Here is a 177,522-nt window from a genome sequence, read left to right as displayed (position 1 = left end):
CCGCCGGAGCGGGCGTCCCCGTCCCGGGGCCGGGGCCCGTCGGGGCTTGGGTGCCAGGTGCGCACCATCGCCATCGACAGCAGCGGCAGCGCCCCCACCACCGAACCGCCGCCCGGCGCCTCGTCCGCGGTGGCCCGGGTGTGCGCGATGAGGTCGCGTGCCACCTGCTCGGCCAGGCCATCCTGGACCCGCAGCCCGGCCACGGCGGCCGGGCCGGTGATCGCCCGGCGCAGTTCCGGCTCGCTCATCGGGCCCAGCACGAACGCCCGCTGCTCCAGCGCCCGCGCCAACGCCGGGTGGGCGGCGCACCGGTCGATGAAGTCACCACGCACCACCAGCACCACGACCCCGGCCGGCTCCCGATCGTGCCACCCCTCACACGGCTGGCCGGCCGCCTCCCGGCCGTGATCCGGCGGTCCTGCTGGGGTGGCGATCGCATCCAGCGCGGCCACGAACGCGGCTGCCTCCTCGGCGTGCCCGCGCACCGACGAGGTGAACAGCTCCTCGAACTGGTCCACCACCATGATCAGCCGCCGCGGGGTCTGGCCGGACCCGCCCTGCTGGCGGCGGCGGATCGCCTCGGCGGCCAGCACCTGCCGGGCCCGCGCCCTGGCCCGGGCCGGGTCGGCACACAGTTCGCCCAGCACGACATCGGGGTCGGCGCCGCACCGCACCGCCAGTTGCACGGCCAGCTCTTGCAGCGGCCGCTCGGAGGGGGTCAAGCACACCTGCGGCCACGACGAGCAACCGTAGGGATCGTCGGTGGTGGCGGTCAGGGCGGGCAGCAGCCCGGCGTGCAGCAGCGACGACTTGCCCGCCCCGGAGGCGCCGGTCACCATGATCAGACCGCCGTCCGGGCGCTCGGTGGTGACCATCGCCTGCAGCCGGGCGGTGGCCTGGCCCCGCCCGTGAAACAGGACCGCCTGGTCCGTGCCGAACGGCGCCAGCCCCTGATAGGGACAGCCGTCGGCCCACACCAGGGCGCTGCTCGCTGCGGGCAGCGTGCGCAGCTGGCCAGGGCCGGTGCCGAGCAGCTCCCACCAGGCGCCACGGTCGGGGAGGGTGTCGGTCAGGGCGATCGGCACGATGGTCAGGTCTGAGGCGCCCTGTCGCGGCGCGTGTTCCGACACCACCCCAACGACAAGGTCGCCGGCCAGCACCGCTGCCCCGGACATGCCCGACCAGGCCGACCCGGCCAGCGCTGTGCCGGCCGAGGGCAGCGGCGGCCCCTCGGGGCGATGGCCGGTCTGCAGGGTGAGCAGGCCCGGCCCCGGCCGCTGCGAGATGGGGATCCGGCCGCTGACCTGGGCGGCCTGGCGGACCGCCGTCGCGTCGTGGCCGCGCTCCAGGAACCGCGGGAACCCCACCGCGCCGCAGTCCTCGACCACTTCCAGCCGCTCCGTACGATCGGCGACGCGCGCGAACCCGATCATTGGCAGCAGCCCGATCTCCGCCTGCGCGTCCTCGGTGAGCTCCAGCACGGCCAGATCCGCGTGCCCGACATCGCCGCGCAGCAGCACCCGCGCCCGCCAGCTCGTCTTCGGGCCGTCGGGCCAGGGGATGGCCCGCCGGACTTCGATGTCGCCGTCGGCGACGGCGTGCAACGAGGTCAGAACGTGGCGGCCGTCGATCAGGAAACCCGAGGCGACCTGCCACTCCGTCCGGGTCCCCGAGCCGCGGCCGACAGTGAGCTGGGCGATGACCTCGACGAACCGGTCCTGGATCGCCACCAGCACGGCTGCCCCCCTTGGCTAACCCGGCTTGGCGGACGAGTGACGGGATACCTTGACCTGGTCACCCTGCGCATCGACGGGCGGCTGCAGGACGACGGTCACCTTCTGTACCCGGTCGTGCTCGACCTTGCCGCCGGCACCGGCCTCCAGCACCCACACCTTGACCTTGCCGCTGCCCTCGCCGGTCTTCTTCACCCCGACCTGGAACTCCAGCGTCACCTCCCCGACGGGGAACTGGATCTCCGCGTCAGCGCCCGCGGCGATCGCCTCCCGCAGCTCCTGACGGATCTGCTCGATCGCCTCCGGCAACCCAAGCTCCGCCACACGCCCTCCCACCGCACCAGGGACCCGGCCAGCAACCCGATCGTAGGCCGCCGAACGCCTGCGGCGCCGCACTTCCAGCCGATCCCCCCAAACCGACACCAAATGACGATGGCCGCCGGTACGGCGGCGCCGCTGGCAAGCCTGCACCACCACAACCGGCCGGCCCGATAACCCGATGGCGATTGGCCACGCGTGCCGGCGACCACCGCGCACGGCCTCGTCCTGGAAATGCTCGCCGGACCCCTCGCCGGCGTCTACCACCGGATCGCCGCCCACATCGGCGTCCTTCTCCCGTAGGTGGCCCCAACCGCCAACTAGCGACACAGCCCTGTTCACAGAGGTGCCGAGCTGGGGTTTTGCCTCTCAGCTGTGCGTGTTCTCAAAGTCGTGACCGTCTCCGCTCCCGAGAACACGATCTTCTCGGAAACCGGTTGACCTGCGCAGATCAGCGCAGTTTGGGGTTAGGGACACGTTCGGGAGGAGGAGGCCTACTCGCAGGCCGAGCCCAAAACGGCGTTGATCTTGCTGTGACTTGCCCCCTCGCTCTCCTGAGCGGGAACCTTCGCCGCGGTTCCCGGGACACGGTCCGCATCCGCATCACCGCTGTGTGAGCTCGTTCTCCAGCAGACGGGCGATCGGCCATGCTCCGGGGGAGGAGTTGGAGATCACGGTGTGCGTTAGCTGCGCCTGGGGCCGGTGAACGCTGCGGAACGAGACGCCGGTGTCGTATCCCGCCAGCATCACCGCGTCTTTCGATCCTGGCAATTCGGGGAGCCAGAAGCCGAGGCCGTAGCGCCTGGACTGCGACGGCACTTGGCTGCGCGGCCGCAGCATTTCCCCCACCCAGCTCGATGACACGATCTTCCCGCCGAACAGGGCACGCCAGAAGGAACCGACGTCCCGCACGGTGGAGTAGATCCCGCCGTCGCCGCTGCCGCGCACTGGCAGGTGGAGCACGTTGGTCCTCGATGCGCCCTCGATGGGCAGGTAGCCGACAGCGGTGCGGCCCGGTAGTTCGTCCGAGCGCAGGAACTCGGTGTCGTGCATGCCGGCGGGCTCGCAGACCCGGTGGCGTACCAGGTCGTGGAAGGATCGACCGTCGACGCGTTCTGCGATCAGCGCGAGTACCACGTAGCCGGAGTTGTTGTACGAGAAGCGCTCGCCGGGGGCGAACTTGCTGGGATGCCCGTCAAGCACCGCCAGGTACTGTTCGGTGGTGGCCAGCGCGTGCACGGGATCGGCAGCACATAGTCGGTGATCTCGTGCCCGGCGTTCTCGTCGAAGTAGTCGCCGATGCCAGACCGGTGGGCCAACAGGTGCTCGACGGTGACGCCGTCGTCGATGAGCGGGAGATCCTCCCCGAGTACCGAACGGGCGGTCGTGGACAGCTCGAGCACGCCCTGCTCGATCAGGCTGACGACCGCGAGCGCGGTCAGCCCCTTGGTGCCGCTGGCGATCGCGAACCGGGTGTCGACCGTGTTGGCGATCTCGTGACCGCGGTGGGCCAGGCCGTACGCCTTGGCGAACTCGTTCTCGCCACCGCGATCCACCGACACCACACCGGCGAATCCGGTCGCGTGGGCTATCGCGTCGACCACGCCTTCCAGAGGGGACATATGAACCCTTTCAGAGTGGCAGCTTGATCAGATATCGTTCGTCGACTTCGCCCTCGTCCTCGCCAGCCTGCATAAGTAGGGGCGTACTCTAGCCGTCGGCAATCTTCGGTTTTACCGTCTTGCCCATGACGATCAGGCTGATCCTCCTTCTTCTGGCGTTAGTCCTGGGCGTGAGCGCATGCGACAGCGGCAGCGTGTTCGAGCGCCCAGGGCCCCGCGACGCGGGTGCGGCCGACGGAGCCGACCCACCGCGCAAGAAGAAGTACGACTTCTCCCTGCCCGTGGGCGAGACCTCGGCCGACGTCAACGAGGGCAACGTCTACGCAGCCCTGGCCGAGGGCGACTGCGCGGAGGCACAGCAGGCCCTGAACGACACTCAGCAGAATTTCCGCGTCCCCAACTACATCCACTTGTTCCAGGCCGGGGTCCACCTGTGCGAGAAGGACCGGGACGCGGCCAAGGCCGAGTACGCCCAGGTCGTCTGGCGGGGCTCCAACGGCGTCTGGTTCATCTGCGAGATGTACCGGGCAGTGGGCAGCGTGATCAAGGGCAGGTCGAAGGCGTCACTCGGCAAGTGCCCGCCGATCATCCCGCTCGGTTCTACCTCGGTGCCTCCCGAGTCTCCCGACCCTCTGCAGTCTCCCGACCCTCTGCAGTCTCCCGACCCTCTGCAGTCGCCCGAGCCCGAGGTCAGCCCGACCCCTGAGCCCACCTCGTGAGCGAGCAGGACGAGTCCGGCGCCGAGCCGCCCACTGGCAACCCGGTGCTGCGCTGGGCCGCCGGCATCCTGGCAAACGTCACCGTCATCACCGCGCTGCTGGTCTACTTCGGCTGGCAGCGCGCCGACGTGATGGCGAGCGAGCTGGGCATCGACGAGAGCGTCCTCGGCATGTCCACGACCGATTATGTGCTGCGCAGCGTCGGCCCGGTGCTGGCTCTGCTGGTGGTCGTGGGCGTCGCCGGGCTGCTCTGGCTCCGCCTCGACCACGCCCTGGCCCGCCGGGTGCGCGACGATGGCCGTAGCAGCCGCCTGGTCAGGCACGCGTTGCGCGCACTGAGCGTCGCCTGGCTGGTCCTTCCCATGATCGTGTGGCTGCTGTGGTGGCCGTTCGAGGAGCAGGCGTATGTGGCGATGCCGTTCGGCATCGGCGCCGGCATCCTGCTCACCATGTACGGCACGTACCTGCGCACTACGTTGCCAGGAGCGCCAGAGGGCAAGAGCCTGACCCTGATGTGGACCTTCACCGCCGTCATCGCGGGCGTCTGCCTGTTCTGGGGTGCCTCCAACTACGCCAGTGTCCTCGGCGTCGCCCTGGCCCAGCAGACCGTGGTCACCGACCTGATGAAGGTCACCGTCTACAGCACCAAACGGCTGAACCTGGCCGCTGGGGTCGAGGCCGTGCTGCCTGCCGCCACGGACACGAAGGACGCGTTCCAGTACCGCTACAGCGGCCTGCGCCTGCTGAACCGCACCGGCGGCCACTGGTTCCTCATCGCCGAATCCTGGCGCATCCGCCAGGGCGTGGTGGTCATGCTGCCCGACTCGTCGTCGCTGCGGATGGAGCTGGGCGGTTGACGAGATAATGCGGCCGCGGGACGGCGTAGCCGCTGTTCAGCCTTGAGCCAGTGCCTCGTACGCGGTGGGGCGGCCAGCTCGGCCGGGCCGACGGCGCGGGGGCGGTCTTCTTCTTGCCGGGCAGCATCACCAGCCGGCAACGCTCCACCGCGAGCAAGAAGATGAAAGGGAAGACAGTGATCAACACAGCCGGCTGCTGCGAGTGCTGCGGCGGCCCGTCAAGGCCCGGGGACGGCTGAACGCGGGAGCTATGCCAGGCGGATCGCCTCGGCAGAACGACAGCAAACCTGATAGACCGGGTTCCCGCCAGCATCCAGCCCCACCACCAGGCCCGGTACTCCCGAAGCTGCCACCAAGTGCCAAGTAGTTCTGTCCATGCACTGAAATTTTCGAGGTCGAGCCGATGAACCAGGGCACCCATCCCGAAGAACTGCCAGCCGAGGTCCTGGACGACGTGGCCAGCGTGGTCGGGGCAAAGGTCACTCTTCTCAGTCGCCTACCCGGAGGCGTCAATGGGGGTGCCATGCGCGTCCAGTTGGCCGGAGGGGCAAATGCAGTGCTCAAAGCAGTGCCCCGGGCACACCCCAACCACCTGGACGAGACGTTGCGGGCCCAGAGAGTGGTCGAGCACATGCGTAGGCGCGGCTATCCCACCCCGGCCTGGCTCGGAGTGGGGGCCACAGCCACTCATGTATGGCATCTGATGGACTTCGTTGACGCGGCTCCCGCGCCAGATCTGACCCCATCCCTCGTCGAGCAGCTGATGGAGATCATCGAACTCCAGGCCGGCCAAGCCTCCGAGCCCTACGACCACTGGTCGTACGCCTGGCGGGTCGCCACCGGTCAGGAATCGGCTGTCGCCGGGCTGGATTTCAACGAGACACCGGAGCAGTCGCGTCTCCGCCAGTCCGTGGCCAGGCTCTCGGGGTATTCCTCCGTGGTGTCGGCCTTGGTCGAGCGCCTGCGACTCGTGTGTGTCGACGTCCCACCACCACGAGAGGCACCGGACATGATCCATGCCGATCTCTCAACCCCCAGCAACATCCTGGTCCGTGACGGAGCGGTTGTGGCGGTCGTGGATATCGGGAACGCAGGTAGCGGCACGCGGGCGATTGATCTCACCACCCTCGTGTGGTCCACCTTCCAGGATCCGCTGCTGGACCGTGTCCGAAGGCGGCTGTGGACGAGAATCCTCGACCTGGTCGGCTGGGAGGGGGCGGCGGTGCTCGCAGCGGCACAGATCCTCCTCATGCTCGAGGTCCCCTTCCGTCACGGGCGCCACGATGTCGTTCCAGGGGTGGTCAAGCGCGGCCATCGCGCCCTCGACGAGCTGAACGCGCTTCGCTGACCCTACGGAGGGCGTTCGCGGAACCTGGCCCTACCGTTCCGCCCTTTCACATCCTGGTGCAAGCCCCGGACGGGACCATGGCCGGGTCCGCGATCATCTGGCTCGACGAGCACAACCGGACCGCCGAGAGCAGGCCTGCGGAGCTACCGTGGAAGGCAGAGAGGGGCGACGCGGCTGGGCTTCAGCGTGATCTTGAAGTTCTATGAGATCGAGGGCCGGTTCCCCGCGTATGCCGAAGAGGTGCCGCAGGCGGCGGTGGAGTACATCGCGTCGCTGGTGAAGGTGGACACGGCGTTGTTCACCAAGTACTCCTGGCAGGGCCGGACGATCGAGTACCACCGGGCACAGATCCGCAAGGCACGTGGGACACGGCCGGCGAGCGAGGCCGATGAGGAGCGGTGGGCTCAGTGGCTGGCCGACAAGGTGTGCCTGCTGGAGACCGACCGCGGTCGGCTGGCTGACGCGGTCCGGCAACGGTGCCGCAGCGAGAGCGTCGAGCCGCCGACCGAGGGCCAGTTGGAACGCGTGGTGGCCTCGGCGGTGCGCCGGTTTGAGGAGGCGTTCGCCGACGGTGTGGTGGGCCGGCTCGGCCCGGTGGCGTGTGACCGCCTGGAGGATTTGCTCGGCAAGCCGAGACTGCTGGCGGAGCTGAAGTCTGATCCGGGGCCGCTGGGGCTGGACACCTTGCTGGTTGAGATCGGCAAGTTGAACACCGCCCGCTCGCTCGGGCTCGGGGAGGAGGTGTTCGCGGAGACCTCCGACCGGCTTGTGGCGGCCTGGCGGGCGCGGGCCTCGCGGATGTTCCCCTCCGATTACGCGGAATGCGCGCCGCCGGTGCGCTACACGTTGCTGGCCGCGTTGTGCTGGACCCGGCAGGCCGAGCTGGTCGACGGCTTGGTGGAGTTGTTGATCGGGTTGATTCAGCGGATCAACGCCCGCGCGGAGCGGCGGGTGGAGAAGGAGCTGATCGGCGAGCTGGCGCATGTGCCGGGCAAGCGGGGGATCTTGGGGCGGATGGTGAACGCGGCCTTGGAGCGGCCGGAGGGCACTGTCAGGCAGGTGGTGTATCCGGCGGTAGGGCAGCCTGAAGTGTCCTGGTCAGGGCGCCGGGGCGCGGGCCTGTCACCGGTGCTGTGCAGTGCCCAACTCGTCGCTGTACCGGGCGAGGGCCTCTTCGGCCGTGGGGACGGGGCCGAACAGCTGCTCTTGGCGGCGGGGGTCGGCGACGTAGCGGCCGGTGTCGAACCAGCTGAACATCGCGGCCATGTCCTTGATCAGGGGCATGAAGCGGCCGGCGACGGCTCCCGGGGCGCGGGCGACGGCGGAAGGGACGGCCCACACCTTGATCTTCTTTCCGGCCCTGCTGCCCATCAGGTCGGCTACCTCGCGCATGCTGACCGGGCGGTCCCAGCCGATGTCGATGCGCTCACCGTCGTCGGCCTCGGCGTCGACTGCGGCTGCCAGGTACGCCGCGAGATCGGAGGTGTGGACGAAGGTCAGCGGGACGGTGGCCTTGCCGATCCACAACATGCGGCCCTTGTCGATCGGGTCGCCCGCCATGCTCGCGATCTGGTCGAGGAACGCCCCCGGGCGCAGTGCGAGGAACGGGACGCCGAGCTGTTCGAGTTTGTCCTCGGCGAGCTTCTTGTGCCAGAAGTGTGGGACATCGGGCGTCTGGTCGCTGGTGAGGATGCTGGTCAGGACGAACCGTCGGATGCCGGCGCGATGGGCGGCCTCGGCGAGGTTGGCGTTGCCGACGGTGTCGATGTCATGCGCGTTCTTGCCGCCGCGGGTGTAGCCGGCGGCGGTGGTGATGACGGCATCGGCGCCGTTCATGGCGGCGACGAGCGAGTCAAGGTCGAGCATGTCGCCGCGGGCGATCTCCACGCCCTGGCTTTCGAGCCTGCTCGCGTCGCTGACCGGCCTCACCAGGGCGCGGACGTTCTTGCCACGCTTGAGTAGTTCGTCGACAACCTTGCCCCCGAGAGAGCCGGTCGCCCCGACGACGAGGACCGGGAGGGTGGTGGAGTCGGTGGCAGTCATGGGTTTTCACTTTCCATCAGGTCAGGAGCGAGGGCTTGGTTGCCGAGGCCGAAGGCGGATGGGACGGGGTGATGCGGCCGTTCTCGATGTGCAGACGGCCAGCCGCACCGGCGAGTTACTCGCATTCTTCTTGCGGAAGCGCGCGGCTGTTGAGCGCCTCGGCGATGGCGTAGGCGGTGTCGACGAAGGACTCCGCCTGCTGCTCCGACAGGTTCCGCGCGGAGGTCTCCTCCAGGGTCTGCCACAGGGCTGCGATGGGTTCGCGCATGGAACGGCCTTTGGCGGTGAGGTGGACCACCATGACGCGCCGGTCATGTGCGGCCGGCTCGCGGACGAGCAGGCCGGCGTCCTGCATCCGGCGCAGGGACTTGGAGACGGTGGAGTGGTCCAGGCCGACGCTTTCGAGCAGCTCGGACTGGGTCTGGCCGTCCCGGTCGAAGAGCTGCATCAGCAGCAGTTCCTGTCCGGGATGCAGGTCCATCGCGCGAAGCAGGGCGGCGGCGTGGGCGCGGTGGGCGCGGGCGAGCTGGAAGATCGCGTAGCTCATCGGCCCTTTGCCGGCCGTCGTGGGGATGTGGGGCATGGTTCGGTGCCTCAATTGGTGTAGGTGGGGTAGTCGGTGTAGCCGGCCGCTCCGCCGCCGTAGTAGGTGGCCGGGTCGGGGGCGTTCAGCTCCGCGCCGGCGCGGAGCTGCTCGACCAGGTCCGGGTTGGCCAGCGCGAGGGCGCCGACGGAGACCAGGTCGGCCGTACCGTTGTCGATGTCCTTGGCGCGGGTGGGCAGGTCGGTGCCGCCCCGGTTGAGGATCAGCGTGGCCGGCCACTGCGCGCGCAGGGTGTGTAGCAGAGCCTCGTCGCCCGTGTGCATCACGTGGAGGTAGGCCAGGTTCAGCGGACGCAGCGCGTCCAGGAGCGCCGGATACAGCTCGGCGGTGTCGGACTCGGCGATGTCGTTGTAGGGGTTGCCGGGGGAGATGCGCAGACCGGTGCGTTCCGCGCCGATTTCGTCGGCCACGGCGGCGGCGACCTCGACGGCGAAGCGGATGCGGTTGTCGAGGGAGCCGCCGTAGCGGTCGGTGCGCTGGTTGGTGTTGTCGGACAGGAACTGGTGCACCAGGTAGCCGTTGGCGCCGTGGATCTCCACGCCGTCCGCGCCCGCCGCGACGGCGGCCGCCGCGGCGCGCCGGAAGTCGTCGACCGTCGCCGCGACCTCCTGCGTCGACAGCGCACGGGGCGTGGGCATCTCCTGGGGCCCGGACGCGGTGAACATCACGCCCTCGGGGCGGATCGCCGATGGGGCGACCGGCCGGCGCCCGTGGGGGGTGTTGTCGGGGTGGGAGATGCGTCCGACGTGCATCAGCTGGATGACGATCCGGCCGCCGGCCGCGTGTACGGCGTCGATGACCTTGCGCCACCCGGCGATCTGCTCGTCGTTGTGGATGCCGGGAGTGAGGAGGTAGCCCTGGCCGTCGGCGCAGGGCTGGGTTCCCTCGGTGATGATCAGTGCGTGCGAGGCCCGCTGGGCGTAGTACTCGGCGTTCAGCTCGGTCGGGACGCCTTCCGGCGTGGAGCGGTCACGAGTCATGGGGGCCATGACCAGGCGGTGCGGCAGGGATATGCCGCCGACGGTGGTCGGCGTCCACAGAGAATCCAGCATGCGTGCTCCTTCGGTGCGGCGGGCCCGGGTGGGCATCGGGAAAAACGGCGGGCGGGGTGGACGAAGAGGCGAGCGTGTTCAGCCGAGGGTGAGAACGAGCTTGCCCCGGACATGCCCGGCGTCGCTGACCCGCTGGGCCGTGGCGGCCTGGTCGAGCGGATAGGCGGTGACGGTGGTGACGACCTTGCCGGTCGCGGCGTCCTGAGCCAGGGCGGCCAGCCGGTCGGACGAGGCCTCCGCGGGACCGCGGGAGAAGGTGACGCCGAGCTGCTGCGCGCGGAAGTCGGCGATGGTGACGATGCGATCGGTGCCGCCCCGCAGGGTGATGGAGTCCTCAAGGGCGCCCTTCCCGGCCAGGTCGAACACCGCGTCCACGCCGTCAGGGGCAAGCGCCCGGACCCGCTCGACCAGGCCCTTGCCGTACACGGTCGCGGTAGCGCCGAGCGAGGCGAGATAGTCCTGGTTGCCGGGGCCGGCGGTGCCGATGACACGTGCTCCGCGGGCCGTGGCGAGCTGAACCGCCAGGGTTCCGACCGCTCCCGCCGCGCCGTGCATCAGCACGGTCTCCCCGGCGGCGACACCCAGCAGGTTCAGGACCCGCTCGGCGGTCTCACCCGCCACCGGCAGCGCCGCCGCGTGCTGCCAGTCCAGGGCGGCGGGCTTGAGGGCCACGATGGTGGCCAGCGCGTACTCGGCGTACGAGCCGGTGTCCGACCAGCCCAGCACCTCGTCGCCGACCTGCACGTCGGTCACGCCCTCACCCAGGGCGTCCACCACGCCGGCGAGCTCGCCCCCGGGAACGGCGGGGAAGGTCGTTGGGAACACGGTCTCCAGCATCCCGGAGCGGATCTTGCCGTCCAGCGCGTTCAGCCCGGCAGCCTTCACACGGACACGGACCTGCCCGGGTCCGGGCTGCGGGACCTCGATGTCCGCCTCGTGCAGTACTTCCGGGCCGCCGAAACGGTCGAACACGATGGCTTTCATGACCACTCCTCACGTTGCGCCACACATTAGGTGGCTAGACACATAATCACCGTAGCAGTGAATATGTGGCTAGCCAAATATTTGCTGCCGCCCGGACCGCGAGATCGACTGCGGCCGGTGGCGAGGCCGCCTGATCACCGCGACTGCACGGGCGTCATGGGAGCTACCTGGAGCTGCCGGCTTCTACGGTGAGGGCGGACCAGACGCCCTCACCCTCCGTCGCCCGGTGCCGCACCCGGGAGTGTCCCGGCCGCCGCAGCAACCACGGACGGTCGGAGCCCGGCGAGGCGCTGATCGAGCAGGGCCGTCAGCCGGCGTCCAGCGCCCTCCGGCTGGCAGCCCCGGCCGTCTCGGGGCAGGCGGCGATCAGGCGCGACCCGCGGTCCCGGGCAGGTGAACGTGGCCTCGCGGATGACGACGCGGGCCGCCGCCGAGGACCGACGGGACACTGCGCAACGCCAGCATGACTCTTCGACGGGACGCTGGAGGCCGGCCCACGCCCGGATGGCGGCTTCCGCGTCCACGCCACACTGCCGGCCGCAACGGAACGGGTGAGCTCATGACAACGCCCCTGCGCGTCGTGGTCGTCGACGACCAGGAGCTGGTCAGGGCCGGATTCGTGGCCCTGCTGTCAGCCACCGGCGACCTCGAGGTCGCCGGCGAGGCAGGGCAGGGCGAGGAGGCCGTGCGGCTGGTCCGCGCCACCCGCCCGGACGTGGTGCTGATGGACGTCCGCATGCCGGTGCTCGACGGCATCGAGGCCACCCGCCGCATCACCGCCGACCCGGCGTGCGCCCAGACGAAGATCGTCGTACTGACCACGTTCGGCCTGGACGAGTACGTCTTCGGGGCCCTGCGCGCCGGCGCCGTGGGATTCCTGCTCAAGGACACCCCGCCGGCCGAACTGCTGCGCGCGGTGCGGGTGGCCGCCGACGGCGACGCGCTGTTGTCCCCGTCGATCGCGCGCCGCCTCATCGAGGCGTTCGCCGTCACCCCACCGCTCGCCGTGGACACCAGTGAGCTGCCCGAGCTGACCGAGCGAGAGGCCGACGTGCTGTGTCTGGTCGCCCAGGGCCTGTCCAACGCTGAGATCGCCGAACGGCTGTACATCGGCGCGGCGACGGTCAAGACGTACGTCAGCAGGCTCCTCACCAAGCTGGACGCCGCCACACGGATCCATCTGGTGATCCACGCCTACGAGAGCGGGCTGGTCACGCCGGGCCACGAACACCGGTCATGATCTTAAGGGAGTCGGCCGATGACCACCTCTGCTCCGCCCTGTCGTCTCTACGTACTCGTCGCCACCACAGCACCAGCGGCGCTGATCATGCGCCGCGGTCTCTCCGGCTGGTGGCACCTGCTGGAATGGGACCTGCGGGTCCGTGAGGTGAGACCCGGCGCGTGGCTTCGGGGAACGCTCTACCCGCGCCGATGCGACCTATCGCCCGACGGGAAGCTGCTCGGTGGGCTTGCCGCTCTTGCCCCGGGCCCCGAGATCGGACAGATCCAGCGTCGGACGGCTCGCCGGATCCACGCCCCGGAACCGGCCGAACGCCCCCGCCACCACCCGGAACGTCTCGCGCAGCAGCGCATCGACGTTCGCCGTGGCCCGCCGCGGCAGCACCCCCAGATCGAACGCGGCGATCGAGGCGACCTGATGCCTGGCCAGCATCGCAACCGACTGGCGGACTGCGGTCGGGTCCAGCCGCTGCCCCCGCGCATCCCGCGCGGCCAGCGCGAACTGTCAGGCAAGTAGACCCCAGCATGCCGGCCAGGGCCCGGCCCAGCGCGAAGGTATTCGGGGTGTCGGTAAGGCTGTCGCCACCGGCCGCCACTTGCGAGCCGGAAGTGCCCAGTTGCCGGATGGCGACGGCATTTCGCCTTGTTCCCCGGTGTTCAGCGGGGTGTTTGCGTGCGTCTCCGGCCTCAAATTGCCGCTTCTGTACAGACTCGGCATTTCCCGCCACCCCCTTCGGATCAAGGGGTTCAGCAGCGGCAACGTCACAGATGGCGGCCGGTGGCGCCAGCCTTACCAACAGGCCCGATTGCGGGGCCCAGTGCCAACAGGGCCTCGCTGAGCGCGGGCTTAGACCCCGCTGCGTGGCCTGCAACCACATCGCCCGCCTCATCGCCAAGCAAATCGGACTTCGCGAGGGCCGTACGGCGCTGGCCGACTGGGCACGCGCCCTGCTCGACGACGGCACCACGGCGGTGGTCTGGGTCGACCTGCACGAGGCGCCGCGCACTGCGGCCGGGCGCTCGCTGCCGCCATTGGCCGCCCAGGTACAGGCGGTTGACGGCACCGGCCGCCGGTTGCTCGACGTCCTGATACGGCTGGCCGGGCCGCGAACCTCCGGGGCTCCAGCCGACGCAGTCACAGCGGCCGAGGGAGCGGCCGCACTGCGGGCCGCGCTCGACGGCCGTCGCCTGGTCGGCTGGGATGATCGGCCGCTCGCCCCGGTGACTGACCGTCTTGCCGCCCTCGGCGAGCCCGTCCAGCTCACCCCACCGGACAGACCGCGCCAGTTCGACCGGTTGCCCTCACCCGTGCGGGATGGGGCCGCAGGTGGCCAAGCTGCTCACCCGCAAGACGAATTTGAACTCCTACCTGCTGGGACACAGCCACGCTCTTGTCGCCTGCCTGCTGGAGGCTGCGCTACGACCGGATGCCGACACGCTCGCCGCGACCGACCCCGACTTCGCGGCCGTACGCCTGGGCGCCCTGTTCCATCTGGCCTTCGACGGAGGGCTGCTGCAACTGCCCGCACAAGACGGGCCTGGCTCGCTAAGATCGACACAGCATGGTCCAGGCCACCGGGTCCACGGTCGGCCTGCCAGGGCCTGCGGGCCGCAAGGTGCGGATCGACGGTGCCGGGAGCCAGTTCGACGGCACCCACTTCGTCACGGTCACCCAGCACTCGCTGCGTGACTCCGGCTACCGCCCCTCTTTCGACTGCCGCCGAGAAGATTTAGGAGACACCCGATGCCATCTCCCGCCGAGCGCGGCCTGCTGGTCGGTCTCGTGATCGACCTGAACGATCCGGAACACCTCGGCCGGGTGAAGGTCAGCTATCCGGAACTGGGCGACGCCCGCAGCGACTGGGCCAGGCTGGTCACCCCGATGGCGGGGAACCACCGGGGAATGGTGTTTCGGCCTGAGAAGGGCGACGAGGTGCTGGTCGGCTTTCTCCAGGGCGACAGCCGGGCGCCTTACGTCCTCGGTGCCGTATGGAATGAGCAGGACCCGCCCCCGCCCGGCGACGGTAAGCCGGCCGAGAACAACTGGCGGTCCATCACCTCCCGTAGCGGCCACGTGATCCGGTTCGACGACACCCCGGGCAAGGAAAAGATCGAGGTAATTGACAAGGGCAAGAACTGCTCGGTGACCATCGACAGCACCAGCGACCAGATCACCATCAAGGCAGGCTCCGGTGGGATCAAGCTGTCGGCGCCGGACGGCGCAATCACGCTGTCGGGCAAGACCATCGAGCTGGACCCTCCACCTCGCTGAAGGCGAAGGCCGGGCAGGCATCGGCCTGACCGCGGGCACGTCTGGGTTGGATGCTCGCGGCCGGCCGCGGGTGGTCGCGAGCAAACCCAGCCGCTGCTTGTCGGCTGATCTCGTCCTGTGCGTCCACCCCAAGTCGTCGCAAGTCCTGGCCAGCCAACCGCCGATGGTGTGCGTTTCCTGGGCCGGGTGCCGCATACCGCCATCGGTCGCGTTGGCGTTGGCTGCGCACGAACGGGCTTGACGCACTGATGATCGACTTCCGTTTCACCACGAAGAACCTCGACTGGCGGGTTGTCGCCGTCGAATGAGTACGCCGTACGGTCGATCATGTTTCGGCGCCAGGGGTTTCGTTGCGGCGGCCGCCGAAGGTCTTGACGCGACAGAACGCGGGGAACGCGAGGGGCGGTCATCGGCTCTCCTGAGTTCGGGCGGCCATCATCTGGATCAGCCAGGCGCGTTCGGCGTCGACGTCGCCTGTGCTCTGGCCGTCGAGCGGGTGCGCGCTTTCCGGTTCGGTGGCCCACCGGGCCGGCGCGGGGGCCGCGTGGCGCTGAAGGACCTCGCGCTGGAAGATCTCCTCCGGTTCCGTCGCGGTCTGTGCGGGCCGTACAGCGCCGATCCCTGCGGCGGCGGGGAGTGGCTATGGGTTCTGTACAGAATTGCCAGTTGTGACTGTGGAGTTGCCCGAGGGCGTTGAGCTGGTGGCGTTGCAGGACGGCCCAGGAATCCCGAAGCTCCGGCGAGCCGCAAGGTAGCGGTGAGGTACAGTGCGCACTTTCGGGACAGCTGCGGAGATCCCTAGATGGCTAGGCCAGGAGGGGGCGGGTTGGACTGCTTGAACTGTTTGATATTCATGGTGCGCCATGCCCCGACCGTTCGGCGAGCTGAGCGGCGGACACCCCGTTCCACCACTGCTGTACGGCGGCTTGCTCCTGGCGATCGCGTTCAAGGCGTGCCAGCTCTTCCTGCCGGGCTTGCTCCTGTTGCTGACGCTGCTGTTCGCGGCGTTCTGCCTCCCAGGCCACCCGCTGACGCTCCATCTTGATCATGAACAGGCGGTCCCGTTCCTCGGCCGCGGTGCGACGACGTTCCTTTTCCTGGCGTTGGCGCTCGCGTTCCACCTGCTTGCGATGTTCCTCGGTCTTGCGTGCGAGCTCCTCCCGTGCGCGCTTGGCGGCTTCCTGCTGCTGGCGCATGGCTTCATGCTTGGCTTCCGCGTCGATGGAACGCTGTGTGGTCCACGACGCCGAACGGCGCGTGGTGGCGTTGCTGCCCGGGAGCTCCCAGTTACGCAGCGTCGCTTTGGGCCGTGTGGCTCGATTCTTACCGGCACGCCAAGTCCTGTTCAAGCAACTCACCATCCGCGGCTACGACATGGCCGCGATCACCACGGACGACACCCGGCGCCGCGCGGCCGTCGACTTCGTCCGCGAGGGCCTCGCCAAGGGGACCCTCACCCCTGTCATCGACACGACCTTCCCCCTCGACGACATCGTGGACGCCTACCGCCACCTCGAAGCCGGCGGGCAGGTGGGCAAGATCGTCGTCACCGTTCCCCACTGACCGGGGCCCGGGAGGCCGGTCTTCACCATCAGCCGCTCCGCTTCATCGCGCAGGGGCCTCGATGAGGAGGAACTCGAGCAACAAGTCCTCCTCCAGGCCGTTCAGAACCTCCACAAGGGCCTCCTCATGAACAGACGCCCCAATGGCTCAGCCCGTGACCACCAGCGCACCACCGCCGACTACGATCACGCCGCCGCCCTCGCCAGTCTTCCCCCCGCGCGATCGGCGTTCCGTCGCGGGGGATACCTTAGGGCCCAGTAGGAGCGGAACGGCGAACCGGATCTACCGTCACATCATGTGACGCATTTAGTCTTCTACCAGGTCAGATAGGGTGCGGCGTAGTGCGACAGGGTTCCGCTGACTCCCGTGCGCTCCTGACTGCGAGCCTCCCTATACGAACCTAGGCGATGCGTTGCGGCCGATCTCCGGCATGGGGATCGATCGGTTCGTCCTTGATCAGCATGACGGTGGGGCTGGACCCCCCTCAGAGAGCAGGCGACGTGAACGGCGGCAACGAAGTGAACAGCGGCTACGAACTCCAGCGAACCGACTCCAAGGGTGAAGGCGTGTTCGCCACCCGGTCCTTCCAGATCGGCGAGACGGTGATGATCGGTGTCATCGACCGCGAACTCGGCCACAACCACGCCCATGCCTCCCAGGTCAGCCAGAACCGGTTCGTGCAGCACGGCGGGCTCATCGCCAAGGTGAACCACTCCTGCGACCCGAACTGCGGAATTCGCCTCAACGCCGGCGGCGCTCACGACTACATCGCCCGCCAGCCGATCACCACCGACCAGGAGATCACCTTCGACTACGCCATGCGGAACTACTCGGTCGAGCACTTCGCCGCCCACTGCCAGTGCGGCTCACCCCACTGCCGTGACCGCATCACCGGCTGGAAGGATCTACCCGCCGAACGCAAAGCCGACTACCACGGCTTCGTCGCCCCCTACCTCACCGACATCGACAACCGGCGCGCCACCGAACAGGACGTGTTTTTGCCTGCGCGTTAGTGGGGTCCCGGTAGTACTGAAGAAATTTTGGTCGGATATCGCTGACCTGCACTGATTCAGGTTTGGCCATATCCGCCGGGTCAGCGTGAAAAAACCGGAGCAGCTCCTCCCTGCCGATCTCCAGGAACCCCGCAGCGCCCCCAGCCCGAAGATCTCCAGGTCAGAAGCGGGGAGTTATCGATATCGGAACGGTGGATGGCGGCAACTCCGACCGATCCGGCTCGCTAACGCCACTGACCGTTCCGTTGTCGATCACGCCCCGGCACCGCGCCGCTACCCGCCGGCGCCGCGCGGGAAGCGGTCCACGTCGGTGAGGTCCGCGCGGGTGAGGTTTGTGGCGAGGAGGTCCGCGCCGGTGAGGTTTGCGCCGGTGAGGTGCGCGCTGATGAGGGTTGCGCGGGTGAGGTCCGCGTTGGTGAGGGTCGCGTCGGTGAGGTACGCGCCGGTGAGGTGCACGCGGGTGAGGTTCGCGTAAGTGAGGTCCGTGTCGGTGAGATCCGAGCCGATAAGGTACCCGTCGGTGAGGTCCAGGCGGGTGAGGTTCGTGTGGGTGAGATCCGAGCCGATGATGTGCGCGCGGGTGAGGTGCGCGCCGGCGAGCGTTGCGCCGGCGAGGTCCGCGCCGGAGAGATCGATCCTCACGCCGGGTGAATCCTGACCGACGACGCGTCGGCCGATCACGGTGAGGGCGGCCTGAAGGTCGGTCCGGAGCACGCGAGGGTTCGCTTTCCCCGCTTCGTCGCGCTCGGCTTCTCGGGAGTGCTCGCGGACGAAGGCCGTCAGCACCTCCATGACTGTGGGGTGGTCGCGGGCCGAGTCGCGGGCGATCCGCTCCAGCGCATAGATGCCGCCCAGCCGGATGTCGAGCTTGTCCGAGCCGAGTTGCTCGATCGCCTTGGTGTAGCGGTCAGTGATGTGTCCCTGCCGCGCGGTGCCAGCGTTGTGCGCGGTGTAGCACACGGCCACCAGGGCGATCAACCCGGTGGCGATCGTCAGCGCCCGCCCGCGCACCGCGTCTGCTGCCGCTGCCAGATCCTTACCGGTCAGGCCGCGCACCCCGTCGAAGCGCTCCAGCACCCACGCCGCGCCCGGCCCCAGCACCCACGCTAGTCCCGCGGCCAGGACCACTCCCAGCAGGACTAAAGCAACCGGGGCGAACCCTCGTGGCAACCTCATATTTACAGCCTGGCGGCCCCTGCGGCGTACACGATGGTGTGGCCGTCAGCGATGGTCAATCGTGACCGAGCACGCGGTACCGGCAGAGAACGAAAACGAGCGTTTTTGATGCTTCAACTTCGACGCTTCAACCTGAACTAAGCGTGATTCGACAATTACACAAAGTCATGGCATGGTGGCTCCCCCAATCGATCTAGGCCCTCCGCTCAGGTCGGTGTCATAGGCCGCAGAGTAGAGGCGTATCCCCAGGTCAGAGCAAAGGACACGGGCGGGCAGTTTCACGCAGGTGATCAGGAGCTGCCCGGATCGTCCGGCCGCTCCACCGGCACAGGACCGATTCCGGACTCGGGAGCGGAGGCTGCCACTTGTCCGTGCGGCCGGCGAACGACCACGCCCCTCTGTGGCTGCGGCATCTTCTTTGCTGATGCCGGCCAACTCTTTCGTCAGCTTCTCCAGCATCTTCACGCCGTCATGGATGTTCTTCACGCCGAGCTGTTCGATGTCCCCGAAGACCCTCAGATCGATCTTGTACGTCATGGTCTCGACCGGCCGCCCCCCAGGTCCTTCGGCGTCTACCGTCACCGTGTACTCGGGGTCCTCGTAGCAATCGCGGAAAATTCAACGAACCCATCTCTGACCTGCGCTGATGACGCAAGAGGGTGCGATGGCCCTGAGCGGTTTGTCGTCAGTGGATCGTTTGGTCGCGGCGTCGGCGGGCGGCGCGGATCTCGGCGTCGGCGACCTTGTCGTCCAGCAGTGCGTAAAGCTGGGTGGTCTCGGTGGAGGCGTGGCCGAGGGTTGTTGAGCATTCAGGCTGGTCAGCGGGTTGATGCTCAGTCAGGCATGTTAGGCACGTAGGTCATCCAGCGGTCGGCTCGGTGAGCAGACTGGTGGTGTGCTGCCTGGCTGCTTGCGGGCCGATCTTGTCTATGTCGGAGATTTCGTGATGCACCCGTTGGCGGCCCGAGGACATTCCCGTCGAAGAGGTCATCGACGAGTGGCTATGCGGGGCGCAGAAGCTCCTTACGGCTTCGACGGGCACACGCAGGGCGCTCGCCTGATGCGGAGTCAACTTGTGGCGGTGCACTACTGACAAATTTCTCTGCATGAATGACAAAGTCCGAAGCCCACGACGATCTTAAGGTCTGTGGGCGAGGCCAGAGAAAGAAGAGTCACATGTTCCGCACCACCGGCGTGTTGGTCGCCGCGGCGCTTGGCGCGTCGATCCTCATCACCCCGTCGTCCGCATCCGCAGCAAGCGATTGGAAGTGCTACGGCACCCAGGTCAAACGCTGCGCCACCGTCTGGTGGGACCAGGCCGCCGACACCTACCGAGCGCGGGCGAAGATCACCGACGTCGCCGGTGGCGGCAGCTACCAGGTCAAGGTCACCAACGTGAAGCTTCTGCGCATCAACAAGAGTGACTATGTGACGGTGCGCTCCGCGAAGGACTACGACGGCTGGCATGACACCGAGGACTCGGCCGCCACCGTCACCGTCGACCCGTGCTCTCCAGAACAGAGTTACGCAGTGGAGGCGACTTTCAGTTGGAAGGGTCCGTCCTCCGGCGAGAAGACCTGGCGTCCCAACCAGGCGTGGGGCCATCTCTGCGCCTGACCCGCCGAACGCGTCCGTCCCACACTGACCGGTGCGAGGCGGACGTGTTTCCTCGGCGCATGCGCGAAGCGCCCCGCGGCCACCCGATCAGGGCTCCCGTTCGACGCGCATCCCTCAAGATCGGAAACACAACAGCTACGTGAGCATCCGGTGACAGGAGTGCCAACATGGCCGATGACTGGGACCAGTGGGATGGAGGGCTGGAGCTGGCCCTCGCCGAGCCGCGGCATCGACGTGGACCGTGGCGAGCTCCGACGGATCGCGAGGGACATGAGGATGAAGGTGGACACCGATATCCCCTTCAGCGTCGGTTCCCTCTCCATCTACGCGAGGAAGGGCCTTCAGTGGCAGGACGAGCACGAGGCTGTGACGATTCCCCTGAGTCACGCCTTCGGCGACACCGCCGGGGAGTTTCCAGAGCACTGTCTACTGAGCCATCTAGTAGGGCTTGACCTGCGGAGATTCCTCTTGCACGGCTTGCCGACCTGTCGTGGCGACGCGCAATACGACGCACGAGACGTCTCGGCTCACCTTTTGAGCAGTGCGATCGCACTGCAGGTGCCCCACCCGTTGACGCAATCTGACGATCAGCCCAGAGGGATTCGGGCATGACGAAGCCTCGTTGGAGGCCGTATTCCACCCCTGACACCAGGCGCTCCGGAGGGCTGATCTCCGTGAGAGAAAAGGAAGAACGATGAACCCGATCAAAACGGTCACCGTCGGCGTCGCTGTCGCGGTGGCGAGCGTCATTCTCGCGCAACCGGCCTTGGCGGCGAGTTTTCACCGGGATGTCGGAGACGGGATCGTCCGCTACGCCGACCCTGCCAACGAGCTGTGCGTCCGGGCGGATGACACCACAGGGACAGCCTGGGTGAAGGTGACCCTGACCCGCCCGGGTGTGATCGGAAAGCCCATCGTCATCAGAGACGACAACATCCGCCACCCCGGCGCCACCTGTGCAGTGCTCACCGCCTTCGAAGACGTCACCTACCGGGCCGTCCACGAGAGCTACTGGAGCGGGCGAGACACCGTCCTGCGCGGGACGTTCACTTTCGAGACCTGACGCTCAGACAGGGCCCCCACACCATCGATCGCCGTTCTCATCGCGATCCACCACGAGGCGATACCTCGCACATCTCCCCCCGCCGGCCACGCGGAAGCGCTGAAGCGCACGCCCCTAGGCCAACCGAACCAACCGAGACATCTCTTGCTGGAGGACTGTTGAAGACACGCATTCTGGCCGCCGCGCTGGCAATCGCAGCATTGAGCGGGCTGCTGGTGGCAAGCCCGGCGCAGGCGAGAGTCGATGTGGTCTCCGCCCACGTGAACCCCCAACGCGGCCACGGTGGCGGGTCCGTCCGGGCGGCCTTCGACTTCGTCAACCGGACGAAGGTCGTCTTTCGGAACTTCACGGTGCGTGACATCTGTCCCGGCGACCACGCTCCGGTGAAGGCCCAGATTATCTGGGTGTACATGGACGGAACCAAGGGGAGTAGCGCCTGGAGGTCGGACACCAACGGCTGCGGCGCCCACGGCACCAACTTCGGAACCATCACCCACATCGACCGCAAGCACATAAGGAAGATCTACCTATCGCTGCGTGTCTACGACCGATCAGGCGAGATCTTCGCTATCGCCATCAGCGACAGCGAAGACAACGAGTACACCTGAGCCGCTGACGCTCAGGCTTTCAGCTGGTCGGCGTACCAGGGCTTGATGACGTTGCCGATGATGGGCAGGCGTTCGTCGAAGGGGATGAAGGCGGACAGGAGCCACGTCAATGCAGGTCAGCAGCCCCTTCCATGCTGTGCTCGAAGGTCCTTACAGAGGCTCTGACCTGCATATCCGCTGAAACTTCGCCGATGCTACCGGGACCCCTACGAGAAGTACTGAATGATCGCGATGATGCTCGCGGCGAACGCGAGGACATCGAAGATCCGCCCGAAGATCTTCTGTACTCGGGGCCAATGAAGACGGCGCCAGCACACAGCAAAACTCGTTCGGCGGGGTGCGGGAAGTCGGTGGCGGGCCTGGTACAGGGACCTCGTCATTCTGGGTCACCAATCCCGAGCCGTCCGTCGCCGCAGCGCGAGACCGCTCGATCTTGGTGCTCCGTCCCTGGTAAACGAGGGGGGCTAAGGTCTGCCAAGACCACAGCTCCGGGGGCTCCAGCACACTGTCGAAATTTTGGGGAAGGTGACACCTCGTCCTAAGACCATTTTGCCACCGCCGAGACGTCTGTGCGCGATTCCGGCTGTACCCCTCATTGACACTGCCTGTATTTAGTTCTGCGGCCGGATCCGCAGGGCCGGGGGGCCGTCTAGGGGATCACACCCGAGGGGTGACCGGCTCGTACCACCAGCCCACTGCTGGCCGTAGCGGCTCCCTCGCTGGAACTCCTCCCACCCCTGCGGGAAGAAACGTCAATGGCACCACCTCGTTTGGAGCACTCACCGAGGGCTGGCCATTGTCAGTGGGCGTTCTCGCGCTGCAGGTACTCGAAGGCGTCCAGGTGCCGGGTGGGCGCGCGCCGGCGCTGCGGGATTGGAGCCCCGGGCTGAAACGCTCGGGGAGCCCCGACCGGCCGCCCTCAAATAGAACCGAAAGGCGCGCCCAAGGCAGCCCCATGCAGGGCGCCGGTTTCGGATGCGGGTCATACCAAGTGCCAGCGTCGATCGTTATCTTGGGTAGTCGAGCGAAATAGCTGGTCAGCTGCTTGAAGGTCTGTCAGCCACGTCAGGCAAGTAGGTCGGCCATGGCTGGCGCGCGTGGGCCGCAGGAACCGTGACGCGGTTCCTCCCCGTGGGGCTCGATCCCCGGACGGTGCTGATGGCTTCGGGCTTGATATTCGCTGTGCCTGGGTGAGGCGTGTTCGTAGGATCCGTGCATGACGGACGAGGATGAGCGTGCCGTGCAAGCGGCCATCGATGGTGAGTTGCGGCTTCTCGATCCGGAGGTGCGCGCTTCTCCGGCCCTTGTCCGGGAGCTTCTGGATCCGGAGTTCACCGAGATCGGAGCCTCAGGACGCTGGTGGGACGCGGAGTCGATCCTCACTGTGATGGAGGGATCGGTGGCTCCAGAGTCGCCGGTCACGGTCAGCAAGATGTCAGGGGTGAGGGCTTGATCGACAACGGAGCGGCCAGTGGCGTTAGCGAGCCGACACGGGCGGAGTTGCCGTGCCATCCACCGTTCCATCCGATCGGACACCGAGCACGGCGACGATAACGTGCTCGCCGCGCGTTTTTTTGAGAGAGAAGTCGGGGTCGCTGCCAGGGCCGCAGCGGCGGCACATGGCAAGTCGCGGAGTTCGCGCGGACAGGGCAATCGCGGACACCTCTCCCGCACAGCCCCCAGGAGGACCTGCCGGTGCTGCAGATCATGGAGGTGATGACACACTGGTGGACCCAACTGGCCTTCCGCGCACGAGAGATGATCTGATGAACGACCCTGAGGTCCGCACCGGCGGCTGCCTGTGCGGGAAGATCCGGTTCACCCTCACCGGCGAGCCCGACTACCCCCACACGTGCTTCCCTGATGATTGAGTGAGTTCAAGGGACTCACAGGGGTGGAAGTTGGACGAGTGGTGGTTGGTGTTCGTGCCGGATCCGGAGCGGTGGGGGCCGCTGCCGGAGGAGGGGGTGCTGGGGGTCTGCGACCTGCCGGCCGCCTTGGACGCGGTGGGGCTTCGGCCGGGTGATCCGGTATTTGTACGGCCTGATTTCGTCGTGGACGCGGAATTGTTGCACTTCGCCCTCTCGCCGGATTTCCGCGACTTGGAACGGGAGTCGCGTCGGAATTACGCGACAGACATCCGTTTACTGCTGTCGTGGCTTTGGCGGCGGGGTATTCCCTGGCGGGCTGCGACAATTGCGGATTTGCGGGCGTACAAGGAATTCCGCGTCGACTCTCCGTTGAATCCGCAGCGGATCGGCGGAACGAAGTGGAACCGGGAGGCAGCTGCGCTGACCCAGCTCTACAATGGGCGAAGGTCAGCCCTCTCCCGGTGGATGTGGGTCGTCGCGCGGACCGGGCGGCAAGTGCGCAAAGCTCTCGGGTGTTGTGGCTGACTCCGCGTACTTGGGGTCTGTGGCAAGACCTGGGCCTGCGAGGACTTGGCCGAGATGGGGCGCCGTTGCCCGGCTGGGACGGGCGAACCGAACTGCGGAACACCGCGTTCGTGGGACTGACGCTGAGCTCGGGCCTGCGACGGCAGGAGGCCGGCGCGATGCTGACGTTCGAAGTGCCGACCCGGCGTCTTCGATCTGGACGCTACTGCCATGGCCTGGTGGCCAGCGCCCTTTCGCGGTCGAAGCGTGACCGGACCTACTCCACGTCGATCGAGTCTGTACGCCAGCTCGGTGCCTACAGCGAGTCCGAGCGGACGTGGGCTATCCAGCGCGCCCAGGTGGAGGGCCGCTACGAGAAGCTGTCGCTGATGCGGCTGGTCACGGACGTGACGCTTGGCCCGGTTCCGGTCGTGCACTGGGTGGAGCGGGATGGGACGGCAGGCAGGCGGGAACTGAGCCTGCTGGACTGGCGCGAGAGGCAGTGGCTGTTCGTCGAGGGACCACACGGCCCGGAACCGGCTTGGTTGTGGTTGTCCGAGCAGGGCATGCCGATGCTGCCAGACCGGTGGAACACCGTGTTCTGGCAGGCCAACCAGCGGTGCGAGGAAGCTCTGTTGACGCCGGAGGAGCGAGAGGTCCTGCGGCCGTTGAGGTCGGCTGCGGTACGGGGGAAGGTCCCGTATGCGACGCCGCATTCCGCGCGTCACTCCATGGCGCTCTACATGCTGGTCGTGCTGAACGAGCTCATGGACAAGAAGTACGGGCTGACCGCCGCGGACCGGCGCGACTTCGCTCAGCTCTACGGCGACCCGTGGTGGCTGGTGAAGACCCTGTTGGGACACCGGGACGTTGAGACGACGAAGGAGCACTACCTCAACCCGGTCATGCACCTGCAGCTGGAGTCGATCCTGGCCTTCGACACCGAGGACGAGCACGGCGAGACGGACCAGACGAAGGACCTGAATGGCCTATTCACCCGGCTGGCCCGGGAAACTTCCGGGATCCAGGACATCGAGGTGCTGTTCGATGCCCTCCCCGTCGCGGAGGCATCGTGAGCGGGCGGGGCCGCAGGGCCGTCCTGCCGCCGGCGGACTTCCAGGCGACCCAGCGCATCGCCGCCGACGGACTACAGGTCACCGTGGTGAACAAGGAAGGCTTCGAGCGCGTCTTCGACTTCGCCGCCATTGCCGTGCCCCAGCCGATGTGCTGCTCTCTTGCGCGAGCGTTCGCCGAGCAGTCCATGGGGTGGAACAGCCACTCGAGCGGTGAGTCGTATTGGCGGTCCGTGGAGGTCTTCGCCCGGTTCCTCAAGGATCAGGGGCACCCGGCCGAGGACCTCGGCGACCTCACCTCGGCCACGCTCCGGCTCTGGCGCAACAACCACAAGGACAGCCCCGGTGGGCGCGAGGCCCTGGCCAAGATACGTACGCTGCTGAAGCGCGAGCCGCGGCTGGCGCAGGGCCTGGCCGCCGAGGAACTGGCCCGCCCCGTTCCGAAGAAGGGCAAGCCGTCCAAGCAGTCCTACCGGCCGTCGGAGCGCGACCAGGTGCTGCTGGCCGCCGAACGGCAGTTCCGTGCCGCGCTGCTGCGGATCCGGGAGAACACCGCGCTGCTGGCCCGCTACCGGTCGGGCGCACTGGACCCAGACAGCCGTGACTGGAGGATCGGGACGGCCCTCGAGCACATCGCCGCCACGGGCGAACTGCCCGGGTACCCGGACAAAGACGGGAAGGTCTACACCCGAGCCGAAGGGCTGCTGCGCGGAAAGAACCGCGAGAAGACGACGGGCCGGCTGTTCTTGGCCCGGTCGGAACTGACGGCCCTGGCCGTGATGATGACGGACCGCTACGGCTGGAATCTGTCGGTCTACGACCGTCTGCACGTGCCCGTTATCACCCCGTCCGCGGGAGAGACGGCCACGGTCACCTACGAGGTCCTGGTGGAGAAGCGCCGCTCGGGTGAGGGGCGCTGGTTCGACACGGAGAACTACACCGACTCCGGCGCGGCCTCGCCGGGCCGGCTCATCACCCAGGCCCTGGAAGCCGCGCAACACGGGCGAGCCTTGGCCGCCGCCCTGTCACCCGGCCACGACCTGCTGATGGTCGCCCGCAACCGGCGCCGTACTGACGTGGACTCCAATCTGGACCGGCCCCGGAACGTCGGCCCGCTGTGCTTCGGGGTGTCCAAGGCCGATGCACGAGTATGGGCGAGAACTCACAAGATCGGCTCGCCCTTCCAACGCGCCCGCAGGACCACCGTCACCACCACGGGCAAGCCACTGCAGCACAAACGTGGCACCCACGAGAGCATCTACGTCCTGCCCGACGAGAACGTCCAGGAGGCCGCCGTGGGCGTGATCGCGGCCGGCGCCGAGGAGGCCCTCGAACAGGCCCGCGACTACACCTTCAAGGGGCGGCTCACGGACGCGGCCGACGCGGCCCACCAGGAGACCGCAACCGCGGACTGCGCGGACGAGGAGACCAGCCCCTGGCCGGACCCGAGCGGGGGCTGCGGCGCCGACTTCCTGCTCTGCCTGTCCTGCGAGAACTCCCGGGTCCACACCGGCCACCACCCGCGCCTCGCGCTCCTGCGCCGCCAGTTGATATCGCTCCGCTCCGGCTGGCCGGAGAAACTCTGGCGCAAGCGATGGGACGAACACCTCCAGCGACTCGATGACCTGCGGACAAAGGTCAACGAGAGCACCTGGGACGCCTCTCTGGCCCGGATCACCGACCGCGACCAAATGATCGTCGACCATCTGCTCAAGGGAGACCTCGCCCCGTGACGACAGCTCTGACCCTCGAGGCCGATCCCTACATCCTTCCCCTGCCGGGGCCGGAGAGCCCGGTGGTCCTGGACCGGTGGATCAGCGCCGGCAACACCCACCCCAACTCCCGGTACAGCGACGATGTCTGGTCGATGGGACCACTGATCGATAGCCCCGGGGACGGCATCCACAAGATCAATTTGAGGAGGTGCCCCGCCACCCTACGGAGCGAGTTCCGGCGCCTCATCTGGGTCCTGATCAACGGCGAACTGCGACCCACCTACGTGCAGGAACGGGGCTTCCAGAACCGGTCACGCGACGGCGTGATCAGCATGCGCGACAACGTCCTGCAGTGGATGAAGTTCGCGCGCTGGCTCGACCGGCAAGGCGTGTCCCAGGTCAGTGACTGCACCATGGAGCACTGGAAGGCGTACGCCGTCAAGATCGCCAGCAGCGGCTGCACGCGCGTTCATGCCCAGACGGTTCTTAACTGGCTCTCGGACCTGTGTGCCTTCGACCAGCTGTCGGCCAGCCCCTGCGGCGTTACGCAGCCGCCCTGGGAGAGCGAGGGCATCGACGACTACCTGCCAGCCGAGACGGGAGAGGCGGGCGGGGAGAACAAAACCGAGCCACTGGACCCGAGCGTGATCGGCCCCTTGCTGACCTGGTCGATCCGCCTGGTCGAGGACTTCTCCGACGACATCCTGGCCGCCTGGGCCGAGCGCCGCCGCATGCACGTCCGCGTGACGGCCACCCCGAGCACCCGAGGGGGTCTGGCGGCCGTCAAGAACTATCTGCAGCCGCTGGTCGATTCCAGGGCTCTCCTGCCCGCCACAGTGAGCCGGAAGCACGGCATCACCCTGGCCCATCACTACGTCGCGGCGGTCACGGGAGCCAGCTGGAACCAGGTCCACGACTTCGCTACTCGGCGCGGGCTCCGTGCGCTCGCCGCCCGGCGGCCCGGCCCCAGCCCGATGCAGGTGCCGGTGACGGGCCAGGTCGAGGGGCGCCTCTGGCGCGAGTTCATGGACTACGAGGAGACGCCGATTCTGGTGCGTCACCTGGCCACGGCCGCCGCCATCGTGATCTTGTATTTGACCGGGATGCGCCCCCAGGAGGCGCGGTCGCTGCGGTCCGGCTGCTGCCCGGACCCGCAACCGAATCCCGACGGCTCCATGCCGCGGCATCTGATCCGGGCCCACCACTACAAGAACGTGCGCGACTCGGACGGCCACCACATCTCCGCTGGTGGGGAGCGCGCCGTCCCCTGGGTCGCTATCACCCCCGTCGTGAACGCCATCCGGGTTCTGGAGCGCATCGTCCCCAAGGGTGAGCTGTTGTTCAGCTCCACCCACCACGATGTCGTCGGCCAGCGCAAGCACCACGGTGCGCTGAAGCGGGGCACCCTGGACCGCCGCGTCGAGAATCTCGTGTCGTGGATCAACCAGGAGGCCACCGCACAGGGCCTGGACGCCCAGATGGTGCCGGAGGACCCGCACGGCAACCTTGGACTGAGTCGCCTGCGCAGAACTCTGGCTTGGCACATCGCCCGCCGCCCCGGCGGTCTGGTCGCCCTCGCCATCCAGTACGGACACATGCGCACCGCCCTGGATGCCCGTACCTCCACCGGCTACGGCAGCCGCGCCCGTCGGGGGTTCCACGGGGAGCTCGACGTCGAGACCGTTCTCGCCGCCGCGCAGACCTCAGCGCGGCTGCGCGACGCTGCTGCGGCCGGCGAGAAGATCTCCGGCCCGGCCGCTCGGCGGGCTCTCATCGGAGCCACCTCGATCCCCGGCTTCGAAGGCGCCCTGACCACCCCGAAGGCCGCCGCCAAGTTCCTGGCGCGCGATGGCCTCGTCCTCTTCGACAACCCAGACGCGTTCCTCATCTGCGCCTTCAAGCGCGACACGGCCCTTTGCGATCCGGATCCCGGGGCGACGGCACCCAACCCGTTCGCCTGCCAGCTCGGCTGCGGCAACGCAGTCCGCACCGACAGCCACGCGCAGGCGGCACGAGAGCACGCTGATCGGCTCGATGCGAAGGCAGCCCTCGTGCCCCAGCCCCTGGGCGACCGGCTTCGCCTGACCGCCAACCGCTTCCGTGCTCTCGCCGACGCCCACGACTCCGCCGCCCAGTACGCCGAGGAGGCCATCGCATGAACCAGCAGCACGAGGACGAACGCTCCCGCATCCGCACGGCCATGGACCGCCTCCTGGCTGGCCAGCCCACCTGCTCCAACGGCAGCCTCACGGTCGTCGCGCTCGCCGCAGAGGCCGGTGTTCACCGCATGGCTCTGCAAAAGCGCCACGCCGACTTCAAGGAGGAATTCTACGCGCGGGTGCGTACGGAAACGCACCAGACGCCGGAAGTCGAAAGGCGACTCCGCAAAGAGGTCGTCCGCCTGAAGGAAGCTCTCAAGGAATCCCGGGCTGCCGAGACCGAATCCCGGCACCGAGCGGAGCAGGTTGTCCTTGCAGCCGTCGTCCTCGTCCTCCGGAACTCCGCCGGCCGAGACCAACCCGTCCCCGGAAACGTGATCCCTTTTCACCCGGACGGCGCCTGACCAGTCCGCCCTCGCCCGCGAAGGCCGACAGGGCGAAGAAGGTGGGGGGGGAGCCAAGCGGACAACCAGAGGACCCTATCAGCCGGGTGTTTCCCTAAGCAGTTCGAATAGATAGACGCCCCGGCCGCCCACCACCCCGAGGCTGCGGCTGTCCGGCGTCCAAGCGCACCCGCTCAGGCCCCCTTCGGTACGCATGAAAATCTCTGTGCTCCCGCGAACGGCATCCCAGATCCGCACCGTCTTGTTGACGCTGCTGGTGGCGGCGAGCCAGGCGCCGTTGGGAGAGATCGCCACCGAGCTTAGTTGGCCAGTGTGGCCGGTGAGGATGGCGGTGCATGTCCTGGTGCCGACGTCCCAGATTCGCACCTGATCCCAGCTGCAGCTACTAGCGAGCCAGGTGCCGTCGGGGGAGATCACCACCGAGCTTATTTGGCCGGCAAAGCCGGTGTGGCCGGTGAGGATGGCGGTGCATGCCCTGGTGCCGACGTCCCAGATCCGCACGGTCCTGTCGTCGCTGCTAGCGAGCCAGGTGCCCTCGGGGGAGATCGCCACCGAGCTGACCCGGCCCCCGTGGCCGGTGAGGGTGGCGGTGCACCTTCCTGTGACCCGGTCCCAGATCCGCACCTTCTTGTCTTTGCCGCCGGTGGCGAGCCAGGTGCCGTCGGGGGAGATCGCCACCGAGCTGACCCAGCCCCCGTGGCCGGAGAGGGTGGCGGTACATCTTCCTGTGACCCGGTCCCAGATCCGCACCTTCTTGTCGTCGCCGCTGGTGGCGAGCCAGGTGCCGTCGGGGGAGATCACCGTGCTGACCAAGCCGGTGTGGCCGGTGAGGGTGGCGGTGCACCTTCCTGTGACCCGGTCCCAGATCCGCACCTCCTCCCAGCTGCTGGTGGCGAGCCAGGTGCCGTCGGGGGAGATCGCCACCGAGCTGACCCAGCCCCCGTGGCCGGAGAGGGTGGCGGTACATCTTCCAGTGACCCGGTCCCAGATCCGCACCTTGCCGTCGCCGCCGCCAGTGGCGAGCCATGTGCCATCAGCTGAAATCGCAATCGAGGACACGCTGCCGGCTCGCCTAGCGTCTGAAGACACAACACCATCAGGGATCCAGATCCGCACCGTCCCGTCGTCGCCGGTACTGGCGAGCCACGTGCCGTCGGGGGAGATCGCCACCGACAGCACGGAGTGGGTGTGGCCGGTGAGGGTGGCGGTGCACCTTCCTGTGACCCGGTCCCAGATCCGCACCGTTTTGTCGTTGCCGCCGGTGGCGAGCCAGGTGCCGTCGGGGGAGATCGCGACCGACTGCACGGAGTGGGTGTGGCCGGTGAGGGTGGCGGTGCACCTTCCTGTGACCCGGTCCCAGATCCGCACCGTTTTGTCGTTGCCGCCGGTGGCGAGCCAGGTGCCGTCGGGGGAGATCGCGACCGACTGCACGGAGTGGGTGTGGCCGGTGAGGGTGGCGGTGCACCTTCCTGTGACCCGGTCCCAGATCCGCACCGTTTTGTCGTTGCCGCCGGTGGCGAGCCAGGTGCCGTCGGGGGAGATCGCGACCGACTGCACGGAGTCGGTGTGGCCGGTGAGGGTGGCGGTACATCTTCTCGCGACCCGGTCCCAGATCCGCCCCGTCCTTCCTGTGACCCGGTCCCAGATCCGCACCGTCCTGTCGTCGCCGGTGCTGGCGAGCCAGGTGCCGTCGGGGGAGATCGCCACCGAGCGCACGGAGTCGGTGTGGCCGGTGAGGGTGGCGGTACATCTTCTCCCGACCCGGTCCCAGATCCGCCCCGTCCTTCCTGTGACCCGGTCCCAGATCCGCACCTTCTTGTCGTGACAGATAGTGGCGAGCCAGGTGCCGTCGGGGGAGATCGCCACCTGGGGCACCACGCTGTCGTGGCCGGTGAGGGTGGCGGTGCGGGTACCAGTGACCCGGTCCCAGATCTGCACCCTCCTCAGGTCGCTGGTGGCGAGCCAGGTGCCGTCGGGGGAGATCGCCACCGAATCCACAAAGTGTCTGTGGCCTGTGAGGGTGGTGGTGCACCTTCCCGTGACCCGGTCCCAGATCCGCACCTCCTTGTAGCTGCTGGCGGCGAGCCAGGTGCCGTCGGGGGAGATCGCCACCGACTGTACTGACCACTGGTCGTGGCCGGTGAGGATTTGTTGGAGGGCTGGGTCGATATCGGGTAGTGGCCATTGGTTGCTGAGGACAGGCTGCTGGGCGGGATCGGTTTGGCGGGCGATTACCTGTTCGCGCCACTCCGGTTGGTCCTGTAGGCGGCTGTACAAGATGCCGACGAGAGCGCGCTCGGGCTTCGTCGGCGTCAGGAGGTGAGCGGCTCGTGCGAGGGCTCGGGCCTGGGCGCGAGCTTGCGGGGTGTCGATATGTGCGAGGTCGCTCAACGGGGCGGTGGGACCCCGTTGGGTGAGGCGGGCCTCCACCCAGCGGATGTCGCCGGCTGCGGCTTCAGCTTCCGTGGTCCGGCCAGCTGCCTGGAGGTGCTCGATGAGGTGATCCACGAGGTATCCGTCGGGCAGTTGCCACCAGGCACGGCTGGGGGCCGGAGTGATTGCCGCGAGGGGTTCCCCGGCGGGCAAGGTTGCGGCGGTATTGTCGATGAGCACGCTGTGGAGAGCGCTCAGGTTGGCGTCGCCGAGGTTCGCGCATAGGTAATCGCGGATGACGTCGTGGAGGCTGATCCGGCCGCCCTGGGTGGGGGAGAGGGCGATCAGGGAGAGTCGTTCCAAAGTCGCGCAGAGGGTGCGAGTCTGTGTTTCGGTGAGCCCGGCTGTGGCCTGCCACAGCATGGTGACCAGCGCAACAGGGATGGCCTCGTCCTCGGCGAAGATCGCCAGTTCGGTGAACCGGTCAGCGGCGCCCGGGGGCAGCAGCTGGGTGGCTGCCTCAATCGTGGCTTTGACGGCTCGATTGCGTTCTCGGGGATCGTCGAGACCCCAGGATGCAGCTTGATCATCCACCATGGCGGGACCGCGGGTGCGCAGTTGCTGCAGTGCGTTGCGGGCCGCATCACTAGGGTCGGCACCGGTTGCGGTCTGCTCCGCGATCAGCCGGTTGGTGAGCCGTAGCAATAGCGCCCACCGGCCGGTGGCCTGGAGGAGGCCGTCGAGCAAGTCCCCCGGGATGGAGGGCAGACGCCAGGTCAGTAGTGCCCGGGCTTGTTGTGGTGCCATCTGGTCGACGTGGATTCGGCGACTGCCAGATGGGAGAAGGGACGGGTTTCGCGTCGTGATCAGCCTCACGCAGCGGCGGCCGATGTGGCGGAACGGGGCCAGTTGCTCGTCTTCCCAGACGTCATCCAGAACGAGCAACGTGCGAGGGCGCTGATTGAGGAGACCACCCAAGTGCTGGCCGGCCAGGTCAGGATCGTCGAACTCCACGGTGTCGCCGGTGATGAACCGGGTGACTTCGGCAACTTTGGCTGCGACGGCAGCTCGACCCCTGACGTCACGGCCGATGGTGACCATGTAGATCCGGCGGCGGTAGAGCCATCGCACTCGCCAGTGGGCGCACACCGCGGTGGCGAGAGTGGTCTTGCCGAACCCGCCAGCCCCGGACAGGCCCGTGGTGATGCCCACGGGCCGGACACGCCAGCGTCCCACCGCATTGACGGCTTGCCGGGTTTCTGACCGCGCAACGAACCACTCCGGCACGGCCGCGGGTGGTGGCGGCGGTGGATCGTCCTGGCCAGCTTGCGGGCGCACCTGCAGCCAGGTCACGAGGATGATGGCGACCACGGAGATGCCGAGCAGAGTTCCAACCCAGGGCCAGGGGTACCGGCGCAGTTGGTCCAGGATTCCGGGCCAGCGGTCCTGGCTCGTTGCCGCGTTCGCTGCAATCGCCACGGCGGCTGCCAGCAACAGGTTGATGACGGAGAAAAGGACCGTCACCACCGCGAATGTCCGTCCCCGCATCCGGCGCCCCCGAAAGCCGCACTGGTTCCCGTCGAGAACGGGACACTATCGGCATTCCCCTACCGGGTCAGCGTGATGCTGCAACCCGGCGCAGCGGAGGAGAAGCCAGCCTTCCGCTGCTGTTCCAGCGCGGCCCGGGCTGGCCCAGCCAGCCCTCAGCCAGCCCACCGAGCTGAACACAAGAACTTGACAGGGAAACGTGCAGCTGCCCGCACTGCCAGAAGCTCGGCGGCGGCCCGATGATGTCGTGGGTGTCTTTCCTCCTGACCGGTCTCGTCTGGACTGGCGAGGGCGGCGAGCCATCCTGGTACTACACATTCGTGGGCGAGACCAAGCGCGGGTTCTGCCAGTTCTGCGGCAGCCAGCTGTGCGCCCTGGACGACGGCGAGACCAGCATCGCGATCACTCTCAGCGCGCTGGACGACGCGGTCGACCTCATCCCCGTCAACCAATCCTTCCGGGATGACGCGGTCTCCTGACTGCCCCAGGTGCCCGACACCCGGCACAGCACCGTCGGTTGACGTCGGCGGGTCGCTGGGTAGTGAGCAGCCCTGAGACCTGCTCACTACCCGGGGCACGGCTTGGGGGACAGCGACGACGCCGCCGCAGCCGCGTCGTCCACCGTGACGGGCTCTGCGTCAGCCAAGTCTTCCAGCCCAGGCATTCCTATGGAGGCCGACCGTGCTCACCCCACACGCCACCAGCGAATACGGCACCCTACGGCGCGTCGCCATGCGCCACGCCGGCGACTTCACCCGCGACCTCGAAGGCCCCGGTGTTCACGCGGTCCTCGCCCGGCAGATGACCACCAGCACGTGGGCGCCGTACTCCACGGCCAAGGTACGCGCGCAGCAGGACACTCTGATCAACCTGCTGCGCAGCCGGGGTGCTGAGGTCATCCTCCTCGACCAGGCCGCCGGGTGCCCAAGCCAGCACTACCCCCGCGATCTCGGGTTCGTCATCGACGACGTCCTCTTACGCTGGCGGTCTCTGACCGCTGGCCAGCTCTTTGGCGTGGCCGCTTCCGCGGAGCTGGCGAAGGTCGGGGATGTGGTTGTACAGCGTCCCCGCACTCACCCCGAGCAGTTTGGCGATGCTCGTGATCGAGTGCTCGGGGTTGGGCAGCATGTCGCGGGCCGCGCGCAGCAGGTCGGCGTTGATGACCGTGGGCCGGCCGCCGGTACAGCCGCGGGCCTTGGCCGCGGCCAGGCCCTCGCGAGTGCCGGCGACGATCAGTTCCCGGATGAACTCCGCCAGGGCCGTGAAGACGTGGAAGACGAGTCGTCCGCCGGGGGTGGTGGTGTCGAGGTTCTCGTGCAGTGAGGTGAAGCCGATCTCGCGGCGGCGCAGGTCGCCGACCATGGTGATGAGGTCGGCGAGGGAACGGCCGTAGCGGTCCAGGGAGGGGACAACGAGGGTGTCGCCTTCGGCGAGGAACGCGTGGCACGCCTTCAATTCGGGCCGTTCGGCGGTCTTGCCGGATCGCTTGTCGTGGAAGATGCGCCGGCACCCGGCCGCGGTGAGGGCGTCGAGTTGCCGTTCGAGGGTTTGGCCGCCGGTGGAGACGCGGGCGTAGCCGATGCGGATCTCGCTGCGGTGGGCGGGGAAGGCGGCCAGCGGGTCGGCGGGCGGCCCCAGGGCGTCGATCATGGCCGTCATTCTGTCAACAAACGGTGTTCCGGGGTTGTTGAACCACCGGGGTTGTTGAAGGAGTTTTGAAGGCTTTCCGGGCCTCCAGCGCCACTTTCGTGATCTTGTCAATAAACGATGGTTATCTTCAGTTCTTCGCGAAGACGATCCGCTGACCAGCAGCGTCGCGTTGTGGCCAGTGACCAGAAGGTCTGTGTCGGGGCGGTCTGGTTGCGCGATCAACACGGGTCGATCGTTACGGAACCGCGCCCACCGCGATGGTGAGCGGGCGTTGGAGGGGCGAGGCGAGCGGCGCGCAGATCGCCGAGCGCTCGCGCGAGTTGCTCGCGGAGCCGACGGTTCTCTTCGGTGAGCTGCCGGTTCCGCGCGTTGGCGGTTTCGAGTCGCTGGAGCAGCGAGGCTTCGGACGCTCGTTGCCGAGGTGGTACTGCTGTCGTCGGTGAGGCGTGGGTCTGCTCGCGGAGTCGTTCGATCTCGGCTCGCAGGTCAGGCTGGGTGTATAGCCATGATCGAGAGACTGCGGCCTTGTGAGCGATGGCCTCGAAGGTCACCGGGGCTCCGGCCGATTCCAGCTCACGCAACGCCTGGATCGCCTTGGACCGGGTGTACTCGTGGCGCGTGCGGGCCGCGGTGATCAGGTGCCGGGAGTTGTCAGTCCGCATCGGTCACCGCCTCGGTGTCCTTGCTGGTCGTGTCGGTCTCCAGAGCCACGATGATGCTCTCGAGGCTGCCGAGGACCTGCTTGTTCATCTCCACGATGCGGAGCTGGCCGCGGGCCTCGGCAGCAGAGACGATCTGCAACAGTTGCTCGCGCTGCTGACGGTGCTGCGCGAGGAACTCCGGCGTTGTCACGAACATCGGGCAGGTCAAGCAGGCGTTGGCATGCGGGCACGTCTTGATCACGGGGAGGCTGCAGTAGCCGTTGGCAAAGCCTGGGTCGCGCGGCCGACTCGCTGCTTGGCCCAGGCCGCTTCGGCGAGCGGCCCGTCCGGGTCGAGGGTGACGGCCTCGCCGTTGATGTCGACCTTGCGGGCGGCCTCCCAGTGGCGGCGGATCGTGGTGTCGCTGAGCTGGGCGTATCGTACCGTCATCTCGTGGGAGTCGTGATCCAGGATTCGGCGGACGACCTCCTGGGGAACGTCACGGTTGATCAGCCGGGTGCCGAGCGTGTGCCGCCATTGGTGCGCGGTCAGATGCACGGGTTGGCCGTACTCGTCACGGATGTCGCAGCGTTTCACCCACTCGAGCATCTCGGTCCGGTAGAGGAAGTAGGTAAGAGCCAGGCCGGCGCCAGGTTCGCTGCCCGGCCTGGGGAACAGCAAGTCACCCGCGGCAGCTTCTTGGGAACCTTCAACGAGATCGCCCGCCGGCGCTGCGGCTGGCCCTTGCTGATGTGGTGCAGGAACGGCTTCCACGCCGTCCCCCGCGGGCCGGCCGGCTGCCAGGTTGTCAGCAACTCTCCCAGATCAAGGCCATGCCGGGCAGCGTGCTGATAAAACGCCGATACCGCCGACAGCTTCCGGTTCACCGTACTCTCGCCGCAGTGATGCTCAACCGACGGCAGCACTGCGACCGCGCCGCCGCGGGCCTGCGGCGGCCGCCGCAGCCAGGCCACGAACTCGCCGACGTCCTCCAGGCGGACTTCCCGCCAGTCCAGGCCGAGTTGGCCGAGGAAGGTGAACCAGTCCTTGAGATCGTGGGCGTATGCCTTGATCGTGTTCGGGGACCGCTCGATGTCGGTCAGGTACGTCAGGTACCGCTCGATCGGCGCGACCGGAACGGCGTCGTCACCGAGCACCGTCCAGGACTCCACCCGCGAGGCAGGCATCATCACCCGCTGAACAAGCATCCGCACTCCAGGGTTCTTCGTGATGGACGGCAGGTAGATAACCACATCCACCACGCAGGTCCCGGACGCGATCACCCTCCTGCTGGACGTCCAAGACAATCCCGAAGCGCCTGTAGATAACGATGATGGTCTCAGGGGGTCAATGCATCAACCTCTGCGCAAAGCTCAGCGTAAACCTCGCCAAGTCACGCTCACCGAGACGATCGACGCCTGGTGGCCCGAGACCCTGGCCTTCATCACCACCAGGTCACCAACGCCCGCACCATGTGCACGAACCAGCCCATCAAAAGACGTTGCGGTGGACGGCATCGAGAGGCGATCAAAAGCGAATCGAAAGCGCCAGCGCATATATTCCCCGATAGATGCTTCAACAGGGGAAGGCTTATGTCACGGATTCGCATTCTACTAGGCCAACTAGCTGGCTCTCTCGTCCTGGTTCTTGCATTGAGTTCCCTCACGCCAGTGGCGCCAGCACACGCTGCCTCGAATTTCAAGATCCTTCAGCTAAATCTCTGCAACAGTGGACGCGCACAGCACTGCTATGTAGGTGACGGACACGTTCTCCGGGAAGCCGCAGGAAAGATGGTGGTCAACAACATTAACGTCGTCACTCTCAACGAAATATGTGAGGGTGACCTGAATCGCCTCTTTAACCTGACCAACCATCAGTTCTCTGCCGTGGCCTTCGCGGCGGTATACGTCGCGGACAACAGCGCACCGGAGACATGCACCAATGGGGAGAGATACGGCGTCGGCATCATGGTGACGCAGGGGTTCTCCAATCCATCAAATTCGACAGGTGTATACGACTACAACAAGGGGTGGCAGCCCCTTCAGCAACCCGGCGAGGAGCGCAGAGCGTTCGCATGTGCGCGACTTGATCAATTTCCACAATCCGGTTCAGGTAAATTCAACGTGTGTACCACACATCTGGCAACAGATGAATCCTGGGCAATCAAGCAATGCAATCATCTCTTGCGCGAAAGAATTCCCGACTTCAAAGCATCCTTTCCAGGGAATGACCTTCCGACCATTGTTGGGGGTGACCTCAACATGGAGTACGACCCTGCGGATGCGGAGAACGTTCAGCTCTGCGTCCCCAACGGTTACTATCGCAAGGGGGACGGAAACGTTCAGCATATTATTGCGCCAACAGAATTTGCGCATATCAGCACTCAGGAATACTATATGGCCCACACCGATCATAATGCGCTCGCAGTGACAGTATCGGTCCCGTGGTAGCCATACTGCCGGCCCCACGAACCGCCCGTGCGCAGCCGCCTCATCATCGGTCAAGAACTCCACAGGCATACGCCGCAAAGTAGGACCGACCTGCCGGTAACCAAACCAGAGCCACCGAAAACATTACAGAAACATGTTCCGCCCGCATCGGAACGGCCAGTCACGCTAGGAGGCGCCCACCGGGCTCCTTATCGTGACTGGCCGTTCGACTGCCGCTCAAGCCCGGTCACCCGCCGGGACTGGGGATGCGTCCGGCCAGGTCGGCGCGAAAGCCCTTCCGCCAGCGACCGGACCGGGGCACAGCCGAGTAGAGCCAATATCGGTGACTACTAACAGTCCTCAATTGACTACAGATATGGCATGGTCGTGGTGTCCCCGGACGTCGCCCCGAGTCGACCTCACCCACGGCCCGGAAGTTCTTCAGGCGATTGATCGCCCGTTCGACGACGTTGCGTTTCTTGTAGCGTTCGGGATCGAAGCCGGGTGGACGGCCTCCGGCCGAGCCGCGCCGGCGGCGGTTGGCCCGCTGGTCCCGTTTCTCCGGGATGGTGTGCCGGATGCCACGGCGGCGCAGGTAGCGCCGGTTGGCATGAGAGCTGTATGCCTTATCGGCGGCCAGGCTGTCGGGCCTGGTCCGGGGGCGGCCAGGCCCGGGACGCGGCACCCGGATGCCTTCCAGCACCGTGCGCAGTTGCGGGCTGTCGCCGCGCTGTCCAGGCGTCAGCACCAGCGACAGCGGACGGCACCGGCCATCGGCGGACAGGTGGATCTTGGTGGTGAAGCCGCCGCGGGAGCGGCCTAGGCATTCCCCGGCCTGACCACCTCCGCCAACCGGCCCGCCAGACTCCTCGGCGCCGGATCGTCCTGCTTTGTCCCCGCTGGTTCCCCCTTTTCCGGCTGGGCCGGCGGTGGGGCGTTGCGAGGTGCACCCGCCGCGTGCTGATGTGCCCGGGTGGTGGTGGAGTCCACCGAGATGTCCCAGTCCACGCGGCCCTCGGCATCGGTGGCGGCCTGGACGGCAGTCAGTAGGCGGTGCCACGTGCCATCGGCTGACCAGCGGCGATGCCGCTTGTAGACGGTCACCCAGGAACCGAACCGCTCAGGCAGATCACGCCAAGGCCAACCGGTACGCGCCCGATACAGCACTCCGTTGATCACCATCCGGTGATCGTTCCACCGGCCACCTCGCATCCCACCCGTAGGTAGCAGGGGCGCCAGCCGTTCCCATTCGGCGTTCGTTAAGTCACCACGACCCATACGCCAAGCGTGACAAGTCAGACACCTACTGTCAGGAGATCTAAGAAACAGTTCCTAGGCGCATCGCTTCCTGGGTCTCTGCTGCTTGCCTGGCAGTGACCCGGATCGTGATCACGGCCAGGAGGACCGCCGCGAGGCTGGCCACGGCCGCGACAACCTCGACCCAAACCGTCCATCCCACATCGGCCAGCGGGCTGTTGTTGAGCGCGGCCTGGACTTCGCCCAAGGGATTTCCAGCTACGCAGTTCAACCGGTGTCACCTGCCATTCTGGTTACGTTCCGGTGACGAGCGCAGCTCCGGCCGCGCCGGGGATTTTCTACCAGTGGTACTGAGTGAGCAGCGGTCTAGTACTCCAGTGACACTTCGCGATCTTCTCGGTTGAGGTGGCATAGAGACGGCAGTCGTCCGCATGGTGCGGGAGGGCGAGCGGGCGGTCGCGTCGGTGGCTCGCGAGTTCGGCTCCAGTCAGCACACTGGCTTTTGATATCGGGAAAGGCGAAGTTCGAACCCCGTGTCTCGGCCGGAGGCCGATAGTGCATTGCCACCGCTGGTCGTGGCGCTCCAGAGCCAGGGCAGTACGTGGCGTAGAGGGGACTGTTCCGGACCGGTGCAGATGGTCTGACGTAGGGCCAGGCGGAGACGCTGCAGTTGGTTCAGGTCCGCCGCCGGATGGTCCACCGCTCGCTGTCGTCCGTCACGAGCGGTGGCCTCAACCATGGTCATCGCCGCGTCTTCGACCGCCAGATGTTGATCTCTTGATACGCCGACCCGCTGCGTCCGCCAGTCGAACCAGTTGGATCCGATGCTCTCCAATGCCGTCAGCAACATCGTGAGGGCGCGCAGTTCCGCATCTGTGCCCGCGCCCCAGGCCTCTTCCAGCAGCGGGAAGATCTGCGTCCAGTTGACGTGTGCGAACCGGGTGCCGTTCCGGCTGGTCGGCGGCGTGAAGGTGAGTGGTGGTGTGAGGTACGTGAGATCCACAGTGAGGCCCGAATAATGATGGCCGGCAAGCGTGTAGTATCCGGCGAGTTGGTCTCGCCGGTGGCTCGAACTCTCTGTCTTCAGCTCGATCATCCATAGCCGTTCGTTCCACAGCACGGCGTAGTCGGGTGCCCCACCCTGCTCGTCGTCGTGCCGCGGGGGCAACTCGAACTCGTCCACGAACAGCGGCTGCCCGCTCCACTCGCTCCGGCCGAACGACAGCTCATCCAGCGACCGCAGGAATCGAGCACCCTGGGGCGATGGCCGGGTACGGCTATTCCAACGGGGATAGGGCCCGCCCAGGATCAGCATGGTCAGGAGGCGCTGGCAGTATTCCTCCCGGCCCAGCCGCAGGCGTCCTAACAAATGGAGCGGGTCTTCGATCGTCACGCCCTGCACGTTTCCAGGCAGATGTCCGCTCTGCATGTGTTCGTCGGCAAGTGATGACGGTTCGTGATGGCCGACTTGTATCGGGCTGTGATCGGCGCCGAGCAGGGCGGCCACGGCTTCGGCGTCGCCCGATTCGACCCAGGTGCCGGTGAATCCGCGTCCCAGGCCGGCGCCGAGCAGGAACTCTCACTGGTCACTCATGGGGCCACGTCCCGTCCGGGATGCGGCAGAGCAGCCCTGGTGTGCTGAACCAGGTGTCGTCGATGAACCTGCCGGTCGTGTACCCCATCACGGCGAGGAACAGGTTCATCCGCTTGGCGATCCTCGAGGAACCGACGAGGTGGGCGCCCTCCTCCATGGAGGGATTCCAGTAATCCTCGGGGATGTCCTGCCAACTGCCCTCGCTGACATAGACCGGATCGCTCACGCGTCCGATTTCCTTGTCGTATGAGAGGTAGAAGGCCCGGCCGCCCGGTTGCGGGAGCGAGTTGAGAGCCCACCACATGGACGATCCGGACAAGGTGAAGATCTTCACCCAGCCAGGGCTCTGACCGGCGACCCAGATGACGTCCTCCTGGGAAAGGGGGTGGCGCCATCGTCGTGCCTGGTTCAGGTCGCAGGAGAGCATCTCCTCCTCCGCCTGCAGCCTGGTCACCACCGCGCGGTAGTCGGGCGCCTCGACCCACGAGCACGTGAACGTGCCCGCCAGGCCTCGCTCCTCCAAATACGACCACTGGTCGAATTTGTCATGGTCTGTCATGAGGCTCCCATTTCGATGTACCGGATGGCCGAAATGGGAGCCAGTCGAAGCTGGCGGCCACCAATCATGCCAAATCTACGGAACGATCTCGTACCAGTCCTAGATCTTCGAAGAGAACGTACCGGTCATTCTTCCGATCTGCTTGTGTGTGGTCGCCAGCGCGTCGGTCACGCGCGCAGCAGGGCGTCGTCCAGCCGGGCATCGTGAGCCGCCGGGCCTGGCCTCACCCGCAGGGCTGGTCCAACGATTGCGCACAGGCCGCGAAGGGCGGCCGGGTTCTTGACACTCACATGCTCTTTGTATCGAACATGTGATCTAAAACTGGCAGGTCTTTGAGTTATGATCTTGCTGTTCGCCCGACAGGGGGCGCGGACGGCGTCCCATGACTGGACAGGAGATCGACTTGAGACGTGCGCTGATCGCGTTAGGTATCGGCCTGAGCGTGCTGGCATCCACCGCCGTCACCGCGCCGGCCCAGGCCGCGAACGTGGTGAAGGTGCGGCTGGCGTACACGATGGCCGACGCCCAGGAGGTCGCCAGGTTCTGGTTGGCCGACGGGGCCGCCAACCTGAGGAACGCCACGCCGTACGACGTGTGGACCGGGCTCGCGGGGGAGCGCCTGGCCACGGACGTCGTCCCCAGCGGGCCCACGTACTCCGTCCCGCCGGTGGAGGGGACGGCCCAGCCCGTGGGGGACGCGCCCACGACCCTGGGCAAGGTGTTCTTCATCGGCAGCGACGGCGCGCCCCACTGGTGCACCGGCACGTCCGTGCAGACCGCGTACCGCAACCTCGTCGCGACGGCAGGCCGCTGCATGCTGGACGTCGAGGCCCCGATGGGCGCGCTCGGCAAGTGGGTCTTCGTCCCCGGCTACTCCGAAGGCGCGGCCCCGCACGGCCTGTACGTCGGCAAGGAGGCCATCGGCCACTACGACTTCGACGACCTCCGCGACCGGGACCGCGACTACGGCTTCGTCGCCGTGTACGACGGCGCCGTCCTGCCCGCGGCGGGTGTGCTGACCAGCGTCGGGAGGCTGGGCGACAACGTCGGCTGCCAGGGGATGACCTTCAACCAGCCGCTCGCGCCCGCGATCGACCTGTTCGGCTACCCCGGCGGCGAGAGCCTCGAACGGGTGGCGGGATCCCCGTTCGCGATGCTGCTGACGGGCCCTCGCGAGGACCGGCCCGTCGGCGTGGACTCCTCGTTCGCCAGAGCGGGCTGGCTCGGGTCCTCGTGGCTGACGCAGTACGCGGGCAACAGCCGTACCGGGTATCTCAACGGTGTCACGATGGGCGTGTCCGACACCGACGGCGACGGCCTGTACGACGCGAGCGTCTCGGCGTACTTCGACGGGGAGGCGGCCGAGGTCTACCGGTACGCCGCCCACCGCTGGAGCGGCCCCATCGTGTAGACGGCGCCGCGCCCGCCCCTTCCAAGCGGGCGCGGGGCTGCCGTCCCGCGCCGATCACTGGGTGTTCAGCTCCTCCAGTCACGCCCGCCACCAGCGGTCCCTCGTCCTTCCTGGCGTCGCCGAACAGCAGATGCGAGGTGATCACGGTTCCGCCGAAGCCTCGCTGGAAGCGGTAGCCGGCGTCGCCGGGGCGCAGTCAGACGTTCTGGGAGTTGCGTTAGAACACCACACCCTCGACCCCTCCGTTGACGCCGTTGACGCGGACCCGGTCGCCGGGCCGGGGTGGCCCGCCGAGGGCGGTGCGTACAGCGCTCCTATGGATGCAGCTACCGTGTCTGACCTTACGGTTCGTTCGACAGGCAGGTATCCTGGCGGCAAGTTGGTTCAAGTTATCGCTCAGGCGGTGGCGCTAATGGTGCGCATATCGGCCACGGGTTGCGGGTTGTCACGCACAAGTCGAGCATTCGAGTCCTACAAGCTGGCCCGGTTAGATGCACTGTAGCCGTGCTCGGTGCGTGCTCGTACGCCCCGTCACACGCCGTCAGGACCCGGAACCGCCTGACACACAAAACGCGCTGAGGTATCACGAACCATCACCCAGCGGCACAGCGCGGCACTTAAGGATCTTGCTTCTAATCCGACGGTCGCAGGTTCGAATCCTGCAGGGCGCGCTACGTCTGACCAGCAAGAATGAGTCCCTGACCAGCAGCGATGCGGTCCGGGGCTCTTGTCGTATGTCCGGTTGTGTACGGCTAGCGCTGGCGGACTCCGGGTGATCGTGCCAAATACGTGCGCAAGATTCCGGGCATGTTCCGGATCACTCCTCGGCGAGCGCGTCCGAGATGCGTCGCTTGGCCGCTTCGTCTTGGCCGACGATGCATTTGGCATAGATCCGCAAGAGGACTTCCACGCTGTGGCCGGCCCACTCGGCGACCTGGGTGGCGGGCACTCCCGCGTTGAGCCACGTGGAGACGCACGCGTGGCGAAGGTCGTAGACCCGCTTGACCAGCAGCGAGGCATACTCCTGATCGGTGAAGACGTTCCTGCGTGCCTGCTTCCAGGCTCGCCGGTAGGTGATGCTCGGTAGTTCTCCGCCCTGCTCGCCCCAGAACAGTTGCCCGTCTGGACCCTTGCCGTACGTAGCGGCCAGATGGGCGCGGAGAATCCTTGTCAGCGCGGGCGGACAGGGCACGGTGCGGGGGTGCCCATCCGGGCGATGCTTGAGCGCGCGTACCTCGCGAAGTGCGCCGTCGTCGGTCCACTCACGGCCGGCGAACGGGGCGGCGGTGGTGAAGTGCAGTTCCCCCCAGGCGTCCTCGGGCTCCTCCCACTCGCTGGTCTCCTCGTTCTGCACGAGGTCCGGGAGAGTGACGTTGTGGCCTCGCAGGTTGACCACCTCCTCCGGGCGTAGTCCGGCGTAGTACATGACCGCGAAGAACGCCACGAGCCTGGGGCCGCTACGTGGCTGCTCTCCCACAGCTTTCAGCAATGCTCGCGCTTGGGTGTGGTTCACGACGCTACGTCGGTCCACCTCGTATGCGGTTTTGGGTGCCTTCCACTTGAGATTCTTGACGGGATTCACCGTCAAAAGCTTCAGCTCAATGGCGTAGTCCAGGGCGCTTTGCAGGATCGTTTTGTTACGCAGGACTGTGCTCGTGGCTGCCCGCTTGCCGTTAAGCAGAGAAGTAGCTACGTCCAGGAATTCCCGTACGGTCGCGGCCTCTTCGAGCGCGGAAACAGGTTTGGTGTTCGCTGCCAGCCAGCGGAGCGCTACGGCCATGTCGTCGGGCGCTTCGGCCCGTTGCTTCGTGTTGAAGGCCCATCGACGCATAGCCGTACGAAGCGTGAGGTCATCCGGCTTGCCTCGCTCGTTGCCCAGCATGGCCGGCGTGGCAGCGGTCAGCGCTCGTGCAATGTCCTGACGGTATTTCGCGGACACGCCTTTCCATTTCATGTCAGCGAACTTGCAGGCGAATTCGTACCAACTCATGGAAAGTTGCTCGGCGCGGCCCCACGAGACGGGCTCGCCCGTGACAAGGCTGAAGGCATCCCCTCTGCGGGCGGCGGACTGAATTTCTCCCCTGTAGGTGTCGGCCTGAGCGGCGTTCCGGAACGGCTTACGCCACAACTTCCCACCGACCTTCCACCGGACGTAGTACGTCGTCGCCTTCTGCCCTCGGTAGATCTCCGTCTTGTAGACACGTACGTCGTATGTGAGATCCCTCATCAGGCGGCTTCCTCCAGGGCTGTAAGCCAACGGTTGTAGTCAGCGCGGCGGATACGAAGGTCGCCGTTGGGCAACTTGAGGCAGCGAGGCGCGCGCCCCTTGCTGCACCGTCCATGCCCCGGTCGGGTGCGCGGTCACGCCGGCCAGGTGCGGTCGCCGGGTGCCGTGCTCGATGAGGACCAGCACATACAGCCGTTTGAGTAGCGGCGTCTGGACCACGAGGAAGTCGCAGGCGATGATCGCGTGGGCTTGTGCGGTCAGGAGCTGCCGCCAGGTCGGGCCGGCCTGGCGGGGCGCCGGATCGATACCGGCCGCGTGGCGGATTTCCCATACCGTAGGGCCGCGATCGGGTAGCCCAGGCGCGCCAACTCGCCTTGGATTCTCCTGTGGCCCCAGGTTGGGTTGTCTTGACCAGCTCGCCAACCTGGCGTTGTGGGAAGCGGAGCTGTCGGCCGCGCTTCAGCTCAATGGCTTTCCTGAAAAGGCTGTTCAGCGGAAAGGCGGCGGGAGCCGGCAGCAGTAGCGCGAACCCTCCCGCGATGACTCGGCCGACGCGCAGCAGCATGAAAGAACGTACGCGGTGACAGCTGATTGGCGAGTGCGGCCGGTCGGGTCGTCCCGAACCTCGGCTCACCCACGACAACGACATTTACCTTGGTCATCCGCCAGATAGAGATGGGAACCGCCATCTATAGCTGGGGGTCGCATCTGTGCGCAGACCGAATTTGGAGGTTCGATGGGATAGCCGCGTGGCCCCGCAAGGTCATTACCCCGGACGGACGAGATCATCGGCAGGACCTACGATCGGCGCATGACAAGCCATGTGATCGCTGTGGACGTGGGCGGGACGGCGATGAAGGGGGCACTCGTCACCCGTGACGGCGATGTGGAGGCCTTCGAGCAACGCCCGACCGGACGCGAGCGAGGGCCGGAGCACGTGCTGAACAGGCTCGGCGACTTCGCGGCGGATCTGGCGGCGCAGGCGCCCGTGCCGCCGTCGGCGGCCGGTGTGGCCGTTCCCGGCCTGGTGGACGAGAAGGCGGGCGTCGCCTCCCGGGCGGCGAACCTCGGCTGGCGGGACGCGCCCATCTCCGCGATGCTCGGCGAGAGGCTGGGCATTCCGGTGGCCCTCGGGCACGACGTGCGGGCGGGCGGCCTCGCCGAGAACGTCTACGGCGCCGGGGCGCACGCGCGGAACTTCCTGTTCCTGGCGATCGGTACGGGCATCGCGGGCGCGATGATTCTGGAGGGCCGGCCGTACGCCGGCGCCGGCGGCCATGCGGGAGAGGCGGGCCACATCCCGGTCCGTCCAAATGGGGAGCCCTGCTCGTGCGGGCAACACGGATGCCTGGAGACCTACGCCTCGGCCGCCTCGATCGTCCGCCGCTACGGCAAGGGCCGCCTGCGGACGGAAGACGTCCTCGCCCGCGCCGATCAGGGCGACGACCATGCGAAGCGGGTGGTGAACGAGGCGATCGAGGCGCTGGCGACAGGTCTGGCCACGTGCACGCTCCTGCTCGACCCCGAGCTCATCGTGATCGGCGGCGGCCTGGCCGGCGCGGGGGAACGGCTCCTGGATCCGCTGGCGAAGGGGCTGGCGGCCCGGCTGTCGCTCCGGGAGCCGCCGCCCATCTCGCGGGGGGCGCTGGGAATCCGCGCGTCTATGCGCGGTGCCGGAATCCTGGCCTGGAGTGTGGTGCGATGACCGATCAGATTCTCGCCGGCGCCCGCGTGGTGACCCCCTCGGACGTACTCGAACCAGGCTGGGTCCAGATCAGGGGCGGGCGCATCGCCGGCGTCGGGGCCGGGGCGCCGCCGCGCGATGGCACCCCGATCCGTGATCTCGGCGGTGGCTGGCTCCTGCCCGGGTTCGTGGACATCCACGCTCACGGAGGAGGCGGTGTGTCGGCGATCGACTCACCGGCCGACCTGGCGGCCACCGTGGCCTTCCACCGCTTACACGGAACCACCCGGACCCTGATCAGCCTGGTGTCCTCTCCCGTGGAACAGATGGCCCGGGCCGCCGGTTGGGTGGCCGACCTGATGGCGCGCGAGCCCGGTGTGGCCGGGGCCCATCTCGAAGGGCCGTTCCTGTCCCACCTGCGTTGCGGGGCCCATGATCCTGATCATCTGCGCGCGCCGGCGACGGCGGAGCTGCGCAAACTCCTGGAGGCCGGACGGGGCGGCATCCGCATGGTCACGGTCGCCCCCGAGCTTCCCGGTGGCCTGGATCTGGTCAGAGAGCTGGTGGCGTGCGACGTCGTCGCCGCCGTGGGCCACACCGACGGCGACTACGCCACGTGCCGCGCGGCCTTCGAGGCCGGCGCGCGGGTGCTCACCCACACCTTCAACGGCATGCGCGGGCTGCATCACCGCGAGCCCGGGCCGTTCCTCGCGGCCTGCGAGTCGCCGGATGTCGTCCTCGAGGTCATCAACGACGGCATCCATCTGGCCGATCCCATCGTCAGGCTCATCGTGCGCCAGGCGCCCGATCGCGTCGCCCTCATCACCGACGCGTCGGCCGGGGCCGGCATGGGCGACGGCCGGTACGCGCGCGGCGCCCGGCAGGTGCAGGTGAGCGCGGGGCGCGCGGAGCTGGTCGGCAGCGGATCGCTGGCCGGCAGCACGCTCACCATGGCGCAGGCGGTACGGCGGGCCGTACGCGAGGTCGGGCTGCCGGTGACCGTCGTCTCGGCCGCGGCCTCAGCCGTGCCCGCCCGGCTGCTCGGCCTGGACTGCGGCCGCATCGAAGCGGGCCGCGCCGCGGAGTTCGTGGTCATGACCGACGACTTCGAGGTACGCGAGGTGCTGGCCCATTGACTCGGCCATGACCTTTAGTATACCAATGGTCTACTTAAGCTGAGGGAAAGGGATTCTGTGGCGCGTACGGCGAACAAGGCTCAGATGGTCAGAACCCTGATCGAGGCGAGGTTCATCGCCGTTCCCGGGCCCGCCACCGTGCTTCCCTCGGAGCGCCGGCTCGCCGAAGAGTTCGGCGTCGCCCGCATGACCGTTCGCGCCGCGTTGAAGCTGCTGGAGGCCGACGGGCTGACCCGCTCGGCGCCCGGGGCCAGCTACATGGTGATTCCTCCGCAGGTGTCCAAGGGCCCGACCCTGTCGTCATTCACCCAAGACGCGCAGAAGCGCGGATGGCAGCCGGGATCCCGGGTGATCGAGCGGACCGCCTTCGACGCCGACGCGCGGCTCGCCGCCACCCTCGGGATCAAGCCCGGCGACGCCGTTTACCAGATCGGCAGGGTGCGGACCGCGGACGACACCCCGCTCAGCTACGAGCGGGTGTGTCTGCCCGCCGCCTTCGTCCCCGGACTGATCGACGAGGACCTCACCGGCTCGCTCCACCAGTTGCTCGCCGATCGCTACGACATCCGGATAACCCGGCACGAGCGCACGATCACCGCTGTCAACGTGGATACGGAACAGGCCGAGCTCCTCGGCGTCAAGGAGGGCACCGCGGCCCTCTACGTACCCCACATCGGCTACGACCAGACCGGTCGCCGGGTCGAGCAGGTGTACGCGCTGTACCGCGGTGACCGGTACGAGTTTTCCAGCGTGACCTATCTGCGGGAGACGAACCTATGAGGAAAGTCACCTTAGGCGTGGCGACGACGGCTCTACTGCTAACGGGAGCCTGTGGCGGCACGGAACCTCAGGATTCGTCCGCCCCGGCGACCCTCACCTTCTGGACGCCGCACACCACACCGGACCGGCTGGCCGTCCAGCAGTCCGTCGCGGCGAAGTTCACCAGTAAGACCGGCATCAAAGTCGAGGTCGTGCCGCTCGAGTCCAAACAGGCCAGCCAGAGCCTGGTGACCGGCGCCGCCTCCGGCAAATTGCCCGACGTGATCCTTTACAGCCCCAACCTGATCGCGACCTGGAACGCTCAGGGCCTCATGGACACCGAGGCGCCGCAGCAGATCGTCGATGAGTTGGGAGCCGACACCTTCACCGAGAGCGCCATCCGGATGGCCACGGTCGGCGGAAAGCTCGGCGCTGTGCCCAGCGACGGCTGGGGGCATTTGATCTCCTACCGCAAGGACCTGTTCAAGAGCGCTGGCCTGGAAGCCCCCGAGTCGGTCGAGGACATCGTCACCGCGGCGCAGAAACTGGCGAAGGACGGTGTGCGGGGCATCGCGATGGGCACCCAGCCAGGCGACGGCTACACCGGCGAGGGCCTGGAGTCGCTGCTGCAGGCCACCGGCTGCCAGCTCGTGACGAACGGCACCCTCGCCATCGACTCGCCGGAATGCGTCACCGGCCTGGACGCCGTCCAGAAGCTCGGCGCCGCAGCGGGCGCCGGGGAGCTCGACGTCGCCGCCGCACGAGCCACCTACCTCGCCGGAGACGCGGCGATGCTCCTGTTCTCCTCGCACATCGTGGACGAGGTCGCCGGCCTGGACAAGGACAACCCGGTCACGTGCGAGGAATGCAAGAAGGACCCGACATACCTGGCGGAGAATACCGGTTTCGTGACGGCTCTCGGCACGGCTCCGCAGTACGGCCAGACGTCCAACTACGCCATCCCCCGAGGCGCGTCGGTGGAGAACGCCAAGAAGTTCGTCTCATTCGTCATGTCCGAGGGATACGTGGAGATGTTGTCGACGGCCGCCGAAGGCCGGATCCCGATGCGGCCGGGGTCGGCGAAGGGGTCCACCGAGTACCTCGACGCGTGGGCCGACCTCCCGGTCGGCAACGACCCGGCCACGAAGAAATCGATCAAGGCGGTCTACGGCGGGGACGTCGTGGACCAACTCGCGAAGGGCGCCGCGTCGTTCGGCCGCTGGGGATGGGGCACCGACGACGCCACCCTGGCCGGCGTGGTGTTCTCCCAGGGCACCCTGTCGAAGGAGCTCGGGCCCCTGTTCAGCGGGACGTCGCCGGCCGACGTCGCGAAGAAGATGGCGGCAGAGGTGGCCTCCGTCAAGCAGGACCTGGGTGAATGACCTCGAAACGGCTTGTGTTCACCCGCTGGGGCCGCAGGCTCAGCCGGTCTCAGCGGGATGACCTGCACGGCAGGTTGCTGGTCAGCCCGACCATGCTCGTCGTGCTGGTCTTCGTCGTGCTGCCCTTCCTGGCCGTCCTGGTGCTGGCGTTCGCCGATGTCCGGCTCGTGGACATCCCCCGGCTGTCGCTCGACCGGCTCACGCTGACCCTGGCCAACTTCCAGTCGGCCTTGGGGAGCAACAGGTTCTGGTCCGCGCTGGGCACCACGCTCGCGTACGCGGCCTGCACCACCGCGGGGGCGATCACGGCCGGTCTGGTGGTGGCGATGGCGCTGCGTCGGCCGTTCCGTGGTCGTGGGCTGGTCAGGGCCCTGGTCCTGATCCCGTACGTGCTGCCGGTGGTGGCGGCCACCACCATCTGGAAGACCCTGCTCAACACCGAGTACGGCCTGGTCAACGCCGTCGGCAGGCAGCTGATCGGCTGGGAGGACCCGATCGCCTTCCTCACCACCCGCAGCCAGGAGCTCGGCGGGATCCCGATCCCGGTCGCGCTGGTGACCGTGATCGCCTTCGAGGTGTGGAAGACGTTCCCGCTGGCCTTCCTCTTCATCACCGCGCGACTGCAGGTCACGCCGATGGAGCTGGAGGAGGCGGCGGCGATCGACGGCGCGGGCAAGGTCAAGGCGTTCTTCCACATCGTCCTGCCGCAACTGCGCGGCGTGATCGCCCTGCTGATCGTGCTGCGGTTCATTTGGTCCTTCCAGAACTTCAACGACATCTACCTGCTCACCGGAGGAGCGGGCGGCACCGAAGTGCTGGCCGTACGGGTGTACGAGGAGCTGGTCACCCGGGCCAACATCGGCACGGCCTCGGCCACCGGGCTCCTGATGACCGCCATGCTTCTGGTGTTGCTGTTCGTGTACGCCTGGATGATCAGGAGGGAGCGGACATGAGCGAGCGCAGCGAGCGACCGGGCAAACACAGCCGGCTGCCGTTCATGCTGCCGACGAAGGAGGCGGCATGAACGGCGGAGATCGCATCCTCGGGGTGCTCAAATGGCTGGTCATCACCTTGACGGTCATCGTGTGCGCGGGCCCGCCGGTCTACGGCTTCCTGCTGTCGCTGCGGCCGTTCGCGTCGGTCGCCGCGGCGCCGCTGTCGCTGATCCCCTCGGCCGAGGAGGTGACGCTGGAGGCCTACCCCATCGCGATGGGCGAGTACGGACTGGGCGGCTTCATGCTCAACTCGCTGCAGGTCGCTCTGGCGACCGTGGTCCTGGCCGTCCTGTTCAGCGTGCTCGGCGGGTACGCGGCCGTCCGGCTGGACTTCTTCGGGCGCCGCTCCGTCAACGTCCTCTTCCTGGGCGTCTACATGCTCCCCGGCATCGTCCTGGCCGTTCCGTTGTTCGTGCTGCTCAGCCGGGTGGGGCTGACCGGCACCCTGATCGGGCTGGTGCTGGTCTACATCGCCCAGACAGTGCCGGTCGCGCTCTACATGCTCCGCAACTACTTCATCGCCGTGCCCGCGAGCGTGGAGGAGGCGGCGATGATCGACGGTTGCGGGCGGCTGGCTCTCATCCGCAGGGTCGTGCTGCCGATGGCGTTGCCGGGCATCGCCGCCACGTCCCTGTACGTCTTCATGATCGCCTGGAACGAGTACCTGTTCGCGCTGCTGTTCCTCGTGCACGACCGGCCGCGCTGGACGGTGGCGCTGGGCATCTCGCAGCTCACCGAGTTCTCGGTGCCGGCCACCGTGCTGATGGCCGGGTCCATCGCGGTCACCATCCCGGTGGTCGCGGGGTTCTTCCTGGCGCAGCGGTTGTTGATCTCCGGGCTCACTGCCGGAGCGGAGAAAGGATGAAAGACATGCCGGTTCGGCTGGGCGTCCTCGGCGCCGGGAGCCGCGGGAGGGATTCCTACGGGCAATGGATCGTCCAGCATCCCGAGCGGGCGCAGATCGCGGCCGTGGCCGACCCGATCCCGGATCGCCGGGACGGCCTCGCGGCCACGGCGGGGGTTCCGGACGAGCGCCGCTACCACGACTGGAAGCCGTTGCTGGCCGACGCTGAGCACCTGGACCTGGACGGGGTGATCGTCGCTCTGCCCGACCGTGACCATGTCGCGCCGACGCTGGAGGCGGCCCGCCGCGGCCTGGCCGTGCTCGTGGAGAAGCCCGTCTCGTCGACGCCGGCGGAGCTGGAGCAACTCGCCGACGGCGGCAGCCGCCTGAACGCGCGCATCTCCGTCGGCCACGTCATGCGCTACCAGCCGTTCTGGCAGACCCTGCACCAGCTGGTGGCGGGCGGCGCGATCGGACGCCTGGTCACCATGCGCATCGAGGAGAACATCGGTTTCTGGCACTTCGCGCACTCCTACGTGCGCGGCAACTGGCGAAACTCCTCGACGTCAAGCCCGATGGTGCTCGCCAAGACCTGTCACGACCTCGATGTGATCCGCTGGTTCGCCGGTTCTCCTCCGGTGAGCGTGTCCAGCGTGGGCGAGCTGACCTACTTCCGTCCGGAGAACGCGCCGCCCGGCGCTCCTGAGCGATGCCTGGACGGCTGCCCGCACGCGGACGACTGCCCGTTCTACGCCCCCCGCTACTACGTGGACGCGCTGCGCGACGTGCACGGCTCCCCGGTGGCGCTGCTGGGCGCCGACACCTCGCCGGAGGGACGGCTGCGAGCCCTCGAACACGGGCCGTACGGCCGATGCGTGTTCGCGGGCGGCAACAACGTCGTCGACCACCAGCAGACCGTGATGTCCTTTCCCGGCGGTCTCACCGCGACGCTGTCGACCTCGGCCTTCACCGGGCAGAACACCCGGACGGTGCGGCTGACGGGGACCGGCGGGGAGATCGCGGGGCATGTTCGGTCGGGGTCGGTGAAGATCGACCTCTTCTCCCTCACCGCGGTCCTGCCCGAACTGCCCCACGCCAGAGACGTCGTACGAGGCAGGCGAGGCCCCCTGCGGCACCAGGCGATCGAGCTGCTCGCCGGTCCGGCCGAGGGCGAGACGAAGGATCATCGCGGCCATTCGGGCGGCGACGACGGGCTCATGGACGCCTTCGTCTCCTCGCTGACCGGCGGCGGCGCTCCGGCGACCTCTCTTGAGGCGTCCCTCGACAGCCACCGGATGGCTTTCGCGGCCGAGAGATCGCGGTTGGAAGGCCGCACGGTGCTGTGGGGGGAGGCTTGAGCTGGTGGCGGGGCGCCGCGATCTACCAGGTGTACCTGCGCAGTTTCGCGGACGGGAGCGGCGACGGCGTGGGCGACCTCGCGGGGCTGCGCGCTCGCCTGCCCTACCTGCGCGAGCTCGGGGTGGACGCGCTCTGGCTCACCCCCTGGTATGTGTCGCCGATGGCCGACGCCGGCTACGACGTCGCGGACTACCGCGATATCGACCCGCTCTTCGGGACGCTGGCGGAGGCTGACGCCCTCATATCCGAGGCCCACGACCACAGGCTGCGGGTGATCGTCGACATCGTCCCGAACCACACCTCCGACCGGCATCCGTGGTTTCGAGCAGCGTTGGCCGGCGGACCCGGGTCGCCGGAACGCGAGCGCTACCACTTCCGGGACGCTCCCAACGACTGGCCGTCGCGCTTCGGCGGACCCGCCTGGACTGAGGTGCCCGACGGCGAGTGGTACCTCCACCTGTTCGACTCGTCCCAGCCCGACCTCAACTGGGAGCACCCCGACGTGCGGGCGGAGTTCGAGTCGATCCTCCGGTTCTGGCTCGACCGCGGCGTGGACGGCTTCCGCATCGACGTGGCCGACCGGCTGGTGAAGGCGGACGGCCTGCCCGACCTCGGTCCCGACCCCGATCCGATGGACCAGCCGCACGCCGACCGCCCGGAGGTCCATGAGATCTACCGCTCGTGGCGCAAGCTGCTCGACTCCTACCCGGGCGAACGGATGTTCGTCGGCGAGATCTGGGTGAGCGACCCCGCCCACTTCGCCCGGTACCTGCGCCCCGACGAACTCCACACGGCGTTCAACTTCCCCTTCCTGCGCAGCCCGTGGGAGGCCGGCCGGCTGCGCGCCGTCATCGACTCCACGCTCGCCTCGCACGCGCCCACAGGGGCGCCTCCGACCTGGGTGCTGTCCAACCACGACGTCACGCGGCACGTGACCCGCTACGGCCGGAGCGACACCGGATACACCCAGCGGACCCGCGACGAGCCCGCCGATCTCGCGCTGGGCACCCGGCGGGGCAGGGCCGCCGCGCTGCTCACCATGGCGCTGCCCGGCGGCGTCTACCTCTATCAGGGGGACGAGCTCGGCCTGTGGGAGGTCCTCGACATCCCGGCGGAGCTGCGACAGGATCCCGTGACCCGCCGTACGAACGGGGCGGAGCTCGGCCGCGACGGGTGCAGAGTGCCGATTCCCTGGGAGGGGGCGGACCGGCCGTTCGGGTTCGGCCCGGCACGTACGTGGCTGCCGCAGCCGCCGGAGTGGCGCGCGCTCACGGTCGCGGCGCAGGAGCGCGACCCGGACTCGATGTTGTCGCTGTACCGGGCCGCACTGCGGATCCGCGGAGACGAGCCCGCTCTCGGCGACGGCACGATGACGTGGCTGCCCGCGGGGCCCGACGTGCTCGCCTTCACCCGCGACCCCGGCTTCACCTGCTTGGTCAACCTGTCGCGGGCGCCGATCGAACTACCCACGCACACCCGGGTGCTGCTGCTGAGCGGCGACCTGGCCCACGGCCTGCTCCCGCCCGACACGGCGGCCTGGCTACATCAAGGAGAACCGTGACACACTCCCGCGTCCGCGCCCTGATCGTCGTGCTCATCGCCGTCCTGTCCCTCGCCGCCACCCCGTCCCACGCCGACAGCGTCCGGCAGTTACGCGTCGCCACGTACAACATCCACCATGGCGTGGGCAACGACGGCAAGCTGGACCTCGAACGGATCGCGCAGGTCATCCAGGACTCCGGCGCCCAGGTGATCGGCCTCCAGGAGGTGGACCGCCACCACAGCGTGCGCTCCGACTTCGTGGACCAGGCGAAGTGGCTGGGCACCCGGCTCGGCATGCACGCCGTCTTCGGCGCGAACATCGACCGCGATCCCCCCGAGCCCGGCGCGGAAAGGCAGCAGTACGGCACCGCCATCCTGTCCAGCTACAAGATCCGCGAGTCGCGGAACACGCTGCTCCCCCGGCCGGAAGGCGGGGAGCAGCGGGGTTTGCTGGAGGCGCGGATCAAGGTGCACGGCGTCGACGTCCGCGTCCTCACCACGCACCTCCAGCACAATTCCCAGGTCGAGCGCATCGCCCAGGTGGCCGCTATCCGGGACTTGCTCGCCGAGTCGCGCGACCCCATCATCTTCACCGGCGACACCAACGCCTTGCCGGACTCCGCCGAGATGGTCACGCTCAAGGAGTCCCTGGCCGACGCCTGGGACACGGCCGGCCAGGGCGACGGTCTCACCTACAGCACGGACAACCCGCGCACGCGCATCGACTACATCATGTCCTCGACCGACGTCAGGGCGACCTCGGCCACCGTGCTGAACACCGACGCCTCGGATCACTTCCCCGTCGTGGTCGACGTCCAGCTGCCGTCACCTGCCTGATGTCCAGGTCCCGATCTGAACCGTGTCGCCTGATGCCTCGACGAGCGGGGCGGTGAGTTCGCTGAGGGGGGCCAGTGCGCCTGCCGAAAACTCCATCCGTGCAGTTCAAGCGGCATGTGAGTATTCGTGGAGGACGCTGCGAGTCGGCCCCAGCCCGGATTCTCCCGGACCAAGCGCAGGATGAGAGCGCGGATGGAGCGCGCAGCCCCAGCGTGAGGTGGCCCCGCTTACCGACCAGCAGTCCCGCCGCGGCCAGGATGAAGGCGCACGAGCAGACCGAAGTCGTCCGCGTGGTGTGCTCGTGCGCGCTGAGGGGGGCAGTGGGTCAGCGCCTTCTCAGTCGTCGCGGGCACGGTGCTGTCCGCGATCGTCCGGCGCACCCTGGCCAACCACGAGGATGGGGTGGCAGCGGTCCTGGAGCGCCTATACGAATGAATATCGGTGAAGACCGTAATGTTCTTGTTAGCGCCTTCGCGAACGCCTAACGTGGTCCTTCAAATAACGGATAGGACCGTAACCGCTGGAGGATCCCGTTATGCTCACACGTCGCCGGTTACTCGCGGTCTCCGCCACGGCCTCGGTCGCGGCGCTGGCCGGCCCGATACTGCGGCCAGGCACTGCCGCTGCCAGCGCCGCTGCCCCCGTCGTCGACGCTCTGGGCTCACCCCTCAAGGACGTCCTGCTCATCGGCGGCACGGTTGCCCGAGGACCGTACGGGAAGCCGGTCCTGTGGTCCGCCTCGTCCGGCGAGCCCGCCCGGCTCAACTCGGTCGATCCCGCCACCGGCAAGACGCTGACCAGCCAGCCCCTGGAGGGCACGCCGGGCGCCTACGCCGTGGTCTCCACCCGGAACGGCACGATCTACGTCGGTGCCTACACCAGCGGCCGCCTCTACCGCCGCCGGCCGGGCCCGGACAGCCCGATCGAGGACCTGGGCCGGCCCCTTCCCTCCGAGAGCTACATCTACCGCCTGGCCGTCGACGAGGACGACCGCCTCTACGGCGGCACGTACCCCGGCGGCCGCGTCTTCCGCTACGACCCGCGCACCGGCCAGACGCGGGACTACGGCCAGCTCCTGCCCGGGCTCGAGTACGTGCGTAGCACCACTCTCTGGGGTTCCCACATCTACGCGGGCACCCAGCCGGACGCGCACATCTTCGAGATCGACAAGCGCACGGGCAAGATGCGCGAGCTCCCGCTCCCCGAAGGGATCGGCGACGGCATCGGGATCACCGCCCATGACCTCAACGTCTACGACGGCCGGCTCTACGCCCGGTTCGGCGTCGCGATCGAGGGCAGGCTCGGGGTCTACGACATCGAGGCGGGGAAGTGGACCGACCTCATCGACGGCGTCGCCGGGCTCGACGTTTCACCGCCCGGCCGTCGGGGCGAGGTGTACTTCACGCAGAAGAACCGCCTCACCGCCTACCACCCGCGCACGCGCCGCCTCACCCCGGTCGAGCCCTACATCCCTGGCCGGGTGGCCAACAATCGCGGCATCGGCTGGGCCGACCTGGACCGGCAGGGCTGGCCCGGCCTGTCCGTCGTGGGGCTCCTGTGGCGGGGCGCCCTGTTCCAGTACAACCCCATCACCGGCCAGAGCGCCACCATCCAGACCGACGTCCCCGGCGAGCCGATCCAGGTCGCGAGCCTCCACGCGGGCGCGAACGGCACCGTGTACGCGGGCGGCTACCTCAGCGGCTACGCCGAGGTCGATCCCGGCACGGGGGAGGCGACCTACCAGCGGTTCGCGCAGATTGAGAGCATCCGCGACATCGACGGCGCCATCTGGATCGGCGGCTACCCGGACTCCCGGCTGTACCGCTACGACCCCTCCCTACCGTGGTCGAGCCCCGAATACGCGCCCGGGCCTCCGGGCACGGCCGACAACCCGGTGAAACTCATCGACCTGAAGGCGCAGCATCAGGCACGCGCCCGGGCGATGACCGACGCGGGCACCCACATGGCCTACGGCACCATGCCGGATGTGACGACCCTGGGCGGCGCCCTCGTCACCGTCGACAAGGCCACCCTGCAGGCGACCGTGCACCTGCCGGTCGTCACCGACCAGTCCGTCGTGAGCCTGACCTACGCGGGCGGCCTGATCATCGGCGGCACCTCGATTCACGGCGGCTACACGGTGCCGAGCCCGACGCAGACCGAGGCCCGCCTGTTCGGGTGGGCGGTCTCCAGCGGCAAGGCCTTCGAGGTGACACCGGTCCCGGGAGCCGAGACGATCCCGGGCCTCGTGGTGGACTCCGCCGGCCTCGTCTGGGGGCTCGCCGACGGGCAGCTCTTCGCCTTCGACGTCGCCACTCGGCAGGTCGTGCACCGAGTGCAGCTCGCCCCCGACACCGGCAGCACCGCAGGCGAGCTCGCCCGCGACCGCAGCGGCCGGATCTACGCCCTGGTCCAGAACCACCTGGTGTTCTCGTGCGACCCGGCCACGCGCACCAGCCAGCTGGTCGTCGACCAGAAGGCCCAGCACCTGGCCGTCCACCCCGACGGCCGCATCTTCATCTCCGACGACCACGTCCTGTACCGCGTCACGGCCGGCTGACCCCCGAGGAGACTGAGACACCGCGTGTAGAGGCTTCTCTTCTCGCCCAGCCATGCACGGTTGATGAACCGGCCGCTCATGCGCCCGGTGAGGAAGAGATAGGTCTCCAGGCAGGTCCGTCCGTGGTCCTCGGGTTCGGTGACCCAGGATCCGGAGTGCACGGCCTCCGGGATGCTCGTGGGCGGCCCGGCTTCCCGGAGGTACGGTTCGACCATGGAGCCGGGTTCGGCGATGACCTCGCCGTACCAGCGTTGAGTCGCCCAGGCGGTCGTAACGCCATCGCCGACCACTGGTCTAATTTGTGATACCGAGGTCCGGGCGGCAGGCTCACCGGATGCCCGCGGCTTCGTCTACTTCCACGACCAGTGCACCGTACTCCGCCGCAGCCGGACATGGGCCGGCACTCCTGTACGGCGAATTCGACGACTCACCTGACGCCCCTGTACGCCGTACCAGATCGTGACCGGCAGGTGGAGGGCGTACTCGAGCTGTTCCATCAGCCATCGACGGCCCCTGAGCGCCGGTCCGTCCACGGAAGCGCGACCCGCAGGGTCAGGCCAGGCGGTTGATGACCCTAGCCGTACGTCCGCTCCGCCGCCTCCCGGGCTTCGAGGAGCCGTTGGTGCTCCTCCACCCACTGCTGGCCGCTGCGCAGGTTGGGCGCTGCTGAGCCGTACTTCTGGTGCCACCAGACCTGGTAGCGGCTCCACTCGAGATCCTCGTCGACCACCATCAGGCCCGGAAGGTTCTCCGTGAAGGGCTGGGGAATCATGTCAAAAACCTCGAGGAACTGGAGGTTCGCCGCCCTGAGGAAACTCCGGGTCCGGCTGTCCGCCGTGCTGCCGAAATCAAGGAGCTCATCCCAGTAGCGACGATTCGGGTCCGCCATCTCGTGGAAGTTCGTGACGTACCAGTCGACGACTTCCAGGAACCTCCTGCACGCCGCATTCAGGGTGTCAGCCCAGGTGGCCAGGTAGATCACATTTTCGTAGATCTGCCGCAGTGCGCGCTGCGTCAGGTCGGCGGTCTCACCGCTCCATGGAGCGTCGTGCAGGTCCCGCGCCCGGAGCGGCAGGGTGTTCGCCACGTCGACCAGGGAGCCGATCAGCTGCTCGAGGAACGCCGGGATACCATCACCGGCCGAGGGCCGGTAGAAACTCGTCACCGCCATTTCCGCGGTCACCCGCTCGACGCCGTCATCGACCACCAACGGCAGCGGCTCACTACCGTTGGGGTAGAGGCGGCTCGGACCACCGAACTGAATGGAAGGCCGCTCTCCAAGCCGGTCGGGAGGCCGCACTCCCTCGGAGCCCGCCTCCAGGAAGGGCATGTCACCGAGCCGGGGATTATCTACAAGATCATATCTGGTACAGGCTCGTTCGGTCAGGACTCCGGCCGTACCGATCTCGGCGTGCAGGTCGTTCCAGAAAATGCGCACCGACTGGCCGGCGCCGTGGAGACACCTGGCGAGGTCGTTGGGAAACTCCCAGGGGAAGCCCATGACGAGTTGAGTATGCGTGATCGCGCTGTTGTCGCTGCCGTCGTGGGCTAGCTGGATGAGCTTGCCGGAAACGGCCCGCACACCCCTGCGGTCGATCTCGACCCCATCATTTCCGGATCCGTTTGCCCCCGCCGTGTAATCGGGCCCCGGCCAGGGTCCGGGGATCTCCGGACTCATTTCCCACCTGGACCGCTGGTCGGCAAGCGTCGCTCCATCTCGTGCAACGAGACTCCGATCATCGGTGGGGGAAGCTCACACTACGGAGGTCTCTCACAGGTGCGCAATGGTGGTGTGCATGGCCGGCGCGTGTACAACGCGGCATCAGGGGCAAGCTCCGCCGCTCCCTGGACCATCGGCGACTTGAGGAAACTGGTGGCCCAGGCTGCTGGGATGGCGATCAGCGCGATGATCAGTCCGGCGATCACCGGAGCCGAGGCGCTGAAGTCGCTGATCGCCACGCCGTCGGCGACCGAGCCGAACGCGATGCCCACGTTGATCGTTGAACCGGGTAGCGAGGCCACCAGCGCGCCGCCGGGGCCGGCCAGACTCACCACGCGGAACTGCAGCGACGGCACCATGCCACCGACGAACAACACCCTGGGATTGTTGGGGGCCCCGTTGTTCACCACCACGATGCCGATCCGCAGCCTGGACACTCCGTTCGGTGGGTTCGGGCAGAGTGGTCTTGGACACGAAGGCCGCCTGTCCGGCCTGCTGGCGTTCACCTCGGAGCAGATGCTGAGCCAGGCGGTGTGACGCGCGACCCTGTGCGGGCGGGCCGGACGCGCCGGGAGGTCGCCTCCGACCCGGCCCAGGGCTGTGCAGGAACGTCCGCCCGGTCGGCCCGGCGGGGCGCCGGATCGATCGCCGCCACAGCGATCACTCGGTGCGCGCGCAAATGTGCCCTGAGGCTGAGCGGAGGAGGCAGGGACTGGTTCTGCTCTGCGCGAAGCCGGCAGAACTCGAACACCCTGCCTATTTATGGTGGGAGGCATGGCCTCCTCCATCCCGCCGCTACGTCCAGCGATCGACCGGACCGCCCTCAAGCCCTCTCCGGCTCGCGAGCCGTTGTGGCGGCAGGTGCTCGGTGAGTGTCTGAGAGGCCTTCGTCAAGAGCGGGGCGAGAAGTTGAGCGAGACGGCAAGTCGCGCCGGAGTGTCGCCGCAATATCTCTCCGAGATGGAACGAGGCGTCAAAGAGCCGTCGAGCGAAATGATCGCTGCGGTCGCCGGCGCGCTGGATGTGACCCTCGTCGAGCTGACGCTTGCTGTTACCGAGAACCTGCGGTCTGCTCAGCACAGCGCGTCGAGGGGTGCTACCTGCTCGGCGGCGTATGCTCTGGCCGCATAGCGCGGCTTGCCGGGTCGTTCACGGGGCTATGAATGCTCCTCGATGATCTGATCGAGGAGCCCGTACTCCAAGGCCGCGGTCGCGGTGAACACGCGATCGTGATCAGTGTCGGCGCGTAGGGTCTCGATCGTCTGGCCGGTGTGCCGTGACAGTATGCGTTCGATGTCTGCCCGGACACGTACGACCTCGTCGGCTTGCAGGATGAGATCGGGGATCGTTCCGCGCCCTTGAGCGGCCGGTTGGTGCAGGATTACTCGTGCGTGTGGGAGAGCGGCACGCTTTCCCTCGGCACCCGCCGCGAGAAGGACGGCACCCACCGCGACGGCTTGCCCAACGCAGGTTGTCGAAATCCGCGGCCGGATATGGCGCATAGTATCGTATATCGCGAGCATTGCGCTCGGGTCTCCGCCTTCGCAGTTGATATAGAACTGTATTTCGGCATCGGGGTTGTCTGACTCGAGAAAAATCAGCTGCGCGATGAGCGCGTTCGCGACGCCCGCGTCGATCGCGGTGCCCAGATAGACGATTCGCTCGGTGAGCAGGTGCGAGTAGACATCCATGATCCGCTCGCCACGAGGATTCTGAGCGATGACGTTCGGGATTGTATATGTGGTCACTGACCGACTCCTTCGGTGACGCCGAATCCGGGCCGCGGGCGATTGTGTGGCGCGACTTCGCCGAAGTTCTGCACGATTGCATCTATGAAGCCGTACTCCAGGGCCTCTTGCGCTGTATACCAACGGTCGTGCAGAGAATCCTCGAATATGCGCTCGACGGGCTGACCCGTGTCCTCGGCGATAAGACCGAGCACCGTGTCGCGAGTATGCCGAAGGTCGCCGGCCTGCAGTTCGATGTCGACTGCGGTGCCGCCGATTCCCGCCGAGCCTTGGTGCATCAGGACGCGTGCGTGCGGCAGGGCGCGGCGCTTCCCTCTGGCCCCCGATGACAGCAGGAATTGCCCGGCGCTGTAAGCGATGCCCAGCACGAGGGTCGATACGTCACAGGGAACGAGTCGAATGATGTCGCGGATCGCCAGCATCGAGGGGACCGAGCCGCCCGGGGAGTGAATCCACAATGCGATGTCGGTCGACGCGTCCTGCGTGGCGAGTGCCATCAGTTGCGTGGCCAGCAGCGTCCCATTGTCATCATCGAGAGGGCCGTCGAGAACGAGAACACGCTGCTCGTAGAGCTCGCGTCTTACCCGCTCGTTGAACAGCGGAAGTTTCGATTCTTCTCTCATACGTCCATCATGTGGGGTGATCCGGATCGGCGTCGACACGATCCGCCTGGGGCAGATCTGCTCTGAGCAGCGTGACCTCCAGGGCCAATGCCAGTCCAGGGCAACTGTATTCAAAAGCCCACGCCTATACGCACGTAGTGGTCTAGTTCGGGTCTACCGCCCCTGCGCTTGAAATCCACGTGGGTGTGCATGTGCCGCTCGAATATTGCGTTACGTGGTCTGAGCTGCGGTTAAGCGGCGTGGTGGTATTCGTTGATCACGCCGGTGACGACGGGTTTTCGGCGGATGGATCGTAGGTCGTTGAGGTCGGTCACGTGCCGGGCGGGCTGCGTTGCGATGTCCGGGGGACGTTGGTGCCGCGACTGGTGCGGCCGGTGCCCGTTGTAGTGGGTCAGGTATTCGCGGAGCACGAGTGCCAGGTGGTGTTCATTGAGGATCAGGATCCGGTCCAGGAGTTCGTGGCGCAGGGTGTCGATGACGCGCTCGCAGATGGCGTTCATCCTCGGCGTCCGCGGCAGCGTGGTGATGATCCGGAGCCCTTCAGCCGTGAAGACCTCCCGGAAGGCGGAGGTGAAGAGCGGGTCGCGATCGTGGATCAAGAACCGCAGCCCGGCGATACGCTTCCCCAGGTCCATCACGAGATTTCGGGCCTGCTGCACCGTCCACGCCCCGGTCGGGTGCGCGGTCACTCCGGCCAGGTGCGGTCTCCGGGTGTCGTGGGCAAGGTGTACTGCCGCGTAATACTGGACGCCTACTCGACCGCGGTCAGTTCTCTCGTAAGCCGGGCGATCTGGGCGCGCCGGCGTTAGTACTCGTCGTTCTGGCACCGCACATGCCAGGATGGGGCCGGTCCGGCGCGGCGACGCCGAATGCGATCCCATCCGCGCCCTCATCCAGTGACGTGTGCCCTCAGCGCCGCAGCCTCCACATCGCCGCACGCCCTGCCCGCGCATGGCGTGCGGCACCGCGTGCACCCCCGCGGCCGAGGAGGCGGCCCCGGCCCGACGGGCCATGGCGCAGCGACGGCTATGGCATCTCCAGCAGGACGCGTACATCCCATGGACCGAGACGTAGCTCCGCACCGGTCGCATGGTCAGCGCTGGCGAGCACGTCGCGCACCGCGATTGGTGCCGTGACGGCGATCTCCTGCCAGGTCCAGTTGTGCAGGAAGCGCAGCCGCCGCCCGTCCGCCGTGACGGCGCCGGTTGAGGTGACGCCCGCCGGCATGCCGCCCCACGACCCGGCATCGGGGACGAGCCAGCGAAACAGCGCCGTGGCCATGCCGGGGTTGGGGATGGTGCCGACGCAGGTGATGCGGCCTGAGCCGTACGGGCGGGTGGTCACGGCCGCCCACCGGCCGAAGTGCGGGTGCCGGTAGTCGGCGAGTACCTCGGCGTCCTGCGCGTGCACGCCGTCCACCCATCGGGTGCCCGCGGCGTCGGACGGCAGCGTCAGCGGTGAGCCAGGCATGGCCTGCACGGGCAGGTCGGCCGACAGGTTGCTGAACTCGTCGTACGACACGCCCGCGGTCTCGGCGAGCCGGGCCGGCTGGATCTCGCGGCGCGCGCGTGCCTCGTGATCCGCGTAGGCGGTGCGCGGCCCGAGCACCAGGTGGCCGCCGGCCGAGGCGTAGGCCGCCAGCCAGTCCAGCGTGGCGTCGTCGGCCGCGTACAGTCCGGCGGCGACGAGGACGGGGTGCCGTGCGGCCAGCTCGCCCGGCTCGGCCGCCACCGCCTGAGCCGCGTGCAGCACCCGCACCTGGAGGCCCGCCTCGAACGCGCCACGGTAGAACGGGTCGAAGATGCCCTGGTAGGAACGCCGGTCCGGGCCGCCGTCCGGCAGCGCCAGAGCTGGCTGGGCGGTCAGCGCCCACTTGCTCGGCGTGGAGTAGAGCATCGCAACGTCGTCGTCCGGGATCAGGCCCGCGACCACCTCGCCGGCCGTCTCCAGCTCCGCGCCGATCTGGGCGATCTCCCGATAGACGCGGCCCGGGCGGCCGCTGTGCGGCAGGACACCGCCCCAGTAGGTCTCGGTGCCGAAGACCAGGGTGCGCCACTGCCAGTACTCGATCATGTTCGCGCCCCGCGAGACGAGCGCCCAGGCGGCCTGCCGCCACTGACCGTCGTACGCGGGATGGTTCATCCACGACGGACCGATGGCCTGCGCGTTGGTCTCGGTGACCAGGAAGGGCTCCTGACGTGAGGAGAACATCCGGTCGGCGCTGAGGTAGAACGCCCAGGTGTCGTGGGTGTCCCACAGCTGCGGGCCGCTCTGCCCGGCGGGCAGAGCGAGACCGTCCTGCATGGCGTAGTACGGGTTACCGGCCGTGACGTCGAGACGCCGGGTCAGCTCGTCGTCGGCCACTCCGGGCCGATCGTAGGAGACGCAGGTGGTGACGAACTGGTCCGGCCTGGCGTATTCGCGGACGATGTCCGCCTGCCAGGCGATGAACTCGGTGACCTGCTCGGCCTGAAAGCGACGCCAGGCCTGCTCGTACTGCGGTTGCGCGTTGCCGTCCGGCGTCCACAGGTCTGCCCAGGTCGACAGGCGATGCGACCAGTAGACCAGGCCCCACTCCTCGTTGAGCGTCTCCACGTCGCCGTAGCGGTCGCGTAGGTGATCAACGAAGCGCTGGAAGACGCCGTGGTTGTGCAGCAGCACCAGGCCGGGCTCGTTGTCCACCTGGATGCCGATCACCGCCGGGTGGCCGGCGTACCGCTCCACGACGCGCCGGATGATCCGCTCGGCGTGGAAACGGTAGGCCGGGTGGGTGAAGTCCATCTCCTGGCGGCCGCCCCACGGGATGCGCCGTCCCGCGCCCCGCTCGCCGGCGATCTCGGGGTACTGGCGGGCGAGCCAGGGCGGTACGGCATAGGTCGGGGTGCCGAGGATGACGCCGATGCCGCGCTCGTGTGCGCCGTCAAGCGTGGGCTGGAGCCAGTCCAGGTTGAAGCGCCCGTTCTCGGGCTCCCAGGTCGACCAGACGGACTCGCCGACCCGGATGACGGAGAAGCGCGCCTCTGCCATCAGGTCGAGGTCAGTCTTCAGCAGCTCACCGGGGTGGTATTCGGGGTAGTAGGCGGCGCCGAAGAGCACTCGGGGCACGTGTGTTCCCTTCATTTCGTTCATTGCTTGACCCCGCCGGCGGTGAGGCCGTTCTGCCAGTAGCGCTGGAGCATCAGGAATGCCGCGATCAGCGGGATGATGGACAACAGTGAGCCGGTGACCACGAGGGGGATGACGTCGCCGGTGCCGCCGCCGCCCACCGACGCCCGCGCGGCCCAGTTGGCCAGTCCGACGGTGACGGGATAGAGGGAGGGGTTGTTGAGCATGATCAGCGGCAGGAAGTAGTTGTTCCAGGTGGCGACGAGCGTGAAGAGCAGCACGGTGACGAAGCCCGGCGCGAGCAGGCGCAGCACCACCTGACGGAAGATCCGGAACTCGCCGGCCCCGTCGATGCGGGCCGCTTCCAGGATGCTGTCGGGCACCGCCCCCTCGACGTACACCCGCATGAGGTAGAGCCCGAACGGGTTCGCCAGCGAGGGCAGGATGACCGCCCAGGGCGTGTTCACCAGCCCGACATTCGAGAAGATCAGGTACGTGGGAATGACCAGGGCGGTGCTGGGCACCATGATCGCGCCGAGGACGGCTCCGAACAGCAGCCTGTTGCCGCGGAAGGCGAACTTGGCGAACCCGTAGCCGCCCAGGGCGGCCAGCAGCGCCGCGCCGCCCGCGCTCACCAGCGCGTACATTGCCGTGTTGAGCAGCCAATCGACGTACACTCCGCCGTCGGCGGTGAAGACGTTCCGGACGTTGGCCGGCAGCGCGAAGTCGTCGCCGAACCAGAGCCCGAAGCTGGAGAACAGCGCGCCGGTGCTCTTCGTGGCCGCCACCACCAGCCAGAACAGCGGCAGCAGGAAGTAGACGAAGGCGGCGAGCATCCCCAGCGTGAGCAGCGGGCTACGACGCCGGCCCGCTGCGGCGGAGTGGGCGGCGCCGGTCGCGGCCCGGGGCGGCGCCGTTGCGGTGACGGTCATGTTCTCCTCCGGGCGACGGCGAACTGGACGGTGTACGACACCACGACGATGACGAGCCCGAGCAGGAAGGAGACGGCCGCCGCGTAGTTGACGTCCTGGCTGATGAAGGCCATGGAGTAGGTGTACATGTTGGGGGTGTAGGCGCTGTCGATGACGTTGGGGGCCAGGCGTTGCAGCAACTCCGGCTCGTTGAACAGTTGGAAGCTGCCGATCACCGAGAAGATCAGTGCCATCAGAAGGGCGGGACGCAGGGCGGGGATCTTCACGTTCCAGGCGATCCGCCAGGCGCCGGCACCGTCCACGGCCGCGGCCTCGTACAGCTCGGTGGGGATGGCGCGCAGCGCGGCATACAGGATGATCATGTTGTACCCGGTGAACTCCCAGGTCACGATGTTGGCCACCGAGCCCAGCATCAGGTCGCTGCTGAGCAGGTTCGGCGCGGGCAGGCCCAGCGCTTCGGCGAGCTGGGTGATCGGCCCGAACTGCGGGCCGTACAGGTAACTCCACATCAGCGCGGCGATCACGCCGGGCACCGCGTACGGGAGGAAGATCCCCAGCCGGATCACCCGCGACAGCCACATCATGCCGCTGTCCAGGGCGAGGGCGAACGACAACGCCAGCCCCAGCATGATCGGCACTTGGACGAGGAAGAACCGGCTCACCCGCAGCACGCCGTCGAGCAGTCGCTCGTCGCTCAGCGCCTGGATGTAGTTGTCGAGACCGGAGAAACTGACACCGCCGATCAGCTGCTCCCGGAACAGGCTCAGATATCCGGCGTACGCCAGCGGTGCCACGAGCATGGCGACGAACACGAGGAGGAACGGCGCGACGAAGAGGTAACCCACCCCGTTCCGGCGGGCGCTCGCCCGCCGGGACGGCGGCACCGTCATGACGCTCATCGGGCGACCTTGAAGCCCTGCTTCTCGGCGAAGGTGGTGATTGTCTGCTGCCACTTGTCCAACGCGGCGTCCGTGTCGGTCTTGTCGGCGAGCGACTTGCCTACCGTCTCGTTCCAGTCATTGTTGATCTGGTCCATGAACGGCAGCCAGGTGAAGTCGGCGGGGACCGTGTCGCTGATGTCGGCGAACACCTTGTTCACCTGCTGCCCGCCGTAGAAGTCCGATTTCTGGTCGACGAAGCCCTGGTCGCTCAGCAGCGCCTTGGTCGGCGGATACAGGAACTGCAGGGTCGTCAGCATCTTGGCCGACTCGGGGTCGGTGTTGAGGAATTGGGCGAACATGGCCGCGGCGATCGGGTTCTTGGTCGTCTTGACGACGGCACTGGTCGAGCCGCCCCAGTTGCCGGACTTCTGTTCACCGGCCGTCCACTGCGGCAACGGCGCGACACGCCACTTTCCGCGGGTCTCCTTGGCACTGGTGGACAGGAAGAGCGGGCCCCAGGCGGCGGTCAGCCAGGTCGCGTACCTTCCCTTGTTGAGACCTTGGAACCACTGGTCGCTGAAGTCGGCGTCGGCGGACAGGACGCCCTCCTTGACCAGGCCGCTCCAGTAGGAGGCGAGCTTCTTCGACGTCTCACCGGCGACGTCGACGGAGACTTGGTCGGCGCTCTTCATCTGGAACGGCTTGACGCCGGCCTGCCACATCAGGCCCGTCCAGATCGAGTTATGGTTGGTGGGGAAGTTGGTCAGGTACACGCTGGGGTCGGCGGCGTGCAGCTTGCGGGCCGCGGCGGCGAACTCGTCCCAGGTCTTCGGCGGCTCGATGCCGTGCTTGTCGAAGATGTCCTTGCGGTAGAGCATCCCCATCGGCCCGGTGTCCTGGGGGATCGCCCAGACTTCGCCGTTCCTGCCGCTCACCTGCCCCCACGCCCAGTCGACGAACCGATCCTTGAGCGCCTCCGCGCCGTACGGCCGCAGGTCCAGCAGACCGCCGGTGATGGTGAAGCCGGGAATGTGCTGGTACTCGATCTGCACCACGTCAGGGGCGCCGCTGCCGGCCTTGAGCGCCGTCCGCAGTTTCGTGTACTCCGCCTGGCTGTTACCTGCGTTGATCACCTTGACGCTGATGGCGGGATATTTCTTCTGGAACAGCGCCACTTCCTTCTCGATGTCGGGCAGCCAGGTCCAGAACGTGAGCTCGGTCGGCGTCTTCATCGCCTTGTCGATGTCGGCCTGGCTGATGGCGGCGACGGGCTTGTCCCCGCCGTCGTTGGTGCTGCCGGTGGTGCCGCCGGCGCATCCGGCGAGGAACAGGGTGGCGGCGGCTCCCACGGCGAGCCGCCTCATTCGCGGCAAGGTCATCTCTTACTCCTTGGGGGGGTGGTCGACCGGCGTAGCACGAGCTGCGCCGGCAAGTCGTCGACGGTCGCCGAGCCTGGGGCGTTTTCAATCTGCTGGAGGAGCAGGTCGAACCCGTGCGCGGCGACCGCTTCGAAGTCCTGGCGGATGGTGGTCAGCGGTGGCGACAGGTACGCCGCGGCCGGGATGTCGTCCATCCCGACGACGCTCACCTCCTCAGGGACGGCGCGGCCCGCCTCAGTCATGGCCCACAGCAGGCCGATCGCCATCTCGTCATTGGCCACGAACACCGCGGTGACCTCCGGGTCGGCGGCTAGCCGCCGACCGGCCTCGTAACCCGAGGCGGGCGACCAGTCCCCTTCGATCGGTGGTGGCGCGGCGATCTCCGCGACGTCGAGCGCGTGCCGCCAGCCACGGGCCCGGTCGCGCGTCGACCGCCACTCACTAGGCCCCGCGACATGCCAGACCGTCGCGTGCCCCAGGCCGAGCAGGTGCTCGGTGGCGACCCGGCCCGCATCGAAGCCGGAAGCTCCGGTGACCACCACCCGGGGCCCGTCGAGACCAGGGAACCTGCCAAAGCTGAGCACGGGGATGTCCGGGTCGATGCGCAGCTCCTGCCCATCGTCTATCGGCTCGGACAGCACGATGCCGTCCACACCCTGGTCCAGCAGGGACTCCACCGCGCTCTTGATGCTGTCCGGTCTGCCTTCGAACGTGTGGACCACGCTGAACGCGTAGCTCGTCTGCCGCGCCCGCCGCTCCAGCGCGACCAGCAGCGACGAGGGCCCGTACAGCGAGCTGTCGAGCGAGACCATTCCGATGCGCTGGAAGCGGCCCAGATTGAGCGCGCGGGCCGCGGTGTTGGGGCGATACCCGAGCTCGCGAGCCACCGCGAGAACCCGCTCCCGAACGTCGGCGCTGACGTACGGCTCGCCATTCATGACACGCGAGACGGTCTTCTGCGAGACGCCGGCGCGCCGCGCGACGTCGGTGCTGCTGGGGGTGCGGCGCCTGGCCTCCGCCATGAGGACTCCTCGATCCTGACTACGTAGTCAGACAGGGAAGATCTGTTGCCTGACTACGTAGTCAGGCTGGGATGCCCATTACTCTCGATTCCGGAGACACCTCTTGTCAAGGGCTTGTTTCACGCTCGTTTCCGCCCGTGGCCACCCCGCATCCGCCGGCCGCGACGGCTCGGGCGCTCACGGGCCCGAGTGGGGTGTACCGCTTCAAGGTGTGGCCAAGTCCCACTCCCGGCCCAAGACCGCCAACGACAACCCGCACGTCGAGGCCAGCTTCAAGACCCTCAAGTACTGTCCCGACTTCCCCGGCCGGTTCGGCTCCATCGAAGACGCCCGCGCCTTCAGCCAGGACTTCTACACCTGGTACAACCGTGATCACTTTCACTCCGGGATCGGCTACCACCACCCGGTTGACGTGCACTACGGGCGCGCCGCCTCCGTCCGCGACCGGCGCGCCGCCGTGTTGGCCGGTGCCCAAGCCGCCCACCCCGAACGGTTCGCCAGCGGCGGCCTCCCCACCCCGCCCGACCTGCCCGGCCCTGCCTGGATCAACAAGCCCAAGACCGAGAAGGACGCCACAGAGAAGTCGACACAGAATTAGCCCTGTGCCGCTCGAATATTGCGTTACGTGGTCTGAGCTGCGGTTAAGCGGCGTGGTGGTAAGTACAAGCGACTGAAACGCAGCAACAGGCGCGCAAAGAATTGGCTGCGACGGGTTCAGGACACTGCTCCGAGGCTGTTCGCGCACTGGGCGCTGCGCTACTGACCCGACAGCAGGGACGGCACGAGCCGGATGACAGGAGACTGTCACGTCCGGATCTGTGAGGGCCGGGGGCTGCGATGCCCCCGGCTACTCGGCCAGGCGCAGCGTTCCGCGTCTCACTCCAGCTCACTTGACGGCACGCGCACCGAATGGCCCGGCTTGTACCGCCGCTTGATCGCCAGTCCGTTGCCTGTGAGGGTGACCGTGGTGCGTGTCACGAGCAGGTCGAGCTGGCGTCCGCGCCAGCGGAGGTGACGTACGCCGGCATTGTCCAGCTTCGAAGGGAGGTTCGGGGTGATGACCAGAGCATCCGGCTCGGCTTCGACCCCGATGAAGGCGTACAGGAAACTGGCTGGTGCCAGTCCGCTCTCCGGGAACGGGATATCGGTTCCGACCGAGCTCCCGCCCGGGCTGCCGACCGTGCTCTCGCCGCGGAACAGGGGAGCGCCGCCGCAGATGTGGTCGGGTTCGCTCCACCGATCGAGGATCGTCGTCATCCGCGCCCAGGCATCATCGGCGGATCGATAGCGGGCGCGCGCCATCACGTCGAATCCCGAGGTGTAGAGGATGGCTCCGCCATCTTGCACTTCGTCTCCCCAGGGAGTCGTGAGGTGGGTCAGGAAGAACCAGTAGCTGTTGCGGCGCGTCGTCGACCTCGGGGCGAACACCCACTTCGAGTAGATGTCGGCGGGTCCCTCGACGTAGTCGCCGAGTGCTACGACGAACCTGGTCGAGGCATCCGATGCGGGACGCCCGTCGGAATACGCCGTCGCCCCCGGCACGGTTGTCGCCGACGACCACCACGCGAGCGTGCCCGTGACCTGTGAGACCTCCAGGTAGTACACGCCGGGTGGCTGCTTCGGCAGATCGATGTGCGCTACCTGGCCGTCGCTCCAGTCGGTGAACCGCTGTTCCGCGATCTTGACCGACGTCTCGCCCGGCAGCCCCTGGTAGAACGCCATCGTGAACGCGGCACCGCGCTTGCCGTAGGTGGGGAATCGCGCGGCGACGCTCGTGAATTCGGCGTTCGCCGTGAAGCTCTGCCCCAGCGAGTGGCCCGCTCCGATCGTCGGTGCCAGGCCGCCGCTCTCGATCAGTACGACCGCATCCTGCAGCTCGGTGTGGCCGTTGTCGAGCCAGTCGAAGATGCGCGCGGCCTGCTTCTCGGTGGGGAGACCGAACGACGCCGCTTCGAGATTGACGTAGGTCGAGCCGTAGTCGTGAGCGACGCCGTCGGCGTCGATGGTCTGGACGTACCTGCCCGCCGCGTCGTTCCAGAACACCTGGTTGTAGCGCTGCCGGGCTTGCCGGCGCACCGACCTCAGCTCGTCCGCGATCGTCGCGTTTCCGACGTGATCCTCGAGCTGAGCCATCGCCTCGAGGGCCCCGTAGAAGTAGGCGTTGAGATAGGCGTCTTGATAGCCGAACGACGTGATGTCCCAGTAGTTGGAGGCCAGCGATCCGTCCCGTCCGCTGTGGTCGGGCGACGTGATCGTGACAATCCCACTCTTTCCGTCGAGTGAGTCGAGATAGAAGCTCATCGCACGCCGTACTCGCGGCAGCATCGTGGCGAGGAATTCGGAGTCTCCCGTCCACGAGTAGTAACGCCAGGCGCCGAGGATGTACATGGCATTGGACGTGAAGTGTCTAGCGTCGAAGAGAGTCGGGTCGGGGAAGGGCCACGCCGGCGAATCCGGCCATGACCAGACGTACCCGTCCTCTTCCAGTCGCGTGCTCAACAGGGAATCGGCCTGTGCCTTGGAGCCCGCCGTGGCGGTCCAGTCCAGGATGCGCCCCTCCCAGTCGGCCCAGTCCATGGCGTGCCCGCTGAACCGGTAGCTGAGCGCACGCTCCCAGTAGAAGGTGGACAGCTGCGTCGCCCTGTGCTGATCGGATGCCACGAAAACCGGAAAGACCTCCGGCAGTGCGTCGGAATGCGGCTGGACTTCCACCGCGAGCGATCGCGAGATGGCCTGCTCCGTGTCCGCGCTGCCGGAGTTGAGCGTCATCGCCATCGACTCGGCGGTCATCGTGCCGTCGAGGACCGGTTCGGTGCCCGTGATCTGGAGGTCGTACGGGCCGCTGCCGCTCGCTGTGACCGCCTTCGATCCCGACACCGGGTTCGTCCAGGCGTCTCGACGCTTCAGTTGTTGGGCGGGCATGTAGTCGCCGCGGTCTCCGTAGAAGCGGTTGAACAGGACGCCGTCCGCTGCGGCGACGGAGTATCCGTCGCGGAGCCACGACGTGTTGAGCGTCAGGCCGGGGTCGGACCGTGGTTCGTTCTGCCACTGAATGTCGTACGTCATCGTCAGGTTCCGGCCGGAGAGCTTTAGATCCCACGACGCGATGCCGTCGACGTTGAAACCCGCGACCTCGATCGTCATCGTGCGATCCGCCTGCACCTGACGATTGTTGTATGCCGATCCGCCCACGTCGACCGTGGTGTCGCCGAGCCGGCTCCACCAGCCGGGCGTTCCCGAATGGTGCGATATCTCCAGGTAGTAGGCCCCAGCCGGCTGATCCGGCACATCGAGGTAGGCCCATCCGTTGTCCTGCACCGGGTTCACCTCGCGACTGACGATCTCGGTGAGACCGGTCTCGGGAGTTCCCGCGTAGAGCGTCATCGTCAACGCCGAGTTCTGGCTGCTCCAGGTGGGGAACTGGCCACCGACTCGGGAGAAGCGGTACATCGTCGCGGTGAACGACTGGCCGAGCGTCTGCCCGGCGCTGAGCGGGACGGGGGAGTTGAGCTGCCGCTGTTCAAGGTTCATCGTCGACGGCATTTGGATACCCGCCAGGCTCAGCGCTGTGTCGCTCGCCGTGCAGGTGACGCCATTGTTGAAACCGGCGTCGAAGAAGTCGGTCGCGCCGAGAAACACCGAGCCGAACACCGTGGGTTCGTACTGGCCGGAGCCCGTCGGATCGCACGCGAATCGGGTGAGTTTTCCGTACGCGCCGGAGAGACTGATGAACTTGTTTTCGAGCTGGTACGTCGCGGCCTCTGCCGCGGCAGCGGCCTGGGGGGTGCGCCACAGGCCGCTCGCGGCAAGGAGCAGGCCACTGCCCGCTCCCTGGAGGAAGATGCGCCGACTCGTGCGGAATCGCGTGCTGTCCGTGGCCACGGAGGTCTCCAGTCGCTCGATCGTGGTAGTGGTGTTCGCGGCTCGAAGCACGCAATGACGTCGTCTGAGCGAGCGCCGGAACGGCAACTAGCAGTCGACTTGAAAGCTTTCAATTAGGGTCACAGACGAGCCGAGCACTGTCAACCATGTGACGAATGTGGCCATTTCTCGTAGCCGACCGGCGAGCCGGCGGCAACGCGGATCGCAGTCGAGATCTCCGCCGCCGCCGCTGAAATTGCTCCAGGCAACTACCTGTCACCATCACGGCACCAGCCAGGAGCGGGACCGTACGGTTTACTGGACAGACCCCGTCGGCAGGTGGCAAGGCCTCGGCCGTCGTGGGCGGATCGGGCGGTGCTCAGCGCGCCGGCGCGTCTGCCGTCTCCAGCCGGTCGCCGGCGGTTGTTCGTGACGCCGGGCACGCTGCGGCGAGCTCCGTGACGAGGTCGGCCCGGTCCAGGGAGCGGCAAATGCGCAGATCAGACCTTACGTGGCAAGCTCATGGGCGGGGGGCCGAAGCCATGGGCAGCGAGCCAGGTGGCACAGAGGCCAGGCCAGGCGGATGCGGCCAGTCCGCTCTGGGCGAGCCCGAGCCCGTGCTCGCCCTCGGGAAAGACATGTAGCTCGTACGGTGTTCCGGCGCGGGCGAGTGCGGCGGCGAACAACAGGCTGTTCTCGGCCGGGACCCCTTCGTCGGCCGCGGTGTGCCAGAGGAACGTGGGCGGCGTCTCGGCGGTCACGTTGAGGTGGGCGGACAGGGCCCTCGCCTGCTCCTCGGTGCTGTCGGCGCCGAGCAGCCTGCGGCGCGACCCGGAGCGCGCGCGCGACCCGGTGAGGTCGATGACCGGGTACCCGAGCACCAGGGCATCCGGGCGCTCCCCGTCTTTCGAGGTGGCGAGGGTGGCGGCGAGGTGGCCGCCCGCGGAGAACCCCATGACGGCGACCCGCGAGGTCCCGCGTTCCCGGACGACGCGCACCGCCTGGCGCAGGTCGTACAGCGGAGCCGGATGCAGCGGCTCGCTCCCCGGCCCGGCTCCGGCCACCCGGTATTGGAGCACGTAGGCGTCGATGCCCAGCGTGACCAGCCAGCGGGCCACGTCCGCGCCCTCGTACCCGGCCAGCCCGGCGTAACCGCCGCCTGGGCACACCACAACCGCACCCGTGGCCGGGCCGTTCGCCGCGTACAGCGTCAGGCTCGGCGGTTCACCGGTAGCCGGGCCCGGGGGAGTTGCCGGCCAGAGCGGAATGTCGATCATGCTTCGGCACCTTACCCCGCGAAAGGTTAGGGAGATTTGCTGAACCGATTGACCGCGACCCGTCAAGCTCGTTGGACGAACGACCGGGGCGGCAGCGGCTTACGCAGCTCCGGCCAGGAGAAGAAGGCAGGTGTCGAGGGTACGCTCGGCCGGCTTGAGGATGTCGGTCACCGGCGGACAGCCCCTTCTGGTCACCTGGCAGAGATGCCTAATCTCCATGTTGAAATGTTTCAGCTAAACAACCCCAATGTGTCCCCTCAGCACCCAGCGTTGACGTGAAGACCTCGGGCTGCTTACGGTGCATAGTACTTGAAATGTTTCAATTTTTCTTGAGGGAGCCCGCTTCATGCATCTAGCCGTGACTGGTATGCGCGTGGAAGGACTGGCCGAACCCCTGGGTCTTGACGCGAGTGCGCCGGAGTTCTCCTGGCGGATCACCGGGGCCGGCCGCGGGCGGGCACAGAGCGCGTACCGGCTGATCGTGGGACGAGAGTGCGATCCGGCCGCCGAGGGAGCCGAGGTGGTCTGGGACAGCGGCATCGTGACCTCGGCCGCGACTTACGACCTCCCGTACGGCGGTGCTGAGCTCCGGCCCCGTACGCGCTACCAGTGGCGGGTCAAGGTGGCCGACGAGAGTGGCACGTGGACGGGCTGGGGCCCGGCGTCCTGGTTCGAGACCGGTCTCGGCGATGCCACCGGGTGGACGGCGGGCTGGATCGGTACGCCCGTGGTGCCCGGGTCGCAGCGGTTGCCGTCGCTGGAGAACGTGCCGCGTATCTGGGTCGCCGACCGGCTCGGGCCGTCCGGCTCGGAGACGGGGGCGTTCAGGACGCGGTTCGTGGTGCCGGGCGGGGCCAGGCCGCTGTCGGCATGGCTGATGATCGGCGGCGCCGCCGAGGTCGAGGCGTACGTCAACGGCGTGCCGCTCGCGGGGGAGAGGCGGGAAGGGGCGTTCGTGGCCGACGCGGGTGACCTGGTGGCCTCGGGCGAGAACGTGCTCGCGATCAGGGCCGCAGGCTCGGGGCTGTGCGTGCGGCTGGAGGTCGTGGCCGAGGGACGGCAGGTGCTGCCGCAACACGTGCCGGTGGCCGGGGAGAGCGCCGTGACCGTCACGTCCGGTGGCCGGTGGCGGGCCAGTGACCGGCCCGGCGACGGGTTCGAGCAGTCCGGGTTCGACGACGCGGCGTGGCCGCTGGCCGAGGAGGTGGGGCTGCACGGCGACCCACCGCTGGGTCGCGAGCCGATCGGCGACCGGCCCAGCCCCTACCTGCGGCGCGAGTTCGGCGTGCCGTCACCGGTGCGCCGGGCCAGGCTGTACGCCACCGCGCTCGGCGTCTACGAGATCCACCTGAACGGCACCAAAGTGAGCGACGACCACCTGGCCCCCGGCTGGACCGACTATCGCCACCGTGTCACGTACCAGACCTATGACGTCACGGAACTGGTGTCGGAGGGGCACAACGCGCTCGGCGCGATTCTCGCCGACGGGTGGTACGCGGGCAACATCAGCTGGTTCGGCCCCTTCCACTACGGCCGGCGCCTGGCCTTCCGCGCCGAGCTGGAGATCCTGCACGACGACGGCGGCGTCACCCGGCTGCGCACCGACTCGGAATGGCGGGCCGCCTCGGGCTCGATCCGCTACGCCGACCTGCAGAACGGCGAGCGGCAGGATCTGGCGGCCGAGCCGCTCGGCTGGACGGCGGCCGGGTTCGACGACTCCGGCTGGGTGCCCGCGGTGCCCGTCAGCCCGCCCGCCGGCCGGTTGACCGCCGCCGTCGCGCCGCCGATCCGGGTGCACGAGGAGCTGGAGCCGGTGGCGGTGTGGGAGCGGCGGCCCGGCGTGTGGATCGCCGACTTCGGGCAGAACCTGGTCGGCTGGGTCCGGCTCACCGGCCGCGCCGGCCGCGACCGCCCGGTGGTGCTGCGGCACGCCGAGGTCCTCGACCATGAGGGCGGGCTGCACCTGGCCAACCTGCGCTCGGCCCGCGCGACGGACGAGTTCCTGCCGCGTGGCGAGGAGCTGGAGACGTTCGAGCCGAGGTTCACCTTCCACGGGTTCCGCTACGTGGAGGTGTCGGGGCTGCGCGCGGCGCCGGAGGCGATCACGGCCAGGGTGGCACACGCCGCGATGGAGCCGGTGGGGGAGTTCACCTGCTCCGACGAGCGGCTCGACCGGTTGCAGCGCAACATCGTGTGGGGGCAGCGGGGCAACTTCCTGGCCGTCCCCACCGACTGTCCGCAGCGTGACGAGCGGCTGGGCTGGACGGGTGACATCTGGGCGTTCGCGCCCACCGCGCTGTTCAACTACGACGCCGCCGCCTTCCTGCGGAGCTGGCTGGCCGACGTGGTCGACGCGCAGGGCGACGACGGCGCGGTCACGCACGTGGTGCCCGACGTATTGTCGGGCCGCGGCTCGTCGCCCAACGCCAAGGAGGCGGGCTCGCCCGGCTGGGGCGACGCGCTGGTGATGCTGCCGTGGGCTCTGCACCGGCTGCGCGGCGACACCGGGGTGGTGGCGGCCTGCTTCGAGCCGATGCTGCGCTGGCTGGCGTACCTGGACAAACGCTCCGACGGTGGGATCTTCCCCGAGGAGGGGTTCGGCGACTGGCTGTCGATCGGCGCCGAGACCCCCAAACGGCTCGTCGGCACGGCGATCTTCGCTCTGTCCGCCCGGCAACTCGCCGAACTCGCCGCCGTGCTCGGCCGCGACGCGGACGAGCGGGCCTGTCTGGAGCTGTACGGGCACGTACGGCGGGCGTTCCGCGCGGCCTTCATCGAGGGGCCCGGCGTGCTGGTGAGCAAGACGCAGACCGCGTACGTGCTGGCCATCATGGCCGGGCTGCTGGAGGAGGACGAGCTGCCCAGGGCCGTGGCCCGGCTGACCGGCGACATCGAGGCACGCGGCGATCACCTGTCGACCGGTTTCCTCGGCACGCCGTACCTGCTGGACGCGCTCACCTCGACCGGGCGGCTGGACGTGGCCTACCGGCTGCTGACGCAGGACACCTTCCCTTCGTGGCTCTACCCGGTCGTGCACGGCGACGCGACGACCATGTGGGAGCGCTGGGACTCCTGGAGCCACCACCGTGGGCTGCAGGACCCGGCCATGAACTCCTTCAACCACTACGCCTATGGGGCCGTCGGCGACTGGATGTACCGGACGGTCGGCGGGCTGGCCCCAGGGTCGCCGGGGTACGCCGACATCGTCGTGCACCCCCGCCCCGGCGGAGGGATCGGCTGGGCGAGAACCGCGCACCGCACCAGGCACGGCAGGGTGGAGATCTCCTGGCGGCTGGAGGGCGACGGCTTCGCCCTGGACGTCGTCGTGCCGCCCAATACCCGCGCCGAGGTACACGTGCCCGCGCCGCCGGAGCGGGTGACCGAGGGCGGCGTGCCGGCCATCGAGGCCGAGTGCGTGGCCTTCGACCGGCTCGACGGCGGAGCCGCGGTCTACCGGATCGGTTCGGGCTCGTACGCGTTCCGCACCGGGATCAAGAGGAACGCCGGGGGCGAGGAGGACCGGGCCGAGTAGGAGCGAGCAGCACCGCGAGCATCGGCAACAGGCGCCGCTGTATCCGATGCTGAGGTGCACCTACCCTGAGGTAGGCGGGGGCGCGGTGGATGCGCGGATGATGAGCTCGGGCTGGAAGACGATCTCCTGGTGCCAGTGGTTGTCGTCCGCGCGAAAGTCGGTGACCAGGAGCTCGGCGGCGGCCTGACCGAGTTGCTGCTTCGGCATGCGGATCGAGGTCAGCGCCGGTGACAGCAGGGCGGCGAACTCGACGTCGTCGTACCCCACCACGCTCATCTCGCCGGGTGCGGCGATCCCGCGCTTCGCCAGGTCGCGCAGGACGCCGACGGCGACCATGTCGTTGATGCAGAAGATCGCTGACGGCCTGCGTCCGTCGTCGAGCAGCTGGGCCAGCCCTGTCTCGCCGCCTTGGGCGTTGAGCACGGACAGAGTGATCTCGCTGATCGCCTCGTCGGGGTCGAGCCCCGCCCGGCGCGCCGCGCGGTGCAGCCCTTCCCTGCGGTCGGCGCACTGCCTGACCGTGGAGGGCCCGTTGAGGAAGCCGATGCGGCGGTGGCCGAGTGAGAAGAGGTGGTCACCGGCCAGGTCACCTCCCTGGACGTTGTTCACGGCCACCGCGCACAGCTGAGAGCCGACACCGAGCCGGTCCAGGAGCACGACCCCCACTCCGCGCTGCCGGAGTTCGATGAGGTGCTCGATGTCGTCGCCTGCCGGCGAGATGAGGATGCCGGCGACCCGATGCTCCTCAAGGGTCTTCAGGTAGTAGGCCTCCTTGTCGGGAGAGTCGTCGGAACTGCAAACCATCAGCAGGAACTGCTCCTTGGCCAGCTTGCTCTCTATGCCCGGCAGTATCTCGCTGAAGTAGGGACTGCCTATTTCGCGCACCACCACCCCCACCGTGCGGCTTCGGCCTCCGCGCAGCTGCCGCGCCGGCGCGTTGGGCACGAAACCCAGGGCGGCGATGGAGGAGCGGACCCGTCGCTGGGTCCGCTCCGCCACCAGCTCGGGGCGGTTGAGCACATTGGAGACGGTGCCGAGCGACACTCCGGCGTGCGCGGCCACGTCGACCATGCTGAGGCGCGTCCGGGCGCGCTCTCCGTCGGAGCCGCTCGTCGAGGTCTTGCTCGGTCTGTCGATATCGGACACCCCGTGGATACCCTTTCAGCTCACAGCTTGGCTGGACCAGTATATCAAATTGAAAGGTTTCACTCATTTACCTGTACAGACGTCGATCCGGTGCGCGAACCTGTTGACCTCACCAAGGTCACCGTCTACTGTGCGGGCATTGAAATGTTTCAATCCCTCTCGGCGTCGATGTGGAGGTTCCGTGCCACCCCCGTCCACCGAACCACATGAAGCGGCATGCCCCGCCCCGATCCGACTCCGTGTGGAGGATCACCCTGCGGGGCCCCCTCGCACGGGCAGGGCGTTGCCGGTGGTGCTGACGGCCCACCCCCGCCTGTCGTGGGTGGTTCCGCTGGTGCGGCAGGGGCAGCGGCAGACCGCTTACCAGGTCGTGGCGTCGTCAGCGGATGGCACGGTATGGGATTCCGGCCGGATCGAGTCCGGCAGGAACGCGCACGTGCGGTGGGGCGGCCCGCCCGTCGCGCCGCACTCGGCCCTGCGCTGGACCGTGAGGGTCTGGGACGAGCACGCGAGGCTCTCGCCATGGGCGCATGAGACGGACCTGATCGCCGGGCCGCTGACCGCGGACGACTGGACGGCACGCTGGATCGAGATTCCGGCGACACACGCGGCAGGCGAGGAGTTCTCCTGGGATCCGGCGTGCCGGGCCTGGCGAGCGCGCCTGCACCTGGCCGGCCTGGGCCTGTTACGAGTTCTGGTCGACGGGCAGGCGGTCAACCCCGATGCGAGCGACCCCTCGCGCACGGCGTTATCCCGGGCGGCGAGCCGCAGTTATGACGTCACGGGACTGCTGCGGGACGGCAACCGACACACTCTGGCGGTCGTGGCCGGCATCGGCCACTACGGGCAGGTGCTCGCCCAGCCACGCGCCCTGGTCGAGCTGCGGGTGGAGCTCGACAACGGCAGCGTCGTACGGGTGGGCACCGGCCCGCACTGGCGGCATGGCCCCTCCTCGGTCATCCGCGAGGACCCCTTCTACCTTGAAGAGCACGACGCCCGCAGGACATTCAGCGGCACTGCCGGGACAGGCGTCGCAGGGGAGCCGGCGCGCGCGGTTGAGCGGCCGGTCGCCACCCTCGCACCCGACGCCGGACCGCCGCTCGCCGTGGTGGAGGAGATCGCGGCGATCCCATGCGACGACGCGGGTGGAGTCCTCGTCTTCGACGCCGGCCGTAACGTGGCCGGGCGCAGCCGGGTCGTCGTACGCGGCGCCGCCCCCGGTACAAGGATCGAGATCGTTCACGGAGAGAAGCTCGACGACGCCGGCCGCGTTGGGACGCTCAACATCCGGCTGCCCGACGACCGGGACCGGGAGCGGCAGGTGCTGGTCTGGACCTGCGCCGGCGGTGTCGACGTCGCGGAGGCGTGGTTCGCGTTCTACGGCTTTCGCTATGTCGAGGTGCGCGGCGTCCCGGCCGGCGCCGCCGTCGAGGTGACTGCCAGGGTGCTGCACTCCGACGTCGCGCTCACCGGCATTTTCGCGAGCGACGAGCCGCTGCTGGACCGTCTCGTGGCGATGGCGGTACGGACTCAGCGCAACAACTCTCACTCCCATCCGGAGGACTGCCCCACCCGCGAGCAGGGCGGCTGGACCGGTGACGCGTCGGTGTCGGCGGAGGCCGCCTTCTCCCACCTCGACATGGCCGGCCTCTATCGGCACTGGCTCGACGACGTGGTGGCCGACCAGCGCCCCGACGGCGGCGTCCTCGGATTGACCCCGCACCTGCTGGGAGCGCGTCACGTCCAGCCCGCCGACCCGGTGTGGGGCTCGGCGATGACCGAGATCCCGCTCCAGCACTGGCGGCACACCGGCGACGACACGCTCATCATCCGGCTGTTGCCGGCCATGCGCCGCTGGTGCGACTGGCAACTCGGCACGCTGTCGGGCGGCGTCGTCAGGGGCGCTGACATCAGCTACGGCGCGGACTGGCTCGCCCCCGAGCGCACCTCGCCGGTGATGCTGCAGACCGCGGCCGTCATCCGCTCCCTGCGCGCGCTGGCCGAACTGGAGGCCGTCGCAGGCGACGGCTGCGAGGCCGCGCGGCGCGAGCGCGAGGCCGATGCGCTGGCGAGCACGGCCAGGGCCGTGCTGCACGATCCGCTCACCCATGAGTGGGCCGACTCGGGCCAGGGTTCCGCTGCCGTCGCGCTGGCGTCCGGGCTGGCCTCGGACGAGGCGGAGCGGCGCGCTCTGGCCGACCAGATCCGCGTGGACATGCGTGTCCGCGGCGACAGGGTGTCGACCGGGTTCGCGGCCACCCAGTTACTCGTGCGAGCCATGGCGGAGGCCGACGGCGGCACGGCGCTGATCGCGGCGGTGCGCCAGCCGGAGCAGCCCGGCATCGGCGCGATGCTCACCACGGGGCCAGGTACGTTCTGGGAAACCTGGTGGATCGACGACGAGAACGCCGGTGTCGCCTCGCTTGACCACATCGGTCTCGCCGCGCCGTTCGCCGCCTGGGCATGGACGCACGTGGCGGGCATCCGGCCGCTGGCAGAGGGGTATCGCCGCTTCGTCGTCGCGCCGCGCCTGCTCGGGCCGGTGACCAGGATCGATGTCACGGTCGAGACGGTCCGCGGCACGATCGCACTCGGCTGGAGGCTCGACGGCGACACGCTGACGCTGGAGCTGACCGTCCCGGTGGGCAGCACGGCCCTGGTCGACCTGCCGGGCCGCCCGGCGCAGGAGTACGAATCCGGCCGGCACCGCATCGTGGCGACCGGCATACCCCTCGCTCAGGAGCGGCCGGCCATTGGCCGGACACCGCCCGTGCCGCCGGGCCAAATGGTCACCGCGGCGGTGCTCAGAGGCGGCGCGGTGAGCGCGGACGCCGACGCGGGCTGGAAGGCCCGCCTCGATGGGCACGAACTGCGGATCGAGGCGCCACCCGGCGCGCCGATCGGGTCCTGCGCCGAAGTCGTCCTCCGCGGCGCCGCCGGCGAGCCGCTCGCCCGCCGGGTGGTCCGCGCTGGACGATCCGCTCGCTGGCTGTCTCGCGGCGTCAGGGCGCCCGGCTGGACGGCCGGCCCTGGCGTCCGGCTCGACGTCCTCCACGGCACGTTCGTCTGCACGCCGGTCTTCCACGGAACGTTCCCTGGGCCGACCTTCGAAGTCAGCGGGCCGCCCCTTCCACCAGGGCAGACCCGATGGGTACGGCTGCCGCTCCCCGGCGGGGACGACCTCGGTGACGCGGCCTTCGCCTTCGCGGAGGTGGATCTGTGCTTCCCGGTGCTGCCCGGCCGCACGATCGTGCCGATACTCCGGTTGACCGGAGCCGACGGCAGCAGCGTTCAGGACACCGTCCGCCCGCTTCCCGTCTGCTGGAACAGGATCGGCGTCGACCTGTCGCGATGGCCTGGCAGGGAGAGGGTGGTCGAAGTGGCCGTCGGGGTCGCCTGGCTGGACCGGCCCGATTCGGCCAGAGGGCCGGCGCTTCCGCTCGACCTGCAGGAGGGCCGCTCCAGCCTGCCGTTCCGGATGGGCGATGTGGGGTGGACCAGTGCGCCACGTACCTGTTGAGCGGGCTCGCAACCCGCTGCGGGCCCCGACTGCCTTGCCGTTCGCCGAGTTCCTGTCAGAAGGAGATTGAAGATGATCAGTCGCATCGCACCATGGAGGACCCGCGGCCTGGCCGCCGCCCTCGTCCCGATGCTCACCCTGGCCGCCGCATGCAGCGGTGGCGAAGGGGGCGAAACGGGCGCCGTCGACGGCAGCACCAGCATCACCCTCTCGATGCAGGCCGGTCTGGTCCCGCAGTTCGAGAAGTACGCCGCGGCCTACGAGCAGGCCTTCCCGAAGCGGAAGGTGACGGTCGAGTCGTTGCCGGACGACGGCACCCAGTACATCCAGCAGCTCGTCACCGCCCGGCTCGGCGACAAGCTCCCCGACGTCCTGATGAACGTCGACTACGCGGTCAACCGGCTGGCAGCGGGCAACGTCACCATGGACCTGGCCCCGTGGCTCGGGGAAGGCAAGGACGGCCTGAAAGGCAGCGAGTTCCTCCCGCAGTTCGTCGGACAGTATCGGCCGATCGCCAAGCCGGATCAGATCGCCGGTCTGCCGGTGAGCGCCGACTCGGTCACGCTGTTCTACAACCGGACCGCCTTCAAGCGGGCAGGCGTGACCGAGCTGCCGAAGCCCACCTGGACGTGGGATGACATGTACCGGGTCGCGGCGGAGATCCAGAGCAAGTCAGGAGGAGACGTCGTCGGCCTGGTGCCGCCGCTTCGCACCGGTGGCCAGCCCGCCATCTACACGCCGGTGATTCACGCTTACGGAGGCTACGTCTACGACGCGCAGACCAAGAAGTCTGGAATCGGCCAGCCGGAGGCGGTCAAGGCCTGGACGCAACTCATCAAGGCCTACGGCACCGCGTCGCCGGCGTACTCTGCCAACGAGGCCTCGCTGCCCAAGTTCGATCGCGGGCAGGTGGCGATGTCCTTCAGTGTCCGCGCCGGGGTGCCCACGCTCAAGAGCCAGCTGAAGGACGACTGGGACGCCGAGGTCATGCCGACCATCAACGGCAAGACCACCGTCGGTGGCGGCTCCTACGGCCTGTCCATCGCGCAGACCAGCGAGAACAAGGACGCCGCGTGGGCGTTCCTCGCGTGGTTCTACCGCAACGACGGCGGGATGAAGATCGCGCAGGAGACCGGCCAGGTCGTCCCGCCGACCCTGGACGGCCTGGAGAAAGGCATCTGGAAGGACCTGAAGGCGCCGCCGTCCAACAACGCCGTCTTCGCCGACGCCGCCAAGAACGCCCTACTGGCGACGCAACTGCCCGGCAAGGCCCAGGGCGTGCTCGACGAGCAGGTGCTCAAGGCGGTGCAGGAGGTCGTACTGAAGAAGCGGCCGGTGGCCGAGGCCTTCGCCGACGCGGAGAAGGCCGTCAACGAGGCGCTCGCGACGACCGGCGGGTGACGTCGGCGCGGGCACGGCCAAGGAGGAAGATCGATGATGGCGACAGTGACGAGTACAGCCGACGGCAGAGCGGTCGGCACGAGCCCTCCCGCACCTGGCCAGGATGGCAACAGACGCCGGCGACGGCGAGACGCGTGGGCCGCGACGGCGTTCGTGGCGCCGAGCATGCTCGCCTTCGGCGTGTTCGTCATCGTGCCCGCGCTCGCCGGACTGGGCCTGAGCTTCTTCAGCTGGGACCTGTTCACCCCACCTGAATGGGTGGGCCTGGACAATCTCGCCCGCCTGTTCGGCGACGGCCGGATGTGGGGCTCGCTGTGGGTGACGCTGCTGTTCGTGCTCCTGGGAGTGGTTCCGACGATCGTGGTCGGCTTCGTGCTCGCCGTGCTGCTCAACACCAGGCTGCCGGGCGTCGAGACGCTCCGGGTGCTGTATCTGGCCCCGATGGTGGCGTCCTCGGCGGTCGCGGCGGTGCTGTGGGCGTACCTGTACGACGGACGGACCGGTCTCGCCAACTCGATGCTGCGCTGGGTGGGCATCGACGGCCCTGCCTGGCTGTCCGACACCACCTGGGCGCTGCCCGCGCTGTCCCTCATGATGATCTGGCTGGCCCTGCCGCTGGTGATGCTGCTGTACCTGGCCGGGCTGCAACGCATTCCCGACGACATCTACGCCGCTGCGGCGCTGGACGGCGCCGGCTTGTGGCGGCGGTTGTGGAGCATCACCTGGCCCAACGTGATGCAGACGACGGTGCTGGTGACCGTCCTGCAAGTGATCAACTTCGTCAGCGGCTCGTTCGAGACGGCGCTCATCATGACCGGCGGCGGCCCTCTCGACAGCACCCAGACCCTGGCCTTGTACGCCTACCGCACGGCGTTCGAGAAGGGCGAGATGGGCTACGCCAGCGCGCTCGCGCTCTTCCAACTCGTGCTCATCGGCGTCGCCGTGGGTCTGGTACGGCTCGCCGCCAAGCTCAGGAGTGCCACATGACCCTCCGGACCCTCGTCCGATACGCGACGCTGCTGTTGTGCGGGCTGCTCATGGCGGCGCCGCTGTTCTACCTGCTCTCGGCGTCTTTGATGTCGGCGCAGGACGCGCGTGCCTTCCCACCCCACCTGCTGCCGCCGAACGTCGTATGGCACAACTATGTAGAGGCCTACGAGTTCCTCTCCGCACGGGCCATCGTCAACTCGTTCGTCTTCAGCATCGGCATCGTCGCCGTGCAACTGGTGATCTCCATCCCGGCGGGCTTCGCTCTGGCGACGATCCCGTTTCGGTGGACGGGCCTGCTCCTCGGCGTGATCCTTGTGCCGATGTTCGTGCCCGCCAACATGACGCTGATCCCCCTCTACATCATCACCTACCAGCTCGGCCTGGTCGGAACCTACGCCGGCATGATCCTGCCAGTAGCGGGCCAGACGGCGTTCGCGATGCTGCTGTTCCGGCAGTTCTTCGCGGGGCTGCCGGCGGGCCTCATCGAGGCGGCCCGGCTGGACGGCGCGGGCTGGCCACGCGTCCTGACCCTGATCGCGCTGCCGCTGGCCAGGCCGGCGCTGGCCGCCTATTGCTCGATCAGCTTCCTGACCGCGTGGAACACCTACATCTGGCCGCAGGTCGTCGCGCCGGACCGCGAGCACCAGGTGATGACGGTCGCGCTCGCGCCCCTTGCCCAGGGGCAATACACCCTGATGTCGCCCAGCGTCGGCCTGGCCGCGGCAGTGATCAGCATGATGCCGGTGCTGATCATCTTCCTCGTGTTTCAGAAGTGGTACATCAAAGGCGTCGTCGGGACCGGGCTGGAGTAGTAGTAGACGAATGGCGGCAACGTGACAACCAGATCCGCCGGGGTGCGTAGCGCCGGCCGGTCTGGTCACATCACTTCGAGGCCAAGCCGGCGATCAGCTCGTTGAGGACGAGCTCCTCCTCAACTCGACCTATGACGGCTCTGCACCTGCCGACTTCTGACCTATACGTACCTTGCACGTCAGAATCGTTGACGTAGGTCGTTCCGCCCTCCGCGCAGTCTCACGTCCGAGAAGCGGCATCCCGAGCGTATCCAGGCCCCTTCAGCAGACTCGCCCGCTGATGGATCCTCTCCACAAGCTCTGCTGCCCGGGCCTTGATGAACGCGACCCCCTCCGTGCCCCAATCGTGGGGCTTGGTGTCCACGACGCAGATGGTGCCCAGGGTCCCCGTCTGGTCGATCAACGGGGCGCCCAGGTAGGCGCGAACCCCGATCTCGTCCACCACCGGGTTACCGGCGAAGAGGTGGTAGTCCATCACTTCGTCCAACGCCATCGCATGCTTCCTCGTCACCACGTACATGCAGTAACCGTGGTCGCAGCCCATTGTCCGGAACGGATCCGTCTCCCAGTCGACGCCCCGGTCGCGCGAGGAGGGATACAGTCCGGCGAAATACTGTCGTTCTGGGCCGATGAGGTTGACCATGGCGAAAGGCGCCTCTAGCTCGTGGGCCAGGGCACGGGCGAACTCGTCAAACTCAGAGTCAGGCTCCTCTCGGATGCCCAACTCCTGGAGCCGGGCAGCGCGGCGAGGCGCTTCCGTGTCGATGGGGGTCACCAGGCGAAAGGCGGGGGGAAGGCTCATCTCAGGCTCCTATCTGGTTACCCGGCCGTTCCCGTCGTGGACTGCGGCCATCCGGAGAGTATCAAGGTGATCGCGGACCTGAGCTTGCCTGGGCAGCCACCTCGCGAAGCCGTACCAATACCTCTGAGACCGGTCCTTCCAGATGGTCCGACCAGGATTCACCCAAGGCTGTAACTGGCTCGGCCAGGAGACCCGCGACCTCACCACGCGCTTGAAGTCACTATCACTCAGTGTCCCCGCCAGGCTGGGGCGCAGGGTCTCGCGGTTAATGCCCGGGTTCCCGGCCACCGACGCACGCTCGTGTCGGGGCGGACAGATACAACGCGACGGCACCCGCCTTGAACGCTGTCGCCATCACCCTGAAGGCCGTCTGACCACCAAAAACGAAGCAAGATTGAGATACACCGTTAACTGGACACACTCGATCTAGGGATGTAGTACTGGTGGCCGACGCAGTCCGGTGCCTGAGGCTCGCCGCGGGTTGCAGTCCAGCCGCGGACTCCCGCATCAACGAAAGGGCCGTCGCCCCTGCCGACCGAACCCGCATCACCTCAAAGGCCGGATTGACCGGTATACGTGCAGTTGTCTCAGTATGGTGACCCCTGTTGACCGATCACCCCTGTACCAAGGACGCCTATGTCTGAGCCTCCTCTGCCTCCCGCCGCCCCCGAACGCCACGACGTCGGAAGCCATGGCAGGCCACGCCGCGGTAAACGTCGTCCGGTCAGCGTTCATGCCTTCCATCTGTGCATCTCCATCCTTCCCACAGCCCTTATGGCGTGCCTCGGGCTGATCGCGGTGACGGAACTGATCGTGGCGGGATCCTCGTCGCCGGAGGCTTGGCCGACACTGGCCGTCATTGCCGCGGGAGCGGTGGCCGTCATGTGCGCCACTATCGTCGCGGCGGACAAGGCGACTCGGCGGGAGCGTCAGATATTCGGCCGTTCGGCCTTCCGCCCCCCGGACTTGCAGCGACGACTCGGCGAGCTGGAGTCCTTGGTGTCCCGCGGCAGGCAAGAACTGCAGGGCCTGGCAGAGCGGATCGCGGCCGGCGGGGTTCTCGCACCACGCGGCGTCGAATTCCGGCCTGCAACGACCGGCGACCCCATCGCGCACCTTGTGCATGAAGTCCAGAAAGCTCAGGACGAGGCCTGGAACGCTGTGATCAACGCGGGGAGCCCGAAAATCAGCGGCGGCCCCGCGCAGCGAGTCGAGGTTTTTGTCAACCTTGCCCGGCGAATGCAGTCACTGACCCATCGGGCGATGAAGGGACTCGACGAGCTGGAGAACCAGGTCGAGGATCCGGAGCTGCTCAAGGGCCTGTTCAGGGTCGATCACCTCAATACTCGCCTGCGCCGACAGGCCGAAAGCCTCGCTGTGATCGGTGGGGCCGCCTCGCGGCGCCAGTGGAGCAGGCCGGTGACCGTGTACGAGGTCCTGCGCTCGGCCATCGCCGAGGTCGAGCACTACAACCGGGTCAAAGTGGTGCCGCCGGTCGATGGGACCCTGGACGGCGGCGCGGCCGCGGACGTCATCCATCTGCTCGCCGAGCTTGTTGAGAACGCGACCAAGTTCTCGCCGCCGCACACGCAGGTGCTCCTCCGCGTAGAAGCCGTAACCGCCGGCGTGGCCATCGAGGTCGAAGACCGCGGCCTCGGAATTCCTCGAGCAACCCAGCGTCGGCTGAACGATCTTTTCACCGATCCGGAACGAATCGACGTCGACGCATTGGTGGAGGACGGCCGTATCGGGCTGCTCGTGGTATCCGCCCTCTCACGTCGGCACAAAGTCGTTGTCAGGCTGCAGACCAACCTCTACGGCGGCACCCAGGCCATCGTCGTGATCCCGAATGAGTTGATCGGTTCAGAAACGCAGGAGACTGTCGCACGACAGGCAACGCCACCCGAGTTCGCCGAACCCGCGCCGGCGCTACGGGCCGGTACGCCAGGCGCGCGTTCTTCGTCGATGCCTTTCTCCGGTTCTGGACAGGACCCCATACAGACCCCGGTGCTGAGCGACCACGATGCCGGTGTCCGCCCTGACGGTCCGTCCGAGGCTTGGCGGAAACAGAGCGCCGGCCCGCCCGCCCGGCAAACGCGCGGGCGGACCGACCTCGGCTCTCGGAGAGGTGACGGCCGACGCCCGGAACTGCCGAGACGTCGTCCTCAGGCGAACATGGCGCCCGAACTCCTCAATGCTCCCGCACCTTTGGATGACGATGCGGACATCAGCCACGATCACGGGCTGATGGCGGCATTCAAGAAGGGGATGCGTATTGGCCAGGACGAAGACCTGAACGATGAGACTGGTAACACCGGTTCGTAGAACACCACAAACCTAGAAGGAGCGTCCCATTGAGCGCCGTCTCTTCGAACCAGACTCCGGACCTCGCCTGGCTGCTGGAGGGTCTGTCCCGGGAGGTCCCTGCCATTCGTGGCAGTGTGCTGCTGTCCTCCGACGGATTGATGAAAGCCACCTACGGCCTGGACCGTGACAGCTCAGAATATCTCGCGGCACTCGCCTCCGGACTATTTTCCATGGCACGGAGCGCCTGCAACAAATTCGATGGCGGCAACGAAGTCCGCCAGGTCGTGGCAGAACTCAAGTCCAGTCAGCTGTTCATCTCGTGGGCCGGTTACAACTCGGTTCTCGCGGTGCTGGCGAAGGGAGACGCCGACCCGGCTGTCGTCGGTCTTGAGATGGCTCGGCTGATCAAGGCCGTTAGGCCCTTCCTGGACACAGCGACCCGCCCGTCGGCAACTGGCCCTGGTGGCAGGATCCGATGAACATGACAGCCGGTGACGATGAAGTATGGCTTGATGACGAAGCCGGCCCGTTAATACGCCCATACACAGTGAACGCGGGCCGCACCCGCCCAACTGTTGAATTGGGTCTGCTCTCATTGGTGGTCACAACGGGCCGGGCCAGCCCGGGCGTTGATCCGGAACACGTCAAGGTGCTCGAGCTGTGCCAGACACCTATCTCGGTCGCCGAGGTGGCGGCGTACATACGACTTCCTGTAATGGTTACCAAGGTCCTCCTCGCCGATTTAGTGGACTGCGGGGCCATAGCTACCTGGGCATCGTCTTCTTCCTCCAGCCACGTCGCCGACCGAGTTCTCTTGGAGAAGCTGCTCGATGGTCTACAACGAATCTGAGGTTCCCCCCACCCAGGTCAAAATTCTGATCGCGGGTGGATTCGGCGTCGGAAAGACGACCTACGTCGCCGCGACGAGCGAGATCGAGCCACTGAATACAGAGGAGCTCATCACTACGGCCAGCGTGGGTATCGACAATATCAGCAGGACGGAGGAAAAGTCCACAACCACCGTTGCATTTGACTTCGGCCGCATCACCATTCAGCAGCATAATATCGTACTCTACCTGTTCGGAACGCCTGGGCAGGAGCGCTTCTGGTTCATGTGGGACGAGCTGTCCGACGGAGCTCTTGGTGCCATTGTGCTGGCTGACACCCGTCGGCTGCAGGAATGTTTCGCCGCCGTCGACTTCTTCGAGAATCGTGGCATCCCATTCCTCGTCGCGGTCAACGAGTTCGATGATGCGTTCCCCTATGAACCGGAAGAGGTGCGAGCCGCACTCGAACTCGACTCACGCGTGCCGATCGTGTTGTGCGACGCACGGGATACCCGGTCCGCCACATCGGTGCTTCGGTCCCTGATCCAGCATATTCTCGCCGACGCCCCTTCACCTTCCGCCTGATCCATTTTCGCATAATTCATCGCAGACCTGTCCGCACACGGAGACCTCCATGATGCATGGCCACGCCCTCTGGCCGACCTTGTGATGCCCGCCGAACGTTGTCAATGGACCCTGAGATTGGCTCAGGCGCAAAGTGTGTGGCGCGGTCACGGATCGGGGCAGAGAGCTATGTCCGAGAACCTTCGCTGCGGCCAGGTCGTAGATGTCTCCGGCGTCGCGAGTATCATCCCGCACGCGAAGATCAAAACGGCGTATTAATGATCTGCGAGCCCTAACTCCCCGGCATTTGAGCTAGGCCCTCCACCGGGAGACTCAACAAATCGTCCCACAACGGACTGTACCTGTGTGAGATTAAGCACTTGGGTGCGGCTCGCCCAATGTGGGCCGCGACCACACAAGCCGGTCCTTTGTCGGCGCCAGCGAGGAGCGCGCATGCCCACTCTCAGCGGTTTGGTGAGTCGGCCCGAATTGGGCCTGCGGTTCGTGGACAGCGACGACGCGGTTCGGTATGGCGGGAGGCCCGTGGCGGCGGTCGTCGAGGGGACGTGGGCGGCGAGCGCGGGAGCCGGCACGCCGATTCACGCGCTGAACGATGTGCTGCTCGTCCGGCCGACCGGGCCGCGCATCGATTGGCCAGCCGTCGCGAACGCCGCCGGAGTGATTCTTGCGGGAGCCAACGGAGATGACGCCCTGTCGGAATCGCTGGTGGCCGCCAGAGAACACGACGTCCCGCTGCTCACAGTGCCGGGTGACGTGCCGCATGTATGGGCCCGAATCCACTACGTGATCCGCCAGGAACAGCAGCGCGAGCTCCACGAGCACACCGATCAACTGAAGGAGATGCAGCGCATCGTGCTGCAGTCAGATGGCCTCAGCCGTCTTCTGCAATGGCTCGCCCGGCAGATATCCGGGCACGCGGTCCTGGTCGACCCCGCCGGTTCTCTGCTTTACGCCTTCCCCGGGCCCTCGGTGGAGCTCTTCTCCCGGGCGGAGAAGGATATCCGCCGCGTCGTCACCAAGCAGGCGCGATCAGCTGCCATCAGCCTGGGCACGCAGGTCGCCCACATCATGTCCATCGGCAGCCAGGAGCCGAACCCGGTTCTCCTCGTCGCCCGGGACGGACCGTTCCCCTCTCGGATGCGGAGCCTGGTGTCCGACGCTGCGGGCCTGCTGTGGCTTCGGTGGCGGCTGGAAGCGCTCGGCCGACACTCGCACCAGGTCGATCTGGCGGAGTCGCACAGCCGCGAGGCGGTCCTGCATCTGCTCATGCTCGGCCACGTCCAGGCGGCACGACGCGTCACCAAGGCTTTGGGGTCGCGGCTCCCCGATCTCACCCGCGTTTACATCGTGGAGTGCCCGGCGAGCCGCAGAGGTGATTACGCCAGGAGGTGCGCCGAGGTCACCGAGGGCCGCGCGTGGATCGTGCGCTGTCCCGTCTATGCCCGCCATCTCATCGTCCTGGCCCCGGCCGACTCAGAAGAGGCGGACAACCCGCTGGACCAGGCGTTGCGTGCCCTGGTAGCGAGCAACCCGGGGTGCTACGTCGGAGCCGGGCGACTCGTGGACCTGCGTGATGTGGCTGCGGGATATCAGCAGGCGTTTCATGCGCTCGCGGTCGCCAGGGCAATCGACGCGCGGTGCGCGACATTCAGTTCGCGCGAAGACGTAACATCGCTGCTGGGCGCGGGAGGCCACCAATGGGCGGCCAGATCACTGCGCCTGCTGCTGGATTATCGGCCCGAACGCCGCCAGGATCCCGACGCCGAGGAGCTGAAGGGGACTCTCACGTCCTGGCTCACCTTCTTCAGCGGAGCGACGCGTCAGCTGAAGGTCCACCGCAACACGCTGTCCGCCCGGCTGCGCCACATCGAGCGACTCCTGAGCTGTGATCTGAACGATCTCGAAACCCAGGCGGAGATCCAGCTCGCGCTGCGCCTCCTCGCTCAGCCGTCACGACCCGACAGCGACGAACCCGGCGAAGTGACGCTGGACGCGCTCCTCGACACTACGGCGGCATTCCACTGGGCGGAGTCGTATCTCACCCCGCTACACGGGGTCGACGCGCGTCTTCTCGAGACCTTACAGACCTGGCTGAGGAGCAATGCCCGGCTGGACACGACCGCCTCGGTGCTGGGACTGTCCGTGCCGGCCACGCGCAAGCGCCTGATCCGCATCGAAGAAATCCTTGCCCGGTCTTTGCTGAATGCGCCTTCCGCGAGGCACGAACTTGTGCTCGCCTTCCGCATATTGGATCCAGCCAGGCTGTCACGGCAGGACCGCCAGGCCACGGCTTCTCTCCGGACGGAAGGCATTCACGCCAGGCTGACCGAGCAGCATGAAACCGGCTGACCGCATCACTGTGCAGATAGAAACCGGAAGAACTGCCATCGATCGCCCTACCATCGAAGTGGCCATAACAATCGATTGGGTGCCCCGAGCTCGGCGGTGATAGATGATCCAGGGAACAACGGAACGGACCACGTCCTGCGAATGGCACCTGGACGGCTTTAAGCCGATCGTCGCACGTCGAACCGTGGAAAACATCCTGTCGCTCTGGGGTGTACATGCGGAAACCATCGAGGAGGCCAAGTTGATCACCTCCGAGGTGGCCACCAACGCCGCCAAACATGTGCATCCCGAGCTACGAAGAGCGGGCTTCATCCACTTTTGCATTTACCTATCCGGTGACACCCTGCGTTTCGAGATCTCTGATCCCGACCCGCGCCCACCCCTGTTGATCCGAGCCGCACACGACGATGAGCAATATCGCGGACTGATTATTGTGGACGGCCTTGCAAAGGATTGGGGCTTCGAGGTGGCACCATCGAGCATCGGCAAGGTCATCTGGTGGACGCAGATCCTCTCGCGCGCCAGTGATACCAATAAATAGCTTCCAGGGAGCTCCATGTCCCACCACCTAGACTCACCACTTGCCCGCCAGGACAAGCGCCTTGACATCAGCGATGTCTATCTTTTCCGAGGGACATCGGGAACCGTCTTCGTCATCAATGTGAACCCGCTCTCCGGGTCTGACGGCTTCCATCCTGAAGCGCTCTACGAGTTCAAGGTTGATGCTGATGGCGACGCGGTCGAGGACATCACCTACCGGGCCACCTTCGGCCCCGGCGAAGCCGATGGCAGGCAGTCGATCGAGCTTCGCAGGCTGGAAGGGCCGGACGCGCGGAACCGCGACGCCACCGGGGTGATCGTGGCCACGGGACGGACCGACGAGGAGATCGTCGGCGAGGATGGAGTACGCGTCTGGGCAGGGCTGGCCGGCGATCCCTTCTTCATCGACGGCTCGGTCGTCGGGGCCGTCGTGACGGCCGTCACCACCGGCAGCCCGCTCAACCTGGACGGCTGGGACCGCGACAACCCGGAGAACGTCTTCGGCGGCACCAACGTCAGCGCCATTGTGCTCGAGGTGCCGGACACCGCGTTCGAGACGACCTCCATCGGCTTCTGGGGGACGAGCGTCCTGCCCACCGACGCCGGCGGCTGGCGCCAGATCAACCGATGCGCGCAGCCACTGGTCAACACCATCTTCAATCCGGACGACACCGAACGCTCCAGCGAATACAACACCACCCAGCCGCGCGAGGATCGCGCCATCTACGGGGCGCTCGCAGAAAAGCTGGTCGCGGACGTGGTCAGAGCCATGGGCACCCACCAGAACCCCTCTGGCCATGGTCGCCACGTTCGCGACCTGATCTTTCCCGACATTCTCCGCTACGAGATCGGAACCACGGCGGAGTTCTCTCCCAGCAGGCGTAACGGCCGCAGCCTGACGGACTGCACACCGGAAGTCATGTTCGGGCTCGTGCTCAACACGCCGATCGCGATGGGCCTCGACCCCAACTCAGCCACGGGAACGCTCCGCACGGGCTTCCCTTATCTCTCCCCGCCCTTGCTGGTGGCACCGGCGCCCTGACCCCCATCCTCCGGTGGACTCGCCGCATCGTTCATCGAGAACGCCATTCACGCGAACGGCGGTTTAGCGCATGCATATCGGCACCGCGCAAATGATCCAGGACAAACGCGCCGCGACCATCGACCAGTTCCGGGCAGCCAACCCCCAGCGCTTCACCCGCCGACCGTCCCTGCCCAAGATCCCCCGCTGTGACGTGGATCAAGGTCGCCGCTGTGTTCACGATTACCAAGATTCCAGCCGTAGCCTACGGAAGTGTCGCTGCGCTGACCGCGCTCGGTGCGTGCTCGTACGCCCCGTCACGCGTCGTCAGCACCCGGCACTGCCGGACATGCAATGTGCGCGGAAAGCGGCATGAACTCCCATCAAACGGCATCGCGCGGCACTAAATGATCTTGCTTCTAATAGATTTTCAGCACAGCGAACTCCACGTATTGGATTCCCATGGCCGGCGCTGCCCCGCTCGCCAGCCGGCGGCATTGGAGCGGTAGTCCGGCGGACGTGCCCGTACAGGCGTTTCCTATTCCTATGGGCAGTGAGTGGGGAATTGTCGTCATTTTCTACTCTTGGTGCGCGGGCAGGCACTAGCCGCGTGCGCAACCAGCTCTGGCGTCCGCTGGGCCACTCGCGTCAGTACGGGGCCGGCCGCGCTGTGGGCGACCACCGTAACTGGCTCGCCGCCGCCGATCCGCTTGATCTGCGAAGTCAGCAACTCGGCCGCATGGTCGAGACTCACGTCCGCCACGGGCGAAACCTCTGTGCTGATCGCCTCGGGGTTGTACGGCTGTTTAGTGAGCCACTGAGGACGGCGGGCGTACAGCCCGTGCCCCGCCATGTCCACCGCAGCGGCCAGACGCCTGGCGGCCACCACATGGGGGACGACTTCACTCCAGCACCAGGAGCCGTGCCAAAAACCGTGAACGAACACCAGCGTGGAGGTGGGGGACATAAATGCTCCTTGGTGGCGCCTATGTCAAGGCTCGTGGGGATCGGGTGAACGGTGGCCTGGTGTGGCGGCGTATCGGATCGGTGTCTCGCGGTGATGGGTTGCGTGGATGCAGTATCCGGCGGCGTCGTAGACCGCGTCCGCGATGGCGATCTCTGCGAGTTTTTACACCGGGGCGGAGCGGCCTCGTCGTCCACACTGTCGACGCCCATCCGTCGGCGACCTCAGCGGGCTGGGGTGTGGTTCGCGGCGCGGTCGAGGAGTTCGTTCAGCAAGGCCCGCTCGCCCAGGCTGTACAGGTCGGGCACCTCGCCGAGTACGGCCTTCAGGGCCACGGCGCGCTGGGCCGCGCTCGGGGGGATGCCGGTCGGGGCCGCCGTGGTGATCGACGCGATGATGGCCTCGCGCAGACGGTCGGGGAGGGCGGGATCGCGCTCCTCGGGAGGTGTCCCGATGAGGTTGAGCGTGAGGCCGACGCCCGCGGCGTGCACCATGCTTACGGCGGTCTCGACGCCGACCGAGAGCAGGCCCGCGACGGCGATGCGTTCGACCAGCAGGCGAAGCCGCTCCAGCGCCTGCTCGGTGGTGCGCCTCCGGGACCCGGGAGTGGGCTGGCCGTACATGAGCAGGTAGTGCGCCGAGTTCTCCAGGCCGAAGCCGATGTGCGTGTCCCAGCCGCGGCGCAGATCCTCCACAGGGTCATCGGAGAGCGTCTGGTTGTGCTTCTGCGCGAGGTAGCGCGCGAATCCATCGGCCGCGACCGCTTCGAGCAGCCCGTTCATGTCGGCGAAGAGGCGGTAGAGCGTGGGTGCCTGCACGCCGGCCGCCGCGCTGACGGTGCGCGTCGTCACTCCTTCGCGGCCCTTGTCGCGGAGCAGCCCGGTCGCGGCGTCGATGACGCGTTGGCGAACCTCTTCCCGATCACTCACGAATCGATGCTAACAGAAAACTGATATCGATAGTTGCGATATCAGTGATCATTCATTAGCGTTAGCGTCGCTATCGATACCAGTCAGGGGGTGGCCATGAACCGATCGCCGACCACAAGATCCGTACCGATGCTCCTGCTCGCGGGAGCCGTGACTGTCAGCCTCGCAGCGTGCATGACGACCGGCACCGAGTCCGGCGCCGCCGCGACCCGGCCGAGCTCACCGGCGACGGCGTCGCCGAGCATCAGTAGGTCGTCATCGGCGCTGGAGGAACGCACGGAGTTGGTGACCGGGCTGCAGGCGCCCTGGGGCCTGACGTTCCTCCCGGACGGTTCCGCATTGGTCTCCTTGCGGCTGTCCGGAGAGATCGTCCGCATCCCACCGGACGGTGGCGCGGCCCAGCCCGTCGGCAGGGTGCCGGGCGTCGTGACCAGCGCCGAGGGCGGGCTGCTCGGCCTCGCCACCTCGCCGCGGTTCGACTCCGACCCGACCGTCTTCGCGTACGTGTCCGGCTCGTCCACCAACCGCGTGGTCGCGCTCCGGATCGCCCCCGACTACCGCTCACTCACCCAGACCCGCGTGCTGATCGACGGCATTCAGACGGCGGATCGGCACCACGGCGGCCGGTTGCGCATAGGGCCGGACGGCAACCTGTGGATCGGCACCGGCGACGCGTTCCTCCCCGAGAACGCCGCCGACGACGCATCACTGAACGGCAAGATCCTGCGGATCCGTACCGACGGCACGATCCCCGCCGACAATCCGTCCGGCACCGCCATCTACTCCGGCGGACACCGTAACGTCCAGGGCATCACGTTCGGCCCCGACGACACCATGTACGCCTCCGAGCTAGGCCATCGCACCTGGGACGAGGTGAACGTGCTCACCCCGGGCACGGACTACGGCTGGCCCGAGACCGAGGGCGTCGCCGGCGACACCGGCCGACCGCCCCTCTTCACCCTCCATCCCGACGACGCCTCCCCCTCGGGAATCGCCTACGCCGACGGCTCCTTGTGGATGGGCGCCCTCGGCGGGCAGCGTCTCTGGCAACTCCCCGTCCAGGGACCGCGCGCGGCCGGCGAGCCGATCACGCACTTCGTCGGCGAATACGGCCGCATCCGCACCGTCGAGGTGGCCCCGGATGGCGCCCTGTGGATCGTCACGTCCAACACCGACCAGGCCACTTGGGGCGGCACCGACCCCCGCCCCGGCGACGACCGCATCGTCCGCATCGAACTGCCCGTACAGAACTGACGACAGCGCCGAAGAAGGGAACGACACATCATGAAGATCACCGCAAACACCGTGCTGGTGGCCGGTGGCACCTCCGGCATCGGGCGCGGCCCGGCCGTCCGACTCCACCAAGCGGGCAACCGCGTGATCGTCGCCGAGCGGCGCCGCGAACTGCTCGGCGAGATCGTCGCGGCGCCCCCCGGGATGGACGCCGAGACGTTCGACGTCACCGGCCACGCCTCGGTCCGCCGGCTGTCCGAGACGGTGACCGCGAAGCACCCGGATCTCAACGTCCTGGTCGCGATGGCCGGCATCATGCTCCCCGAGCAGGTGCTCCACCCGGACTCGCCCGAGGTCCCGGGAGCATGACCATGACCGGCAAGACCGTACTGATCACCGGCGGGACCAGCGGCATCGGCGCCCACACCGCGCGGTTGCTCCTCGACCGCGGCCACCGCGTGGCCGTCACCGGCCGCGACGAAACCAAGCTCAAGGCCTTCCTCGACGAGGCCGGCCGCCCCGACCGGCTGCTGGGCCTCATCGCGGACGCGGCCGACTGGCAGGCCACCCATTCCGCCGTGACCCGCACCGTGGAGCGCTTCGGCGCCCTGCACGCCGCGGTGGCCAACGCCGGATTCACCTCCGGCGACTACCAGCGCACCGCAGGTGCGACCCTCAGCGACGGCGATCCGACGCTGTGGCCGCCCATGGTCCTCACCAACGTCCTCGGCCCCGCCCTGCTGGCCAAGGCCGCCCTGCCCCACCTTGAAGCCACCGGCGGGCGGCTGGTGCTCATCGGAAGCGTCGCCGGGCTGAAGAACACCCCCGCCAACCTCTACTCGGCCACCAAGTGGGCCGTCACCGGACTCGCCGAGAACCTGCGGATGCACGCCACCACCCGCGGCATCGGTATCACCCTCATCAATCCCGGCATGACCGACACCCCCTTCTGGCCAGGCGACAGCGCACCCTTGTTCGCCCTGGCTCCCGAGCCCGTCGCCGAGGCCATCTGCTTCGCCCTCGACCAACCAGCAGGCGTCGACCTCAACACCCTGACCATCCGACCGATCGGACAGCCCATATGACCACAGCGCCCGGTATATCAACTTAACGACCGGTCTTGGTTGTTGAGGGGTCAGTGGCTGCCGGGAGTGAGCCGGCCTTCGACGGCCATCTGGAAAGCGTTCAACGGTGCCTCGCGTACGCGGGGGTCGGCGAGCCCGCCTCAGGCGCGTGCACGTCCGCGTTCAGCCAGAGGGAGACCGCCGCGTGCCGCAGATCGTACGGCCGGGCGGCCGGCGGTGAGGCGACCTGGTCAGGGGTGAGCGCGAACGTTCGGGCTTGCTTCCAGACCTTGGCGACGGCCGAGCCGGATAGCACGCTCCCTGTCGAACCGCGAAACAGCAGGCCATCCTCGCCTGCATTCCGGGTGGCCGAGACGTTAGGCTGCGTGGCGGCGAGAACGTAGCTGAGGCGAGGGGCGGCGGTTGGCAGGGGAAGCCGCGGGGCTGCTGGAGCGTTACGGCCGCAAGTACGCCTCCGCGGTGCGCCTCGCGACGCTGGTGCCCATCTGCGCCATCGCCCCGTTCCGGGCGCCGGGCGAGCATCTGGTGAGCACCGCGGTCGTGGTCGCCGTCGCGGCGGCCTGGACATGCGGGTTCGCGTGGTGGCTGCGGGCGGGGCGGGGCAGCGCGCTCGTCGCCCTCGACGTGGCCGTCATGATCGGGCTGTTCGGCACCGTCTTCTGGACCGGCGCCGTGGAGGACTTGAACACGGGGTGGCTGCGGCTGCTGGTCACCTTCGCCTGCATGACCTATCAGTGGCACACCTCGCCGAGGGTGGGCGGGGTGGCCGCGCTCACTGCCGTGGGCGGGGCGGTGGTGATCCTCCTGGCGGCGGGGGCGTGGGAGGTGGACTCCAGCCTGGTCACGGCAACGATGCTGGTGCTGCCGGGCACCGCGCTCGGCCGAGTGGCCTGGATCTTCATGAACCGTGCGGCGAAACGGACCGAAGCTCTGGCGGACGAGGCGCTGCGGACGCGTGGGGAGGCGCTGCGGGCCGCGGGCGTGCGCGCCGAGGAGCGCGAGCAGGTCAACTCGCTGCACGACACGGCGGCGACGACCCTGCTGATGGTGGGCCTGGGGCAGGTGCGCTCGGACGCCGGCTGGCTGGCCCCGCAGGCGCGGCGTGACCTGGGCCGGCTGCGTTCTCTCGGCGGGCGGGCGCCCGAGGAGACCGACCTCGTCGATCTGCTGCGCGCCGACCTCGCCGTCACGCACCTGAGCGTGGACTTCGACGGCCCCGACCGGCTGCGTCTCCCGTTCGGCGTCGTCAGGGCGATCACCGACGCGGCGGGCGAGGCCCTCGCCAACGTGCGCCGCCACTCGGGCACCACCCGCGCGATCGTCCGGCTCAGCGGCGACGCGCGGGCGCTGCGGCTCGACGTCGCCGACGAGGGGCGGGGGTTCACGCCGCACGACGTGCCGGGGACCCGGCGCGGCATGCGCGAGTCCATACACGGCAGGATGGAACGCGTCGGCGGCACGGCCACGATCACCTCCGCCGCCGGCGAGGGAACCCGGGTCCGACTCGAATGGCACGCCGCCGACGCTGCGGGTGAAGCTCCCGCCGGTGACGCCGTGAGGAGCGACGCCGGGCCGGACGGCGTGCCGGCGGTGAGCTGGGCCATGGCGAATGACCCCGTGGAGGAGTCGGCGCGGGCGCAACTGGGGCGGGGCCTGCGGATCACGACGCTGTTCGTCGCCATGGTGTGCGTGTTCGGGCTCGCGCTCCCCACCGTCATACGCTACCTCCCCTCCTATGACACGCCGCTCGCACAGATCGGCGCCTTCGCGGCGCTCGGGGTCGTGCTGATCGCGGAGGCCGTGCTGGTCGTCCGCCGGCGATCGTGGGGCCGGTGGCGCGGCCCGGTCATCGCGGTCGTGCTCGCCGTCTCCCTGCTGTCGTACGTGGCCCTTCCGGACGGGCGCACGTCGACCGGTGAGGACTGGATGTTCGCCGCGGCCACCTGGCCGGGACTCATCGTGGTGCTGGACCGTCCGCTGCGTTCCGCAGTGCTGTTCATGGCGGCCCACGAACTCGTCGCGCTGTTCCACCTGGTCGTGCTCGAAGGGGCCACCCTTGTGACGCTGGCCCGGTTCGCGACCGGGTCCGTCACCGTGATCGGCTACCCGCTGTTCCTGGCGGTACTGGCGACCGTGCTGGCCGGCCTCGGCACGGCGGCGGTGGCCGCGCGCAGGGAGATCGAGCAGGTACGCGTCGCCGAAGCCGTCGTCGGCGAGTCGCACCGCCGCAGGCAACAGCGCTTCGCCGAGCTGTCGGTCACCACCGTGCCGCTGCTGGAAGGGCTCGCCGACGGCTCACTCGACCCCGAGAACCCGCTGGTCCAGCGGCGCTGCGCCATCGAGGCGGCCCGCATGCGCCGCCTGTTCGCCGAGTCCGACGAGGCCGCCAACCCCCTGCTGCACGAGCTGCGCCACTGCATCGACGTCGCCGACCGCAAGGGCGTCGTGGTGGAACTCGACTCACGCGGCCAATGGTCGACACCGCCGGTTCAGGTCAGACGAGACCTCACAGAAGCGGTCCTCGTCGGCCTCGCCACCGCCGTCTCCCGCGCCCGCGTCACCGTCGTGGGCAGCTCCGCGCTGGTGTCGGTCAGCGTGATCGCCGACTGTGGCGCGGTCGACGTGCCGGCACCGGCCACGCCGGGCGTCCGTGTCGAAGCCCTGACCAGCGGCGACACGGCCTGGATGGAGGCTCAATGGCAGCCGGAGACCTGACGCCACCGTCACTGATAGCGCGACACTCCCAGCGGCGGGCGGAAGGCGTCCTCCACCCTGTGCCGCTCGAATATTGAGTTAGGACCGACCAGAGTCCCCGCCGCCGCCGGCGGTGCGGTGGCGGTGGCGGCGGATGGCGTGGTGGCCGGGCCTTCTACGCTGGGCGCTGAGCCGCCGGCCTCGGCGGCGACCGGCCGCGCGGGGAGCCACGGCAACATGATCTCGGCCTGGCGCCTGGGGTCATCGCGGTGTGGGGGTGAAGCGGACCGCGTCGGCGCGGTGGTTGCCGGCGCCGCTGACGGAGAGGGTCACCGAGGCGAGGCCGTCGAAGGGCCAGGTGCCAAGAGAGTGCCACTGGCCACCCGAGGAGGTCTGGTCGACGACTACGTCCTGGCCGCCGGCCCGGTAGGCCGCCTGCTTGGCGCTGGTCGTGTGCGCGGGGTACCAGACGGCCACCTCGTACGAGCCGGAGGGCAGGCGCGCCGTCCAGGTGGCCGTCGAGCCCTCGGTCGTGCTGAACCGGGTACCGGAGCCGTCGAAGCCCTTGAGGCTGCTCGAGGACCAGGTTCCGGTCTCCCGGTACGGCGGCGTGTCCGAGCAGGTCGGCGGGCCGCCCTCGTTGGTCACGACGACCGGGCCGGAGGAAGCGGGGGGCACCACCGTGTGGGGCTCGGAGAGGGGACCGGTGCCGGCCGCGTTCATCGCCGCGACCCGGTAGACGCCGGGGGCTACGGTGAGGCCGGTCGCCCCGGTCGTGCTTCCGGCCACGGCCGAGTAGCAGCCGCCGGTCACGACGTATCCGCGGGCGCCCTCGACCGGCGTCCACGACAGCGTGGCGCCCTGGTGCGACAGTCCGGAGGGCGCGGCCGGGACCTCGGTCTCGACCGGGAACGGGTGCGCCGCCGTGCCGCCGCCCGACAGCACGTACTGGTGTCCCCGGGCCACGGGGAAGCGGATCGCGCCGGTCTTGGAGTCCACGGTGAAGGACACCCGGCGGCCGGTCCTGGCGTCGGTGACGACCAGCTTGGCGGGGTCCCAGCCGGTGTTCGCGTTGACGATCCGGGTGCCCTGGGCGTCGAAGACCGAGCCCCGCGCGATCGGGTACACCTCCGCACCGGAGCGCGTGATCAGTACGCCCTTGCCGCCCACGAACACCGGCAGCCGGTCCATCCCGATCGGGTGGTCCGTCAGGGTCCGCGGCCCCTGGTACACCGCGCCGGTCTCGTAGTCGATCCACTTGCCCGCGGGCAGGTGGACGTCCCGCGTCTGCGCGGTATCGAAGTCCCGCCCGAACAGCGGCGCGGCCAGCAGCGACTCGCCGAGCATCCACTCGTGGCCGACGGAACCGGGGACGGCGTCGGGGTAGGCGATGGACAACGGCGTCATCGCGTACGGGAAGCCGGACTCGTGGCCGTCGAGCACCGCGTCGTAGATGTAGGGGTGGAGCGAGTCGTGCCAGAGCGTCATCCGCTTCACCGACGCGGCCAGCTCGGGGTCCTCCAGTTCCCAGGGTCCCTTGCCGAAGGTCATGACCGGCGTCAGCGCGGCGAACTGCGCGTTGCGCCAGAAGTAGCGCCGGTAGGACGGGTCGGTCAGCGAGGCCCGGGGGGTGCCGCCCACGATGTCGGGGGACACGTTGCCGGGGCCGCTGGCGGCGATGTTGAGCAGGTTCACCGGCATCCGGTCGGGGTCCTCGTGGAAGGCCTCGCCGCGGCCGTAGATCGTGTCGTTGATGCGCACCCAGTCGCCGGGCACCGAGTAGGCGGCGTTGCGGACGACGACGAGGTCGCCGGCGTCGTGCAGCGCCTTCTGCAAGGCGTTCCAGTTGCCGTCGCGGTTCAGGTTGGGCGCGTACAGCATGGTGTCCTCCTTCAAACCGTCCACGCCCCACTTGCGGCTCTGCGCCACGAACCACTGCACGGCCTTCGGGTTCGCGCCGTCCAGCACGTACGTCTCGCCCGCCGGGAACTGCGCCTTGGTGACCTTGACCGGGAGGAAGTAGCCCTTGGCCAGGGCCTCGGCGGTGAACGGGCCGTCGTTGGCCGTGGGCTCCACCTTGAAGTTGTTACGCGCGCCGAGCAGCAGGGCCATACCGCTGTCCGCGAACAGCCTCTTCAGCGCGTCCGGGTCGGGGTAGCGCGGGTTGGGCAGGCCGTCGTCGCGGCCCGGCTCGTGCACCGAGTCCCACATGCCGAAGCTGTTCGTCGTCCCCTCGGACTTGTTTCCGCGCGGGCCCGGCCAGAACCCGGAGCCCACCACGCCCCACCGGAGCGGGTAGCCGTGGTCCTTGAACGCCTTGACAGTCTCGGTCACCGACGACTGGTAGGTGTTCCAGGCCAGCGCGCCGTACGCCTCCCAACCCAGCCCGAACATCTCCGGCCGCGGCCGGACGTCGGCGTAGCCGTGCCGGTGCCTCGCGTCGCGGTAGTCGGCGTAGATCCGCTTCAGGTCGGTGGCGGCGAAGTAGTACAGGCCCTGCGCGGGCTCGGTGCTGCCCAGCCGGTTCTCCGAGGTGGTGAGGCCGACCCGCTTCTGCCCCTCGTCGAAGAGCACCTCGGCGAACTTCTGCCGGGGGAAGACCACGAAGGTGGAGATGAACCGCTTGCAACTGCCCTCGTTGGTGAGGTTGTCCAGGACGATGCCGGTCAGCTCCGTCGTCCGGCGCGCCTCGACCTGGCCGCTGCACGGGGTGCCCTGGTCGGGCTGCCCGTCGGCGTGCGCGCCGTAGTCGCCGAGCCCGTACGCGGGCGCCACCGGGCCGGTGCGGAAGTCCGCGCCCCGGTCGGCGGTGATCTTCACATGACGGGCGGACGGGTGCACCTTCACCCGCACCTTCGCGCCGGTCTCCAGGGTGACGTCGAGCACGGCCGTGCCCGCCGCCTTGCCGGCGAGTTCGGTGGTGGTGGCGTCCGCGTCGCCGACGCGCAGGCCAGACTCGGCGTGGGCGGGAGCGATCACGGTGCCGTCGCGCCGGGCGAAGGAGTACCGGAAGCGGGCTTTCTGGATGGTCATGCGGTAGGTGTCGCCGGTGATGACGATGGTGTCGCCGGTGTCGGCGATCGGACCGGAGGCGGCCTGCGCCGGTACGGCCGGCGCCACGGTGGCGAGCAAGGCGAACAGGACGAGGGGGATGAGCGAGGGGAAGCGACGCATGAGTCGTCCTCGGGGGGTCGGTTCGGGCATGTGCGCGGCTGGTGCGGGGCCGCGCGGGATCGCGCCGAAGGCGCCCACGCTCGCAGCCCGGGGAAACCGCCGGAGGGCGGGAACCGGGGACCGGGCATGCGAGCATGGACCGTGCACCACTGTCGTGACGGGCAGGGGGTGTCAGGGGCCCCCGGTGCAAGCGGGACCGCGGAATTGCCGTCCCGCGGAACACGCCCGCTACCGGGCGGTCTTCCTATTTCTGCAGGCCCTTGGCGGTCTCGGTGGCCTTTGCCAGTGCCTCCTTCGCGGAGGAGTCGCCGACGAGCACGGCCTGTACCTGTTCGGCGATGGCCGTCTCGATCTGGGCGTAGCCGGCGTACCGCCAGAAGGGGTTCGCGGTCGCGGTCTTGGTGATCTTCTCGGTCCACTCGGTGGTGAACGCGTCACCGGACACCTTGGGGTCGGCCAGGCCGGCGGCGGTCGTCGGCGGCAGCTTCACCTTCTCGAAGAAGGTGGCGACCGTGGCGGTGTCGGAGGTGGCGTGCGCGGCGAACGCCGCGGCGGCGTCGGCGCCCTCGCCCTCGACCACGGCGATCACGTGCCCCCACAGCAGGGCCTGCGGCGAGTCGCCCGCCTTCAGCACGGGCCGGGACAGCGGCGCCATCTTGGCCGTCAGCGACTTGTCCGGCGCCTGGCTCTCCACCACGCCGCGCGCGATGATCGCGTCGTCGTAGAAGGCGGCCTTGCCCTGGGCGAACAGCGCGCGCGCGTCGAAGCGGTCCACGTCCGGCGCGATCAGCTTGGCGTCGTAGAGCTTCTTGTACCACTCCACGGCCGCCACCGACGGGTCGTCGCCGACCGTGATCTGATCCTCGGCCAGCAGCGGGCTGCCGAACGTCCGCATCCACGGCAGGATGTCCTTGAGCTGGGCCGCCTTGGTGGCGGCGGCGTACGGGATCACGCCGTCGAGCGCGGCCACCTTGCGCAGGGCCGCCTCGAACTCCGCCACGGTGGCGGGCATGCCGTCCACTCCGGCCTTCTCCAGCAGCCCGGTGTTGGCGATGAGGCCGATCGAGCCGGTCGTCCAGGGCAGCCCGAGCTGCTTGCCGCCGGTCTGGCCGCTGGACAGCGCCACGTCCGTGTAGCCGCCCTTGGCAGCCGGCGTGGCGAGGTCGCGCAGCCTGCCCATCGCGGCCAGCGCGCCCAGCCACGCGACGTCGAGCTGGATCGCCCCGGTGAGCTGCCCGCCGCGCAGCTTCAGGGTCACTTGGTTGAGGTACTCGTTGTACGGGAACGAGGCCGTAGTGATCTTGACGCCGTTGCTGCCGGCGTAGCCGTCCACGATGGCCTGCACCGCGGCCTTCTGCGCCTCCTCGTTCAGCGACCAGGAAGTGAAGCCGAAGGACTTGGCGGCGGTGTCACCCTGGGGGGCGCCGCCGGAGGCGTCGGGGGCGCAGGCCGCCAGCGCGGTCACCCCAAGGGTGGACAGGCCGAGCAGCCGCAGGGCGTCCCGGCGGTTGAGCGTGTTCATTTGGTCTCCTATCCCTTGACCGCGCCGGCCGTGAGCCCGCCCACCAGGTATCGCTGCAGGAACATGAACGCGGCGATGACCGGAAGCGAGACGACGAACGACGCGGCCATGAGGTCTGGCCAGGCGGTTTGGAACTCACCGAGGTAGGTGTGCACCAGCCCCGGCGGCAGGGTCTGCCGCGCGGGGTCGGCGAGGGTGAGGGCGAAGACGAAGTCGTTCCACGCGCGGACGAACGCGAACAGGCCCGCGGCGATCAGCCCCGGCGCGGCGAGCGGAAGCGCGATCGTGTGCAGCGTCCGCCACCGGGAGGCACCGTCGATCGCCGCCGCCTCCATGAGCGTGGACGGCACGGTGTCGAAGATGCCCTTCAGCATCCACACGCACAGCGGCAGCGTGAACGTGGTGAACGACAGGATCAGCGCGGTGTAGCTGCCCAGCAGGCCGGTGGCGCTGAACAGGGCGTACAGGGTGACCAGCAGCAGCGCCTGTGGGAAGAGCTGCGAGGCCAGCACGAGATGCATGAGCGACTTGCGGCCGCGGTAGCGGAACTTGGAGAAGGCGTAGGCCATGTAGGCCGACACGATCACGCTGAGGATCGCGGTGATCACCGACACGATCACGCTGTTCGCCAGGTACTGGAACAGTTGCCGGTTCTCCGCCAGCCGGGTGAAGTGCTCGAAGGTGATCTCGGTCGGGATCAGCGACGGCGGGAAGCTGAAGGCCCGGTCGTCGGGGGTGAGCGCCGTGACCACCAGCCAGTAGATCGGGGCCAGGCCGAACAGGCCGATGACGACGACGGCGATCCAGGCCGCCACGCGGGAGCGGTTGACGGGCGATCTCCGCCTGGTCCGGGCCGTGGGCACGGACGCGCTCAGGGTCACCGTCACGAAGCCTCCTTGCGCAGGTAGAGCACCATGAGCATGAGTAGCAGCACCATCCACAGCCCGCCCAGGGCGGTGGCGTGGCCCAGGTCGAACCCCTTGAACGCCGTGTCGTAGACGGCCACCGCGAACGTCTTGGTGGCGCCGGCGGGGCCGCCGCCGGTGAGCACGTAGATGGTGTCGAAGTGCTGGAAGTTCCAGATGAACTCCAGGAGGAAAACGATCCCGGCGATGCCCTTCATGTGCGGCACCGTGACCGACCTGAACCGGCGGATCGCGCCTGCGCCGTCCACCGCGGCGGCCTCGTGCAGCTCGCGGGGCATCGTCTGCAGCCCGGCCAGGAGCATGACCATCATCCAGGGGAAGCTGGCCCACGTCTTGGTGACGATCACCGCGGCCATCGCCGTGCCGGGCTGTCCCAGCCAGCTGATCTCGGTCCCCAGCAGCCCGTTGAGTACGCCGTAGTTCGCGTTGAAGATCCACAGCCACAGGAAGGACACGACCACGCCGGGGATCACCCAGGGGAACAGGAACAGCCCGCGCAGGAAGCCCGGCAGCCCGGAGTTCAGCGCCAGGGCCAGCACGTACCCGAGCAGGAACGGGATCACGGTCGCGCCGAGGGTGAAGACCAGCGTGTTGCGCAGCACCGGCCAGAAGTCCCCGCCGAGCAGGTCGGCGAAGTTGGCCAGGCCGACGAAGGTACGGCCGGGGCGGACCAGGCTCTGCTCGAAGAAGCCGGTGACCAGCGCGGCCACCAGGGGATAGGCGATGATCGCGAGGAACAGCGCCACGCCCGGCGCCATCAGTAACCAGGCGAACTGCCCGTTGGTCAGCTTCCTCATGTCCGGCTGCCCAGCAGGTGCGCCGGGCCGACGTAACCCAGGCCGATGCTGACGGAGTCGGCGGTCTCGATGATCGTCCTGGCCAGTTCGGCCTCGCGGGCCGGCAGGCCGATCGTCGACAGCGGCCCGGAAATGGAGATCGCCGCCACGACCGCGCCGGACCGGTCGCGGATCGGCGCGGCCACGCACGCACGGCCGAAGGCCAACTCCTCGACCTCGGTCGCGTAACCGCGGCCGAGCACGGTGGCCAGCTCCTCGTCCAGGTGGTCGTGGCCGCTGATCGTGCTCGGGGTGAAGGGCGGCATCGCGGGCAGCAGCGAGCGGCGTTCCGCGGCGGACAGGCCGAGCAGCAGGCACTTGCCGATGCCGGTGGCGTACAGCGGCTTGCGCTGGCCGGTCAGCACATAGGAGCGCGGGGCCAGCCTGCCCTCGAAGTTGGCCAGGTAGAACATCGAGTCGTCCTGTCTGATCGCCACGTTCACGCCCAGACCGAGGGCCGCGGCAAGGTCCTGCGCGATCTGCCGCGCCTCGCGGTGGACCGGGTGCTGGTTCAACGCCACCCCGCCGAGCGTGATCGGCGCGGTGCCGAGCCGGTACAGGCCGCTCACCTCGTCGCGCTCCACGAACTCCAGCGTCTCCAGCGTGGCGAGCAGCCGGGACGCGGTGGATGTGCCCAGCCCGGTGGCCTTCGCGACGTCTGACACGCGTAGCTCGGGGCGACCGGTCAGGAACGCCCGCAGCACGGAGATCGCCCGTTCTACGCTCTGATTATTTCCCTGATCGGAAGCCATCCTGTCTCCATTGCAATAGCCTTGCACTATGTGGGATCGTTGCGCACATGTCGCAAATCCGTCAAGTGCGCTGCTTCCCGGTGAAGATCCGGCATGAGGCCGCCTACTTGGGCACCCCGCCACAGGAGGAGGGCTACTTCGTGCGCCCGCCGTGGCGCAGCCTCTACTCCGCCCGGTTCGAGACGCTGCTCGTCTCGGTCACTTGCGACGACGGCACCACGGGCTGGGGCGAGGCGCTGGCCCCGGTCGCCCCTGAGGTGCCGGCGGCCATCGTCGACAGGCTGCTCGCCCCTGCGCTGATCGGCCAGGATCCCACCCGGGTCAGACCGCTGTGGGACCGGCTGACCGGCCTGATGCGCGAGCGCGGTCACCTGACCGGGCACCAGGCCGACGCGCTCGCGGCCGTCGACATCGCCCTGTGGGACCTGACCGGCAAGATCACCGGGTTGAGCGTTGCGTCCCTGCTCGGCGGCGCGTTCACCGAGACCGTTCCCGTGTACGTGAGCGGTCTGCCCCGCCCGTCCGACGCCGAACGGGCCGCCCTGGCCAAGGAGTGGGCCGCCAAGGGCGCGACCGCGGTGAAGCTCCACCTCGGCCACGGCGTCGAGGAGGACCTGGCCACCGTGGACGCGGTCGCCGCCGCCGGGCTGAAGGTCGCCGTCGACGCCCACTGGGTCTACGACGTGCCCTCGGCCGTACGGCTGGCGCGCGGCCTGGCCGAGCGGGGAGCGCTGTTCCTGGAGGCCCCGCTCGCGCCCGAGGACGTCGAGGGGCACCGGGAGCTGGCGCGGCGGGCCGAGCTGCCGATCGCCGTGGGCGAGACGCTGCGCAATCGCTACGAGTTCGCGCACTGGCTCTCGCGCCGCGCGCTGGGCCTGGCCCAGCCGGACGTCGGGCGTACCGGGATCACCGAGCTGATGTCCATCGCCGAGCTGGCCGCGGCCCACCACGTGCCGGTGGCGCCACACCACTCGACCGGGCTGGGCGTCGCCCTCGCGGCGGGACTGCACGTCAGCGCGGCCCTGGGGAACCTGGCGTTCTTCGAGTACCAGCCCACCACCTGCGAAGTAGCCGGCGCGATCCTCACCGCGCCGCTGCCCGGCGGCCCCGGTGGCTTCCCCCTCCCCGCCGGTCCCGGCCTGGGCGTGGAGGTCGACATCACCACCCTGGAAGAGGAGTCGTAAGTGCCCATATCCGGACTTATCCCGATCCTTGCCACGCCATTCACCGCAGCCGGCGAGCTGGACGTGCCGAGCCTGCGCAGGCTGACCGAGTGGCAGCTCGCCTCCGGCGCCGACGGCGTCGCGGTGTTCGGCATGGCCAGCGAGGGCTTCGCGCTCACCACGGCCGAGCGCGCGAGGATCCTGGCCGAGGTGCGCCGGGCGGCCGGATCCGCCCCGGTGGTCGCCGGAGTCGGCTCGACCAGCACGGCGACCGCGCTGGAGCAGGCCCTGGCCGCGGCGGAAGGGGGCGCGGACGCCCTGATGGTGCTCCCGCCGTACCTCGTCAAGGCCACGCCGGGACAGCTCACCGACTTCTACGGCGAGATCGCCGCGCGGGCGGGGATCGACGTGATGGTGCAGGACGCCCCCGGCGCCACCGGGGTGTCCATGCCCGAGTCCCTGATCGTGGAGCTGAGCAAGCTGGACGGCGTCACCTCGGTCAAGATCGAGGCTCCGCCGACCGCGCCCAAGGTGGGCGCGGTCGCCGCCAGAGTGGGCGGCGACTTCGCGGTGTTCGGCGGCCAGAACGCGCTGTTCTGCCTGGAGGAGTACGCCAGAGGAGCGGTCGGCACCATGCCGGCGTGCGAGTTCACCGACCTGCTCGCCCCGATCCTGCAGGCACCCGGGCAGGACGCCTTCGCCAGGTTGCTCCCGCTGATCCGCTTCGGCATGCAGCCGGGCATCGCCTGGGCGGTGCACAAGGAGGTGCTGGTGCGCCGCGGCCTGATCGAGTCGGCGGCCGTCCGCTCGCCGGCCCAGCCGCTCGACCCCGGCAGCCGGGCCGCGCTGGACGAGGTCCTGGCCGCCCTGCCGGAGCTGGGGGCCGCATGACCGCCCTGCTCGCCGGCGGCAACTCGCCGATCGTCGCACTGGAGTACGGACCGGCCGGGATCAGGGCGAACGTCGTCGCGCCGGGCCTGATCGGCGGTGAGGGGCTGGAGAACGCCGCGGACGGCTACCCGATCGGCCGCACCGGCACCCCGCGGGACGTGGCCGAAGCGGTCGCCTTCCTGGCCTCGCGGCGTGCGCCGTATGCCTCCTCGTGTGGAGAAGCCTGACCGTCAGGGCCAAATATCCGGGTTCCACTGTGACCAGCAATCCTCCCTCATGTTTATGCGGATGAGGGCGGTCTGCTCCACGATCCCGTCCGTGGCCCACAGCTCGGCGACGTACACGGCGGGCGGAGCCGGTGCGATCGATACGTGGACGAACCCGAGGATGGTGTTGCCGTAATTCTCTCCGGGCCAGATCGCGCCGCCGTTGCTGTATGAGCCGGGAGGCAGGTTCCGAATCCCGAGCGTGATCTTGTTCTCCCACTTCCCGTAAACAGGAGCGAGGAAGTACGTATTGGGATGGCCACCGGGCGCGCACATGCGCTGCCCGTCGCCGCGCAGCTCCCACGTCGCTTCGATCGTGGTCGCCGAGGCCGGTAAGGCGCCGGACAGCGTCAGCGCCAGGCCGGCGGTGACGCCGAGCAGCAGCCTGAGGGCACATCGGATTGATCTCACAGAACCTCCCGAACATAAAGTGTGAAAACGCTTGACACCTTCTATCCAATTGGTTGCGAATTCAAGAGTTGAAGTTTTATCAATCACCGTGGGTGGCATGCGGCCTGGCCTGTCACCCTCGCGCTCGTGAAAGTTTCAATTCCGAAAGCTTTCGATGTACTGGTGGCATTACGGTGAGCGACCTGTACCGCGCACACCTTCGCTGACGTCCGGTCTCGGGATCGACACAACCGAATCTCCTGCTGACCGCAAATGAGCCTTTGCCATCTGCGCCACGTCAACGACGGCAGGAGCAGGCGCGAGAGCTTCTCAAGCTCAACATTCAGCCTTGTCTTGTCGGATCCGTGTCGTCGCGTCCTTGGATGGCTGCCGCCAGGGAAAAGATGTCTCCAGAATCAGGGATACAGGCGTTGTCGGTCTCGCGACCCGAGGCTGGCCTGATCGGCGGCGGTACGGCCGGCCGCCCAGCCCTCCCGGTCCCAGGACGTGCGGACCGCGTGCGAGACCAGGTTCGGGAACATGCGCTCGACCGCCTGCTCCACCTCCTGTTCGCGGGCCGCCAGCACCGGCACCAGGTCGGTGCCCCGGCTGGCGCTCTCCTGCGAGACCGCGGCCGCCGTGGCCTCGGCGAGCCGCTCCCCGATCCTGGAGGCGAACGCCGACAGGAACGACTGGCGGAACGTCTTATTCCTCGACTGGCCGGTGCCGTGCTTCTTGGTGCCCGAGTTCACCAGCGCGGTCTGCGCCTGCACCAGCAGCGAGGTGAACAGCACCTCCACCCAGGACAGGTCCGCCCAGAACCCCAGCACGGTGGCGAACCCCAGCTCCTTCGACCAGATCACCCGGCACCTGTTGGCCTCGGCGATGAGGTCGAGCAGCACGGCCTTGGGCTGCTCGTACGGCGCGTCGATGCCGACCCGGATGCCCGCCGGGGCCTCACCTCCGCCTGGCTGCGCGTCCAGCATCGCCGCGTCGATGCTGTACTTCGCCATCAAGCTCTGCGCCGCCGACGTGAACGTCTCCGCCTCCGCCTCGTACGTCGTCGACTCCGCCTTGGCAAGCAACGCCCGCACCCGCGCGAACGTCTTCTCGCTGACCGCGTGCGAGCGTGCCTGGACCGTACGGCGAGCGGCCCCGGGCCGCGGGCTCAACGACTCCAGCAGCGGCAGCCCGGTCAGCAACCCCAGCAGTTCCAGCACACCGGAGACGGTCACCAGCCGGCTGGCCCCGTCGCGCGCCTGCCGCGCCGCCAGGTAGCCGCCCTTCCACCACACCGCGGCCTCCAGGCCGGCGAGTTGGTCGCGCCAGCGCTCATCCACCGTGGCCGGCGCGTAGGCCCGCATCTCCCAGGCGATGAGGTCAGCCGCCGCCCGCCCGTGCCAGTCGGTCAGCCGCCTGGCCGCGATCCTGACCACGTCGGCGGGCTGCCAGCCGTTCCGCCACAACCCCGAGATCGCGCGGGTCACAACCTCCACCAGCACGCGATCGGCGTCGTCCCGGTCGGCCAGGAAGGCGGCGGCGGAGTCGAAGGCGGCCTGGTCCTCGCGGACAAGGGCCTCCATCGCCGCGCCGATCAGCTCATCAGCCTTATTCACGTGCCGTCCACCTTAAAGAAAGTCCGCCAGAACCCTACCGAACCATCACCCCCGGCAACCCATGCTCGCGTCAGTCGCCGGCGAGCCTGCATAGAAGACGATCAAGGAAAGCTTCAGGTTCCTTCGGCTTGTCGATCTCTTCCGCCCAAGCTGCGCGGGTGAGCCCTCATTGCAAGGTGGTCGTGTACCTGATCGGTGAGAGCCTTGCGATGAACACCGACTATCCCACTGTGCAGAGAGAGCTTCAGAAAGTTTCAAGACGTCATTCTTACTGTATATAGGGTATGAAGTGCGCAAACTTGTCCGGGAGGCCTCGAAAGATTTCGAGCATTATTGACAAATTTCGGGTACGTTTCCACACTGAGTCATCGAGGCGGCCTCCCTGCCAGGTCGGTGGACACGGCAGGGTTCGCCGCCTCTGACGCTCTGGTGGTCTGCGTCCCATGAGGGGTACGGCGTCGATCCGGCAGGGTGTGTCTCCGCGTTCATCTCGTGATTCAGTCATGGAGGCTCAGGCATGCGCACAAACGCCCAACCCCCGCGTGAAACCCGACGATCCTTCAGCGGCCTCCGCCGTGTTGTGGCCGTCGGTGTTCTCGGCTTAGTCGGCACGGTCGCACCGTTGGCGTTGTCGCTTCCGGCCGATGCCGCGGAGACCACGCTTGGCGCGGCGGCCCAGCAGAGCGGGCGTTACTTCGGCACCGCGATAAACGCCGGCAAGCTTGGCGAATCGGCCTACACGACGATCGCCAACCGCGAGTTCGACATGGTGACGGCCGAGAACGAGATGAAGATCGACGCCACCGAACCCAACCGGGGGCAGTTCAACTTCACCAATGCCGATCGCGTCTACAACTGGGCCGTGCAGAACGGCAAGCGGGTCCGCGGGCACACCCTGGCCTGGCACTCCCAGCAGCCGGGCTGGATGCAGTCGCTGTCGGGCAGCACGCTGCGCCAGGCGATGATCGACCACATCAACGGCGTCATGGCCCACTACAAGGGCAAGATCTACGCCTGGGACGTGGTCAACGAGGCCTACGCCGACAGTGGCGGCGGGCGGCGCGACTCCAACCTGCAGCGCACCGGCAACGACTGGATCGAGGTCGCCTTCCGCGCCGCGCGCACCGCCGACCCGGCCGCCAAGCTCTGCTACAACGACTACAACATCGACAACTGGACCTGGGACAAGACCCAGGGCGTCTACAACATGGTCCGCGACTTCAAGGCCCGCGGCGTGCCGATCGACTGCGTCGGTCTCCAGGCCCACTTCAACAGCGGCAGCCCCTACAACAGCAACTTCCGCACCACGATTTCGAGTTTCGCGGCCCTCGGCGTGGACGTCCAGATCACCGAGCTCGACATCCAGGGGGCCTCGGCCACGACCTACGCCAACGTGGTCAACGACTGCCTGGCCGTAGCCCGCTGCAACGGGATCACCACCTGGGGCGTCCGGGACAGCGACTCCTGGCGCCCCAACGACACTCCACTCCTGTTCGATGGCAACGGTAACAAGAAGGCTGCCTACACCTCGGTCCTCAACGCACTCAACAGCGCGAACCCGAACCCCGACACCACCCCGCCGAGCACGCCGGGCACCCCCGCCGCGTCCAACGTGACCGCGTCGGGCGCGACCCTGACCTGGGCCGCGTCGACCGACACCGGTGGTTCGGGTCTGGCGGGTTACAACGTCTACCGCGAGCAGGGCGCCACCGACACGCTGCTGGGCCAGTCGAGCACCAACTCGATCACGCTGACCGGCCTGACCGGCAACACCCAGTATCAGGTGTACGTGCAGGCGCGTGACGGCGCGAACAACCTGTCCGGCAACTCCCAGCTGGTCACTTTCACCACCCAGACGGGCGGCGGCACCGACACCACGCCGCCGAGCACGCCGGGCACCCCGGCCGTGTCCAACGTGACCTCCTCCGGCGCGGCAATGACGTGGACCGCGTCCACGGACACGGGCGGCAGCGGCTTGGCGGGCTACGACGTGTACCGCGAGCAGGGCGCGAGCGACCCGCTGCTGGGTCAGTCGAGCACCAACTCGATCACACTGACCGGCCTGACCGCCAGTACTCAGTACCAGGTGTATGTGCGAGCGCGTGACGGCGCGGGCAACCTGTCGGCCAACTCGTCGGCGGCGGCCTTCACCACCACTGGCGGCAACACAGGCGGCTCCTGCGCCGTGACCCCGACCACGCAGACTCAGTGGCAGAACGGGTACGTCGTCGACCCGGTCCGGGTGACGGCGGGCAACTCGGCGATCAGCGGCTGGTCGGTGACCTTCACCTTGCCTGCCGGGCACACCGTCACCGCCTCCTGGAACACCCAGCTGACCGTGAGCGGGCAGACCGTGACGGCCAGGAACGCGGGCCACAACGGCAACCTCGGCCCGGGTGCCAGCACCACCTTCGGCTTCCAGGTCAGCCGTCCCAATGGCAACACCTCGCTGCCGAGTGGATACACCTGCGCCTGACAGCAATTCCTCTTCTGGCCCATCCACCCCTCACCGGGTGTGGATGGGCCAGGCACTTGTCCTGGACAGGCTCGGCGGCCTCCACGCTCACGACCCGGGTGTGGGTGTCGGCGGGGAGTGCTTCGGGCAGAGCGGTGTAGATGGCTGCGGGGGTGGCGCGGTGGGGCAGGGATCGGTGGGGGCGGAGTCAGAGCCCCGGCGACCGGACCGAGGTCACGGCCGGTCGGCGCAGAGCGTGAGCGGGGGGTTGCGGTACACGATGGCGCGCGGCAACTCGTCAGGGGTCTTGGTCCAGTTGGGTACGCCCTTGCCGCAGACCGAGGCGTCAGCGGCCCCGTCCAACACCTCGGTGACCCGGTAGGTCGCCGAGGGCCCGCAGGTCACCTTGGACACCTTGCCGGTGGGGAAGCCGATCTCCTGGTAGAAGCAGTCGCCCTTCTTCGCGTTCAGCGTCAGGCAGAGCTGGGTGCGCGATCGGCGGCTGGCGATCACGATGTATCCGTTGGTGACGTCGTCGCAGCGGTCCGCCTTCTTGATCACCTTGTAGCCGGCTCGCGGGGTGGTGCACCCGACGATGTGGAAGTCATCCCGGAGGGTCTTGCCGCCCTTTCCGAGCGCTTCGAGGCAGGAGCCGACCTGAGCGTTGATCGGATCGTCCTCGGCGGCGCAGCCCAGGGTCACCGCGATCAGGAGCGCACAGGCGAGGCCCGTGGTGAGGCGGACGGCCGGACCGGGACGATCACTCAAGGCACCCATCATGGCAAGGCAGCCTAACCAGCCGGCAGCGCACTTCCACTCATTCACGCAATCGCCGAAGCATCCGGCGAAGTCCTCTGCCGGGCCGGGCCGCCACGCTGATCTCGCACAGCGCCGACCGGCGGCGGCTGGACCCGGCCGTGCGGTCCGCCGCACGCGATCTGGGCGGAGATCTCGTGGCCGCCCCTTCCGCTGGGCGGAAGACCCAGTGATGCGCACCTGATCCGCACGACATGCTCGTGTCATGCGAACTCAGGTCGGGATCGTCGGGGCCGGGCCCGCCGGTCTCCTGTTGTCCCATCTCCTCCACCTCCGGGGCATCGACTCGGTGGTGCTGGAATTGCGTGACAGGGACCACTGCGAACGGCGGGTCCGCGCGGGCGTGCTCGAACAGGGCACCGTCGATCTGCTCAACGAGTCGGGCGTGGGGGAGCGGATGCGCCGTGAGGGCCTGCCGCACCACGGCATCGAGCTGAGGTACGGCGGCTCCGCGCACCGGATCCCCTTCGAGAAGCTCGTCCCCGGCCGGGCGATCACCGTCTACGGACAGCAGGAGGTCGTCAAGGACCTGATCGCGGCCAGGCTCGCCGCGTCCGGGAAGATCGTCTTCGACGTGCCCGATGTGGCGCTGCACGATGTGACCGGCTCGCCACGGCTGACCTTCGGCGGGGAGACCCTGGAGTGCGACGTGATCGCCGGCTGCGACGGCTTCCACGGCGTCTCCCGCCCGTCGATCCCCGACGGCGTCATCTCGACCTTCGAGCGGGACTACCCTTTCGCCTGGCTCGGCGTCCTGGCCCGCGTCCCGCCCTCCACCGAGGAACTGGTCTACGCCAGGACCCCGCGCGGCTTCGCCCTGCACAGCATGCGCTCGCCGGAGGTCAGCCGCTTCTACCTTCAGGTGCCGCCGGACGAGCCGGTCGGGAACTGGCCGGACGAGCGGATCTGGGCCGAACTGGGCGCCCGCCTGGAGTCGGTGCCCGGGTTCGCCCTCCAGTCCGGCCCCATCCTGGAGAAGAGCGTCACCCCGATGCGCTCCTTCGTCGCCGAGCCCATGCAGTACGGCAGGCTGTACCTCGCAGGCGATGCCGCGCACATCGTGCCCCCCACCGGCGCGAAGGGCCTCAATCTGGCCGTCGCCGACGTGCGGGTGCTGACCGCCGCTCTGGAACACTGGTACGCCACCGGCTCGGCCGACCTGCTCGACGCCTACTCCGCCTCCTGCCTCAAGCGGGTCTGGCGGGCGCAGCACTTCTCGTGGTGGATGACCACGCTGCTGCACACCTTCGACCACGACGACGCGTACGGCGAGCGGCTGCAGACCTCTTATCTCGACTACGTGACCTCCTCGGAGGCGGCGGCGACGACGCTCGCCGAAAACTATGTGGGGATGCCGTGGTAAGCAAGATCGTCGATTCGCCCGTTTAAGGGTTCCCACACCGTGGACGGTGTGATCTTGATGGCGAGCGTGGTGAGCTCTCCGATCGCTCATCGGCAGCAACCGCAGCGCGGCGAAAGCGTTCGTGACAGTCAGGTAGGCCAGGCGAAGAAGCACGGCTGGTCATCATGCCGCACCCGCCACCCTCTCCTGAAGGTCGGAACTCGCGCATGCCACGCGAAGCCCTCATAGTGGCATGACCTGGGCGGATGTAATTATCGGCAGGCGCAGACCAGGTCGCCGGCCCGCACGTGCGCTCGTAGACCTCCGCGTAGGTCACGGACCGCTCACCGAAGACGAAGGCGGTACGTCCGGGCGTCAGCTGAGCTCTGCGGGCCGGCTACCCGCCCACTCCTGCGTTCCGCATCGATCAACTACCTTCGGTCAGGTCTCCACGGCTGGTTTCCCTCAGTCCCAGCGTGCAGGCCACGGTCAGCAGGCAGAAGCCCGCGATGACCGCGGAGACCACGATCGTCCCGCCGCCCCCGCTCGATGCCTGGATCTGGGCGAAGAGTACCGGCCCGAGCCCGGCGCCGAGCCCGGCGATCTGGTAACCGAGCGAGGCGCCCGTGTAGCGGCTGCGGGTGTTGAACAGCTCGGCGTACAGCGCGGCGAGCGGGCCGTACATCATCGGGTGGATGATCGACTGGCCGATTATGAGGGCGATGGCGAGCATGGCCATGTTCCCCGTGTCGACCATGGGGAACAGGGCGAAGGCGAACAACGCCATGAGCACTGCTCCGGTGAGCACGATCGGGCGGCGCCCGACACGGTCCGAGAGCGCCGACCAGCCGAGGATACCGACCACAGCCAGGGCTGAGGCGAGCGTCAGGCTGTTCAGTACGTCCTGGCGGGCGAAACCGGTCTGCACGCCGTAGGAGATCAGGAAGGTGGTCAGCGTGCCCTGAGCCACGAAGGCCGACATGCCCACACCCGCCGCGAGCAGCAGCGTTCTGGGGTGGTTGCGCAGCACGTCCATCAGCGGCGCGGAGCGGGGCGCGGTCTGGCTCTTGGCGGCGTTGAATACCGGGGTCTCCTCGACGCGCAGCCGTACGAACAGGCCGACTCCGAGCAGGGCGATGCTGATCAGGAACGGCACGCGCCAGCCCCAGCTCAGAAACGCCTCCTCGCCCACGGCAGCCGCGGTGCCCGTGAGGGCGGCGGTCGAGAGCACCATGCCGAACGGCGCTCCGGCGTTGGTGAAACTGGCCCACAGGCCACGACGGCCGGTGGCGTGTTCGGCGGACATGAGCACCGCGCCGCCCCATTCGCCGCCGACCGCGATGCCCTGCAGGACGCGCAGCAGGACCAGCATGACCGGCGCGGCGGTGCCGATCTGCGCGTAGGTGGGCAGCAGGCCGATGAGGAAGCTGGCGACACCCATGATGATCATCGTCAGGATCAGCATCTGCTTGCGGCCCAGCCGGTCGCCGAAGTGGCCGAAGATGATCCCGCCGATCGGCCTGGCGAGGTAGCCGGTCGCGAAGGTGCCGAAGCTGGCGACCGTCGCGGCGAGCGGGGGGAGGTTGGAGAAGAAGACCTTGCTGAACACCACAGCCGAGGCGGTGGCGTAGAGCAGGAAGTCGTAGTACTCGATGACGCTGCCGATGAAGCTCGACGCCACCGCTCGACGGAGCTGAACCGGGTTGGAGGAGGTTGCGGGCGAGATGGACATGATGGGGGGTTCCGCTTTCTCTCAGGCGTAGTGCCGGTAGACGGCCTGGGCGACACGGGCGGGCTTGTCGGCGCCGTCGATCTCGACGGTGAAGTCGAGCAGCATCTGCACGCCGATTCCCGCGACCTCGGTGACCGACACGACCTCGCCGGCCAGGCGGATCTTGCTGCCTGCCCGAACGGGGCTGGGGAAGCGAACCTTCTCCAGGCCGTAGTTGACGCTCATCGTCACGCCCCGTTCGGCGGGGCCGACGGCACCGGCGGCGGCGGCCCTGCCACCACCGGCGATGATCGCCGCGGCGACCTCGGCCGCGGCGTCCACATCGTTGACGACCACCGCCGCGCCCGCAGCGGCCAGGGCCTCCGCATACGCGCGTCCGAGGCCGCGCCCCGCGCCCGTGACCACGCACCCCGTGTCGGACAGATCCATCGACTTCACTTCCACAACACATGACAGTTTTTCGACTTGCGTCATAGTTTTGCCGAATATTCGGCCACCGTCTACCCTCTCTCTGTGACAGAGGATCAGCCGTCCGCGCGCCCGCAGTCGCTGATGTTCAGCTTTCTCGGCATGTACGTGCTCGGACGCGACATCGCCGTCTACTCCGGCAGCGTCATCGACGTCTTCGCCCGGCTGGGCGTTTCCGAGGAGGCGGTGCGTGCCACGCTCACCCGCATGGTCAAGCGCGGCATGCTGACCAGGCGCCGTCAGGGCCGCAAGGTGTACTTCGGGCTCACCGAGCACGCCTCCGAGGTGCTGGAGGACGGGCGCAGGCGGGTCTGGGAGACCGGCGCGGTCAACCACGACTGGGACGGCACCTGGACGCTGGTCGGCTTCTCACTCCCGGACAGCCGCCGCAGCACCAGGCACGATCTGCGTTCCCAGCTCAGCTGGGCCGGATTCGGCCTGCTGCAGAGCGGGCTGTGGATCGCTCCCGGCACCAAGGACGTCGCCGGGACGCTCGCCCAGCTCGACCTCGGCGACCACGTGACCGTGCTGACGGCGCGGGCCTTGCAGCCGACGGAGGCGGTGGACCTGGTCAGGAAGGCCTTCGGCACCGAGCAGATCGCCGGGCGGTACCACGCCTTCCTCGGGCGCTGGGACATCGCCCGGCCGCTCCCGGCGGCGACCGACGATCTCGCGCGTCAGCTGCTCCTGCACAACGACTGGCTGCAGCTGGTCCGCCAGGACCCGCACCTGCCCGCCGAGCACCTGCCCGCCGACTGGCCGGCGATCAGGGCCCAGCACGTGTTCCATGAGCTGGCCGGGAGGTACGCGCCCTGCGCGGTGAAGCTGGCGGACACGGTGCTGGATGTGCTGCCCTTATCCGCGCCGGAGACTTGACGGGCCCGATACTGGACTGCGCATGACGGGCCGTCCCTCGGCCGCGGCGTGCAGCGCGCGCGTGATGCCGCGGGAGGCCGCCCGCACGAGCGGGGCGAGCGTGGGCGCCGTCAGCCCGGACCACCAGGGAGACAATTAGTGGACGATCACGGGCGTGTGAGAACCCGCTGTTGAGCCACACCCGGCCGCTTCGGACGGGCGTGGCTCACCCTCCCTCGGTCTCCCATCGGGGCCGAGGAAGGGTCGCGCCGGGGGTGCGGTCAGCAGGTGGAGCTGGTCTGGGTCAGCAGGCCCAGGCGCCAGGGCGACCAGTCGGCAAAGCTCACGCGGTGCCCGCGTTGTAGGTCCACTTCTGGTTGCTGCCGCCCCAGCAGCTGTACAGCTGCAGCCCCGTGCCGTTGCCGGCGCCGGCGGCGTCAAGGCACAGCCCGGACTGCACGCCCACGATTGTGCCGTCAGAGTTGACGCGCCACTTCTGGTTGTCACCACCCCAGCAGGAGTAGATCTGGATCTTGGCGCCGTTGCCCGTGCCTCCGGCATCCAGGCACTTGTTGCCGTACACCTGCAATTCCCCTGCTGAGGTCTGCGTCCACCGCTGATTGCTCTGACCGTTGCAGTCCCACAGTTGCACCGCGGTGCCGTCGGTAGTGCTGGAGCCGGGCACGTCCAGGCAGCGGCCGGAGGCCACGCCCTTGACCTGCCCGGTTCCGCCACCCGAGGTCGGGGTGACGGTGGGCGTCGGGGTGGGGTTAGGGTTCGCGGCGTTGAGGGCGTTGAGGACCGAGGTGTAGGCGGCCTTCTTGTTGCCGTTGCCGTCGAAGAGCAGAGGGGCGGCGTTCGCGCCTAGCCAGGAGTCGCTGTCGCGGACGCCCCACACGGTGATGCCGGTGCACCGCGGTACCGCCAGGCAGTCGTTGGTCACGTTGGCGTAGGTGGTGGCCGAGCCGCCTTGGATGTCCAGCTCGGTGATCTGCACGTCGACTCCCAGCGCGGCGAAGCTCTGGATGGTCGTGCGGTAGTTGCTGTTGTAGGGGCTGTTGCTGTTGAAGTGCGACTGCAGGCCGACGCAGTCGATGGGTACGCCGCGGGCCTTGAAGTCGCGGACCATGTTGTAGACGCCCTGGGTCTTGGCCCAGGTCCAGTTGTCGATGTTGTAGTCGTTGTAGCAGAGTTTGGCGGCCGGGTCGGCGGTGCGCGCGGTGCGGAAGGCGACCTCGATCCAGTCGTTGCCGGTGCGCTGGAGGTTGGAGTCGCGCCGGCCGCCGCCGCTGTCGGCGTAGGCCTCGTTGACCACGTCCCAGGCGTAGATCTTGCCCTTGTAGTGGGCCATGACGCCGTTGATGTGGTCGATCATCGCCTGGCGCAGCGTGCCGCCGGACAGGGACTGCATCCAGCCCGGCTGCTGGGAGTGCCAGGCCAGGGTGTGTCCGCGGACCCGCTTGCCGTTCTGCACGGCCCAGTTGTAGACGCGGTCCCCGTTGGTGAAGTTGAACTGCCCCCGGTTGGGTTCGGTGGCGTCGATCTTCATCTCGTTCTCGGCCGTGATCATGTCGAACTCGCGGTTGGCGATCGTCGTGTAGGCGGAGTCGCCCAGTTTGCCCGCGGCGATCGCGGTGCCGAAGTATCGCCCGCTCTGCTGGGCCGCCGCACCGAGCGTGCTCGCCGCGGCATCGGCCGGAATCGCCGTCGCCAGTGCCGTGATCAGGCCGAGTGCGCCGAGCGCGCCGGTGATCAGTGCTCGGCGGTGCGCGCCGAACGGCCGTTGGGCGGTAGGTGGGGACATGGCGTTGACACGCATGTTCGAGCCTCCATTGCGAATCATGGGAAAGGATCGTGCGGGACACCCGCGGGAACGACGCAGCGCCCCGGCGGGGACGCACATCACAGGCGTCGGGACGGCAGTCCCCCTGCTGAGCACCACCGAGCCGGTAGGGGGAGAGCCCCTCGGGCACTCAGTGTGGGAATCTCGCCGAAAATTGTCAAGGATGTACTGAAAACTTTGGGAGCCGTCTGCCCCCTTGCCACAGGGTTCTTACGGTCTTACTGGTTCGATGTGCGATTTTGGCCTTTGAAAGTTTCGGCCGCGCTCGTCGGTGACTCAGGTGAACGTTTCATGGCGACGCTCTCGCCGATCGACTGCGGCCAGGCTGGATAATCCGAGGTAGGCGCGCTTGGGCGCTGCCTCCGCCGACCCGCTGCACGTTAAGGCGCTCTTGACAGTTTCTTTCTCCCTCGTATTTGCTCCGTTCCGTCACCACCTCCACCGGCCCGAGTGGTCTCGGCCGAGCAGCGGCTTGTTAGCGCTAACAGCAGAGAGGCGGAACAATGCGGCGAAGCGAACCGCGTACGAGAAGGGACGCAGGCCTCGTTTGAGTAGTCCCAAGCCGGCCGATGATCTCGCCGAACAAGGGAGTAGCGAATGGTTCCTCCATCCAGACGCATCGGAATCCGCACCAAGATCGGAGTTACGTGATGTCAGGACGCGGCTCCCTTTTCACAACGATCGCGGTTGCTGTCGCGGCACTTGTCGTACTGGCCACGGGCCGTGCGGCGATGAGCAGCGACGCCGGCACAGCCGCGGCGCCCGCCGGCGCCCTCGCGACGACCGCCGGATGCGGCAAGACCCCGACGCTGAGGAGCGGCACGCAGTCGATTCAGACCAGCGGCAAGAACCGCTCCTTCATCCTCCGGCTTCCCGACAACTACCACAACGGCACCCCGTACCGGTTGGTCTTCGGCTTCCACTGGCTGGGTGGCACCGCGGCCGACGTCGACTCCGGCGGAACCAGCGGATATCCCTGGTCCTTCTACGGCCTCAGGCAGTTGTCAAACAACGGCGCGATCTTCGTCGCGCCCCAGGGCTTCAACAACGGCTGGGCGAACAGCAACGGTGAGGACGTCACCTTCGTCGACGACCTGATCCGGCTCATCGAGGCGGATCTCTGCGTCGACACCTCGCAGCGCTTCGCTCTGGGTTTCAGCTACGGCGGCGGCATGAGCTTCTCTCTCGCGTGCTCACGGCCGACGGTCTTCCGGGCGGTCGCAGTCTTCTCCGGCGCGCAGCTCAGCGGGTGCAGCGGCGGAACCCAGCCGATCGCGTACATGGGGTTGCACGGCCTCGGGGACACGGTGCTCGGCATTGCGCAGGGACGGGCGCTGCGTGACAGGTTCGTCCGCAACAACGGCTGTACCGCGCAGAACCCGCCTGAGCCGAGTTCGGGCAGCCGCAGCCACATCGTCACCACCTACTCCGGGTGCCGGGCCGGTTATCCGGTCGTCTGGGCCGCGTTCGACAACGGCCACACGCCCGCCCCGGTGGACGGCACCTACACCGACAGCGGCGTCACGACCTGGACCAAGGCAGCGGTGTGGACGTTCTTCTCCCAGTTCGGGAGTTCCTCATCGCCATCGCCGACCCCCGCACCCGGTGGATGCACGGCCACGATGGAGACCGTCAACTCCTGGTCCGGTGGTTTCCAGTCCACCGTGACCGTCCGTGCCGGCGGCAGCGCCGTCAACGGCTGGACGGTCGGCTGGACCTGGCCCGGCGGGCAGACGATCAGCAGCCTGTGGAACGGCGTCCGCTCCGGCTCCGGAGCCGGAGCGACCGTGCGCAACGAGTCCTACAACGGCTCGATCGCCCCCGACGGCACCACCACGTTCGGCTTCACCGCCAACGGCACCCCCGCCACCCCCACCCTCACCTGCGACGCGTCCTGAAGGAAGAAGTTCCCTTGAGGACCGGACTCCAGGACCCCGAAGGCGGTGATGCGTTCAGGCCGGCTGCCGCAGCGACATCACCGCCCAGGGGGCGAGTTCGACGTCGAGTTCGAGCACGCCGTCGTCGGGCACGGTCAGCGCGAACCTGAGCAGCGAGTCGGCTACCCCGGTCAGGTATTCGCTCTCGGCCCTGGACAGGTTGAGGGGGGAGCCGAGCCGGTACCAGGCCTCGGCGGCGTGGCCGTGCTCCCAGTCCACGATCTCGACGAGGAACGTGGTGCCCGGCTCCAGTCCGCCGATCGAGTGGTGAATCCGTCGGCTCGGCCCCATCTCGGCCAGCGCGCGTGCCGCCGGGTACGAGTTCGCCGAGCCGACGCCCTTCATGGCCATGTCCTCGGGGTAGTTGTAGAACACCGCCGACACGGCCGACGTCCTGCTGTCACGGGTCACGACGCCGTCGGGCGTCGCGAGGAGCAGCCGGTCGCCGAGCCGCCCCAGCATCGTGAACGCGTGGAACGTGGGTTTGTGGATGCCGCCCTCGTTCACCAGCCCGAACCCGCCATGGAACGGTCCGATCCCGGCGCCACCCTCCTCGAACACATCCGTGAAGGTCCAGTAGGAGATGGAGTCGGCGAGCGTCGCGCACTTCAGGTACGACCTCGTGATGGAGGTTGCCGCGGCCGGCGTGTCGTGGATGAAGTCGCGGGCCGACGGCGACGTCGACCACTCGGTGATGTGGATCTCCGCCTCGGGATAGGCGCTGTTCCGTACGAGCTCGTGCAGGAGGGTCAGGTCGTCGACCGTGGCATCGGCGTATCGGGTGATGTGCACGGCTTCGCCGTTGGCGCCGTACGCGAAGTCGGTGGGGTATAGGTGGGTCGAGATGAAGTCGATCGGGAGCTCGCGTTCCCCGCACCAGGCGATGAAGTCCTCGATCCAGACCGGGCGCCAGTCGAGCGCGTCCACTTCGATCGCGGCAGCCGTTGCGAGCATTGCGGAGCGGTCCTCGGTCTCGCCCTTGTAGCGGTCGTCGGGCACGAAGACGCTCGTCGCGGGCCCGCCTACTTTCAAGGCCGGATCGATCTTCTTGATCGCTTGCACGGTCAGTTCGTAGAGCTCGAAGTACTCGGTCTTCGTGCCGGTCCAGAAGTGGGGAACCAGGTTCGGCTCGTTCCACACCTCGAAGCGCCATTCCCGCACCTCGTCGAGCCCGTACCGGTCGATCCAGTGCTCGACCGACCTCGTGACCAGTTCGACCCAGCGCGCCATGTCCTTGGGCGGGCTGCAGTGAGCGCCCCACCAGAACACGGTCTCGGTCTGCGTCGCCAGCTCGCGCGGCATGAAGCCCAGCTCGACGAAGGGACGGACGCCGCAGCCCACCAGGAAGTCGAACACCTTGTCCACATAGCTGAACGTGTACACGGGCGCGGCAAGAGGCGTGTCCGGGCCGAAACCGCCGCCATAGCTTTCCCGATACACGAACATGTCGTCATGAAAGACGCCGTGAAAGCGGATGTACCGGATTCCCAAGGCGGCGACGACCTCGGCGAATTGCCGTTGCCAGTCCGCGCGCAACGCCTCGTTCGCCCGCCCGGCACCGATGCACCTGCTCCAGACGTGCGGGAGCGCACTCTCCCCACGCAGCTCACCGTCGATCCGGAGCCGGGGTTCTCTCTTCATAGCCTCACTTCTCTTCACGAAAGACTTCAAAGGACTAGCCCTTGACGGCGCCCAGCGACAGGCCCGACTGCCAGTACCGCTGCAGGCCGAGGAACGCGATGATCAACGGGACGATGGTCAGCAGCGAGGAGGTGATCACGAGGTTCTGGACGAGGGCGCCGTTCCCTGCCGTCGAGCCCAGCTTGTTCCACTGATTGATGCCGACGGTCAGCGGATACCAGTTGGGATCCTTGAGCATGATCAACGGCAGGAAGTAGTTGTTCCAGATCGAGACGAACGAGAAGAGCAGGACCGTCACGCTCGCCGGCGCGAGCAGCGGGAGCGCGATCTGGAGGAAGGTCCTGAACTCCCCGGCACCGTCGATTTTCGCGGCCTCCAGCAGTCCGGTCGGCACGGCCTCGGCGGTGAACACCCACATCAGGTACAACCCGAACGGGTTGATGAAGGACGGGATGAGGACCGCCCACGGGGTGTCGGTCATGCCAAGCTGCGCGAACAGCAGGAACTGCGGGATCGCCAGGGCGATGCCGGGGACCGAGATCGACCCCAGCACGACGAGCAGGAACACCCGCTTGCCGGTGAAGTCGAGTTTCGCCAGGGCGTACCCGCCGAGGGCGGCCAGGAAGGTTGACACGGTCGCACCCACGACGACGTACAGAACGGTGTTGAGCAGCCACCGGGAAAAGATCCCGTCCTGGTAGCGGAACACCTCCACGATGTTGTCCCAGAGGGCGAACTCGCGGCCGGGCGCGAGCCCGAACGACGACACGAAGTCGGCTTGCGACTTGGTCGCGTTGATGGCCAGCCACACCAGCGGCAGCAGGCAGTACAGCGTGAACAGGCTCGTCATCACGGTGAGCGTCGTGCTCTTCCTGGGATTGCCCACAGTGTGGAGTCGGCCCCCGCGACCGGAGGTCTTCCCGGCCTCGCCCGGCCGGCTAGTGGTCCGACGCATTGCGCAACCCCCTGATCTGGACGGCGTATGCGACGGCTACCGTGATCGCTGCCATGACGAGTGCGAGTGTTGCCGCATAGCCCTGCTGGGACCCGGTGAACGCCAGGTTGTAGGCGTACAGGTTGGGCGTGTAGAAGGTGGTGACGCCGCTGTTGGCCACCATCGAGGGCAGGATCTGCGGCTCGTTGAACATCTGGAACGTGCCGATGATCGAGAAGATGACCGTGACGACCAGCGATCCGCGCAGCGCCGGCAGCTTGATCGCGCGCACGATCTGGAGCTCGTTCGCGCCGTCGATCGCGGCCGCCTCGTACAGCTCGCGCGGGACGGCCTTGAGCGCGGCGTAGAAGATGAGCATGTTGAAGCCGGTGAACGCCCACGTCACCACCACCCCGATGGAGATGAGGGTGGTGTCGGGGGCGAAGGGGTTGAAGTCCGTGCCCAGGGCCTCGTTGAGGCTGCCGAACAGGCCGTACTTGATGCCCAGCAGGAACCCCCACATGAGCGTCGACACGATCGCCGGCACCGCGTACGGGAGGAAGATCGTCACCCGCAGGAACTTGGCGCCGTGCAGGCGCAGGGAGTCCAGCGCGAGCGCCAGCGCCATGGAGAGGATCAGCATGAGCGGCACCTGGACGAGCGTGAACCGGACGACGCGTCCCACGCCGTCCCAGAACTGCGTGTCCTGGAACAGCTTGCCGTAGTTGGCGAGCCCGACGAACGTGTTGCCCCCGACGAGCTTGTCCTGGAAGAAGCTGAGGTAGGCGGCGTACACGATGGGCACGATGAACACCAGCGCGAACAGTGCCCCGAAGGGCGCGATGAACGCCAGCCCGATCTGTGGCTTGCGCCGCTTGCGGTCGGGGACGCATGAGGAGCCGCCTCCGGCGACGCCGCGGCCGAAGCGGTGACGTCGAACCGGCGGGCCTGGTCCATGTCCGAGTTCCTTCGATCCCTTGCGATGCCCGGCTCGCCCGGGCGGGGGCCGCGACCGCGCGCGGGACGGCCCCGCCCTGACGCGGAGCCGCTAGTCCACCTGGAAGCCCTGCTCGTTGCCGTACTGGATGCAGCGCTGCCGCCACTGTTCGAGGATCTCGGCGAGCGAGCCCTTGCCCGTGGTGTAGAACGGGGAGGCCAGGTCGCCGTAGATCGAGCGTGCCCATTCGAAGAACGGCGAGTACTGCCAGCCGCTGCCGACGATCTCCGAGGCCTCGGCCAGCACGGCACCGACCTTCTGGTCGCCGAAGTACGTGTTGGTCTTGGTCTGGAACGCCTTGTTCTCCAGCACCGACACGTTCGGCACGAAGGCGCCCGCGTCGACGCGGGACGAGAGACCGCCGCCGTGCGTGAAGTACTCGAGGAACTTGAAGGCCGCTTGCTTGTGCTCGGCAGCGGCCGGGATGCCGAAGGAGCTTCCGCCGTTCGCCGCCCCGACCTTGTCGCCCTGTTGCCACTGCGGCATCAGGGCGACCCTGAAGTCACCGGCGGCCTTCGGTGCGCGCTCGGGCAGCGTCGAGGTCAGCCAGCCGCCCATGGTCTGGGTGGCGAGGGTTCCGTCGTTGAGCGCCCGGTTCCAGTCGTCGGACCATCCCGTGATCTTGGTGTTGATCAGGCCCTCGTCGAGCATCTTCTGCCAGAAGGCCACGGCCTTGGCCGTGCCGGCGTCCGTGAAGTCGATGTGCACCTTGTTCCCGTCCACCTTGAACGGACGGCCGCCGGCCTGCCAGATGAGCGACAGCAGGAAGAAGATGTCGCCCGTGTCCTGGGCGATGTAGTAGTCGTCGCCAAGCGCGCGGATCTTCTTGGCGGCCTCGTAGTACTCGTCCCAGGTGGCCGGGGGTTCCTCGATGCCGGCCTTCTTGAGCGTGGTCACGTTGTAGAACATCGCCGACGGGCCGTAGTCGGAGGGCAGCGCGTAGACCTTGCCGTTGACTGTCACGTCGCTCCAGGCGGCCGGGACATAGTCCTGTTTGAGCTTGTCCACGCCGAACTCCCCGAGGTCGGCGAGCTTGCCGGGAACGGCGAAGTAGGGCACCGCGAAGTACTCGAACATCACGAGGTCAGGCACGCCGGAACCGGCCTGGATGGCGTTGTCGAGCGCCTTGTACTCGTCCTGGGACGAGCCCGCGTTGACGACCTCGACCTTGATGTTCGGGTTCGCGGCCTGGAAGCCGGGAACGGCCCGTTCGACGGTGCCGTCCCAGCTCCAGACTGTGACCTTCACCTGCTCGTCCCCGCCGCCGCCAGTTGCGCTGCCGCTGCCGCCCGAGCATGCGGTCAGCGCGAGCATCGGCACGAGTACCCCGGCAAGAAGCCTGGCTTTCTGGGAGAGCCGCATGGGCCTCGCCTCTCGTCCTGAGCCGGTTACGAAAATATTTCGCAACTTGTTCGTTGTTGCGAGGACATTAGGTGTCGCTCTCTCTCGTGTCAACGGGTGGACGACGGTGAAAGCCTGGAAAGAAGGGGTCCATGGTAGGTTTCGAAATAATTTCGTAGCTCCGAAGGGAGCCCTGATGCGACGGCGAGGTCGTTCCGAGCGAGCCACCTTGATGGACGTCGCCCGACTGGCCGGCGTCTCGCCGACGACCGCCTCGAAGGTCCTCAACGGGCGCAGCGATGTCGGGGCGAAGACGCGCGAACTGGTGCTGGAAGTCATGGCCGAGATCGGCTACAAGCCGACGGCGGTGCGACACGAGCAAACACGGGACCGCACGCTCGTCACCGTGCTCGACATCGTGGAGTCCCGTTATGCGGGAACGGTGCTCCAGGGGATCCTCCTGGCCGCGACCTCGGCGCAGGCCGAGCTCCTCCTTCGCCTGCCACCCGAGGAGCCGATCAGCACGAGCCGTACGGCGGCCCGCGCCTGGATGGAGGAGCAGAAGGCGTCCGGGGTCGTCGGCATCATCGCGCTCGCCGTCGCCGTGCCCGACTCGGTGCTCCTCGCCGCCGAGGATTTCGAGGTGCCCGTCGTGACGATCGACCCCATCGACACGACCGAGTCACGTCTCGTCAGCATCGGCTCCACGAACTGGGCGGGCGGTCGCTCGGCAACGGAGCACATCATCAAGCTCGGCCACCGCAGGGTCGCATGGATCGGCGGACCGCTGGGCTCCGCCCCCTCACTGGAACGCTTCCACGGCTACCAGGCCGCGCTCGACTCGGCCGGCATCACACCGGACCGCGCACTGATCCGCCACGAGGCGTTCTCCGTCGAGGCGGGACAGCGGCACGGCCATGACGTCCTCGCGCTCGACGAGCGGCCGACCGCGATCGTCGCGGGCAACGACGAGATCGCCGTCGGGGTCCTCATCGCGGCCAAGGAGCTCGGCATCTCGGTCCCGGGCGAGCTGTCGGTCACCGGGTTCGACGACACTCCGCAGACCGAGTGGACCACGCCCCGGCTCACGTCCGTCCGGCAGCCTCTCGTGGGGATGGGCCGGATGGCCGTCGAGACCGTCCTCGGTATGGCGGACGGTGTCCAGCCCGCCTCCCGGCACCTCCAACTGGCGACGACCCTCAGCGTCCGCGACTCGACGGGACCCATCCCGTCATCCTGATCGCCCTGCGAATCCCCAGCTCAGCAGCGGTATTCATGGTCATGGCGCCGCGGAACCGGGCCAGGACCGCGCGATCCGGCCATGTTTTCAACCTGATGAACGGCCGGCCGGAAAGGTCTTGTTTCCGGAATCGTCATCGCTTACCTTTGCGCTGCAAACGTAACCGATAACGATTGCAACCTGTGAGGGCGGCATGGCCAAGGGCGGTGCGCCGGTGACGATGAGCGATGTCGCACAGTTGGCGGGCGTCTCCACCGCGACCGTGTCGCGGGTGGTCAACGGGCGTTACGGCGTCAGTGCGAGCACCGTCACTCATGTCCGTTTGGCCATCGAGCGGCTCGGCTACGAGCCGAGTCTGGTGGCGACGAGCCTACGGCGCAGCCGTACCAACGTCCTGGGTCTGGTGACCCACACCTTCCAGTCCTATACGGCCGAGGTGCTCAAGGGGGTGATGGATGCGCTGAGTCAGTCGGGCTTCGACCTGATCATCTACGCCAACAGCGACCTCTACGGAACGTACTCGGACGGCTGGGAGCAGCGGCACCTGGCCCGCCTGTCCGGCACGCTCACCGACGGGTGCATCGCGGTCACGCCCTCGGGCGAGGTGCGGAGCGGCACTCCGATCGTGGTCATCGATCCGGTGAAGGGCTCCACAGTGCCGTCGGTGACGGCGGACAACTTCGCGGGCGCCACCGCAGTCGTCGAGCACCTCCTCGGCCTGGGGCATCGGCGCATCGGCTTCATCGCGGGCCGCGCAGGCCTGGAGGCCGCGTGGTCGCGAGAGGAGGGTTACCGCAGGGCGCTGGCCAAGGCCGGCGTTTCGCTCGATCCGCGGCTGATCGCAAGGGGCAGCTTCAATCCCGAGTCCGCGGCACCGCTAGCGCGGGCGCTGCTGGACAGGGTGGACCGTCCGACGGCGATCTTCGCGGCGAGCGATGGAATGGCGCTGAAGACCCTGGAAGTCGCCAAGGACCTGGGGCTCAGCGTTCCCGGCGACCTGTCGGTGGCCGGCTTCGACAACATTCCGGAGTCCGCGCTGGCCGAGCCGGGGCTGACCACGGTGGACCAATCGATGGACCGGCTCGGATACGAGGCCGCGCGCATGCTCAAGTCGCTGGTGCGTGGCGACTGGGAAGGGCCTGGCCAGATCGTGCTCCCGACCCGCCTGGTGGTGCGCGGCTCCACCGCGGTACCGAAGACCTCTCCATGACGCCACCCCACGGGCGGCGTCACGGCACCCCTGACGTTCGGATGCACGAACATCGGATCGACCCAAACGGAGGTGTGGGTTCGCTTACATCGCGGCGTTCTCGGCCGGGTTCGGCAGCGGCGCCGGCGTCGACGCGGAGGCGATCAACAGCGGCACCAAGCTGTTGCGCCTGTACGTCGGCGACCAGACGGACTTCGTCTACCCATCGTTCATGACGTCCCTGACCACCTTGAACAACCTCGGTATCCGCTACGAGTACGACGGGGTCACCCCGGGGCCGCACGGCTGGGACGTGTGGCAGAAGAACCTCATCGACCTGGCACCACGCCTGTTCAAGCGCTAGCCGAGCCTGTCCGCCCGGCCTTCGCCGCCGAACGCGGGCAGTGTTAGCGCTCACATCAGGATCGGCACGAAGGGCGGGGCGCGGGGTACGTCACCCGTGCCCTGTCCCGGCCGATCGCTCGGTTTCAACGGCGGCGCAGGAACCTTCGTGCGCCGCGATCCCAAGGGAAATATGCCGATGAACAAGAAATGGCTCTCTACCGCGGCGGCCGTTCTCGCCGCCACGACCGCGCTCGCGGCCTGCTCCTCCGGCGGGGGAGGGGGCGCGAACACCGCGAGCGACAGTGGCGCGAGCAACTGCACGAACCCGATCCCCAAGAAGAACCTGCCGGTCGTGACGATGTGGGGCTGGTACCCCAACATGCAGCTCGTCGTCGACAACTTCAACAAGCAGAACGGCGAGGTGCAGGTCTGCTGGACCAACGTCGGCCAGGGCAGCGACGAGTACGACAAGTTCCAGACGGCCATCTCCGCCGGCACCGGCGCACCCGACGTGATCATGATCGAGATGGACCGGATCCCGACCTTCCAGATCCAGAACGCCCTCGTCGATATCAAGAAGTACGGCTTCGACGCCGTCAAGGCCGACTACAGCGAGGGCGCGTGGAAGGACGTCTCGGTCGGTGACGCGGTCTACGGCGTGCCGGTCGACGGTGGCCCGATGGCGATGATCTACAGGAAGGACATCTTCGAAAAGTACGACATCGCGCCGCCGAAGACGTGGGCCGAGTACGAGCAGGCGGCCCAGAAGTTGAAGGACGCGGGTGGTCCTGCATTCGGCGACTTCGCCGCGAACGTGTCGGCCCTCACCATGGCGCTGCAGATCCAGAAAGGCGCGGCCCCGTTCACCTACGACCCGGCGCAGCGGAGCTCGATCGGCGTCAAGCTGAACGACCAGGCCTCCAAGGACGTGCTCGACTACTGGGGGCGCCTCGCGCAGAAGGGGCTGGTCGGGACGCAGGACCAGTTCACCCCGGAATACATCTCCGGTGTGATCAACGGTAAGTACGCGACGTACATCTCGGCGGCCTGGGCGCCCGGCTACCTCACCGGTGCCGGCGTCGGCAAGGGCGAGGACACCGGCAAGTTCGCGGTGGCGCCGCTCCCGCAGTGGGATCCCGCCAACCCGGTGCAGGTGAACTGGGGCGGGTCGGCCTTCTCGGTGACGAGCCAGGCGAAGAACCCCGAACTCGCGGCGAAGGCGGCGTACGGCCTCTACGGCGACAAGGAGTCGCTCACCCACGGCTGGACCGACCAGATCATCTTCCCGCTGAACCTCAAGGCGCTCAACGACCCCGAATTCGTGAACTTGAAGGTCGCGTTCTTCGACGGCCAGCAGGCGAACAAGGAGGTCTATGTCCCCGCGGCGAACGCCTACAACGGCGTCACCTACAGCCCGTTCGGCCAGTACTACTTCGACGCCATGACGAAGCAGGTCAGTGCGCTCATCGAGGGCTCCGTCACCGGTGCGCAGGCCGCCGACCGGCTTCAGGAGGACGTGGCGAAGTACGCCAAAGAGCAAGGTTTCACCGTTCAGTGACGGAAAGGGTGGGCCGTCTTCCACCGGCCGGCCCACCCGCGATCTTCCAGCATCGACATCCCGGAGTCCAGGTTGACCCTTATAACCGAGAAGAGTGCGCCAAGCACCCAGGACAGGACGCACAAAATTCGCGGCAAGGTGCGCCTCCGCGAGCATGTGATGGGGTGGCTCTTCGTCGGGCCATTCGCAATCGTCTTCCTGGCGTTGCTCATCGCGCCGCTGGCGTACGCACTGTACCTCAGCCTCTTCCAGAAGAGGCTGATCGGCGGCACCAGCTTCGTCTTCCTCGACAATTATGTGAAGGCGTTCACCGACTCGAGCTTCCTTTCCGGGTCATGGTTCGTCATCCGCTTCTCGCTGGTCTCGATCCCGCTGCAGATCATCATCGCGCTCGCGATGGCCCTGATCCTGGATGCCGTGACCTCTCTGTTCATCCGCTTCTCCCGCCTCATGATTTTCCTCCCCTATGCGATCCCCACGGTGATCGGAGCCGTCATGTGGGGATTTCTGTACAGCAAGAGCTTCGGGCCACTCTCCGACCTCTTCGGTCTGTTCGGCGCCACCCCGCCTGATTTCCTCAGCAGCAACCTGATCTTCTACGGCCTGGTCAACGTCGTCACCTGGCAATGGGCCGGTTACTACATGATCATCCTGTACGCGGCGCTCCAGGGAATCGACCCGGCACTTTACGAGGCCGCCCGCATCGACGGCGCCGGTAAATGGCAGATTGCGCGCCGGATCAAAATCCCGCTGATCGCTCCCGCGCTGCTCCTGATCCTGGTCTTCTCGCTCATCGGCACCCTGCAATTCTTCAACGAACCGCAAATTCTGCGATCCCTCGCGGCCGGCACGATCGGACCGGACTTCACCCCCAACATGTACGCATATCAGCAGGCATTCGCACTCGCGAACTTCAACTACGGATCGGCGATCTCCTTCGCTCTCGGCGGGATCGTCTTCGTCGGCGTCTACGCCTTCCTGTTCTTCACCCGTCAGCGGAGGAGTTTCTTGTGATGAGCGACCGTTCCCGCGCCGGCGTCCGCCGCCGGCCACAACGCCATCTCCCCCTGCAGATGCTCCTCGGCTTCCTGGTCGTGTACTTCCTCGTGCCGTTCTGGTGGGTCATCGTCAACAGCTCCAAGGACGCCCCCGGCCTGTTCGGCGGCGGCAACACCCTGTGGTTCGCCGACCGGATCGACTACCTCGGCAACCTCCAGCAACTGTTCACCTATGACAACGGCATCTACGGGAGGTGGATCCTCAACTCCACGCTGTACGCACTCGCGGGCGGCGTCGGCGCCACGGTCCTGGCCGTCATGGCCGGCTACGGATTCGCCAAGTACCGATTCGCCGCCAGGCGCTTCAGCTTCTCACTCGTGCTCGGCGCGTTGATGGTGCCGGCGACGGCCCTGGTGATCCCCACCTTCATGATGTTCTCCGAGTTCGGCCTGACCAACACGATCTGGGCGGTGATCCTCCCCTCACTGCTCAATCCGTTCGGCGTCTACCTGATGCACGTATACGCGCGAGACGCGGTTCCCGACGAGATCCTGGACGCGGCGCGGGCCGACGGTGCGGGTGAGATACGAACGTTCCTCCAGGTCGCATTCCCCCTGATGCGGCCCGCGGTGGTCACAGTGCTGCTCCTGTCTGCCGTGGCGTCCTGGAACAACTATTTCCTGCCTCTCGCCATGCTTTCCGACAACCGCCTCTTCCCCGTCACCGTTGGACTCGGCCTCTGGCAGGGAATCGCCTCGGCGAACAACGCGGGCAGCACCTCGCTCTGGAGCCTCATCATCATGGGCGCGCTCGTGTCGGTCGTTCCCCTCGTCATCGCCTTCTTCACGCTTCAGCGGCACTGGCGCGGAGGGCTGTCCGTCGGTGGCCTGAGATAGGGCGGGGTCGGTCTTCCAGGCATCCACCGGTACGGATTTCCGGGTGACGGCCGGTCGGCGCGGAGCGTGAGCGCGTTGATCTCTTTGATGAAGGCTCGGTCCCCGCGAAGGGAACGCGGCAACCATGCACGGCCTCCCTGGGGTTAGCCCGGTACTGGCAGCGGCTGGATGAGACGCCCGGCGTCTACTTCTCGAAGAGCCGTGCCCCGAATCAGTCGAAACGCGAGCGCCAGCCGCTGTTCAGCAGGACCGTGAACACCGGCACCCTTGGCGTCGGCTGGCGAAGTCGTATCAGCTCGTCTCTGGCCGTTCGGTTCGGCTCCACGAAACGGGCTCGCCGGCGGCGAGGCACGCCCTGGTGAACCGCTCCCACGGCCATCGATTGGCCTCGCGATCACTGGGATCCCGTCCTTGGCCGACCCCACGTGTATGGCGCGGTGGACGGTGCTATGGGACCTGATGATGATCGGCTGAGCAACTCATGCGTGCGAAGGCGGTCGGTGTGACGATCGGGATGCCATAGGCGCGAGCCTTACGTGCCTTGCCCGACATCGAGTCGGGGTCGGCGGCGACCAGCAACCTGACGTGTTTGGTGATGTTGGCGTGAGGGGCGTAGCCGGCCTGGCGCGCTTGTTCCTCCCAGGTCTCTCGCCCGCCCTCCATTCCCCGGTGAACACGATGAGATCGGTTGAGCGGCGGTCCTTCGCCGAAATTTGCGAAAACGTCTCCCCGAAACACTGGCCGACCATTAGAACGCTCACGAGCGCAGGGGAGATCTGATTGTTAATCATCTCTAGATTCTGGCCGGCTCTCTGCCAGGATCATAACCTCTAATGCATCAGGCAGCGAGGATGCTACCTTAAGCATTTGGAAACTCGTTTCTGCAACGATATCACCGTTGCTGGCAATCAGAAGAATATAGTCTTCGATCCATTCACCCAAAGGGCAGAGTCTGGAATTTATAGATAGTTCCCGCACGGCGATCCTAGGGCGTTCCCCTTGGGCTGCCCACAATGGATCGAAGAGGATTTGTCCTGTGCCAAATACGGCCGATGGCGACGGACGTGGACTAACGCGCAGGCCTCCTAATTGAGTTAGTGCTTCGATGGCTTCATCGAAGAGTACGTAGCCCTCGCCCTCTAGTGTGCTTATCCATGGTGATACGTCGTAATGACGCCCTGGAGCCCATCCCGCAAGTTCGAGGGCAAGTCGAACTTCGGGATGAAGGTGCGCTTCCTCGAGTTTTCCCACCGTTCCTCGTTCTCCCGTTCGCTATGGACTAATCCACACACCTTGGTCCCTCCTTCTTCAGGACGGATTCACACGAAGGACACGGTAAACCGTCTGATCTTGCGGATCGTATGCGGTCAAGCCATACCTGCCCGCGAGAGTTAGCAAAGTGGGCACAAGTTCATCACGCCTCGACCATGAGATGGCGGCAATCACACATTCAGACGTCCGATACAGTGGCGAAGCCCACGGTGATTCACGCATATTCCCCTCAGTTATATCGGGAAATATAGATACGATATCCTGGTAAAAGCGATCGATTTCTCCCCTTTCTTCGGCGACCCCCGTAAGGCCGTCTGTAAATTGATCATAGATGCGCGCGGCGCCGTCTGCGTCCGGAACTTCCTTCTCGTACCAGAAGGCGAGATCGAAACTCACATTACTCCCCATTCAAGCGGCCAATCCGCCGCAGTTGGATCGTTATCTATACCTGAGCGCCGCCCGCCTCTGGGGCATCCTGCGCGGCTGGAACAGGCCGGAATTATCACCCTGGCCGACAAGGCGTATCAGGGAGCCGAGGGCGCTTCGGGTCTGGCCGTGCCTTGTCCTGGCAGGGATTCCCGGTTGCCGCGGGAGACGGCCATCCCCTGACTCGGCTCAGCTGACGGCGGCGAGCAGCACGGTGACGAGGATCGCGATGATGATGGTGTTGAACAGGAACGCGAGGCCGCCGTGGAGCATCGCGAATCGGCGCGCCCTCGTTGTGGTGATGACGACATCCGAGCTGGCGAACGTGGTCGACAGTTGCAGCGCCAGGTAGAGGAAGTCGGAGAAGCGGGGGGCCTCGCCCGGGAACTCGAGGCCGCCTGAGAGCGCGTGCTCGCGCGCGTAATGGACGGCGAAGCTGACGGCGATGATCGCCCAGCTCGCCGTGAGGACCACGAGGCCGGCCCAGATGATCGCCGGTGGTGTGCTCTCGCCCGTGGTCACAAGGATGATCATCGCGGCGATCGAGATGCCGCCGCCGGACAGGGCCCACCAGATCGCGCCGTAGCCGTTGATGACCCCGGAGATCCGCTGCGCGCGGGTCTTGGGACGTGGAACCGCCTGCAGCCATTGCCTGAGAGTGCCGGCATCGGCCCGGATGAACACGCCGAGCACGAGCACGATGTAGATGATGGAGTAGATCGACCATGTGGCGAAGAGCATGAGGATGCCGGGCAGCGTCGGCTGCATGTCGAGAGTGCGGATCACGAAGGGGGACGCGACGACGAGCGGCGCGGCGATCACGACGCAGGTGCGCGAGCGCGCGACATCGTCTGCGAGCAGAGGGTAGGGGCGCTTCTGCCGTGTCGTGACGTCTGTCCGGTCGGTCGGACTGGTCGTTCCCGCCGAGCGCGAGATGTCCGCCGACCCTGCACTTTCGGCTGCCGAGCTATCGCTCATCGTGATTCCTCTCGTGGGGTGTCATCCTGTTGTAGGAAGCGGCCCAGCCGATCCAATGGGGCACCAGATGACCGTCGGTAGTTCTCGAGGGTGCGGGGCGGACACGGTCACTGATAGGCGGACGCCTGAAGGTCGTACCGGCCGGCCTGGTCGATGAGGTCGGCGTGCGTGCCGTGCTCGATGATGGGGCCCACAGCCGCTACTTGAGTTTGCAGCGGGCGCCATCGGCCGGTGTTTTGAGGTTGACGAGATAGTCGGCGACGATGTCGTTGACGCAGGGGCTGGCGCCGCCCTGGAAGACGGTGTGCTGTTCGCCCTCGACGGTGAGCAGGCTGCCACCGAGAGCCTTGGCCAGGCTGACTCCGCCGTCGTAGGGGGTGCTCGGGTCGCCGGTGATGGAGACCGTCAGCGTCTTGGGCAAGCCCTTGATCTTGTCGGCGTACGGGTAGTCCAGGGTGGGCTTGGCCGGCCAGTGCTCACAGCCGTCTCGGGTGCCGTCGACGCCTTGACCGGGGTCGAGGAAGGGGGCTGCCTTGTTGAGCTGGGCACGGAGGTCGGCTTCCTGCTCGGGCGTACGGCGCTGCTCGTCCATGCAGTTGATCGCGTAGTTGGCGGCCCCGAAGGTGTTCCACTTCCCGTTCTCGTCACGCCCACCGAAGGATTCCGCCAGGCGCAGCAGGGTGTCGCCCCGGCCTTTCTGCACCTCGGCGATGCCTTTGATGATGTCCGGCCACTGCGCTGACACGTACAGGCCGGTGATGACGCCGCTGGTGCCCTGGTTGTAGGTGAGCTCTCGCTTGCCGCCCGCGGGGACGGGCTTGTCGATCAGGGGCCGCATGATGTCCTGGAATGCCTTCGTGGCATTGGCGGGGTCCTTGCCCAGCGGGCAGTCGGGGCCGGCGGCACAGGCGGTGGCCATCTGCCCGAAGGATCGCTGGAAGCCGGCGTACTGGGTCTTGCGTCGTTCGACGGTGCCGAGCTTGGGGTCGATGGCGCCGTCGAGGACCATGGCGCGCACGTTGGCCGGGAACATCTCGGCGTAGACCGCGCCGAGCCGGGTGCCGTAGCTCTGGCCGGCGTAGTTGAGCTTGGCATCGCCCAGCGCGGCGCGCAGCACGTCCATGTCGCGGGCGACGTCGCGGGTGCCTACGGCGGCGAGTTGGCCCTTGCCGCCTGAGCGAGCCGCGCACGTGTCGACCAGCCGCCGGGTGTCGCGCTCGGTCCACCGTCCCGCCGAGCCGATGAGCGTCGTCTGGTTGTCGGCGCGGTCTTGCTCGTCGTCGGCGAAGCACGTGATGGACGGGGTGGACGCGCCGACACCGCGGGGGTCGAACCCGATCAGGTCGAACCGTTCGGTCGTCGGGCTCTTGGCCAGTGTCACGCTCGTCGCCAAGGCGGAGAGCAGCCCGGCGCCTCCGGGGCCGCCAGGATTCGTCAGCAGCGACCCGATCCTCTCGCCGCGGGCGGGCACCCGAAGCACCGCGATCTGGGCGCTCTCACCCTCGGGGGCGTCGTAGTCCAGCGGTACCTTCAGCCGGGCACATTCGAGTTTGAATTTGTCACTGGCGAACGCCTTCTTCTCCGTCGCGGTGATGGCGTAGTCGGCACAGGAACCGAAGGCCGGTTTCTGGTCGTAGAAACGTTGCAGTTGCGTCGGCGGCTTCGCCGGAGCCGATGATTCCGGCGGCTTCGCCTCAGCCGGCGGCCCCGCCGGCCTGTCCGGTGTGCTGCACGCGCCGAGCACGGGCAGCAACAGCAGCGCCAACGCCGAGGTGTGCTTGAGAGTGTTTCTGGGGGCCATAGGCATTCTCCTTAAACAGGGCAGAACGGTCATGTGCCGAGGACGAGCAGGCTCTATGCCCGTTGCGGCGGCACTCAACCGACACGCCGGTGACATGCGCCTGCTTCCAGCCTCTTGCGGGCTCCGTGATGGCACCAGTGACACTGCGTCATGCGTTCAGTTGCAATAACGTCATGGAGGATGGTTCGCGGTGGCACGGCTGCACCCACCGTTCCGCGGCATCCGGATGCCAGTGAGTACGGTCTAGATGCCGGCCTCGGCGAGGGTCTTGTCCATGAGGGCGGGGAACTTCCCATCCCGATCGCGGATCGGTTAGCGCGCCCGGCAGCCCGCGTCGTCCAGATCCATCACCGAATTCTTTATCGCCTGGGTGACCCAGTCCTGGCGGGAGGTGAGATCCGCGCCGAGTAAGGCGGCCTTGGCGTCGCCCGACTCGACCCAGGTGCCGCTGAACCCGCGCCCAGGCCCGCGCCGAGCAGGAACTCCCACTGGTCAGTCACGGGGCCACGTCCCGTCCGGGATGCGGCAGAGCAGCCCTGGCGTGGTGAACCAGGTGTCATCGATGAACCTGCCGGTCGTGTATGCCAGCGCGGCGAGGTAGAAGTTCATCTCCTGGGCGATGCCAGAGGAGGACCCGACGAGACCCGCTCCCTCCTGCCTGGGGCGGTCCCAGTAATCCTCGGGGATGTCCTCCCACTCACCCGCGTTGACATAGACCGGTTCGCTGACTTCGCCCGCGTAGTAGGACAGATGGTAGGCCCGGCCGCCCGACTGCGTGATCGACTCGAGGGCCCGCCACGGGAACAATCCGGACGCAGTGAACATCTTGACCCAGCCGGGGTTCTGCTCGGCCACCCACACGACGTCCTCGTCTGAGTAGGCGCGATACCATCGCCGCGCCTGGTTCAGGTCACAGGCGAGTGTCTCCTCCTCCGCTCGCAGCGCGGTGACCACCGCGCGGTAGTCGGGCGCCTCGACCCACGAGCACTCGAACCTGCCCGCCAGACCTCGCTCCTCGAAATACGACCATTGATCTAATTTGGTACGACTTGACACGATGCTCCGATTTCGGGAGATCGGATGGCCGAGGTGGCCGCCGGACAAAGCCGCGGTGCCGGCATGGCGACACCCTAGTGGGTTCGATATCACTCCCTGTAGGTTTGCGCTGTGACGGATTGGCCGGTTGCCCGTACCCGCGATGAGGCTCTCGTGTACCTCGATCTGAACCCGTGCGAGTGCGGCTCGGTGGAGACCGAATGGGACAGCGGAGTGGTTAGCGTCGATGGTTTGCTGACCAAGTGCTACACGGGGATCTGTGAGGGCTGCGATGTGGAGCGGGAGTACCTGTTCTCGCTGCCCCGGCGCGAGGTCATGCCGAGTGGCTGGCCGACCTTCGGCGGGCCGGAACCATCCGAACTGCTCGACGCGGGAGAGTGGATGTGGCTTGCCGACCTCACGGCCGGCAACGTCCCCGACGACCCGGAGAACGCACGCCGGACGCTGTCCATGGCGCGCGCGGCCGTGGAGGAAGTGCTCAAGTTCCTACCCGAGGGGCAGGACGACGTCCCCTCCGACGCCTTCTGGTCCGCGCGCGGACAGGAGGTACACGACGCCGAGCCACCCCGTTTCCGCCGTGACCGTCTGCTGGTCGTCAGAGACACCTACCGCGACCTCGCTGACCGTTAGCCTCCGGGCACCAGCGATCGGGTAAGGCGGATCTGACGAGGACAGCGAGGCTGAACTCGGAGGCGCTCCTGAATCGCCGCCGGACGCCGATCTCGCCGATCGACCGGTTGGGGCCGCCGGTCAGCGCTGGCGGGACATCGGGGCGGCGGGCGCGGAGACGGCGGTCGGCCGACGGGAGGTGTACGTCCTGACCGCCGACCGTTCGGAGGTCTTCCAGTGGTCCCGTGACATCGGCACCTGGCGCCGCATCGGCGGCCCCGCCGAAACTCTGACGGCGGCCGCCACCTCCTCCTGAACCTGCGGCCAGGCTGTCTGGCCGGACATGTCAGGCCGGGACCTCGCCGCTGACGCAGGAATCCACGAAGACATCTTTCACGTGCTCCGTCCAAGCTCATTTTGCGGCGGGCCCGATCGCGCGTGCTTGGCAGCGCTCGTTCGAGACCGTCGAGGTCTCCGACCGCCCGGCCCGCAGGAAGGTCAGGCGGACCGGGCGGACCTGCGCGCGCCGGCCCGGACTGCCGAGGGCGCCGCGTGTATACGGCTGATGCCCCGGGGAACTCGGCGTTCGGTCGCCCGTCGATGGGTGGAGAAGGGTCCGAGAACGATTACGTACCCCTCCTGCAACGGCTCATCGGTCGAGGGAAGCGGGGGACGACTCGAACTCGGCATCGGCCAGGTCTTCGAATTCGACGATCGCGTCGATCTCGGTTCCCATCGCGATATTCGTGACGCGCTCGAGGATGATCTCTACGATGACCGGGACGCGGAACTCCGTCATGAGTTTGACGGCCTCTTCGAACGCCTCCGGCAGTTCGCCCGCCGTACGCACACGGATGGCCTTGCAGCCGAGCCCTTCGGCGACCTTGACGTGGTCGACACCGTATCCCTCGAGGTCGGGGGAGTTCACGTTGTCGAAGGCCAGTTGCACGTGATAGTCCATGTCGAAGCCGCGCTGGGCTTGGCGGATGAGACCGAGGTAGGAGTTGTTCACCAGCACCTGAATGTAGGGCAGGTTGAACTGGGCGCCGACCGCGAGTTCCTCGATCATGAATTGGAAGTCGTAGTCGCCGGACAGCGCGACGACGGTGGCGTCGGGCTCGGCCACGCGCACGCCGAGTGCCGCCGGCACCGTCCAGCCGAGTGGACCGGCCTGGCCGCAATTGATCCAGTGACGTGGCGCGTACACGTGCAGGAACTGCCCGCCGGCGATCTGGGAGAGCCCGATCGCGGACACGTAGCGCACGTCCCTGCCGAATGCCCTGTTCATTTCCTGGTAGACCCGCTGGGGTTTCATCGGCACATTGTCGAAGTCCGTGCGCCGGTGCATGGTGCGCTTGCGTTCGCGGCATTCGGCGACCCAGTCCGCGCGGTCCGGCAGAAGGCCCGCCTCGCTCCGGTCGCGTGCGACCTCGACCAGCCGCTCCAGGGCTGCGGCGGCGTCGGAGACGATGCCGTAGTCGGGAGCGAAGACCCGGCCGATCTGGGTGGGCTCGATGTCGATGTGCACGAACGTGCGTCCGCGGGTGTAGGTGTCCAGGCCTCCCGTGTGGCGGTTGGCCCACCGGTTGCCGATGCCGAGCACGAAGTCCGATGCGAGCATCGTCGCGTTGCCGTACCGGTGCGAGGTCTGCAGCCCGACCATGCCGGCCATCAGCCGGTGGTCGTCCGGGATCGCTCCCCAGCCCATCAGGGTCGGCACGACCGGCACGTCCAGCAGTTCGGCGAGCTCGAGGAGCAGGTCGGCGGCGTCGGCGTTGATGACGCCGCCACCGGCCACGATCAGCGGGTGCTCGGACGCGGCCAGCATGTCAAGGGCCTTCTCCGCCTGCGCGCGGGTCGCGGCCGGTTTGTAGACGGGCAGCGGCTCATAGGCGTCGATGTCGAACTCGATCTCGGCAAGCTGGACGTCGATCGGCAGGTCGATGAGGACCGGTCCGGGACGACCGGACCGCATCAGGTGAAAGGCCTGCTGGAAGGCGCCGGGCACTTGCCCGGGCTCCAGGACGGTCATGGCCATCTTGGTGACGGGCTTGGCGATGGAGGCGATGTCGACTGCCTGAAAGTCCTCCTTGTGCAGGCGGGAGACCGGCGCCTGCCCGGTGATGCACAGAATGGGGATGGAGTCGGCCCACGCCGAGTACAGACCCGTGATCATGTCGGTGCCCGCCGGACCGGACGTGCCGACACACACGCCGATGTTTCCGGCGCGGGCGCGGGTGTATCCCTCGGCCATGTGCGAGGCGCCCTCGACGTGACGCGCGAGGATGTGCTTGATGCCGCCGTGCGCCCGCATCGCGGAGTAGAAGGGGTTGATGGCCGCGCCGGGGAGCCCGAAGGTCTGAGTGGCGTTCTCGCGTTCAAGGATCTTCACCGCTGCGTCGACGGTTCGCATACGTGGCATGACAGGTCTCCTAGCGGTTCGTACGGCCCGACAGTTGCTCGACGATCAGCAGCAGAGCGGAATGGTCGAGGTTGCCGTGTCCTTGGGCGCGTGCCGCGCCCATCAGCTGGGCGACGGCGGCACCGAGGGGGATCGCGACGCCCGCTTCCCGGGCGGCGGCGGTGACGATGCCCATGTCCTTGTGGTGCAGGTCGATCCGGAATCCGGGCTCGAAGGTACGGGCCCGCATCCCGGCGGCCTTGCGGTCGAGGATCCGGTTGCCGGCCAGACCGCCCGCGAGGACCTTGACCGCGGCCTCGGTGTCCACACCATGGGCTTCGAGGAACACGATGGCCTCGGCGACGAGCTCGATGGTGCCCGCGACGATGAGCTGGTTGGCGGCCTTGACGGTCTGCCCCGAACCGTTGGGTCCCACGTGCACGACGGTTGACCCGACGGCCTCGAGGATCGGGCGAGCGGCCTCGAACTCGGCGGCGCCGCCACCGACCATGATGGACAGGCTGGCCTCGATCGCTCCGCTCTCACCACCGGAGACCGGGGCGTCCACGGCGCGCAGACCTTGGGCGGCGGCGGCTTCGGCGAGCCGTACGCTGACGTCGGGGCGGATCGTGCTGGCATCGATCCAGAGGCTGCCGGTCGGCGCGTGTGCCAGGATCCCATCCGCGCCGAGCACGACGTCCTCGACGTCGGGTGAGTCCGGCAGCATGGTGATGACGACATCCGCCTCCCGAACGGCATCGGCGACGCCGGTGGCGCCCCGGCCGCCCTGCTCCACCAATTGGTCGACCTTGGCCTTGCTCCGGTTGAATCCGGTGACGTCGAAACCGGCCTTGATCAGGTTGGCGGCCATCGGGCCGCCCATGATGCCAAGCCCGATGACGGTGACGGCGGTCATACGAGTTCTCCTTCAGCGCGTGGAGGTTGTCACAGAGCGACGGTCGCGGGGCAGCCAGGCGAACGGATCTTCGCTGGTAGCGCGGTACTCGAGACCGGTCCAGCCCTGGTAACCGGTTCGCTCGAGGGCGGCCGTCCAATGGTCGAGCGGCAGGTCACCGGTGCCTGGTTCACCGCGTCCGGGGGCGTCGGCGATCTGAACGTGACCGATGCGGTCGGCGTACGCGCTGATCGCCGCGTCGACGTCGTCTCCGTTGACCGACAGGTGGTAGAGGTCCGCCAGCAGGCGGATGTTGGTGACGCCGCTGTCTGCGGCCACCCGCTCGATCACCGCGACGGCGTCGGCGGCCGTGATGAGCGGGTAACGGTCGGCGCCACTGACCGGTTCGAGGAGGACAGTGCCGGTCACCGCCGCGGCGGCCAGCGCGAGGTTCTCGGCGGCGAGGTCGTCCTGTTGCCCGGCGGTGGCGCCGTCCACGCGGTTGCCGTAGAGGGCGTTGAAGGACCGGCATCCGAGCCGCCGGCCGATGTCGGCGACCACCGCGATGTTGTCCCGCAGCTCCGCGGACCGTCCGGGCCACGACATCAGCCCGCGGTCGCCCGCGGGCATGTCGCCCGCGGCGAAGTTGAGCCCGATCAGTCGCACGCCCGCGTCGTCGATGGCCCGTACGAACGCGTCGACCTCGCCGTCGGCGGGCACGGAGGTGCTGAACGGCCACCAGAACTCGACGGCGTCGAACCCGGCGGCTCGGGCGGCTGCCGGACGTTCCAGCAGCGGCAGGTCGGTCAGCAGGATTGAACAGTTCACCGCGTATCGCACGGCGACTCCTTTGTTGTCACACGATGGGATTCGTCAGGGTGCCGACGCCTTCGATTTCGACGTCCACCACGTCCCCGGGGGCCAGTGGCCCGACACCGGCGGGGCTGCCGGTCAGCAGGACGTCGCCCGGCTGCAGGGTGATCCAGCGGGTCACGTAGGCCAGCAACTCGCCAACCCCGAAGATCATGTCCTTGGTGGGGCTGTCCTGGACGAGCCGGCCGTTGACCGTCGTGCGGATGTGCAGCGTGGCGGGATCGTCCACGTCGGTCTCGATCCAGGGCCCGAGCGGGCAGAAGGTGTCCGCGCTCTTGGCGCGCACCCACTGCCCGTCCGCTCGCCAGTCGTCGGCGGTGATGTCGTTGGCGCAGGTGTAGCCGAGGATGTAGTCGCGGTAGGACCGCTCGGGCACCTCGTGCGCTGTCCTGCCGATCACGACGGCCAGTTCGCCCTCGTACTCCAGGCGTCGCAGATCCGGCGGGTAGCGCACCGCGGATCCGGGTCCGGTGACGGCGTTGACCGCTTTGAGGAACAGTTTCGGCCGCCCGGTCCCGTCCGGCTCGCCATAGTTCTTGCCCGCGCAGACGACCACCCGGGGATCACATGGCGCGAGCAGCGTCACCTCCCGCAGCGCGGCCACGATCGGTCCCCCGCTCCGCTCGTGTACGGCGTCACCGATCAGGACACCGGACCCGACGTGCCCGGCGTGGTCGTATCGCACGATTCTCATCGGCGCCTGCTTCCCTCTGCGCCGGCGAGAGCCTCACGCACCAGTTCGATCGGGTGCCACGCATCGCGTTGGGCGCCGTGGAAGATCTGCTGGCGGCAGGACACCCCGGTGGCCGCGACGACCGTGGACTCGGGTTCGGCGGCGAGCGCCGGGAACAGGCGGTCCTCGCCGACGGTCATCGAGACGTCATAGTGCTCGGACTCGAAGCCGAAGGAACCGGCCATCCCGCAGCAACCGGCGTCCAGTTCGACGACCTCCACACCGGGGATACGGCGCAGCAGAGCCATCGTGGCGGCGGTGCCGACCTCCGCCTTCTGGTGGCAGTGGCCGTGGTAGAGGATCCGCTTGCCCGCCAGCCAGGAGTCCTCCCGCAAGCGCAATCGGCCCGCGTCGACGGCCTCGGTCAGCAACTCCTCCACCTGCCGGACCCGGTCCGCGACCTGGCGCACCCGGGGGTCGTCCGGCATCATCGCGACGTGCTCGTCGCGCAACGTGTACAGGCACGACGGTTCGCAGCCCACGATGGGGGTGTCGGTCTCGGCGAGTGCGGCGATCAGCTTGCCCGCCTTGGCTTTGGCGTCGTCGACCAGCCCTTTGGACAGGCTCGACCTGCCACAGCAGCCCCCGCCTGCCAGAGCTACGCCCCACCCGGCCTGCTCGAGCAGTTCGATGGCGGCCCGGCCGATGTGGGGTTCGGTGTAGCTGGTGAAGGAGTCGGCCAGGAACGTCACAGTGCCCTGCGCGGCAGGCGCCTGGGGGCCGCGATGCTTGCGGAACCAGCGCACGAGGTTGATGCGGTGGTAGACGGGGAGGGGGCGTGCCGAGGTGATGCCGATCGTGCGGTCCAGCAGCGAGCGCAGGACCCCGACTCGTGCGGGCAGGTTCGACAGTGGCGCGGTGGCCGAGCCGAGGCGGTTCAGGGCCCGGATCGACCCGAAGATCCGTGAACGGAGCGGCACTCCGTGGATGTCGTGGTGATGGGAGAGGGTTTCGGCCTTGAGCGTGGCCATGTCCACGCTCATCGGGCACTCGCTCTTGCAGGCCTTGCACATCAGGCAGAGGTCGAGGATCTCGTGCAGCCGCTCGTCCCCGAGCGCCGCCCGGGGGTCCGGTTCGGACAGTGCCTTGACCAACGCGTTCGCCCGGCCGCGCGTGGAGTGCTCTTCCTGGCGCGTGGCGATGTAGGACGGGCACATCGCTCCCGTTGTGCTCTTACGGCACAGCCCGATGTTCATGCACCGGTCGGCCGCGCCCCGCATCCCGCCGATCACCTCGAACTGAAGCCGGGTCTCGAACGGCTTCGCGGGCGGCAACGCGGCATCTCTGAGGTTGTCCGTCATCGGCGGGGCGTCGACGATCTTGCCGGGGTTCATCAGATTGGCCGGATCGAACACCCGCTTCACCGCGCGCATCGCCTCGTACAGGTCGTCGCCGAAGATCTCCCGGTTGAACTCGCTGCGGGCCAGGCCGTCCCCGTGCTCGCTGGAGTTGACCCCGCCGTACTCGGCGACCAGGTTCTTGATCTCCTCGGCCACGGCGCGCATCTTGCGCACCTCATCCGGCTGCGCCAGATCGACGAACGGACGGATGTGCAGGCAGCCGACCGAGCAGTGACCGTAGAAGCCCGCCGTCAGCTCGTGCTTGTCGAGCACTTCCCGGAAGCGGCGGGTGTACGCCACGAGATGCACCGGGTCGACCGCCGTGTCCTCGATGAAGGCCAGCGGACGACGCGTGCCGACGCTCGCGGCCATGAGCAGTCCCAGACTGGACTTGCGCACCTTCAGCAAGGCGGTCTGCTGGGACGGGGTCACCGCCCGCAGCGTGTGATATCCGTGCGAATTGCGCTTCCACGCCTCGGTGACCTGGTCGAGCTTGGCGATCAGCTCGTCCTCGTCGTCGCCGCTGAACGACACGAACAGCAGCGCGTCCGGGTCACCTTGCAGGATGTTGCCGAGCTCGGCGTACTCGATCTTCTGGCGAGACAGGTCCAGGATGGTGCGGTCCATCAGTTCGACCTGCGCCGGGTCGCAGGACAACGCGTCCTGGGTGGCGGCGATCGCCTCGGCCGTCGAGGTGAAGTGGCCGACCGCGTACACCGTCCGGCGTGGCTTGGGCACCAGGTCCACCAGGGCCTGGGTCGCGACGACCAGGGTGCCTTCCGAACCGACGACGAACTTCGCCAGATCGAATTCCGGGCCCGCGGCCAGCCGATCGAGCCGGTATCCGCATGCCCGGCGCCAGAACGGCGGGAAGCCTGTCGCGATGGCTGCGGCGTTGGCCCGCACCAGCTCCGGCAACTCGCGATACAGGCGGCCTTCCAGCGTGGGCAGCTCGGCACGACGCGCACGTTCGGCTTCGTCGACGGGGTCGAGCCGGGCGCGTGAGCCGTCGGCGAGCACAACGTCCAAGGCCCGGACGTGATCGATGGTCATCCCGTAGGTGAGCGAGCCGCTGCCCGCGGAGTTGTTGCCGATCATCCCGCCGATGGTGGCGCGGTTGCTGGTCGAGGTGTCCGGTCCGAACATCAGCCCGTGCGCGGCCGCGGCCTGGTTGAGCTGATCCTGCACCACGCCCACCTCGACGAGCGCGGTACGGGCCTCGGGGTCGAGGTCGATGATGCGGTTCATGTGCCGGGAGAAGTCCAGGACCAGGCCGGGGCCGATCGTCTGACCCGCGAGGCTGGTGCCCGCTCCGCGCGGGACGACCGGAACTCCGGCCTCCCCTGCGGCCCGCACCGCCGCCGCCACGTCGTCGGCATGCCTGGGGAACACCACACCGACCGGCATGATCGAGTACATGCTCGCGTCGCGGGAGAACAGGTGCCGTGTGTAGTCGTCGAACGCGACCTCGCCATCGAGGTCTCGGCTCAGCGCGTGCGCGAGCCCGACACCGTCGATTTGTGCTGTCAGCGCTGGATCTCTTGGGCTCATCGTCGTGTCCTTCACAGCGCCTGCAGGCGGTCGAGCGCCGCGTTGAGGCCGGTGGGGTCGATCCGCACGCCGGCGAGCGTCAGGCCCATCTGCACCCCGGCGAGCGTCCCGGCCAGCATCAGGTCGTTGAAGCTCCCCAGATGCCCGATGCGGAAGACGCGTCCGGAGAGCTTGCCGAGACCAGCCCCCAGAGACATGTCGAAACGGTCGAGGATGATCGCCCTGATCTTGTCGGCGTCATGCCCCTCCGGCACCATGATCGCGGTCAAGGAGCTCGAATACTCGCGTTCGTCAGCGCAGAGCACCTCCAGTCCCCAGCCGTTGACGGCGGCACGCGTGGCTTCCGCGTGCCGGATGTGGCGCGCGAACACGGCGTCGAGCCCTTCGGCGTTGAGCAGGCGCAGCGCCTCACGCAGGCCGTAGAGCAGGTTCGTAGCCGGGGTGTACGGAAAGTAGCCGCGTTCGTTGGCCGCCAGGATGGGCTGCCAGTTCCAGAACGACTTGGGCAGCCGCGCGGAGCGTGATGCGTTCAACGCCTTCTCACTGATGGCGTTGAAGCTGAGCCCCGGCGGGAGCATCAGGCCCTTCTGCGAGCCCGCGACCGTCACGTCGACACCCCACTCGTCGTGCCGGTAGTCGATGGATCCCAGCGACGAGATGGTGTCGACCAGGAGTAGCGCGGGGTGAGCGGCCGCATCGATGGCGGCCCGTACCTCCGCGACGCGGCTGGTGACGCCGGTCGATGTCTCGTTGTGCACGACGCACACGGCCTTGATGGTGTGCCCGGCGTCCTGCCCGAGCCGCTCGGCGACCACCTCGGGGCTCACGCCGTGGCGCCAGTCGCCGGGCACGAAGTCGACCTCAAGCCCGAGGCCGGTGGCCATCTCCTGCCACAGGCTGGCGAAGTGACCCGTCTCGAAGCACAACACCCGGTCCCCAGGGCTCAGGGTGTTGACCAGCGCGGCCTCCCACGCTCCCGTGCCAGAAGCCGGGTAGATGACAACCGGCCCCTGAGTGCCGAAGACGGGCTTGACCCCGTCCAACACCGCACGGCCCAACTCGGCGAACTCCGGCCCCCGGTGGTCGATGGTCTGTGCCGACATCGCCCGGAGAACTGAGTCGGGCACGTTCGTCGGGCCCGGAATCTGGAGGAAGTGACGGCCGCCGGCATAGCTCATGAGAGTCCCTTCGGTTCTCGGCCAGTCTTGGCCGACGCCCCATTTTCCGCAATGCGGAAAGTAATTACCGCTATACGAACCCTAGCTGTCGCTTGCCGCGAACGTCAAAGGAAACAATTTTCCACATCATGGAAAACGCTCTCGATGGCCACCGCCTCAGGAGGGAACCCACCTGCCCGGATCAACGCCTCACGAACGTCGTGACCGACTCTCCGGAGGCGGCGAAAACCATGTGTTCGCGCCGCTCACGCGGTGAGGCCTCACTGCGCTGTCGATCGCGTCCCGCGGCCTTCATCGCCGGGGCCGGCCGGCCGTCAGGTGCTCTCTGCATCCGGGGCTCCGCAGCCATCCGGCATAGGTTACGCTTCGATGCAATATGAGCAACGGCGACCGGATGACGCAGGGCCTGTCGCGTGATCCGGGTTCTCCCAACCGTGTACAGGCGTTGCATCGCGCGTTCGGTCTGCTGGAGCTGATGGCCGACGGCGGTGGCGAGATGCCCCTGAGTCAGCTCGCCGCCCGCTCGGGGCTGCCTCTGCCCACCATTTACCGCATCATCCGAACGCTCGTCGACTCGGGTTACGTTCGCCAGTTGCCTTCCCGAAGCTACGCTCTGGGACCACGCCTGATCGGGCTGGGGGAAAGCGCCTCACGCAAGCTCGGCACATGGGCCCGCCCGGTGCTGGCCGATCTCGTGGAGACCGTGGGTGAGACGGCCAACATGGCGATGCTCGACGGCGATATGGCCGTCTACGTCGCGCAGGTGCCTTCCCGGCACTCGATGCGCATGTTCACCGAAGTGGGACGCCGCGTCTTTCTGCATGACACGGGCGTCGGCAAAGCGCTGCTGGCGCAGCTCCCGCCCGAGACGGCACGTGAGATCGTACTCCGCGCCGGAATGCCCGCCGCGACCACACGGTCCATCACCGACCCGGACGTCCTCGAGAAGGAACTCGACCGTACCCGGAGCCGGGGTTATGCCATCGACGACGCCGAACAGGAGACCGGTGTCCGTTGCCTCTCCGTCCCGGTCGTAGGCGCGCCGACACTGACCGCGATCTCCGTTTCGGGCCCCGAAGGCCGGATCACCTCCGCATCGATCCCCGGAGTCGTGACTCACCTCCAGGCGGCCGCGGCACGGCTGATCCAAGAATTCGCCTGAACGCGGTCCAGACGGAATCATCCGGCCACGCCCTGCCGGACGCCGGCACCCGACGCAGGGTGGATCACGGCCGGACGAGTGGATCTCGTGTAACGGCCTAGCAAAATCTCCCGACCGTGCTCGGCGAAACTGAACCGCGGTGGTCGACGATCGGCACCGCCATGGGCGCGCAACAACCGCCGGGGCGGTTGGCCAAGCCAGTGACCTGCGGAAAGTTGTGACCGGCGGATGCCATCGCCGGTGTACCTCACGACGTCGGCTGCTGGCGGGATGCGCGAAACGGATCTCGCAAGAAGGTTGCGGCAACAACAGTCAGGGCGACGTTCACGATCACACAGTGGGCTTGACCGCTGGATGTGAGCTAGCACATACTCGCCAAATCGGAATCCTGATTTCACATTCCGGAAACAACTCCCTGGCGCCGGGGACAGCGAGGCAGGCCTCGCACACAACGATCCGAAGATCCTTCCCCCCCGATCCGGGAGGCTTCCTTGTCCGTAGAAGTCATCTCAATCCTCTTCCTCGCCGGAATCTTTCTCCTGGCCACGGTGCGGCCCGTGAACCTCGGCGCCCTCGCCATCGTCGCCGCCTTCGTCCTGGGCATCTCGGTGCTCCCAGGGGCGGACATCGGAGAGAAGACCGACGCGATCTTCGCCGGTTTCCCCGGCGACCTGTTCGTCGTCCTCGCCGGCGTCACATTCCTCTTCGCCATCGCCAAGAACAACGGAACCGTCGACTGGCTCGTCCATGCCGCCATCCGCGCGGTGGGCGGCCGCATCGGCCTCATCCCGTGGGTCATGTTCTTGGTCACGGCCTGCCTCACCGCGATCGGCGCCGTGGTGCCGGCGTCAGTGGCGATCATTTCCCCGCTGGGGATGGGCTTCGCCGCCCGCTACAAGATCAACCCGCTCATGATGGGCTTGATGATCATCAACGGGGCCAGCGCGGGCGGCTTCTCGCCCATGAGCATCTTCGGCGGCATCACCAACGGCGTGGTCGCGAAGGCCGGGCTGCCGGGCAACCCGACCCTGCTGTTCTTGGCCTCGTTCCTGTTCAACCTCGCCATCAGCCTGGTGGTCTTCTTCCTCTGGGGCGGCCGCGAGCTGCTCGGCCGCCGTGTCGACGACACCGGTGGCGGGACCGTCGAAAGTGGTGGGGGCACCGGCCGCCCAGGCGGCGCAACCCTCTCCGCCACCTCGGGCTCGGGATCGTCGGGTGGAAGCGTCGCGACTGCGACGATCGCGCCGAACGGCGCGGCGGGGACGGCCATCACCCTGGACCGTGACCGGATCCTGACACTGCTCGGCCTGGTCGGCCTGACCGTCGGTGCCCTGTTCTTCGACCTCAACGTCGGCCTGGTCGCCATCACCGTGGCCGCGATCCTGTCGCTCATCTCACCGGCGTCCGCCAAGGACAGCGTCAACCAGATCGCCTGGCCCACGGTGCTGCTGGTGTGCGGCATCGTCACGTATGTCGGCGTCATGGAGAGCATCGGCACCATCGAATGGCTGGGCAATGAGGTCGCCACCATCGGCGCTCCGTTGCTGGCCGCGCTCATCATCTGCCTGATCGGGGGCGCGGTGTCCGCCTTCGCCTCCACCACCGGCATCCTCGGCGCGCTCATCCCGCTCGCCGTGCCCTTCCTCACCGGTGGCAGTGCCGTCGGAGCGGTCGGTCTCATCGCCGCCCTGGCCATCTCCTCCTCGGTCGTCGACTCCAGCCCGTTCTCGACCAGCGGAGCACTCGTCGTCGCGAATTCGCCGGAGGACAAGCGAGACGCCGTCTACAAGGGACTCATGCGGTGGGGCTTCAGCATGGTGCTCCTCGTTCCGCTCGTTACCTGGGTCATCTTGGTGGTGCCCGGCTGGCTGTGAGCACAACGCGTGCCCGAACCGCACGTGCCCTCTCGGGACTGCGCCGGCTTGGAGGGTGTCAACACTCGGGACGCGCAGGAGCATCTGGCGGCGCCTCGCCACCTTGGCGGGGAGGGCCGTCGGGGATGTCGCCGGAGTGCGGGCGATGCCGGTGGCTCCCGAGGCGGTCACCCAGTTCCACAGCGACAGGGCGGCTTGATCATCTAAAATTTGCTGCTGACCAGCAGTGTTGCGACGACTCCTTGAACCAGGGCAATACACCAGCGACGCCTACGCGGAGCTGGCCGAACGGCTCGGTGTCCGGTTGCCGGTGGGCCGGACCGGTCAGTGCCGGGACAACGCGCCGGCCGAATCGTTCTTCTCGACCTTGAAGGGCGAACTGCTCGGGCATCGTCCCTGGCCCAACCGGACTACCGCACGCGGCGCGATCTTCGAATTCATCGAAAGCTGGCACAACCTGCTTCTTCGGGCGTCTAGCTTGGTGAGCCCTTGTTTCCCGAGTTCGGCAGCTCCTGTTCGCAGGTGACGCCATGCTTTGGGGGCTGATCGTTGATCAGGTATTGCGCGACTGGCCGGCGGATGCACTCCTCTGTGTTGGACAGGTAGGCGGTGTGCCCGTCACCGTCGTAGGTGAGCAGGACACCGGACGTTAGCTGGCCCGCCAGGCTCTGAGCCCACTTGTAGGGGGTAGCGGGGTCACGGGTGGTGCCGATCACGAGGATCGGAGGGGCTCCAGTCGCGGTCAGGGCCCTGGGTTGCTGGGTGGTTCTGACCGGCCAGTAGGCGCACGGCAGCCACGACCATGCCAAGAGGGAGCCGAACCGCGGCGCGGCCTTCTCGGCCCGGTCGGCCAGGTTCTGAACCGCCGCGAGATCGGCAGGGTACGGCTTGTCGATGCAGTTGATGGCCTGTATCGCCCCGCTCAAGTTGACTACCTCCGGCTCATTGCCGAGCTTGAACAGGCCGGTGCCGTCACCGTCGTCGATCGCCTGTGCCAAGCTCTGCCATAGCGTGGGCCAGGCCTGCCAGTTGTAGAGGGCGTTGGAGATCCCCGAGGTCACTCCATCGTCGTCTACTGGGGTGCGGTCGCCTTCTCGGTTCTTCAAGGGCTTGCGGTCGGCCTGTTTCTGTAGGTCGGAGACTTTGTTGACCGCTTGGTCCACGCTCCCGGTGCCCAAAGGACAGCCGGCGAACCTGACGCAGTAGGCGGCGAAGGAGCGCAGTGCCGTCTCGAATCCCTTGGCTTGATCAAGGAGGAGTTCCCCGCCCGTCAGTTTCGGATCCATGGCGCCGTCCAGGACAAGGGCCCGCACGTTCTGTGGGAACTGGTCGGCGTAGAAGGCGCCTAGGTACGTGCCGTACGAGAACCCGATGTAGGTCAGTCGCTTGTCCTTGAGCGCTGCCCGCAGCACATCCATGTCGCGGGCGGCGTTGAGCGTGCCGACGTACGGCAGGTTGGCGCCGGACCTGGCCTGGCAGGCTGCCACGAACGCGCGTACGAACGCGACTTGGGCGTTGATCTCGGCGTAGGTGATGGGCGGGTCGGCGAGGGCGCGGTGCGCCGCCTGCCGGGAGTCGAGACAGCGCACCGCTTCGCTCTCCCCCACACCGCGGGGGTCGAATCCGACGAGATCGAAGCGATCTCGAAGTGCCTGGCCGAATGCCTGGCTGGAGGTTCGGATGAAGGAGACGCCGGATCCGCCGGGTCCTCCCGGGTTGGTCACCAGTGAGCCGATGCGGCGGGTTTTGTTTTTCGCGGGCAGCCGGATGACGGAGATCTTCAGCTGGTGACCCTCGGGATCGGCGTAGTTCCGTGGCACCTTCAACGTGGCGCACTGAAAGCCCTCTTTGCAGTCCGACCATGACAGTTTCTGCTGGTAGAACGACTCAAGGCCGACTGGCGGTCCTGCCTGCGCCGTCGTGCTCTGTGCGCTGGTGCACGCGACCGCGAGCATTCCCGTTGTTGCGGCTATTGCTGCTTTCCGAAATGCGATCACCGGTTTTCCCGCCCATTCTCCCCATTTCAGGCGAATCATTACGCTATGTGATGCACGTACCCATACGGCCGTCTTGCATCCGGACGATTTTGGGGGATGAGTCAAAATATTTATAAGGGGATGAAGGGATTATGGGGCGCAAGCGCGCAGGGTGAGGAGGACCGGCAGGGTTATGTCGTCGCGCGGAAGGTGGCGTCGTTGCGGCCTTCGGCGTTGGTGATCGGGTCGAGCCGGAGCAGGTAGTTGTAGTGGCGGAGGTACCGGTCGGGATGGTTGTACGACTGGAACGACGTCCACGACGCGTTGGCGAGCCCGGCGACCTGGCGGAAGGTGGCGTCGGCCGCGAAGGTGGCGGTGCCGTCGTCGGGGGCCAGGGCGAAGTCGAAGTTGTAGTGCCGCAGGTAGTAGCCGGGGAAGTTCACCGACGCGAACGACACGGTGCCGGAGCCGCCGGCCAGTCCGGGCACCAGCCGGAACTGCGCGTCCTGGGCCGGGCTGACGTTCGCGTCGATGCGCACGTCGAGGTTCGCGTGCCGGACGTAGCGGTCCTGGAAGTTGTAGGACTGGATGCGGTTGATCGGCACGGTGGCGCCCCAGCGGCCGAGCACGCGGCTCTCCTCGGCGGCGGTCAGGTTGAGGATGGAGCCGTGCCGCTTGCGATTGAGCCCCATGCCGTAGTCGGAGCGCGTGCGGAAGTTCTGCGTGCTGCCCAGGTTCGTCGAGGTGATGGGCATGTAGCCGCGGCCGGTGGCGAACTGGTCGAGCCACAGGGCCCACTCATTGCGGCCGTTGAACTGCGCCCACATGGGGCCTTCCACGACGTTGCCGCCGCCGGTGCCGTTGGAGATGCCCATGTGCGACAGGTTGCCGAGCGTCGTCCAGGAGCCCAGGATCGAGTTGGCCGCCTCGATCGTGATGTGGCCGTCCGCGGAGGCCCGGTAGTACCGGTAGCCGCCGACGCTGCCCGGCACCTCGATGATCTGGGTGTCGATGATGCCCTGGCCGCCGCCGCGCTCGATGTAGAGCTGCGGCGCGGTGAAGCTGCGGAAGTCGCTGGTGCGGGTGTACCAGATGCGGTGTTTGGTCACGCCGTTGCGCGGCGAGTTCGTCGCCCAGTACAGGACGTAGTCGCCGGTCGCGGGGTTGTAGATGGCCTCAGGCGCCCAGGCGTTGCCGGCGCCGGGGATGCCGCCTGCCACGTTGATCAGCCATGGGGCCGACCAGTTCACCAGGTCGCGCGACTCCCAAACGACGAGCGAGGTGCTGCCCCGGTTGGCGGCGTCGCTCCAGGAGGTGCCGCTGGCGATGCGCAGGTCCGTGGCGACGATCCAGTAACGGTCGCCGGCGGGGGAGCGGACGAGGGCGGGGTCGCGGACTCCTCGGGTGCCGATCGTGGAGCGCAGGACCAGTTGCCCGTTGTTCAGGTCGGTCCAGCGCAGTCCGTCGTCGCTGTGGGCGAGGTAGATCTGCTCGCCGTTCGCCGACTCTCCCACGAAGTGCGCCATCAGGTATCCGGTGAACGGTTCCAGGGCGGCCGCCTTCTTCTCGCTGAGCGCCGACAACGACGTGAACACCAGGCAGGCGGCGGCGAGCACCGCGCCCAGCCGGGATAAGAGCCTCGGCATGCGTGTCTCCTTAGAGAGTGGGAACGATCGGGCGGATGGTGCCGTCGGCGTTGAACTCCATCCGGTCGATGGCGGTCTCGCGATTGGTGCCGTTGCCGGCTGGTACGGCGAAGCGGTGGTAGGCGACGTACCAGGTGTCCGTGCCGGGCGCGCGGACCACCGAGTGGTGGCCGGTGCCCTTGATGCCGGCCTCCAGCCGCTTCTGCAGCACGACGCCGCGCTTGGTCCACGGCCCGAGCGGTGATGCGCCGGTGGCGTAGGCGACCCGGTAGTCCTCGCTGCGGGTGTCGTTCTCCGACCACATGAAGTAGTAGGTGCCGTTGCGCTTGAACACGAACGGCGCCTCGTTGTAGCCGGACGGCGTGATCGTGCGTACCTGTGCCGGATCGAACGAGATCATGTCGCTGTTCAGCGGCACCACCCGGGCGACGCCCTGCCCCCAGTACAGGTAGGAGCGGTCGTTGTCATCGGTGAACACCATCGGGTCGATCGCCTGACCGCCGGAGAACTGGCCGCTGGTGATCAGCGGCCGGCCCAGTGCGTCGCGGAACGGGCCGGTGGGGGAGTCGGCCACGGCCACGCCCAGTTGCTTGGCGCCGCCGGCCAGGCCGCCGCTGAAATAGAGGTGGTACCGCCCGTTGCGGGCGGCGACCGCCGGCGCCCAGGCCGAGTCGTCCGCCCAGGACACATCGGGCCCGTGGTCGAGGATCACGCCGTGGTCGGTCCAGTTCACCAGGTCGGAGGAGGAGAACGCCTTGTAGTAGGTGCCACTCCAGCCCGAATGGCCGTCGGTCGTCGGATAGAGGTAGTAGCGGCCGTTGAAGGTGGCGAGGTGCGGGTCGGCGAACAGGCCGGGGATGACCGGTCCTCTGTTCGTCTTGGGCGTCCACGGCGTGGTGATCAGGAACGAGCTGTCGGCCCGGAAGGGCGCGGTGTCCTGGTAGGTGTCCAGCCACAACGCGAAGTCGCGGTGCCGGATGCGGCGGTTCGGGTAGTTGTACGAGGCGAGCGAGACCGAGCCGGCGGCCGAGCCGTCCGCCGCGCAGAACGTGGCGTCGGCCCGGAAGGTCGGGTCGCCGGTGTTGGCGTCGACCCGCAGCCGCCAGTCCTGGTGTCGCAGGAACCGGCCGTCTTTGGCCTGGAACGAGAAACAGGCCGGTGAGGCCAGGCCGTTCATGACCGTGAAGGTGGCCTCCTGCTTGGTCTGGACCGTGCTGCTCGAGGTGACCGGGTCGAGCCGGCCCAGGGCGTCCAGGTGCCGCACGTACCGGCCCGGATAGTTGACCGACTCCAGCGAACGGGCGCCGTACGGCAACGCCGCCGCGTACACCGGATCGGCCGCCACCAGTTCGCCGCTGAAGATCACGAGCGAGGCCATGCCGGTGAGCAGGATCAGGGATGGTCGGGCCACGGGCGTCCCTTTCGCTGGTTAGCGTTCACATTGAGCGGGCCGGACCGGCGCGAACGCGGCGTCGGCGATGCCGGCGTCGAGGGCCGGAAGGCGACGGCCACCCCAGCGGTCTGTGACAGCCCGCAACGGCTTACGGGTGAGGAGGGCATCAGACGGCACTCCAGGAGCTGTTAGCGCTAACATTTCTGCGCCCAGAGGCCAGGTGCGCCAGGCTTCGATGGTTGAACGGGTGCGGCTGGGCGTTGTTACGGGCAGTGTGATCGCTGGCATTGCAGCGGTCAATACCCCAAACGCATCGGGGCCTGTGCGACTGACTGTCCCGCAACGCCCTCTTGACAATGTCGGTGCGAGCGTTTTCACTCGGCTGCAACGCACCGGCAACGTGAATGCGACTCGAGCGACCACGTCACTCGGGTTGCTCATGAACCCCACGATCTACGCGGGTTGACCTTGCGAGGGAATGTTAACGCTCACATCTGGAGATGGCTGATGCGCCGACGTGATGCGCTGCCGCGGCACGGGCAACACATTCCTGGCAGGGAGGCGCTCTTCCGCTCGAAATCAGGTCCCGTGCTCCACGAAGATCAGAACGTAGGTCCGCCGGAGCAGCACCGTGTCACCTCGGCCAGGAGGGCCGGATGCCCCCGGGATGAAGCTTTCATCGCGTCCGCGATGAATCTCCGCCCGGACAGCGGCTGCTGTACGACGGCACGATCGAGCTGACCCCGGGCACGGACTTCGTACGGAGCGCGCCGGAGGGGACCCCGCGTCCTACTCTGGTGAAGCTGGCCGACAATTGTTCACCATTCCTTGGCATTGTTCTTCTTTGTCTGACCCGAGACGAACAGCGATCATGACAATGTCCGTCACATCCCCCGCAAGGAGGCTCCGTGCACGCTCCCACGCGTCCTCGACCCGCCTGGCCCGTCCGGCTCACCGTCATCCTCGCCGCCCTCATCTCCCTCATCGGCCTGGTCGGCGTCGCCCCCGCCAGCGCGGCGGTTTACGACTCCTGCACGATCTCCCGCTGCGCCGACGCCCGCTCGGCCAGGTCGATCTGGGCCTCCAAGAGCTTCCCCACCGCCTCCGGCTGGTACTCCTGGCCCGACGGCCGCTACAACTACACGGGCGGCCGCTTCTACAACCGTGAGGGCCAGCTTCCCAGCGGCGCCACCTACTACGAGTACGACGTGTACTCCCGCTCACGCGGTGCCGCGCGGGACGCGTACCGCATCGTCGTCAACCGCAGCACCGGCACGACGTGGTTCTCGCCCAACCACTACACCGACTTCTACCGTCTCTAGGACCGCCATGAGCTCCGCCGCACGTCCGCTGCCGCGCTGGCTGACGCTGTCCACCGGCCCGGCCCCGGCGGTGGTGGACGGGCGGGCCTGCCGGACCCGCGCCGCCTTCTTCGAGGAGGTGGCGCGGGCCCTGCGCCTGCCCGGTTATTTCGGCCGCAACTGGGACGCGCTCACCGACTCCCTGCGCGACACCGACACCGACACCGATACCGCCGCCGTCGTCCTCGTCGTGGAGCACGCCGAGGAACTGCTGGCCGCCGAGCCCCCGGAGCAGCTCGCCGTCCTGCTGGCCGTCCTCGCCGACGCCGCCAAGGCGGGGCTGACCGTGACGCTGTGCACCGACCCCCGCCACGAGTCCCAGCTCCGTCGGCGCGTCACCGCCGCGCTGACCTGAGCCACGGATGTCCCATGGGCACCTTGACGACCGCGCCCAATCGATCCGCAAGTCCTGACGATTGCTCTCAGGCAGAACTCGGAGCGCCCGGGATCCACCCCGGGGAGCGCGTCAACTCCGGGTCCAGGGCAGGAGCCATATGTGATCACCGATGACGACTACCTCTACTACGTCGACCGTGCCCTGGACGGGATGGCCGGCATCGTCGCCGGCCTCGGCGACCGGCTCGCCAACGCCAGACCGCCGTTCCCCGGCGCCAACTCGCCCTACGCGCTGCTCGCCCACTGCCTGGGAGTGGTGTCGTACTGGGCCGGGGCGCTCGTCGCGGGACGTGAGGTCGTCCGCGACCGCGACGGCGAGTTCGCGAGCGCCGGCCCCGTCGGTCCGCTGCTGGACAGCGTGACAGCGGTACGGGCCAGGCTCGCCGAGGACGTGCGCGCGGCCGTTCCCGCCGCCCGGCTCCGCGGCACGCCACCCGCGCACTTCCTCGGCCCCGACCGCGAGCTGACCCAGGGGGCGGCGCTGCTGCACGTCTATGAGGAGCTCGCGCAGCACCACGGTCAGATGGAGATCCTGCGCGACGTCATCCTCGCCCGGCAGCATGCGGGGTGACGCCGTGAACCGCCTGCCCGCCGACCCGTTCGAGGCCATCGACGTCGGACGGCTGCGCTCGGGGCACGGCGTCAAGTGGGGCTTCCTGTCCCCCGCACCACCGGAGCGTGGGTGGCCGACATGGACTTCGGCGTCCCGCCCGCCGTACGCGAGAGCATCCTGCAGGTCACGCGGCGGACTTCGGCTGCCCCTATCAGCGTGGTGGGAGTGCTGCATGTGCGGTTGATCGGCCGATGGCGATGGCGCGGGCTCGGTGATCACCTGGCCCGGGGGGACCGGTCGCGTCAGCGGCTGAGGGGCAGCGGCCCCGCGTCGGGGGTGAAGAACCGGCGGCCGACATGCTCCACCGCGTGGTCGATCGCGCCCACCACCACGCACTCGTCACCCAGCGTCGAGGCCCGTATCTCTGGGAGACGGACGCAACGCCGTTCGAGCCGGTCACGCAGCGGCGGCAGGAGCACGTCGGCGGAGCGGGAGAACCCGCCGCCGAGGACGACCATCTGCGGGTCGAGCAGCAGGACCATCGCGGCGGTGCCCACGGCCAGGTCGTCGACGTAGCGGCCGACCGCCTCCAACGCGACCGGATCGCCGGACCGGGCGGCGGCCAGCGTGTGGCCGGCGGCGTCCTCGGGCGGGGTGCCGGGCGGTACGGCGGCGCACGTGTTGAGGTGCTCGGGGGCGTCGAACCAGCGCAACTCCGGCAGCAGGGCGACCTCGCCGGCGGCCACGCCGAATCCGCGGTGGACCTTGCCGTCGATGATGAGACCGGCGCCCATGCGCCTGCCGACGTGGAGGAACACCACGTCCCGGGCATCGCGGGCGACGCCCCGCCGGAACTCGGCAAGCGCCGCGAGCCGGCTGTCGTTCTCGACCAGGATCTCGCACGGGAACATCTCCCGCAGGCGGCCGGCAAGGTCGAGGCCGGTCCACGCCGGGACGGCCTTCGAGAGCGCGATACGGCCGTCCGGAGTGATCACGCCGGTGCTGCCGGCGGCGAGGGCCCACAGGTCGGCGGGGTTCTTGCGGCTGGCCGCGAGACAGCCGGACACGGCGCGCTCGATGGCGGCCAGGCGTTCGTCCAGCGGGGCGTCCGGCTCGACGGGCTGCCGGGTCTCGGTCAGGACATGGCCGTCGAGGTCGGACAGCGCGGCCCGGACATTGTGCCCGCCGATGTCGACGCCGACGAGGTGGCCGCTGTCGGCGCGGAAGCGGTAGCGCCGGGCCGGTCGCCCCATGGTGCCGGGGCTCGGCGGCACCTCCTCGACCCAGCCGAGCGAGGTGAGCTCGTCGACGACCTCCTTCATGGAGGGGCGCGACAGCCCGGCCCTGTCGGCGAGTGCCGACAGGGTGAGCGGCCCGGCCGCACGCAGCGCCCTGATCGCGGTCAGCGAGTTGAGCTGCCTGAGCCGGGACAGGTCACCGCCGCGTAGGTCCACCAAACCGTCCGTAATGTAGGTCTCCTTTGTAACTGCAAATTATGCCAGTGTCCAGCAGCTGTCCATACCTCCTTATCTTCCTGCATATACAAGAGAACTGCCCATTGACCTCCGCGATTGCCCACTGCTACTAATGAAGCCTTCCTTCGTAAGTGAGATGAGGAATGCAGTGTCGTTCGCAGACATCGGTGAGGTCAGGCGCGCTCCCGGCGAGGTGCGGGTGTTCGAGCACGGCTGAGGGTGCCGCATTCCCGCTGCCCGTCACCACCGGCTTCGAGGCCAAGTTCAGCGAGATGTACCTCGGCAGGCTCACCCCGGAGCAGGCCGTAGACCAGGCAGTTGCCGCAGGCAACGCCAGCATTCAGTAGGGAGCCCCCCAACCCATGATCACCCGGCGTGCGTTGTTCGCCGGGGGCGCGAGCGCGGGACTGGCCGCCGCACTGGGCAGCAGCCCCGTGCAGGCGGTGGCCCGTCGTGCCCCCCTGTCCGACCCCTTCCAACTCGGCGTCGCCTCCGGCGAGCCCACGTCCGACGGCGCGGTGCTCTGGACGCGTCTCGCCCCCGACCCCCTCGCCCTCGACGGCCTCGGCGGCATGCCCGCCCGGCCCGTCCCCGTCCAGTGGCAGATCGCCAAGGACGAGAACTTCAAGCACGTGGTACGCCGCGGCACCGAGATCGCCCGACAGGAGGAGGCGCACAGCGTCCACGTGGAGCTCGGCGGCCTCAACTCCGGCGCCGAGTACTTCTACCGCTTCCGCGCCGGCAACGACATCTCCGACATCGGCCGCACCGTCACCGCGCCCGCACGCGGCGGCCGCGGCCGTGAGCTCAACCTGTCGTTCACCTCCTGCGCCGACTACCAGACCGGCTGGTTCACCCCGTATCGCAGGATGGCCGAGGACCAGCCCGACCTCATCGCCTTCCTCGGCGACTACATCTACGAGTACGGCGACTACAAGTACCCCGTGCGCGACCAGGCCGGCGGCGAGTGCCTCGACCTGGCCGGCTACCGGCTCCGGCACGCCCAGCACAAGGCCGACCCCGAGCTGCGGATGGCGCACGCCATCGCCCCCTGGGTGGTGGTCTGGGACGATCACGACATCGAGAACGGCTGGGCCGGAGACATCCCGGAACAGCCCGACCCGCCCTTCCTCAAGCGCCGCGCCGACGCCTTCCGGGCGTACTACGAGAACATGCCGCTGCGCCGCGCCCAGAAGCCGGACGGCTCGTCGCTGCGCCTGCACCGCACCATCCGCTGGGGCGCCGTCGCCAACCTGCACCTGCTCGACACCCGCCAGTACCGCGACCTGTACGCGTGCACCGGCCGCAGCGGCACCGTCGGTCCCGACTGCCAGGAGCGTTTCGCCCCCAATCGCACCATTCTCGGCCAGGAGCAGGAAGCCTGGCTCGACGGTGAGCTGAAGGGTTCCGAAGCCACCTGGGACCTGCTCGGCCAGCAGGTGTTCATGATGGAGATGGACTGGGTCAACGGTGCGGGCAAGGGCTACTCCAACGAGGGCTGGGACGGCTACGTCGCCTCCCGCGACCGCCTGGCCACCGCCATCGACACCCACAAGCGCAACGCCGTCGTCCTCACCGGCGACGTGCACTCCCACTGGGCCGGCGAGATCAAGCGCGACTACCGCGACCCCGAGTCGAAGTCCGTCGCCGTCGAACTCGTCACCACCTCGGTGACCAGCGCCGGCAACGGCCTGGACGAGTACCCCAACACCCAGGACCTGCTCGCGGAGAATCCGCACGTCAAGTTCTTCAACGGCCGCCGCGGCTACGTCCGCGCCCGGATCAGCGACCGCGAGATGAAGGTCGACTTCCGCTCGCTGGCCCGCGTCACCGAGCCGTACGCCCCCGCCTACACCTCCGGCTCCTTCGTCATCGAGCCCGGCGTCCCCGCACTCAACCCGACCTGACGGGAACCCCTCATGCGCACCGCACCGGCCGCCCTCGCGGCGGTCCTCCTCGCCATGCTCTCCGTGCCGTTATCCGCCTCCGCCGAGGCTCCTGCCGAGGCCGCTGCCGAGGGGCCGCCGATGGGCTGGAGCAGCCGCTCGCTCGGCTGCTCGGTCTCCGAGGCGTCCGTACGGCAGGCCGCCGACGCGCTCGCCCCTCTCGCGCCGCTCGGTTACCGGTACGTCATCCTCGACGGCTGCTGGCTGGCCCCGCAGCGCTCGGGCGGCGCCCTGGCCGCCGACCCGGCCCGCTTCCCCGGCGGCGTCGAAGCCCTCGCAGAGTACGTCCACGGCAAGGGACTCAAGCTGGGCCTGAGCATCTCGGCCGGCACCAAGGCGTGCGCCGGCGGCGGCCCCGGCTCCTACAACGCCGAGGCCGCCGACGCCGCCCAGATCAAGGCGTGGGGCGCCGACTACGTCAAGTACGACTGGTGCACCATCCCCACCGGCGACTTCCCCGGCCAGAACGTCCAGCAGATCGCCCAGACCCTCTACCCGCGGATGCGCCAGGCGCTCGGCGACGGCGTCGTGTTCGCCATGAACAACGAGGACGGCAGCACCGTCCCCTGGCTGTGGGGCAAGGACGCCGGCACCACCACCTGGCGGACCAACGTCTACAACCGGCCCATCGCCGACAACTATCCGAACATGGTCGACATCTGGGAGTTCAACCAGCTCCGCGCCGAGTACGCCGGTGCCGGAAGCTGGGCGGACCCCGACCTGATCCAGGCCGGGCTCGGCGGCATGACCGACACCGAGTACCGCGCCCAGTTCTCCCTCTGGGCCATCAGTGCGGCGCCGCTGATCCTCCAGGCCGACCCCGCCAAGGCGCCCGCGGCGATCGTCGCCGACCCCGACGTGATCGCCGTCGGCCAGGACCGGCTCGGCGCGCACGGCACCCTCATCGAGTCCGACGGCTGGTACCACGTGCTCGCCAAGCCCCTGGCGAACGGTGACCGGGCCGTCGTACTGTTCAACGAGAGCGACCGGGCGGCAACGATCTCCACCGACCTCGGTCCGGGCCGCCATCGCGTCGAGGACCTGTGGACCGGCGCGGTGACCGGTACCGACGGCGTCCTGTCCGCGCAGCTCCCCGCGCACGGCGCCGCCATGTACCGGGTGTCGGACGGCCGGGCCCAGGTTCCGCTGGTGACGTTCGAGGTGGACCCGTCCGTCCCCGGCGACGACCGGCCCTCCGTGCTGGAGCCCGGTAGGAGCGGTGAGATCGTCACCCGGGTGACCAACACCGGCGCCACCCGCACGCTGCGCGATCTGACCGTGACGCTGGCCGTACCCAAGGGATGGCAGGCCGCCGCCCGCACGCCCGCCACCACCGGCCGGCTGCGCGGCGGCGAGACGTTCACCGTCACCTGGGCCGTCACCCCGCCGGCCGACGCGGCCCACGCCGACCACGAGCTCACCGCCGCCGCGGCCTTCGACGGCGGTCAGGTGCCGGGGGCCGCGGTCGTCAGAATCGCCCGAGCGCCCGGCTCCGGCACCACCTACCTCAGCGACCTGACCTGGACCTCCGTCAAGAACCACCTCGGCCCCGTCGAGAAGGACGCCAGCAACGGCGAGGGCGGCGCCGGGGACGGCCGCCCGCTCACGATCGAGGGCGTCCGGTACGCCAAGGGGCTCGGCGCACACGCGCCCGCCGAGATCGAGTACTACACCGCCGGCCGCTGTGCCGCTGTCGAGTTCCTGGCCGGCATCGACGACGAGGTCGGCGGGGCAGGCTCCGCCCGCTTCGAGGTGTGGGTCGACGGCGGCCGCGTCGCCCACTCCGGTCTCATCACCGGCGCCGGCCCCGCCGCGAAGGTCACCGCCTCCGTCGAGGGCGCCCGCCACGTACGGCTGGTCGCCACCAACGGCGGCGACAACGCCTACTCCGACCACGTCGACTTCGCCGACGCCACCATCACCTGCCGCTAGGGGAAACGCTCATGATCGCGCCCGAGCCCGTCCAGCACCAGGCCGGGCCGGGAGGCTTCGTCATCATGCGGATTCAGACCGCGTCAGGGCAGTACAGCTAGGCGAGGTGGCCGCCCTGGCCGCGGAGCTGGATCGGTCCTGTGATCGGCGGTGATCCGCCGTCACGCCATCGAGGCGATCGAGCGGAGCCACGGCGCCGCTGATCTCGACGAGGCCGAGGTCAGCGGTGGCCGCCGGGGTCGGTGAGTACGTCGAAGGCGTGGCGGCGGTGGGTGGCGAACAGTTCCAGGGCGTCGCCGATGTCGCGGGCGCGCAGGGCGGCCGCCAGTTCGCGGTGCTCGCCGGCGATGTGCGACAGATAGCCCTCGGAGCTGAGGCCGATCCTGGTCAGCAGGAACAAGTGGACTTGGGAGCGGATGGCCTGCCAAGCCTCCTGCAGGCGCCGGTGCCCGGTGGCGGTGTACACGGCGTCGTGGAAGGCGATGTCGCGTCGCACCATCGCGTGCTCGTCCTCGGCGTGTTCCATGCGCTGGGCCGCCTTCTCGACCGTCGCGAGGACCTCGTCCGAGGCGTGGGTGATCACCAGTCGGACGGCGAGCTGTTCCAGCGCGCCGCGCAGACTGTCGAGTTCGGCGACGTCCTCGGGGGAGAGCGTGGTGACGGTGGTGCCGCGGTGCCAGGTGCTGCGGACCAGGCCCTCTTGCTCCAGCCGGAGGAGTGCCTCGCGTACCGGGCCGCGGCTGACCTCCAGCGCGCCGGCCAGTTCCACCTCGCGCAGTTGCGCCGCAGGAGCATAGACCCCGGCGAAGATGGCCTCCCGGATGCGGTCCGCGACCTCGTCGGCGAGGCCCCGGCGGCGGGCCGGTGTCACCCTGCCCTGTTCACTCATGACCTGAGCCTCTCATGGCCGCGCCCTGATTGCCTTATTGTCGTAATGTTAACATTGCTACACCTCTCTGGCGTTTTAGGAAGGAAGTCCTTGCCATGACCGTTCTCGACTCCCCGATCCCGCGGTTCCACCTGGCCATGCCGGTCGACGATCTGGCCGCCGCGCGTCACTTCTACGGCGAGGTGCTGGGCCTGGAGCAGGGCCGCAGCGCGGACACCTGGGTGGACTGGAACCTGCAGGGCCACCAGTTCGTCACGCATCTGGGGCCGGGCCGCGCCCGGCGGATTCACAACCCGGTCGACGGCCACGACGTCCCGGTGCCGCACTTCGGCCTGCTCCTGGCCGTCTCGGAGTTCCACCGGCTCGCCGACCGGCTCCGCGCCGCAGGCACCGCGTTCGTCATCGAGCCGTACGTGCGCTTCGAGGGACAGGCCGGGGAGCAGTGGACGATGTTTTTGCTCGACCCCGCGGGCAACGCCCTGGAGTTCAAGGCGTTCGCTGACGACTCCCAGGTCTTCGCCGTCTGACGGCGAACACCTGCCACCCGACGACGTCACGCCGAACGCGCCGGCCTCCCGCGGCTACCAGACCTCTCCGGGATGCCAACCGGCCCTGTTCCACAACGGCGGAAGATCATCCGTCCACATGCCGGCCTGACGATCTGCTGATCACCCCGTCAGGCCGGCGTGCACGCCGTGAGCGCCTCGCGCCAGCTCACGGTGGAGAACCGGCTGAAAGTTTCAGTGCCGCTCTGTCCTTTGTCCGAGGTCGGCGTGGGCGTCCCGGTTCCCGGCCGCAGGGTGTTCTTGCGAAGCGCCCCGGTCGGGCAGATCGTCTGGGAGCGCTCCCACTGGCTGGGTTCAAGGCACACCTGCTCACTTGGAGCCAACCCGGCGGGGATTCACGTGACGTCGATCGTCTCTGGCAGGAGTCACCCATGATTCGCGGATCCCACCTGTACGCCTTACTCGCCGTGTTAGTCGCGGCGGTCTTCTTAGGGGCCGCTCTGCCCGCGCTGTCGGCGGCGGCGGCGCCCGTTCGCATCATGCCGCTCGGCGACTCCATCACCGCCGGACCAGGCTGCTGGCGCGCCCTGCTCTGGAACCAGTTGCAGACGACCGGATACACGAATATCGACTTCGTCGGCAGCGACCCCGACGGCGGCTGCAACTATGGGTTCTCCTACGACGGCGACAACGAGGGTCACGGCGGTTACGCCGCCACCGGCATCGCCGACCAGAATCAGCTGCCGCCGTGGCTGAACGCGGCCAAGCCCGACATCGTCCTCATGCACCTGGGCACCAACGACATGTGGGGCGGCTTCATCCCCACCAGTACCGTCCTGGCCGCCTACACGAAGCTGGTCGGCCAGATGCGAGCGCACAATCCCACCATGAAGATCATCGTGGCGCAGATCATCCCCATGAATCCGTCCGGTTGCGCCACCTGCGCGGCCAGCGTGGTGGCGCTCGACAACGCGATCCCGGCCTGGGCCGCCGGCCTCACGACCGCACAGTCGCCCATCGTCGTCGCGGACCTGTGGACCGGCTTCAACACGGCCACGGACACCGGTGATGGGGTGCACCCCAACGACGCCGGCTTCCGGAAGATGGCCGACCGCTGGTACCCGTCCGTCAAGAAGGTGCTCGACGGAGTGATCCCGCCGACCTCGCCCAGCCCCTCGCCGTCTCCGTCCGTGACCCCGCCGCCCGCCGGCGGCCGGTGCACCGCCACCTACCGGGTGATCTCCCAGTGGGGCGGCTCCTTCCAGGGCGAGGTCACGGTGAAGAACGACTCGCCAAGCGCGGCCTCCGCCTGGACGACGACCTTCACCTTCGCCAACGGCCAGCAGGTCCGCGAATCGTGGAACACCACACTCACCCAGAACGCGGCCACCGCCACCGCACGCAACGTCGCCTACAACGGCAGCCTGCCGGCCGGTGCGTCCACCACCTTCGGCTTCATCGCCACCTGGAACAACACGACCAACGCGCCACCCCAACCGAGCTGCACGCTCAGCTGAGCCCATCGGCCCGCAGACGCCCGTTCTCACCCGCAAACGACCCGTCCCCAGAAGACGCCTCGGGCCGTTTCGGGCGACGAATGGTCGGTGCCGGCACCAACACCTATGACCCGCCGGGGCACTCGATCACCACACGTCGACGTCCACACCGATCGCGATGGTCCGCACGGCGCTGAACGCGACCCAGGTGCGCGTGTTGCTGTCCAGCCCGTATTCGCCGGGTTCGCCCGTCCCGGGCAGCAGGTCGAGCACGGCGCTGACGTGGCCGCACTCCGCCGCGTCCCGGGCCACCTGCGCGGACTCGCGGCGCTTCGCCGCCTTGGGGAGTTTCGCGAGCCCGGCGTGCTGGGCGGCGAGATCGGTCAACTGGTTGTAGGTCGGGCCGGTCGGCCTGCCCTCGGCCGCGATCCGCTCGGCCACCGGCAGGTCGTCCTGCACCCAAGACCAGTTGATCTCGCCCCACAGCCGGAGCAGGTCCGGCTGGCCGTACAAGGTGAGCGCGCGGGCCGCCGTCCAGTCGTCGAACCAGCGCACGCCGTAGGAGTGCGGCTGCTCCGGGTCGTTCGGCTCGCTGCGCTCCCCGATCAGCTCGCGCACCAGCTCGGTTTCACCCCGTCTGAGCAGGCAGACCAGCCAGGGCACGCCGTGGTGCCGGCCCCTCGGCGTGCCCACGCCCTCGTCCAGCACGACGCGGGCCTCCCGCTCCCGGCCGCACTCGGTGAGCGCCCAGACCAGTGGCAGGCGCACTTCCCAGTCCGTACGGCGGGCGTCGGCGGCCTCGCGAGCGGCGGCGAACCACCGCTCGGAGCGGTCACGCTGCCCCAGGACCGCGCAGGCCCCGGCGACCGCCGCCATGTCCCCCGCCATGTCCGCCGCGTTGCTCACGTCCGCGAGATCGTCGTCGGCGTAGGGGAGGACGGCGGCGGCTTCGGCGTCGAAACCGGCCGCGCCGAGCGCGAGCGCGATCCGCGCGAGGTGTCCGCGACGTCGCCGGTGTTCCGGCATCGCCAGGGCCAGCTCGCGGGCTTCGGCGGCCTCGCTCCGCCGTACGCAGATCATCGCGAGTTGCTGGAGCGTGTCGACGGTCCACTCGTCGTAGCCAGAGTTCTGAACGGTCAGGTCGACGAGCGTGCCCCGGACCACCGTGATCAGGTCGGTGACGGTGGCGGTGTCGGGTGGCGGCCACGTCAGCGTCGCCTCTGCCGTGCTGCCACGTCCCCGGAACGGCGCCAGCAGCCGCTCGGTCTCCGGTGCCGCCGCCCCCACTCCCGCGTGGGCGGGGTCGGCGAAGATTCTCTGGTCGCCCCAGCGGAACGGCCAGGCGAAGCGGCGGGCGACGGACCAGCAGAGCCGACCGTCGAGATCGTCGTCCCGGCCGGGCCGCGCGATGACCGTGCCGTCCTCGAACGCCACCGCCCAGGTGTCCTCGTCCAGCGCGAAGGTCGGGTTGAGCCGGAGCCGGTCGCCGAGGTCACGGCCGGTGAAGAAGAGCGGGCGACGGGCGGCCGGGGTGTGGTGGAAGGGGTGGTCGGCCACGATCTCGCCGGTCTCGGGGCGCAGGAAGCGCACCGCGTGCGAGCCGATCGCGATCAGCACGTCGTCGGCGGGCCATTCCAGGCCGAAGCCGTGATGGCAGTCGCCGACCGTGCGCCGGATGCCGTCCAGGACGCGCAGCCGTTCGGGGCGTTCACCGAGCGACCAGATCTCGATCCGCCCCTCGGTGGTTACACAGGCGGCCCGCTCGCCGTCCGGCGACCAGGCCCACGACCGGGCGTCCCAGCCGCGCGGGTTGGAGGTGGCCGCCTGGATGCTCAGGTCGTGCCGGTGCTCGCCGGTCGTCGCGTCGATGATCCCGACGGTCCCGCCCGCCGGGTCGACCACCGCCAGCCGACCGTCCGGCCCCCAGCACAGGATGTCGGCACCCGGGTAGCCGGGAAGCTCCGCCGTCGTCGCACCCGTCAGCGCGTCGGCGATGATGAGCTTTCCGTCGCGCTGGTGGGCCAGGAGTCGTTCGTCCAGGCTCCATTCGGGCGGAGCCGCGTCCTGGTCCTCTTCCAGGCCCAGAATCCAGGAGACCCGCCGTTTCTCCACGTCGAGCGAGATCGCCGCGTACTCGTCCTTCGCCTCTCCGTAGACTCGGGAGCCGTCGCGCGACCAGAACGCCCGGCTGAGGATGAACTCGGGCTCGTCGCTCCCGGTTTCCCGGGGCTCGTCCGGCGATGGTCCGCTGAACTCGATCGGCTCCGTTCCCTCTGGTTGGGCGTCCGGCGGCCCGGCCACCGAGCCCTCGTGCATCGCCACGATGACGTTGCGCATGAAGTCCGACTGGCCTCCGTAGACGAACGCGCGCCTGCCGTCGGGGGCGAGGGCCATGCCCAACGGCCTGCCCGAGCCGAGGAAGAACGCGTCGGCGATCGGCTCGTGGGTGGTGCCGAACGGGTCCCACACGCCGGTCGCGTTGGTGTTGTACTCCAGCGCGATTCGCGTGCCGTCCGCCGACCACTGGAGGCTGCGCGCGTAGTCCTCGAAGCCGACGCCGCCCATGATGCCGTCGATCGCGTGGACGCAGCGGCCGGTGGCGACCTCGAAGACCTGCAGAACCCCGCCCCGGTCGTAGTCGTCGCCGGTCCAGCTTCCGGCCGCGAAGTGGCGCCCGTCCGGGCTGAGCGCGTGGCCGTTCAGCCCGCCGTGGTGCACATCGGAGTGGCGGAGCAGCGCGCCCGCGTCGCGGAGCCGGGCGGTCGCGAGGCGATGCGCGTCGGTGACGCCGTGGGCGCGCTCCAACTCCCGCAGGGCGTCCCGCAGCGGCACGGTGTCTCGATCCGGGGAGAAAGCGGACCAGTCGGCGTTCTTGAGGGCGTCGAGGGCCTCGTCGGGTCCCATCCGCTCGTCCGGAACGCCGGTGAACGGCGGCAGCGGCGGCGGAGTGCCGGGCTCCCGGCCTTCGAGCACGGCCGCCAGCGCGTCCTCGTCGTAGATCGGAACGCCGCGCACCGCCGCCGGACCCGCCTTGGCCCCCGACTTCGCCCCGGCGAAGACCAGGTCCGTCTTCGCCGAGACCGACGCGGTCACCTTCGCGCCCAACGCCTCCAAGCCGCGCTTGGCCGCATCCTTCGAAAGCCGGCTGAACCGCCCGGCCAGCACGATCTGGCTGCCTTTTATGATCATGCCACGCGACCGTAACGCAGAAGACCGACACTTCGCCCCAATTCGGCGATCTTCGCGCCGGTGGCGAAGGAGTCGGTCCGGCGTGGAATTTTCATCGTCAGACGGGCCCTGGGGAAGCCGCCGGAGAAGTGGTCCAGCCGGATCCGGCCAGCTCAGCATCCCCTTGACCATGAATGGACTGGACCGGTCGGTTCAGGTGGTGCGGTAGTGGCTGTACGGATGCTGCGGCTCTGCGTACATTCTGGGGGCGTTCCAGCCGGCTCCGACTTGCCGACGTGGTGCCGATCGTTGCGAAAGATCAACGAGGAGATCCGAGATGAGATCCATGCCATGGGTGGCAGCGGTCGGCGCGGCGCTCGTCGCCGTAGCCGTGGCGTTGGGAGCCGTCCTGGTCACAGGTATCCAGCCCGCGCATGCGGCCGTGGGGCTCCACATCAGCGGCACGAACATCGTCGAGGCCAACGGCCAGAAGTTCACCATGCGCGGGGTCAACCACCCCCACGTCTGGTACACGAACCAGACCAACTCGTTCGCCGACATCAAGGCGCTCGGAGCCAACACCGTGCGCGTGGTGCTGGGCAGCGGCAAGCGGTGGGGTCCGTCCAACGACGTGGCCAATGTGATCTCCCTGTGCAGGCAGAACCGGCTGATCTGCGTCCTCGAGGTGCACGACACCACCGGGTACGGCGAGGAGGGCGCGGCCGCCTCGCTCGACGAGGCGGCCGACTACTGGATCAGCCAGAAGAGCGCGCTGGTCGGTCAGGAGAGCCACGTCGTCATCAATATCGGCAACGAGCCGATCGGCAACACCAACGCCGCCCAGTGGACCAGTGCGACCACCGCCGCCATCCAGAAGATGCGCAGCAACGGTTTCGAGCACCTGCTCATGATCGACGCGCCGAACTGGGGCCAGGACTGGCAGTACGTCATGCGGGACAACGCCCAGACGATCCTGAACGCCGACACCAAGCGCAACACCGTGCTGTCCATCCACATGTACGCCGTGTTCAACACCGCCGCGTCGATCACCGACTACCTCAACCGGTTCCAGGCCAACGGCTGGCCGCTGGTCATCGGCGAGTTCGGCTGGCGGTTCGGCGCCAACGAGGTGGACCACGAGACACTGCTGTCCGAGGCGGTGTCGCGAGGGCTCGGCTACCTCGGCTGGTCCTGGAGCGGCAACACCGACCCGATCCTGGACATGGCGACCGCCTTCGACCCCGGCCGGCTCACCACCTGGGGTCAGCGGATCTTCAACGGCGCCAACGGCATCAAGGCCACGGCCAGGGAGGCCACCATCTACGGCGGCGCCACCCCGACCGTGACCTCGACAGTGACCCCGACCAGCACGCCCCCGCCGACCGGCGCGTGCCGGGTGGCGTACACGATGAACACCTGGAACACCGGGTTCACCGGCAACGTCACGATCACCAACACCGGCAGCTCGACGGTCAACGGCTGGCGGCTGGTGTTCACCCTGCCCAGTGGCCAGACCATCACCAACGGCTGGGGCGCGTCGTACTCGCCGGCCAGCGCTCAGGTCACCGCCACCAACGCCGCCTGGAACGGCACCCTCGCCCCGGGCGGCTCCACCACCATCGGCTTCCAGGCCACGCACACCGGCAACACCACCGAACCCGCCTCCTACACCCTCAACGGAGCCGCCTGCCAGGTGGCATGACCCATCGACGCGGTACGGCATGCGGCAACGGGCGCCCCAGGCTCAGCCCTCACCTGGGGCGTCCTGTCCGGCTGTGGCGATGACGTGGACCAGCACGGATTCGTCGGGAAACAGGGGTGGTACGGCGATGCCCGAGACCGCCAGGGCCGAGCCGGGCAGGGCGAAGCCGCCGCTCGTCCAGGCCGGGGCCGCTCCGTGCGCGGTCACGGGCATGAGGGCACGCACCGAGTAGACGGTCGCCGGGTCGAGGCCGGGCAGCCGGATACGACCCGGTGGCCAGGTGGACGGGCGGTCCATCATGGCGATCTCGTAGATGGCCTCGGTCGCGTCGGCGGCGACGACGCCATGGGCCTGCACGCTCTCGGGGGCGTCGTCGATGCGGACCATGGCGCCGGTGTGGAGCAGGCGGCGGTGCTGTTTGTGCAGGGCGATCCAGGCGGCCAGGTCGTCGAGTTCGCCGTCGGTGAGGGTGGTGAGGTCCCACTCGATCCCGTAGTGGCCGAAGAACGCGGCCGTGGCTCGGCAGGGCAGATCGTGGCGGCGGCCGGTGGTGTGGGAACGGTCGGCGCCGATGTGGCTGCCGATCAGCTCGGGCGGCAGCAACTGTCCGGTCCAGCGCATGATCTGCCGGCGTTCGGCCGGGTCGATGCAGTCGCTGGCCCAGACGCGGTCGGTGCGTTCCAGGATGCCGAGGTCGACGCGGCCCCCGCCGCCGGAGCACGACTCGATCTCCAGGCGCGGGCGTTCGGCCCGGATCTCGTCGAGCAGCCGGTAGACGGCGTGGGTCTGGGCGTGGACGGATGCCCGGCCGTCCCGGATCGTGGATCCGGCGTCCACGAGGTCGCGGTTGTGGTCCCATTTGATGAAGTCGAGGTCGTACTCGCTGGTCAGGGCGAGCAGTCGTTCTTTTATGTAGGCGTAGGCCTCGGGGTTGGTCAGGTCCAGGACCTGCTGGTGCCTGGCGGGGGGTGGCAGGCGGTCGCCGGTCTGCAGGATCCAGCCGGGGTGGGCGCGGGCCAGGTCGGAGTCCGGGTTGATCATCTCGGGTTCGAGCCAGAGCCCGAACTGCATGCCGAGCTCCTTGACCCGGTTGACCAGCGGATGCAGCCCGTCGGGCCAGACGTCCGAGTCGACGTACCAGTCCCCGAGTCCGGACCTGTCGTTGCGGCGGCCGTTGAACCAGCCGTCGTCGAGCACGAACCGCTCGACCCCCACCCGGGCGGCCAGGTCGGCGAGGGGGAGCAGGCGGTCCAGGTCGTGGTCGAAGTAGACGGCCTCCCAGGTGTTGAGCACGACGGGCCGGGGTGTGGACGGGTGGGAGGGGCGGGCGCGCAGGTGGTCGTGGAAGCGGCGGGCCGCCTGGTCGAGGCCGCGGCCGTAGGTGGCGTAGAGCCACGGGGTCCGATAGGTATCGCCGGGCGGCAGGATGACCTCGCCGGGCAGCAGCAGTTCGCCGCCGCCCAGCATGGTGCGGCCGGTGGAGGTGCGTTCGGCGTAGTGACGGTGGTTGCCGCTGAAGCCGACGTGCAGGCCCCATGCCTCGCCGCGCTGGAAGCCGAGGTCGGAGGTGCCTGCGAGCAGGACGGTGGCGGCGTCGGGGCCGGTCCGGCCGCGGCGGTTCTCGCGCAGGTGGGTGCCGACGGTGAGGGAGCGTCGCTGGGGGATGCGTTCCTTGGCCCATCGTCCGGCCTGGTCGAGCAGGTCGGTGGGGGTGCCGGGGACGGCGAAGGCGAGGTTGAGCGCGTCCAGGGTGTAGGGCAGTTCGTGCTGGTTGCGCAGGTCCGCCCGTGCGCGGAGGAGGCCCGATTGGTCGAGTTCGACGATGATCGTGAGGGTGAGGCGGGCATGCTCGTCTCGGGCGGTGGCGGTGAGGGTCTGCCCGGCCTGCTGGTAGGTGACGCCGGTGAAAGCAGGGGACCAGTTCTGTCCCTGGTGGTGGCCGGACAGTCCGGGCATGCCCATCCAGCCGGTACGGGCCTCCGGCACCAGCGGAGTCCGTACGGGCACGTCGACCGTGGTGTCCTGCTGGGGGCGCAGGTCGGCCGCGAGGTGGGCCAGCGCTTCGTCGTCGAGTAGGCCCAGGTCCGGCCCCCAGTGCAGGATCGCGGGCAGGGCGTCGGATGGGCATTCGATGACCACGGACACGCCGGCGGCTCTGAAGTGCAGGATCTGCATGAACGGCTTTCTGTGAGAAGGAGCGGAGGTCGTACGCGGGGTCACCCCTTCAACCCTCCGCTGAGCAGGTCGAGTCGCCAGAAGCGCTGCAGGAACAGCAGCAGGGCGATGAGCGGGAGCACCGAGACGGCGGCGCCCACGATGGCGATGCCGTACAGGGCGGGCTGGCTCGAGCCCTTGTTGAGCAGGGTGTACAGGCCCACGGTGATCGGGAACTTGTTCTCGTCCGACAGCATGATGTACGGCAGCAGGAAGTTGTTCCAGGTCCCGACGAACTGCAGCAGGAAGATCGTCACCATGCCGGGGATCATCATGGGAAGGCCGATCGAGCCGAAGATGCGGTACTCGCTCGCCCCGTCGATCCTGGCCGCCTCTATCGTCGCGTCGGGGACGGACGACATCGCGTACACCCGTGCCAGGTAGATGCCGAACGGCGAGATGAGGCCCGGCAGCAGGACCGACCAGTAACCGCCCACCAGGTCGATCTCGGACATGATCAGGTACTGCGGGATGGCCAGCGTCATGCCGGGCACGAGGACGCCGGCCAGGATGGCGTAGAACAGGATGTTCCGGCCGCGGAACTCGTACTTGGCCATGGCGTACCCGGCCAGCGTCGAGATCAGGGTCGAGAACGCGGAGCCGGCGACCGCGTACAGGGCGCTGTTGGCCGTCCACCGCAGGTAGAGACCGTCCCCGTAGCTGAACAGGTCGCGCAGGTTGTCCAGCAGGCCCGTGCCCGGGGCGAAGGTGAACGTCGAGAACAGTTCGCCGCTCGACTTGGTCGAGGCCACGAGCACCCAGGCGACGGGCACCAGGCAGTAGAGCGAGCCGATGAGCAGGACGAGGGTGGGCAGGATTCGGCCGCGCCGGTGCGGGAGCAGGTGGCCGGCGGCACTCACTGCATGCCTCCGAAGGCGCGCTTCTGGGTGACCTTCAGGAGCACGACCGAGATCAGCAGGGTGCCCGCCGCCAGCAGGACGGAGGCGGCCGAGGCCAGCGGCAGGTC

The 177,522-nt window shown here is 68.0% G+C and carries 145 protein-coding genes and 5 pseudogenes (1 of these 150 only partly in view); 75 read left to right on the top strand and 75 right to left on the bottom strand.

What is annotated here, in order from left to right; all coding sequences use genetic code 11:
• The 4 genes from MBA17_RS25115 to MBA17_RS49650 all read right to left on the bottom strand — a co-directional run.
• Positions 1-1,736, bottom strand: a 1,736-nt coding sequence (locus MBA17_RS25115) for an nSTAND1 domain-containing NTPase (protein ID WP_238499019.1), incomplete at its 3' end; no start/stop codon positions are given.
• 15 nt (positions 1,737-1,751) lie between these two features.
• Positions 1,752-2,057, bottom strand: a complete 306-nt coding sequence (locus MBA17_RS25110; protein WP_238499018.1) for a trypco2 family protein — start codon at positions 2,055-2,057, stop codon at positions 1,752-1,754.
• A gap of 597 nt (positions 2,058-2,654) precedes the next feature.
• Complete coding sequence (locus tag MBA17_RS49655) at positions 2,655-3,254, bottom strand: serine hydrolase domain-containing protein (protein ID WP_455432843.1); 600 nt, start codon at positions 3,252-3,254, stop codon at positions 2,655-2,657.
• Positions 3,173-3,673 (bottom strand): serine hydrolase domain-containing protein, encoded by a 501-nt coding sequence (locus MBA17_RS49650; RefSeq protein WP_274385889.1) that lies wholly within the window; start codon positions 3,671-3,673, stop codon positions 3,173-3,175. Before MBA17_RS49650 ends, MBA17_RS49655 begins: the two co-directional genes overlap by 82 nt.
• A 125-nt stretch (positions 3,674-3,798) precedes the next feature.
• Here MBA17_RS49650 and MBA17_RS25100 point away from each other — a divergent pair, with 125 nt between their 5' ends.
• From MBA17_RS25100 to MBA17_RS50555, 5 genes and pseudogenes are all read left to right on the top strand, one after another.
• The gene (locus tag MBA17_RS25100) at positions 3,799-4,392 is read left to right on the top strand and encodes an MSCRAMM family adhesin (RefSeq protein ID WP_238499017.1); all 594 of its coding nucleotides are present in this window, start codon (positions 3,799-3,801) and stop codon (positions 4,390-4,392) included.
• Positions 4,389-5,249, top strand: coding sequence for a hypothetical protein (locus MBA17_RS25095; protein WP_238499016.1), 861 nt, complete (start codon positions 4,389-4,391; stop codon positions 5,247-5,249). The genes MBA17_RS25100 and MBA17_RS25095 overlap by 4 nt, the downstream gene beginning before the upstream one ends.
• Positions 5,250-5,652: 403 nt before the next feature.
• A complete protein-coding gene (locus MBA17_RS25090; protein ID WP_238499015.1) occupies positions 5,653-6,597 on the top strand; it encodes a phosphotransferase family protein in 945 nt (314 codons plus the stop codon).
• A 7-nt stretch (positions 6,598-6,604) separates the two neighbouring features.
• Positions 6,605-6,734: pseudogene (locus tag MBA17_RS25085) on the top strand (GNAT family N-acetyltransferase); the annotation flags it as partial.
• Positions 6,733-7,125 (top strand): annotated as a pseudogene (locus MBA17_RS50555) (DUF4158 domain-containing protein); the annotation flags it as partial. The pseudogenes MBA17_RS25085 and MBA17_RS50555, both read left to right, overlap by 2 nt.
• Before the next feature lie 594 nt (positions 7,126-7,719).
• Here the strand turns inward: MBA17_RS50555 and MBA17_RS50550 are convergent.
• The 4 genes from MBA17_RS50550 to MBA17_RS25065 form a co-directional block, all read right to left on the bottom strand.
• Positions 7,720-8,640, bottom strand: coding sequence for an SDR family oxidoreductase (locus MBA17_RS50550; protein ID WP_455432842.1), 921 nt, complete (start codon positions 8,638-8,640; stop codon positions 7,720-7,722).
• A 115-nt stretch (positions 8,641-8,755) separates the two neighbouring features.
• On the bottom strand, positions 8,756-9,223 hold the full coding sequence (locus tag MBA17_RS25075; RefSeq protein ID WP_238499013.1) for a MarR family winged helix-turn-helix transcriptional regulator: 468 nt from the start codon (positions 9,221-9,223) through the stop codon (positions 8,756-8,758).
• Positions 9,224-9,234: 11 nt separating this feature from the next.
• Positions 9,235-10,296, bottom strand: a complete 1,062-nt coding sequence (locus tag MBA17_RS25070) for an alkene reductase (RefSeq protein WP_455432841.1) — start codon at positions 10,294-10,296, stop codon at positions 9,235-9,237.
• Positions 10,297-10,374: 78 nt separating this feature from the next.
• On the bottom strand, positions 10,375-11,280 hold the full coding sequence (locus MBA17_RS25065; protein ID WP_238499012.1) for an NADP-dependent oxidoreductase: 906 nt from the start codon (positions 11,278-11,280) through the stop codon (positions 10,375-10,377).
• A gap of 559 nt (positions 11,281-11,839) precedes the next feature.
• On the opposite strand from MBA17_RS25065, the gene MBA17_RS25060 reads away from it, so the two are divergent.
• Positions 11,840-12,520, top strand: coding sequence for a response regulator transcription factor (locus MBA17_RS25060; protein WP_238499011.1), 681 nt, complete (start codon positions 11,840-11,842; stop codon positions 12,518-12,520).
• Positions 12,521-12,718: 198 nt separating this feature from the next.
• Here the strand turns inward: MBA17_RS25060 and MBA17_RS25055 are convergent, their stop codons facing one another.
• Entirely contained in the window at positions 12,719-12,952 is a 234-nt protein-coding gene (locus MBA17_RS25055; RefSeq protein WP_238499010.1) for a hypothetical protein, read from the bottom strand.
• Positions 12,953-14,081: 1,129 nt separating this feature from the next.
• On the opposite strand from MBA17_RS25055, the gene MBA17_RS25050 reads away from it, so the two are divergent.
• Both MBA17_RS25050 and MBA17_RS25045 read left to right on the top strand, forming a co-directional pair.
• Positions 14,082-14,306, top strand: coding sequence for a hypothetical protein (locus MBA17_RS25050; protein ID WP_238499009.1), 225 nt, complete (start codon positions 14,082-14,084; stop codon positions 14,304-14,306).
• Entirely contained in the window at positions 14,303-14,791 is a 489-nt protein-coding gene (locus tag MBA17_RS25045; RefSeq protein WP_238499008.1) for a phage baseplate assembly protein V, read from the top strand. The genes MBA17_RS25050 and MBA17_RS25045 overlap by 4 nt, the downstream gene beginning before the upstream one ends.
• 851 nt (positions 14,792-15,642) lie before the next feature.
• On the opposite strand, the gene MBA17_RS25040 is transcribed toward MBA17_RS25045, so the two are convergent.
• Positions 15,643-15,987, bottom strand: coding sequence for a hypothetical protein (locus MBA17_RS25040; protein WP_238499007.1), 345 nt, complete (start codon positions 15,985-15,987; stop codon positions 15,643-15,645).
• Here MBA17_RS25040 and MBA17_RS25035 point away from each other — a divergent pair.
• Positions 15,986-16,354: a zinc-binding dehydrogenase gene (locus tag MBA17_RS25035; RefSeq protein ID WP_455432840.1), complete on the top strand. Its 369-nt coding sequence runs from the start codon at positions 15,986-15,988 to the stop codon at positions 16,352-16,354. The genes MBA17_RS25040 and MBA17_RS25035 overlap by 2 nt on opposite strands.
• 500 nt (positions 16,355-16,854) lie before the next feature.
• The gene (locus MBA17_RS25030) at positions 16,855-17,367 is read left to right on the top strand and encodes an SET domain-containing protein-lysine N-methyltransferase (RefSeq protein WP_238499005.1); all 513 of its coding nucleotides are present in this window, start codon (positions 16,855-16,857) and stop codon (positions 17,365-17,367) included.
• Positions 17,368-17,640: 273 nt separating this feature from the next.
• On the opposite strand, the gene MBA17_RS25025 is transcribed toward MBA17_RS25030, so the two are convergent.
• Together MBA17_RS25025 and MBA17_RS25020 are read right to left on the bottom strand one after the other, a co-directional pair.
• Positions 17,641-18,444 (bottom strand): pentapeptide repeat-containing protein, encoded by an 804-nt coding sequence (locus tag MBA17_RS25025; RefSeq protein ID WP_238499004.1) that lies wholly within the window; start codon positions 18,442-18,444, stop codon positions 17,641-17,643.
• Between the two features lie 264 nt (positions 18,445-18,708).
• A complete protein-coding gene (locus MBA17_RS25020) occupies positions 18,709-19,080 on the bottom strand; it encodes a hypothetical protein (RefSeq protein WP_238499003.1) in 372 nt (123 codons plus the stop codon).
• A gap of 639 nt (positions 19,081-19,719) precedes the next feature.
• On the opposite strand from MBA17_RS25020, the gene MBA17_RS25015 reads away from it, so the two are divergent.
• From MBA17_RS25015 to MBA17_RS24975, 9 genes are all read left to right on the top strand, one after another.
• The gene (locus MBA17_RS25015) at positions 19,720-20,160 is read left to right on the top strand and encodes a hypothetical protein (protein WP_238499002.1); all 441 of its coding nucleotides are present in this window, start codon (positions 19,720-19,722) and stop codon (positions 20,158-20,160) included.
• A gap of 694 nt (positions 20,161-20,854) precedes the next feature.
• On the top strand, positions 20,855-21,223 hold the full coding sequence (locus MBA17_RS25010) for a hypothetical protein (RefSeq protein ID WP_238499001.1): 369 nt from the start codon (positions 20,855-20,857) through the stop codon (positions 21,221-21,223).
• Positions 21,224-21,381: 158 nt separating this feature from the next.
• Positions 21,382-21,831 carry a hypothetical protein gene (locus MBA17_RS25005; protein WP_238499000.1) on the top strand — a complete coding sequence of 150 codons (450 nt, stop codon included), beginning with the start codon at positions 21,382-21,384 and terminating at the stop codon, positions 21,829-21,831.
• Positions 21,832-23,047: 1,216 nt separating this feature from the next.
• On the top strand, positions 23,048-23,284 hold the full coding sequence (locus MBA17_RS25000) for a nuclear transport factor 2 family protein (protein WP_238498999.1): 237 nt from the start codon (positions 23,048-23,050) through the stop codon (positions 23,282-23,284).
• Between the two features lie 448 nt (positions 23,285-23,732).
• Entirely contained in the window at positions 23,733-24,227 is a 495-nt protein-coding gene (locus tag MBA17_RS24995) for a site-specific integrase (RefSeq protein WP_238498998.1), read from the top strand.
• Between the two features lie 65 nt (positions 24,228-24,292).
• Positions 24,293-25,282 carry a site-specific integrase gene (locus MBA17_RS24990; protein WP_238498997.1) on the top strand — a complete coding sequence of 330 codons (990 nt, stop codon included), beginning with the start codon at positions 24,293-24,295 and terminating at the stop codon, positions 25,280-25,282.
• The gene (locus MBA17_RS24985; RefSeq protein WP_238498996.1) at positions 25,279-27,012 is read left to right on the top strand and encodes a hypothetical protein; all 1,734 of its coding nucleotides are present in this window, start codon (positions 25,279-25,281) and stop codon (positions 27,010-27,012) included. The genes MBA17_RS24990 and MBA17_RS24985 overlap by 4 nt, the downstream gene beginning before the upstream one ends.
• The gene (locus MBA17_RS24980) at positions 27,009-29,153 is read left to right on the top strand and encodes a site-specific integrase (protein ID WP_238498995.1); all 2,145 of its coding nucleotides are present in this window, start codon (positions 27,009-27,011) and stop codon (positions 29,151-29,153) included. The genes MBA17_RS24985 and MBA17_RS24980 overlap by 4 nt, the downstream gene beginning before the upstream one ends.
• Positions 29,150-29,557, top strand: coding sequence for a hypothetical protein (locus MBA17_RS24975; RefSeq protein ID WP_238498994.1), 408 nt, complete (start codon positions 29,150-29,152; stop codon positions 29,555-29,557). Before MBA17_RS24980 ends, MBA17_RS24975 begins: the two co-directional genes overlap by 4 nt.
• A 78-nt stretch (positions 29,558-29,635) precedes the next feature.
• Here the strand turns inward: MBA17_RS24975 and MBA17_RS24970 are convergent, their stop codons facing one another.
• Entirely contained in the window at positions 29,636-33,454 is a 3,819-nt protein-coding gene (locus MBA17_RS24970; RefSeq protein WP_238498993.1) for an NB-ARC domain-containing protein, read from the bottom strand.
• Between the two features lie 224 nt (positions 33,455-33,678).
• Here MBA17_RS24970 and MBA17_RS24965 point away from each other — a divergent pair.
• Positions 33,679-33,957 (top strand): annotated as a pseudogene (locus MBA17_RS24965) (GFA family protein); the annotation flags it as partial.
• A 496-nt stretch (positions 33,958-34,453) separates the two neighbouring features.
• Here the strand turns inward: MBA17_RS24965 and MBA17_RS24960 are convergent.
• The 5 genes from MBA17_RS24960 to MBA17_RS24940 form a co-directional block, all read right to left on the bottom strand.
• The gene (locus tag MBA17_RS24960; RefSeq protein ID WP_238498991.1) at positions 34,454-35,128 is read right to left on the bottom strand and encodes a recombinase family protein; all 675 of its coding nucleotides are present in this window, start codon (positions 35,126-35,128) and stop codon (positions 34,454-34,456) included.
• A 218-nt stretch (positions 35,129-35,346) separates the two neighbouring features.
• On the bottom strand, positions 35,347-35,790 hold the full coding sequence (locus MBA17_RS24955) for a DUF6262 family protein (RefSeq protein WP_238498990.1): 444 nt from the start codon (positions 35,788-35,790) through the stop codon (positions 35,347-35,349).
• Positions 35,780-36,031, bottom strand: coding sequence for a hypothetical protein (locus tag MBA17_RS24950; RefSeq protein ID WP_238498989.1), 252 nt, complete (start codon positions 36,029-36,031; stop codon positions 35,780-35,782). The genes MBA17_RS24955 and MBA17_RS24950 overlap by 11 nt, the downstream gene beginning before the upstream one ends.
• The gene (locus MBA17_RS24945) at positions 36,028-36,450 is read right to left on the bottom strand and encodes a tyrosine-type recombinase/integrase (RefSeq protein WP_455432839.1); all 423 of its coding nucleotides are present in this window, start codon (positions 36,448-36,450) and stop codon (positions 36,028-36,030) included. Before MBA17_RS24945 ends, MBA17_RS24950 begins: the two co-directional genes overlap by 4 nt.
• Positions 36,363-37,052, bottom strand: a complete 690-nt coding sequence (locus MBA17_RS24940) for a site-specific integrase (protein ID WP_238498987.1) — start codon at positions 37,050-37,052, stop codon at positions 36,363-36,365. Before MBA17_RS24940 ends, MBA17_RS24945 begins: the two co-directional genes overlap by 88 nt.
• 507 nt (positions 37,053-37,559) lie before the next feature.
• On the opposite strand from MBA17_RS24940, the gene MBA17_RS24935 reads away from it, so the two are divergent.
• On the top strand, positions 37,560-38,219 hold the full coding sequence (locus MBA17_RS24935) for an endonuclease/exonuclease/phosphatase family protein (RefSeq protein ID WP_238498986.1): 660 nt from the start codon (positions 37,560-37,562) through the stop codon (positions 38,217-38,219).
• Between the two features lie 403 nt (positions 38,220-38,622).
• Here the strand turns inward: MBA17_RS24935 and MBA17_RS24930 are convergent.
• The 4 genes and pseudogenes from MBA17_RS24930 to MBA17_RS24915 all read right to left on the bottom strand — a co-directional run.
• A pseudogene (locus MBA17_RS24930) lies at positions 38,623-39,476 on the bottom strand (IS5 family transposase); the annotation flags it as partial.
• 40 nt (positions 39,477-39,516) lie between these two features.
• A complete protein-coding gene (locus tag MBA17_RS24925; RefSeq protein ID WP_238498985.1) occupies positions 39,517-39,702 on the bottom strand; it encodes a hypothetical protein in 186 nt (61 codons plus the stop codon).
• Between the two features lie 240 nt (positions 39,703-39,942).
• Positions 39,943-40,962, bottom strand: coding sequence for a hypothetical protein (locus MBA17_RS24920; protein WP_238498984.1), 1,020 nt, complete (start codon positions 40,960-40,962; stop codon positions 39,943-39,945).
• A 79-nt stretch (positions 40,963-41,041) separates the two neighbouring features.
• Positions 41,042-41,608, bottom strand: a complete 567-nt coding sequence (locus MBA17_RS24915) for a hypothetical protein (protein WP_238498983.1) — start codon at positions 41,606-41,608, stop codon at positions 41,042-41,044.
• Positions 41,609-42,011: 403 nt separating this feature from the next.
• On the opposite strand from MBA17_RS24915, the gene MBA17_RS24910 reads away from it, so the two are divergent.
• Entirely contained in the window at positions 42,012-43,019 is a 1,008-nt protein-coding gene (locus tag MBA17_RS24910) for a hypothetical protein (protein WP_238498982.1), read from the top strand.
• A gap of 817 nt (positions 43,020-43,836) precedes the next feature.
• Here the strand turns inward: MBA17_RS24910 and MBA17_RS24905 are convergent.
• Positions 43,837-45,246 carry a tyrosine-type recombinase/integrase gene (locus MBA17_RS24905; protein ID WP_238498981.1) on the bottom strand — a complete coding sequence of 470 codons (1,410 nt, stop codon included), beginning with the start codon at positions 45,244-45,246 and terminating at the stop codon, positions 43,837-43,839.
• A gap of 811 nt (positions 45,247-46,057) precedes the next feature.
• On the opposite strand from MBA17_RS24905, the gene MBA17_RS24900 reads away from it, so the two are divergent.
• The 10 genes from MBA17_RS24900 (at position 46,058) to MBA17_RS24855 (ending at position 58,344) form a co-directional block, all read left to right on the top strand.
• Positions 46,058-46,951 (top strand): ROK family protein, encoded by an 894-nt coding sequence (locus MBA17_RS24900; RefSeq protein ID WP_238498980.1) that lies wholly within the window; start codon positions 46,058-46,060, stop codon positions 46,949-46,951.
• Entirely contained in the window at positions 46,948-48,066 is a 1,119-nt protein-coding gene (gene nagA / locus MBA17_RS24895; protein WP_238498979.1) for an N-acetylglucosamine-6-phosphate deacetylase, read from the top strand. The genes MBA17_RS24900 and nagA overlap by 4 nt, the downstream gene beginning before the upstream one ends.
• An 84-nt stretch (positions 48,067-48,150) precedes the next feature.
• Positions 48,151-48,846, top strand: a complete 696-nt coding sequence (locus MBA17_RS24890; RefSeq protein ID WP_238498978.1) for a GntR family transcriptional regulator — start codon at positions 48,151-48,153, stop codon at positions 48,844-48,846.
• The gene (locus tag MBA17_RS24885; RefSeq protein WP_238498977.1) at positions 48,843-50,207 is read left to right on the top strand and encodes an ABC transporter substrate-binding protein; all 1,365 of its coding nucleotides are present in this window, start codon (positions 48,843-48,845) and stop codon (positions 50,205-50,207) included. Before MBA17_RS24890 ends, MBA17_RS24885 begins: the two co-directional genes overlap by 4 nt.
• The gene (locus MBA17_RS24880) at positions 50,204-51,160 is read left to right on the top strand and encodes a carbohydrate ABC transporter permease (RefSeq protein ID WP_238498976.1); all 957 of its coding nucleotides are present in this window, start codon (positions 50,204-50,206) and stop codon (positions 51,158-51,160) included. Before MBA17_RS24885 ends, MBA17_RS24880 begins: the two co-directional genes overlap by 4 nt.
• 67 nt (positions 51,161-51,227) lie before the next feature.
• Positions 51,228-52,067, top strand: coding sequence for a carbohydrate ABC transporter permease (locus MBA17_RS24875; RefSeq protein WP_238498975.1), 840 nt, complete (start codon positions 51,228-51,230; stop codon positions 52,065-52,067).
• A gap of 5 nt (positions 52,068-52,072) precedes the next feature.
• Positions 52,073-53,404, top strand: coding sequence for a Gfo/Idh/MocA family protein (locus MBA17_RS24870; RefSeq protein ID WP_238498974.1), 1,332 nt, complete (start codon positions 52,073-52,075; stop codon positions 53,402-53,404).
• On the top strand, positions 53,401-54,966 hold the full coding sequence (locus MBA17_RS24865) for a glycoside hydrolase family 13 protein (protein WP_238498973.1): 1,566 nt from the start codon (positions 53,401-53,403) through the stop codon (positions 54,964-54,966). The genes MBA17_RS24870 and MBA17_RS24865 overlap by 4 nt, the downstream gene beginning before the upstream one ends.
• Positions 54,963-55,784, top strand: coding sequence for an endonuclease/exonuclease/phosphatase family protein (locus MBA17_RS24860; RefSeq protein ID WP_238498972.1), 822 nt, complete (start codon positions 54,963-54,965; stop codon positions 55,782-55,784). The genes MBA17_RS24865 and MBA17_RS24860 overlap by 4 nt, the downstream gene beginning before the upstream one ends.
• Positions 55,785-56,319: 535 nt before the next feature.
• Positions 56,320-58,344 carry a PQQ-like beta-propeller repeat protein gene (locus MBA17_RS24855; RefSeq protein WP_238498971.1) on the top strand — a complete coding sequence of 675 codons (2,025 nt, stop codon included), beginning with the start codon at positions 56,320-56,322 and terminating at the stop codon, positions 58,342-58,344.
• 574 nt (positions 58,345-58,918) lie between these two features.
• On the opposite strand, the gene MBA17_RS24850 is transcribed toward MBA17_RS24855, so the two are convergent.
• Positions 58,919-59,926 carry a hypothetical protein gene (locus MBA17_RS24850; protein ID WP_238498970.1) on the bottom strand — a complete coding sequence of 336 codons (1,008 nt, stop codon included), beginning with the start codon at positions 59,924-59,926 and terminating at the stop codon, positions 58,919-58,921.
• A 195-nt stretch (positions 59,927-60,121) separates the two neighbouring features.
• Here MBA17_RS24850 and MBA17_RS24845 point away from each other — a divergent pair, with 195 nt between their 5' ends.
• Both MBA17_RS24845 and MBA17_RS24840 read left to right on the top strand, forming a co-directional pair.
• Entirely contained in the window at positions 60,122-60,601 is a 480-nt protein-coding gene (locus tag MBA17_RS24845) for an aldehyde dehydrogenase family protein (RefSeq protein WP_238498969.1), read from the top strand.
• 237 nt (positions 60,602-60,838) lie between these two features.
• Positions 60,839-61,195 (top strand): helix-turn-helix domain-containing protein, encoded by a 357-nt coding sequence (locus MBA17_RS24840; protein ID WP_238498968.1) that lies wholly within the window; start codon positions 60,839-60,841, stop codon positions 61,193-61,195.
• 26 nt (positions 61,196-61,221) lie between these two features.
• On the opposite strand, the gene MBA17_RS24835 is transcribed toward MBA17_RS24840, so the two are convergent.
• The 8 genes from MBA17_RS24835 to MBA17_RS24800 form a co-directional block, all read right to left on the bottom strand.
• Positions 61,222-61,812, bottom strand: a complete 591-nt coding sequence (locus tag MBA17_RS24835; RefSeq protein WP_238498967.1) for a ClpP family protease — start codon at positions 61,810-61,812, stop codon at positions 61,222-61,224.
• Positions 61,809-62,435 carry a ClpP family protease gene (locus MBA17_RS24830; protein WP_238498966.1) on the bottom strand — a complete coding sequence of 209 codons (627 nt, stop codon included), beginning with the start codon at positions 62,433-62,435 and terminating at the stop codon, positions 61,809-61,811. Before MBA17_RS24830 ends, MBA17_RS24835 begins: the two co-directional genes overlap by 4 nt.
• 230 nt (positions 62,436-62,665) lie before the next feature.
• Positions 62,666-63,070, bottom strand: a complete 405-nt coding sequence (locus tag MBA17_RS24825; protein WP_238498965.1) for an integrase core domain-containing protein — start codon at positions 63,068-63,070, stop codon at positions 62,666-62,668.
• Between the two features lie 391 nt (positions 63,071-63,461).
• Positions 63,462-65,540: a beta-galactosidase gene (locus tag MBA17_RS24820; RefSeq protein ID WP_238498964.1), complete on the bottom strand. Its 2,079-nt coding sequence runs from the start codon at positions 65,538-65,540 to the stop codon at positions 63,462-63,464.
• A gap of 20 nt (positions 65,541-65,560) precedes the next feature.
• A complete protein-coding gene (locus MBA17_RS24815; RefSeq protein ID WP_238498963.1) occupies positions 65,561-66,472 on the bottom strand; it encodes a carbohydrate ABC transporter permease in 912 nt (303 codons plus the stop codon).
• On the bottom strand, positions 66,469-67,371 hold the full coding sequence (locus tag MBA17_RS24810) for a carbohydrate ABC transporter permease (RefSeq protein WP_238498962.1): 903 nt from the start codon (positions 67,369-67,371) through the stop codon (positions 66,469-66,471). The genes MBA17_RS24815 and MBA17_RS24810 overlap by 4 nt, the downstream gene beginning before the upstream one ends.
• Complete coding sequence (locus MBA17_RS24805) at positions 67,368-68,732, bottom strand: extracellular solute-binding protein (protein WP_238498961.1); 1,365 nt, start codon at positions 68,730-68,732, stop codon at positions 67,368-67,370. Before MBA17_RS24805 ends, MBA17_RS24810 begins: the two co-directional genes overlap by 4 nt.
• Complete coding sequence (locus tag MBA17_RS24800) at positions 68,729-69,754, bottom strand: LacI family DNA-binding transcriptional regulator (RefSeq protein ID WP_238498960.1); 1,026 nt, start codon at positions 69,752-69,754, stop codon at positions 68,729-68,731. Before MBA17_RS24800 ends, MBA17_RS24805 begins: the two co-directional genes overlap by 4 nt.
• A 208-nt stretch (positions 69,755-69,962) precedes the next feature.
• On the opposite strand from MBA17_RS24800, the pseudogene MBA17_RS50545 reads away from it, so the two are divergent.
• A pseudogene (locus MBA17_RS50545) lies at positions 69,963-70,352 on the top strand (integrase core domain-containing protein); the annotation flags it as partial.
• A 278-nt stretch (positions 70,353-70,630) separates the two neighbouring features.
• On the opposite strand, the gene MBA17_RS50540 reads toward MBA17_RS50545, so the two are convergent.
• Both MBA17_RS50540 and MBA17_RS24785 read right to left on the bottom strand, forming a co-directional pair.
• Positions 70,631-73,636 carry an MGH1-like glycoside hydrolase domain-containing protein gene (locus tag MBA17_RS50540; RefSeq protein ID WP_238498959.1) on the bottom strand — a complete coding sequence of 1,002 codons (3,006 nt, stop codon included), beginning with the start codon at positions 73,634-73,636 and terminating at the stop codon, positions 70,631-70,633.
• A gap of 479 nt (positions 73,637-74,115) precedes the next feature.
• Entirely contained in the window at positions 74,116-74,892 is a 777-nt protein-coding gene (locus MBA17_RS24785) for an alpha/beta hydrolase (RefSeq protein WP_238498958.1), read from the bottom strand.
• 346 nt (positions 74,893-75,238) lie between these two features.
• On the opposite strand from MBA17_RS24785, the gene MBA17_RS24780 reads away from it, so the two are divergent.
• A complete protein-coding gene (locus MBA17_RS24780) occupies positions 75,239-78,424 on the top strand; it encodes a family 78 glycoside hydrolase catalytic domain (RefSeq protein WP_238498957.1) in 3,186 nt (1,061 codons plus the stop codon).
• Between the two features lie 60 nt (positions 78,425-78,484).
• On the opposite strand, the gene MBA17_RS24775 is transcribed toward MBA17_RS24780, so the two are convergent.
• Positions 78,485-79,570 carry a LacI family DNA-binding transcriptional regulator gene (locus MBA17_RS24775; protein WP_238498956.1) on the bottom strand — a complete coding sequence of 362 codons (1,086 nt, stop codon included), beginning with the start codon at positions 79,568-79,570 and terminating at the stop codon, positions 78,485-78,487.
• A gap of 289 nt (positions 79,571-79,859) precedes the next feature.
• On the opposite strand from MBA17_RS24775, the gene MBA17_RS24770 reads away from it, so the two are divergent.
• The 4 genes from MBA17_RS24770 (at position 79,860) to MBA17_RS24755 (ending at position 86,293) form a co-directional block, all read left to right on the top strand.
• Complete coding sequence (locus MBA17_RS24770) at positions 79,860-83,090, top strand: family 78 glycoside hydrolase catalytic domain (RefSeq protein ID WP_238498955.1); 3,231 nt, start codon at positions 79,860-79,862, stop codon at positions 83,088-83,090.
• 72 nt (positions 83,091-83,162) lie between these two features.
• Positions 83,163-84,491: an extracellular solute-binding protein gene (locus MBA17_RS24765; protein ID WP_238498954.1), complete on the top strand. Its 1,329-nt coding sequence runs from the start codon at positions 83,163-83,165 to the stop codon at positions 84,489-84,491.
• Positions 84,492-84,524: 33 nt separating this feature from the next.
• The gene (locus tag MBA17_RS24760; protein ID WP_238498953.1) at positions 84,525-85,478 is read left to right on the top strand and encodes a carbohydrate ABC transporter permease; all 954 of its coding nucleotides are present in this window, start codon (positions 84,525-84,527) and stop codon (positions 85,476-85,478) included.
• Positions 85,475-86,293, top strand: coding sequence for a carbohydrate ABC transporter permease (locus tag MBA17_RS24755; RefSeq protein WP_238498952.1), 819 nt, complete (start codon positions 85,475-85,477; stop codon positions 86,291-86,293). The genes MBA17_RS24760 and MBA17_RS24755 overlap by 4 nt, the downstream gene beginning before the upstream one ends.
• A gap of 220 nt (positions 86,294-86,513) precedes the next feature.
• Here the strand turns inward: MBA17_RS24755 and MBA17_RS24750 are convergent, their stop codons facing one another.
• Positions 86,514-87,068 (bottom strand): GAF domain-containing protein, encoded by a 555-nt coding sequence (locus MBA17_RS24750; protein WP_238498951.1) that lies wholly within the window; start codon positions 87,066-87,068, stop codon positions 86,514-86,516.
• 663 nt (positions 87,069-87,731) lie between these two features.
• On the opposite strand from MBA17_RS24750, the gene MBA17_RS24745 reads away from it, so the two are divergent.
• The 7 genes from MBA17_RS24745 (at position 87,732) to MBA17_RS24715 (ending at position 94,745) form a co-directional block, all read left to right on the top strand.
• Entirely contained in the window at positions 87,732-89,420 is a 1,689-nt protein-coding gene (locus tag MBA17_RS24745) for a sensor histidine kinase (RefSeq protein ID WP_238498950.1), read from the top strand.
• Between the two features lie 29 nt (positions 89,421-89,449).
• Positions 89,450-89,881: a roadblock/LC7 domain-containing protein gene (locus tag MBA17_RS24740; protein WP_238498949.1), complete on the top strand. Its 432-nt coding sequence runs from the start codon at positions 89,450-89,452 to the stop codon at positions 89,879-89,881.
• Complete coding sequence (locus MBA17_RS24735; RefSeq protein ID WP_238498948.1) at positions 89,878-90,252, top strand: DUF742 domain-containing protein; 375 nt, start codon at positions 89,878-89,880, stop codon at positions 90,250-90,252. The genes MBA17_RS24740 and MBA17_RS24735 overlap by 4 nt, the downstream gene beginning before the upstream one ends.
• Entirely contained in the window at positions 90,233-90,814 is a 582-nt protein-coding gene (locus tag MBA17_RS24730) for a GTP-binding protein (RefSeq protein ID WP_238498947.1), read from the top strand. The genes MBA17_RS24735 and MBA17_RS24730 overlap by 20 nt, the downstream gene beginning before the upstream one ends.
• A 432-nt stretch (positions 90,815-91,246) precedes the next feature.
• The gene (locus MBA17_RS24725) at positions 91,247-93,163 is read left to right on the top strand and encodes a PucR family transcriptional regulator (RefSeq protein ID WP_238498946.1); all 1,917 of its coding nucleotides are present in this window, start codon (positions 91,247-91,249) and stop codon (positions 93,161-93,163) included.
• 103 nt (positions 93,164-93,266) lie between these two features.
• Positions 93,267-93,704, top strand: a complete 438-nt coding sequence (locus MBA17_RS24720) for an ATP-binding protein (RefSeq protein WP_238498945.1) — start codon at positions 93,267-93,269, stop codon at positions 93,702-93,704.
• A 15-nt stretch (positions 93,705-93,719) separates the two neighbouring features.
• Positions 93,720-94,745: a DUF4331 family protein gene (locus tag MBA17_RS24715; protein WP_238498944.1), complete on the top strand. Its 1,026-nt coding sequence runs from the start codon at positions 93,720-93,722 to the stop codon at positions 94,743-94,745.
• A 550-nt stretch (positions 94,746-95,295) separates the two neighbouring features.
• On the opposite strand, the gene MBA17_RS24710 is transcribed toward MBA17_RS24715, so the two are convergent.
• Complete coding sequence (locus tag MBA17_RS24710) at positions 95,296-95,691, bottom strand: alpha/beta fold hydrolase (protein WP_238498943.1); 396 nt, start codon at positions 95,689-95,691, stop codon at positions 95,296-95,298.
• A gap of 221 nt (positions 95,692-95,912) precedes the next feature.
• Entirely contained in the window at positions 95,913-96,617 is a 705-nt protein-coding gene (locus tag MBA17_RS24705; protein ID WP_238498942.1) for a TetR/AcrR family transcriptional regulator, read from the bottom strand.
• 174 nt (positions 96,618-96,791) lie between these two features.
• On the opposite strand from MBA17_RS24705, the gene MBA17_RS24700 reads away from it, so the two are divergent.
• Genes MBA17_RS24700 through MBA17_RS24690 form a run of 3 tightly spaced genes read left to right on the top strand, consistent with a single transcriptional unit; the run spans position 96,792 to position 98,935 of the window.
• Positions 96,792-97,871 carry a PQQ-dependent sugar dehydrogenase gene (locus MBA17_RS24700; protein WP_238498941.1) on the top strand — a complete coding sequence of 360 codons (1,080 nt, stop codon included), beginning with the start codon at positions 96,792-96,794 and terminating at the stop codon, positions 97,869-97,871.
• A 30-nt stretch (positions 97,872-97,901) separates the two neighbouring features.
• Entirely contained in the window at positions 97,902-98,219 is a 318-nt protein-coding gene (locus tag MBA17_RS24695) for an SDR family NAD(P)-dependent oxidoreductase (RefSeq protein ID WP_238498940.1), read from the top strand.
• A 2-nt stretch (positions 98,220-98,221) separates the two neighbouring features.
• On the top strand, positions 98,222-98,935 hold the full coding sequence (locus tag MBA17_RS24690; protein ID WP_238498939.1) for an SDR family oxidoreductase: 714 nt from the start codon (positions 98,222-98,224) through the stop codon (positions 98,933-98,935).
• A 100-nt stretch (positions 98,936-99,035) separates the two neighbouring features.
• Here the strand turns inward: MBA17_RS24690 and MBA17_RS24685 are convergent, their stop codons facing one another.
• Positions 99,036-99,230, bottom strand: a complete 195-nt coding sequence (locus MBA17_RS24685; RefSeq protein ID WP_455432838.1) for a hypothetical protein — start codon at positions 99,228-99,230, stop codon at positions 99,036-99,038.
• Between the two features lie 107 nt (positions 99,231-99,337).
• On the opposite strand from MBA17_RS24685, the gene MBA17_RS24680 reads away from it, so the two are divergent.
• Positions 99,338-101,650, top strand: coding sequence for an ATP-binding protein (locus MBA17_RS24680; RefSeq protein ID WP_238499030.1), 2,313 nt, complete (start codon positions 99,338-99,340; stop codon positions 101,648-101,650).
• A gap of 240 nt (positions 101,651-101,890) precedes the next feature.
• Here MBA17_RS24680 and MBA17_RS24675 read toward each other — a convergent pair whose 3' ends face one another.
• The 5 genes from MBA17_RS24675 to MBA17_RS24655 form a co-directional block, all read right to left on the bottom strand.
• Positions 101,891-104,803, bottom strand: coding sequence for a golvesin C-terminal-like domain-containing protein (locus tag MBA17_RS24675; RefSeq protein WP_238498938.1), 2,913 nt, complete (start codon positions 104,801-104,803; stop codon positions 101,891-101,893).
• 244 nt (positions 104,804-105,047) lie between these two features.
• Positions 105,048-106,325, bottom strand: coding sequence for an ABC transporter substrate-binding protein (locus MBA17_RS24670; RefSeq protein WP_238498937.1), 1,278 nt, complete (start codon positions 106,323-106,325; stop codon positions 105,048-105,050).
• A gap of 8 nt (positions 106,326-106,333) precedes the next feature.
• Positions 106,334-107,212: a carbohydrate ABC transporter permease gene (locus MBA17_RS24665; RefSeq protein WP_238498936.1), complete on the bottom strand. Its 879-nt coding sequence runs from the start codon at positions 107,210-107,212 to the stop codon at positions 106,334-106,336.
• On the bottom strand, positions 107,209-108,048 hold the full coding sequence (locus tag MBA17_RS24660; protein ID WP_238498935.1) for a carbohydrate ABC transporter permease: 840 nt from the start codon (positions 108,046-108,048) through the stop codon (positions 107,209-107,211). Before MBA17_RS24660 ends, MBA17_RS24665 begins: the two co-directional genes overlap by 4 nt.
• On the bottom strand, positions 108,045-108,839 hold the full coding sequence (locus MBA17_RS24655; RefSeq protein ID WP_238498934.1) for an IclR family transcriptional regulator: 795 nt from the start codon (positions 108,837-108,839) through the stop codon (positions 108,045-108,047). The genes MBA17_RS24660 and MBA17_RS24655 overlap by 4 nt, the downstream gene beginning before the upstream one ends.
• Before the next feature lie 47 nt (positions 108,840-108,886).
• Here MBA17_RS24655 and MBA17_RS24650 point away from each other — a divergent pair, with 47 nt between their 5' ends.
• From MBA17_RS24650 to MBA17_RS24640, 3 genes are read left to right on the top strand one after another with little or no spacing between them, the layout of a single operon-like run.
• Positions 108,887-110,023, top strand: coding sequence for a mandelate racemase/muconate lactonizing enzyme family protein (locus tag MBA17_RS24650; protein ID WP_238498933.1), 1,137 nt, complete (start codon positions 108,887-108,889; stop codon positions 110,021-110,023).
• Positions 110,024-110,893 carry a dihydrodipicolinate synthase family protein gene (locus tag MBA17_RS24645; protein WP_238498932.1) on the top strand — a complete coding sequence of 290 codons (870 nt, stop codon included), beginning with the start codon at positions 110,024-110,026 and terminating at the stop codon, positions 110,891-110,893. It abuts the gene before it with no gap.
• Complete coding sequence (locus MBA17_RS24640) at positions 110,890-111,120, top strand: SDR family oxidoreductase (protein ID WP_238498931.1); 231 nt, start codon at positions 110,890-110,892, stop codon at positions 111,118-111,120. Before MBA17_RS24645 ends, MBA17_RS24640 begins: the two co-directional genes overlap by 4 nt.
• 3 nt (positions 111,121-111,123) lie before the next feature.
• Here MBA17_RS24640 and MBA17_RS24635 read toward each other — a convergent pair whose 3' ends face one another.
• Both MBA17_RS24635 and MBA17_RS24630 read right to left on the bottom strand, forming a co-directional pair.
• The gene (locus MBA17_RS24635; RefSeq protein ID WP_238498930.1) at positions 111,124-111,570 is read right to left on the bottom strand and encodes a DUF5980 family protein; all 447 of its coding nucleotides are present in this window, start codon (positions 111,568-111,570) and stop codon (positions 111,124-111,126) included.
• A 395-nt stretch (positions 111,571-111,965) separates the two neighbouring features.
• A complete protein-coding gene (locus tag MBA17_RS24630; protein ID WP_238498929.1) occupies positions 111,966-113,165 on the bottom strand; it encodes a DUF2786 domain-containing protein in 1,200 nt (399 codons plus the stop codon).
• 622 nt (positions 113,166-113,787) lie between these two features.
• Here MBA17_RS24630 and MBA17_RS24625 point away from each other — a divergent pair.
• Entirely contained in the window at positions 113,788-115,641 is a 1,854-nt protein-coding gene (locus tag MBA17_RS24625; protein WP_238498928.1) for an endo-1,4-beta-xylanase, read from the top strand.
• A 213-nt stretch (positions 115,642-115,854) separates the two neighbouring features.
• On the opposite strand, the gene MBA17_RS24620 is transcribed toward MBA17_RS24625, so the two are convergent.
• The gene (locus MBA17_RS24620; protein ID WP_238498927.1) at positions 115,855-116,388 is read right to left on the bottom strand and encodes an LppU/SCO3897 family protein; all 534 of its coding nucleotides are present in this window, start codon (positions 116,386-116,388) and stop codon (positions 115,855-115,857) included.
• A 253-nt stretch (positions 116,389-116,641) separates the two neighbouring features.
• On the opposite strand from MBA17_RS24620, the gene MBA17_RS24615 reads away from it, so the two are divergent.
• Positions 116,642-117,799 (top strand): 4-hydroxybenzoate 3-monooxygenase, encoded by a 1,158-nt coding sequence (locus MBA17_RS24615; protein WP_238498926.1) that lies wholly within the window; start codon positions 116,642-116,644, stop codon positions 117,797-117,799.
• 406 nt (positions 117,800-118,205) lie between these two features.
• Here the strand turns inward: MBA17_RS24615 and MBA17_RS24610 are convergent, their stop codons facing one another.
• Together MBA17_RS24610 and MBA17_RS49640 are read right to left on the bottom strand one after the other, a co-directional pair.
• The gene (locus tag MBA17_RS24610) at positions 118,206-119,510 is read right to left on the bottom strand and encodes an MFS transporter (RefSeq protein ID WP_238498925.1); all 1,305 of its coding nucleotides are present in this window, start codon (positions 119,508-119,510) and stop codon (positions 118,206-118,208) included.
• Positions 119,511-119,531: 21 nt separating this feature from the next.
• Positions 119,532-119,939, bottom strand: a complete 408-nt coding sequence (locus MBA17_RS49640) for a hotdog family protein (protein ID WP_274385883.1) — start codon at positions 119,937-119,939, stop codon at positions 119,532-119,534.
• A gap of 84 nt (positions 119,940-120,023) precedes the next feature.
• On the opposite strand from MBA17_RS49640, the gene MBA17_RS24595 reads away from it, so the two are divergent.
• Positions 120,024-120,854 carry a PaaX family transcriptional regulator gene (locus tag MBA17_RS24595; RefSeq protein ID WP_238498924.1) on the top strand — a complete coding sequence of 277 codons (831 nt, stop codon included), beginning with the start codon at positions 120,024-120,026 and terminating at the stop codon, positions 120,852-120,854.
• Between the two features lie 322 nt (positions 120,855-121,176).
• On the opposite strand, the gene MBA17_RS24590 is transcribed toward MBA17_RS24595, so the two are convergent.
• Entirely contained in the window at positions 121,177-122,652 is a 1,476-nt protein-coding gene (locus MBA17_RS24590) for an endo-1,4-beta-xylanase (protein WP_238498923.1), read from the bottom strand.
• A 755-nt stretch (positions 122,653-123,407) separates the two neighbouring features.
• Here MBA17_RS24590 and MBA17_RS24585 point away from each other — a divergent pair.
• Positions 123,408-124,574, top strand: coding sequence for a CE1 family esterase (locus MBA17_RS24585; RefSeq protein WP_238498922.1), 1,167 nt, complete (start codon positions 123,408-123,410; stop codon positions 124,572-124,574).
• 54 nt (positions 124,575-124,628) lie between these two features.
• On the opposite strand, the gene MBA17_RS24580 is transcribed toward MBA17_RS24585, so the two are convergent.
• The 4 genes from MBA17_RS24580 to MBA17_RS24565 all read right to left on the bottom strand — a co-directional run bounded on the left by MBA17_RS24580 (position 124,629) and on the right by MBA17_RS24565 (position 129,547).
• The gene (locus tag MBA17_RS24580) at positions 124,629-126,254 is read right to left on the bottom strand and encodes a GH39 family glycosyl hydrolase (RefSeq protein ID WP_238498921.1); all 1,626 of its coding nucleotides are present in this window, start codon (positions 126,252-126,254) and stop codon (positions 124,629-124,631) included.
• A gap of 34 nt (positions 126,255-126,288) precedes the next feature.
• The gene (locus MBA17_RS24575) at positions 126,289-127,104 is read right to left on the bottom strand and encodes a carbohydrate ABC transporter permease (RefSeq protein WP_238498920.1); all 816 of its coding nucleotides are present in this window, start codon (positions 127,102-127,104) and stop codon (positions 126,289-126,291) included.
• Positions 127,105-127,192: 88 nt separating this feature from the next.
• The gene (locus tag MBA17_RS24570; RefSeq protein WP_238498919.1) at positions 127,193-128,002 is read right to left on the bottom strand and encodes a carbohydrate ABC transporter permease; all 810 of its coding nucleotides are present in this window, start codon (positions 128,000-128,002) and stop codon (positions 127,193-127,195) included.
• Between the two features lie 234 nt (positions 128,003-128,236).
• Positions 128,237-129,547: an ABC transporter substrate-binding protein gene (locus MBA17_RS24565; protein WP_238498918.1), complete on the bottom strand. Its 1,311-nt coding sequence runs from the start codon at positions 129,545-129,547 to the stop codon at positions 128,237-128,239.
• A 175-nt stretch (positions 129,548-129,722) separates the two neighbouring features.
• Between MBA17_RS24565 and MBA17_RS24560 the strand changes: the two genes are divergently transcribed.
• From MBA17_RS24560 to MBA17_RS24540, 6 genes are all read left to right on the top strand, one after another.
• Positions 129,723-130,766, top strand: a complete 1,044-nt coding sequence (locus MBA17_RS24560) for a LacI family DNA-binding transcriptional regulator (RefSeq protein ID WP_238498917.1) — start codon at positions 129,723-129,725, stop codon at positions 130,764-130,766.
• Positions 130,767-130,986: 220 nt separating this feature from the next.
• Entirely contained in the window at positions 130,987-131,976 is a 990-nt protein-coding gene (locus tag MBA17_RS24555) for a LacI family DNA-binding transcriptional regulator (RefSeq protein ID WP_238498916.1), read from the top strand.
• Between the two features lie 211 nt (positions 131,977-132,187).
• On the top strand, positions 132,188-132,319 hold the full coding sequence (locus MBA17_RS49635) for a hypothetical protein (protein ID WP_274385882.1): 132 nt from the start codon (positions 132,188-132,190) through the stop codon (positions 132,317-132,319).
• A gap of 177 nt (positions 132,320-132,496) precedes the next feature.
• Positions 132,497-133,858 (top strand): ABC transporter substrate-binding protein, encoded by a 1,362-nt coding sequence (locus MBA17_RS24550; protein WP_238498915.1) that lies wholly within the window; start codon positions 132,497-132,499, stop codon positions 133,856-133,858.
• A 72-nt stretch (positions 133,859-133,930) separates the two neighbouring features.
• A complete protein-coding gene (locus tag MBA17_RS24545; protein ID WP_238498914.1) occupies positions 133,931-134,872 on the top strand; it encodes a carbohydrate ABC transporter permease in 942 nt (313 codons plus the stop codon).
• Positions 134,872-135,753 carry a carbohydrate ABC transporter permease gene (locus MBA17_RS24540; RefSeq protein WP_238498913.1) on the top strand — a complete coding sequence of 294 codons (882 nt, stop codon included), beginning with the start codon at positions 134,872-134,874 and terminating at the stop codon, positions 135,751-135,753. The genes MBA17_RS24545 and MBA17_RS24540 overlap by 1 nt, the downstream gene beginning before the upstream one ends.
• Positions 135,754-136,536: 783 nt before the next feature.
• On the opposite strand, the gene MBA17_RS24535 is transcribed toward MBA17_RS24540, so the two are convergent.
• From MBA17_RS24535 to MBA17_RS24515, 5 genes are all read right to left on the bottom strand, one after another.
• The gene (locus tag MBA17_RS24535) at positions 136,537-137,004 is read right to left on the bottom strand and encodes an SUKH-3 domain-containing protein (RefSeq protein ID WP_238498912.1); all 468 of its coding nucleotides are present in this window, start codon (positions 137,002-137,004) and stop codon (positions 136,537-136,539) included.
• A 57-nt stretch (positions 137,005-137,061) separates the two neighbouring features.
• Positions 137,062-137,421 carry a hypothetical protein gene (locus MBA17_RS24530; RefSeq protein ID WP_238498911.1) on the bottom strand — a complete coding sequence of 120 codons (360 nt, stop codon included), beginning with the start codon at positions 137,419-137,421 and terminating at the stop codon, positions 137,062-137,064.
• A gap of 219 nt (positions 137,422-137,640) precedes the next feature.
• Complete coding sequence (locus tag MBA17_RS24525) at positions 137,641-138,429, bottom strand: DUF1345 domain-containing protein (RefSeq protein ID WP_238498910.1); 789 nt, start codon at positions 138,427-138,429, stop codon at positions 137,641-137,643.
• A 199-nt stretch (positions 138,430-138,628) separates the two neighbouring features.
• Positions 138,629-140,230 carry an alpha/beta hydrolase gene (locus tag MBA17_RS24520; protein WP_238498909.1) on the bottom strand — a complete coding sequence of 534 codons (1,602 nt, stop codon included), beginning with the start codon at positions 140,228-140,230 and terminating at the stop codon, positions 138,629-138,631.
• Between the two features lie 492 nt (positions 140,231-140,722).
• Positions 140,723-141,286, bottom strand: a complete 564-nt coding sequence (locus MBA17_RS24515; protein WP_238498908.1) for a hypothetical protein — start codon at positions 141,284-141,286, stop codon at positions 140,723-140,725.
• A gap of 153 nt (positions 141,287-141,439) precedes the next feature.
• On the opposite strand from MBA17_RS24515, the gene MBA17_RS24510 reads away from it, so the two are divergent.
• Positions 141,440-141,916 carry a hypothetical protein gene (locus MBA17_RS24510; RefSeq protein WP_238498907.1) on the top strand — a complete coding sequence of 159 codons (477 nt, stop codon included), beginning with the start codon at positions 141,440-141,442 and terminating at the stop codon, positions 141,914-141,916.
• A gap of 120 nt (positions 141,917-142,036) precedes the next feature.
• Here the strand turns inward: MBA17_RS24510 and MBA17_RS24505 are convergent, their stop codons facing one another.
• From MBA17_RS24505 to MBA17_RS24475, 7 genes are all read right to left on the bottom strand, one after another.
• Positions 142,037-142,240, bottom strand: a complete 204-nt coding sequence (locus tag MBA17_RS24505; protein WP_238498906.1) for a hypothetical protein — start codon at positions 142,238-142,240, stop codon at positions 142,037-142,039.
• Between the two features lie 304 nt (positions 142,241-142,544).
• The gene (gcl, locus tag MBA17_RS24500) at positions 142,545-144,317 is read right to left on the bottom strand and encodes a glyoxylate carboligase (protein WP_238498905.1); all 1,773 of its coding nucleotides are present in this window, start codon (positions 144,315-144,317) and stop codon (positions 142,545-142,547) included.
• Positions 144,318-144,327: 10 nt separating this feature from the next.
• Positions 144,328-145,212, bottom strand: a complete 885-nt coding sequence (locus MBA17_RS24495) for a 2-hydroxy-3-oxopropionate reductase (protein WP_238498904.1) — start codon at positions 145,210-145,212, stop codon at positions 144,328-144,330.
• A gap of 12 nt (positions 145,213-145,224) precedes the next feature.
• Complete coding sequence (locus MBA17_RS24490) at positions 145,225-146,031, bottom strand: hydroxypyruvate isomerase family protein (RefSeq protein ID WP_238498903.1); 807 nt, start codon at positions 146,029-146,031, stop codon at positions 145,225-145,227.
• A gap of 16 nt (positions 146,032-146,047) precedes the next feature.
• Positions 146,048-146,758 carry a fumarylacetoacetate hydrolase family protein gene (locus MBA17_RS24485; protein WP_238498902.1) on the bottom strand — a complete coding sequence of 237 codons (711 nt, stop codon included), beginning with the start codon at positions 146,756-146,758 and terminating at the stop codon, positions 146,048-146,050.
• Positions 146,755-149,688, bottom strand: coding sequence for an FAD-binding and (Fe-S)-binding domain-containing protein (locus tag MBA17_RS24480; RefSeq protein ID WP_238498901.1), 2,934 nt, complete (start codon positions 149,686-149,688; stop codon positions 146,755-146,757). The genes MBA17_RS24485 and MBA17_RS24480 overlap by 4 nt, the downstream gene beginning before the upstream one ends.
• An 11-nt stretch (positions 149,689-149,699) precedes the next feature.
• On the bottom strand, positions 149,700-150,866 hold the full coding sequence (locus MBA17_RS24475) for a pyridoxal-phosphate-dependent aminotransferase family protein (RefSeq protein ID WP_238498900.1): 1,167 nt from the start codon (positions 150,864-150,866) through the stop codon (positions 149,700-149,702).
• Positions 150,867-151,242: 376 nt separating this feature from the next.
• Between MBA17_RS24475 and MBA17_RS24470 the strand changes: the two genes are divergently transcribed.
• The gene (locus MBA17_RS24470; protein ID WP_274385881.1) at positions 151,243-152,028 is read left to right on the top strand and encodes an IclR family transcriptional regulator; all 786 of its coding nucleotides are present in this window, start codon (positions 151,243-151,245) and stop codon (positions 152,026-152,028) included.
• Between the two features lie 491 nt (positions 152,029-152,519).
• A complete protein-coding gene (locus tag MBA17_RS24465) occupies positions 152,520-153,902 on the top strand; it encodes an SLC13 family permease (RefSeq protein WP_238498899.1) in 1,383 nt (460 codons plus the stop codon).
• A 473-nt stretch (positions 153,903-154,375) separates the two neighbouring features.
• Here MBA17_RS24465 and MBA17_RS24460 read toward each other — a convergent pair whose 3' ends face one another.
• The 3 genes from MBA17_RS24460 to MBA17_RS24450 all read right to left on the bottom strand — a co-directional run bounded on the left by MBA17_RS24460 (position 154,376) and on the right by MBA17_RS24450 (position 158,935).
• Positions 154,376-155,938: an alpha/beta hydrolase gene (locus tag MBA17_RS24460; protein WP_238498898.1), complete on the bottom strand. Its 1,563-nt coding sequence runs from the start codon at positions 155,936-155,938 to the stop codon at positions 154,376-154,378.
• A gap of 131 nt (positions 155,939-156,069) precedes the next feature.
• Entirely contained in the window at positions 156,070-157,524 is a 1,455-nt protein-coding gene (locus MBA17_RS24455; protein ID WP_238498897.1) for a glycoside hydrolase family 43 protein, read from the bottom strand.
• Positions 157,525-157,534: 10 nt separating this feature from the next.
• Positions 157,535-158,935, bottom strand: coding sequence for a family 43 glycosylhydrolase (locus MBA17_RS24450; protein WP_238498896.1), 1,401 nt, complete (start codon positions 158,933-158,935; stop codon positions 157,535-157,537).
• Between the two features lie 890 nt (positions 158,936-159,825).
• Between MBA17_RS24450 and MBA17_RS24445 the strand changes: the two genes are divergently transcribed.
• The 3 genes from MBA17_RS24445 (at position 159,826) to MBA17_RS24435 (ending at position 161,245) form a co-directional block, all read left to right on the top strand.
• A complete protein-coding gene (locus MBA17_RS24445) occupies positions 159,826-160,239 on the top strand; it encodes a ribonuclease domain-containing protein (RefSeq protein ID WP_238498895.1) in 414 nt (137 codons plus the stop codon).
• 7 nt (positions 160,240-160,246) lie between these two features.
• A complete protein-coding gene (locus MBA17_RS24440; protein WP_238498894.1) occupies positions 160,247-160,633 on the top strand; it encodes a barstar family protein in 387 nt (128 codons plus the stop codon).
• A gap of 141 nt (positions 160,634-160,774) precedes the next feature.
• Positions 160,775-161,245 (top strand): mycothiol transferase, encoded by a 471-nt coding sequence (locus tag MBA17_RS24435; RefSeq protein WP_238498893.1) that lies wholly within the window; start codon positions 160,775-160,777, stop codon positions 161,243-161,245.
• Positions 161,246-161,529: 284 nt separating this feature from the next.
• Here MBA17_RS24435 and MBA17_RS24430 read toward each other — a convergent pair whose 3' ends face one another.
• The gene (locus MBA17_RS24430) at positions 161,530-162,681 is read right to left on the bottom strand and encodes an ROK family protein (RefSeq protein WP_238498892.1); all 1,152 of its coding nucleotides are present in this window, start codon (positions 162,679-162,681) and stop codon (positions 161,530-161,532) included.
• Between the two features lie 383 nt (positions 162,682-163,064).
• On the opposite strand from MBA17_RS24430, the gene MBA17_RS24425 reads away from it, so the two are divergent.
• On the top strand, positions 163,065-164,609 hold the full coding sequence (locus MBA17_RS24425; RefSeq protein WP_238498891.1) for an alkaline phosphatase D family protein: 1,545 nt from the start codon (positions 163,065-163,067) through the stop codon (positions 164,607-164,609).
• A 12-nt stretch (positions 164,610-164,621) separates the two neighbouring features.
• Positions 164,622-166,580: an NPCBM/NEW2 domain-containing protein gene (locus MBA17_RS24420; protein WP_238498890.1), complete on the top strand. Its 1,959-nt coding sequence runs from the start codon at positions 164,622-164,624 to the stop codon at positions 166,578-166,580.
• A gap of 220 nt (positions 166,581-166,800) precedes the next feature.
• Here MBA17_RS24420 and MBA17_RS24415 read toward each other — a convergent pair whose 3' ends face one another.
• Positions 166,801-167,469, bottom strand: coding sequence for a GntR family transcriptional regulator (locus MBA17_RS24415; protein WP_238498889.1), 669 nt, complete (start codon positions 167,467-167,469; stop codon positions 166,801-166,803).
• A gap of 95 nt (positions 167,470-167,564) precedes the next feature.
• On the opposite strand from MBA17_RS24415, the gene MBA17_RS24410 reads away from it, so the two are divergent.
• Both MBA17_RS24410 and MBA17_RS24405 read left to right on the top strand, forming a co-directional pair.
• Positions 167,565-167,996 (top strand): VOC family protein, encoded by a 432-nt coding sequence (locus MBA17_RS24410; protein WP_238498888.1) that lies wholly within the window; start codon positions 167,565-167,567, stop codon positions 167,994-167,996.
• Positions 167,997-168,406: 410 nt separating this feature from the next.
• On the top strand, positions 168,407-169,492 hold the full coding sequence (locus tag MBA17_RS24405; RefSeq protein WP_238498887.1) for a cellulose binding domain-containing protein: 1,086 nt from the start codon (positions 168,407-168,409) through the stop codon (positions 169,490-169,492).
• 126 nt (positions 169,493-169,618) lie between these two features.
• Here the strand turns inward: MBA17_RS24405 and MBA17_RS24400 are convergent, their stop codons facing one another.
• Positions 169,619-172,660 (bottom strand): WD40 repeat domain-containing protein, encoded by a 3,042-nt coding sequence (locus MBA17_RS24400; RefSeq protein WP_238498886.1) that lies wholly within the window; start codon positions 172,658-172,660, stop codon positions 169,619-169,621.
• A 316-nt stretch (positions 172,661-172,976) separates the two neighbouring features.
• On the opposite strand from MBA17_RS24400, the gene MBA17_RS24395 reads away from it, so the two are divergent.
• Positions 172,977-174,341 (top strand): cellulase family glycosylhydrolase, encoded by a 1,365-nt coding sequence (locus MBA17_RS24395; RefSeq protein WP_238498885.1) that lies wholly within the window; start codon positions 172,977-172,979, stop codon positions 174,339-174,341.
• Between the two features lie 42 nt (positions 174,342-174,383).
• Here the strand turns inward: MBA17_RS24395 and MBA17_RS24390 are convergent, their stop codons facing one another.
• The 3 genes in view from MBA17_RS24390 to MBA17_RS24380 are tightly spaced (at most 41 nt apart) and all read right to left on the bottom strand, a layout consistent with a single transcriptional unit that may run on beyond the window.
• Positions 174,384-176,516: an alpha-galactosidase gene (locus tag MBA17_RS24390; RefSeq protein ID WP_238498884.1), complete on the bottom strand. Its 2,133-nt coding sequence runs from the start codon at positions 176,514-176,516 to the stop codon at positions 174,384-174,386.
• Positions 176,517-176,557: 41 nt separating this feature from the next.
• The gene (locus MBA17_RS24385) at positions 176,558-177,415 is read right to left on the bottom strand and encodes a carbohydrate ABC transporter permease (RefSeq protein WP_238498883.1); all 858 of its coding nucleotides are present in this window, start codon (positions 177,413-177,415) and stop codon (positions 176,558-176,560) included.
• A protein-coding gene (locus MBA17_RS24380; RefSeq protein ID WP_238498882.1) for a carbohydrate ABC transporter permease crosses the window boundary here: on the bottom strand, positions 177,412-177,522 show its 3' end. Its footprint extends 804 nt past the window's final position; the window shows 111 of its 915 coding nt (coding positions 805-915); the start codon falls outside the window, past its right edge; it ends in the stop codon at positions 177,412-177,414. Before MBA17_RS24380 ends, MBA17_RS24385 begins: the two co-directional genes overlap by 4 nt.

The sequence above is a fragment of the Dolomitihabitans soli genome, from assembly GCF_022213955.1.
Classification (GTDB): Bacteria; Actinomycetota; Actinomycetes; order Streptosporangiales; family Streptosporangiaceae; genus Streptosporangium_A; species Streptosporangium_A soli.
Note: the sequence above shows the minus strand (reverse complement) of the source record. Positions and strands in the feature narration are given on the sequence as shown.

Bases quoted from the DNA above. Each gene is read 5' to 3' on its own strand.
- MBA17_RS25070 (WP_455432841.1), bottom strand. From the start codon at position 10,296: ATGCTGGATTCTCTGTGGACGCCGACCACCGTCGGCGGCATATCCCTG.
- MBA17_RS25040 (WP_238499007.1), bottom strand. From the start codon at position 15,987: ATGCGCCAGCAGCAGGAAGCCGCCAAGCGCGCACGGGAGGAGCTCGCA.
- MBA17_RS24565 (WP_238498918.1), bottom strand. From the start codon at position 129,547: ATGCGGCTCTCCCAGAAAGCCAGGCTTCTTGCCGGGGTACTCGTGCCG.
- MBA17_RS24455 (WP_238498897.1), bottom strand. From the start codon at position 157,524: ATGCCGAGGCTCTTATCCCGGCTGGGCGCGGTGCTCGCCGCCGCCTGC.
- MBA17_RS24810 (WP_238498962.1), bottom strand. From the start codon at position 67,371: ATGAGCGTCATGACGGTGCCGCCGTCCCGGCGGGCGAGCGCCCGCCGG.
- MBA17_RS24440 (WP_238498894.1), top strand. From the start codon at position 160,247: ATGAGCTCCGCCGCACGTCCGCTGCCGCGCTGGCTGACGCTGTCCACC.
- MBA17_RS24875 (WP_238498975.1), top strand. From the start codon at position 51,228: ATGAACGGCGGAGATCGCATCCTCGGGGTGCTCAAATGGCTGGTCATC.
- MBA17_RS24915 (WP_238498983.1), bottom strand. From the start codon at position 41,608: ATGACAGACCATGACAAATTCGACCAGTGGTCGTATTTGGAGGAGCGA.
- MBA17_RS24395 (WP_238498885.1), top strand. From the start codon at position 172,977: ATGAGATCCATGCCATGGGTGGCAGCGGTCGGCGCGGCGCTCGTCGCC.
- MBA17_RS49640 (WP_274385883.1), bottom strand. From the start codon at position 119,939: ATGGATCTGTCCGACACGGGGTGCGTGGTCACGGGCGCGGGGCGCGGC.
- MBA17_RS25100 (WP_238499017.1), top strand. From the start codon at position 3,799: ATGACGATCAGGCTGATCCTCCTTCTTCTGGCGTTAGTCCTGGGCGTG.
- MBA17_RS24735 (WP_238498948.1), top strand. From the start codon at position 89,878: ATGAACATGACAGCCGGTGACGATGAAGTATGGCTTGATGACGAAGCC.
- MBA17_RS24550 (WP_238498915.1), top strand. From the start codon at position 132,497: ATGAACAAGAAATGGCTCTCTACCGCGGCGGCCGTTCTCGCCGCCACG.
- MBA17_RS24405 (WP_238498887.1), top strand. From the start codon at position 168,407: ATGATTCGCGGATCCCACCTGTACGCCTTACTCGCCGTGTTAGTCGCG.
- MBA17_RS50550 (WP_455432842.1), bottom strand. From the start codon at position 8,640: ATGACTGCCACCGACTCCACCACCCTCCCGGTCCTCGTCGTCGGGGCG.
- MBA17_RS24755 (WP_238498952.1), top strand. From the start codon at position 85,475: ATGACCCTCCGGACCCTCGTCCGATACGCGACGCTGCTGTTGTGCGGG.
- MBA17_RS24390 (WP_238498884.1), bottom strand. From the start codon at position 176,516: ATGCAGATCCTGCACTTCAGAGCCGCCGGCGTGTCCGTGGTCATCGAA.
- MBA17_RS24615 (WP_238498926.1), top strand. From the start codon at position 116,642: ATGCGAACTCAGGTCGGGATCGTCGGGGCCGGGCCCGCCGGTCTCCTG.
- MBA17_RS24590 (WP_238498923.1), bottom strand. From the start codon at position 122,652: ATGCGTGTCAACGCCATGTCCCCACCTACCGCCCAACGGCCGTTCGGC.
- MBA17_RS24610 (WP_238498925.1), bottom strand. From the start codon at position 119,510: ATGTCCATCTCGCCCGCAACCTCCTCCAACCCGGTTCAGCTCCGTCGA.
- MBA17_RS24675 (WP_238498938.1), bottom strand. From the start codon at position 104,803: ATGCGTCGCTTCCCCTCGCTCATCCCCCTCGTCCTGTTCGCCTTGCTC.
- MBA17_RS25015 (WP_238499002.1), top strand. From the start codon at position 19,720: ATGTTCCGCACCACCGGCGTGTTGGTCGCCGCGGCGCTTGGCGCGTCG.
- gcl (WP_238498905.1), bottom strand. From the start codon at position 144,317: ATGCCACGTATGCGAACCGTCGACGCAGCGGTGAAGATCCTTGAACGC.
- MBA17_RS24960 (WP_238498991.1), bottom strand. From the start codon at position 35,128: ATGATCGACGCCCTGGGGCCGCCCGCCGACCCGCTGGCCGCCTTCCCC.
- MBA17_RS24460 (WP_238498898.1), bottom strand. From the start codon at position 155,938: ATGATTCGCCTGAAATGGGGAGAATGGGCGGGAAAACCGGTGATCGCA.
- MBA17_RS24525 (WP_238498910.1), bottom strand. From the start codon at position 138,429: ATGAGCGATAGCTCGGCAGCCGAAAGTGCAGGGTCGGCGGACATCTCG.
- MBA17_RS24420 (WP_238498890.1), top strand. From the start codon at position 164,622: ATGCGCACCGCACCGGCCGCCCTCGCGGCGGTCCTCCTCGCCATGCTC.
- MBA17_RS24520 (WP_238498909.1), bottom strand. From the start codon at position 140,230: ATGGCCCCCAGAAACACTCTCAAGCACACCTCGGCGTTGGCGCTGCTG.
- MBA17_RS25090 (WP_238499015.1), top strand. From the start codon at position 5,653: ATGAACCAGGGCACCCATCCCGAAGAACTGCCAGCCGAGGTCCTGGAC.
- MBA17_RS25010 (WP_238499001.1), top strand. From the start codon at position 20,855: ATGAACCCGATCAAAACGGTCACCGTCGGCGTCGCTGTCGCGGTGGCG.
- MBA17_RS24700 (WP_238498941.1), top strand. From the start codon at position 96,792: ATGACGACCGGCACCGAGTCCGGCGCCGCCGCGACCCGGCCGAGCTCA.
- MBA17_RS24540 (WP_238498913.1), top strand. From the start codon at position 134,872: ATGAGCGACCGTTCCCGCGCCGGCGTCCGCCGCCGGCCACAACGCCAT.
- MBA17_RS24730 (WP_238498947.1), top strand. From the start codon at position 90,233: ATGGTCTACAACGAATCTGAGGTTCCCCCCACCCAGGTCAAAATTCTG.
- MBA17_RS25020 (WP_238499003.1), bottom strand. From the start codon at position 19,080: ATGACGTACAAGATCGATCTGAGGGTCTTCGGGGACATCGAACAGCTC.
- MBA17_RS24800 (WP_238498960.1), bottom strand. From the start codon at position 69,754: ATGGCGGAGGCCAGGCGCCGCACCCCCAGCAGCACCGACGTCGCGCGG.
- MBA17_RS24805 (WP_238498961.1), bottom strand. From the start codon at position 68,732: ATGACCTTGCCGCGAATGAGGCGGCTCGCCGTGGGAGCCGCCGCCACC.
- MBA17_RS24410 (WP_238498888.1), top strand. From the start codon at position 167,565: ATGACCGTTCTCGACTCCCCGATCCCGCGGTTCCACCTGGCCATGCCG.
- MBA17_RS24555 (WP_238498916.1), top strand. From the start codon at position 130,987: ATGAGCGATGTCGCACAGTTGGCGGGCGTCTCCACCGCGACCGTGTCG.
- MBA17_RS24480 (WP_238498901.1), bottom strand. From the start codon at position 149,688: ATGAGCCCAAGAGATCCAGCGCTGACAGCACAAATCGACGGTGTCGGG.
- MBA17_RS25075 (WP_238499013.1), bottom strand. From the start codon at position 9,223: ATGCCCCACATCCCCACGACGGCCGGCAAAGGGCCGATGAGCTACGCG.
- MBA17_RS25000 (WP_238498999.1), top strand. From the start codon at position 23,048: ATGACGGACGAGGATGAGCGTGCCGTGCAAGCGGCCATCGATGGTGAG.
- MBA17_RS49650 (WP_274385889.1), bottom strand. From the start codon at position 3,673: ATGTCCCCTCTGGAAGGCGTGGTCGACGCGATAGCCCACGCGACCGGA.
- MBA17_RS24935 (WP_238498986.1), top strand. From the start codon at position 37,560: ATGGTGGTCAACAACATTAACGTCGTCACTCTCAACGAAATATGTGAG.
- MBA17_RS24400 (WP_238498886.1), bottom strand. From the start codon at position 172,660: ATGATCATAAAAGGCAGCCAGATCGTGCTGGCCGGGCGGTTCAGCCGG.
- MBA17_RS24650 (WP_238498933.1), top strand. From the start codon at position 108,887: ATGTCGCAAATCCGTCAAGTGCGCTGCTTCCCGGTGAAGATCCGGCAT.
- MBA17_RS24695 (WP_238498940.1), top strand. From the start codon at position 97,902: ATGAAGATCACCGCAAACACCGTGCTGGTGGCCGGTGGCACCTCCGGC.
- MBA17_RS24640 (WP_238498931.1), top strand. From the start codon at position 110,890: ATGACCGCCCTGCTCGCCGGCGGCAACTCGCCGATCGTCGCACTGGAG.
- MBA17_RS25060 (WP_238499011.1), top strand. From the start codon at position 11,840: ATGACAACGCCCCTGCGCGTCGTGGTCGTCGACGACCAGGAGCTGGTC.
- MBA17_RS25050 (WP_238499009.1), top strand. From the start codon at position 14,082: ATGGTCCAGGCCACCGGGTCCACGGTCGGCCTGCCAGGGCCTGCGGGC.
- MBA17_RS24830 (WP_238498966.1), bottom strand. From the start codon at position 62,435: ATGAGAGAAGAATCGAAACTTCCGCTGTTCAACGAGCGGGTAAGACGC.
- MBA17_RS24505 (WP_238498906.1), bottom strand. From the start codon at position 142,240: ATGTCCGGCCAGACAGCCTGGCCGCAGGTTCAGGAGGAGGTGGCGGCC.
- nagA (WP_238498979.1), top strand. From the start codon at position 46,948: ATGACCGATCAGATTCTCGCCGGCGCCCGCGTGGTGACCCCCTCGGAC.
- MBA17_RS24780 (WP_238498957.1), top strand. From the start codon at position 75,239: ATGCATCTAGCCGTGACTGGTATGCGCGTGGAAGGACTGGCCGAACCC.
- MBA17_RS24655 (WP_238498934.1), bottom strand. From the start codon at position 108,839: ATGGCTTCCGATCAGGGAAATAATCAGAGCGTAGAACGGGCGATCTCC.
- MBA17_RS24840 (WP_238498968.1), top strand. From the start codon at position 60,839: ATGGCCTCCTCCATCCCGCCGCTACGTCCAGCGATCGACCGGACCGCC.
- MBA17_RS24760 (WP_238498953.1), top strand. From the start codon at position 84,525: ATGATGGCGACAGTGACGAGTACAGCCGACGGCAGAGCGGTCGGCACG.
- MBA17_RS24725 (WP_238498946.1), top strand. From the start codon at position 91,247: ATGCCCACTCTCAGCGGTTTGGTGAGTCGGCCCGAATTGGGCCTGCGG.
- MBA17_RS24890 (WP_238498978.1), top strand. From the start codon at position 48,151: ATGGTCAGAACCCTGATCGAGGCGAGGTTCATCGCCGTTCCCGGGCCC.
- MBA17_RS25055 (WP_238499010.1), bottom strand. From the start codon at position 12,952: ATGCTGGCCAGGCATCAGGTCGCCTCGATCGCCGCGTTCGATCTGGGG.
- MBA17_RS24670 (WP_238498937.1), bottom strand. From the start codon at position 106,325: ATGAACACGCTCAACCGCCGGGACGCCCTGCGGCTGCTCGGCCTGTCC.
- MBA17_RS24825 (WP_238498965.1), bottom strand. From the start codon at position 63,070: ATGGACCTGGGGAAGCGTATCGCCGGGCTGCGGTTCTTGATCCACGAT.
- MBA17_RS24710 (WP_238498943.1), bottom strand. From the start codon at position 95,691: ATGTCCCCCACCTCCACGCTGGTGTTCGTTCACGGTTTTTGGCACGGC.
- MBA17_RS24955 (WP_238498990.1), bottom strand. From the start codon at position 35,790: ATGCGGACTGACAACTCCCGGCACCTGATCACCGCGGCCCGCACGCGC.
- MBA17_RS24580 (WP_238498921.1), bottom strand. From the start codon at position 126,254: ATGAAGAGAGAACCCCGGCTCCGGATCGACGGTGAGCTGCGTGGGGAG.
- MBA17_RS24470 (WP_274385881.1), top strand. From the start codon at position 151,243: ATGAGCAACGGCGACCGGATGACGCAGGGCCTGTCGCGTGATCCGGGT.
- MBA17_RS24885 (WP_238498977.1), top strand. From the start codon at position 48,843: ATGAGGAAAGTCACCTTAGGCGTGGCGACGACGGCTCTACTGCTAACG.
- MBA17_RS24765 (WP_238498954.1), top strand. From the start codon at position 83,163: ATGATCAGTCGCATCGCACCATGGAGGACCCGCGGCCTGGCCGCCGCC.
- MBA17_RS24880 (WP_238498976.1), top strand. From the start codon at position 50,204: ATGACCTCGAAACGGCTTGTGTTCACCCGCTGGGGCCGCAGGCTCAGC.
- MBA17_RS25065 (WP_238499012.1), bottom strand. From the start codon at position 11,280: ATGAAAGCCATCGTGTTCGACCGTTTCGGCGGCCCGGAAGTACTGCAC.
- MBA17_RS24745 (WP_238498950.1), top strand. From the start codon at position 87,732: ATGTCTGAGCCTCCTCTGCCTCCCGCCGCCCCCGAACGCCACGACGTC.
- MBA17_RS24870 (WP_238498974.1), top strand. From the start codon at position 52,073: ATGCCGGTTCGGCTGGGCGTCCTCGGCGCCGGGAGCCGCGGGAGGGAT.
- MBA17_RS24495 (WP_238498904.1), bottom strand. From the start codon at position 145,212: ATGACCGCCGTCACCGTCATCGGGCTTGGCATCATGGGCGGCCCGATG.
- MBA17_RS24720 (WP_238498945.1), top strand. From the start codon at position 93,267: ATGATCCAGGGAACAACGGAACGGACCACGTCCTGCGAATGGCACCTG.
- MBA17_RS24715 (WP_238498944.1), top strand. From the start codon at position 93,720: ATGTCCCACCACCTAGACTCACCACTTGCCCGCCAGGACAAGCGCCTT.
- MBA17_RS24425 (WP_238498891.1), top strand. From the start codon at position 163,065: ATGATCACCCGGCGTGCGTTGTTCGCCGGGGGCGCGAGCGCGGGACTG.
- MBA17_RS24690 (WP_238498939.1), top strand. From the start codon at position 98,222: ATGACCGGCAAGACCGTACTGATCACCGGCGGGACCAGCGGCATCGGC.
- MBA17_RS24905 (WP_238498981.1), bottom strand. From the start codon at position 45,246: ATGAGGGATCTCACATACGACGTACGTGTCTACAAGACGGAGATCTAC.
- MBA17_RS24475 (WP_238498900.1), bottom strand. From the start codon at position 150,866: ATGAGCTATGCCGGCGGCCGTCACTTCCTCCAGATTCCGGGCCCGACG.
- MBA17_RS24585 (WP_238498922.1), top strand. From the start codon at position 123,408: ATGAGCAGCGACGCCGGCACAGCCGCGGCGCCCGCCGGCGCCCTCGCG.
- MBA17_RS25035 (WP_455432840.1), top strand. From the start codon at position 15,986: ATGGCTTCATGCTTGGCTTCCGCGTCGATGGAACGCTGTGTGGTCCAC.
- MBA17_RS24660 (WP_238498935.1), bottom strand. From the start codon at position 108,048: ATGAGGAAGCTGACCAACGGGCAGTTCGCCTGGTTACTGATGGCGCCG.
- MBA17_RS49635 (WP_274385882.1), top strand. From the start codon at position 132,188: ATGACGTCCCTGACCACCTTGAACAACCTCGGTATCCGCTACGAGTAC.
- MBA17_RS24575 (WP_238498920.1), bottom strand. From the start codon at position 127,104: ATGACGAGCCTGTTCACGCTGTACTGCCTGCTGCCGCTGGTGTGGCTG.
- MBA17_RS24900 (WP_238498980.1), top strand. From the start codon at position 46,058: ATGACAAGCCATGTGATCGCTGTGGACGTGGGCGGGACGGCGATGAAG.
- MBA17_RS24560 (WP_238498917.1), top strand. From the start codon at position 129,723: ATGCGACGGCGAGGTCGTTCCGAGCGAGCCACCTTGATGGACGTCGCC.
- MBA17_RS24785 (WP_238498958.1), bottom strand. From the start codon at position 74,892: ATGATCGACATTCCGCTCTGGCCGGCAACTCCCCCGGGCCCGGCTACC.
- MBA17_RS24975 (WP_238498994.1), top strand. From the start codon at position 29,150: ATGAACCAGCAGCACGAGGACGAACGCTCCCGCATCCGCACGGCCATG.
- MBA17_RS24415 (WP_238498889.1), bottom strand. From the start codon at position 167,469: ATGAGTGAACAGGGCAGGGTGACACCGGCCCGCCGCCGGGGCCTCGCC.
- MBA17_RS24485 (WP_238498902.1), bottom strand. From the start codon at position 146,758: ATGAGAATCGTGCGATACGACCACGCCGGGCACGTCGGGTCCGGTGTC.
- MBA17_RS24855 (WP_238498971.1), top strand. From the start codon at position 56,320: ATGCTCACACGTCGCCGGTTACTCGCGGTCTCCGCCACGGCCTCGGTC.
- MBA17_RS24815 (WP_238498963.1), bottom strand. From the start codon at position 66,472: ATGACCGTCACCGCAACGGCGCCGCCCCGGGCCGCGACCGGCGCCGCC.